Below are 230,686 nucleotides of genomic sequence, written 5' to 3'. Positions count from 1 at the left end.
CACCTTTGGTTTCAACATCTTGGGAATCAATATATTTAATGTTAACGCTTAAACGGTTCGTTAAACCTGCATGTTTCAATGCTTCATTTACAGATTTATAGGCATCGGGTAACTCAGTATATTTACCCACCATCCCAATGGTCACTTCACCCACTGGATTGGCTTGTTTGTAAAGCACTTGCTCCCATTCAGACAGATCCGCTTCAGGGCAAGTTAAACGGAAACGTTCACAGACAAAATCATCTAAACCTTGAGATTTTAATAATGCGGGAATTTGATAAATCGAATTTACATCTTTTAATGAAATGACTGCGCGTTCTGGAACGTTACAGAATAAAGCAATTTTCGCACGCTCATTTGGCGGAATCATACGATCTGAACGACAAATCAACACATCAGGTTGAATACCAATAGAAAGCAATTCTTTTACAGAATGTTGAGTTGGTTTAGTTTTTACTTCACCCGCAGTTGGAATATAAGGCACTAAAGTTAAGTGCATAAATAACGTGTGTTCACGACCAACTTGAACGGCTAATTGACGTAATGCTTCTAAGAATGGAAGTGATTCAATATCCCCAACAGTGCCGCCCACTTCAACAATCACAACATCGTGACCTTGAGCGCCAGCAATAACGCGATCTTTAATTTCATTGGTAATATGTGGAATCACCTGAATTGTTGCACCAAGATAATCGCCACGACGCTCTTTACGTAATACTTCAGAATAAATTTTGCCTGTGGTGAAGTTATTACGTTTAGTCATTTTCGTGCGAATAAAACGCTCATAGTGACCTAAATCTAAATCTGTTTCTGCACCATCTTGAGTGACGAAAACTTCCCCATGTTGGGTTGGGCTCATCGTACCTGGATCCACATTAATATATGGATCTAATTTCATAATGGTTACATTTAAACCACGAGCTTCTAAAATTGCCGCCAATGATGCTGCCGCAATGCCTTTACCTAACGATGAAACCACACCGCCAGTGACGAAAATATAATTTGTAGCCATAGGGAACCTAATCTGTATTGGGATATAAATGATTATAGCTAATCATCTTACAGACAAAATCAACCAAAAGTGCGGTCAAAAATCGAAGATAACTAGCTATCAAAGACGGGACGGTAGTTTACCTGATTTAGAAAATTATCTCAATGAAAACCCAGAGAAAAAAGAAAACCATCAAAAGATGGTTTTCAAATTATTTTAATTAAAATGGGATATCGTCATCAAATCCATCCATTGGTGGCTCAGCCTGTGGTACAGCTTGTTGTGGTGCTGGACGAGATGATTGGTAACTACCACCATTGTTAGTTTGACGAGCTTGGTAAGATGGTTGTGGTGCAGATCCCATATCACTAGGGTAGCCACCTGCGTTTTGATTACGCGCACCAAGCATTTGCATTACATCACCTTGAATTTCTGTGGTGTAACGATCTTGGCCATTTTGATCTTGCCATTTACGCGTTTTTAGACGACCTTCCACATAAACTTGGGAGCCTTTACGCAAATATTCACCACAAATCTCCGCTTGACGACGATAGAATACAATGCGGTGCCATTCCGTTACTTCACGGCGCTCGCCAGTATTGCGGTCATTCCAGCTTTCACTAGTCGCTACGCTAATATTTGCTACAGCATCGCCATTTGGCATGGTACGAATTTCAGGATCATTGCCTAGATGACCCACAATAATGACTTTATTAACTCCAGCCATAAAAAACCTCATTTTTTATCTTAAAAAGTGCGGTTATTTTGCCTGAAATTTTTCAAAAGATCTATATATTTTAACTGGATATTTGCACAGATGTTAAAATATGCGATAATGATCGCAGAATTTAAACTTATTTCATCCTTTTGAGTTATTTTATGGAAAATATCGATATTCGCGGGGCTAGAACCCATAACCTGAAAAATATTAATTTAACTATTCCACGCAATAAACTTGTGGTTATCACAGGGCTTTCAGGTTCGGGAAAATCTTCTTTAGCGTTTGATACACTTTATGCAGAAGGGCAGCGCCGCTATGTTGAATCTCTTTCGGCGTATGCACGTCAGTTTTTATCTTTAATGGAAAAGCCTGATGTGGATTCTATTGAGGGACTTTCGCCTGCAATTTCGATTGAACAAAAATCTACCTCACACAATCCACGTTCTACGGTGGGAACAATTACGGAAATTTATGATTATTTACGTTTATTGTTTGCTCGAGTAGGTGAACCGCGTTGTCCAGATCATGATGTTCCATTAACGGCACAAACGATTAGTCAAATGGTGGACAAGGTATTAAGTTTGCCAGAAGACAGCAAGATGATGTTACTTGCGCCAGTTGTCAAAAATCGAAAAGGCGAACACGTTAAGATTTTAGAAAATATTGCTGCACAAGGTTACATTCGTGCGCGTATTGATGGCGAAATTTGCGATTTATCTGATCCACCAAAATTAGAGTTACAGAAAAAACATACTATTGAAGTAGTGGTGGATCGCTTTAAAGTGCGGTCAGATTTAGCAACACGTTTAGCTGAGTCTTTTGAAACCGCATTAGAGCTTTCAGGTGGCACCGCGATTGTGGCAGATATGGATAATCCGAAAGCGGAAGAATTAGTTTTTTCGGCAAATTTTGCTTGTCCGCATTGCGGTTATTCTGTGCCAGAATTAGAACCTCGTTTATTTTCCTTTAATAATCCAGCCGGAGCGTGCCCTACTTGTGATGGTTTGGGTATGCAACAATATTTTGATGAAGAGCGAGTGGTACAAAATCCAACTATTTCCCTTGCTGGTGGTGCGGTGAAAGGTTGGGATCGTCGTAATTTTTATTATTATCAAATGCTCACCTCATTGGCGAAACATTATAATTTTGATGTTGAAGCGCCCTATGAATCTTTGCCAAAGAAAATTCAACACATCATTATGCATGGTTCAGGTAAAGAGGAAATTGAATTCCAATATATGAATGATCGTGGCGATGTGGTTATTCGCAAGCATCCTTTTGAAGGTATTTTGAATAATATGGCTCGCCGATATAAAGAAACAGAATCAATGTCGGTGCGAGAAGAATTAGCGAAAAATATTAGCAATCGCCCTTGTGCAGACTGTGGCGGATCTCGTTTACGACCAGAAGCGCGTAATGTGTATATCGAAAAAACGAATTTACCGATGATCGCGGAAAAAAGTATTGGTGAAACGCTCGAATTTTTCACTGCACTTTCTCTCACTGGTCAAAAAGCGCAAATTGCGGAAAAAATTCTTAAAGAAATTCGCGAGCGTTTGCAGTTTTTAGTCAATGTTGGCTTGAATTATCTTTCTCTTTCTCGTTCTGCTGAAACTCTTTCAGGCGGTGAAGCACAACGTATTCGCCTTGCTAGCCAAATTGGTGCGGGGCTTGTTGGTGTGATGTATGTATTAGATGAACCTTCTATTGGCTTGCACCAACGTGATAATGAACGCTTACTTAACACATTAATTCATCTGCGTAATCTTGGTAATACGGTAATTGTCGTGGAACACGATGAAGACGCGATTCGTGCAGCTGACCATATTATTGATATCGGTCCTGGAGCAGGCGTGCATGGCGGGCAAGTTATTGCGCAAGGAAATGCTGATGAAATTATGCTGAATCCAAATTCCATCACAGGAAAATTCTTATCGGGCGCAGATAAAATCGAAATTCCTAAAAAACGCACTGCACTTGATAAGAAAAAATGGCTAAAACTTAAAGGGGCATCAGGCAATAATTTAAAAAATGTAAATTTAGATATTCCCGTTGGCTTGTTTACTTGCGTAACTGGTGTATCAGGCTCAGGAAAATCAACACTCATTAATGACACTTTATTTCCACTTGCGCAAAATGCATTAAATAGAGCTGAAAAAACCGATTATGCACCTTATCAATCTATCGATGGATTAGAACATTTCGATAAAGTTATTGATATTAACCAAAGCCCGATTGGACGTACGCCACGTTCAAATCCAGCCACTTATACAGGTTTATTTACTCCGATTCGTGAACTTTTTGCAGGAGTGCCAGAAGCGCGTGCGCGTGGTTATAATCCAGGGCGTTTTAGCTTTAATGTACGTGGTGGACGCTGTGAAGCTTGTCAGGGCGATGGTGTACTCAAAGTTGAAATGCACTTTTTACCCGATGTTTATGTCCCTTGCGACCAATGTAAAGGTAAACGCTATAACCGCGAAACCTTAGAAATTCGTTATAAAGGTAAAACGATTCATCAAGTTTTAGATATGACGGTGGAAGAGGCTCGCGAGTTTTTTGATGCGATTCCAATGATTGCAAGAAAATTACAAACATTGATGGATGTGGGATTATCCTATATTCGATTAGGTCAGTCTTCCACAACACTTTCAGGCGGTGAAGCGCAGCGCGTTAAGCTAGCGACAGAGCTTTCTAAACGTGATACAGGTAAAACCTTGTATATTCTAGATGAGCCGACGACGGGTTTGCATTTTGCTGACATTAAGCAATTACTTGAAGTACTGCATCGATTACGCGCTCAAGGAAATACTATTGTCGTCATTGAACACAATCTTGATGTGATTAAAACGGCAGACTGGATTGTCGATCTTGGCCCTGAAGGGGGAAGCGGTGGCGGACAAATTATTGCTACAGGCACGCCTGAAGAAGTTGCTAAAGTCGAAGGATCTCATACTGCCAGATTCCTTAAACCAATTTTGGAAAAACGTTAAGAAAATAACCGCACTTTGATCTGACGTGCGGTTATTTTTTGATATATTTCTAGCAGAAATTTATCTTTTTGATTCTTATTGTGATTTGTTTGATGTAATGAGGTTATTTAGTATGTGCACGTCTTACAAATAAGAAAGATAAGCTGAATGCCACAACAAACGAAATAACCATTCCTATACTATACATTGCCAAACTGTCCGGTTTGATAGATGGGATACCTAAGAAACCAGCGGCACCCAATGCAATCGCTTTTACGTTAAAGAATGCAATAAATGCACTAGCTAACCCAGAGCCAATCATCGCAGCAATAAATGCTTGGCGGTAACGTAAATTTACGCCAAACATAGCGGGTTCTGTGATACCTAATAATGCAGAAATACCTGAAGGTACAGCTAATCCACGAATTTTGGCATCTTTTAATGCTAAGGCTACACCTAAACAAGCTGCGCCCTGTGCAATATTTGACATTGCTGCAATTGGGAAGATGAATGTTCCTCCAGTTTGTGTGATTTCGGCAAGCAATTGAGTTTCTACTGCGATAAAGGTTTGATGCATACCTGTAATGACAATTGGTGCATATAAAGTACCGAAAATCGCTCCACCAAAGAAACCTAATGTATCATATAACCAAGTTAATCCAGCTGAAATAAGAGAGCCTGCCTCTCGACCAAATGGACCAATTACCGTAAATGCAAGGAAACCCGCAATAAAAAGTGAAAACATTGGGGTAATTAAGTTATCTAAATAAGATGGTATAAATTTACGGAAATTCTTTTCTAATGTTGCTAATACCCAAGCCGAAATAATTGTTGGAATAACTGTTCCTTGATAGCCAACTTTTTCAATTTCAAGACCAAATACATTCCAGTATTTAATATTTCCTTCCATCAATATTTTTGCATAATTCCAGCCATCAGATAATGAAGGATGGACTAAAAGCATACCTAATGCTGCGCCTAAGAAGGGATTTCCACCAAATTTACGTGTTGCTGAAAAACCAAGTAATACAGGTAAGAATACAAACGGTGCATTTGCAATTGTATTGATGAAATCAACTAAATCAGATATTTCAGGATACTTTGTGACAACAGAATGATTATCCCAAAAGAAACCGATAGAGGTTAGCATTGAATAAAGTCCCATTAATAGACCTCCAGCAACGATAGCTGGAATAATTGGGACAAAAATATCGGCTAAACCTTTTACTATACGTTGTAGTAAATTCTGTTGGCCTAAGGCTGCTTCTGCAACTTCAGCTTTACTTACATCACCAATACCAAGTTGTTTAGTAAGTTGTTCATGAACTTTATTGACCGTACCTGAGCCAAAAATAATTTGGTACTGACCCGCCACAGAGAATTGGCCTTTTACCCCTTCAATTGCTTCGATACCTTCTTTATTCACTTTGCTTTCATCGTTTAATACGATACGTAAACGTGTTGCACAGTGAGCTGCTGTAGCAATGTTATTTTTACCACCAAGTTTTTCAATCACTTGTTCAGCTATTTTCGGGAAGTTCATAGATTTTCTCCTCATTAAAATAGAAATGGCGAGATTTTAGCCGAAAGGATTAAAACAGGCTAGTGTGAAATGATCCTATAAGGGGAATTTTATTGTTATAAAGGAACAAAGCTGATAGTAAGCAATCATATAATGTAATTAATAATTACCTCGCTTTTTTATTAATCCATTTAATCCTAACAAGCCTAAGCTTAGCCAAATAGGAACGTAGGTGAAGTAGTCACTTATCGTCATTGGAATATTTAAAATAAATACTGCAACTAGAAATAATAAGACTGGTTCGATATAGCTTAATACGGCAAAAATGCTAACAGGAATTTGCTGGCTAGATTTTAAATTTGCAGAAAGTGAAACTGCACTGACAATTCCTAGTGCTGGTAATAAGTACCAGTAGTGAAAATTATTAAGAATCAAAGACAAACTATCGCTTTGGTAAGATAAATAAATGACAGAAGGAATGGATATTAAGATTACATCAAGGGTAATGCCTTGCAAGGCAGGAATTTTCATGGCTTTTCTACTTAAATAATAGAAGGGATATACTGCACAAACCCAAAGGCTTGTCCATGAAAAACTTTGTGTATGCCAGAGTTCATGGAATACACCACAAGCGGCAAGTAATAAAGCAATTTTTTGAGTGGATGATAATTGTTCCTTAAGCCAAATTCTTCCAAATAGAGCCATCACAAGCGGAAAAAGGAAGTATCCCATAGCAATATTTACACCTTCGTTATTAAGCGGAGCCCACATAAAGAGCCAAAATTGGCTTCCTGCATCAAATGTACCGAGTAAGAAAAGTATCCAACGTTTCCAGTTATAGCCAAGTATGTTGGTTATTAAATGTAAAATTGATTTACAACCAATTGTTGGAAATAAAATCAATAATAGACCAAATATCATTGTTACCATTCGCCACGCGAAAACGTCAGTTCCACTTAATGGTTGTAACCATAAGCTGAATAAATAAAGGACACCAAATAAAAGTTGAGAAAAGATGCAAAGCAATATGCCTTGAGTCATTAATTTCATTGAAAACTCCATCATTGAAGATGAAATTATTATAGGTTGTTATAGAAATAAAAATTCTCAATTTATGAGGTTTTGTGATAAATTTTATCTATTTAGCCAGATTTGTGAGAAAAATTTTTATGAATTCCCTTGATAAATTAGATCGAGATATTCTAAATGCATTACAACAAGATGCAACAATACCTTTAAAAGAATTGGCTGTAAATGTTAATAGTTCTATTGCAACTTGCCAACGACGAATTCAATTTTTAATAGAAAAAGGCGTGATAACTAAACAAGTGGCTATTGTTTCTCCTAAAGCTGTAGGGCGGACAATTAGTGTATTTGTGATGGTGGAAATGAACAATCAACATTCTTATTATCAAGAGCAGTTTGAGCGTAAAATGAGACAAGAATCAGATGTTGTCAGTTGTTATGAAATTTCTGGAGATTATGATTTTATGTTGCTATTACATGTTAAAGATATGGAAAGTTATCATGCGTTTACTCGTCGTGTTTTAACAGGGGAGTATCATGTGCGTACTTTCAAAAGTTTATTTGTAATGAATTTTACAAAGGCGGATAGTGGTATTGTGTTATAAAGTGCGGTAAAAAATCACCGCACTTTGCAATTATAATGCTAAGGCTTTGTCGTTTGTTTTAAACAAAAATAGCCGATGATGGCAGAAATAGTTGATCCTAATAAAATACCTAATCTTGATAGAGTATTTATAGTTTCACCTGCGTCAGCCTCAAATGCAAGGCTTGCGAGAAACATTGACATTGTAAAGCCAATTCCACACAAAAGCGCAACGGCAAAAATTTGTTTAAAATTAACACCGTTAGGTAATTTGGCTAAACCTAATTTTACGGAGATATAGCTAAAGCTAAAAACACCTACTGGCTTGCCTATAATTAAGCCAAGTGCAATAGCTAATAATAACGGGGAAGAGAGCATTGTGAAATCGAGTCCTTCAAAGCTTACCCCAGCATTAGCAAAAGCAAATAGAGGCAGAATAATAAATGACGACCAAGGTGCGAGGATATGTTCAAAATCATGTAGTGGTTTTTCACCATTTTTCCCATTCAATGGGATACAAAAGCCAATAATTACGCCAGCTAATGTTGCATGAACGCCTGATTTTAAAACGGAAGCCCATAAAATTGCCCCAACAACCATGTAGGCACATAGTGCAGAAACTTTGAATCGGTTTAATAAAACTAATGCGATAATAGCGATAGCTGAAAAGAAGAGTGCTTGCACGCTTAATCCATGTGAAAAGAATAGGGCTATGACAACGATAGCACCTAAGTCGTCTATAATAGCGAGCGCTAGCAAGAAAATTTTGAGTGGAAGTGGAACTTGTTTACTGAGCAACGCCATAATGCCAAGAGCAAAGGCTATGTCTGTTGCCATAGGAATCGCCCAGCCATTCACTAAACTAGGATCTTGTTTAGCAATAAACCAATATACGATAGCAGGAATAATCATTCCTCCTATTGCGGCTATAGCAGGGAAAATAGCTTGTTGATAGCTAGAAAGTGAGCCTTCAAATAATTCTTTTTTGACTTCCATACCGACCAATATAAAAAATACAGCCATAAAGCCATCATTGATCCAATGAATTAATGTTTTATCGATTGCAAAATGGCCAATTTGTATGCTTACGGGTAAATTTAAGAAGTTATTATATTGTTCACTTAATGGTGAATTGGCCAATAACATTGCAGCTACAGCAGATAAAAGTAATAAAATTCCACCGGCAGATTCTAATTTTAAAAATCGCTGGATAAGTTGTAACACGTAATCCCCCTTCAAAAATCAATAACAAAAAATTAACAAAGATCGCATACTAGCATATTTTTATATGAAATGGGGAGCGAGAGAAAGATTTTGCCAGCATTTTGTATGAATTGCTGATAACATGAATTATATTGTGATGAATATCTCATTTTTCGTATTATTAAATAGTGATTTTATGTGCATTGTAACAAATTATTGTAGAATGCACTCCTTTCGATTTTAGGGTTAGAAATTATGTTTTCACGTAAAGATATTATTGTTTTGGGGATGATGATCTTCGCTTTATTTTTAGGAGCAGGGAATATTATTTTTCCACCAATGGAAGGTTTTACTGCCGGGTACAATTGGGCTAGCGCCTCTTTTGGATTTGTATTAACTGGTGTTTTTATGCCTTTTATTACATTGGTTATTGTTTCTATTTTAGGGCGAGGAGAAGAATTAACGAAAGATTTACCTAAATGGGCAGGGACTGCTTTTCTTGTTATTTTATATTTAACAATTGGTTCTACCTTTGCCATGCCGCGAATTACAAATGTTGCTTATGAAATGGCATGGTTACCTTTAGGATTGATGGAGGATAATTCAACAGTTAGATTTGTTTTTTCTCTTGTTTTTAACTTAATCGCTATGGGATTTATGATTCGTCCAAATACGATTATTTCAAGTGTAGGTAAATTTATGACGCCTGCATTATTGGTGTTATTAGTTGTGGTAGCGGTGACAGTTTTTATTTCTCCATTATCCGAGATTCAGGCTCCCACAAAAGCTTATGAGTCAGGTCAGGCTTTATTCATCGGTTTAACAAGTGGTTATCAAACTATGGATGTGCTTGCTGCCATTGCATTTGGAGGAATTGTCTCACGTGCACTTGCCGCAAAAAATGTGGTTCATACAAAAGATATTGTGAAATATACCATTTCAGCAGGTTTTGTTTCAGTCATTTTGCTTGCTGGATTATACTTTTCACTCTTTTACCTTGGTGCAACAAGTGCCTCGGTTGCTGAAGGTGTAACAAATGGGGGACAAGTTTTCTCACGTTATGTGGGGGCATTGTTTGGTTCAGCAGGTACTTGGATTATGGCGGGAATTATCGTACTAGCAAGTTTAACTACTCTTGTTGGTGTAACGAGTGCTGCTGCTGATTATTTTGCGAAATTTTCAGTACGTTTTTCTTATCCGTTTTGGGTAGCAATTTTTACTGCAATGACAATTACTGTTTCTCAATATGGCTTAACTGATTTGCTTCGTATTACGATTCCGGCCCTATTATTGATCTATCCTATAGCGATTGTATTAGTGTTTTTGCAATTTTTACGTGATAAATTACCATCAATCAAATTGACTTACTATAGTTCTTTAATTGTCACGCTATGCTTTAGCTTATGTGACAGTTTGAATAATGTACAAATGTTACCTGAAAGCATTAACATATTATTGAAAGATTTTCCTCTTTCATCAGAGGGAATGGCATGGTTAGTGCCAGCATTCGTGATGCTTGTAGTGAGCATTTTTATAGGAAAGTTATTTACTAACATTAAAAAATAAAATTGCGGCATTTTTTAGCCGCATATCTTTATAATCTAGTTTTTTCTCCGCCAAATTCATCTAATAAATTTTCGGTGAGTTTGGCTAAAATACCTGTCATCAGTACAAAATCTGCATCGAAACGCTGTGCAAAATCTTCTTTCAGAATATCATCATTTTTTTCTCGTACACTATCTGCAAATTTTAAACGTTTGAGGGTGCAATCTTCGTTAAAAACGAAAGTTAAGGTATCTTCCCATTCTAAGGCTAATTTGCTCACTACTTTTTTGCCATCTTGCAGAAGTGCGAGAATTTCTTCATTTTCTAATGGTTGTTTTTTACAACGGATAACGCTGTCTTCCTGACTGCCACGAAGCTCGGCTTCTTCTAATGCAAGTAACCAATGCGGTAAGCTATCTTGAAGGATCCAATTCGTTAAAATCGTGCTGGGTTCATTAGCAAAGGCTAAAGGCACAACAGGGAGCGAACCTAAGGATTTACGCAGTAATGCGAGCGCATCTTCCGCGCGTTTACTCGATGCTGCATCAACATGAACAAGATTATTTTCTGTATCAATCCATAGCGCGGTATGCTGATTTTTACTAAACGCACGAGGTAATAAATTCATCACGACATCATTTTTTAATGTTTGTTTTTCTACCTTTTTAAGTTTGCGATTTTCTTTTTGTTCAAGGCTTTCAATGCGTTCATCAAGTTCACGTTTGACCACATTTGCTGGCAAGATTTTTTCCTCTTTTTTGGCGATTAATAGAATTTGTTTTCCAACAGAAAAATAGAGTAAATCAGCGCCTCGTAATGGAGCTGACCATCCAAATTTACTTTGATCTTGAGCACCGCAAGGATGGAATTGACAATCTTCCAGTTGAGTTTGTAGCTGTGCAAGATCCCAATCTAGCGGTTTAGTCAGTCTATAAGTCATTAAATTTTTGAACCACATCGTAACACTTCCTTCAATATAGGGTAGAATGTGCGGCATTATAGCCCATAAAAGTAGGAAAAACGATGCAACACAAATTGATTGCCTTTATTGGCGGCGGCAATATGGCGCAGGCTATTATTCTTGGCTTGTTGAAACAAGGTTATCCTGCCGAGCAAATTATTGTGAATGATCCGAATGAGGAAAAAAGAGCATTTTTTGCTAATCTTGGCGTGGCAACGTCAGAAAATAATGTGGAAAGTGCAACCAAAGCGGAAGTTGTGTTGCTTGCGGTAAAACCTCAAATGATGGCTGAAGTTTGTTCGTCGCTAAGTGCGGTGGATTTTTCTGATAAATTATTAATTTCCATTGCTGCGGGTATTTCAACTGAACGCTTGAACGCATTAATTCCAAGTATAAAATCAATAGTGCGCGTCATGCCAAATACGCCCGCATTAGTGGGGGAAGGCATGGCGGGGTTATTTGCACCAAAAAATACGAGTGAAAATTACCGCACTTTTGCACAAGATTTATTGGGAACTGTGGGAAGAACGGTTTGGGTGGATGATGAAACTCAAATGCACGCAGTAACCGCTGCTTCAGGAAGTAGCCCCGCTTATTTCTTTTTAATGCTGGAAGTGATGCAGCAAGCCTTAATCAAAATGAATATAGATGAAAAAACTGCGCGTGAATTAGTGCAGCAATCCATGCTTGGTGCAGCAAAAATGGTGATAGAAAATCCGCAAATTGCACTTTCAACTTTGCGTGAAAATGTCACCTCGAAAGGTGGCACCACTGCGGCAGCGTTAGCAGTATTTGACGCACAACATTTTAATCAAACAATAGAGCAAGCTATGCAGGCTTGTTTGTCTCGTTCACAAGAAATGGAAACTTTATTCTGATGCAAGTTCGTCCTTTTTATTGGCTCGCACTGAGCTTTCTAGGTTACTACTGCGCTTATGGTGTGTTTTTGCCGTTTTTCCCCGCATGGTTGAAATCACAACAATATGGTGAAGAAATGATTGGTTTAGTTATCGGGAGTGCTTATATTTTTCGATTTGCGGGCGGATTATTTTTTTCATCGCTGATTAAAAAAGCCAATCATATTATTAGTTCCTTACGTCTATTGGCGTTAGCATCGGCCATTATTATGGCGGCAATGAGCTTAGTTGCGCATAATTTTTGGCTGTTATTTATTGCTATCGGTTTATATGCCTCTGTGAATTCAGCGGGAATGCCGATTGGAGATTCGTTGGCATCCACTTGGCAACGACAAATCGGCTTGGATTATGGCAAAGTACGTTTGATTGGCTCTGCTGCCTTTATTCTTGGTGTAGTAGTGTTTGGTGGCATGATTGGCTGGGTAGGTGAGCAAAATATCGTGTGGATTTTAACCGCACTTTTATCCTTCTATACTATCATTCAGCTTTTAAAACCGACCATTCCCCCAAAAGATGAAATACCTGAAAGTGGCGATCAAAATAATATTGGTTTTATTGCGTTACTGAAAAATCCTATTACATTGCGAGTCATGATTGCAGTGGGGCTGATTCAAGGCTCTCATGCGGCTTATTATGTTTATAGCACAATTTATTGGACAAGTATTGGGATCTCTGTTTCTCAAACGAGCTTACTTTGGGGCATTGGCGTATTAGCGGAAATTGTATTATTTTTCTTTTCTCGTCGCTTATTTCAAAATATTTCTATCAGTGTGCTACTTTATATTTCTGCGCTTGCGTGCATCGGACGCTGGGCTGTAATGGGATATATTGAAGATTTTTGGTTGATATTCTTATTGCAACTTATGCATAGTTTGACTTATGCCGTGTGCCATTATGCGATTGTTCGCTATATCACTACGCAACCGCAAAGTCATATTGCGAAGTTACAAGGTTTGTATAATGGTTTATCGAATGGTGTGCTCATTGCCATTTTCACCGCGATTGCAGGTATGATTTATCCAACGTCGCCAGCGATGACATTTGTATTTATGAGTATCATCGCGGCAGCAGCATTTTTTGTGATTCCACGCAAGTTAAATGCCTTTTTGATTGTTCAGCATAAATAGGACACATCACTTTCTTTGTAGAAAAGTAATATGAAAAATCTTGCGCTCATTGATTTGTTTCTTAATGAATATTGGATTGAAAAAGGTCTCTCAGAAAATACCGTTCAATCTTATCGTTTGGATTTAACCGCACTTTGTGATTGGTTGGATAAAAACGACTTGTCTTTGGAAACTTTAGATGCTGTTGATTTGCAAGGTTTTCTGGGCGAACGTTTGGAGAAAGGTTACAAAGCCACGAGCACCGCGCGAACGTTAAGTGCAATGCGTAAACTTTTCCAATATTTATATCGGGAAAAATACCGAGTAGATGATCCAAGTGCGGTACTAAGTTCGCCTAAATTACCCAGTCGCTTGCCAAAATATTTAACTGAGCAACAAGTGTCAGATTTGCTCAATACGCCAGATGTGGAAGTTCCTTTGGAATTGCGTGATAAAGCTATGTTAGAGTTGCTTTATGCAACGGGGCTTCGTGTAACGGAGTTAGTTTCGCTTACGATTGAAAACATGAGCGTGCAACAAGGCGTGGTGCGAGTGATTGGTAAAGGGAACAAAGAGCGTATTGTGCCAATGGGGGAAGAAGCTGCCTATTGGGTTCGTCAATTTATGCTTTATGGTCGCCCTGTTCTATTAAATGGGCAGAGTTCTGATGTTGTTTTTCCAAGTCAACGTGCACAGCAAATGACTCGTCAAACTTTCTGGCATCGTGTAAAACATTATGCCATTCTCGCAGATATTGATGCTGATGCACTTTCCCCTCACGTTCTTCGCCATGCTTTTGCCACCCATTTAGTGAATCACGGTGCGGATTTACGCGTGGTGCAAATGTTGCTAGGGCATACAGATTTATCCACAACACAGATTTATACTCATGTGGCAAAAGAGCGATTAAAACGATTGCATGAAAGATTTCATCCTAGAGGGTAATTAAAAACGCGTAGTAATGAAATAAACTGTTTTAAATTATTCCTTTATCTGAATATTTCATATTAATCTTCAGGTAAAGCATTTAGAACGGCTTTCACTAAAGTTGCTAGTGGAATGGCAAAAAATACGCCCCAGAACCCCCACAATCCACCGAAAATTAATACTGAAATAATGATCGCTAATGGATGTAAGTTTACTGCCTCAGAGAATAAATAAGGAACAAGTAAATTGCCATCTAAAAGTTGACTTATGGCAAAAGCAATGATGATATACCAAAATGTTGGGCTTACACCAAATTGGAATAATGCGACCAAGGCAACTGGAATGGTGACAAGCACAGCTCCAATATAAGGCACTAACACTGAAAGCCCTACAGCAAATGCCAAGAGAAGTGGATAATTCAAGCCAAAAATAAGAAAAATAATATAAGTAATTAAAGTTACAATCAAAATTTCTAATAATTTACCATGAATATAATTAGAAATTTGTTGTTGCATTTCTATCCAAACCTTGAAAGCTAAATGACGGTTTCTTGGCAGAAAGCGGCTCACCCCTTGTAAAAGTTCTTTTTTATCTTTTAACATGAAAAACATCATTAGTGGTACTAAGAAAGCATAAATACCGAGAGAAACTAAGTTCATAATTGATGTTAACGACAGTTTCACCACTGATTCACCAAAACCAAGAATTTTTTCTCGCACGGAATTAAAAATGGAATCTACCATAGAATAATCAATGAGTTCTGGATAATGCTCTGGTAGATTAAGTAACCATTCATTGAGTTTATTAAACATCGCAGGTAAATCGCTTAATAAGGAAATACTTTGATTCCAAAGCATTGGTACAAGAATTAAAAAGAATATGGTAGCGATACTGATAAAGCTACCAAAGACAAGAATAGTGGCCATGATCCTTGGAAAGCGTAAACGTAAGTTTAAGAAACGAATTGGCATTTCGAGTAAATAAGCTAATACGATAGCAATAAGCAGCGGTGCGATTAGATTTCCAAAAAAATAAATAGCAAGGAAGCCAAACAATAAAATAGCAAGTAATCCCATTGTTTGAGGATCGCTTAATCGGCGTATATACCAATTTCTCAACATTTCTAACATAGTACTTCTCAATGAATATTTTGGGTCATTATAAGTGAAATTATTTGTTGTTTATAGTTGGCACTTGACTAATCTTTTAAATTCTTTAACACTCCCTACCTAGATTTTGTTATTAAAACAAAATTTGTGTCGCATTTTAGTTATGACTGAGTTTTGTATAGCAAGTGCGGTTATTTTTTCTTAATTTCGGAGCAAAATATGTCAGGTATTTTTACTCAAAGCCCTGCAAATCGTCATCGTTATGGCGTAGCTATTTTTGTAGGCATCATCGCAGGAATTATTTCTGCATTTGTAAAATGGGGAGCAGAGCATCCATTTCCACCACGCAGTCCAATTGACTTCTTTGCCGCAGCTTGTAAAGTGGATGTGACAGGTTTAAGTCAAGACCAGATTCTTTCTGTATGCTCACGTGCATTTCTAAATCCACCACATGTTTTTTTTACGTGATTACATTGGTATTGACCCAACTCAAGCTGCATTTACATTTGCGGATCATGCATTTAACTGGATTGGTGTCACGCATATTATTTTCTCTTTAGTATTTGCTATTGGTTATTGTATAGTTGCAGAACGCTTCCCTAAAATTAAATTTTGGCAGGGTATCGGAGCTGGTATTATTGCCAATATTTGTGTTCACTATATTACTTTCCCTGCATTAGGTTTAACACCGCCAGTTGCAGAGTGGCCATTATATGAACATATTTCTGAATTAGTGGGACATATTTTCTGGTTCTGGACTATTGAAGTGATTCGTCGTGATTTACGTAATCGGATTACAAATGAACCGGATGCTGAAATTCCATTAGGTCAGGTACGTTAATTTCTCTGGCTAATACGAAGATAACTGTATATTAGGAAACTAAGTGCAGTTATTTTTTTTCATTTTAAATAGAATATGAATAATATATTTAGTATTTTTTGTGTAATCGCAAGATAAAATTTTAAGCGTTGTAAGTTTTTAATATTGGTGGGTCGTGAAGGATTCGAACCTTCGACCAACGGATTAAAAGTCCGCTGCTCTACCGACTGAGCTAACGACCCAATTAGATGATTTTAAAGTAAATTTTAAAATCTTTGGATTGGTGTTTAAATGGTGCCCGAAGCCAGACTTGAACTGGCACGCCTCGAAAGGCGAGGGATTTTAAATCCCTTGTGTCTACCGATTCCACCACTCGGGCATATAGACAACTAACATTTGCGTATTATGGAGGCGTGTCCCGGAGTCGAACCGAGCTACATGGATTTGCAATCCAGTGCATAACCGCTTTGCTAACACGCCACGAATTGGAGCGGGAAACGAGGCTCGAACTCGCGACCCCGACCTTGGCAAGGTCGTGCTCTACCAACTGAGCTATTCCCGCATTCGCTGTTAGTGGTGCGCATTTTACGGAAATTTAAAAAGCTGTCAATCATAGAGTAAAAAATTTTTTTTAACCGTTTAAAAAAGATTCATTTTGTTTAAATAATTCTCACAAAATGATGAATAAATAGAAATTTATTCAATTACATAATTTCTGCTTTTATCACTTTCCCCTTTGTGCCAAAATGTTCAGCATATTTTATAGCATGAAAGTGCGGTGAATTTTTATTGTTTTTAGAGGATGTTATGATACAACAATATGCAATTGATACCTTATTAGCGCAATCTGGTAATCGAAGTGATAAGCGAACTGGTTCAGTTTCTGCGCCAATTTTTCTTTCTACGGCTTATGGGCATCATGGAATTGGTGAGAGTACAGGGTTTGACTATACGCGGACTAAAAACCCAACTCGTACAGTATTAGAAGAAACGATATCTAAATTAGAAAATGGAGATCGTGGTTTTGCTTTTTCTTCTGGTATGGCTGCAATTCAAGTTTTGATAACGCTTTTCACTGCCCCAGATGAATGGATCGTTTCTAGCGATGTGTATGGTGGTACTTATCGACTATTAGATTTCTCTTATAAAAATAACAATAGTGTAAAGCCTGTTTATGTCAATACAGCATCTGCTTCTGAAATTGAGGCGGCAATTAACCCAAATACGAAAGCAATTTTTATTGAAACTCCATCAAATCCTTTAATGGAAGAATGTGATGTGGTTGAAATTGCAAAACTTGCGAAAAAACATAACTTGATGTTGATCGTGGACAATACGTTTTTAACACCTGTGCTTTCTCGTCCATTGGATTTAGGCGCAGATGTGGTGATTCACAGCGGGACTAAATATATTGCAGGTCATAATGATGCACTTGTTGGGCTGATTGTTGCGAAAGGGCAAGAACTTTGTGATCGCATTGCTTATATTCAAAATGGTGCAGGAGCGGTGCTTTCACCTTTTGATTCTTGGCTGACTATTCGTGGTATGAAAACCCTTTCTTTACGCATGAAACGTCATCAAGAAAATGCCCAAGCTATTGCGGAGTTTTTAAAAGCTCAACCACAAGTGGAATCTGTGCTTTATCCAAATAAAGGTGGGATGTTGTCTTTCCGTTTGCAAGATGAAGCTTGGGTTAATCCGTTCTTAAAATCCATCAAATTGATTACTTTTGCAGAAAGTCTAGGCGGCACAGAAAGTTTTATTACTTATCCTGCCACTCAAACTCATATGGATATTCCAGAATCTGAGCGTGTAGCCCGTGGAATTACGAATACCTTGCTGCGTTTTTCAGTCGGTATTGAAGATGTAGAAGATATTAAGGCTGATTTATTACAGGCATTTTCTAATTTGAAATAATGAGGATGAAGTGAGATTTTACTTGCTATTTAGTTTTTGACAATTAAAACAATAAGTTTACATTTGTTAAAACAGTGTTATTCTTCATTCCACTAGTAAATCAAAAATGTTCTCGTTTTGAACATTATTCATAAAATAAGGAAATAAAAATGAGCGAAGTATTACATATTAATGATGCTGACTTTGAAAGTATCGTTGTGAATTCAGATATCCCTGTATTATTAGATTTTTGGGCACCGTGGTGTGGTCCTTGTAAAATGATTGCGCCTGTTTTAGATGAGCTTGCTCCTGAATTTGCAGGTAAAGTAAAAATTGTAAAAATGAATGTGGATGATAACCAAACAACGCCAGCACAATTTGGTGTTCGTAGTATCCCAACATTATTATTGATCAAAAATGGTCAAGTTGTTGCTACTCAAGTTGGGGCATTACCAAAAACACAATTGGCAAATTTTATTAATCAACACATTTAATTTTATGTTCTATAAAGCCATACAGTTAAAAATTGTATGGCTTTTTTATATCACCACTCATTTTAATTTGAGTGGCTGTTTGTTGTAGTTATTTTATGATGACTGGGTTGGGCGTTCTGTTTTCCAGTTTGAAGATCATTATGAGGAAATAAGAAATAGCATAAACGAAAAAAGTCTAAGACATCAAGATATTTATTTTTTCATGTAAGATTTTAATGTTTGTTCCACTTCATAAATCCAATCCAACTCATGCTGCGTGAAACCCGCTTGAATACGAGCATCGGTATTAATGACACCTTTAAAAATTACAATACGGTATTTGTGTAATAGCTCAGTAAAGCACTTCATCGCATCCAAACCACGTTTTTTAGAAAGTGCGTGATACCAATGATTGCCGATATATACATGGCCAATTTCATCGCGCAAAATAATATCCAAAATGCTCACTGCGGCAAAATCTTTACGTTGTGCGATTTTCTCTTGCAGAACAGGTGTTGCATCGAGGCCCCGTGCTTCTAATACACGAGGAACTAACGCCATTCGTTCCCAAATATCGTGAGCGGTGGCTTGCGCCATTTCCCATAATCCAGCATGAGCTTCAAAATCACCATATTGATAACCCAATGTTTTCAAATGTTCATTGACTAAGGAAAAGTGCGTGCTTTCTTCACGAGCGACACGCAACCAATCTTTCACAAAGGCCAAACCTTCTCCTAGTTCTTCTTGTGCATTACGTCCGAATCGCCAAGCTGCATCTAGGCCTAAATTAATCGCATTAAACTCAATATGTGCGATAGCGTGCAATGTGGCAGCATAGCCTTCTTCTGTGGCAAAAGAACGTTTTGGCACATCTTTCGGTGCAACTAAGAGTGGTTTTTTAGGAAAAGCGGCAATATTATCTTGCGGCACGACTTCGGGAAAATCGTCTAATTTAATCAACTGAATTTGTGGCAGAAGATTATCGTAGAGATCATTGACTAAACGACATTTTTCTTGTGGATTCGCTGTTTTTAGTGCGGTTTCAACTTGTTGCCAAAATTGTGTAATAAGTGCGGTCATTTTTTCTCTCTTATTCGTTAAAACGGATCAAGCCTTCTTGTTGTGTTGTCGCGATTAATTGACCATCTTGCGAGAAAATTTGCCCGCGTGCCAAGCCTCGCCCTCCAAACGCATTATTGCTTTCAATTGCGTGCAAATGCCAGTGATTTAAATCAAACGGACGATGGAACCAAATACTATGATCAATAGTTGCCACTTTCATTCCTTTTTGTAAAAAGCCTTTTTCATGCGGATGAAGTGCGGTCAAAATACAGTGAAAATCGGAAAAATAAGCCAATAAACATTGCTGAATTTTTATATCAAGCGGCGTTTCACCATTGGTTTTAAACCAAGAATATTGCTCGGCTGGCAATTTTGTCCCGTTAAATGGGTTATTCAAATATTTGGTACGTACCTCAAATGGACGCTCTGCTGCAAATTTTTCATTGAGTGGTTCTGGCAAGGTTTGAGCCACTTTTTGTAGCATCATATTTTCATCTGTAAAGTCTTCAGGTGCGCCAATATTTGGCATTGTATTTTGATGCTCAAAACCTTTTTCCGGCACTTGGAAAGAAGCGGTTACATGACAGATAGTATTTTTATGTTGAATGGCTTTTACGCGTAATGCAGAAAAGTTACGCCCTTCACGCAAGGTTTCCACATCGTAAATAATCGGATATTGGCTGTCTCCCGGAGCAAGAAAATAGGCATGACAAGAATGTAAAATGCGATCTTCTGGCGCCACCTGCATTGCCGCAGATAACGCTTGAGCTACAACTTGCCCGCCAAATACTTGGCGAAAACCTAAATCTTGGCTTTCACCGCGAAAGATTAAATCATCAATTTTTTCAAGTTTAAGAAGATGAATAAGGTTATTGAGAATATCTGACATATTGCTTTGCTTGAAGAGACGATAAAAGTGCGGTTATTTTAGCGGAGATTTTGGAGAATGCCAAAGCTAGCAATAATTTTAAGATAGAAGTAAAAACTTAATTTTCATCTCTTTGGAACAGGGCAATGTCTTTCAACTAGGCCAATACATAAATAATTAATGCCCTACGTGTTATTTATAGGGCTATTTTCTTTTTAAACAGTTATAATTTAGGAGTTTTAACAATGATTTTGAACATTTACAAAAATATGGATAAAAATACAATATTTGCTAAATTATTTAGAATGACCCCTTTTTCTTATAATGTCGAATCATTCATTGATTACATGAAAGAGCAAGGTTATTCAATCACAAAATCCCAAGTAAACTGTTGGCAACGTAAAGCTGGTAGTGATAAATCTCGACCTGTACCCGATTTTGTTTTTACTATGATATTCAATTACATCCATGACAACAAAATTGAAGTAGCAGAATTTCTTAAGTCGAAAGACATTGCCCTGTTCGAAAGGGATTGAGGTAGATATAGATTTATTATTGATAAAAATATCGAAAGCTAATAGGAGTAATATAGGAGTAATAAAGGGCGTATTGCACGCCCTATTATTTTTCAAGAAATGTCCTAAGTTATCGACTAAATTTAGCCGCACTTTTATAAATGTTTCACTCTCCGCTTCACTTCTTCCTGTTTTCCCGCATTAAATGGGCGGGCATCAGGGCTGCCTAGATAGCCACATACGCGGCGAGTGACTGACACTTTTGTGCTATCGTGATTGCCACATTTCGGGCAAACAAAACCTTTACTGGTACATTCAAACTCGCCAGTGAAACCACATTCATAACATTCGTCAATCGGTGTGTTTGTGCCGTAGTAAGGCACGCGATCGTAGCTATAATCCCACACATCTTCCAATGCTTTTAAGTTGTGTTGAATATTTGGATATTCACCGTAGCAAATAAAACCGCCGCTAGCGAGTGGGGGATATGCCATTTCGAAATCTAGTTTATCGTAAGGATTCACTTTCTTTTCTACATCTAAGTGGTAACTATTTGTGTAGTAGCCTTTATCCGTTACGCCTTCAATCACGCCAAATTTTTTAGTGTCTAGACGGCAGAAGCGGTCACATAAGTTTTCACTTGGTGTGGAGTAAAGGCTGAAGGCATAGCCTGTTTCTTTTTGCCAGCGTTTAACTGCCTCGCTAAGGTGGCGAACAATTGCAATGCCTTTTTCGCGTAATTGTCCATCATCAAAAATATGCCCTTTGTTATAGAGCGCATTAATGGTTTCGTGAATACCGATATAGCCGAGCGAAATAGAGGCGCGTCCATTTTTGAAAATTTGTGCTACATTTTCATCCGCTTTTAACCGCACTCCGCATGCGCCTTCCATATAAAGAATGGGAGCAACGCGAGCTTTGGTATTTTCAAGGCGAGCAACTCGCGTCATTAATGCTTTTTTCGCAATAGCCAAACGTTCATCTAAAGTGCGGTAGAAATCTTCTTCGTTTTTAGACTCCAACGCGATACGCGGTAAATTTAAACTCACCACGCCAAGATTATTACGCCCATCGTGAATTTCGTGTCCGTTTTCTTCGTATGCACCTAGAAAGCTACGGCATCCCATTGGGGCTTTAAAAGAGCCCGTGACTTTGACAACCTGATCGTAATTGAGAATATCTGGATACATACGTTTTGATGCACATTCCAATGCGAGTTGTTTGATATCGTAATTTGGATCGCCTTTAGTTTGGTTCAAGCCTTTTTTGATGGTGAAAACAAGTTTTGGAAAGACTGGCGTTTTATGATTTTTTCCGAGTCCACGAATACGATTTTTCAAAATAGCTTGCTGAATTAAACGGGATTGCCAACTTGTACCTAAACCAAAACCAAAGGTCACAAATGGTGTTTGCCCATTCGAAGTATGTAGTGTATTAACTTCATATTCTAAAGATTGGAAGGCATCGAAACATTCTTTTTCAATCAATGCTTTGGCATAATCTTCAACATCAGGCACATTCCATTCTTGGGCATGTTTGAGGTGTTTTTCGTAACTGATTTGCACATAAGGGGAAAGCACTTCATCAATACGGTTAATGGTTGTGCCGCCGTAAATATGGCTAGCGACTTGGGCGATAATTTGTGCAGTCACTGCAGTAGCGGTGCCAATGGATTTAGGGGGTTCGATTTCTGCATTACCCATTTTAAAACCACGAGAAAGCATGCCTTCTAGATCCACTAACATACAGTTAAACATCGGGAAGAACGGTGCGTAATCTAAATCGTGATAATGAATTTCACCTTTTTCGTGAGCCTCTACTACATCGCGGGGAAGAATATGGTGCTTTGCATAATGTTTTGCCACAATCCCAGCAAGCAAATCACGTTGTGTTGGAATCACTTTCGCGTCTTTATTAGCGTTTTCATTAAGTAATTCTACGTTGCTTTGTTCAATCAAACCTTCAATTTCTTTTGTTAGCTGGCTACGTTTTTCGCGGGCTAAATCACGATCATGACGATATTCGATATACGCACGAGCAACCTCGGGATAACGACTTGCCATCAATTTATCTTCAACGATTTTTTGAATCTGATTAATATCAATCTCGCCTTGATGATAGGTGAAAATTTCATTTCCTACTTCTTGCCCAATTTGGTGGCAATAAAATTCATCGGAAATATTGACCGCACTTGCGGCTTTTTTAATGGCATTGATGATACGTTGAATCTCAAACTCTGCACGAGAACCATCGCGCTTGATGACTCCAAAGTTACTCATGATATAGCTCCAATATATAGTGTTTTTGAAATGCGGAGTGCACTATATATAGATCTAAAAAGATAATCAACACACAATATGTAGTGTTTTTAGGCCTTTTATCATACGAGGATTTTGTTAGAGATTGATTTTATTAGAAAAATATCAAATTAAGTTGTTGAGAACTTTTCTCAAATATTTTTTGATTTTGTGAGCGAGATCAAAGTTTTCATTTTTAAAACGGAAGGGGAGGGGGAACAATAAAATTAATCATATAATTTTTATTTATGGATATAAAAAACGGCCGAAAAATCGACCGCTCTTTTTTATCTTATGGCTTAAGCGGCCACCATTACCATTGCTGGGCGAATGACTCGACCATTTAAGGTGTAGCCTTTTTGCAATACGACGCTAATTTGATTGGTTTCAAAGCCTTCAGCAGGCTGCATTGAAATGGCTTGATGTAAATCAGGATTAAATGCTTCACCGACAACCCCCACAGCTTCTACACCAAAACGACCAACGGTTGAAACTAATTCTTTTAAGGTCAGTTCTACGCCGTCAAATAAGGCTTTTACGCTTTCATCTTCTTTATTTGCTGGAGTGGCAAGTGCACGCTCTAGGTTATCGATAGTATTCAAAATGTCTTTTGAGAATTTTTCTAATGCGAATTTATGTGCTTTTTCTACGTCTTGTTCAGTACGACGACGAAGATTTTCAATTTCAGCACGAGAGCGAAGTAAAATATCCTGTTCTTTGTTTGCCGCTTCTTCTATTTGAGTTTTTAGCTGTTCTTCAAGCTCTTGCACTCGCGCAATCGCTTCTTCTAAAGGATCAAGTTCTTGAGAAGGCTCTGTTTGTTGTGTTTCTTCCACAACAGCGTCTTCTTGCTTTTCTACTTCTGGGGTTTCAATTTTTTGTTCTTGTTCTGACATTTTTTTCTCCGTAAATACAAAATTCGCCATAGTCGTTAGCTATAGTCTAACAAAAAACTATATAATGACGAAAATGTTAAATTCAAGTGCGGTTTATTTTATGAATAATTTATATCGTTCCTTTAAAACCATTGGGCTTGTAGGAAAACCTAGAAATGACATTAACCTACAAATGCACAAAAATTTGTTTCACTGGTTAACGGAACGTGGCTATCAAGTAATGATGGAAAAAGATGTTGCTGAAAAACTGGGGCTTCCCGCAGAAAATCTTGCAACACTTGATGAAATTGGTTGCCAAGCGCAGTTGGTTATCGTGATTGGTGGTGATGGCAATATGTTGGGGCGTGCTCGTGTATTAGCAAAATATGATATTCCATTGATTGGTATCAACCGTGGTAATTTGGGATTTTTAACAGATATTGACCCGAAAAATGCTTATGCTCAACTTGAAGCTTGTTTAGAGCGTGGAGAATTCTTCGTGGAAGAACGTTTTTTATTGGAAGCAAAAATTGAGCGTGCAGGTGAAATTGTATCGACTGGGAATGCAGTGAATGAGGCGGTTATCCACCCTGCAAAAATTGCGCATATGATCGATTTTCATGTGTATATCAATGATAAGTTTGCATTTTCACAACGTTCTGATGGATTAATTGTTTCTACTCCAACAGGCTCTACGGCTTATTCTCTTTCCGCTGGTGGTCCGATTTTGACACCGAATCTTAATGCGATTGCGCTAGTGCCTATGTTTCCACATACATTAACTTCTCGTCCTCTTGTTATTGATGGTGATAGCAAAATATCGATTCGTTTTGCTGAGCATAATACATCTCAATTGGAAGTGGGCTGTGATAGTCAAATAGCCTTACCTTTTACGCCTGATGACGTGGTTCATATTCAAAAAAGTGAGCATAAACTCCGATTGCTTCATCTAAAAAATTATAATTATTACAATGTATTAAGTACCAAATTAGGTTGGCTGAAATCATTTTGATTTTTATAAAAAGCCTAGTGGAAATGTATCAGTAAAATACTGTAAAAAAATCCTTTACTGTAAATTGAATCAGTTGTAATATGATTGATATACAGTTAAAGGATTTTGCTATGCTTACTCAACTTACTATCAATAATTTTGCGATTGTTCGCCAGCTTGATATCGAATTGGCGAAAGGAATGTCTGTTATTACTGGGGAAACTGGGGCAGGTAAATCTATTGCCATTGATGCTTTAGGTTTATGTTTCGGACAAAGAGTAGAAACCTCAATGGTACGCGAAGGGCAAGAACGTGCAGAAATTTGTGCAACTTTCCAACTAGAATCGCATAATCCTGCTTATCAATGGTTGAATGAGCAAGAATTGCAAGATCCAGATAATCCCACTGAGTGTATTTTGCGTCGTGTGATTAATGCCGACGGACGTTCTAAAGCTTTTATTAATAGTACTCCTGTATCCGCGTCTCAATTAAAAGAAATTGGTCAATATCTTGTTCATATTAATGGGCAGCATGCTTCTCAATTATTGCTAAAAAATGACTATCAGCTTCAGTTAGTTGATAATTTTGCCGCTCATCCTGAATTACTTGTGAAAATGCGTGAAGATTATCAGGCATGGAAAAATCTTCAAAATCAAGTTAAAACCTTTCAACAAAAAGTGGCAGAAAATGAAGCACGTAAACAACTTTTACAGTATCAAGTGGATGAATTAGATGAATTTAATCTTCGACCAAATGAATATTTGGAATTAGAAGATGAACAACGTCGTTTATCTAGCAGCGAACAGCTAACCCAACTTTCTCAATCAGCCCTACAAATTTTAAGTGAAAATGACACGGTAAATATTGATAGTTTGCTTTATCGTGCGACACAATATATTGATGAATTAGCTGAACTTGATCCGCAATATGCTGAAGTGCAAAGTATGTTGAATGATGCATTGATTCAAGTGCAAGAAGCAACCAGTGAAGTGCGAAATTTATCAAGTAATATCGAGCAAGATCCTCAACTTTTACAGGAAATCGAACAAAGAATTAGTCAGGCTTTACAACTTGCTCGTAAACATCAAGTTAAACCTGAAGATCTTGTGGAACATCACAAAAAATTAAAAGCAGAATTAACCGCACTTTTAGATTTTTCTGAAAGTGAAGAGATGTTGATTGAGCAAGAAAAACTCGCATTTGAACAAATGCAAGCAACGGCTACATCATTAACAGCAAGTCGTCAGCAATCTGCAGCTCGCTTAGCGCAGAATGTCACGCAGTCGATAAAACAACTTGCAATGGAAAATGCTGAATTTTATGTAGAGTTGAATACGGATTTAGATAAAGTAGGATCAAACGGTGCGGATAATGTGATTTTTACTTTGCGTAGTAATTTAGGTCAACAACCTCAACCATTGGCTAAAATTGCCTCTGGTGGTGAGCTTTCTCGTATTTCTTTAGCCATTCAAGTTTTAACTTCTGATCAATCGGCTATTCCAACGTTAATTTTCGATGAAGTGGATGTGGGTATTAGCGGAAAAACAGCAAGTGTTGTCGGAAAACTTTTACGTCAATTAAGTGAACGTTGCCAAGTATTATGCGTAACCCACTTGCCACAGGTTGCTTGTCATGGCCATCATCAGTTCAATGTAGAAAAATTTACTGTTGATAATAAAACTGAAACACAAATGACCGCACTTTCACAAGCTGAACGTGTACCAGCCTTGGCAAGACTCTTGGGCGGAAGTGAAATTACCGAATTAGCCTTAGCCAATGCACAGGAAATGTTAGATTTAGTTCATTAAAATGGGATTTAATTACTATTTTATGAACTAAATAGCTTATCCCAAAATGTTTGAATAAATGACCGCTCTTTGACAAATTCAGTTTCATCCATAACGGAGGATTTACCTATCAAATTTAAATGGTGAATAGCATTGCGTAAATCAACATAACATTGTTTTAATGTGTCGCAGTCTGTTTGGCTAATAATTTGAGCCTCTGCCATATCATCGAAAATACGTACGTTGTCTGACCATTTTGTCAATTGTGAGTTTTGAGGGGCATTGGCAAGCATTAAATATTGAGCGATAAATTCAATATCAGTGATACCGCCGCGATCTGTTTTAAGATTAAATTCACCATCTTTTGAATGGGACAAATGTGTGAACATTTTTTCTCGCATCTCCACAACATCTCGTTTTAATTGTTCAATATCTCGTGATGCAGAAAGTACTTGTTGGCGGATATGCTCAAATTTAGCTTTAAGAGATGATTCACCAAATACAGGGCGAGCACGCACAAGAGCTTGTTTTTCCCATGTCCAAGCTTCATTTAATTGATAATGGGCAAATGCAGAAAGAGAGCAGCCAATTAAGCCAGCATCGCCAGACGGGCGTAGACGCATATCTGCCTCATAAAGTACGCCAGCGGAAGTATTTATGCTGAAAATACTCACAATCTTTTGTGCCAAACGCAGGTAAAATTGATTGCTATCAATCACTTTTTTGCCACCTGTTGTTTGACTTTCTACGGCATCGTACAAAAATACTAGGTCTAAATCGGATTTATAACCGAGTTCAATACCGCCCAGTTTTCCATAACCAATCACTAAAAATCCTTTTTCATCATTTTGTAAATGTTCAGGTATGCCAAATCTAGAGGAAACTTGTTTCCAAGCTAGATTCACAACGACTTCAATAATCGCTTCGGCAAGATAGGTTAAATGATCGCTCACTTTCATCACTGGTAATGCTCCCAAAATATCTGCTGCGGCCACTTTTAATAGGGTTGCTTGTTTAAATTGACGTAAAGCATCAATAAGCTGTTCTTCATCATCAGGTGGTAAACGAAGTAAATATTGGTGTAACTCTGCAGGATATAGGGTAAATGGTAACGGATGGCGTAGCGCCTCTGTATTAAGCAATTCATCTAATAAGATAGGGTGGCGAGCCAGTTGTTCTGAAATAAGTTGAGACTGCGCACAAAGTTCAATAACTTGCTGAAGGGCACGAGGATTTTCCAATAATAATTCTAAATAAGTCGTGCGACTCGAAATTTTTTCAATAATGTTCAGAATTCGGGGGAGCAAAGTGCGGTAATTTTCTTGTTCAAAAATAAGTGCAAGTACTATTGGCATTAAATGACTCAAAACATCACGCCCACGCGAACCAATCACTCTGTGATTTAGGCTGTCTTTGAATTGAGCAAGCTTTTCTAAAACGTCATCAATATTATTTTCTGATACACCACTCTCTAATAATGTTTGTTCAATATCCTCAAAATCTAATTCTAAAAAATCTTGCCATTGGCTATCAGTTTGTGAAGGCTCATCTTGTTCATCACCGATTAATTGAGTAAATACTGCCCGCACTTTTTCTTGTTTTTGTTGCAAAGTGCGGTAAAAATTGTCCCAATTTTCTATTGGATAATGTTTTTCAATAGTTTGATTATTTTCATTTAAACAGGTGAATGTTTTACATGCCTCGATTAAACGAATTTGATCTATTTCATCGGTTGGTAGTGTTTGAGTTTGTTGATCGTTAATAGCTTGTAGAATGTTTTCTACTCGGCGTAAAAAAATATAACTTTCACGTAAATCGTGGAATTGTTGCTCGGTAATTAATCCTAGTTTGGTAATTTCAGGCAAGATCTTTAAGAGTGAATGTTGTTGTAGATTGATTTCTCGCCCGCCTCGAATGAGTTGAAATACTTGCACGATAAATTCGACTTCACGAATCCCCCCTGCACCCAATTTAATATTATCTTTCAAACCACGACGGCGTACTTCTCGCTCAATTTTGCCTTTCATTTCGCGTAAAGATTGAATCACACTAAAGTCAATATAGCGGCGATACACAAAAGGGCGTAACATTTTTTGTAATTTTGAAACGTTGGGATCCTTTGTTTGTGCGCCCAATATTCGCCCTTTGATCATGGCATAGCGTTCCCAATCTCGACCTTGATCTTGATAATATTGCTCCATTGCGGCAAAGCTGAGAACAAGCGCACCGCTGTCACCAAATGGACGCAAGCGCATATCGGTTCGATACACAAAACCATCAGAGGTAAATTCATCTAAGGCAGAAATAAGGCGTTGTCCTAAACGCGTAAAGAATTTTCCATTATCCACAGAACGTCGAGCATTCGCATTCTCAATGGATGTTTCCCCTTGTGATGGATAAGTGAAAATTAAATCAATATCCGAGGAAAAATTGAGTTCAAAGCCGCCTAGTTTCCCCATTCCTAGAATATAAAGTTGTTGCGGATTGCCTTGTTCATCCATTGGTATGCCCATCTCCGCACAGGCTTGATGATAAAGCCAATCGCGAGCAGCGATAATTAAACTTTCTGCAAGTTGTGAAAGCTGAACAAAAATTTCTTCTACAGTGGCAAGATTCAAACTTTGACAAAAACTTAATTTTGCCATTTCAATGTTACGGAATTGGCGTAATGTTTGATAGAGTGCGGTTTCATTATGTGCATTGGCTAACTCTCTATTCAAACGTTCAGTATAGTCAGAGCAATCTGCAAAACAGGGCGATTTTTCCCACCATTGTTTCACTAAGTGCGGGTATTTTTGCAAAACTTTTTCCACAAAGTCAGACATTGCCATAGCATAGCCTAATTGATAAACAGGCATTTCAGGATGATTTGAATTTTGTTGAATGGTTTCGTGAATTTTTTCTGGGGAAAGTTCTGGAAAAGATTGGCACAGGATTGTACCAATAGATTGTAATTTTTGTTCAATGAGGGCAGAAAGTGCGGTCATTTTTTCTAACCTTTTTGATAAGAATCTAAGTGACGTAATACGGTTTCTTTCGCTTGTTGAGGTTGCAAACTATCCAGCCATTGTATTGGTGTTTTCCAACCGCGCAGCCAAGTGAGCTGGCGTTTTGCAAGTTGGCGCGTAGCGCAAATACCACGGAAAATCATTTCCTCGTGATCGTAATCGCCTTGTAAATATTCCCACATCTGACGATAGCCTACACAGCGAATTGAAGGTAGATTAATATTTAAATCACCACGCGCATAAAGTTTCTCCACTTCAGCTTGAAAACCCAGTTCAATCATTTTATGAAAGCGTTGTTCAATTCGGTCATGCAAAATATGACGATCTTGTGGCGCAATTGCAAATTGCACAAAATCATAAGGCAAGGCTTCGCCTTTTTCTTCCGTCAGCTCTGTGAGTGATTTTCCTGTGATGTAAAAAACTTCTAAAGCACGATTGATTCGTTGAGAATCACTTGGATTAATTCGAGCGGCAGAAATAGGATCGATTTTGGCGAGTTCTGTATGTAATGCTGCCCAACCTTGTTGAGCCGCTTTTTGTTCAAGCTTAGCTCGAATATTTTCATCAGCAGAAGGCAAGGGAGAAAGCCCTTCGATTAAGGCTTTGTAATACAACATCGTGCCGCCCACTAATAATGGAATTTTGCCTTGTGCAGTAATATTTGCCATTTCGCGTAGCGCATCGGCGCGAAAATTCATTGCGGAATAGCTTTCTGACGGATCTAAAATATCGATCAATCGATGAGGCGCAAGGCCAAGTTCTTCTTTTGATGGTTTCGCTGTGCCAATATCCATTCCCTTATAAATGAGAGCTGAATCCACACTAATCACTTCGACTGGAAGCGCGCTTCGTAGTTGAATAGCTAAATCTGTTTTGCCTGAGGCTGTTGGGCCCATTAAAAAAATTGCGGTTGGTTTCATGAAGAATCTAAATTTCGTTTAATAAAGGCTGCCAGTTAACAGGTTTTAGCAACTGGGTAAATGCCGAGCGATTTGTTTGCGTGAGTAAACGTTCTGTATCGCTCAATAAATTAAGTGCATCCGCTAAAGCATTAAAGGCTTTGCATTCTAATTCTGAGCAAAGTGCGGTTAAAAATGGTGATGAATTTTCCTCTCTATTCAGCATTGCCATCACGCATTTTTGTAGATTTTGTGTACGCAATAAACTTGGCACTTTATTTAAGGTTAAGCGTAATTGTGCTTGATTTTCAATAAATTCAAAGCCAATTTTTTTGAAGTCATCTGAATATTGTTGCCATGCTTGAAATTGTGATTCAGTTAGGCGAAACACGATGGGAATCAATAAGGGCTGTTGTTCAATGCGTATTTGTTGTAAAGCTAATTGCCATTGCAAGCGTTGTAATTTTTCCAATGAAAGCAAAAAGAAATCTTGGTTCTGTTGTAATAACAGCGCGCGATTCTCAATAAGTGAAAGGGCGCGCAGATGTGATGGGCACTCAATTATTTCAGTTGAGATGATTTTAGGTGTATCTGAAATATTTTGTTGTGCTGTATTCGATATATCCTTTTGCTCTGTAGGCGGTAATGTGCGTAACAATTCACCATATAAACGTTGCTCTGTTTTACTCGGTGCATCAGAACGGTAATCTCGATAACCAGTGCTTACATGATTTGGCAACACTGGTGTATTAAAAAAGTGCGGTGGATTTTGCTGTGATTTCTCATGATATTGTGGCGCAAAGATATTTTGCCCCGCAGCTGCACGATTAGGATGAATGCTATAATTCGGTTGGGGTTCACGCACCGTATTTTCTTCGGGATTTTCTACCGCACTTGCCTCTGTGTGCCAATTAAGCTGTTCTTGATTGTTTAGAGCATGGCTGATGCCTTCGTAAATGAAATCATGAATGAGACGTTGTTGGTGAAATCGCACTTCATGTTTGGTTGGATGAACATTTACATCCACATCATGTGGATTTAAGTCAATAAACAACACAAACGCAGGATAAGCATCGGTTGGTAAATATTGTGCATAGGCTTGTCGAATAGCATGGCTGATCACTTTATCTCTCACCATTCGACCATTAATATAGCAATAACTTAAATCATTTTGAGTTCGGCTAAAATTTGGTGTGGCTACCCAGCCTGATAAATGTAAATCATCGTGTTTCCAATCAATTCGTAAGGCATTTTTGACAAAATCATCCCCACAAATAGCGGCGACACGTTTTAGTTGCTGATTAAGCGTTTCAGCAGGACGATATTGACGGATGATTTTCCCATTATGCGTTAATGTAAATGCCGTATTGAATTTTGTTAAAGCAATGCGGCGAATGACTTCATCAATATGAGCAAATTCTGTTTTGTCTGTGCGCAAAAATTTTCGACGAGCTGGCGTGTTGAAAAAAAGATTGGCGACTTCAACTGTTGTGCCGATAGGATGTGATGCAGGTTTGATCGTTGTTTCCATATCACGGCCTTGCGCGTAAACTTGCCACGCTTCAGTTTGCGCTTCGGTGCGAGAGGTGAGCGTTAAGCGAGATACAGAGCTGATACTTGCCAATGCCTCACCTCTAAAACCCAAACTTAAAATGGCTTCTAAATCGTCAAGATCGGCTATTTTGCTAGTAGCATGTCGAGCTAGAGCCAGGCTTAATTCTTCTTTTTGGATGCCACAGCCATTGTCACGAATGCGGATTAAATTTGCCCCACCATTTTCGATATCGATTTGGATTTTATTTGCACCTGCATCAAGGCTATTTTCCACTAATTCTTTCACCACAGACGCAGGGCGTTCTACCACTTCACCAGCAGCAATTTGGTTAGCAAGTTGTGGGGAAAGAATTTTAATTGGCATTTATTTTTCTCTTAATTTAATTTTTTGTCCGCTCAGGGCTTTACCATCTTTTAATTTTGGATTTAGTTTTAAAATTTGGTTAACTGAAATATTGTATTCTCGCGATACAGCATAGATTGTCTGATCTTTTTGAATGACATGGTAAAGCGGAATTTCTTTTTTCTCATCAGATTTTTTATTGGATGAGGTTTCCTCTTTTTTCGTTTTATTTGAGGATTTATTTTTATCCGTTTTATTTTCTGATTTTTCTACTTTTAAAGTATTGCTTTTCTCAGTCGTTTTCTCTGCTTTTTTCACCGCACTTTCTTTATTTTTTGATGAATTTATTTTTTCATCTTGTGCCTTTTGAGTTTTTCCATTATCTGGAATTTTGATGGTTTCACCAATCCAAAGCGCTTCGCGTTTTAATTTATTTAACGCCACAATGTCCGCCACTTTGACATCATATTTATTCGCAAGGCTTCCTAAACTTTCCCCATTTTTGACGGTGTGGCGAAGTCCACTATCTTTTACGCTGTTCTCATTGGTATTTTTATCGGAAGTGCGGTCATTTTTTTCAGTATTTTTTGTATCACTTTGTTTGCTATTCTGAACAATATCATCACTTATGAAAGATTTAGCTTTTCCGCCGCGGAAAACCACTAATCCCTCATAAATCATATAGGCGATACGACGGCGATAAGCTGGTGAGTTAAGTTTTTGTTCTTCATCAGAATTTGATAGAAAACCTGTCTCCACTAATACGGAAGGAATATCGGGCGAACGTAAAACGCCAAGACTTGCGTGTTGAGGAACACTGCGACTTAAGGTCGTCACTTTTGAAAAATGGCTTAAAATATGCTTGCCAAGTTCATAACCTGTACGTTGGCTATGACCAAATTGTAAATCAAGCACAGTTTGATCTAGGTATTTATCGTTATTGTGTGAAAGCACTTTTCCTGCGCCACCGAGTAATTCGGAGCGTTTTTCATCGTCTTCTAACCATTGACCCATTTCATCATTGGCTCGACGGTTTGACAACACCCAGACTGATGCACCGCGACGTTCAGGTGATTCAGATGAATCCGCATGAATGGAAATGAGATAATTCGCTTTAAATTTACGTGCGATTTCTGAACGTTCAGGCACGGAAATATAGTAATCACCGCTTCGTGTTAATACGCCACGAAAATTTGGATCTTTATCGAGTAAGGCTTTTAACTCTTTTGCAATCGAAAGGGTGACGTTTTTTTCATAAATGCCCAAGTTTCGGCTGATTGCACCTGGATCTTTTCCTCCATGACCTGGGTCAATTGCAATCGTAATTGGGGCTGCAAAAAGAGAGAAGCTAAACGTTGAGAAAAAAAGAAAAAATAAAATTTTAGTTTTCATAAATAAATTAATTAGAGAATGCTTTTATAATATTTTTACCTAAGTTTGTTTGTGCGATTAATTCAATATTTCGTGCATCATCGTAATAATCAATATTTACTAAAATATCCGCTTCCGGCAATATGCCTTGGCCTTTTTCAGACCATTCAATTAAGCAGATGCTATCCGTATTAAAATAATCTCTAATGCCCATAAATTCGAGCTCTTCAGGATCTGCTAAACGATATAAATCAAAATGATAAATCATTTTGCCTGCAATATTGTATTCTTCAACCAGCGTATAAGTTGGGCTTTTTACATTACCCTGATGGCCGATACCTTGCAGCATTCCGCGTGTCAGCGTTGTTTTTCCTGCCCCAAGATCACCGTTAAGATAAACCATAATTGCTTTTTCGGTATGCAATTTTAGAAGAATTTCCGCAAATTTTTTGCCGAAGCGGAGCATAGAAAATTCATCAGGGATATATTGAGTTAAGCTTTCCATAACGGGTCATGAATGAAGAAAAATGTGGGCAGATTCTACCGCACTTTTGAGGTTCATAAAAGTGCGGTGAAATTTCTAGGGATTTAATTTTATCATTTCATGGTCATCAAATTGCTTGACCAAATCTGCTAGTGGTTGAGTGTTAGGTAAGACCAAATCCGATGCGATTTCAAACAACGGCACAATGACAAACTCACGATTATGCATATCATAATGAGGAATTGTTAGGCGTTCGTTTTGAATGATTTCGTTGCCGTAAAGCAAAATATCCAAATCTAACGTACGCTCACCCCAGCGACGTAAACGTACTCGACCTTGCTCATTTTCAATGCGTTGCAATTCATCTAATAGTGCAAGCGGGCTAAGGTCGGTTTTAATTTTTGCAACGGCATTCACATAATCGGGTTGATCTTGTGGGCCGAGTGGTTTGCTTTTATAAAAAGCGCTCGTCGTTACCAAATGTGTGTTTGGTAACTGACTTATCGCTTTAAGCGCAGAATGTAATTGTTCTACTGGTGTATTCAAATTGCTACCAAGGGCAATATATGCAGTAATCATCTCTTCCCTTATTCTGATGAGCGCGTTGTTTTACGACGGCGTGGGCGGTAGTATTTTTTCTTTGGTTTGGGATGTAGGCGTTGTTGCTCGTGTATCAACTGTTCGCGCTGTTCACCATTGCTGAATTGATATTCGTGCCACCATTTGGCTAATTCAATCGTTTCTCCACCTTCAATTTCCGCACGCATAGCCAGTAAATCAAAGCCAGCACGGAATTTTGGGTGTTCCATGGTGCGCATTGGTGCTGAACCAGTACGTTTTAATAATTGTAGCTGTAAGAACCAAATATCCCGAATGACAGCAGTATGACGACGAGGTGCAGCCAAAGTACGGCAGAATAAATCTAAAACTTCATTCCCCGCCAAAGCATAAGCATCATGATTATTTAAACCGCCTTCATTTTTCAATATTTCCACTTTTTCGCGTAATGGATACCAGAAAAATGCTGCAAATAAGAATGCAGGATTAATACGAAGTTTATCCGCAACACGTTCATCCGTAGAAGTAAGTGCGGTGACGATCATGCGTTCTGCAAAGCTATCTTCTTTCTCTGTAAAATATGGGCTTAATGCAGGGAAAAGTTGTTCAAATAAACCATATTGGCGTAATAAGCGATAGGTTTTTACCCCTTCTCCTGCTTGTAATAATTTTAAACTTTCATCAAATAAGCGAGCTGGCGGAATATTTTTTAATAAAGGCGCAAGTTCACGAATTGGTTGTTCGCTCGGTTTTTCAAGGAACATATCAAGTTTTGCCATGAAACGAATGGAGCGTAGCATGCGTACAGGATCTTCTTGATAACGCGTAACTGGATCACCAATTAAGCGTAGTTTTCCCGCTTTGAGATCATGAATACCATCAAAATAATCACGTAAGGTATTGTCTTGCGGATTGTAATACAGCGCATTGACCGTAAAGTCTCGGCGTTCTGCATCTTGTTCGATCGTACCGTAAACATTATCGCGCAGTAACATGCCTTCATTGCTCTGTTTCGCTTGATTTTCATTGCGAGCATCACTGTGATTGGCACGGAAAGTGGCAACTTCAATAATATCTCGACCAAACATAATATGTGCTAATCGGAAACGGCGACCCACTAAACGGCATTGGCGTTGGAAAATATTTTGGATTTGCTCAGGACGGGCGTTTGTTGCAACATCAAAATCTTTTGGTTTTTTACCGAGCAATAAATCGCGGATACATCCACCGACGATATAAGCTTCGAAACCTTGACGTTGCAGTTTTTCCACTACGGTGAGTGCATTACGGCTAAAATCACGCGGTGAAATATCAAATTGAGCCGCTTTAATTACATTTTTATCGTAGCGGTGTGTTTGTTCTGATTTTTTTGCCCGCGCTTTTGGCATTTGAGTATTGGAACGCTCAACTCGTTTAGAATGAGCACTTGTTTTGGCAACCTCTTTTGATTTTTTTGTCTTCTTGCCAAACAAATTTTTGATATAAGTAAGAATAATTTACTCCGTTTTTTTAGTTGGAAATAAATGGTTTAGCTCTTTTTCTGTAAAGAAAAGGCAAGGGGATTTTTCCGCATTTTTAAATGCAAAAAAGTGCGGCTAATTTTAACCGCACTTTTGTATTTTTCAATAGAATCAATTAACCAGCGACTTGTTTTTCGCGGATTTCAGCTAAAGTTTTGCAATCAATGCAAAGATCTGCTGTTGGGCGTGCTTCTAAACGGCGAATGCCAATTTCTTCACCACAACAATCGCAGTAACCAAAATCATCGGTATCAAGTTTTTTCAGGGTTGCTTCAATTTTTTTCATTAGTTTACGTTCGCGATCGCGATTACGTAATTCTAGACTGAATTCCTCTTCCTGAGTTGCTCGGTCTGCGGGATCGGGGAAATTGGTCACTTCATCCTGCATATGTGCAACGGTGCGAGAAGCTTCTTCCACGATTTGCTCGTGCCAAGCATTAAGAATTTTTCTGAAATGAAGAATTTGATCTTCACTCATATATTCTTCATCTTTTTTCATTTGATAAGGCTTTACGCCTGCTAAATCTAGCAAGCTCAACGATGCTTTTGACATCTCTCACTCCTAATACATACAGAATTTAAGCGTGAACTTCACGACTTCCTGTCTTGTTATTTTAGTTTGTTCCTGACAGCACTTTTAGGAACCCAATTTTTGAGGGCGCTATAAATATCAGAAGTTGTTTTTTTTAGCAAGTAAATTTTCCTGAAACATTTATTTTTGCGATATAGATCGCAGAAACGTCAGCAACCTTTTGCACATTGAGATGAATCTATTTTAGGCTTAGAACGATAAGCCTAAAATAGCTATAAAAATGAAATTAAACTTAATAACTTTGGTTATCTTGTTGATTGTTGCGGATTTAACGTTGTTATTTCTACCACAGTCATTGCTATTGCCTTGGCAAGTTGCTCTCGTTATTGCGCTTGTTTTGATTTTTCTTTTTATTTTTTTCCGTAGAAACGTTTTAGTTTATCTTGCCTTTTTTGTTGTTTCTCTAGGTTATACACACCATTCGGCACTTAGCTTGTTACAACAGGCTCAAAGTATTACCGCTCAAAAACAAGTGGTGACTTTTGAGATTCAAGAAATTTTGCACCAACAGGATTATCAAACGCTTATCGCCACAGCAACATTGGCGGATAACTTACAAGAGCAACGAATTTTTTTAAATTGGAAAGCAAAAGAGGTGCCTAAATTATCAGAAATTTGGCAAGCGGAAATTTCTTTACGTCCCCTTTCTGCGAGATTAAATTTTGGTGGATTTGATCGGCAACAATGGTATTTTTCAAAGGAGATTACGGCTGTCGGAACTGTAAAAAGTGCGGTAAAAATTGCTGATTTTTCATCATTGCGAGCAGAAAAATTGCAACAAGTAAAGAAGCAAACGGAAGGGTTATCACTGCAAGGTTTATTAATTGCATTAGCTTTTGGTGAGCGGGCTTGGTTAGATAAAACTACTTGGTCAATTTACCAACAAACCAATACCGCACATCTTATTGCTATTTCTGGCTTACATATTGGGTTGGCTATGGGAATTGGATTTTACTTGGCGCGTGTTTTGCAAGTATTTTTCCCCACCCGTTTTATTCATCCTTATTTTCCTTTAGTTTTTGGTGTTTTATTTGCTTTAATTTATGCGTATTTGGCTGGTTTTAGCGTGCCAACTTTTCGTGCCATTTCAGCACTTGTTTTCGTTTTCTTCATTCAAATAATGAGGCGACATTATTCACCCCTTCAGCTTTTTATGCTGGTTGTCGGATTCTTGCTTTTCTGCGATCCATTAATGCCTCTTTCTGTCAGTTTTTGGCTTTCTTGTGGTGCAGTTGGTTGTTTGATTGTCTGGTATCGTTATGTGCCTTTTTCAGTTTTTCAATGGAAAAATCGTCCCTTTTCATCAAAGGTGCGGTGGATTTTGAGTTTATTTCATTTGCAATTTGGGTTATTGCTCTTTTTTACGCCTTTGCAACTTTTTTTATTTAATGGCTTATCGTTGAGCGGGTTTTTAGCCAATCTTATTGCCGTACCACTTTATAGTTTTTTGCTTGTTCCTTTGATTTTATTTGCTGTTTTTACCAACGGTGCGGTTTTTTCTTGGCAACTTGCGAATAAGTTAGCCGAAGGAATTACTTGGTTAATTTCTCTTTTTCAAGGAAATTGGTTCAGTGTTTCATTTAATTTAGCGCTGGTTCTAACCGCACTTTGTTGTGGCATGTTTATGTTAATTATTTGGAGTATTTACCGAGAACCCAAGGTTTTATCATCAACCAAACAAATAAAACGAGCAAGATTTTTTACATTAAATCTCAGTAAACCTTTGCTAAAAAATGATCGAATCAACGTTTTGCGATGTTCTTTCGGCATTATGTCGCTGTGTTTTATGATTTTGTTGTTCAAGCAACTAAGCAAGCCAATTTGGCAGGTAGATACTTTAGATGTGGGGCAGGGCTTAGCTACTTTGATTGTAAAAAATGGTAAAGGGATTCTCTATGATACAGGCCCTGCATGGCAAGGGGGAAATATGGCTGAATTAGAAATTTTGCCTTATTTGCAACGAGAAGGGATTACTTTGGAAAAATTGATTTTGAGCCACGACGATAACGATCATGCAGGTGGTGCTTCGATAATTTTAAAGGCGTATCGGAATGTGGAATTTATTACTCCTTCACGAAAAAACTATGGGGAAAATCACCGCACTTTTTGTACTGCTGGACGTGATTGGGATTGGCAAGGGCTACATTTTCAAATACTTTCACCACACTCTATTGTGGAGCGAGCAGATAATCCCCATTCTTGTGTGATTTTAGTTGATGATGGAAAGCATAGCGTTTTGTTGACTGGCGATGCTGAAGTAAAAAATGAGCAAATTTTTGCCCGAACTTTAGGCAAAATTGATGTGTTACAAGTAGGGCATCACGGGAGTAAAACATCGACAAGTGAATACTTGCTTTCTCAGGTTAGACCAGATGTAGCCATTATTTCTAGTGGACGTTGGAATTCGTGGAAATTCCCCCATTATTCGGTTATAGAAAGGCTTCAACGCTATAAAAGTGCGGTAGAAAATACCGCAATTTCAGGGCAAGTAAGGGTAAATTTCTTTAAAGACCGATTAGAAATCCAACAAGCGCGCACAGAATTTTCCCCTTGGTATGCGCGTGTAATTGGATTCTCGAACGAATAAAAGGTACAATGCGCGCAATTTTTACCATTAGATAGCGATTATGCAAGAGCAAAAATTACAAGAAAATGATTTTTCAACCTTACAAACTTTTAAGCGTTTATGGCCAACAATTAAACCTTTTAAAGCGGGGCTTGTTGTTTCGGGCATAGCATTAGTTTTGAACGCGTTGGCTGATTCAGGTTTGATTTACTTGTTAAAACCTTTGTTGGACGATGGTTTTGGCAAGGCAAATAATTCATTTTTGAAAATTATGGCTTTTGTCGTCGTTGGAATGATTATTTTACGCGGCATTACCAACTTTATTTCTAATTATTGTTTGGCGTGGGTATCAGGCAAAGTTGTCATGACAATGCGTCGCCGCTTGTTTAAACATTTGATGTTTATGCCAGTGAGTTTCTTTGACAGAAATTCAACAGGCAAATTACTTTCTCGTATTACTTATGATTCTGAGATGATTGCAAGTTCTTCTTCAGGATCCTTAATTACTATTGTGCGAGAAGGGGCATATATTATTTCGCTATTGGTCGTAATGTTTTATACAAGCTGGGAATTAACGCTTGTTTTATTTGTTATCGGGCCAATTATTGCGGTATTGATCACTATCGTGTCAAAAATTTTCCGTAAATTGAGTAAGAATTTACAAGATTCAATGGGCGAATTAACTGCAACGACCGAGCAAATGTTGAAAGGACATAAAGTCGTGCTTTCGTTTGGTGGTCAGCTTGTAGAGGAAGAGCGTTTTAATAAAGTGAGTAACAATATGCGTCGTAAAGGTATGAAAATGGTCACCGCAGACTCCATTTCCGATCCTGTTGTGCAGATTATTGCTTCTCTTGCTTTGGCGGCAGTATTGTTTTTAGCGACGACTCCGTTGATTGCGGAAGATAACCTAAGTGCGGGTTCTTTTACGGTGGTTTTCTCATCTATGTTGGCGATGATGCGTCCATTAAAATCTTTAACGAATGTAAACTCTCAATTCCAACGTGGAATGGCAGCGTGTCAAACGCTATTTGCCATTTTAGATTTAGAACCAGAAAAAGATAATGGGACTTACCAAGCTGAACCAGCGAAAGGTGCGCTAGAATTTAAAAATGTGAGTTTTGCATATCAAGGAAAAGAGGAACTTGCATTAAATAATATTTCTTTCAGCGTGCCAGCAGGAAAAACCGTAGCCCTAGTGGGGCGTTCTGGATCGGGTAAATCAACCATCGCTAATTTAGTGACGCGTTTTTACGATATTGATCAAGGTGAAATTTTACTGGATGGCGTAAATATCCAAGATTATCGTTTATCTAATTTACGTGAAAACTGCGCTGTGGTTTCTCAACAAGTACATTTATTTAATGATACCATTGCGAATAATATTGCTTATGCAGCACAAGATAAGTATTCTCGCGAAGAAATTATCGCTGCAGCAAAAGCGGCTTATGCTTTAGAGTTTATCGAAAAATTACCACAAGGTTTTGATACGGTCATTGGTGAAAACGGTGCGAGCCTGTCCGGTGGCCAACGTCAACGTTTAGCGATTGCTCGTGCTTTATTGCGTAATTCTCCAGTATTAATTTTAGATGAAGCCACATCTGCACTAGATACAGAGTCAGAACGAGCAATTCAATCTGCATTAGATGAATTGAAGAAGGACCGTACTGTTATCGTAATCGCTCATCGTTTATCAACAATTGAAAATGCGGATGAAATTCTTGTGATTGATCACGGAGAAATTCGTGAGCGCGGTAACCATAAGGCATTGCTTGAACAAAATGGCGCCTATAAACAATTACACAGTATGCAGTTTAGTGGTTAATTTATTAATTATCGAAAACGCGAGTTGAAAAACTCGCGTTATTTTATCCGCACTTATTAGAAAGGATTTTCTATGCCCTTCTGGTATTCCAACTCCAAACTTATTTGGCTCTTATCGCCTTTTTCTTTATTGTTTTGGTTGATTAGCCAAATTCGTCGCGCCTTATTCTCTTTGGGGCTCAAGTCTTCTTATCGCGCACCAAAACCAGTGATAGTTGTGGGAAATTTGTCTGTTGGTGGAAATGGCAAAACGCCCGTGGTTGTTTGGCTTGTGGAAGAATTAAAAAAACAAGGTCTGCGCGTAGGTGTGATTTCTCGTGGTTACGGCAGTAAATCTAAAACGTATCCGTTATTCGTTACTGAAAATACGAATCCGATTGAAGGTGGCGATGAGCCTGTATTGATCGCTAAACGCACCAATGCGCCAGTTGTGATTTCCCCGAATCGCCAGGAAGCGATTGTATTACTCTTAAGCCAAGCAGAGTGCGATATTATTATTTCTGACGATGGTTTACAGCATTATAAATTACAGCGTGATTTAGAAATTGTCGTAATGGATGCTGAGCGCGCATTGGGAAATGGTTTTGTATTGCCAGCAGGCCCATTGCGTGAATTACCAAGTCGATTAAAATCCGTAGATTTTGTAATCACTAATGGTGGAAAAAATCAGTATTCAGATGCAGTTATGTGTCTTGTGCCTCATTTCGCGATTAATTTAAAAACCAATGAAAAACGCCAATTAAATGAATTTCAATCGGGTGTTGTCATCGCAGGGATTGGCAATCCACAGCGTTTTTTTACTATGTTAGAAAACTTAGGGATTCAATTAGAGCGAACTCAAGCATTTCAAGATCATCAACATTTTGAGGCATCTCAATTAGAAAAACTTGCAGAAAATCAACCGCTCTTTATGACGGAAAAAGATGCCGTAAAATGCCAATCTTTTGCGAAAGATAATTGGTGGTATGTTCCTGTGGATGCGGAGATTCTTGAGGCTGAAAAACAACGTGAAAGTTTACTGCTCTTTTGGACCAAAATAGACAAACTTGTGGAGCAATACAGAAATGTCAGAAAAGATTAATCCTCTGTTGCTTGAAGTGATTGCTTGCCCGCGTTGTTTAGCTCGATTGCAATATGATCAAGAAAATCAACGATTAATTTGTTGTTATGAACAGATTGCTTATCCTATTAAAAATGGTGTGCCAGTGTTGCTTGCCGATAAAGCTGAAATATTAAAGAATAAGGAATAAATTATGTCATTTACCGTGATTATCCCCGCTCGTTTTGCATCAAGTCGTTTGCCAGGAAAACCTCTTGCTGATATTGCAGGTAAGCCAATGATTCAACATGTATTTGAGAAAGCATTGCAGTCTGGAGCGAGCCGAGTGATTATTGCCACTGATAATGAAAATGTTGCTGATGTTGCCAAACGTTTTGGTGCTGAAGTGTGTATGACTTCGGTTAATCATAATTCTGGTACAGAACGTTTAGCGGAAGTTGTAGAAAAATTAGCGATTCCTGACAATGAAATCATTGTCAATATTCAAGGCGATGAGCCTTTGATTCCACCCGTTATTGTGCGACAAGTAGCAGATAATTTAGCTAAATTTAACGTCAATATGGCAAGCCTTGCAGTAAAAATTCATGATGCTGAGGAATTATTCAATCCAAATGCAGTGAAAGTGTTAACAGATAAAGATGGCTATGTACTGTATTTTTCCCGTTCGGTTATTCCTTACGATCGTGATCAGTTTATGAATTTACAGGATGTTCAGAAAGTACAGCTTGCGGACGCTTACTTACGTCATATTGGCATTTACGCATATCGTGCGGGTTTCATAAAGCAATATGTGCAATGGGCACCGACTCAACTTGAAAATCTAGAAAAACTAGAGCAGCTTCGTGTGTTATATAATGGCGAACGCATTCATGTTGAACTTGCGAAAGAAGTGCCTGCTGTGGGGGTCGATACCGCTGAAGATTTGGAAAAAGTGCGGGCAATTTTAGCGGCGAATTAAAATGTTTGATGCTAAAAAGTTCTTAGCGGATGTCTCTCACGAACCTGGTGTTTATCGTATGTATGACGATAAAGATCAGGTTATTTATGTTGGGAAAGCAAAGGATTTAAAGAAACGTCTTTCAAGCTATTTTCGTAAAAATCTGAGCAGTAAAAAAACAGAAGCGTTGGTGGCGTCAATTCATCATATTGACACCACGCTAACTTCATCTGAAACGGAAGCTTTACTGCTAGAGCATAATTTCATCAAGCTTTATCAGCCTCGCTATAATGTATTATTGCGTGATGATAAATCCTACCCATTTATTTTATTAACCAAAGAACGCCACCCAAGAATTACTTCTTATCGTGGTTCTAAAAAATTTGAAGGCGAATATTTCGGGCCTTATCCTCACGCGGGGGCTGTGCGTGAAACTTTATCGCTTTTGCAAAAACTTTTCCCTGTTCGCCAATGTGAAAATTCCGTTTATTCCAACCGCTCTCGTCCTTGTTTGCAGTATCAAATTGGGCGTTGTTCTGCGCCTTGTGTACAGGGATATGTTTCTGATGAAGAATATAATCAGCAAGTTGAATTAGCGCGCTTGTTTTTACAAGGCAAAGATCAACAGGTGTTAGATTATTTAATCGGTAAAATGGAGCAGGCAAGCAGAAATTTAGATTTTGAACAGGCTGCTCGTTATCGCGATCAAATTCAAGCGGTGCGTTCAGTTATAGAAAAACAATTTGTATCCAATGAGCGTTTAGATGACATGGATATTATGTCTATCGCTTACCAACATGGTTTAGCCTGCGTACAAGTGATGTTTATTCGTCAAGGAAAAGTGCTAGGCAATCGCAGTTATTTCCCGAAGGTTCCCGCCAATACAGATTTATCAGAACTTACCGAAACTTTTGTAGGGCAATTTTATTTACAAGGTCATCAAGGACGAAGTATCCCGAATAGCATTATTGTCGATCGTCAATTATCTGAAAAACCAGAGCTTGAGCAACTTCTTACGGATCAAGCAGGCAGAAAAGTGACAATTCAAGAAAGCGTAAAAGGCGATAAGAGTAAATACTTACAGCTCGCACAAGTTAATGCTAAAGCGGCTTTAAATGTACAACTTAAACAATCTTCACGAATGTCGGAGCGTTATCAAGCGTTGTGTGATCTGTTAAATCTTCCTGAAATTAAGCGTATGGAATGTTTCGATATAAGCCACACGATGGGAAATCAAACGGTAGCATCTTGTGTTGTCTTTAATCAAGAAGGTCCACTAAAATCTGATTATCGTCGTTTTAATATTGAAGGCATTACTGGCGGGGATGATTATGCTGCGATGGAACAAGCGTTACAGAAACGTTATGAGCGTGATTTAGAAGAAGATAAAATTCCCGATATTATTTTTATTGATGGTGGAAAAGGACAGTTAAATCGTGCGATGAAAGTATTCCAACATCTTCAAGTAAAATGGGATAAAAATAGACCGCACTTAATTGGCGTAGCAAAAGGTATGGATCGTCGAGCAGGGCAGGAAGTGCTGATCATCAGCAAACAAGACCGCGAAATTCATTTGCCTGATGATAGTTTGGCATTGCATTTGATTCAACACATCCGTGATGAAAGCCATAATCACGCAATAAGCGGACACCGTAAAAAACGTCAAAAAGCCTTTACACAAAGTGGTTTAGAAACCATTGAAGGTGTGGGCGCTAAACGTCGTCAGGCTTTACTGAAATATCTTGGTGGTTTACAAGGTGTGAAAAAGGCAACCTTAGATGAAATAGCCTCTGTGCCTGGAATTTCCCTTAAACTTGCCGAAACGATTTTTGAAACGCTCAAAAACGATTAATCAATTATCTCTTAAATGTAAATAACGATTGCTTTTCATCATAAAGCCATTATGATCCGCACTTTCGGATTTATTTAACTCTATTATAGGAAAAATTATGTTTGAATGGATTACCGATCCTGAGGCGTGGGTATCACTTGCGACACTTGCCGCGTTGGAGATCGTTTTAGGGATCGACAATATCATTTTTATTAGCATCCTAGTTGGACGTTTACCTGAACGACAACGCCAGTCTGGTCGTATTGTTGGACTTGGTTTGGCAATGATAACAAGAATTTTACTTTTAATGTCACTTGCTTGGATGATGAAGCTTACTGCACCGTTATTTACTGTGTTTAATCAAGAAATTTCTGGGCGTGATTTGATTTTATTAATCGGTGGTTTATTCCTGATTATAAAAAGTTCTGGCGAAATTAAAGAGGCGATAAATCATCAAGAACACCATGAATCGGAAAGCAAAAACAAAGTGAGTTATCTTGGTGTATTAATTCAAATTGCTGTGCTAGATATTGTATTTTCTTTAGATTCTGTCATTACCGCGGTAGGTATGGCAAGCCATCTTCCTGTTATGATTTTTGCGATTATTATTGCCGTGGGGGTGATGATGTTTGCGGCAAAACCAATCGGCGATTTTGTGGATACACACCCAACGTTGAAAATTCTGGCTTTAGCCTTCTTAATTTTAGTCGGAATTAGTTTAATTGCGGAAAGTTTAGATATTCACATCCCGAAAGGTTACATTTATTTTGCAATGGGATTCTCTGTTGTGGTCGAAATGATAAATATTCGAATGAGAAAACGGATGAAATAGAAGATTAAAAATAATTTAAGGGCTGAGTTCTGTTATTTGAGGAACTTGGCCCTTTTAGTTTATTTAGTTAATTTTTATATAACTAAACCATCTATTCAGTTCCATTTCAACATAAAGCAGACTCTTTTAGTGTGATATTATTTCAACAAAAGTTTTATTTGAAAGAGGACATAATGAAATTACAACAATGGGTTAAACAATATCAACTAGGTTTACTTTTTCAGCAAGGTCAATTTGGTTTAGAAAAGGAAAGTCAACGTATTGACGATAAGGGAAATATTGTAACGACGCCTCATCCACGTGTATTTGGTAATCGTTCTTATCATCCCTATATTCAAACAGATTTTGCCGAAAGCCAGCTTGAGTTGATTACGCCACCAAATACTAAACTGGAAGATAGCCTACGTTGGCTTTCTGCAATTCATGAGGTGGTGTTGCGTTCTTTACCTGAAAATGAATACATTTTCCCATTTAGTATGCCAGCGGGATTACCACCAGAAAATGAGATTCAAGAGGCGCAGCTTGATAAACAGGAAGATGTTGAATATCGCGAGCATCTGTCTAAACAATATGGTAAATACAAGCAAATGGTAAGTGGAATTCACTACAATTTCCAACTGTCATCTGAATTTGTGAAAGCTATATTCTTGTTGCAAGATGAATATACTCATCTTAAAGATTTTCAAAATGCCTTATATATGAAATTGGCTAATAATTTTCTACGCTATCAGTGGATTTTAGTCTATTTACTTGCAGCAAGTCCGACAGTGGAAGCAAATTATTTTTCTCGAAATGGTGTACTGAATTTTCCTTTGAAAGAGGGGCAGTTAGTACGTAGTTTACGTTCTAGTCCCTATGGTTACGTTAATTCATCTAATGTTGTGGTGAATCATGATAACCTTGAAAATTATGTAGAAACATTAGAGTTTCAAGTTAAATCTGGTCATTTGATTGCAGAAAAAGAATTTTATTCTAATGTTCGTTTACGAGGTTCGAAAAAAGCTCGTGAATTGCTAGAAAAAGGCGTTCAATATGCAGAATTTCGTTTGTTTGATTTGAATCCACTTGAGCCATATGGTATCAGTCTAGATGATGCAAAATTTATTCATATTTTCTTATTAGGAATGTTATGGCTTGATGAGACAAGTGGTCAAAAAGAAGTAGAGCTTGGTAAACAAAGATTATATCAAGTATCTCTTGAAGATCCTCGCGAGCAAACAGCATTTAGAGAAGAAGGTGAAGCAATATTAAGCCAAATTATTGATATGTTGAAAATTATCAATGCAGATGAAAGAGCGGTTAAAATTTCGGAAGAAAAATTGGTGCAATTGGCAGAACCAAGTCTAACAGTAAATGGAAAATTGCTCAAAGCGATTGAGCAGGAGGGAAGTTATAAAGCCTTGGGGGTAAAACTTGCGAAGCAATATAAAGCTCTAGCTTTTAAACGTTTTTATGCTTTATCTTCATTTGATAATATGGAACTCTCCACTCAGGCTTTATTATTTGATTTAATTCAAAAAGGTGTTACGACTGAAATTTTAGATGAGAATGATCAATTTCTTGCGCTTAAATTTGGTGAACACCTTGAATATGTTAAAAATGGTAATATGACTAGCCATGATCAATATATCTCTCCATTGATTATGGAAAATAAGGTAGTGACAAAGAAAGTATTATCAAAGGCTGGTTTTAATGTACCAAAAAGCTTGGAATTTACATCGATTGAACAGGCCGTTGCACATTATGCTTTATTTGAAGGACGCTCTGTTGTTATTAAACCAAAATCCACAAATTATGGTTTAGGTATCACAATTTTCAAACAGGGTGTGACACATCGAGATGATTTTGTCAAAGCGATTGAAATTGCTTTTCGAGAAGATAAAGAAGTGATGGTTGAAGATTATTTAGTTGGTACAGAATATCGCTTCTTTGTTTTGGGGGATGAAACGCTTGCAGTGTTGTTGCGTGTGCCTGCAAATGTTATAGGTGATGGAAAGAACACGGTGCGTGAATTGGTCGAGATAAAAAATGCGGATCCTTTACGGGGAGATGGTTCTCGCTCACCTCTCAAAAAGATCGCTTTAGGTGACATAGAATTATTACAGTTAAAAGAACAAGGATTAACACCAGATAGTGTACCTCAGGCCGGCCAAATTGTGCAGTTACGTGCTAATTCTAATATCAGTACGGGAGGGGATTCTATTGATATGACTGATAAAATGCACGAGAGTTATAAACAGATTGCTGTAGGAGTTGCTCATGCAATGGGGGCTAAAGTTTGCGGGGTCGATTTAATTATTCCTGATTTAACAAAACAAGCTGAACCATCCTTAAACTCCTGGGGAGTAATTGAAGCTAATTTTAATCCAATGATGATGATGCATATTTTCCCTTATCAAGGTAAATCAAGAAGATTGACTAAGAACGTTATTAAAATGTTATTTCCAGATATAGAAATGTAGTATCAAATTAAGCGACAAGAAATAACCGCACTTTAACTAATTAAAGTGCGGTTAATAAGAGACATTTACGTTATATGTGTTGAATTAATATACACCCTGTGCCAACATGGCATCCGCAACTTTAACAAAACCTGCAATATTCGCTCCTACCACATAGTTAATATTTTGTTGACCTGCGATAGAACCATATTTTTTGCAGTTAGAATGAATATCTAACATAATACGATGCAATTTGGCATCAACTTCTTCTGCTGTCCAATATAAGCGTTGGGAACTTTGTGCCATTTCTAAGCCAGAGGTCGCTACGCCACCAGCATTGGCTGCTTTACCTGGACCAAATAATACACCAGCCTCTAAGAATGCGTCTGTTGCTTCGATAGTAGTTGGCATGTTTGCACCTTCAGCGACTAATTTCACACCATTTTTAATCAAGGCTTTCGCATCTAAAATCTCTAATTCGTTTTGGGTTGCGCAAGGAAGAGCAATATCGGCTTTCACTTCCCAAGGGCGTTTGCCTGCAAAATATTGAAGACCAAATTGTTTTGCAAATTCTTCTACTCGACCACGTTTTACATTTTTGAGCTCTAATAAAGCCTCTAATTTTTCACGATCAAATCCTTCAGGCAAATACACATAACCTGCTGAGTCTGAACAGGTTACGACTTTCGCACCAAGCTCCATCGCTTTTTCAATCGCATATTGTGCCACGTTACCTGAACCGGAAACTAAAACCGTTTTACCTTGGAAGCTATCCCCTTTCTCAGCAAGCATTGCTTGGGCAAAATAAACCAATCCATAACCGGTTGCTTCTGGACGAATTAAGCTCCCACCGAATGAAAGACCACGACCGGTAAAGACACAAGCCGCTTGGTTTGATAATTTTTTCATATAGCCTGCAAGATAACCGACTTCACGACCACCTACACCAATATCACCGGCGGGCACATCTGTATCTGGGCCAATATGACGATACAATTCGGCCATTAAAGCTTGACAGAAACGCATCACTTCAGCATCTGATTTTCCTTTAGGATCAAAATCTGATCCCCCTTTCGCACCACCCATTGGCAATGTGGTTAAGGCATTTTTAAAGATCTGTTCAAAACCTAAGAATTTTAAAATCGATAAGTTAACGGATGGATGAAAACGCATTCCCCCTTTAAAAGGACCAATTGCACTGTTGAATTGTACACGGAAAGCCCGGTTTACTTGAACTTGGCCTTTATCATCAGTCCATGCCACACGGAATTGGAATGCTCGCTCTGGCTCAACTAAACGCTCTAATAAAGCTTCTGAACGGTATTTAGGGTTTGCTTCCAAGAAAGGCCAGATTGAAGTGAAGACTTCACGAACAGCCTGTAAAAATTCAGGTTGGTGAGCATCTCTTTGAGCGATTTTCCCAAGAAATTCGTCTAATGATGTAATTATTGTCATAATGTGTTTCCTCTATTGATGTTGTATTTTTCTGTATGTATTTGAATCACCCTCTAGATGGGGCTTAATGACAATATGTAACGAGAGACTTAATATTGCAATATTTATTGTGATAAAAAGATAAAAAGAGAATAAAAAAAGCAAGAAAATTAAATTTTCTTGCTTTTTTTTAAATAAAATCTAAATTATTAATCATAATATTATGGTTTTACTTATTTTTCCCTTCTAAATAAAGCCATTCTGCGACTTGTTTTGCAAAATAAGTCAAAATTCCGTCGGCACCAGCTCGTTTGAAGCAAAGTAGTGATTCCATAATACATTCTTTTTCTTTTAGCCAGCCATTTTGAATGGCTGCCATATGCATTGCGTATTCACCTGAAACTTGATAAGCGAAAGTGGGTACGCCAAAATGTGTTTTTACGCGATACACCATATCTAAGTATGGCATACCAGGTTTTACCATGACCATGTCAGCGCCTTCTTGTAGATCTAATGCGACTTCTTGTAAACCCTCATCTCCATTTGCAGGATCAAGTTGATAAGTTTTTTTATCACCGCCTTTTAAATTACCTGATGAGCCGACAGCATCACGAAATGGTCCATAATAATTAGAAGCATATTTGGCAGAATATGCCATAATTTGTGTGTTAATAAATCCTTTTTCTTCTAATGCTTGTCGAATACGGCCAATACGACCATCCATCATATCACTTGGCGCAACAATATCAGCGCCTGCTTCAGCATGAGAAATAGCTTGTTTGATAAGAATATCAGAGGTGATGTCGTTAAGAACATAGCCGTCTTCATCAATAATTCCATCTTGTCCATGGCTTGTATAAGGGTCAAGTGCAACATCTGTTAATACCCCTAATTCTGGATAAGCATTTTTTAATGCTCGAACTGCGCGTTGTACTAGACCGTTTGAATTATAGGCTTCTTCTGCCATTAGAGATTTTTTATCTTGTTCAATTACAGGAAATAATGAAATGACAGGAACACCATATTTAACTAGTAAACCTGCTTCAATAAGAAGTTGATCGATAGTTAGACGTTCAACACCTGGCATAGAGGGAACAGCCTCACGATAGTTTTCACCTTCAAGAATAAATACCGGATAAATAAGATCGTCTACGGTGAGTTTATTTTCAGCCATTAAACGACGACTAAAATCATGTTTACGTAAACGACGTAGGCGGCGGGTAGGAAATCCTGTAAAAATTTGTTGAGTCATATTATAGTCCTTTTTCTTATATAATGAGAAAGGGGGCGATGCCCCCCAATTTATTATTCCATTTTATTTGGTTCTTCAGTATTTTCAACTGCACTTTCATCTTCTTTTGGCTGATAAAAACGAGCAACTAATAAACCTAATTCAAATAGAAGAATCATTGGTACAGCAAGTAGCGTTTGTGAAAATACATCGGGTGGGGTTAGAATCATTCCAATAAAAAATGCACCGACAATGATATAAGGGCGTTTTTCAGAAAGGGCTTTTACCGTTGTTACACCTGTCCAACAAAGTAAAATAATAGCAATTGGGACTTCAAAACAGACGCCAAAAGCTAAAAATAATGCCAATGCGAAATCTAAATAACTACTAATATCTGTGGCAATTGCGACACCTTCAGGTGCAGTTTGGGTAAAAAAGCTAAATACAAAAGGAAACACTACATAATAAGCAAAAGCCACCCCACAATAAAAAAGAATAGTGCTTGAAAATAACAATGGGTAAATCATTCTTTTTTCATGTTGGTATAGAGCTGGTGCAACAAATGCCCAAACCTGGTAGAGCAAATAAGGAACGGAAATAAATACTGCGACGATTGCCGTTAATTTAATAGGTGTAAAGAAGGGGGTTTGAATATTTGTTGCGATCATTGTTGCGCCTTTTGGCATAACGTTAGTTAAGGGAGCTGCAACAAAATGATAAATATCATTTGAAAAATAAACGAGCGCAACAAATACCAATGCAACGCAAATCACACTGCGTAAAAGACGGTTTCTTAATTCAACAAGGTGTGTAATTAGGGGTTGAGATTCATCCACATTACTCATACAAATTCCCTATAATTCAGATTTTTTCGATTGAGATTTCGATACAGGTATGACTTCGATATCATCAGGGGGATAGTAATCAGATAGGCGTTCCGTGAGTTCTGCCTGCTCGTGAGCATCAAGCGTGGTTAAATCAGTGAGTTGATTTTCTTCTTTCGGCAAAATTTCTGATGAATCCACTGCTACTACAGCATCTTTGGATTTGTCCCCATTTTCTGCCACATTTTTAATTTCTTTGATTTGTTCTTCTACTGTCGTGCCTGCTTCAGCAGCTTTGGCTTCCAGCTCGGATTTCATTTTATCTGCTTGTGCTTTTAATTCTTCTACCGTTTTACTTAATTCTGGAGAAAGTGTTTGTAAATTTAAAGATTCAGCTTTTTTAATGCTATCTTGTAATTCTTGTAATTTTAGTTCTTGTTTTAATTCGTTTTGCACATTGGCAGCTAAGCCGCGAATGGTTTTTACCCAACCCATAACTGTACGAATAGCCACGGGCAAACGCTTAGGGCCTAGCACCACTAAGCCCACCAGCATCAATAAAACAAGTTCGGAAAAACCAATATCAAACACGGTTATGCCTGTTCTTTATTTTTTACAGTTTCAGTTTTTTCAGAGGTTGTCGTAGCGTCTTTAATTTGGGTAAACTCAGCATCTTTTTTAGGCTCGTCATCAGACATTGCTTTTTTAAAACCTTTTACTGCTGCACCAAGATCAGAGCCCGCATTGCGTAACTTTTTAGTACCAAATACTAATAAAATCACGACTAATAAAATAATCATTTGTGCTGGGGATAAACCAAACATAGAAAAACTCCGTTAGAATTAAATTGAAAATTTGGGCTTGAATATACTCTTTTTATGCATTGGCCTCAAGAGGTAATTTTAAAAGTGCGGTCAAAAAGAAGGTTATTTTCAACCGCACTTTAGTCTTATTATTCAGCCAGTTCTGTTTGCTCGTGCGCCATCAATTCTTGCCCCACATCATCTAACAAACTTAAGTAGCGTTCATAATGTTTCAACATATCAGCAATCAATTCGTCTTGATCCATATATTGCACATCATAACCCACTCGACCATCAAAGAAATAGGTGTATGGCTCATAGGTCATGCTATGTTGGATATGTGGCAAGTTATCATCATTGATTAATTGCTCTGATACCTCGCGACCAATAGATTTTACCCCGTACATAAAGTCTCGCATCAACTCTTTCTGAATGACTAACTCGACTGCAGGTTCATCTTGATCAAATAACGTGTTAATTTGCACGCTCAAGTCATATTTGCCAATCAACTCTTGACGTAATTCTCGCATAGCCGGTAATACCGTATGTTTAAGGAAATGTAAAATATCTTTTTCTTGTGTTTGGTTCATCATTTGTTCCAAGCGTTCTTTCCACTTATCTCCCGTCCAGAAAATACTGGTTGGATTAACTTTGGTATCAAAATATTTTTTGTCCGCATTCAAGCCTTTCCATAAACTAAAACACATCAATAACATCAACGTTGCGAAAGGTAACGCCACTAACAAGGTCATTGCCTGTAGATTAGCTAAGCCACCTGATTGCATTAAAACAATTGCGACGACTGACATTAATACACCCCACATCATGGCCTGCCAACGAGGTGCTGCAAGGCTTTTATCGCGTGATGCAATGTTATTTAATACATAAATACCGGAGTCTGCCGAGGTGATAAAGAATAAAGAAATCACCACCAAACTCACTAAACCGGTCACACTAGAAAGCGGTAAATAATCTAAGAATTTAAAAAGCAACGTTTCAGGTGAGGAAATCATTTGTCCTAACGTACCTGCAGCTTCACCATCATTCAACCAAATGGCCGTATTACCAAATACGGTAAACCACAAGATACCGAACATGCTAGGAATTACCAGCACGCCAAAAATAAATTCGCGAATGGTACGTCCTTTCGAGATACGCGCAATAAATAAACCTACAAATGGCGCCCAAGAACACCACCATGCCCAATATAGAATTGTCCAACCGCTAAACCAGTCAGTATGTTCTTGTTCATACACATAGGTTTTGAAGCTTAATTGTACTAAATTGCTGAGATAAGTTCCGATGTTGTCGCTAAAAGCAGATAATAAATAAAGTGTCGGTCCCGCCACTAACACGAAAATCAACAAACAGAAAGCTAGTGTTAAATTCAGCTCACTTAAGATTTTTACCCCTTTTCCTACGCCAGAAATCGCGGAAAATGTCGCCAAAGTCATCACCACAGCAATCACAATAATTTGCAAGCTGAAGTTATTTTCACTAATCCAGCCTAATTGATGTAAGCCTGCACCCAATTGTGATGCTCCAAAACCTAATGTCGTGATAACACCAAATAAGGTGGCAAGTAACGCCATAATGTCGATAAGATCGCCTAACTTGCCATTAATACGCTCTTTCAATAACGGATAGAAACAAGAACGTAATGCCAAAGGTAATTTGTAACGGAATCCAAAGTAAGCCAATGCCAACGCAATCGTGCCATACACCGCCCACGCATGAATTCCCCAGTGGAATAAGGTGTGTAACAAGGCCTCTTGTTGTTTTTGTTCTGCTGTACCCGCGGTAATATCAGATAAATAATGCGTTAAGGGTTCGGCTACACCAAAGAACATCAACCCTACACCCATGCCGGCAGCAAATAACATTGCCAACCAAGAGAGAAAACCGAATTCAGGCTCTTCTTCATCATTGCCTAATTTGATATTACCTAGGCTACTGACCGATAAAATGACTAAAAAGCCCAAAAATACTGAGAATGCTAATACGTAAAACCAGCTAAAGCTGGCAAAAATGCCCGATTTGGCGGCATTTAATAAAGTTTGCGTTTGTTCCGGAGCGATTAAAATCATCGCAACGAGTAACACCACAAAAAATAACGTTGCACCAATCACTAAAGGATTGAACGACGTTTGCTTTTCCATAAATTTAGATAAAGACAACGCTTCCCCCTTAAAATTAAGTGAATAAAAATAAAATCAGATTAAATAAAATAAGGCCTTAAGCCCTAAATGGTGAGATGGAACCATCGCAAATGGTAGCACGGAGAAGTGCGATTTTGAAGGAAACGCTCAGTAGAATATGAAGGATTGTTTCCAAAATTTCGTTTATTATATCAAAAAGTAATAATTATTTCAATTTATAAAAATATCGATGGTGTTTAAGTTGTATTTTTGATTAATATAATGAATCACAACACTTGCTCAAACAAGACGGTAAAAGAAAACGTTTTATTTAATGTGTTATAGATAAAACAATTTCTTAATGCAGTTTGAGTGAGGTGAGCAAATGTTTGATCATTTAAATCAGATGAAATAAAAATCTTGATTTTACAATCAGTTATTTGGGGGGGTTCATTATAACCTCGGACGCCAAGTAAGGTTAAAGGATTGGCGAGGTTGAGCCAAATTTTTCCTTCCATTTCTACAATATCGGCACGTTGTTGAACAAAATGCGCTTTTACACTGCTCAAAATGCCCCCTAAAATAGAAACAGCGAAATAATCCACCGCACTTTTTTGTAATGATTGGTTATCGAAATTGACTTGTGAATAGAGCGAAATACTGTCATTCGGTGTGAATAATTTAATTTCTTCTCCGCGTAATACGGCTCGATATTTAGCAGTAAAACATTCACTTTCAGGTACGTTATACATAACGTTCCCTCAATATTGATTTTGCATCATTTAATACCTTAAGTTTGGCTTCAATAATGTCCAATCCATTTAAAGGGCGGTTAGAAAAAGTAGCAAATCCACAATCTGGATTTAGCCAAATTTGCTCTGGTGGAAGGAAATTTAGGGCTTTTTCTGCTCGTTGAACAATCTGATCTACGGTTTCCACTTCATCAGAACGAGGATTGATGACGCCTAAGCCTAAAATACATTTTTGTCTTAGGATTTTACTTTCTAATAACGAACTTAATTCTCCCGCTCTTGGCGTAGAAAATTCGAGCATTAAAATATCGGGTAATGCCGATTCAAATAAATCCACTAATGATGTATAAGGCCCGCGCAGTAATACGCTTTCATCTTTGCTCCAGTTACCACGGCATACATGTAATGCGGTTTTGATATTTTTATTTCTTGCATACTCAAAGATTTGAGTAATTAAACTTTTTGCAAACTGTAGTTCCGAAGCAAAATCTTGTTTTTCGCTTAACGCCGCACACATAAATGAACGTGTTTGATGATGGCTAAAAATAACTTCTGTCAAAACAGGCTCATCAAATTGAACTACACTTACGCCTAGCTCACATAAATGATCAATTTCTTGCTTTAAGATAGCAACAACATCTTTTGCCATTTCTTCTTTTGATGAATAATGTTGCCCAGACACAGGCGAAAGCCACATGGAGCGAGCCATTAAGTAAGGCCCTGGCAAGGTTGCTTTAATTGGTTGCTTGGTTAGATTTTTCAGTAGTAGCATTTCATCTGCTACTAAAGATTGTTTGTAGCTAATTTTTCCTACGCAAATCGCATTTTTTATGGAGAGTGCGGGAACATCCAAGGTTTCTAGCATTGACTCAAAAATTTGCTTTTCTTTAATGTGATCGAGCATTTCACTCATGCTCATTAAGGTCGCGCCTTGAATTTTTTGTGCAATAAAAGAAAGGTAATTGTCGCGAAGTAATTCACCACTCGTGATAATATCAATGCCAGTTCGTTGTTGAAGTTCGACAATTTGTTTTGTTTCTTGAATAACCAGTTGATTAAGTTCTGCTGTGGTTATTTTTCCGAGTGCATGTTTTTTACGTGCCATTAAAAGTGCTTGGCTGCGAGGCATTGAGCCTAAAAGGGAAGTAGTGAAAGGTTTCATAGAAAATCCACAATGATGGGCGTTTATTACACGCCCATCATGACATATTGATATTAAAAGAATTTTAAATATTCATTGGCAGCTTGTAATTGAGCAAAACCTTTTGTTCTACCCGCAACCCAACGTTTTAATCCTTCCAAATCCATCATTTCTTTATGTTCTGGATTGTTGTAATCCATTTTGAACAAGGTTTCGGTGAATGCATTGAATTTGGTTTCATCTAATCCCACGCGCCCACTGAAAATACAATGGTCAAATAATGGTGTTTTTGCAAGTACTTGAACTGTTGCTGGATCGAGTGTGCCATCTTTTGTCCAACGTTCAAAGTTGAAATCTAACATCCATGTTGCCGCAACTTGGCGATCTTTTAATGCATTGGCGGCATCTAATTCACCGCCTACATGATCGCCGTGCAAACCAACATCCACATCAAAGCGTTTTTCTACATAATCTTGACCAAACTCCAAGCCATGTTGATGTAAAAACTCGATAGGAATTAACCGCGCTTGTGGGGAATCAATTGCACCAAAAGCTATAGTTTTATTTTTTAAATCTTCAATAGATTGAATGTTTGGATCATTAACAACTAAATAGCTTTGACGATCTTGGTCTGTATCACGCATGGCACCATTTAAGGTTTTACCACCACTACGTAAGTAACCATCTAACCAAGCTAGGGGAGAGTTCCACGCTATATCAATTTCATTATTGAGTAACGCATCAACTTGTCCTTTGTAGTCTTTGAAATACACGGGTTCAATAGGGAAGCCTTCTTTTTCGAAAAAGTCTGCAATAATGCCCCAAATAACCGTCACTTGTGGGGCGTAGATTACCGCCCCAATTTTTAATTTCTCACTCATTTTTCACCGCACTTTATGGAATTTGTTGACCTGTAATGGCTTTACCTAACCAAATATTTAGCACATCGACACTTGGCGCCATCACTTGGCTTGCTAATGCATCGCGTAAATAGCGTTCCATTGGTCCCATTTTGTTATAAGCCTTGCCACCGCCAATACGCATACCAATTTGAGCAAGAGTAATCGCGTTTTCGCTCGCGAGAATTCGGGCTGCTAATAATTTAGCTAATGCATCAGCATCACCTTCTGTGGCTGCACGAGCCGCATCTTGCGTAGCACATACAGCAGCGTTTGTGTTTGCATAGATTTTAGCTAAGTGAATTTGCACGGTTTCGATTTCAGCTAATGCAGTGCCCGATGTGTATTTACGGTGTGTTGAATGTTTAATTGCTTCAGTAAGCACGGCTTTACAGACGCCACTATAGACAGCAGCCAAGCCACAAATAAAGGCTGGCGCAATGCCACCAAATACTTGTTCTGCGCCGGCGCCAATTTCGCCAATACGCCAGCTTCGATCTAATGGCATATCGGTCATTCGCATAAAGCAAGAGACATTGCTACGCATACCTAAGCCATTCCAGCTATCGGCTTCAAAAGTTAAGCCTTGAGTGCCAAGTGGAAGCACCCAGTTATCAATAGTTTCACCATTTTCAGAAGGCAAAAGCGCTAAATAATAAGAGGCATAATTGCCCGATGTCACCATGGATTTTAAGCCATTGAATACTGCATGTTCAGCATTAAATTGTGCGGTTGCATCGGTAATATAGAAGTGAGTACCCGTACCTAATTCACTATAGGCGAGTGCGGCAAAGGTTTGATTTTTAACAATGTCAGAAAAGATTTTTTGTTTGAGTTGATCGCTGCCGAATAGATTTAAACAATTCACTGCAACGTTACTCATCATGTAACAGAGACCAGCAGAGGCTGAACTTTCAGCTAATGCCATACAGACTTCAGCGTGTTCTTTTAGGGTTAATCCCATTCCGCCGTATTCTTTTGGAATTAAAAGTGAAAACCAACCAGCTTTACCTAATTCCTTAAATGCCTGAACAGGAAATTCTTTTTTTTGATCGAGGTCGTCGGCGTAAGGCTCAATAAACTGTTCCGCTAACTTTCTCACCTGAGTATAGATTTGCGACATAATATATCCTTATTGTGTGTTGAGAAAAACTTTCTACAAGGCGGATATTATTATGCTCGGTTTCTTTTTTCTAGTATTTAATTCAAAATAATTTCAGTAATGTGACGTGGATCAAGAAAAAATCTGGCAAGCATTTTCCCATGTAACTTTTTTAATCAATTCAGTAGGTTCATTTCTTAAGGTACAAAGAGCTTTGAAACTTTCTACAATACGCTCCGGTCGATTAGGTTGGCCCTGAAAACCAAATACAGGCATATCTGGACTGTCTGTTTCCAATACTAAGGCATCAAGTGGTAGTTTTGCAATCGCTTGACGAGTTTTATTGGCGCGTTCATAAGTGATAGTGCCGCCAACCCCGATTTTATAACCTAAATCAACAAAGCGTTTTGCTTGATCGTAGCTTCCTGAAAAACCGTGTACCACGCCAAGTTTAGATAATGGAATACGTTTTAAAAAAGTAAAAATTTGATCATGGGTTTTTCGACTGTGAATATTGACGGGTAAATTAAATTGTTTTGCCAAATAAAGTTGGCTTTCAAAAAAATGACATTGTTTTGCCCAAAGTTCATCGGTGAGCAAATCGGGAATCGCACGTTCCAAACCAATTTCTGCCACCGCCGTGCAATTTGCATCACGATTTTTTAAGGCTTGTTCTAACAGAATCAAATCATTTTCGGCGTGTTCTTGAATATAAAGAGGATGGAGCCCAAGCCCATAGTACAAATTATCAGGAAAAAGTGCGGTCATATTTTGGATTGTTTTAAAATCAGCTTCTTTCACCGCCACAATCAGTATTTTTTGCACATCGGCTTGTTTAGCATTATCAACAATCTGCGACAAATTCTCCCCAGTAAATTGTTGGAGATAATCAAGATGCGTGTGAGTGTCGAAGAAAGGCATGAGCATTTTCCTTTAGGTCGATAAAAATGGCGGAATTCATCCGCCATTCACTATTATTCTACTGAAACCGATGTAATCACTACATCTTCAGTTGGAACATCTTGATGAAAGCCTTTGTTGCCTGTTTTCACTTTTTTGATTTTATCAACAACATCCATCCCTTCAACCACTTCACCAAATACCGCATAGCCCCATTCTTGAACGACTTCGCGGCCAAACATTTCTTTTGAACGATAATTTAAGAAATCATTGTCTGCCACATTAATGAAAAATTGTGCTGTCGCTGAATGAGGATCTGAAGTGCGAGCCATTGCAATGGTTCCACGTTTGTTACTTAAACGATTATTCGCTTCATTTTGAATTGGTGCTTTGGTTGCTTTTTCACGCATACCGCTTTCCATACCGCCGCCTTGAATCATAAAGCCATCAATAACACGGTGAAAAATTGTGTTATTATAAAAACCGTCTTTGCAGTAATTTAAGAAGTTTTCTGCTGTAACTGGAGCTTTATCAAAATCCAATTTAATTTTAATGTCGCCAAAGTTTGTGTGTAACGTAACCATTTTGTTTTCCTTCTGAAAAATTAAGGGTCGTATTATTCCACAATCGAGGTAAAAGTGCTATAAAAGTGCGGTTTGTTTTTATTTCATTTTACGAGCTTAAAAATGCTAAAAATTTTCAATACCTTAACGAGAGAAAAAGAAATCTTTAAACCTATCCACGAAAATAAAGTGGGAATGTATGTTTGTGGCGTTACTGTTTATGATTTGTGCCATATCGGTCATGGACGCACTTTTGTGTGTTTTGATGTGATTGCCCGTTATTTGCGTTCTTTGGGTTACGATTTAACTTATGTGCGCAATATTACGGATGTAGATGACAAAATTATTAAACGTGCGTTAGAAAACAAAGAAACCTGCGATCAGTTAGTAGATCGCATGGTGCAGGAAATGTATAAAGATTTTGATGCACTTAATGTCTTACGCCCTGATTTTGAGCCTCGCGCAACCCATCATATTCCTGAAATCATTGAAATTGTGGAAAAATTGATTAAACGTGGACATGCTTATGTCGCGGATAATGGTGATGTGATGTTTGATGTAGAAAGTTTCAAAGAATATGGCAAATTATCTCGTCAAGATCTTGAGCAATTACAAGCTGGTGCTCGTATTGAAATCAATGAAATCAAGAAAAATCCAATGGATTTCGTGCTTTGGAAAATGTCGAAAGAAAACGAACCCAGTTGGTCTTCCCCTTGGGGGGCAGGTCGTCCGGGTTGGCATATTGAATGTTCGGCTATGAACTGCAAACAGCTTGGCGAACATTTTGATATTCACGGTGGTGGCTCTGATTTAATGTTCCCACACCACGAAAATGAAATTGCACAATCTTGCTGTGCGCATGGCGGCCAATATGTGAATTATTGGATCCATTCTGGCATGATTATGGTGGATAAAGAAAAAATGTCTAAATCCCTCGGCAATTTCTTCACTATTCGTGATGTATTAAACCACTACAATGCAGAAGCAGTGCGTTATTTCTTATTAACGGCACATTATCGTAGCCAGCTCAATTATAGCGAAGAAAACTTGAATTTAGCGCAGGGTGCGTTGGAACGTTTATATACGGCTTTACGCGGAACGGATCAAAGTGCGGTTGCTTTTGGCGGAGAAAATTTTGTAGAAACTTTCGGTGAAGCAATGGATGATGATTTTAATACGCCAAATGCACTTTCTGTTTTATTCGAAATGGCGCGAGAAATTAACAAGTTAAAAACAGAAGATGTTGAGAAAGCCAATGGACTTGCCGCGCGTTTGCGTGAATTGGGGGCGATTTTAGGATTACTTCAACAAGAACCAGAGAAATTCTTACAAGCGGGTTCTAACGATGATGAAGTGGCAAAAATTGAAGCACTGATTAAACAACGCAATGAAGCCCGCGCTGCTAAAGATTGGGCAGCTGCAGATGCTGCGCGTAATGACCTTACCGCTATGGGTATCGTATTAGAAGATGGTCCGAATGGAACAACTTGGCGTAAGCAATAATAAGTTTATTGCCTATCGACTCACATTTAGATTCAAAAACTGACCAATTAAGTAGGTTAGAGAAGCGATTGGGTATTTTTATTGAAATTGATAAATGGAAAAAATAAAGGCGACTTTTAGTCGCCTTGTTGAGATTATTTATTTGAGTTTTCATCACACTTATTGATGTCACTACACTTACCGTAAAGGTATAAACTGTGAGCTTTTAATTTAATACCATATTGTTCGCTAATTTCGCGTTGGCGTTGTTCAATAATATTATCTGTGAATTCAAATACTTTTCCACAATCCTCGCAGATAATGTGATCGTGGTGCTCGACCGGAGCTAATTCAAATACTGATTTATTTCCTTCAAAATTATGACGGATTAAAATGTGTGCTTCGTCAAATTGATTAAGTACACGATAAACCGTTGCAAGCCCAATTTCACTACCTTGTTCAAGTAAAATCTTATATACATCTTCTGCAGAAAAATGCTCATTTTTGTGATTTTGCATTAAAGCAAGAATGGTTAAACGAGGTTCAGTAATTTTTAATCCAGCTTTTTTTAGTAATTTAATGTTTTCTTCAGACATAAAGTTCCCTTCCTTTTATGTGAAAAATTTTAAGCGAGCTCGGCTAAACACATTTCATCGTAAATTTGTTTACACCATTTTTCTACACGTTCTGCTGTGAGTTCAGGTTGGCGATCTTCATCAATACACAACCCAATGAAAGTCCCATCTTCTAATAATGCTTTTGATGCTTCAAAAGTATAACCTTCAGTTGGCCAGTTACCCACAATGATTGCGCCGTGCGGTTCTACGATGTCACGCACGGTGCCGATAGCATCACAGAAATAATCAGCATAGTCTTCTTGATCGCCACAGCCGAAAATACCTACGAGTTTATCTGTAAAATCGATTTCTTCTAACGTTGGGAAAAAATCATCCCAGTCAGCTTGTGCTTCACCGTAATACCAAGTCGGAATACCGAAAAGTAAGAAATCGTATGCTTCAATATCTTCTTTGCTACTTTTGGCAATATCACGAATATCGATTAAGTCATTACCTAATTGTTTTTGGATCATTTTCGCGATGTTTTCGGTATTGCCTGTGTCACTGCCATAAAATAGACCAACAACTGCCATTTTTCTTTCCTTTTAAAATTTAATGAATTGATTATAAATAGGGGATATACCCTAAATTATATGGGAGTATACTACAAAAGTATTCTCATTTAAATTAATTAATTCTTATTTACAAACCGCTCTATCGCACGTATAACAAATTCAGGCTTTTCAGCATGCACCCAATGCCCACAACCACTGATAGTAAAAGACGTCGCATGAGGAAATTGTTCTAAAATTTTGTCGCTATTCTCTATTTTTATATAAGAAGAATTTCCGCCTTTAATAAACAGCGTCGGCGTGAGTACATGTACCTTTTCCCAATCCATAATGTTAGCGTAATTGTTGAAAAGTGCGGTGAGATTAAAGCGAAAATAATTAGGTGAACTGGGCTCAAAAGATTTCAGCATAAATTGCACGACATCCTGATCGTCAATTTCCTTTTCTAAGAGTGGTTTTGCCTCTTGACGAGTTTGAGGGGCTGCATTTTTTACAGCGAATAAGCCATTAAACACATCTTTATGTCCAAATCCTTCGTAAGGCAGGGGAGACATATCAATTACAATTAATTTTTCGACTAATTCAGGGCAAAGTGCGGTGATTCTCATGGCGGTTTTTCCCCCCATAGAATGGCCAATTAATATCACTTTGGGTAAATTTAAGTGGCGAATGACTGCAATAACATCTTCAGCCATAAGTTGATAAGTCATTTTTTCCGAATGAAAACTATGTCCGTGATTGCGCAGATCTACGCGTAAAATATTGTAATTTTCGCTAAAAGCTCTGGCGATGATGCCAAGGTTATTCATATCCCCGAACAAACCATGAATAAAAACTAAAGTTGGAGAATTAATCGTTTGTTTTACTTGATTAAATTGATAATTGAGCAATGAATTTGCCATAATTTTTGCGTGAGAATTTGTAAAGAAGTCGCTATAATTAAAAAAATTCTAGCAAACAGAGAGAAAAAAATGAAGATCATTGAAGTTGATGAAGAATTATACCAATACATTGCGAGCCAAACCCGCTCTATTGGGGAAAGTGCTTCGGATATTTTACGCCGTTTGCTTAATTTACCGGCACATGCGAGTGTTTTCGCCGATGACTTAACATTTGTTCCGGCTGAAAATAACGAAAAAACAGAATCAAAAGTGGAAGTACTGACTGAACCTGCTAAGTCAGAAAGTGTAAAACCGACCAAAAAACAGCCGATAACTGCGATTAATCAGATCGTAGAAAAAGTTCAAACGTTGTTGAACTCGACAGAATTTCAAGAAGAAGGCAAAGCTGTTACGCGTTTCTTAGCTATTCTACGCGTGCTTTATCGCACTAATCCTGAGAGTTTTGCACAAGCCACAGAATCTTTACAAGGCCGTACTCGAGTTTATTTTGCGCGTGATGAAGCGACATTGTTAATGACCGGCAATCATACAAAACCCAAACAAATTCCAGATACGCCTTATTGGGTTATTACTAATACAAACAGTGGTCGTAAAATGCTGATGTTGGAAGGCGCAATGCAATCAATGGATTTGCCTGAAAGTTTAATTGACGAAGTGCGGGCATATTTCACGGTAAATTAATGATGTATCCTTGGCAAGCATTTGCTATCCAACCTAAGTTTTCTCATAAAATCGCCTTGCGCACTGCACAGGGCGATATTTTTAATTGGGCGCAAGTAGCCGAGAAAGTGAACCAAACTGTTTCCTTTTTACAAAATAAAGGTGTAAATCCTGAAAGTGCGGTTGCTTTTATTGGAAAAAATACAGAAAACATTTTATTTTTATATCTTGCCACAATCCAATTTGGTGCAAAAATTCTAGGTATTAATCCGGCTTTCCCTCAAGAAAAAATTGCTGAGTTGTGTGAAGTTCATCACATCGATTTTTGTTTTTATGATGAAGATTTGAGGGATTTGCCAAAAGCCGATGTTGTAATCCAAAAAGCTGATTTCTTTCGCCCTGCGACAATGACGCTCACGTCTGGCTCTACAGGTTTGCCAAAAGCGGTAGTACATAATGTTCAAGCGCATTTAGATAATGCGAAGGGCGTATGCGAATTGATGAAGTTTGATAGCGAACATTCTTGGCTACTTTCCTTGCCGTTATATCATGTTTCAGGACAAGGTATTGTTTGGCGTTGGTTGAGTTGTGGTGCTGAATTGCATTTTCCGAAAACGGATTTTTACGCTTCATTATTGGAGGCGACTCACGTTTCTCTTGTACCAACACAATTACAGCGTTTATTAGATTATTTACAGAAAAATCCGAGCATTTCATTTGCTACACGCCATATTTTACTGGGCGGTGCGCATATTCCGACAGAACTTACACAAAAAATGGTGAAATATGGTATCGAAACGTATTCTGGCTATGGAATGACAGAAATGGCTTCTACGGTTTTTGCCAAAAAATCTGATAAAAAACAAGGCGTAGGGCAACCGCTATTAGCTCGAGAATATCGTTTGGTGAACGATGAAGTTTGGCTAAAAGGCGCTGGTTTGGCGATGGGGTATTGGAAAGAACAACAAATTTTTCCATTAACGAATAGCGACGGCTGGCTTCAGACAAAAGATAAAGGCATTTTGCAAGAGGGCGAACTGGTTATTATCGGACGACTTGATAATATGTTTATTTCAGGCGGTGAAAATATTCAGCCAGAAGAAATAGAGCAAGTGATTCTGAAAAATGCTATGGTGAAACAAGTTTTTGTTTTTCCCAAAGCCGATCATGAATTTGGCTATCGCCCAGTTGCGATTGTTGCTTTGAATGAACCCTTTAATCAAAGTGCGGTCGAAAAACTCACTGAATTTTTACAAGATAAATTGGCTCGTTTTAAACAGCCAATAGCTTATTATGAATTGCCAGTAGATCTATCTGCTGGCGCAATAAAAATATCACGTAAAGTGCTTGCCGATTGGTTAGCAAAACAAATAAACGAACAATAAAAAATACAGGTAAATTATGAAAACATCACGTTTTTTCACCGCACTTTTAGCTACAGCTTTAATTGGTTGGGCGATGGTGCATCCAGCATTGGCTGCAAATAAAAGCAATATATTATTACCTACGGAGCAAGAGCTCACCGCAGATTTGGCTGATGTGCAAAAAATGGCTGATGGTGGTGCAAAAACAGCACTTATTAATGAATTGCAAACCTCTTTAGATTTATTGCAACTCATTCAAACTCAACAAAAAAATAATGAAGATTTACATGATGTTTTAGCCCATGCTGACAGTGAAATTAAAAAAAATAATGCGGATTTATTAGCGTTTAAGAAGCAGTTAGAACAATCTAAATCAGTCGATTATCAAGCACAAAATTTAGCAGATTTACAGGCTGCATTAAGCAAACTTAGTGCTCAACAGCAGGAAACGCAAACAGCACTAAGTAAAGCGAATACTCAATTAGCGGGGCAAAGTTCTGTATCTGAGCGTGCACAAACCAGTCTTACTGAGAATTTGAAACGTACACAAGAAATTAATCAACAATTAGCCGATAGCAATCTTACAAAAACTTTACGTCAAAAAAATCAAATAGAATTACAGCTGATTGATTTAAAAAACGCTTACAACCAAGATTTATTGAAAAATAGTGATCAGCTGACATTGCTTTATCAAAGTCGCTATGATTTGTTAAATGCTCGTTTACAGGTGCTACAGCAACAAATTGTGGCGATCCAAGAAGTGATTAATCAGAAAAACTTAGCGCAAACTCAAAACCAAGTGGAACAAGTTCAGCAACAGCAACTAAATAGTGCAAAAAATGCCTATATTCAGAAAGAATTGGCGCGTAATGCGGACTTGAGTCAATATTTGCTACAACAAACTGAGAAAACTAATATCTTGACGCAAGATGACTTGAGAATGCGTAATGTGTTGGAGAGTCTTACTCAAACTCAACATACGATTGATGAACAAATTAGCGCTTTACAAGGTACATTGGTACTTTCTCGTATTATTCAGCAACAAAAACAAAAATTACCAACTAATTTAAATATTCAAGGTTTATCAAAACAAATTGCGGATTTGAGGGTTCAGATTTTTGATATTACTCAAAAACGTAATGAGCTTTACGATTTAGATGCTTATATTCTTAAAGTAGAATCAGATGAAGGCGAAAAATTTAGTAATACAGAGAAGATTCAATTAACGAATTTATTAACTGAGCGTCGGAAAGTTTTATCTGACTTAATTAAATCATTGAATAGCCAGCTTAATTTAGCTATTTCATTAGAGCTTACTCAGCAGCAAATTACTCAAATAAGTGATCAAGTCCAAGCTAAATTAGATCAACAAAGTTTTTGGGTTAAAAGTAATAATCCTATTAATTTAGATTGGTTTAGTGAATTACCACATATATTTGTTGCTCAAGTAGATGGTATTGTGAAGAAAATTGGTTTTCCAACCAACTATAGTAATTTACCTTATTTGCTGATGTATTTCTTTGCTCTGTTTGTTGTAGGCGGTGCGATTTTTCGCTTTAAAGAACGTATTAAACAGCGTTTAGCCAAAATTAATAGTGAAATTAATCGTTTGAAATATGACAATCAATGGAATACTCCATTAGCTATATTATTGACTGCATTTTTAACTCTTTCAGGGACATTATGGTTTTTAGCCATTTGTCAAATGATTGGTTTCTTTTTTGTGAAAAATCCAACTGAGTTTTGGGATTGGTCGTTTAGTATGGCGGGCTATTGGTGGTTCTTCACGTTTTGGCTTTCTTTATTCCGCCCAAATGGGATTTTTGTCCATCACTTTGAATTTTCTCAACAAAGTGCGGTGCGTTTTCAAAGTGTAATTAAACGTATTGTTGTAGCGGTTGTGTTGTTACTGAATACATCAGTATTTAGTAACGTGACCGATTATGGGTTAGCAAATGATGTGATTGGACAGGTGAATACAATAGTTTCATTGCTGTTCTGCATTATTATCATCGCCCCACGTTTCAAAAATGTGCTACGTTCTTACGAAGATGAGAAAAAAAGCCATAACCACATTATTGTCAAAATCGTTCAATTCGGTTTACAGATTATTCCTGTTGGCTTAGTGATATTAGTTGCCTTGGGATACTATTACACTGCGTTGAATTTAATACAGCATCTGATTAATTCTTATATCGCATGGTGTGTGTGGTGGTTAATTCGTCAAGTGATTTATCGTGGTATTACTGTATCCTCTCGTCGCTTGGCTCATCGCCGTTTAGAAGAAAAACGTAATCAGAAACGGGCAAGCATCAATGAAGGATCAACATCCGATGAGCTTGTTCTTAATGAAAAAGAAGAAGGCTTAGCGCTGAATGAAGTGCGTAGCCAATTATTGCGTTTTGCGGATCTTTTCATTTGGACTGCTTTGTTTGGCATTTTCTACTATGTTTGGTCAGATCTTGTAACGGTGGCAAGTTATTTGCGTGAAGTTACCTTATGGCAGCAAACAACAACTACTGAAGCTGGCACAGTGATGGAAAGTATCACTTTATTTAATCTTCTCGTTGCCTTGGTTATTGTAGGGATTACTTATGTGTTAGTACGCAATATCTCAGGTATTTTAGAAGTACTAATTTTCTCACGGGTTAAACTTTCACAAGGCACGCCTTATACTATTACTACATTATTAACTTATGTTTTAGTTGCGGTTGGCGGGGCGTGGGCATTTGCTACATTAGGCATGTCGTGGTCTAAATTGCAATGGTTGTTTGCAGCCCTTTCAGTTGGTTTGGGCTTTGGTATGCAAGAAATCTTTGCAAACTTTGTATCTGGGATTATTTTATTGTTTGAACGCCCAATTCGAGTGGGCGATACCGTTACCATAAATGGTGTCACCGGTACGGTAGCGAAAATCCGTATTCGTGCAATTACAATGATTGATCCTGATAGAAAAGAAGTGATTGTGCCGAATAAATCGTTTGTAACAGGGCAAGTGACGAACTGGGCATTATCAAATACCATTACTCGTTTAGTTATATCTGTGGGGGTTGCTTATAACTCCGATTTAGAATTAGTAAAACGTTTGTTGTTACAAGCTGCTAATGAATTGCCGAGCGTTTTAAAAGAGCCTGAGCCAAGAGCGTTGTTTTTAAATTTTGGTGCAAGCACTTTAGACCATGAGTTACGAGTTTATGTCGGACAGGTTTCAGATCGTAATGATACGCTAGATTTATTAAATCGCCGTGTAAATCAATTATTTAAAGAAAATAATATAGACATTGCTTTCAATCAATTGGATATCTTTATTAAAAATAACGACACGGGTGAAGAGATTCCATTTATTAATATGGAAAAATTAACTAAAACTAATTAAAGAGAAATAATATGGCAGGTAACACAATCGGACAACTTTTTCGTGTGACAACCTTTGGGGAGTCACATGGTATTGCATTAGGCTGTATCGTTGATGGGATACCGCCAAATCTCGAATTATCTGAGAAAGATATTCAACCAGATTTAGATCGTCGTAAACCAGGGACATCTCGATATACTACGCCGCGTCGTGAGGATGATGAAGTTCAAATTTTATCTGGTGTGTTTGAGGGAAAAACGACAGGCACAAGTATTGGGATGATCATTAAAAATGGTGATCAGCGTTCGCAAGATTATGGTGATATTAAAGATCGTTTCCGCCCAGGTCATGCAGATTTTACCTATCAGCAAAAGTATGGAATCCGTGATTACCGTGGCGGTGGGCGTTCGTCAGCACGTGAAACAGCGATGAGGGTTGCAGCGGGAGCGATTGCGAAAAAATATTTACGCGAACATTTTGGTATTGAAGTGCGGGGTTTTTTAAGTCAAATTGGTCATGTGAAAATTGCTCCGCAGACCATCGGAGACATTGATTGGGAAAAGGTAAACAGCAATCCATTCTTTTGTCCTGATGAAAGTGCGGTAGAAAAATTCGATGAATTGATCCGTGAACTTAAAAAAGAAGGGGATTCTATTGGCGCTAAACTTACCGTTATCGCTGAAAATGTTCCAGTCGGATTAGGTGAGCCAGTATTTGACCGTTTAGATGCGGATCTTGCCCATGCATTAATGGGAATTAATGCAGTAAAAGGCGTCGAAATTGGTGATGGTTTTGAGGTGGTTGAGCAACGTGGAAGTGAACACCGTGATGAAATGACACCCGATGGATTTGAAAGCAATCATGCTGGTGGTATTTTAGGGGGAATTAGTTCTGGCCAACCGATTATCGCCACTATTGCGCTAAAACCGACTTCAAGTATTACGATTCCTGGTCGTTCTATCAATCTTAATGGTGAAACCGTAGAGGTTGTAACAAAAGGTCGACATGATCCTTGTGTGGGTATTCGTGCTGTACCCATCGCAGAAGCCATGATGGCGATTGTCTTATTAGATCATCTATTACGTTTTAAGGCACAGTGTAAGTGATCTTAATGTAAATTTAAGGCTAGGTCGCTATCTCCTAGATAAGCGTTGATGTTACCCCTTTGAGCAATGAATGTTCCTCAAAGGGGAGTTATTTTTTATCGTGGGTATATTTATCGACGATGAAACTATTGATGATAATATTAGAATGAATAAAATTTTATTAAAAACATCCATAATTTTTACCGCACTTTTCTCTATTAACGTTGTTGCCTCTCCTCTAGATTGGCAAAAAGTGAAACGTCCCATTCCAAGTGACGATGGGAAAGCAAAACCTATTGGTAGTTATACCAATGGGTGTATTATTGGGGCGCAAGCATTACCGCCGAAAGGGGAAGGTTACCAAGTGATTCGTATGAATCGCAATCGCTATTATGGCCACCCAAATATGATTCAGTATCTTAAACGTTTGGGACAACGCGCTAAAGCTGCTGGGTTGCCAACGATGTTAGTAGGCGATATTGCCATGCCTGGTGGCGGACGATTTTTAACTGGCCATGCTAGCCATCAGATGGGATTAGATGCAGATATTTGGTTAAGAATGGGTGAAATGTCAGACGCCGATGCGCTGAACTCTGATGGCAAAGGTTTATTAGTTGTGGATAGAAATACACAACGAGTAGATGAGCGAGTGTGGAATAGCAATCATGCGATGTTAATCAAGTTAGCCGCGCAAGATCCAAGCGTAACACGTATTTTTGTTAATCCTGCGATTAAGGTAAAATTATGCCAAACCGCTGGCAATGATCGCGGTTGGCTACACAAAGTTAGACCTTGGTATGGTCACGACTCTCATTTTCATGTTCGTTTAACTTGCCCAGCAGATGCGCCTTATTGTGAAAATCAAGCGCCTGTGCCTGCTGGTGATGGTTGTGGAGACGAATTATATTCTTGGTTTGAACCGCCAAAACCAGGCACTTCAGTGAGTAAACCTAAAGTTACACCACCAGAGCCATTTTTGTGCCAACAAATTTTGAACTCACCGAATCGGAGTGAATGGTTAGAATAGCATTAAGGTAAATCAATATGGATATCGGAATTGATCTTTTAGCAATATTGTTTTGTGTTGGTTTTGTCGCATCCTTTATTGATGCAATTGCTGGCGGTGGTGGATTAATCACCATTCCAGCGTTGCTCATGACAGGTATGCCACCTGCAATGGCGTTAGGTACCAATAAATTGCAAGCTATGGGGGGGGCATTATCCGCAAGCCTTTATTTCTTGCGAAAAAGAGCGGTCAATTTACGCAATATTTGGTTTATTTTGATTTGGGTTTTCTTAGGTTCTGCCCTAGGTACATTATTAATTCAATCAATTGATGTGGCTATTTTCAAAAAAATTCTGCCTTTTTTGATTTTAGCTATTGGTCTGTATTTTTTATTTACCCCTAAATTAGGCGATGAAGATCGAAAACAGCGTTTAAGCTATCTGTTATTTGGTCTTTTAGTTAGCCCATTTTTAGGTTTTTATGATGGCTTCTTTGGCCCAGGAACTGGCTCAATCATGAGTTTAGCCTGTGTTACTTTGCTAGGATTTAATCTCCCGAAAGCGACAGCACATGCAAAAGTGATGAACTTTACGTCTAATCTTGCTTCTTTTGCGCTTTTCTTATTGGGCGGACAAATTCTTTGGAAAGTGGGTTTCGTGATGATGGCAGGGAGCATTTTAGGTGCAAATTTAGGCGCCAAAATGGTGATGACGAAAGGTAAAACTTTGATTCGACCAATGGTTGTTATCATGTCTTTTATGATGACGGCTAAAATGGTTTACGATCAGGGCTGGTTTCATTTTTAATTCGGAAAGCGCGTAAAAGTGCGGTTAAAATTAATTACATTTTATTATGTCGGATAATCAACAAAATTTACGTTTGACGGCGAGAGTGGGTTATGAAGCGCACTTTTCATGGTCGTATTTAAAGCCTCAATATTGGGGAATTTGGCTAGGTATTTTCTTTTTATTGTTGTTAGCATTTGTGCCTTTTCGTCTGCGCGATAAATTGGCGGGAAAATTAGGTGTATGGATTGGACATAAAGCAAAGAAACAGCGTACGCGTGCACAAACTAACTTGCAATATTGTTTCCCTCATTGGACTGAGCAACAACGTAATCAAGTCATTGATAAAATGTTCGAGGTTGTCGCTCAGGTTATGTTTGGTATTGGTGAGATTGCTATCCGTTCAAAGAAACATTTACAAAAACGCAGCGAATTTATCGGTCTTGAACATATTGAACAGGCAAAAGCTGAAGGCAAGAATATTATTCTTATGGTGCCACATGGCTGGGCGATTGATGCGTCTGGTATTATTTTGCACACTCAAGGTATGCCAATGACTTCTATGTATAATCCACACCGTAATCCATTGGTGGATTGGCTTTGGACAATTACACGCCAACGTTTCGGCGGAAAAATGCATGCTCGCCAAAATGGTATTAAACCTTTTTTAAATCATGTCCGTAAAGGTGAAATGGGTTATTACTTACCTGATGAAGATTTTGGTGCGGAGCAAAGCGTATTTGTTGATTTCTTTGGAACTTATAAAGCGACATTGCCGGGATTAAATAAAATGGCAAAACTTTCTAAAGCCGTTGTTATTCCAATGTTTCCTCGTTATAACGCTGAAACTGGCAAATATGAAATGGAAATTCATCCAGCAATGAATTTAAGTGATGAGCCTGAACAATCAGCTCGAGCAATGAACGAAGAAATAGAATCTTTTGTTACGCCAGCGCCAGAACAATATGTTTGGATTTTGCAATTATTGCGTACAAGGAAAGATGGCGAAGATCTTTATGATTAAGAATAGGGGTTTGAAAGTCATATTCTCGAAAATGGATATTCAACAAGGTAAATAAAAATGGAAGAAAAAATTCGGCTGACGCAATACAGCCATGGTGCAGGTTGAGGCTGTAAAATTTCGCCTAAGGTGTTAGGGACAATTTTACATTCAGAACTGGAAAAATTTTATGATCCAAGTTTGCTCGTCGGCAATGAAACCGCAGACGATGCGGCGGTGTATGATCTTGGTAATGGAACTGCAATTATCAGTACCACCGACTTTTTCATGCCGATTGTAGATGATCCTTTTGATTTTGGACGAATTGCCGCAACCAATGCCATTAGTGATATTTTTGCTATGGGCGGTAAGCCGATTATGGGAATCGCTATTTTAGGTTTTCCAACCAATGTATTACCGGCAGAAGTCGCACAGAAAATTGTTGATGGCGGTCGCTTTGCTTGCCATCAAGCGGGGATTGCTTTGGCGGGGGGACATTCCATTGATTCGCCTGAACCTATTTTTGGTTTAGCCGTGACAGGCGTGATTGACACTGAAAAAGTAAAACGTAATGCGTCTGCAAAATTAGGTTGTAAGCTTTATATGACGAAACCGCTTGGTATTGGTATTTTGACGACGGCGGAGAAAAAAGGAAAACTTAAGCCTGAACATCAAGGTTTAGCTACTGCCGCCATGTGCCAAATGAATTCCATTGGCAGTCAATTTTCCCAAGTGGATGGCGTCACCGCAATGACGGATGTCACGGGATTTGGTTTACTTGGTCATTTAATTGAAATCTGTGAAGGTTCAAATTTAAGTGCGGTAGTTTTTGCGGACAAAATTAAAACCTTGGACGGTGTTAAAGATTATATTGCTCAAGGTTGCGTACCCGGTGGAACAGGGCGTAATTTTGAAAGTTATGGGCATAAAGTTGGCGCATTAACGGAAGAACAAAAAGCGATATTGTGTGATCCTCAAACATCAGGCGGTTTGTTAGTGGCAGTTGAGCCTAATAGCATTCAAACGGTCATTGAAATAGCCAAAGATGCGGGTATTGATTTATATGAAGCGGGGGAATTAAAACCTAAATCAGAACTCGATGTCGTCGTAGAAATAGTTTAATAAAAAAGCGTGGAAATTTTAAAATCCACGCTTTTTTATTTTATAGAAGGATTATTTTCCGATAACTTCTAATCCACCCATATATGGACGTAGCACTTCTGGCACGGTGATTGAACCATCCGCATTTTGATAGTTTTCAAGCACAGCAACTAAAGTACGACCAACAGCCAAGCCAGAACCATTTAAGGTGTGCACTAAGCGGGTTTTCTTATCGCCTTTTGCTTTACAACGTGCTTGCATACGGCGAGCTTGGAAATCCCACATATTTGAGCAAGAAGAAATTTCACGATAAGTATTTTGTGCAGGCACCCAAACTTCTAAATCGTAAGTTTTGCAGGAACCAAAGCCCATATCGCCTGTGCAAAGTAGAACTTTACGATACGGAAGATTTAATAATTGCAATACTTTTTCCGCATGACCGGTTAATTCTTCGAGTGCTTCCATTGATTTATCTGGATCAACGATTTGTACCATTTCTACTTTATCAAATTGGTGCATACGAATTAAACCGCGAGTATCACGACCGTAAGAACCCGCTTCTGAACGGAAACATGGCGTATGTGCGGTCATTTTTATTGGTAATTCTGCTTCATCAATAATTACATCACGCACTAAATTAGTGACAGGCACTTCTGCTGTTGGGATTAATGCGTAAGGTTGTTCGCCTTCTAAGGCTAAAGTATGGAATAAATCTTCACCAAATTTTGGTAATTGCCCTGTGCCATAAAGTGTGGCGTGATTTACTAAATAAGGCACATAGGTTTCTAAATAGCCGTGTTGTTCAGTATGAAGATCTAGCATGAATTGCGCTAATGCACGATGCATTTTTGCTATTTGACCTTTCATCACGGCAAAACGCGCACCCGCTAATTTAGCCCCAGCGGCAAAATCTAAGCCATTGGCATCTTCACCTAAAGTGACATGATCTTTCACTTCAAAATCAAATGAGCGTGGAGTACCCCAACGTAAGATTTCTTTATTTTCGGTGTCATCTTTGCCTAATGGTACTTCGTCTGCAGGTAGATTTGGAATGGTTAATGCAATTTTGTTGATTTCCGCAAGTACAGCATCTAATTGTGCTTTTGCTTCAGTCAATTGGTTGCCCATATTGTCCACTTCAGCCAATAATGGTGCGATATCTTCACCACGCGCTTTGGCGGCGCCAATGGCTTTAGAGCGAGTATTACGTTCAGCTTGTAAGTTTTCTGTGGTGACTTGTAAGTTCTTGCGTTGTTCTTCTAATGAGGTGAGTTTTTCTGTATCAAGAATAAAGTTACGTTTTATTTTTAATTTTTCTGCGACTTCCGCTAAATTATTACGGAGTAAATTTGGATCGATCATGGTATTTCCTTACTTTTTTCGTTGAAATGAAAATGGTTTTATTCTATCGCACGTTGTTGAAATAAACCAGTTAAAAGCCTAGTGAAAAGCGAGATTCTGAAAATAAAGAAAAATACACCGCACTTTGTGTTAAAATTTGCGCCGATTTAATCAAATTTTTAGGTGGGTTATGAGAAAATTTATTCTTTCTTTTCTATTTATGATTATTGGTGGTGGGCTTGGTTTTGCTGAGGCTCATTTTCATCCGACAAAATGGCAGGTTAGTGCACAATTTGAAACGCCAAAAATGAGTGAACTAGGTAATTATTTTTCTCTTTTTTCTACATATAGTTTAGTTAGCGGTGATGCGGATGCAGTGGATGCCACAAAGATTGAACGTAAGGCGACAAATTCTGCCTATCATGAATTTACAAAAATTCTGAGTTCTCCCGCTCAATTAATAGCTTTTTTAAATCAATCTGATTTTGTGAAAGCGAGAGCTACAGTTGAAAATCAAACGATTCAGCAGATTGCTTCGCACTTTAAATTTTCCCAAGAAAATAATCTTGATCAATTAACCCTGTCTTCTTTTGATCGTGAAGAAGTGGATCAACTTTTTGTGGAATACATTCGTTATGTGAATAATCAAGCGCGCCAAACATTAAATAATGAATTGATTACAAAATGGAAATCGTTATTTGAACAAGTGAAAAATGCAGCGGACGCTAAAATTGACGTTTCTTGGGAAAACAAATTGAAAATGATGCAATCTGTTCAACCGTTAGATAATAATTTGGTGGCATTTCATTTTGTTCAACAGCCTAATCTTGTGATGTCAGAGAAACCTTATGTTATCTCAACGGGTATTGGTGCTGGTTTTGGAATTATCCTTAGTTTGTTAGCGATGCTGATTTTAGGTGCTGGAAGAAATAAAAAAGCAAAAGAGTAAAGGATTATTTGAGAGAAATAAATTTTGTGATCGTTGTCAAATTTTTAAGATTGTTTTCTGTTTATTTGGGGCGAATGTAGTAAACTGAAACCAGTTAAAACCACTATAGGAGCAATGCTATGTTTCCCGAATACCGAGAATTAATCACCAAACTTAAAAGTAATGATGCTTATTTCGATCGTCTTTTTGAAAAGCATAACGAATTAGATCATGAAATTAAGAATATGCAGGAAAACATTCAGCTCGCCACTCATATGGAAATTGAGGCTTTGAAAAAAGAAAAATTACGGATTAAAGATGAGCTTTATGAATACCTTAAGAAAAAATCACAAGAATAGTACAAAAACCGGCTTAGGCCGGTTTTTTGTTGAACTATTTTAGTGTCACACCACAGGTTTTTGTCGATAAAACAATAATCCAGGCAAAGCTAATCCAAATACTATTGCTCCTAGGATAAAACTGGTATTAATAAAGGAGCTAATCATTTGTTCAAATAAAGCATCAGAAAAGCCGAAATGATGAATTTGTACCATTGAAATCATTGCTTTATAGGCATGAACACCGGGGATCATCGGGATAATTGCGGCAACTGTGAAGGCTTTGGGGTGGGCTAAATAACGATGGGAAAGATGCACGCCTAAAAAACCAATTACGCAAGTGGCAAAGAAAGTGGCAAATACAATAGGCATATTAATATGCAGTAATAATGTGCGTGTCACATGCCCAAGTGCGGCTAAAATTGCACAATATTTTAAGGCCTTGGGCGGTACATTAAATACTAAAGCAAAGCCCACAGCTGGAATTGCGGCAAATAACATATCATCGAGTAATTTCAATATAAATATTGTTATATCTAATAACATTTTAATGCCCCCAAGTTGTAATATGTAATACGCTTAAAGCGAATACAATGCCAAGACATGCGCCAAAAGTGAGAACTGTCGCAATCGTCCAACGGCCTAATCCCATATTGACGTAACCTTTTAATATATCTGCCAAAGAATTAATCAGCGGAAACCCCGGCACCAGTAATAACACACTAGACGCTAAAGCAATTTGAGGATCGTTGCCTAAGTTATATTTTAAGCTCACGCCGGAAATCAGCGAGGCGACACAAGAGGTGATGGAAAAGACAATTAGAGGATTATAGTGCCGTTTAGAAAATTCTTGTCGCACAAACATTGCAATGGCTGCAGCCACAAAGGTGATGCCACAAATCACCCAGTCTCCGCCAGATAAATGGGCGAATGCTGCACAAGATAAGCCTATCATGAATACCACTAACCATCGGTTATATTTTAGCGGTTTTAATTGATCCAGTTTTCTTTGTGCGCTTTCTAAGTCATACAAATGATGTTCAACGGCAATCACAATGCGCTGAACATCAGTAACCATTTGCATATTAATGCCTTTATCCGTATTTTTTCGTGCGGTGGTGATGCAATGATTATCAGATAAGGTCGTCAGCACCACTGCATTTGCCGTAAGCGCACATTCTACGCTTTCTACGCCAAGTGCTATGCCTAAACGCTGCGCCATTTGCACCACCACGGTACTTTCTGCCCCATGTTGTAACAAGAGCAGTGCCGTTTGTACGCACACGCGAGTCACCGCCCGTTGATATTCGTGTTCCATATCTTTCTTTTTCTATTAAGATATACCTATAAATAATTATAAAAATGTTTTCTAAAAAATGCGCAAAAAAAGAACCGCACTTATGATCTAAGTCAAAAGTGCGGTTCAATTTGTTTGAGTTTTTATTATTAAAGTTTGACGACTTTCGCTTGTTTAATCATATTATCGCCCACTTCAAGAATGGTAATTTGCAAGCCATCAATTTCGCAAACTGTTCCTTCATCGGGAATTTCTTCTAAGTGTTCTAGGATTAAACCATTAAACGTGCGGGCATCTTCAGTATCCAATTCCCAGTTAAACATTTTGTTGAGATCGCGTAGGTTGGCAGAGCCATCAATAATCATGGAACCGTCGGATTGTTGCGTTACTTCCTCGTCAATGCTTGGGGCGGTGGAAGTGGTAAAATCACCAACGATTTCTTCCAAAATATCTTCCAAAGTTACAAGCCCTTTAATATCGCCGTATTCATCCACCACTAAGCCAATGCGCTCTTTATTTGCACGGAAATTCGCAAGTTGAGTTTTTAATGGCGTGCTTTCAGGAATGAAATACACTTCATCAGCGGCACGAATTAAGGTTTCTTTGGTAAATTCATTTTTTTCAAGCAGTAAGCGGAATGCTTCACGCACGCGCAAAATACCAAGCACTTGTTCATCAAGGCTGCCTTTGTAGAGCACAACGCGGTTATGTGCTGCGTGATTGAGTTGGCGCATAATGGCTTTCCAGTCATCATCAATATCAATGCCGCCAATTTCGTTGCGCGGAACCATAATGTCATCAACGGTGACAGTTTCCATATCTAAAATAGAAAGCAACATTTGTGGATGTTGTTCATCAGGTGTCGCTTCACCCGCTTCTGATACGATACTACGAAGTTCCTCACGGCTAATTACTTGTTTTTGCATATCGGGTTTTAATCCCACCAAATGCATTAATGATTTGGTAAAAATATTCATCAGCCAAACTAACGGATAGAAGATTTTAAGTAATACCGTCAAAATGTGGCTGGAAACAAAACCGACTTTTTCCGCGTGCATTGCAGCCACCGTTTTGGGGAAAATTTCAGAAAATACAAGCATCACGAAAGTGAGCAAACCTGTTGCAATCGCCACGCCCGCATCACCGTATAAACGCATACCAATCATGGTCGCAATCGCTGATGCGCTGATATTCACAAGGTTATTAAAAATAAGAATAAAGCTTAACAAGGTATCTGGCTTTTCTAACAGTTTTTCTGCCTTTTGTGCGCCTTTATTGCCTTGTTCGGATAGAAAACGAAGACGATATTTATTGAGAGAGAGTAGTCCGGTTTCTGAGCCAGAAAAATATGCAGATAACACTAAACAGATAATGAGAATAATAAATAAAGTACTAAGGGGAATACTGTCCAAGGGAAAATCCTTTTGTTCGTTAATCACATCATAGGGCGTAATTTATTGAAGCATAAATTAGTCTAGCTAATTAAGTTTATGTAATAAGTTATGCCCTATGGAATAATAAAGGCGAATTTGAATTCGCCCTTATTTTTAAATCAGCCGACTGCCAAAATAAGCAATCGTGAGTAAGATAATACCTGAAATTGCATAAATTATCATCCTTTTTCCATGCCATCCTTTTTTCCAATGACCAAAAAGTGCGATGCCAAAGACTATCCAAGCAAAAAATGAAAATAGTGCTTTGTGAATATTTTCCGCAGTTAATGCATTGATAGAATGATAAATACCTGAAATTAATGTCAGTGTTAATAATAATTCACCAAAAGCAAATACCCTTGCAAAATGACGTTCTACGGTCATTAAAGAAGGTATAATCGGAGAAAAGTTGGTTTTTTTGGCTTTTAATGAACGATCAATCCAATTGAGTTGGATTGCATAAAGCATGGCAATAAAGCATACGGCATAAGTAAATATTGATAAGCCTATATGAAATAACATCGCAGAATCTTGATTGAGTAATTGAATAAAATGACTTGGTATAAATGTTGCCAAAATTAAGTTAAAAATTGAAAAGGCAAAGACGATAGGTAAAACGAACCAGATAGAATTCACTGATAAAATAGCAAATACTGCAAGGGCAGAGATGCTAACACTCATTAATGAACTAATTTGAATTAATGTGAATGTATGCTCTTCAGCTAATTCCTTCAAGGAAGGGAAAAGCGTAATACCGTGTAATGCTATCGCAAAAAGTGAGGTAAAAAACAACGGTGTTTTTTTCGGAGAATGTTGTGTGTTTTCTACGGACGTAAGTAAAGGAGCGATCATCAACACACTAATTAGATAAAATAAAATCGAAAAAATAGCAAACCACATAATTTCTTTTCTCTGTTTGGGAATGGTTCGTATTTTATCGTTCTCACACACAATTCGCTATAAATTTATTTGAAATGATGAAAAACGCCTAAATTTCGGTATAATCAAGGCAATTTTTTTAGAAAAAAACAGGATTACGAGTTATGTTTGATAATTTATCGGATCGCCTTTCTAAAACTTTACGCAATATCACGGGAAAAGGCCGTTTAACGGAAGATAATATTAAAGAAACCTTACGCGAAGTGCGTATGGCATTACTTGAAGCAGATGTTGCTTTACCTGTGGTGCGTGAATTTATCGCAAAAGTAAAAGAACGCGCGCTTGGGGAAGAAGTCAATAAAAGCTTAACGCCGGGGCAAGAGTTCTTAAAAATCGTTCAGCGTGAGCTTGAAAAAGCCATGGGTGAAGCGAATGAGAGTTTAAACCTAGCAACTCAACCACCAGCGGTTATCTTAATGGCGGGTTTACAAGGTGCGGGTAAAACCACCAGCGTGGGTAAATTAGCAAAATTCTTGCGTGAACGCCATAAAAAGAAAGTGTTAGTAGTTTCTGCCGACGTATATCGCCCAGCTGCGATTAAGCAGCTTGAAACTTTGGCTCAGTCCGTTGGCGTGGATTTTTTCCCATCGGATGTTAAACAAAACCCAGTTGATATTGCTAAATCGGCACTTGCTGATGCAAAACTGAAATTCTACGATGTATTGATTGTGGATACGGCAGGGCGTTTGCACGTTGATACAGAAATGATGGATGAAATCAAGCAAGTCCATGCAGCGTTAAATCCAATCGAAACCCTTTTCACCGTAGATGCGATGACTGGTCAAGATGCAGCCAATACGGCAAAAGCCTTTAATGAAGCATTGCTGCTTACAGGTGTTATTTTGACAAAAGTGGACGGTGATGCACGCGGTGGTGCGGCGTTATCAATTCGTCAAATCACTGGTAAACCAATCAAATTCTTGGGTGTGGGTGAGAAAACAGAAGCGCTTGAGCCGTTCCATCCAGACCGTATCGCTTCCCGTATTTTGGGTATGGGCGATGTGCTTTCACTGATTGAAGATCTTGAACGTTCTGTTGACCGTGAAAAAGCAGAAAAAATGGCGCAGAAATTCAAGAAAGGCGATGATTTCACTTTAGATGATTTCAGAGAACAGCTTATCGAGATGAAAAAAATGGGTGGCATGATGTCTATGCTTGAGAAATTACCCGGTGCAAAAAATTTGCCTGATCACGTTAAAAATCAAGTGGATGACAAAATGTTTGTCAAAATGGAAGCGATCATTAACTCTATGACCTTAAAAGAACGTGCCAACCCAGATATTATCAAAGGATCTCGCCGTCGTCGTATTGCATTAGGTTCTGGCACTCAAGTGCAAGATGTCAATAAATTACTTAAACAATTCGATGAAATGCAACGTATGATGAAGAAAATGCGTAAAGGTGGCATGGCTAAAATGATGCGTGGAATGCAAGGCTTAATGGGCGGAGGCTTGGGCGGTCTTGGTGGTTTAGGCGGAATGTTTAAACGATAATTTCATAAGATCAAAGTGCGGTTAAAAAAGAAATATTTTTAATCGCACTTTGTTTTGGGCAAAATATTAGCCTAAGTGTCATTTATAAGTGAATTTTAGTTGAAATAATACCCGGTACTTAGTATGGGAATTTTCTTTACTTCATTCTATACTCATTACACATTTCAACTTTTTCTATAAAAATTCAACATGAATAATAATCCATTCCAAGTTAACTGGTCATCTAAGGGACATACATTATGTTTGGGACATTGGGAAATTAAATATCTTGGTTTACCCGTCGTGTTACCTCGAGAGCGCCAAGATAAAGATATGGGAACAGAAAATATTTATAATTTTATGGATCCTGAAGATGAGCTTTATCGCGAGGGATTGGGTGAGGATGATTGGATTGTTGAAAATATTGAATGGCTTTCTGATGTATTTATTGAGCATAATATTCCTTTAGAGGAAAATATAATGAGAGCATTTTATCAAGCAGTAAATCAGGCCGATTGGCGCTGCGGGAGCTGTGGAGGGTGTATTTAACTTTGAGAGTATCAATCTGTTTTATTCTTTTAATGTAAATAGTGTTATTAATAAATGTGATAAAAGTCACAAATTTTAAAAAAACTCTTAAATTCAATTTTTGATTTCTATCAATTTGACATAGAATACGGCCGCTAATTTAGAGTATATCTAAATATTATTACCCATCTTTTGAGGAGTATTTCTATGTTGTGGTTTTTCTTTTGTGTAGCCATTCTTATTCTTGGTTACTTTATTTATGGAAAAATTATCGAAAAAATCTTTGTCATTAATCCAAAACGTCAAACACCAGCCTATCAAATAAATGATGGTGTGGATTATATGCCAATGTCAAAAACTAAGATTTGGTTAATTCAATTGTTGAATATTGCTGGTACTGGCCCAATTTTTGGCCCTATTCTTGGTGCATTATACGGACCTGTCGCGATGTTATGGATTGTACTAGGCTGTATTTTTGCTGGGGCAGTACATGATTATTTCTGCGGTATGTTGAGTATCCGTCATGGTGGTGCAACAATGCCATATTTAGCCGGTAAATTCTTAGGTCGCCCTGTAAAAGTATTTATTAACACATTAGCGCTTGTACTTTTATTATTAGTAGGTGTTGTGTTTGTATCAAGCCCAGCTCAATTAATGGGTACGATTACCATGGACTTATTGGGCGCATCTCAAGGAGCGTTACAATTAGGTGATGCTGAAGCTGTTCATCATGCAGTTGAAGCCGGTGGTATCAAAGTATGGGGAATGGATAAAGCAACTGTTGTTGCAGTTTGGACGATTATTATCTTTGCTTACTATATTCTTGCGACTTTATTACCGATCGATAAAATTATCGGTCGAATCTATCCGCTTTTTGGCGCATTATTGCTATTTATGTCTGTGGGTATGGTGTATGGCTTAGTTTCTGCACACTTTAGTGCTGTTGATCCTATTGAGTTCTTCCGTACTATCAATGCAGATGGTCAAGGTTTAACTTTAGAGAAATTCACACAAAACTTCCAAGTGAAGGGTGATGTTCCAATTTGGCCATTGTTGTTCTTAACTATTTCTTGTGGTGCATTATCTGGTTTCCACGCAACTCAAACTCCTTTAATGGCGCGTTGTGCTGAAAATGAAAAAGAAGGTCGTTTTATCTTTTACGGTGCAATGATTGCTGAAGGTGTAATTGCGCTAATCTGGTGTATGGTTGGTCTCGCATTCTATGAAAATCCACAAGCATTACAAGATGCAATTTCTGCAGGATCACCATCTAAAGTTGTATATGACAGTTCATTACATTTCTTAGGTTTTGTTGGTGGTATTTTTGCTGTGTTAGGTGTGGTTGTTTTACCTATCACTTCTGGTGATACCGCATTCCGTGCTGCTCGTTTACAATTAGCGGAAATTTTCCATATTGACCAACGTTCATTATCTAAACGCTTATTAATTGCTGTACCACTATTCGTATTAGGCTATTTTGTTTCAACCATTGACTTTAGCGTATTATGGCGTTATTTCACTTGGGCAAACCAAATGACAGCAATGGTAATGTTATGGACAGCAGCTGCATATTTATATCGTTATCATAAATTCCATTGGGTTGCTTCTATTCCTGCTTGGTTTATTACCACAGTGTGTGCAACTTATTTATATTACAATCCAATTGGTTTCCACTTAGATTATCAATTGTCAGTATATTTAGGTTTGGCAACAACAGTAGTATGTATCATATTATTCTTTACGTTACTTAAACCATTCGGTGATCGTGACGAAGAAGCTTATGTGAATAATTAATTAAGAACATCTGGTTGAAAAAAGCCGTTTGGGATATTTTCTCAAACGGCTTTTTATTTTGATAAAAAATAGGGTTATATCAGGGATAATCGCTTGCAACTTAAGCAAACAAATTATAAACTTACGTAGATGTGGAGAAAAGTGGTGTTTTGTGGAGATTTTTAGAAAAATTTCTCAAAATAAGTTTAATTTTGAAGGCGTAATATGTTTCGTGGTGCAACAGCGGTTAATTTAGATTCTAAGGGACGCGTAGCGATCCCAACCCGCTATCGCTCTGAAATTCTTGAAAAGAACCAAGGGCAAATGGTTTGTACCGTCGATATTCGCCAACCTTGTCTTTTACTTTATCCCCTTGATGAATGGGAAAAAATCGAACAAAAACTTCTCGAACTTTCTAATTTTGATCCTACCCAACGCCGTTTGCAACGAGTAATGCTTGGTCATGCCACTGAATGTGAGATGGATGCTCAGGGCCGTATTTTGCTTAGTGGACCATTACGCCAACATGCAAAATTAGAAAAAGGTTTAATGTTAGTAGGACAACTTAATAAATTTGAAATTTGGAGTGCTGTAGAATGGCATGCTCAAATTGAAGAAGATATGGAAATTGGTTCAAGTGCAGACTTTGCGTCTGAGGCTCTGAAAGATTTCTCATTATAGAAAATGATTCACCGTTTTTTACTTTTATATTGTATTTATGGATACCGAAAATTCCTTTTCTTCACCTGAACATATCACAGTTTTACTTCACGAAGCCGTGAATGGCTTGGCATTGAAGGAAAATGGAATTTATATTGACGGTACTTTTGGCCGTGGTGGACATTCTCGCTTAATCCTTTCTAAATTATCCCCAAATGGTCGTCTTATTGGCGTTGACCGCGATCCTAGAGCCATTGCTGAAGCTCAAAAAATTCAAGACCCACGTTTTCAGATTGAACATAACAGCTTTTCTCATATTCCTGAAATTTGTGAAAAATTAAATTTGGTTGGCAAAATTGATGGTATTTTGCTTGATCTTGGCGTGTCATCTCCCCAGCTTGATGAAGCAGAACGTGGTTTTAGTTTTATGAAAGATGGCCCACTTGATATGCGTATGGACACGACTCAAGGTTTATCAGCAGCAGAATGGTTAAAACAAGTATCGGTTGAGGATTTAACTTGGGTTTTGAAAACTTTTGGCGAGGAGCGTTTTGCTAAACGTATTGCCACTGCTATTGTTGATTACAACAAAAGTGCGGCCAAAAATGGCACAGAATTTTTATCACGTACTAGTCAATTAGCTGAGCTTATTTCACAAGCGGTACCTTTTAAAGATAAACATAAACATCCTGCGACTCGTAGTTTCCAGGCCATTCGTATTTTCATCAATTCAGAACTAGACGAATTGGAAAGTGTACTCAATTCTGCTTTAGACATGTTAGCGCCAGAAGGGCGTTTATCAATTATTAGTTTCCATTCTTTGGAAGATAGAATGGTGAAACATTTTATGAAAAAACAAAGTAAAGGTGAGGATATCCCTAAAGGTTTACCATTGCGAGAAGACCAAATTCAACGTAATCAGAAATTAAAACTAATTGGTAAAGCAATTCAACCAAGTGAGGCGGAAATTCAAGCAAATCCTCGTTCAAGAAGTGCAGTATTGCGTGTAGCGGAGAGAATTTAGTGATGTCTGAAAATAATAAACCTCGTTATCCGTTACAGCAGATTTTAGTTGAAGATTTATTTTCTTCAAATAAGTTAATTGTTTTCTTATTAATAGCAATTTTGGTATCCGCAATGGGCGCTATTTGGGTGACGCATAAAACACGTCAGTTAATTTCTGAAAATGGTGCACTTATTTTACAACGGCAAGCGCTTGAAAATGAATATCGAAATTTACAGGTGCAGGAAGCGACTGAAGGGGATAGCACAAGAGTAGAATCTATTGCTGTAGGTACTTTAAAAATGAAACCTTTAACGACAGAACAAGAAGTTGAGATTAGAGAATAATAGGTAAAAAGATGGTTAAATTCAATTCTTCTCGTAAATCAAATAAGTCTAAAAAAACAATTAGAAAATTAACCGCACCTGAAGCCGTGAAACATAACAAACCGAAAATGGTGTTTGATAAATGTTTTATGCGTGGACGTTATATTATTTCGGTATTTTTTGTTTTTCTTGGTTTGTGTGCATTGGTAGCTCGTGCTGGTTATGTCCAATCTATTAATGCTGATACCTTATCTGGCGAGGCAGATAAACGCTCGTTACGTAAAGATGAAATTCTTTCAGTGCGTGGTTCAATTTTAGATCGTAATGGGCAATTATTATCAGTAAGTGTCCCGATGAGTGCAATAGTAGCTGATCCCAAAACGATGTTAAAAGAAGATGCTTTAGCGGATAAAGAGCGTATTAATGCATTAGCACAAGAGATAGGAATGAGTAGCAATGACTTGATTAAAAAAATTGAGAAAAATTCAAAATCAGGTTATTTGTATTTGGCTCGTCAAGTAGAGTCAAATAAAGCAGATTATATTAAAAAATTAAACGTTAAAGGCGTTTTCTTAGAAACTGAACATCGTCGTTTTTATCCACGTGTAGAAGAAGCTGCACATTTAGTTGGTTATACTGATATTGATGGGAATGGTATAGAAGGGATAGAGAAAAGTTTTAATACCATGCTTGTGGGGAAAGATGGTTCACGCACAGTACGTAAAGATAAGCGAGGTAACATTGTTGAACACATTTCTGATGAAAAAAAATATGATGCGCAAGATGTTACGTTAAGTATTGATGAAAAATTACAATCTATGGTGTATCGTGAAATTAAAAAAGCGGTATCAGAAAATAATGCTGAATCAGGTACAGCTGTATTAGTTGATGTTCGTACAGGAGAAGTATTAGCCATGGCTACTGCGCCATCCTATAACCCGAATAATCGTGTTGGCGTTAAATCAGAATTAATGCGTAATCGTGCTATTACGGATACCTTTGAGCCGGGTTCTACTGTAAAGCCTTTAGTTGTGTTAACTGCACTTCAACGTGGTGTAGTTCGTCGTGATGAAGTTATTAATACGGGGTCTTTTACAGTAAGTGGAAAAGAAATTGTAGACGTAGCACCACGTGCGCAACAAACATTAGATGAAATATTAATTAATTCAAGTAACCGTGGTGTAAGTCGCCTTGCGTTACGTATGCCCCCAAGTGCCTTGATGGAAACCTATCAAAATGCAGGTTTAGGTAAGTCGACAGATTTGGGATTGATTGGTGAACAGGCTGGGATTTTAAATGCCAATCGTAAACGTTGGGCGGATATTGAACGTGCAACGGTTTCTTATGGTTATGGTATTACTGCAACACCACTCCAAATAGCTAGAGCTTATGCAACGCTTGGTAGCTTCGGTATTTATCGTCCACTCTCTATTACAAAAGTTGATCCACCTGTAATAGGGAAACGAGTTTTTTCTGAAAAAATCACGAAGGATATTGTCGGTATTTTAGAAAAAGTAGCGATTAAAAATAAGCGAGCGATGGTTGAAGGATATCGTGTTGGTGTAAAAACGGGTACAGCACGTAAATTAGAGAATGGTCATTATGTGAATAAATACGTTGCATTCACAGCGGGGATTGCACCAATTAGTGATCCACGTTATGCCTTAGTCATTTTGATTAACGATCCAAAAGCTGGGGAATATTATGGTGGTGCGGTTTCAGCTCCTGTGTTCTCTAGTATTATGGGTTATGCATTACGTGCTAACGGAATTCCACAAGATGCGGAACCAACAGAAAAAACAATGAAAAGTGCGAAACGCATTGTATATGTTGGTGAGCGTAAGAATGAAAAAATGAATTAAGGAAAAATAATGAAAAAACTCACCGCACTTTTTGATTTACCTGAATTAAAGGATGAGATAGAACTCCATAATATGGTATTGGATAGCCGTAAAGTTAAAACAGGGGATCTTTTTGTAGCAATAAAAGGACATCAAGTCGATGGAAATCAATTTATTGATTCGGCTATTCACTTTGGTGCAAGTGCGGTGCTTTCTGAGACGGAATTATCTAGCGAGCATTTAACAGTAATATTTATTGGGAATGTGCCAGTAGTTAAGTTTTATCAACTTGCACGCCATCTTTCGTTGTTGGCAGATATTTTTTATGATTCGCCTTCTAAGAAATTAACGCTTGTTGGCGTAACTGGGACAAATGGCAAGACTACTATTTCTCAATTATCAGCACAATGGGCGGAGCTATTAGGCCATCGTGCGGCAGTAATGGGAACAATTGGTAATGGACTTTTAGGTGCCGTAGTTGAGGCTAAGAATACGACAGGGTCTGCGGTAGAACTTCAGTCTTCCCTTGCCAAATTTAGACAAGATGGAGCCGATTTCGCTGCAATTGAGGTTTCATCACATGGTTTAGCCCAATATCGAGTAGAAGCATTACATTTTAAGGCCGCTATTTTTACAAATCTAACTCGTGATCATCTTGATTATCATCAAACAATGGAAAATTATGCTTCCGCTAAAAAACGCTTATTCACCGAATTAGATACGCAAATTAAAGTGATTAATGTGGATGATGAGATTGGCTGCCAATGGTTAAGTGAATTGCCTGATGCGATTGCAGTTAGTACAAGCACCGATTTCCAAGCAAACTCACATCAATGGATGAAGGCAACAAATATCCACTATCATGCTCAAGGCGCAGAGATTACTTTTGAATCTAGCTGGGGTAATGGCGTATTGCATAGTCCATTAATCGGTGCTTTCAATGTAAGCAATTTGTTATTAGTGATGACCACGTTATTATCATTTGGTTACCCATTGGAAAATTTACTCGCTACGGCGAAATCTTTGAAAGGAGTATGTGGAAGAATGGAAATGATTCAGTATCCAAACAAGCCAACGGTCATCGTTGATTATGCTCACACCCCTGATGCATTAGAGAAGGCATTACTTGCAGCACGGGAGCACTGTCAAGGTGAATTATGGTGCATTTTTGGCTGTGGCGGTGATCGCGATCGAGGTAAACGTCCATTAATGGCAAAAGTGGCAGAACAATTTGCTGATAAAGTTATCGTGACAAAAGATAACCCGCGATCAGAGCCTTATAAACAAATTGAGGATGATATTGTTTCTGGTTTTATTAATATGGATAAAGTGGGTATTATTCCTGATAGAGAACAAGCTATCCAATTTGCAATTGAAAGTACTATTGAAAATGATGTAATTTTAATTGCGGGTAAAGGTCATGAGCATTATCAAATTATTGGTAATGAAGTGATTTCATTTTCTGATCAAGATGTAGCACATGATTTTTTAAAGTAAAATAATAACAATTAAATTATGATTAAACTCTCTACTGAACAATTAGCACAGATTCTTCAAGCTAAATTAATTGGCGATAAAAATGTGCAAGTTGAAGAAATTAATACAGATACCCGAAAAAGTGTATCAAATAGTTTATTTTTTGCGTTGAAAGGCGAAAAGTTTGATGCTCACCAATATCTTGAACAAGCGGTAGTACAAGGTGCGGTAGCCGTTGTTGTTCAGCAAGAAAATTCTTCCATTTCTGTTCCACAACTGGTGGTTAAGGATACTCGAATTGCTTTGGGCGAACTTGCAAAATGGTTACGTGAGAAAATTAATCCGCGTACTGTCGCGATGACAGGGTCTTCTGGTAAAACTACGGTAAAAGAAATGACGGCGAGTATTTTGCAACATACTGCTGGTGATTCGGAAGCAATACTTTTTACCAATGGTAATTTTAATAATGATATTGGTGTGCCTTTAACCCTTCTTCGCTTAACAGAAAAACATCGTTTCGCTGTGATCGAACTTGGTGCAAATCATCAAGGTGAAATTGATTACACCACAAAATTAGCTCAACCTGATGCCGCATTGATTAATAATATTGCGCCTGCGCATTTAGAGGGCTTTGGTTCTTTAGAGGGCGTTGCACAAGCTAAAGGTGAGATTTATCGTGGTTTAACATCGAATGGCGTGGCGATTATTAATGCAGAACATAACCATTTAGATTTTTGGCAAAAAGAAATCGGTGAACATGAAATTCAATATTTCAACGGTAAAGATTATTCTGCAAAAAATATTCATCATACTGCTCAAGGCTCCACTTTTACACTTATTTCCCCACAAGGTGAAATGGAGATTAACTTACCTTACCTTGGTGAACATAATGTAAAAAATGCCTTGGCTGCTACCGCACTTGCGATGAATGTCGGTGCAACCCTTACGGATGTAAAAGCTGGATTAGAACAACGTTCACAAGTGAAAGGACGTTTATTCCCAATTCAAGTAACGCCTAATTTATTGTTATTAGATGATACTTATAACGCAAATAAAGATTCTCTGTGTGCTGCCATTGATGTCCTAAAAAGTTATGAAGCTTTCCGTATTTTGTGTGTCGGTGATATGAAAGAGTTGGGGGAAAACTCTCTCGCTATTCACCGTGAAGTAGGACAACATGCCAACTCGGCAAATTTAAATTTAGTTTGTTCTTATGGCAACGAAAGTGCGGTTATTTCTGAGGCTGTTTCGGGTAAGCATTTTACTGATAAGGTGGAAATGGTTGATTTTCTTGTGCCATTGATTGAAACACAATTACAACAAAATAACAAAGTCGTGGTGCTAGGAAAAGGCTCGCGCTCAATGAAAATGGAAGATGTGATTTATTCATTAAAGGATAAAATTAAATGTTAGTCTGGCTTGCTGAATATCTTATTCGTTATGAAACCGCATTTAATGCGATTTCTTATATTACCGTCCGTGCAATTCTTGCATTATTAACCGCACTTTTTATCTCACTTTGGATTGGTCCAAAAGTGATCAAACGTTTACAGATCTTAAAGTTTGGCCAAGAAGTGCGAAATGATGGTCCTGAAAGTCACTTTGCAAAAAAAGGCACCCCCACTATGGGCGGAGTGATGATTTTATTCTCTATTGGCGTAAGTACGTTATTATGGGCAAATCTTGCTAATCCTTATATTTGGGTTTGCTTATTTGTATTATTTGGATATGGTGCAATTGGTTTTGTGGATGATTTCCGTAAAATTACCCGTAAAAACACGGATGGTTTGATTGCGCGTTGGAAATATTTTTGGATGTCTGTTGTGGCATTAGTGGCAATCCTTTGGCTTTATTGGCTTGGCCACGACACTGATGCCACCCGTTTAGTGATTCCATTCTTTAAAGACATTATGCCTCAATTAGGTTTGTTCTATATTGTGTTGTCTTACTTTGTGATTGTTGGAACCGGTAATGCGGTGAATTTAACAGATGGTTTGGATGGATTGGCGATAATGCCAACCGCGCTTGTCGCAGGTGCGTTTGCGTTAATTGCATGGGCGACGGGTAACGTGAATTTCGCAGAATACTTGCACATCCCATACATTAAATATAGTTCTGAGGTGGTTGTATTTTGTACAGCCATTGTTGGTGCAGGGCTAGGATTCTTATGGTTCAATACTTATCCAGCACAAGTCTTTATGGGCGATGTAGGTTCCCTTGCATTAGGCGGCGCGCTTGGTGTCGTGGCAATCCTAGTTCGTCAGGAATTTTTGCTTGTGATAATGGGCGGGGTGTTTGTTGTTGAAGCGCTCTCTGTTATTTTGCAAGTGGGATCTTATAAGTTACGCAAACAACGCATTTTTAGAATGGCACCGATTCACCATCATTTTGAATTGAAGGGATGGCCAGAGCCAAGAGTCATTATTCGGTTTTGGATTATTTCCTTAATGTTGGTGTTGATGGGATTGGTAACCTTGAAGTTACGTTAATAAATATAGCTAGGTTCGCTCTTTCAGTTTTTGAAAGGGCGACCTTTTTACGTTAGTAAAGGAAATTTATATTTCCATCCATAATATAATTTTAGAATTTATAGCAATTAAGAAGAAAGAAAATGAACGCCTATCAAAACAAAAATATTACTATCATCGGGCTTGGCAAAACAGGTCTTTCTTGCGTGGATTATCTCTTATCCCAACAGGCTAATATTCGAGTGATTGATACCCGAAAAAATCCTACTGGTGTTGATAAACTTCCTCAAAATATCCCTCTTCATACTGGTAGTTTAAATCAGGAATGGTTACTGGAAAGCGATATGATCGTTATCAGCCCAGGGCTTGCGGTAAAAACACCTGAAATTCAAACCGCACTTAAAGCTGGCGTAGAAGTAATTGGTGATATTGAATTATTCTGCCGTGCGGCGACGAAGCCAATTGTCGGGATTACCGGTTCAAATGGAAAAAGTACTGTGACTACCTTGGTTTATGAAATGGCGAAAGCTGCTGGTGTGAAAGTTGGTATGGGGGGAAATATTGGGATTCCCGCTTTGTCATTGTTGAATGAAGATTGTGAACTTTATGTATTAGAGCTGTCTAGTTTTCAGCTTGAAACAACTTACAGCTTAAAATCTGCGGCTGCAACTGTCTTAAACGTGACTGAAGATCATATGGATCGTTATGTGGATTTAGAAGATTATCGCCAAGCAAAATTACGCATTTATCATAATGCTGAGGTCGGCGTTTTGAATAATGAGGATAAGCTGACTTTTGGTGAAGATGAAAATCAAGCGAAACAAACCATTTCTTTTGCGGAAAAGTCAGCAGATTATTGGCTAAAAACGGAAAACGGCAAGCAATACTTAATGGCAAAAGATGAAGTAATTTTGCCTTGTGAAGAAGCAACATTAGTCGGTCGCCATAATTATATGAATATTTTGGCGGCAACGGCATTGGCACAAGCTGTTGGTATTAATTTAGATTCAATTCGTACCGCACTTCGTCATTTCAAAGGGCTAGACCATCGTTTTCAATTAGCGTATCAGGCTAATGGCATTCGTTGGATTAATGATTCTAAAGCAACAAATGTGGGGAGTACAGTTGCCGCATTAGCTGGCCTTTATGTGGAAGGCAAATTGCATTTGTTGTTAGGCGGTGATGGAAAAGGAGCTGATTTTTCAGAATTAGCTGAATTAATTAATCAACCACACATTATTTGTTATTGTTTTGGTCGAGATGGTTCACAATTAGCGAAACTTTCTCCACAAAGTCACTTATTTGAAACAATGGGGCAGGCAATTGAATTTTTACGCCCTATATTGTGTGTAGGTGATATGGTATTATTGTCTCCTGCTTGTGCAAGTTTAGATCAGTTTACCTCTTTTGAAAAACGTGGTGAAGAATTTACACGTTTGGCTCAACTTAATAACGTATAGAATATATGGAATTATTACAAAAGCTCAAAAAAAATTACGATGAGTGGACTCGTATTACCCCACAAGGACTATTATATGATCGTGCTCTATTCTGGCTATTTGTAATTTTGCTTTTGATTGGTCTTATTGCAGTGACATCCGCTTCCATTCCTTATAGCTCAAGACTATTCAATGATCCGTTTTACTTTGCCAAACGTGATGCACTCTATGTCTGCTTATCTTTAGCAACTTGCTACAGCATGTTGTATTTACCTTCTGAAAGGTTAGAAAGATGGCATGCAAAAATTTTCTGGGTTGCGGTAGTATTGCTCGTAGCTGTGTTATTTATTGGCACTTCGGTAAACGGTGCTAAACGTTGGATTTCTTTAGGTATTTTGAATTTTCAGCCTGCAGAATTTGCAAAATTAGCCCTAACTTGTTTTTTAGCAAGCTATTTTACTCGTCGTTATGATGAAGTACGTGGTCGTAAATTTAGTGCGGTGAAGCCATTTATTGTTATGGGTGTAATGGGGATGTTCCTGTTGGTTCAGCCAGATATGGGAAGTACCGTGGTGCTCTTTGTAATAACTTTCTGTATGCTATTTATTGTTGGCGCACACTTTTTTCAATTTGTTTTATTAGTGGCTACAGGGGGGGTACTAGGTGCATGGTTGATTATTTCAGCATCTTATCGTTTGAAACGATTTACAGGTTTTTTAGATCCTTTTAAAGATCCATACGGTACAGGTTTCCAATTAACTAATTCTCTTATGGCATTTGGTCGAGGTGAGATTACTGGTGAGGGACTGGGTAATTCAATTCAAAAACTAGATTATTTACCCGAAGCGCATACAGACTTTATCATGGCGATTATTGGCGAAGAGTTTGGCTTGATTGGTATTATTATTGTTGTCACTTTATTGGGATTACTTATATTTCGCGCTTTGAAAATTGGTAAAGAGTCTTTGATATTAGAGCAACGTTTTCGAGGTTTTTTTGCATTAGGAATTGGCTTTTGGATTTTTTTCCAAGGATTTGTCAATTTAGGTATGGCTCTTGGTATGTTACCAACTAAAGGTTTAACTTTCCCTCTTGTCAGCTATGGTGGCTCTAGTATTATTATTATGTCAGCAACGATTGGTATTTTATTACGTATAGATCATGAAAATCGCCTACTCCGAGCTGGCCAGGCACGTTTGCGTGATGATTAGAGACATAAAGATGAAAAATAAAAAATTATTAGTAATGGCCGGTGGGACTGGCGGACATGTTTTTCCAGCAATAGCTGTCGCACAAACTTTACAGAAACAAGGATGGGATATTTGTTGGTTAGGTACAAAAGATAGGATGGAAGCCCAGCTTGTACCTAAGTACGGTATTCCAATTTATTTTATTCAAATTTCAGGATTGCGTGGTAAAGGCTTAAAAGCCTTACTTACTGCACCTTTTGCTATTTTACGCGCAATCCTACAAGCAAAAAAAATTATTCAACATGAGAAACCTGATGCCGTGCTTGGCATGGGAGGGTATGTGTCAGGTCCTGGCGGTATTGCTGCAAAACTTTGTGGTGTACCGATAATTTTGCATGAACAAAATGCGATAGCGGGTTTAACGAATAAATGGTTAGCTAAAATTGCGAAGCGGGTATTGCAGGCTTTTCCAACGGCTTTTCCAAATGCAGAGGTTGTTGGGAATCCTGTTAGACAAGATTTATTTCAGATGTCTAATCCTGAAATTCGTTTTTCTGAACGTGGAGATAAATTACGCGTTTTAGTTGTAGGGGGAAGCCAAGGGGCGAGAGTATTGAATCATACGTTACCAAAAGTTTTCTCTAAACTCGAGAATAAATTAGATATTCGCCATCAAGTAGGGAAAGGTGCAGTAGATGAAGTGAAAGCGCTTTATGCAGAAAATGCTCATCGAGTTAAAATAACAGAGTTTATTGATGATATGGCAGAAGCTTATTCTTGGGCAGATGTGGTGATTTGTCGTTCAGGTGCATTAACGGTTTGCGAAATTGCTGCAGTTGGTGCAGCAGCTATTTTTGTACCTTTCCAACATAAAGATCGCCAGCAATATTTGAATGCTAAATATTTGGCTGATGTTGGTGCCGCAAAAATTGTGGAGCAAGTTGATTTAACGCCTGATATTTTGGTGAACTATTTAAAAAATTTCTCACGTGAAAATTTATTGCAAATGGCAATCAAAGCAAAAGAAATGGCAACACCATTATCAGCGCAACGAGTTGCAGATGTAATCATTGAAAATTCAAAGTAATAACAAAAACATTGTGAGTTTTTAACCGCACTTTAGTATTTTGCCAATAGGTCAAAAAGGAAATATAAATGAAACATTCCCACGAAGAAATTAGAAAAATTATTCCTGAAATGCGCCGTGTACAACAAATCCATTTTATTGGTATTGGTGGTGCGGGAATGAGTGGTATCGCTGAGATTTTATTAAATGAGGGCTATCAAATCTCTGGTTCAGATATTGCCGATGGCGTTGTTACTCAACGTTTAGTGCAAGCTGGGGCGCAAATTTATATTGGTCATGCGGCAGAGAATATAGAAGGCGCAAGTGTTGTTGTTGTGTCAAGTGCGATTCATGAAGATAATCCTGAGCTTATTGCTGCTAAGGAGAAACGTATCCCAGTTATTCAACGCGCACAAATGCTAGCTGAAATTATGCGTTTTCGTCATGGTATTGCTGTTGCAGGAACACACGGGAAGACGACTACTACTGCTATGATTTCCATGATTTATACCCAGGCAAAACTTGATCCAACCTTTGTAAATGGAGGATTGGTAAAATCTGCGGGTAAAAATGCGCATCTTGGTGCGAGTCGCTATTTAATTGCGGAGGCGGATGAAAGTGATGCTTCATTTTTACATTTGCAACCTATGGTTTCAGTGGTGACTAATATGGAACCCGATCATATGGATACGTATGAAGGCGATTTTGAGAAAATGAAAGCCACCTATGTGAAGTTTCTACATAATTTACCATTCTATGGTTTAGCCGTGATGTGTGCTGATGATCCTGTATTAATGGAACTTGTGCCAAAAGTTGGTCGTCAAGTAATTACCTATGGATTCAGTGAGCATGCGGATTATCGCATTGAAGATTATGAACAGACTGGTTTCCAAGGGCATTATGTAGTGATTTGTCCAAATGGTGAACGTATCAATGTATTATTAAATGTGCCAGGTAAACATAATGCCTTAAATGCAACGGCAGCATTGGCGGTAGCAAAAGAAGAAGGCATTGATAATGAAGCCATCTTAGTAGCATTAGCTGATTTCCAAGGGGCTGGTCGTCGATTCGATCAATTAGGTGAATTTATTCGTCCTAATGGAAAAGTACGTTTAGTAGATGATTATGGACATCACCCAACAGAAGTTGGTGTAACCATTAAAGCTGCACGAGAAGGATGGGGCGATAAACGAATTGTGATGATTTTCCAACCTCATCGTTATTCTCGTACTCGAGATTTATTTGATGATTTCGTTCAGGTACTTTCTCAAGTTGATGCGTTAATTATGCTTGATGTTTATGCAGCAGGAGAAGCCGCAATTGTCGGTGCGGATAGTAAATCACTTTGCCGTTCTATTCGTAATTTGGGAAAAGTTGATCCAATTTTAGTTTCTGATACATCACAATTAGGCGATGTGCTTGATCAAATTATTCAAGACGGTGATTTAATTCTAGCGCAAGGTGCGGGAAGTGTGAGTAAAATTTCTCGTGGTTTGGCTGAATCTTGGAAAAATTAATATAGGCTCTTGGTTATTTATAATCATCCTCTGTTGAGGAACAGCTATATTTCTCATGAAATAGAATAGAAAGAAATCTAGGATATATTTTCCCTAGGTAATGACGAACAGGATAAAAAATGAACTTAAAAAAAGAAAAAATTGCTGTATTACTAGGCGGTACATCTGCTGAGCGTGAAGTGTCTCTTCAATCGGGGAAAGCAGTATTAGAAGCTTTGTTGAATCAGGGGTATAACGCTCATCCAGTAGATCCTAAAGAATACCCAGTTGCAAATCTTAAAAATGATGGTTTTGATCGAGTATTTAATATTTTACACGGTCGTGGTGGTGAAGATGGCACAATGCAAGGTTTATTAGAGCAAATTGGTTTGCCTTATACTGGTTGTGGCGTGATGGCTTCTGCGTTGACGATGGATAAAATGCGTACAAAAATGCTATGGAGGGCGTTTGGATTACCTGTCGCTGAAATGGAAGTGGTTACGCGTGAAACTTTTAATAATCTTAATTCTGAAGAGGTTGTGGCAAGACTGGGCTTACCATTAATGGTAAAACCGTCTTTAGAAGGATCTAGTGTGGGATTAACAAAAGTGAAAACCGTAGAAGCCCTAAAAAGTGCGGTAGAATTTGCCCTTAAATTTGATAATACAATTTTAATTGAAGAGTGGCTTGCTGGAGATGAGTTAACTGTACCGGTATTAGATGGAAAGGTTTTACCTGCTATTCGTATTGTACCTGAAGGAGAGTTTTATGATTATCAGGCAAAATACATTTCAGATAATACACAATATTTTTGTCCTGCAGGCTTAACGCCTGAACGTGAACAAGAATTAGCGCTATTAGTGAAACGTGCTTATGATGCAGTAGGTTGTCGTGGTTGGACCCGTATTGATGTCATGTGTGATTCAAAAGGCAATTTCCGTTTAGTGGAAGTGAATACAAACCCAGGTATGACTAGTCATAGTTTATTTCCTAAATCAGCTGCGACAGTCGGGATTTCTTTTGAGCAACTTGTCGTGAAAATTTTGGAGTTAAGTGCATAATATGAACATTCTGAAAGGGAATACACCACAGAATATTCGTTTTGGCGAAAAAAAGTCCAAGTATTATTTTCACATCCGGGCTTTCTTTGCTTTGTTAGGCGCTTTGCTTGTGTTTAGCGTATATATTAATTGGCAAACACTTTTAGAAAAAATGGATGACAAACCCATGGGGGCATTTGCACTTATGGGGCAGAAAACATTTACGACAGATGCAGATATAAAAGAAAGCCTATTAAAAATGGGATCGTTAAAAGGCTTCTGGGGACAGGATGTTGAGCCTATTCAGGCTCAAATAGAAGCTTTGCCTTGGGTTAAGAATGCAGTTGTTCGGAAAATATGGCCAAATCGTTTAAGCATTTGGGTAACTGAATATCAGCCTGTAGCATTTTGGAATCATAACCAGTTAGTCACACAAGATGGTGTTGTATTTCAGCTTCCTTTTGAAAGGTTGAATAAGCAAACGTTACCTTATTTAGGAGGGCCAGATTATCAAAGCTTAAAAGTTTTGGAGGCATGGAATCAAATTTATGCTGATTTTAAAGCCAAGAATTTAATGGCAAAAGGCATGACAATTGATGAGCGTGGTGCATGGCAGGTTACGCTTGATAATGATATTGTGTTAAGATTAGGCAGAGGTGAGTGGAAATCGAAACTGGAGCGCTTTGTAACGATTTATCCACAAATTGATGTACCTGAAAATAAAAAAATAGATTATGTAGATTTACGATATACGGCAGGTGCTGCTGTAGGTATGGCAGATAAATAAAAATAACTAGGTGCAAAAATGGTTAAAGGTGTGGAAGCAAAAACGATTGTAGGATTAGAAGTTGGCACGTCAAAAGTTGTCGCAGTTGTTGGGGAAGTTTTCCCTGATGGCGTGGTAAATGTTCTTGGGATGGGAAGTTGCCCATCAAAAGGTATTGATCGTGGCAGTATTACTGATCTTGATGCTGTCGTCAATTCGATTCAACGTGCGATTGAAGGCGCTGAATCCATGGCAGACTGCCAAATTATGAGTGTGACTTTAGCAATTACAGGTGAGCATATTCAAAGCTTAAATGAAAGCGGCTTTGTACCTATTTCTGATCGCGAAGTAACACAAGATGAAATTGATGCGGCACTTCACACTGCAAGTTCGATTAAATTGCCAGAAGGATTATCTTTATTACATATTATTCCACAAGAATATGCAGTAGATCGTCAATTTAATATCAAGAATCCTCTTGGTTTACAAGGTGTTCGATTAAAAGCTCAAGTGCACTTAATTGCTTGCCATCAAGATTGGCAAAATAACTTAAAAAAAGCTGTTGAACGTTGTGGTTTACAGGTTGATAAAGTTGTATTTTCTGGTTTTGCTGCTACCCATTCAGTATTAACTGAAGATGAAAAAGATTTAGGGGTATGCTTAATTGACTTTGGCGCAGGTACAATGAATGTCATGGTTTACACTAATGGTGCTTTGCGTTTTAGTAAGGTAATTCCTTATGCTGGGAATATTGTGACAAATGATATTGCACACGCTTGTACCATTTCACGTGCAGAAGCTGAGCGTGTTAAAGTTAATTATGCAAGTGCATTTTATCCAGCACGTTTACATGGCGATAAAAAAATTGAAGTGGCAAGTATTGGTGGTCGAGCACCTCGTTCTTTAACTAAAAGTGATTTATCCTTAATTACATCTGCTCGTTATACTGAACTTTTAGGTGTAGTAAAAGATGAATTAGATAAATTAAAGAAAGAATTAGAAGCAAAACATATTAAATTTGAATTAATTGCAGGTGTTGTGATTACCGGTGGTGGCGCACAAATTGAAGATTTAAAAGAATGTGCTTCAGATGTATTTAATTGCCAAGTACGTATTGGTAGCCCGTTAAATATTACTGGTTTAACGGATTATGTGAGTCGTCCACAATATTCTACAGTAGTAGGATTATTACAATATAATCAAAGCAATAGTGATGATGATTTAATTTCGGGTAGTGATGATTCAGAGAGTGGTGTTTGGCAGCCAATTTGGCAAGGAATTAAAAAAATTGTCAATAAAGTGCGGTCAGAATTTTGATTATTTTGATTTTTCATCTACAATAAAGAGAATTTAGGTTTTATATATTGGGTCAGTTTGTCTGATCATAACGGAGAACATCAATGCTATACCCTGAGTACCCTGAGTACGACAATTTTAACGAGTCCGGCGCACTGATTAAAGTCGTAGGTGTGGGAGGCGGTGGCGGTAATGCCGTTAACCATATGGTTATGAATATGGTGAAACAAGAAATGGGTGGTACCTACTTAGGGGAAAGCACATTAACATCGGAAGAGCATGGCCGCATTATTTTCTATGCAGTAAATACTGATGCACAAGCTCTACGTAAAAGCCATGTTCAACAAACTGTACAAATTGGTGGAGAGACGACTAAAGGTTTAGGTGCAGGGGCAAATCCAAATATTGGCCGTAAAGCAGCGGAAGATGATCAAGAAGAAATCCGTAAAATGCTTGAAGGTGCAGATATGGTCTTTATTGCAGCTGGTATGGGGGGCGGTACAGGTACGGGGGCTGCGCCTGTTGTAGCGAGAATTGCAAAAGAATTAGGTATTTTAACTGTAGCGGTTGTTACTAAGCCGTTTGCTTTTGAAGGCAAAAAACGTATGCAATTTGCTGAATTGGGTATTAAAGATTTAGCACAATATGTTGATTCAATGATTATTATCCCAAATCAACAAATTCAAAAAGTTCTCCCTAAAAACGCTAAATTAATTGATGCATTTGCTGCAGCAAACGATGTATTACGTAATTCTGTAATGGGTATTTCAGATATGATTACCTCACCAGGTTTAATCAACGTAGACTTTGCTGATGTAAGAACTGTTATGTCAGAAATGGGACAAGCAATGATTGGCTTTGGTTCTGCTGTTGGTTCTGCGGGTGAAGGGCGTGCTGAAGAAGCCGCTCGTATTGCCGTACGTAATGATTTATTAGAGAAAATCGATCTTTCAAATGCAAAAGGTATTTTGGTGAATATCACTGCTGGTATGGATCTTTCTTTCGAAGAATTTAATATTGTCGGTGAAACGGTGGGTAGTTTTGCTTCTGAAGATGCTACTGTCGTGATTGGTACCAGCTTAGTGCCTGAAATGACGGACGAAATCCGAGTGACTATTGTTGCAACAGGATTAGGAGATATCTCAGTTAATGAGCCAATTCAAGTTGTTCGCCCAGTGCGCCAGCCACAAGATGTAAATATTGTGCCAGATATTCGTCGTCCGGAACCGGTTGAAGAAACTAAAACAGTAGAAGAGGAATATCATCGTCCGCTTGATAAACCTATTACAGATCGTTTAGATATGTTTAAAAACAATGCTTTCTTTAACCCTGCAGCACAACGTGATGAAAATTCATCAAATTGATGTAGTATTGCCTGAAATTAAGGGTAAATAATATGATTAAACAAAGAACATTAAAACAAAGCATTAAGGTCACTGGTGTAGGCTTGCATAGTGGCAAAAAGGTAACATTAACTTTACGCCCTGCAATGCCAAATACAGGGGTTGTATATTACCGTACAGATTTAAATCCAGCTGTGGCATTTCCAGCTGATCCTAATTCTGTGCGTGATACTATGCTTTGTACTGCCTTAATAAATGAGCAAGGTGTGCGTATTTCAACAGTTGAGCATTTAAATGCTGCGTTAGCAGGCCTTGGTATTGATAATATTATTATTGAAGTCGATGCTCCAGAAATTCCTATTATGGATGGGAGTGCGAGCCCATTTATTTATTTGTTATTGGATGCGGGTATTGAAGAACAAAACGCAGCGAAGAAGTTTATTCGTATTAAAGAATATGTACGTGTAGAAGACGGTGATAAGTGGGCTGAATTTAAGCCTTATAATGGTTTTCGTTTAAATTTCACTATTGATTTTGATCATCCTGCGATTGGTAAAAACGTACGTAATTATGATATGGAATTTTCGGCTCAAGCATTTGTTCATCAAATAAGCCGAGCAAGAACCTTTGGTTTTATGAAGGATATTGAATATCTTCAATCTCAAGGTTTGGCATTAGGTGGTAGCCTTGATAATGCCATCGTATTAGATGATTATCGTATTCTTAACGAGGATGGATTACGTTTCAAAGATGAATTAGTACGCCATAAAATGTTAGATGCGATCGGCGATCTTTACATGGCAGGCTATAACATCATTGGTGATTTCAAAGCTTATAAATCAGGACATGGTTTGAATAATAAATTGCTTCGCGCCGTTTTAGCTAATCAAGAAGCGTGGGAATTTGTCACCTTTGAAGATAAAGCTCAAGTACCGCAAGGGTATGTAGCGCCTGTTCAAGTATTGATTTAGTTCTTTTTTTGTTGAAAAAGCTATATTTCTGATAAGAAGTATAGCTTTTTTATTTAGTACGCATTTTAATTGTAAAGCGAAAAAGTGCGGTTAATTTCGGGATGATTTTATAGGAAAACATTATGGCATTAGAATTATCAGAAATTCGGCAACAAATTACACAAATTGATCGTAGTTTGTTGAAGTTGCTGTCAGAACGTCATCGCTTAGCTTTTGATGTTGTAAGAAGCAAAGAAGTCACTCAAAAGGCTTTACGAGATGTTGAGCGTGAACAAGCACTTTTGCAAGAATTGATTCAATTTGCTGAAAATGAGAACTATCAACTTGAGGCTCAATATATCACATCAATTTTTCAAAAAATCATTGAAGATTCAGTATTAACGCAGCAAGTTTACCTACAAAATAAATTAAATGAACAGCGTAGCCAAAATTTACATATTGCATTTTTAGGGAAACGTGGGTCTTATTCTAATCTTGCGGCAAGGAATTATGCGGCACGTTACCAAAAACAATTTATTGAATTAGGCTGTCAATCTTTTGAGCAAGTATTTGAAAAAGTACAAAATGGTGAGGCTGATTTTGGTATCCTTCCTTTAGAAAATACTACTTCGGGTGCGATTAATGAAGTTTATGATTTACTTCAACATACGGAGCTTTCATTAGTGGGAGAGTTGGCTTATCCAATTAAACATTGCGTATTAGTCAATGATATGACAGATTTAAGCCAAATTGATACCTTATATAGCCATCCTCAAGTTATTCAACAATGTAGCCAATTTATTCACAGTCTTGAGCGTGTTCATATTGAATATTGCGAAAGTAGTTCCCATGCGATGCAATTAGTTTCAAGTTTGAATAAACCTAATATTGCGGCATTGGGTAATGAAGACGGTGGAAAATTATATGGTTTGAATGTTCTGAAAACGAATATTGCTAATCAAGAAAATAATATTACACGTTTTATTGTGGTTGCTAAGACACCTCGAGAGGTTTCTTCTCAGATCCCAACAAAAACCCTATTGTTGATGACGACTTCACAACAGGTGGGCTCATTAGTTGATGCTTTATTGGTATTTAAAAAACACCACATTAATATGACAAAATTAGAATCTCGCCCAATCTATGGTAAACCATGGGAAGAAATGTTCTATTTAGAAATTGAGGCGAATATTCATCATCCTGATACGCAACAAGCCTTGGAAGAGCTGAAAAATTATAGTAATTATTTAAAGATTTTAGGGTGCTATCCGAGCGAAATTGTTAAGCCTGTGAAAATATAGGAAAAAGTGCGGTAATAAAATACTATTTTATTACCGCACTTTCGTTATAAATAGATTTTTTATTACATAAAAAAGGCGAATCATTTGATTCGCCTTTTATACAGTAGTTTTTAATCAACTAATTAGAAGTATACACGGATACCTACGCCAATAGCTTTATCTTTAACTTTGCTATCGTCTACGTATTTACCATCTTCGTCATAAGATTTAGTAACTTGATATTTACCTTCTAAGTAGGTTACTACTTGTTTATGAAGTTTATAGTCAATACCTAGTAAGAAACCGTGTTGTTTATCTTTAGAACTATCTGTGTTTTTAACTTGTTCATATTTATAGTTACCATATACTTTACTTAAGTCAGTAATTTGATATTGGAAACCTGGTGATACAAAGAAACGAGTTTCTTTTTTATCGGTATCTTTAAATTTGGTTTTTGCGTAACCACTATCCACAGAAAGAGTTACACCATTGAACTCGTAACCTAAGCTAGCAACAACGCCATCTCTATGTTCTTTAGTTTCTGTATTGCCAGTTTTGTAATTTGTTCTACCAAACACAGTTTTAGCAATTATGCCATCTTTTTCATATAAAGCACCAAATTGGTTTGAGTTTTGAACAGAACCTTCAAGTACTTCATTATTATCTTTGCGTTGTTCTGCAAATTGGTAACCAACCCCTAATTGTAAACCTTCAATACCATAGTAGTCGTAACGAACAACAGATTTTCCTGCTTTTGATACGTAATCATCTGGTTCAATTAGACCGTATGTTTTGTCTTCTGCTGTTACTACGTCATCAACAATAGTTACTTGACGACCAAAAGTTACTTGACCAAATTCTTTGTGGCCTAAACCAACATAAGCACGTTTCGTAGTTAAATTACCAAAACCATCGTTGTCTTTCTTTTTAAGACCTTTTTCATCACCATCAAAACGTACTTCAGTACGTGCTAATGCGTAATAGCCATCACCTAAATCATGACGTACTTTAATTTCAAAACGAGAACCATCATTTTTCAATCCTGAATGAGTATGACGTTTTAAGTTCCCTGATTTATTAATACCATCTTGGTTAGATTTTTCTAAGTTGATACGTAAAGAACCGTTTAATTCAACTTTAGTACCTTCATTATTATAGATTACTGCCGCGTTCGCCGCTGAAGCTGCAAATGCACCAATGATTAATGCTGCAAGTGTTTTTTTCATAATTTGTATTCCTTATGGTTGTTTTACTATCTATGATTGAACTTTTTCCCTATATGGCAGTCCAACCGCCTAAATAGACGTGCAAATCATTCCAAATTCCTTTTTTTGTGTCAATCACTCCTATAGGCTTAATTTCCAAAAATCTGATCAAGATCACATTTTTTATCTATTTTTGTTTATTTTGTATTCAAATGAATGCTTTAGTGATCGTTTGCTTAAGTGAAGTGGTATAAAAATACATCGAAGCTGTGTATTTATTGTGTATTTATATTGAGGTCTCAAAATATCCTTCATCTTCCAATATTGGGTTCTCAGCCCCTTTTTTGGCTAATTCATCACAGATTTCATTTTCACGATGTCCTGCATGGCCTTTTACCCATTGCCAATTGATTTGATGATGTTGAATGGCTTCGTTCAGCGCTTGCCATAAATCTTGATTTTTTACAGGCTTGCCTTGACTTGATTTCCAATTATTTTTTTTCCAATTGAAAATCCATTTTGTGATCCCGTTTTTCATATATTGGCTATCACTGTAAAGTGTGATTTGGCAGGGCTCTTTTAAAATATTCAATGCTTCAATGACAGCACGAAGTTCCATACGATTATTTGTAGTTTTGAAGTAGCCTTTGGAAATGGTTTTTTCATGTTGCTTATAGCGTAAGACAATGCCAATTCCTCCCGGGCCAGGATTGCCCAAGCAGGAGCCGTCAGTAAAAATTTCAATCTGTTTTTGCATAACAAAAGGGTTGTTGTGTAAAATGGCCCTCATTTTAAAGGAAAGAAATAGGTTGAACAAATGGTTAATCCAAATCGCCAAATTGTACTGGATACCGAGACAACGGGGATGAATCAATTAGGGGCGCATTATGAAGGACATTGTATTATTGAAATTGGTGCGGTAGAAATGATTAATCGTCGTTATACTGGCAATAATTTTCACTTTTATATTAAGCCTGATCGTCCTGTTGATCCTGAAGCAATTAAAATTCATGGCATTACAGATGAAATGTTGGCAGATAAACCCTCATTTAATGAGATTGCACAGCCATTTTTGGATTATATTAAAGGCGCAGAATTATTGATTCATAATGCGCCCTTCGATGTGGGGTTTATGGATTATGAGTTTCGTAAGTTGAATCTTAATGTGAAAACTGATGAAATTTGCTTAGTTACAGATACGCTACAGATGGCGCGTCAAATGTATCCAGGCAAGCGTAATAGCTTAGATGCACTTTGTGACCGTTTGAATATTGATAATAGTAAACGTACGCTACACGGGGCGTTGCTAGATGCTGAAATTTTAGCTGATGTTTATTTGGCAATGACAGGCGGCCAAACTAGTTTGTTTGATGAAAATGATGTGAATGAATCACATTTTATTCGAACCATGTCAGGTAATAAAAATGCAGCTTTACGAAGTGCGGTGAATATTTCGCATAATTTGAAAGTATTACAACCGAGTGAAGATGAATTATTGGCGCATTTAGAATTTATTAAAATGATTAATAAAAAAAGCGGTGATAATTGTTTATGGGATAAACGTTTAGACAAAGAGGTTATTCACTAATCGTTTAGGATTTAATCATACAATAAAAAAATCATAAAAAAAGATTGACGAGATTTATGTTCGTCATTATGATACGCACCACTTAGCGGAGTGGTAGTTCAGCTGGTTAGAATACCTGCCTGTCACGCAGGGGGTCGCGGGTTCGAGTCCCGTCCATTCCGCCAATTTAAAATTAATATCTTATCTCGGAGTGGTAGTTCAGCTGGTTAGAATACCTGCCTGTCACGCAGGGGGTCGCGGGTTCGAGTCCCGTCCATTCCGCCAATTAAGATAAATAAAGATAGCACCTAACGGTGCTTTTTTTGTATCTGAAATTTGCTTCATCCTTGACAAAAATAAAGTAATCTTTTAAGATTTGAAGAACTAGGGAGCTGCTACTCCCTAGTATGTCGTGTTATTAGTAAGTCGGTAAACTCACTAATAATAGTAGTACGACAAGGATAATGACTTTAATCATTTTCTTATCCTCTTCAAACGTTGCGAAAAAGCGCAACACTCGCTTTCAAGGTGATGACTTGAAAGCGACATTATTATAACGTTAGGTTATAGATAAATAAACAGTGTTTAGAAAGCCATAGGATTGTATCCTGTGGCTTTTTATTTTCTTTATGAAATCATTTTTTACCAATCCTTTAACTTCCGATATAATGGCCGCCATTTTTGACAAAATAAGAGATTTTTTATGGCAACTCCAGTTGTGGCCCTTGTTGGTCGCCCGAATGTGGGAAAATCCACATTATTTAATCGCCTTACTCGTACACGAGATGCGTTAGTCGCTGATTTTCCTGGTTTAACTCGTGATAGAAAATACGGCCATGCTCATATTGCTGGTTATGAGTTTATTGTTATTGATACTGGCGGTATTGATGGAACCGAAGAGGGCGTAGAAGAAAAAATGGCGGAGCAATCTTTGCTTGCTATTGATGAAGCCGATATTGTTCTTTTCCTTGTGGATGCTAGAGCGGGTTTAACTGCAGCGGATATTGGTATCGCTAATTACTTACGTCAACGTCAAAACAAAACGACGATTGTGGTGGCAAATAAAACCGATGGTATCGATGCGGATTCTCATTGTGCTGAATTTTATCAGTTAGGTTTAGGAGAAATTGAGCAAATCGCAGCCTCACAAGGCCGTGGTGTCACTCAGTTAATGGAACAAGTACTTGCGCCTTTTGCGGAGCAAATGGAAAACTCCGATGAAAATGACCGCACTTCTGAGGAAGAACAAGACGAATGGGAACAAGAATTCGATTTTGATTCAGAAGAAGATACGGCATTGCTTGATGAGGCGTTAGAAGAATCAGAAGAAGAGCAAGATAAAAATATTAAGATTGCCATTGTTGGTCGTCCAAACGTGGGTAAATCCACTTTAACCAATCGTATTTTAGGTGAAGATCGTGTGGTGGTTTACGATATGCCAGGCACGACACGCGATAGTATTTATATTCCAATGGAGCGTGATGGGCAGCAATATACGTTGATTGATACGGCGGGTGTGCGTAAGCGCGGTAAGGTGCATTTGGCTGTTGAAAAATTCTCCGTGATAAAAACCTTGCAAGCGATTCAGGATGCTAATGTTGTATTACTGACTATTGATGCGAGAGAAAACATTTCTGATCAGGATTTATCTTTGCTCGGCTTTATTTTAAATGCAGGTCGTTCTTTAGTGATCGTTGTGAATAAATGGGATGGTTTAGATCAAGATGTGAAAGACCGCGTTAAATCTGAGCTTGATCGTCGTTTAGATTTTATTGATTTTGCTCGCGTGCATTTTATTTCCGCATTGCACGGAAGTGGTGTGGGTAATCTTTTTGATTCGATTAAAGAAGCGTATGCTTGTGCGACTCAAAAAATGACGACCTCGCTTTTAACTCGTATTTTGCAAATGGCAACGGATGAACACCAACCACCGATGATTGGCGGTCGTCGAATTAAATTAAAATATGCTCACCCAGGCGGTTATAATCCGCCGATTATAGTGGTTCACGGTAACCAAATGGATAAATTACCGGATTCTTATAAACGTTATTTATCTAATTATTATCGTAAGAGTTTGAAAATTATTGGCTCGCCAATTCGTCTTCTTTTCCAAGAAGGTTCGAATCCATTTGCGGGGCGTAAAAATAAACTTACCCCGAACCAATTGCGTAAGCGTAAACGTTTGATGAAGTTTATTAAGAAAGCGAAACGTTAAAAAATAAGTGCGGTTAAAATTCATTATAAATTTTGACCGCACTTGCTTGATGAGCATTATTCTTCTAAAACCACTTTGCCAATATAGCCTAAATTACGGTGACGTTGTGCATAATCGATACCATATCCCACCACAAATTCATCCGGAATTTCAAAACCTATCCATTCTACCAGCACTTCAACCTCGCGACGAGAGGGTTTATCAAGCAAGGTACAGATAGCAAGACTTGCAGGATCACGTAAATTCAAAATATCACGTACTTTTTCAAGTGTGTAACCCGTGTCAATAATATCTTCTACGATTAATACGTGTTTACCTTTAATATCGCCATCAAGATCTTTTGTGATACGCACATCATGATTTGTTGTCATCCCTGTTCCATAACTGGAAGTAGTCATAAACTCAATTTCTATAGGTAAATGAATGTGGCGTACAATATCAGCCATAAACATAAATGAGCCACGTAAAAGTCCGATAACAACAAGGTTATTGACTTGTTTTTCTTGATAATGTTTTGTTATTTCGGCCCCAAGCTCTGCAATACGAGAGTGAACATCGCTTTCTGCAATTAAAACATCAACATGGTGTTTTTTCATAAAATGTCCTTGTGAATTTAAAAGGAATGTAATCGTTTGCTATTCTACAAAAAAATTGATCGTTATGCCATGTGTATCAGAATTTCTCGCTGAGTGTTATTCCATATTTCAATATAAATAACTTGGATTCTTTTAAGATAGATTTAGAGATGGAAGATGAAATATAAAAAAGGCTGAAGATTAATCTTCAGCCTTTTGAACCCTAACGAATTTACTTTCTACTCTACCTGTTGGAGCAACCTGCAATCGCTTAACAGATGGTGGGTATCTTATCAGAATTTTAACCTCTGTCAATAAGAATAATTATCAATATTAAATATTTTTTAGTTTCCAGAAATTTTCAGCTTTTCTAATAAAATTGAGCCAGTTTGTATGTTTGAACGATGTTCTATATCATCTGATACGGCAACAATGTTTTTCAACATATCCTGTAATTGACCTGCAATTGTAATTTCAGCGACAGGGTATTGAATTTCACCGTTTTCAATCCAGAATCCTGATGCACCTCGAGAATAATCACCTGTCACAAGGTTTACTCCTTGTCCCATAACATCCGTTACTAATAGACCTCTGTCCATTTTATGTAAGAGTGCGGTTAATCCTCCGGTTAAATTTGGTTGGATAAGCCAATTGTGAATCCCACCAGCATGACCTGTGCTTGGCATTCCGAGTTTTTTTCCACTGTAACTGGTCAATAAATAGGTTTTTAATATACCATTCTCAATAATTTCACGATTTTGTGTGCGGACTCCTTCACTATCAAAAGGCGTTGAAGCCAGTGCACGTAATAAATGGGGGCGTTCGCTAATATTAAACCATTCAGGTAAGATGGATGTTCCTAGTCGATCAAGTAAAAAACTTGATTTTCGGTATAAACTACCGCCACTTATTGATGCCGCTAAATGCGAAATAATACTAGTTGCAACATCATTTAAAAAAATGACGGGTACTTCACATGTATTAAGCTTTTGTGGATTTAGGCGTGAAACTACTTTTCTCGCACAAGTTTCACCGACCCTAGTCGGTGATTGAAGTCGATCAAACTCACGGGAAATTGTATATTCGTAGTCATTTTCTAATGCACCTTCTACACCCCCAATGACTGAGCAAGATAATGAATAGCGACTGGATAAATAGCTTTGTAACATACCGTAGGTATTACCATATACTTTTACACCCGTGTGAGAATTAAAGCTTGCACCATTGCTATTTACGATTCGTTTATCTGCTTCAAGAGCAGATTTTTCTGTACGGAGAGCAAGTTCTGTTGCTTTTTCTACATCAATATTAGCAGGATGGTAAAGTGCTAAGTCAGGCGCATCAAAGGCCATTAATTGCTCATCAGCAAGTCCTGTACAATCATCGGGTGATGTATATTTTGCGATAGAAAGTGCCGCTTCTACAGTATTTTTAATGGCATTTTCACTTAAATCAGAGGTAGAAGCATTACCTTTTTGTTGTCCCAAATAAACGGAAATACCTAGTGCGCCATCATTGGTAAATTCCACATTTTCAATATCCTGCAATCGTGTTGAAACAGATAAGCCGCTTACTTTGGTTACAGCCACCTCTGCACTGGCTCCAGCTTTTTGGGCTAATTCAACTGCAAAACTAACAGCGTGACGTAATTCTTGCTCCTGCGCTTTTAAAAGTGCGGTTTGATTTTCGGGTGCTTTCATTGTTTTTTCCTGTTAAAAATTTGCAACATTTTATCTTATTTTCAAAGTTTATGGTAAAATGCGCCCCAATTTTTATAAAGGACAAAAAATGGCGAAACGTAAGAAAAAAGAAGCTTTTGATTGGGAAGATGAGGCGCAAGAAGAAATTATTTGGGTAAGTAAAAGTGAAATTAAGCGAGATGCGGAAGATTTAAAGCAACTTGGCGAAAAAATTGTGAATTTAACCAAAGCAAATTTAGCTAAAATTCCCCTTGATGAATCTTTGCTTGATGCCATTGAGCTTGCCCAGCGTTTACAAAAAGAGGCTCGCCGTCGTCAATTGCAATATATTGGAAAATTATTTCGTGGTATTGATGTTGCCCCAATTCGTGAAGCGTTAGATAAAATCGAAAATAAGCATAATCAGCAGCAAGCGATGTTACATAAAATTGAAAAAATTCGTGATGAGTTGATCGAAAATGGTGATATAGCATTGACGAATTTATTAAATAATTATCCAGAAGCTGATCGCCAGAAATTACGTAATTTGATTCGTTCTGCACAGAAAGAGCGGGAACAAAATAAACCTTCAAAAGCATATCGAGATATTTATCAAATGCTGAAATCATTGATGCTGGAAGATTAGCTTTGTGAGCACTTAATCAAGTGCTATCAATATTTTTAACCGCACTTATCCAGATAATAAAGTAGAAAAAATGAATATTCGTTGGAATGTAATTTTAAGTATTATTGCTTTTGGTTTACTAGGTTGGTTTTATTCACTGAATCGGGATGCACCTGATTTATCAAATTTGGTGAAAAAGCCAGATAGCCCCGATTATATTGGCAATAAAATGGAAACAACAGTGTTTTCACCAGAAGGGAAAAAACAATATGTTTCTCTTGCGGATAATGTGAAACATTATACTGTAGATGGACATACTGATTTTGAGATGCCATTAGTCTATTTATTCGATGTTAATTCATCTAATACTAGTCAAGCAAAGGATGTTGCTCATGCTTTGGCATCACAGAGTTGGAAATTGAGTGCTAAAAAAGCCAAGCTCACAAAAGATGAAATGCTGTATTTAGAGGGAGATGTTGTGGCGGAAAGTTTGGAACCAACTTCTCATTTGCAGCGTGTAGAAACTCAGATGGCAATTGTCAATTTGAAAACACAGGATATGACATCAGACTCAATGGTCAAGATTAATGGACAAAATTTTAGTTCAACAGGATTAAAAATGGTTGGCAATTTACGTCAACAAGTTGCTACTTTAAAAGAACAGGTGAAAACATATTATGAAGTTCGTAAATAATAAAATATTTTTACTCACAACGTTAATGATGACATCCATATCGGCTTTTGCGCTTAAAGATGATACCAATCAACCGATTAATATCGTTTCGGATAATCAAGCGTTGGATATGGAAAAGAGTGTAGTGACTTTTACGGATAATGTTGTGATAACTCAAGGGTCGATTTTAATTAAAGCAAGTAAGGTTGTGATTACACGTCCACCAGAAAACTCAGGTAAAAAAGAAACTGTTGATGCTTTTGGTAGCCCTGTTACATTTCATCAATTACTTGACGATGGGAAACCTGTTGATGGGAAGGCTAATAAGGTGCACTATGATCTTGGTACGGAGTTTTTAACATTGACAGGTAATGCTGAGTTGAAACAATTAGATAGTAAAATTAATGGTGAACTTATCACTTATGATGTGAAGAAACAGCAACTTAGAGCCAATGGTGGTGCGAAATCACGAGTGACTACTGTGTTAATTCCGTCTCAATTACAAAAAGCGAAAGGGAAGTAATCATGTCAGTTTTGATTGCTGAGAATTTAGCGAAAAGCTATAAAAGCCGTAAAGTGGTATCTGATGTTAGTCTTCAAGTTAATTCAAATGAAATTGTGGGATTACTTGGGCCGAATGGTGCGGGAAAAACGACGACTTTTTACATGGTGGTGGGACTCGTTCGCCAAGATCAAGGTAAGATTGTGATTGATGGTGAGGATATTAGTTTACTTCCAATGCATAATCGCGCCCAGCGAGGTATTGGGTATTTACCCCAAGAGGCGTCTATTTTTCGTCGTTTAACCGTCTATGAAAATTTGATGGCTATTTTAGAAATTCGTAAAGATTTAACCGCTGAGCAACGCCGTGAAAGAGCGGATGAATTAATCGAAGAATTTAATATTAGTCATATTAGAGATAGTCTCGGCCAATCTTTATCTGGTGGGGAACGTCGTCGTGTAGAAATTGCTCGAGCATTAGCCGCTAATCCTAAATTTATTTTATTAGATGAACCTTTTGCTGGTGTTGACCCTATTTCAGTATCTGATATTAAGAAAATTATTACTGATTTACGTAATCGCGGATTAGGTGTGCTAATTACTGATCATAATGTACGTGAAACTTTAGATGTGTGTGAACGCGCTTATATTGTTGGAGAAGGTAAAATTATTGCGACAGGTACGCCTGAGGCTGTTATGAATGATGAGCATGTTAAACGTGTTTATCTTGGTGATCAGTTTAAGTTATAAAGATGAACGTTACCGAGTTATTAAGCCCTGAGAATATTCGTCAGGGGGTAAGTTTTTCCAGTAAAAAACGATTATTTGAATCTATTGCGCATTTTGTCATTGAGCAAGTTAATGATGAGAAAGGTGAACAAGTTTGTTTGGAATGTCTTTTTGAACGGGAAAAATTAGGTAATTCAGGTTTAGGAAATGGTATCGCCATGCCTAAAGCTAAAATTCCTGTAACATTATCAGACAAAGCAATAGCTGTATTTATGCAATTAGATACACCGATTGATTACGATTCATCAGATGGTAAATTTGTTGATCTTGTATTTGCGGTATTGGTACCTGAAAATCAGTGCGCAACCTATATGCCAATTTTATCTTTCTTAACTGAAAGACTAACGGATAAAAATCTTTTGAAGCAGTTACGTTCAGCAAAAAGTGCAGAGGAAATTTGGCAGGTTTTTGAAATTTCAGATAGCTCAGAAAATATCTCTTTTGAGAATAATGAATAAGAAATAAAGAGTGGGAGGGCATATGGATATTATCATTATTAGCGGACGTTCTGGTGCGGGAAAGTCTGTGGCACTACGCGCTTTGGAGGATATGGGCTATTATTGTGTGGATAATATCCCTTTTGATTTACTACCTCAATTAACTCAGATTCTTTCTCAGTCACAATCTTCAGTAGCGATTAGTCTAGATATTCGTAATATTCCAAATTCTGCGACGACGTTAGAGCAAACACTTTCAACATTACAAAATCATCATCAGGTTAGGATTATTTTCTTAGAGGCGGATCGCAGTACGTTGATTCGTCGATATAGTGATTCTCGGCGTTTACACCCACTTTCTGTTCAAGATCTGTCCCTTGAAGTTGCGATTGATGCAGAATATCAATATTTAGAGCCACTAATCCAACATGCTAATTTCATTCTTGATACGACACATCTTTCGACACATACGCTTGCAGAAAAATTACGAGAGTTTATTTGTGGGTATGGCGAAAAAGAACTTAAAATTATTATAGAATCTTTTGGGTTTAAATATGGTATTCCGCTTGATGCAGATTATGTTTTTGATGTGCGATTCTTACCCAATCCACATTGGGATCCGGCACTTCGCCCAATGACAGGATTAGATGCGCCTGTGGCGGCATTTTTAAATAGTCATACAGAAGTGAATGAATTTATTTATCTTACACGAAATTATATAGAAACATGGTTGCCGCTTTTAGAAAAAAATAATAGAAGTTACTTAACTATTGCTATTGGATGCACTGGTGGGAAACATCGCTCTGTTTATATAGCACAACAACTTGGAGAATATTTTCAGGCAAAAGGAAAAATAGTGCAGATTCAGCATAAATCTTTAGAGCGAAATAAAAAGACGCAATAATGGCGTATCGGTAATATTATAGTTTAAATCGATGAATAACCTGATTTGCTGAACCCCGCCAAACTAAACTTGGGTCAGCCTGTTCTTGAATAAATTTCCCATCAATTAACACATCAATATAAGGCAACATAGCACGTTGTTGTTCGTCTAGTTCATCCAGCTTATAACCCGTCCAAACCCAAATGTCTTTATCGGGACATTCTCGTTTTACGCGTTGCACAAATGGCAATAATGTTTCTACGTTGAGGGGATGAAGTGGATCGCCACCTGAAAGCGTCAACCCTTGGCGTTTAATGCGAGTGTCTTTTAAATCATTAATAATTTGTTGTTCCATCGCTTCATCAAATAATACACCTGCTGAAAATGACCAGCTTTTTTGGTTGTAGCAACCTTTACAACCATGGGTACAGCCACTGACAAATAAAGTACAACGTGTACCTTCGCCATTAATGACATCAGTGGGATAGTATTGAAGATAGTTCATATTATTAAACTCCTGGAATATGGTGTAAATTCTCAGCAAATTAACCGCACTTTTGTAATTAAAGAGAATTAATCTTTGCAATAATATGGTAATTCTTGCATAATAGTCCGCAGTCGCTCTGCGATATCAATGGAAACCTTCTCGGTCTCTCGCAACGGTGTCTGGTTTACTCGGTCAGGTCCGGAAGGAAGCAGCCAAAGTCGGAATTACTGTGTGCCGAGAAGAAGCTGGGAAGGTTTCCGCCCAACTTCCTTTTCTTATACCCTCTCAATCAATCTTTTAAAGAAACCATTTTCTTTTTTGATTAAGCTATTGTAATCTCCTTCTTCGATTAATCTTCCGTTATCAATTACACAAATTTTATCGAATTGTTCAATTGAACTTAGACGGTGAGTGACCATAATTAGGGTTTTATTTTCGGCATGTTGCAGAATTAAACGTAAAATTTGACGTTCAGTTTCGCGATCTAAGCCTTCTGTCGGTTCATCCAATAATAAAATTGGCGCATTATTGAGTAAAATACGTGCTAAACCTAAACGGCGTTGTTCCCCACCAGAAAGAGGACGACCACCATCACCAAGCCAAAGATTTAAACCTTTTCCTTCTTGCTCAAGTAATTTGCTTAAACCAACTTGATGTAGCACTTCAATCATTTTTTCATCAGAAATTTTATCCGCACTTGCAAATTGTAAATTTTGACGAAGTGTATCGCTGAATACGTGAACACGTTGAGTTAAAAAACAAATTTGGCGGCGTAATGTCTCTTCTGAATAGGCTGAAATTGGTTTTTCTGCTAATAAAAGCTTACCTTGATTCGCATCATAATTGCGCACTAAAAGTTGAAGGAGTGAAGATTTCCCACTTCCAGTTTTGCCTAAAATAGCAATTTTTTGGCTTTGTTCTAAATCTAATGTAAGATTTTTTAATACAAGCGTTTCTTGCCCTGGATAGGAAAAACTTAAATCCTTCGTAGAAATCAACCGCACTTTTGTTTCAAATTCCTCATTACCATTAAACTTAACAAGCGGTTTTTGCTCAATGATTTCGGTTACACGCTCTGCTGCAGCAATCACTTGACCTATATGTAAAAATGCAGCACCCAATGGCATGATGATCTCAAAGGCGGCAAGCGCAGCAAAAGTGAACAGTGCAATATAAGCCGTGCGGTATTCATCTGTGCCAAAATCGGCGTTACTTGCAAACCATAGCATGCCAGAAATCAACAAACCATTTAGAAACAGAACAAGCGCGGTAGAAAATCCACTTAATTTTGCTTCTTTGGCTTGATCTTCCTGCCATGTTTTTTCTGTGGCTGTCATTTTCTCTTTTAATTTATCTTCTGCATTAAATAATAAAAGCTCGGCTTGTGCTTGGATAAATTCTAAAAACTGGGTTCGATAGGTCGCGCGTGCTTGGATTAAGCGTTCGCCAAATTCCTGACCTAGTCGATAGAAAACAGTTGGGATAATTATTAATAAAATTAACAAAAATAAGCCTAAACCAAGTGCGAGTGGAATATTGACAAAGCTAAGTCCAATCGTCATGGCAATGATTACAAATGCAGCAGTGAAAAATGGCGCAAGTAAACGTAAATATAGGCTATCAAGTGTATCCACATCGGATACTAAACGATTTAACAAATCGCTGTTACGATAACGATTTAATACCCCTGGGCTTAAAGGAATGATTTTTTCAAATACTTGTACGCGTAATTTTGACAAAATGCGGAATGTTGCATCATGCGTCACTATTTTTTCAAAATAGCGCATGACGGTTCGTCCGATAGCTAAACCTCGCACACTGGCTGAAGGGTAGAAAAAGTTAAATAGAGTGCCTAGTCCTGCAATGGCTGTAGCGGCTAAAAACCAGCCTGAAACGGTAAGTAAGCTCATGCTGGATCCCAATCCTAAAATCATCAGCACCAAGCCTAAAATAAGAGGAAATTTGGCGAATTTAAATAAACGTATAAACGGAAGTAATGTGCGCATTATTGGATATCCTGTTTTCGTTGTGCAAGAAGTTCTCCAAAGAAACCTTCATTTTGTAATTCAGCAAAAATCCCCTGTTGGACAATTTCGCCCTGCTGCATGACAAAAATTTGATCACATTGTTTTAAATCTTCAATGCGGTGTGTAATCATTAATGTTGTTTGGTAGCAACTCATTTCATTTAATGCTTGAAGGACGAGACTTTCAGATTGGGCATCGAGACTGGCTGTTGGCTCATCAAGTAATAGTAGGCTCCCCTTGCGTAATAATGCACGTGCAATAGCAAGACGTTGCGCTTGTCCCACAGAAACGCCTAATCCTCCATCTTTAATTTCATAATCTAAACCGAGTTTATCTATAAATTCGGTGGCTTGGGCTTGGCTTAAAGCATGGTGAATTTTCTCATCGCTTGTTTGAATATCACCAAGCAGAAGATTTTCTTTAATTGTGCCTTGTAATAACAATGGATTTTGTCCTACCCAGGCAATATGTTTGCGCCAGTCAGCTAGATTGCTTTCGCGAAGTTCTTGTCCATTAATTTTGAGAGAACCCTCATAAGGTAAAAAGCCTAAAATTACATTCATTAATGAGGTTTTCCCTGCGCCACTTTGTCCTACAAGCGCAACATTGTAATTTGCTGGAATTTGGAAATTTAACGGCTTGGTTAATGCTGAACCCTGTGTCGAAAGTACCACTAAATTTTCGGCAGAAATTTCAACCGCACTTTCCAAAGAAATTGTTTTTTCATTTTGATGAACGGTTAAATAATCGGATTCTAAGAAATTAACAATGGCATCTGCTGCACCAATACCCGCTGCGCGGTCGTGGTAATAAGCGCCTAGATCACGTAAGGGTTGATAAAATTCAGGTGCAAGAATTAAACAAAAGAAACCTGTGAAAAGTGTAAGTGGTGCATTATAGGTACCAAATTCAATTTGACCTAAGTAGCTAAAACCAAAATAGACCGCCATGAGGGCAATGGAAATAGAGGTAAAAAATTCCAATACGGCAGAAGAGAGAAAAGCGAGTTTTAGCACATCCATCGTGGTTTCACGGAAATCTTCAGTGGCATTTTCAATATGCTCAGTTTGTTCAGAAGTGCGGTTAAAAAGACGTAAGGTTTCAAGACCACGTAATCGATCTAGAAATTGTGCGCTTAAACGAGCCAGTGTTTCCATATTTTTTTGGCTACTGTCTGCTGCAGCGATACCAACAAGGATCATAAAAACGGGAACAAGTGGCGCGGTGATCATTAAAATTAAACCTGCAGCCCAGTTCAACGGAAATACAGCAATTAAAATAACGACAGGAACAATGGCTGAAAGACTTTGTTGAGGCAGAAAACGGGCATAGAAATTATGTAAGTTTTCAACTTGTTCCAACATAATGCTTGCCCAACTTCCAGCTGGTTTTTGATTGATTGTCGCAGGGCCAACAAGATGGATTTTATCCAGAATTTTTTGACGAATATGATTGCGTAATAATTGTCCGCTTTGGAAACCTATTTTTTCGCGTGCCCATAAAATAATTGCACGCAATCCGAACCCGATAATCAACCCAAGAAAATAAGGAATAAGTTCATCACGAGGCACTTTTTGTATAATCAGTTTATCAAGCAACGTCGCAAGAAAATAAGTTTGCGCGACTAAAATGAGTGCAGAAAGCGTAGCTAAGACAATGTTTGCGCGCATTAATTTTTTGATAGGTTCTTGTTGTGCGCGAAGCCATTTTTGTAAATATTTTTGGCGAAGTTTGTTCATAGTTTTATCGTGATATAGAAAAAGTTCCCCTCTTTTAAAAAAAGAGGGGAATGAGTTAGAGAATTTATGCTTCTTGAGCATCTAAATAGCGTTCTGCATCCAATGCCGCCATACAACCAGTTCCTGCAGAGGTAATGGCTTGTCGATAATTGTGATCCATTACATCGCCTGCTGCGAATACGCCTTCCACAGAGGTGGCTGTTGCATTTCCTTCAAGACCAGATTTTACAACGATATAGCCATTATTCAATTCTAGTTGCCCTTGGAAAATGTCCGTATTTGGCGAGTGACCAATGGCTACGAATAAACCATCTAATTTGAGTTCTTCTTTCTCTCCAGTTTTAGTGTCGGCTAAACGTAATCCGGTTACGCCCATGTTGTCACCTAACACTTCATCTAAAGTGCGATCAGTATGCAGAACGATTTTTCCTTCTTCCACTTTTTTGTACAAACGGTCGATAAGAATTTTTTCCGCACGGAAGCTATCGCGACGGTGGATTAAATGCACTGTACTTGCGATATTGGCTAAGTAAAGCGCTTCTTCCACCGCAGTATTTCCACCACCAATTACACCGACTGGTTTATTACGATAAAAGAAACCATCACAGGTTGCACAAGCAGAAACTCCACGACCTTTGTAGTTTTCTTCTGACGGTAAGCCAATATAGCGTGCAGAAGCGCCTGTTGCGATAATTAACGCATCACAAGTAAAATTTTGCACATCGCCAAAAAGTTTGAATGGACGAGAGGATAAATCGACTCGATTGATATGATCGAAGACGATTTCTGTTTCAAATTTTTCTGCATGTTGCAACATACGTTGCATTAAACCTGAACCAGTAGTCATCTCAAAATCACCTGGCCAGTTTTCGATTTCATCTGTGGTGGTAAGCTGGCCGCCTTGTTGCAAACCCGTCACCAATACTGGTTTTAAGTTTGCACGTGCTGCATAAATGGCAGCTGTATAACCAGCAGGGCCTGAGCCTAAAATTAAAAGTTTTGCGTGTTTGATATCTGACATAAAGAATCCTTGTTTTTTGTAAAGAGAGAATTAATTGAATTTAAGTTTATTCTGATGATTGCTATGTATGAAATTGTTCCATACACCTTATCAATTATAAACCTTTCGATTAATAGAGCAGTGAATAAAGCAATCGGCGAAACTTATTTGTTAACGGATCAGCATTGCCCATTGCACTTAAAATGGATAAAAATTGTTGTTTAACTTCACCATTCTGCGCACCTAAGTCGGTTTTTAAAATATCGAAAAGTAGTGTCAACGCTTCTTCATTTCGTCCAGCTTGATGAAGTTGTATAGCAAGTTTTATTGCAATTTCAGCTGTTGGGTTTTTAGCATAATCGGCCTGTAATTGTTGGATTTCAGGTGTGTCGGCAGCTTGAATTTGTAGCTCAATTTGTGCCTGTAATCCGTGCCAACGACTATCACGATCTTGCAACGGAATTTGTTTTAGAATTTCTTGTGCTGGCTCCGTTTTTTTCATTGCAATATAGGTTTCAGCGTAGAGCAGGGCGACATCACTATTTTTCTTATCTGAAAGTTCCCATGCGTCTTTCAATAATGGCAATGCAGCCTCATAATTTTCTACTTGCAAGAAATCTAATGCTTGTTGGAATTTTAAATCTTCTTCTTTCGGTAAAATAATGCTTAATCGTTGGATTAATGACGCTTTATCAAGCGCACCTGGAAATGCATCTAATGCCTGTGCTTCTTTAAACAAATAGGTGGTTGACAATGCTTGGATGCGGAATTGTGCGGCAATCATTTGCTCTTTTTCACAATTTACTTTTCCAAGAACAAATTGTCCTTGATATTGTTCTGCAACTTGCTCAAGTAAAGTCAAGAAATCTGATGATTCTTTATGCGTTGGAGCATAAAAATTGATGACAAGTGGTTTTTCTAAGGATTGTTGCAGTATTTCAGTAAGATTTTGTTCGTTGATGTCAACGATAAAAGGAAAATCAGCCATGTTTTATCCTTGTGAAAAAATAATGGCTGATTTTAACAAAGTGCGGTCGATTTTAGAAATGTTTTACTCTTTCAATGAGGGAAAGATTTTTGCCAGGAGCAGTTTTCCCATCATTTCAATATGTTGTGGTTCTGCATTGAGTGCCGGAATATATTGGTAAAATTGTCCGCCATTAGTGAGAAAATTCTCGCGGTTTTCCTCATCAATTTCTTCAATAGTTTCTAAACAATCAACCGAAAAACCTGGGCAAATGACGGCTATTTTATGAATACCTTGTGATGCTGCATTTTGGAGAAATTTATCCGTGTAAGGTTGTAACCATTCTTCTCGCCCAAAACGTGATTGGAAGGTTATTCCCCATTGGTTTTCGGTCAATCCCAACTTATCTACAATAGCAAGCGTTGTCTGTTTGCAGTGTTCACGGTAGTAATCACCCATATTTTCATAACGTAATGGGATACCATGATAAGAAAATAGCAAAAACTCATCGGGTTTTAACCGCGCTTTTATGGAATTGGCTAAGGCGTTAATGTAATTTTCATCAACATGATAAGAATGAATAAAATCGAACGGTACCATTCCCCGCTCTTCTTTAAGGGCATGGGCAAAGGCATCAAATAGCGCGCCTGTTGTTGTACTAGAATATTGTGGGTAAAGGGGGAGTACAATAATTCGTTCAACTTTATTTTTAAGTAAATTTTTCACCGCACTTTGCATTGATGGGTTGCCGTATGTCATCGCAATTTCTACTTGAGCATCAATATTTTGCTTATTTAAATAGGCTTGTAATGCATCTTTTTGTTGTCGTGAAATGGCAAGTAAAGGCGAACCTTGCTCTGTCCAAATTGCTTGGTAATTTTTAGCGATACGTTTTGAACGTAATGGCAAAATAACAGCCTTGAGTAATGGATACCATTTGTAAGGAGATAAATCGACTACTCTTGGGTCGGTTAAAAATTTCCATAAATAACGGGATATAGCAGATGAGGTGGGCGCATCGGGTGTCCCTAAATTGGCTAAAATAATCCCTATTTTTTGATTTGCTATCATAAGTTTAGAATAGAAAGTGTAAGTCGAGAAACGCAGCAAAGTTTATCTTGTTCATCACGAATGTCAATTTGCCATACGTGGATATTTCTATTTAAACTAATAGGCGTAGCCTTTGCTGTAACAATGCCTTGCTTTACTGAACGTAGGTGATGGGCATTAATATCAAGTCCCACTGCAATTTTATTTTCTTCTATTGCAAGGTATCCAGCCAATGAACCTATCGTTTCTGCTAATGCAACAGATATTCCGCCATGTAATAGACCAAAAGGTTGGGTTGTACGATGATCCACAGGCATTGTCGCTTCAATCCAATCTTCGCCAAAAGCAGAAATTTCAATGCCAAGATGGCTAACGGCACTGTTGGAGCAAAGTTGATTTAAGTTTTCGAGCGTGAAGTTTTTTTGCCAAATCATGATATTCCTTTCATTACGCTAAAATTTCTAATAATGCCTGCACAGGGTGTTTTAGCACCACATGTTCATAACGTTTTACCTGACTGCGGCAAGAATAACCGGTTGCTAAACAAAAGTGCGGATCTTTTCCGTGCAGTTTTTTATGCCACGATACATCGTAGATTTCTCGGCTCATTTTTTGATTTTGCACTTCATGTCCAAATACACCTGCCATACCGCAACATCCTACTTTTTCTACATTCAGTTGTTGCCCAAATCTTCCAAAAATTTCTTGCCATTCTTTTGGGCTGTTCGGCATAAAGGTAGATTCCGTACAATGCGGGAATAAATACCAATCGGAAGTGCGGTCAGTTTTTGCGATGTTTTTCAGTTTATCTTGTAATGTCGTATTTTGTAAGCGTTGTTTTAACCATTCGTGAGCAGTGAGAACGTGGAAATCGCCACGTTTTTCTTGTAGTGCTTCCTTGTATTCATCTCGATAAGACAGCACGATGGCTGGATCAACGCCTACAAGTGGAATGCCTAATTTTGCCATTCGATTTAAAAACTCGGCTTGGTTTTGTGCTGTTTTGCTAAAGCGTTTTAAGAAACCTTTAATGTGCATTGCTTTGCCGTTTGGTTTAAATGGCAACAGAATTGGTGTGAAGCCTAATTTCTGCGTAAGCATAACAAAATCGCGTACCACTTTCGCATCATAGTAAGATGTGTAAGGATCTTGCACAATAAATAAAATATCGTTTTTTTCTACCGCACTTAGACCTTCCAATTCTTCCAAGGATTTGCCTTGATAATGAATTTCCACCAGCTGTTGTTGCAAATTGGGTTCAGAAAGCAAGGGCAAATCAGTCATGCCTAGTGTTTTTTCCACTAATGTTTGCGTGACTTTTAGCTTGGTAAAATAATTAAAGAATTTTGCCTGCTTTGCCATATAAGGCGCAGCGATTTCTAAATTTGCCACAACGTGATCTTTTACTGGGCGTAAGTAGCGGCTGTGATAAAAATGAAAGAATTTCGCACGGAAACTTGGTACATCAATTTTAATCGGGCATTGACTAGCACAGGCTTTACAAGCAAGACAAGTATCCATTGCAGCTTTCACTTCGTGAGAAAAATCATAATCCCCTCGCCATTTTTGAACCGTATTGCTTAGTCTTTTCACAAGTGCGGTTAATTTTATTTCTGTTTTACAGAAGTCTAATTGTTCGGGCGAAACATTTTCATTTGCCATCAATCGAAGCCATTCTCGAACCATAGCTGCGCGACCTTTCGGCGAAAATACACGATTTTTACTGACTTTCATCGATGGGCACATGATGCTGTGTTCATCAAAATTGAAACATAAACCGTTTCCATTGCAGTTCATCGCCCCCTTAAATTCATCTCGTATTTGGATAGGAATTTGGCGATCCTTATCAGCCCGCATTGGCGAAAGAATAGAATAAAGTTCCTCTTCGGAATCCAAAGGCGTACAGATTTTGCCGGGATTTAAACGATTGTTTGGATCGAATAAGGTTTTGATATAACGAAGTTCGTGCCAGAGTTCTGGGGTAAAGAATTTTTCGCCGTAATGGGAACGCACGCCTTTTCCGTGCTCTCCCCAGAGTAATCCACCATATTTAATCGTAAGTTCGGCGACTTCATCTGAAATTTGTTTGAATAATTTCACTTGTTCTTTATCGCATAAATCAAGCGCTGGGCGAACGTGTAATACGCCCGCATCCACGTGACCAAACATGCCATATTGTAAATGGTGCTTGTCTAATAAAGTGCGAAATTCACTAATGTAATCCGCAAGATTTTCTGGGGGGACACAAGTATCTTCTACAAACGGAATCGGTTTGGCTGCGCCTTTTGCGTTACCAAGTAAGCCTACTGCTTTTTTGCGCATTGCATAAATACGTTCAATAGAAGGTAAATCTGAGTAAACTTGATAGCCAATAATGTGATCTTGGTTGTGTTCGATTTTTTCATCAAGTGAGCGACAAAGTGCGGTGACTTGGCGGTCTATTTTTTCTTTATTATTACCAGCAAATTCCACAATATTTAAACCAAGAATTGGATCTTCTTCATCTTCTGTAAGAAGTTCATTCACCGAGTGCCAAATAATATCTTGTTTAGCGAGATTTAAGACTTTGGAATCAACGGTTTCCACAGAAAGCGCATTGGCTTTCACCATAAAAGGTGCATTGCGTAATGCTGCATCAAAAGAACGATATTTAATATTGATGAGCGTGCGATACTGCGGAATAGGCAGAAGATTGAGTTTGGCTTCACAAATAAATGCGAGAGAACCTTCAGAACCAGTGAGAATTCTGGTGAGATTAAATTCACTTTCATCTTCATTAAATACATTTTTCAGATCGTATCCCGTTAAAAAACGGTTAAGTTGTGGCAGATCTTTAATGATTGCCGCTCTTTTTTCTTTACAGTGTTGTGCAATGGTTTGATGGAGTCTTTTGCTACTATCACTTAATTCAAGCGTATCGATGTTTTCTAAAACATCAACAGAATTGACAGCACTGGTATCTAAAATCTCACCGTTCATTAATACTGCGCGTAATGCCAAAACATGATTAGAGGTTTTACCATATTGCAATGAACCTTGCCCAGAGGCATCCGTATTAATCATTCCACCTAACGTTGCTCGATTGCTGGTGGATAGCTCTGGGGCAAAGAATAAACCATGTGGTTTTAAAAATTGATTAAGTTGATCTTTTACTACGCCTGCTTGTACACGAACCCAACGTTCTTTGACATTGAGTTCTAAAATAGCAGTCATATGGCGAGAAAGATCCACTATTATATTGTTATTGATGGATTGTCCATTTGTGCCAGTGCCTCCACCACGAGGAGTAAAGGTGAGGAATTGATATTCAGGTAAATTTGCCAATTTGGTTATACGTACTATATCAGCAACAGTTTTCGGAAAAAGAATCGCTTGAGGAAGCTGTTGGTAAACGCTGTTATCCGTAGCAAGACTTAATCTATCTGCATAATTTGTAGCGATATCCCCTTCAAAATGTTGTTTTTTTAGTGCTTGGAGATAGTTAAGGACATCTTGTTCAATTTGTGGAGTGCGATTTAGACTTGGCAACATAGCATTTAACTCATTTAAAGCTATAAATACAGGGTGTTCTCGATAATATCTTAAGGAGCGCACAATGTCGAATTAGATTTTGAGCGTTTTGAAGAAGCGTTTTGTGGAGTAAATTAGTCAAGAATAGTGTATTTTTGGATAAAAAATAAACAAAAAGTTCAAAAAAAATTTGATCTTTTGAATTTTTATAGGATAATAATCGCACTTTTGAACGTTCCTTTGGCGTAAACAAAGGAATTGAATTTGTCAAAAGGTAACAATAGGGCAAATTCAAAACCCTAGTTAAGCAAATGCTTTGAGTGTAACTTTCCCTAAAAGTTCCATTATAAGCAAGGAAACTTTTCTTATTAATAAACGATGACTAAATAGAGGACATCAAAATGAAAAAAACTGCAATCGCATTAGTAGTTGCTGGTTTAGCAGCGGCTTCAGTAGCTCAAGCTGCACCACAAGAAAACACTTTCTATGCAGGTGTTAAAGCAGGTCAAGCATCTTTCCACGATGGTATTAACAAAAACAGTGTTATTGCTAACAAATTAAGTGTTAATGATTATGGTTATAACCGTAATTCTTTCACTTATGGTGTATTTGGTGGTTACCAAATCTTAAATCGTGATAACTTAGGTTTAGCAGTGGAATTAGGTTACGATGATTTTGGTCGTGCAAAAGCGCGTGAAGCTGGTAAAACTGTTGCTAAACACACTAACCACGGTACTCACTTAAGCTTTAAAGGTAGCTACGAAGTGTTAAATGGTTTAGATGTTTACGGTAAAGCAGGTGTGGCTTTAGTACGTTCTGACTATAAATTCTACGATAAGACAAATGGTGCTCGTGATCACGAAGAAGGTCGTCACAGCTTACGTACCTCTGGTTTATTCGCAGTCGGTGCAGAATATGCAGTATTACCAGAGTTAGCAGTTCGTTTAGAATACCAATGGTTAACTCGCGTAGGTAAATTCCGTACTCAAAATGCTCACAATAGCTCTGTAGATTACAACCCATGGATTGGTTCTATCAACGCTGGCGTTTCTTACCGTTTCGGTCAAGGCGCAGTAGCTGCACCAGCTATGGCTCCTGAAGTTGTAAGCAAAACTTTCAACTTAAACTCTGATGTAACTTTCGCTTTCGGTAAAGCAAACTTAAAACCACAAGCTAAAGCAACTTTAGATGGTATCTACGGTGAAATCGCACAAATCAACAGTGCTAAAGTAGCTGTTGCTGGTTACACTGACCGTATCGGTTCTGATGCTGGTAACTTAAAACTTTCTCAACGTCGTGCAGACACAGTAGCTAACTACTTAGTACAAAAAGGCGTAGCAACTAACGCAATCTCTGCAACTGGTTACGGTAAAGCAAATCCAGTGACTGGCGCAACTTGTGACCAAGTTAAAGGTCGTAAAGCGCTTATCGCTTGTTTAGCACCAGACCGTCGTGTTGAAATCGCAGTTAACGGTACTAAATAATTTTAGTATTCGTTTAACGAAAGATTAAATACAGAAAAAAAGGCTTAAACTTCGGTTTAGGCCTTTTGTTTTATTAAGATAATAATCCTAGAATTTCACTCAAGTTTTAACTTGTGGTAGAATTCAATCCTCTTTTATTCGTGGGGAACATTATGGAAACCTTAGACAAAATTAAAAAACAAATTAGTGAAAATCCAATTCTTATCTATATGAAAGGCTCACCTAAATTACCATCTTGTGGTTTTTCGGCGCGAGCAGTAGAAGCACTGATGAATTGTAAAGTACCTTTTGGTTATGTTGATATCTTACAACATGCTGATATTCGTGCTGAATTGCCTGTTTATGCGAATTGGCCTACTTTCCCACAACTATGGGTCGAGGGAGAGTTAATTGGTGGGTGTGATATTATTTTGGAAATGTATCAATCTGGGGAGTTGCAAACTTTATTAAATGAAGTTTCTGCAAAACATGCACAAAATTGATTAATCAATAAAAAATCCCGCATTCTTTTAAAAGTGCGGGATTTTTTTAGCTTGTTTAGACTATTGTGTTGCTTGAATTGCAGTTAATGCAATAGTGTAAACAATGTCATCGACTAATGCGCCACGAGATAAGTCATTAACAGGTTTTCGCATACCTTGAAGCATTGGACCTACCGCAACTAAATCAGCAGAGCGTTGAACTGCTTTATAGCCGATATTACCCGCGTTGATATCAGGGAATACAAATACATTTGCTTGACCCGCTACTTTAGAATTTGGTGCTTTAGAAGCTGCCACATCTTTCATCACAGCTGCATCGTATTGCAATGGACCATCAATTAATAAATCAGGGCGTTTTTCTTGTGCAATACGGGTTGCCTCTTTTACTTTCTCGACTGATTGACCCGCACCAGAAGTACCAGTTGAATAAGAAAGCATTGCCACTTTTGGTTCTAAACCAAATGCTTTTGCAGATTCGGCTGATTGGATTGCGATTTCAGCTAATTGTTCCGCTGTAGGTTCTGGATTTACCGCACAGTCGCCATAGACTAATACTTGGTCTGGTAATAACATAAAGAATACAGATGAGATAATTGAACTGCCAGGTGCTGTTTTGATGATCTGCATCGGTGGGCGAATAGTGTTTGCCGTTGTATGAACGGCACCAGAAACTAGACCATCCACTTTGCCAGCTTCTAACATCATGGTGCCTAATACAACGGTGTCTTCTAATTGCGCGCGAGCTTGTTCTTCAGTTAAGCCTTTAGATTTACGTAATTCAACTAAACGAGCAACGTAGTTTTCGCGTACGTCAGCTGGATTGATGATTGTTACGTCAGCACTTAAAGTCACGCCTTGTTCTGCTGCGACTTTTTTCACTGATTCAGGATCCGCTAATAATACTGATTTTGCGATACCACGTTCAGCACAGATTGCAGCCGCTTTAACAGTGCGAGGTTCGTCACCTTCTGGTAATACGATAGTTTTGCCTGCTTTGCGTGCTAAATCAGTTAATTTGAAACGGAATGCAGCTGGAGAAATACGTGCTTTACGAGCAAGTGGTGCAGAGATTGCCGCAACTAATGCTTGTTCATCGAAGGTTTTAATTTTTCCTGCTTGTGCACCAAATACACCTAATATATCAGCGTTGTTCACACCACCAAATTCTGAAGCAACGGCTTCTATTAATGTGCTTTCTTCATTGTTTGCTACTAAGATGATTTGTGCATCTAAGGTTTGCGCAATCGCAAAGTTTAAGCTATTTGCAAAAGGCGCTTGAGCTGAAGGTTGAACACCTTTAACAACCACTAGATTTGCATTTAATGCTTGGAAATCAGCAACGATTTTTTCTAACAACACGTCTTTTTGATTATTTGCGATGAATGCTTGAGCGGCTTTTACATCTTCTACTGCATTGAATATAACCGCATTTGTTGTTTTAGCGATTTGTAATGCTGATGCTAAATTGGCTTCTGTGCTAGTTGGAATAAGAATAACTGCTTTAGTCATTTTGATATACCTTTTAATAAATGAAAAAAACCTGCTGATTTTTCAGCAGGTTTGATGGAAGTTGATTAGCCCGCTAAACGTGCGGTATCTTGAGCGATGACTAACTCTTCATTAGTTGGAAGTACAATCGCTTTAAATGCAGAATCATCAGTAGTGATTACGCCATCTTTACCGAAGCGTGCCGCAAGATTGCGTTCGTTATCCACTTTAATACCAAATAATTTTAAGTGATTTAATGCTAATTCACGAACATGAGCGGAGTTTTCACCGATACCACCCGTAAATGCAATGGCATCTAAGTGATCATCGCCTAATACCGCCATATAAGCACCGATGTATTTTGCTAAACGGTAACTATAGACGTCTAATGCACGTTTTGCTTCAGGCTTAGACAGATCGTCGTAGTTATCTTCTGCATAACGACAGTCACTGGTTACCTCAGTTAAACCTAAAAGACCGGATTTTTTCACTAAAGTCTCTTCAATTTGTTCCATTGACATACCTAAGTTTTTGTATAGGTAGAATACGATTGCAGGGTCGATATCACCACAACGCGTACCCATGACTAAACCTTCTAACGGAGTTAAGCCCATTGATGTATCGATACATTTACCGTTACGAACAACAGAAACAGAACCCCCATTACCTAAGTGACAAATAATCGTATTGACTTGGTCTGCAGGCTTACCGACATATTCAGCGACTTCACGAGAAACGAAGTAGTGGCTTGTACCGTGAGCACCATAGCGACGAACAGCGTGCTCTTTATAAAGTGAATATGGAAGCGCATATAAGAATGCTTCTTCAGGCATAGTTTGGTGGAAAGCAGTATCAAATACGGCAACGTTCTTATCTTTTAAATGTGGGAAGGTTTTAAAGGCTTCACGAATACCGATTAGGTGAGCAGGGTTGTGAAGTGGGGCAAATTGTGCTGCATCTTCAATACCTTTAACCACTTCATCTGTGATTACAACGGATTGAGTGTATTTTTCACCACCGTGAACGATACGGTGACCAATCGATGTGATTGAGTTTTTAAGCTCATCAGTCATAATGTTTGATGCAATGAAGTCAAGTGCTTCAGTATGTGCTGCACCTGCACCTAAATCTGCGCTCCCTTTCTCACCGTTAAGTTTCCATTTAATGCGAGCTTCTGGAAGGAAAAATGCTTCAGCTAAACCAGATAATTTTTCTTCACCTGTTGCTGGATCAAGGATTGCAAATTTTAATGAAGAACTACCACAGTTAAGGATTAGAACAAGTTTTGACATAGGAACCCTATATTTGATTAAAGTTAATGAAAATCCACTCAGTTGAATGGACTGAAAAAATTGAACATAGGATACACTTTTTGGTAAATAAAATAAATTCGTCTATGCATAAAAATTCATCAGGTTATTAAATTTTTTGAAAATTTAAACTTTTTGGGTAAGGTGACAAAAGAATATAAAGTGGGGTATGATAAGTGCGGTTATTTTAACGAGCATTTTTATGGCATTTTTTTCCATTTTAAAACAGGGACAAATTTATCTTAATACTTGGCCGCTAGAGGCTAAGTTAGGCATGATTTTCCCTGAAAACCGTATTATGAAAGCCACGAGTTTTGCACAAAAACTCATGCCCTTTGTTGCTGTATTTGCAGTGGTGTGGCAACAGGTTTATGCAAAAAATGATTTGATGGCGTTTTCTATTGCAATTTTGACCGCACTTTTTGCCTTGCTTATTCCTTTTCAAGGTCTTTATTGGCTTGGTAAGCGTGCGAATTCGCCATTAGAAAATCAAAGTGCGGTATGGTTTTATGATATTTGCGAACGCTTAAAACAACTACATGAACCCTTGCCTCTTGTGCAAGATCAACCGACATACCAACATTTAGCAGAAGTCTTAAAGAAAGCTCAAAGCAAATTTGAACGTGCTTTTTGGCAGGAAATTTAGTTTACGCAAACGTTTTCTTTTTGGCTTTATTTTTGTAGAATACCTCGGTCGTTTTAAACGGCCGTTTTTTATTGAGAGATTATTTAATGATCGATTACATTATTATTGGCATTATCGCTTTTTCCATTCTTGTCAGTTTATTACGCGGTTTTGTTCGCGAAGTGCTTTCACTCGGTAGCTGGGTTGTAGCATTTATTGTAGCAAGCCAGTTCTATCCTTATCTTGCTGCTTATCTTACGCAAATTGAATCAATGTATATTCGTAATGGAACCGCAATCGGGATTTTATTTGTACTGACTTTAATCGTGGGCGCCATAGTAAATTATGTGATTAGCCAATTAGTAGATAAAACTGGTTTAAGCGGCACAGATCGTGTTTTAGGTGCGATTTTTGGTTTAGTGCGCGGTGCACTGATTGTCGCTGCGTTATTATTTTTCATGGATACCTTCACCAATTTTGAACAAACTGATTGGTGGAAAGAATCTCAATTAATACCGCACTTTGGTTTTATTATTGAATGGTTCTTTCAACAACTTCAGGCTAGTTCAAGTTTTTTAAATCCAACGCTTAATCAATAAGGAACACAAAATGTGTGGTATTGTCGGTATTGTTAGCCAAAGTCCGGTTAATGAATCTATTTATGCAGCATTAACTCTTTTGCAACATCGTGGGCAAGATGCTGCGGGAATCGTGACGGTTGACGATGAAAATCGTTTCCGCTTACGTAAAGCTAATGGTTTAGTGAGCGATGTGTTCCATCAAGAGCATATGCTACGATTGCAAGGAAATGCTGGATTGGGGCATGTTCGTTATCCTACAGCGGGGAGTTCTAGCGTCTCAGAGGCGCAGCCTTTTTATGTGAATTCTCCCTATGGTGTCACTTTGGTGCATAACGGCAATTTAACCAACTCAGTCGAGTTAAAAGAAAAAGTCTTTAAAACTGCCCGCCGCCATGTAAACACCAATTCAGATTCCGAACTTCTTCTAAATATTCTTGCAAATCACCTTGATCACATTCCTCAAGAGAAACTTGATCCAAAAGATATTTTTAATGCTGTTCGTCAAACTCACAACGATGTTCGTGGTGCTTATGCTTGTTTAGCGATGATTATTGGACATGGCATGATTGCGTTTCGTGATCCTTTTGGTATTCGTCCTTTGGTGTTGGGTAAACGAGAAGAAAATGGCAAAACTGAGTATATGTTTGCCTCTGAAACAGTTGCTTTAGATATTGTGGGTTTTGACTTTGTTCGTGATATTGCCCCGGGTGAAGCCGTTTATGTGACGTTTGATGGTGAGCTTTATTCGCAGCAATGCGCCGAAAGTGCGGTGTTAAATCCTTGTATTTTTGAGTATGTTTATTTTGCACGCCCAGATTCAACAATTGATGGCGTTTCTGTTTATGCGGCGCGTGTTCACATAGGCGAAAAACTCGGACAAAAAATTGCAAAAGAATGGGCTGATGAAATTGATAATATTGATGTGGTGATTCCTGTTCCTGAAACCTCCACAGATATTGCGTTACAAATTGCCCGCGTACTAGGGAAACCTTATCGCCAAGGATTTGTGAAAAATCGCTATGTTGGTCGTACGTTTATTATGCCAGGACAAGCACAGCGTATTAGTTCTGTTCGTCGCAAATTGAATACCATTAAAGCTGAATTTAAAGATAAAAACGTCTTATTGGTGGACGATTCTATCGTTCGCGGTACAACCTCTGAGCAAATTGTTGAAATGGCTCGTTCGGCTGGAGCGAAGAAAATTTACTTTGCTTCTGCTGCACCAGAAATTCGTTATCCGAATGTATATGGTATAGATATGCCGAGTCGCGATGAACTGATCGCTTACGGTCGAAATGTTGATGAAATTGCGCATTTGATTGGCGTAGATAAACTAATTTTCCAAGATTTGACCGCACTTACTGAATCTGTTCAATTAGAAAATCCGTCTATTCGAGGATTTGATTGTTCAGTGTTCACAGGCGAATATATTACAGGTGACATCACGCCAGAATATTTGGAGAAAATCGCAAGTCAGCGGAACGATAGTGCAAAGAAAAAACGAGAAAAACAAGCATCTAATCTTGAAATTTATAATGAACAATAAATTGCGATAAGGCTAGATATTTAGTCTGATAAAAAATCACCGCATTAAAAAAGTGCGGTGATTTTTTTATTTGTTTTTTAGGATGTCTTCTAGATAGTTTTCGCAATCAGAATATTGAAATTGGAATCCCGCGTTAAGTAATTTTTCAGGCACAACATTTTGGCTTTCGAGTAATAGATTCGCCCGTTCACCAAGAATGAAATGTAATATCCATTTGGGAATGGTTGCAAAGGCAGGACGTTTTAATACTCGAGCCAAAGTGCGGTTAAATTTATGCTGTTTTATGGGATTCGGGGCGGTGAAGTTAAATGATCCTTGGCATTCTGAATGATCGAGTAAAAATAAAATGCCATTGACCATATCTTCCAAAGCAATCCAGGGGAAATATTGTTCTCCATTGCCCAGTTTGCCGCCAAGTCCCCATTTGTATAAAGGCAATATTTGAGCTAGTGCGCCCCCTTTTTTAGAAAAGACCATACCTGTTCGAATTAAGCAAACTCTAGCATGTGCTTGTTGCGCAATATTTTCCCAATCTTGGCATAATTGTGCGGTGAAGGTTTTTGCTGTTTTGCTTGTTTCGGTAATTGTTTGTTCGCCTTGATCGCCGTAAATTCCAGTTGCTGAACCTGAAATAAAAATAGGGTGTTGCTGATATTGATTAATGAATTCAACCAGTTGAGTAGTGAGGCTTAAACGACTTTCTCGTAAAATAGATTTCTGGTTTTTCGACCAAACTTTATGAAAAATTGGTTCGCCAGCAAGATTGATGATGGCATCAAACTGTTCTTGTAAATCGAGTTCTGAAAGTGCGGTAATAAATTTGATGTTTTTTTGCTTTGAGATAGTGTGCGACGCACTTGAGCGCGTTAAGATCGTCACTTGTTCATTGCGTAAGCAGAGTTGTTCAACAAGTGCTTTGCCGATAAGTCCCGTACCTCCAGTTAATAAAATATTCATTACAACGCGTTTTCAAATAAACGTTGAACATTTTTGAGTAAATCGACAATTTTTGTGCCACGCGTTGGTGTGATAAAAATTGTGTCATCGCCTGCGATAGTGCCTAGGATGCCTTCTGATTTTCCAATTGAATCGAGTAAGCGAGCGATGAGTTGTGCCGCACCCGGAGAAGTTTTAATGACAATTAACATGTCATTGTAATCAACATCTAATACAAGATTTTTTAATGGGCTACTGGTATTAGGAACACTCAATTCACCTGGTAAGCAATAGACCATTTCCATTTTGGTATTACGGGTACGAACAGCACCAAATTTGGTGAGCATTCTGGATATTTTTGATTGATTAATGCCTGTAAAGCCTTGTTTTTTTAAGGCATCGACAATCTCACTTTGAGAGCCAAAGCGTTCTTGATTGAGTAATTCTTTAAAAGCGCGAGTTAAATTGTCAGTCATTTTTATTTTTCAATAGTCAAAAATTTGCATAAGAATTGCATAAAAATTCATTTTCAGCAACTTGAATGTGAATAAAAGCAAAGAGAAGGAAAAAATTACCTCAGAAATGTGAACTAGATCATAGAATGATATTTCTCTGTTTGTAATTGTGAGATGAAAATTTTAAAATCAGGTCATCTTAAATTAACTAACACATAAGGAGTATTTATGAAAGTTGCAGTATTAGGCGCCGCAGGCGGTATTGGTCAAGCATTAGCGTTATTACTAAAACTTCAGTTGCCTGCTGGTTCAGATTTAGCATTATATGATATTGCCCCTGTTACCCCAGGCGTTGCAGTGGATGTGAGTCATATTCCAACCGCAGTGAATGTGAAAGGTTTTTCTGGTGAAGACCCAACGCCTGCACTTGAAGGTGCAGATGTTGTATTAATTTCTGCTGGTGTTGCGCGTAAACCTGGTATGGATCGTTCAGATTTATTCAATATTAATGCGGGCATTGTTCGTGGTTTAATTGAAAAAGTCGCGGTTACTTGCCCGAAAGCTTGTGTTGGTATCATCACTAATCCAGTAAATACTACCGTTGCGATTGCGGCTGAAGTATTGAAAAAAGCAGGTGTTTACGACAAACGTAAATTATTTGGTGTGACTACTTTAGACGTGTTACGTTCTGAAACCTTTGTGGCTGAATTAAAAGGTTTAAATGTTTCTCGTACGAGCGTTCCTGTTATTGGTGGTCACTCGGGTGTGACTATTCTTCCATTACTTTCTCAAGTTCAATATGCTAAATGGAATGAAGATGAAATCGAACCATTAACAAAACGTATCCAAAATGCAGGTACAGAAGTGGTCAATGCAAAAGCGGGTGGCGGTTCTGCAACGCTTTCAATGGCACAAGCTGCAGCGCGTTTCGCTCGTTCTTTAGTGAAAGGATTGAGTGGCGAGACAGTTGTTGAATGTACTTATGTTGAAGGCGATGGAAAATATGCTCGTTTCTTCTCTCAACCAGTTCGTTTAGGCAAAGAAGGTGTAGAAGAAATTTTACCAATTGGCCCATTAAGCAATTTTGAACAACAAGCCTTAGAAAATATGTTGCCAACTTTACGTGCAGATATTGAATTAGGTGAAAAATTTATTAATGGTTAATCATTAAAAAATAAGGGGAGCATTAGCTCCCTTTTTCATGTTTCGATAAAAAAGCCACCAAATGGTGGCTTTGTTTGTATCTTTATTATTTCTGACGCATTGCAGGGAATAAGATAACATCACGAATTGATGGTGCATTTGCATAAAGCATCGCTAAACGGTCGATACCTAAACCTTCACCAGCTGTTGGTGGTAAGCCGTGTTCTAGCGCAACAACAAAGTCTTCATCTTTAAACATCGCTTCATCATCACCCGCTTCTTTCGCAGCAACTTGTGCATCAAAACGTTCATTTTGATCTTCCGAGTCATTTAATTCTGAGAAACCATTACCGATTTCACGACCACCGATAAAGAGCTCAAAACGATCTGTTACATCAGGATTTTCATCGTTACGACGTGCAAGTGGCGAAATTTCTGCAGGGTGAGCCATTAAGAATGTTGGTTGAATTAAGTGATGTTCAGCTACTTCTTCAAAAATTGCATTTACAATGCTACCTAAACCCCAAGATTTTTGTACTTCAATACCTAAGCGTTCAGCCGTAGCTTTTGCACGATCAAAGTCATATAAATCTTCTTTTACGATACCTTTGTCTGCACCGTATTTAATGGTTGCATCGTGTAACGTAATACGTTCGAATGGTTTACCAAAATCAAATTCGTATTCGCCGTATTTCACAATAGTGCTACCAAGAATATCAATCGCTAATTTACGAAGAAGTTCTTCGGTGTTATCCATTAAATCATGGTAGTCCGCATATGCTTGGTAGTATTCAAGCATAGTAAATTCTGGATTATGACGAACAGAAACCCCTTCATTACGGAAGTTACGGTTTAATTCAAATACTCGTTCAAATCCACCCACTACTAAGCGTTTTAAATAAAGTTCAGGTGCGATACGTAAATACATATCCACATCTAATGCATTGTGATGGGTTACGAAAGGACGCGCAGATGCACCGCCTGGAATCACTTGTAACATTGGCGTTTCCACTTCCATAAAGCCTTTAGAAATGAAATATTCACGAATACCCGCGACAACTTTAGAACGAATAATAAAAGTGCGGCGAGATTCTTCGTTAGAAATTAAATCTAAATAACGTTGGCGATAGCGAACTTCTTGGTCGGTTAAACCATGGAATTTGTCTGGTAATGGGCGAAGTGCTTTGGTTAATAGTTGAACTTCAGTGGTTTTCACGGTGAGTTCATCGGTTTTTGTTTTAAATAAAGTGCCTTTAACGCCAACGATGTCACCTAAATCCCAAGTACCAACGTCATCTTTATAAACGCCTTCAGGCAAATTATCGCGTGCAACATAAAGCTGGATTTTACCGCTCATATCTTGAATAGTGATAAACGTCGCTTTACCCATTGCACGGCGAGTCATAATACGGCCAGCAACTTGTACTTCAACGTTTTTCTCTTTTAAGATTTCACCGTCTTCTGCATCATATTGATTGTGCAAATCTTGTGCGAGAGCATCACGACGAAACTTGTTTGGAAATGCATTACCTTTTGCACGTAATGCGGCTAATTTTTCACGACGAACGAGCATTTCGCCATTGAGATCTAATTCTTTAACTTCTTGTTCTGACATGTTGTTTACCTTTAATTTTAACTTTAAAAATACCTTCAAAAATAACCGCACTTTGGGGTTATTTCTTATGATGGGATAAGTAACGTGTCTTTACTTATCCTGCAAATCATGCTTAAAGCCCAGCTTTTAAACTCGCCTCAATAAATTGATCTAAATCACCGTCTAATACGGCTTGTGTATTACGGTTTTCCACACCAGTACGCAAATCTTTAATGCGTGAATCGTCTAATACATAAGAGCGAATTTGGCTTCCCCAACCAATGTCGGATTTATTATCTTCCATTGCTTGCTTATCCGCATTTTTCTTCTGTAATTCAAGCTCATACAATTTCGCTTTTAATTGTTTCATCGCTTGATCTTTGTTCTTGTGCTGTGAACGATCGTTTTGACATTGCACAACAATACCACTTGGCATATGGGTAATACGCACCGCACTTTCAGTTTTGTTTACGTGCTGACCACCTGCCCCCGATGCTCGATAAACATCAATACGTAAATCAGCAGGATTGATTTCAATATCAATATCATCATCAATTTCAGGGTAGACAAATGCTGCGCTGAATGATGTGTGACGACGGTTATTGGAATCAAATGGACTTTTACGCACTAAACGATGAATCCCCGTTTCTGTTCGTAACCAACCAAAGGCATATTCACCGCTCACTTTAATCGTTGCCGATTTCAATCCAGCTACATCACCGTCAGAGACTTCCATCAGTTCTGTTTTAAAACCCTTGCTTTCAGCCCAACGGAGATACATACGGAGTAACATTTCTGTCCAATCTTGAGCTTCCGTACCGCCAGAACCTGCTTGTAAGTCCACATAGCAATCGCAAGCATCATGTTCGCCACTAAACATTCGACGGAACTCTAATTTTTCGAGTTGTTGTTCAAGTTCATCTAATTCAGCTACTGCTTCATGGAAGGTGTCTTCATCTTCTGCTTCGATGGCAAGTTCTAACAACCCATCAACATCTTCTAAGCCTTGTTCTAAATTTTTGATGGTATTTACAACTTGTTCTAAAGAAACACGTTCTTTACCAAGCGCTTGGGCTTTATCTGGATCATTCCAAACATCTGGCTGTTCTAATTCAGCATTGACTTCTTCTAAACGCTCAACTTTGGCATCGAAGTCAAAGATACCCCCGAAGCACCGAAGTGCGGTCGGATAAGTCGGTGATTTTATTTTTTACAGGATTGATTTCAAACATAATAAATTCACTGTGTGATAAAGTGTGGAATTATATGCTATTTTCTGATTTTTGGATAGTTTGACCTTGCAGAAATTAGCAATCTCTCTATAATTTCAGACTTTCTTACTCAAGCTAATTTAGGAACAAAAAATGAAGAAAATTTTTACCGCACTTTTGTGCGTGGCTGCGGCCAATGCAATGGCAAACGATGCCACAATTAAAAGCAAATTACAGTCTCTTGGTGCATCAAATATTGATGTGAAATCCTCGCCAATTTCAGGTATCAAAACAGCAGTAACAGATCAAGGCGTACTTTATGTGACAGACGATGGAAAATATGCTTTCCAAGGTAAACTTTACGAGCTCACGAATAATGGTCCTGTTGATGTAGCGGGTAAAATTTTAGTGGATAAACTTAATTCTTATAAAAATGAGATGATTGTTTATCCCGCTAAAAATGAAAAGCATGTTGTGACAGTATTTATGGATATTACTTGCCATTATTGCCATTTATTACATCAGCAATTAAAAGAATATAACGATCTTGGCATTACTGTACGTTATTTAGCTTTCCCTCGTGCAGGCATGAATAACCAAACAGCAAAACAAATGGAAGCAATTTGGACGGCAAAAGATCCTGTTTTTGCTTTAAATGAAGCGGAAAAAGGCAATTTACCGAAAGAAGTTAAAACCCCAAATGTTGTGAAAAAGCATTATGAATTAGGCGCGCAATTTGGCGTAAATGGCACACCAAGTATTGTTACCTCAACTGGTGAGCTTATTGGCGGTTATTTAAAACCAGCTGATTTATTGAGCGCACTTGAAGAAACAGCGAAATAATTTTATAATGAAAACCAGGGGGCAGATGTCTACCCCCTTGTATTTAGTCGGTTATGCTTAATATGCTGGGGAGCTTAAAAGCATTAACAATACTAAGACTATGATATAGATACATAATTTAGGCATTATTAAAATCCTTAGCTGACACAATAGTTAGACTAATGGTCAGTAGGGCTTTTAACCCCTGTCAGCATTCAGGGTTAAAAGCCCTGACCGACAGGAAAAAGTATAGATAAAAGAGCTGTTGATTTCAACAGCTTTTTGCTTTTAGATATGAATTAATATCCAGTGAAAAAACTTATCAAACGCCGTGAAATTCCAGTTGGAAATTCTGTCTCAAACCATCCGTTATTAGATCGCCTTTATCGCGCACGCCATATTCAAAACACTGAAGAATTAGACCGCACTTTAAAATCAATGCTGAATCCAAATCAGCTATATGGTATTGAACAAGCCGTAAATTTATTAGTGGAAGCTTACCAACAACAGCAAAAAATAGTGATTGTTGGGGATTTTGATGCTGATGGTGCAACTAGTACAGCATTGAGTGTGCTGGCTTTAAGACAACTTGGTTTTGCTGACGTGGATTATCTCGTACCAAATCGATTTGAACAAGGTTATGGTTTGAGTATTCCTGTGGCTGAAATGGCGATTGAAAAGGGCGTTCAGCTATTAATGACAGTGGATAACGGCGTTTCATCTTTTGAAGGCGTTGCATTTTTGAAAGAAAAAGGTGTTCGTGTTTTAGTGACGGATCACCATTTACCACCCGAAACTTTGCCACCAGCTGATGCCATTGTTAATCCTAATTTAAGTCAGTGTGGTTTCCCTTCCAAATCCTTAGCGGGCGTTGGTGTTGCGTTTTATTTGATATTAGCCGTACGAGCAAAATTTCGTGAACTCGGTATTTTTACTGCAGAAACACAACCTAATTTTACTGACTTGCTCGATCTAGTAGCATTGGGTACTGTCGCGGATGTGGTGCCTTTAGATCAAAATAATCGTATCCTTGCTTATCAAGGCTTAATGCGGATTCGTGCACGGCGTTGTCGTCCCGGTATTGTTGCATTAGCAGAAGTGGCTAACCGTAATATTGAACAGTTTACTTCAAGTGATCTCGGTTTTTGTATCGGACCTCGTTTAAATGCAGCGGGGCGCTTAGACAATATGTCCATTGGGGTTGAGCTTTTACTGGCGGACGATATGCTAAAAGCCAGAGAATTAGCTTTAGATCTTGATCAACTCAACCAAACGCGTAAAGAAATTGAAGCAGGCATGAAGCTTGAGGCGCTAGAAATTTGCCAAAATCTCACCGCACTTTTTAAAGAGTTACCTTCGGGGATTACACTTTATCAACCAGATTGGCATCAAGGTGTGTTGGGCATTGTGTCATCTAGGATTAAAGAGCAATATCATCGCCCTGTAGTTGCCTTCGCGAAAGATGGTGAGGGAGTTTTGAAGGGTTCCGCGCGCTCTATTGAAGGCTTACATATGCGTGATGTTTTGGAGCGTATTCATTCGCAACATCCTAATATGATTTTAAAATTTGGTGGCCATGCGATGGCTGCAGGATTAAGCCTCCGAGAAGAACATTTTGACAATTTCCAACATATTTTTAATCAAACCGTTGCCGATTGGCTTGATGAAGAACATTTACAAGGTGTAATTTGGACCGATGGCGAATTAAATTCAAATGAATTTAATCTTGAAACGGCGGAACTGATAAAATCAGCAGGCCCTTGGGGACAAGCTTTCCCTGAGCCTTGTTTTGATGGCGAATTTAAAATTTTAGATCAGCGTGCAATTGGACAAAATCAGAACCATCTCAAAATGTTAGTGGAGCCAAAACAAGGTGGCCCTTTATTAGATGCGGTTGCGTTTAATATTGACACAAGATTGTATCCTGATCTTTCAATTAAACAGGCAAGATTTGCATATAAATTGGATGTTAATGAGTTTCGTGGTAACCGAAATGTACAGCTTTTAGTAGAATATATTGAAGCGATTGATGAGTAATGTTTTGAAATTTTATGGATTATTCGTATTAGGTTTATTTGGGTTTACATCATCGGTTTTAGCTGAAGTAAATCAAAAAGAATTTTCTACTCAAAATCCACCGCACTTACCATCTTCTGATGTCATGCATTTTGAAGATGGACGGGATTATTTTTCTTATCAAGAGCCTATTGAACAAGCGCCTAGAGCAGACAAAAAAATACGTATTCAATTCTTTTTTGATTACGATTGCCGCGTATGCTCGTCAGCGCAAGATATTTTAGAGCTTTATAGTCAAATGCGTACAAATAAAGTTGCGTTGGAGCAATATCCTATTGCAACTGCGGATAGTCAGTTTAGCGCACGCATTTTTTATACTTTGCAAGCACTAAGTGCGGGTGAATTATCTAATGTTTTATTATTTGAAACTTCAGAAAAATCTCGTTATGCAGAGTTGTCTGCGACAAATAAAATTCAACAATGGGCGGAAGAACAAGCTCTAGATAAACAGTTATTTATTCAGGCTGAAAATTCAGAAAGAGTAAAAGAGCAAATTCAAGATGCGATTGAATTGACGGAAGAATATGGTGTGTTTACCTATCCTTACGTTGTCATTGGGGGAAAATATGTACTCACGGCGAGCACGCTTTATAACGATGATTATAGCGTGGCTGTGTTAGATTTTTTGGTAAATAAAATAGAACAGGAACAAAAGTAATGAAAATCGGAATTGTTGGCGCGATGGCGCAAGAAGTCGAAATTTTAAAAAATGTAATGGCAGAGAGAACTGAAACTCGAGTAGCAAGCGCGGTCATTTTTGAAGGCAAAATTAATGGTAAAGATGTTGCATTGTTGCAATCAGGTATTGGAAAAGTAGCCGCTGCAATTGGCACGACGGCATTGTTACAAGTAGCCAAGCCAGATTTTGTGATCAATACTGGTTCTGCGGGTGGGGTAGCAAAAGGCTTGAAAGTGGGAGATATTGTAATTTCAGATGAAACACGCTACCACGATGCGGATGTGACAGCTTTTGGCTATGAAAAAGGGCAGTTGCCCGCTAATCCTGCGGCATTTTTATCCGACAAAAAATTGGCTGATCTAGCTCAAGAAATTGCAGAAAAGCAAGGACAATCAGTAAAACGTGGTTTAATTTGCTCTGGCGATAGTTTTATTAATAGTGAAGACAAAATTGCACAAATAAAAGCTGACTTCCCGAATGTGACGGGGGTTGAAATGGAAGCCACAGCGATTGCACAAGTTTGCTATGCTTTTAATGTGCCTTTTGTAGTGGTTCGAGCTATTTCGGATGCAGGAGATGGAGAAGCAAGTATGTCTTTTGAAGAGTTTTTACCATTGGCGGCGAAGCAGTCTTCAGCATTAGTGTTAGAGATGATAGATAGACTGTAGTAATAATCTTTTAATCAGATAATAAATTTTACAATTAAATCATAAATATTATTTAAAAGGCATAGCTTATTAGCTATGCCTTTTTATATGAGCCAATTAGAATTTATAGTTCAAACTTAGAATATAAGTTCTTCCACGTGCAAAGTTATAAAGTACAGATTTATCTTTTCCTCCATCTTCACAAGTATTATTTTTACTACAAATTGAATCATTTAAGCTTGAATAATAGCGCTGTGAAGCAGCATCATTGCCTGAGTCTAAAGGATCAACATAACGTTTATCTAGTAGGTTTTGTACTTCAGCTTTGATAATTAAATCTTTAACAGGTTCATAACTTACATGCAAATCTAAAATAATCGGTTGTTTATTAATTTCCTCTGTTTTCTTGATTGCATAATAAGTTCGTTCATGGCTCGTATTTAATTCAAATTGAGAACCGTTAATATAATCTTCTTGAATGGTTGCTCGTTTACTTTTCCCATAGTAACGTGCTGCGATACCAAGAGTTAATTTTTGATCAAACCAGCGAGATCCAAGTTCTAATCTTCCATAATCTTTAGGTAGCATTGAGATACGGGATAGACCATAACCTTGTTTCAGAATATCCTCTTTTGACGCATTGTTAGGACGTGGACTCGCATCTGCATAATTGGTTGGTTGATTTGTTCGTTGGTATGCATAAGACAGATTTGCAAAGAAACGTCCCATGTCATAATTTACTTCTAATTCAACCCCGCTCTTTTTCACAATTGGCTTATAATTTTGATGAGCAATGGTAAATCTAAATCCATTCTCAGAAGCCCAGTCAGGAACAATGCCATCTCTCCACCATACACCATATACATTATGAATATAATTTTTGATAAAACTACGATAGCCCACTAATTTTAAACCTAATACATCTTCTTTAGTGAAAACGCCTTTTTTATAGGTATTAAAACCAAGTTGATAAGTTTCAGCTCGCTCAGGTTTTAATCCCGTATTCACTCCAGCATCAGATACTTGAGAGAAAAACATCTCTTGAATATTCGGCATTCTGTGTGTTCGTGAATAAGTAAAAAATGGCATAAAATAATCACTCAGTTCTGCACTTAATGTAGCAGAATGATTGAATGCTTTTTTATGACCTGATTTATGCAAAATCGGTTCATTAATTTGTGTTGGTGTATTTTCGTAACCTACATACTCACCGTTAAATGCATAATGCGTAAAATTGACACTATAGTCTAAATGGTAAATTCCTTTAGAAAGTGCGGTATCAAAATATACTGTTTTAAATTTCTGCTTACCTGAAGGTTGTAAGATCACTGAACGTTGTGGCAGTAAATTACGACTACCTTTAAATCGTCCTAAATTACTGTAGTTACCTTGATCATGTGAAGCATCATTATAAAATAAACTTAATTCTTCTGGAAAACGGTTTTTACTGTATTCGTTAGTAAAATAGTTAAACCCTAATGTGGTTTTTAAATCGATTTCTTTTGGCAATAAGAAGGTATAGCTGTTATTAATATCAATGATATTTGCCACATTTTTTGTGATAAGTTTATCTGCAACTTGCCAACCAGCAAAAAAGCCACCCTTAGGATAAATGGTTTTGCCAATGTTATGTGCTGCCATTAAATTAAGATCAAGATAGTTGTTATTATTGAAGTTATAATTGACTTGGTAATTACGGTTTTCAATTTTGCGAGAACCAATTTTATTATCCAATGTGCGTAGTTGCGCCCCTAGCGTATGGTGATCATCTCCATATTCAAATTTTAACAAATGGCTACGTGAGCGAGATTGTAAGCTGCCTGGTTCAATAGGAGCGACACTATATTGATCTTTATTACGTTCAAATGATTTGTCAGTTTTTTCAATTCCATCATCACCTTTTTGGAGCTCTTCAATATCCTCAGGTTTTTTTCCTGCTCCTAATTGTTGTAGAATATTTTTTCTAGCCTGATTTTTATAAATATTTTTTACACTGGTCTCGGTTTCTTCAGGATCGTATATATTGGATTTTTCAATATGAGTAATACAATTTGAATCGGTCCATATTGTTTCTGTTTCTCCTGTTAAATCATTAGAGTTTGTCGTTTTTTCTGTACTTCCATGAAATGTTGGATTAGGTGCATTGCAAGACCAATGGTTTTTGTTTAAATCAGGTGTCCACTGTCCAGCTGAATTTAAAACATAACCTGCATTGTGGAAATAGGCTTCTTTTTCTTTAGCAAGAATATCTTGTCCTAGCGAAGACAATCGTTCTCCTCCACCGATACGATAATCTTGAGACACCTCACGTTGACTGTAACCATATACCACACCAACATAACCACCATTATCAAGCCATTTTCTGCCTGCAGCCATTGTCATAAAATTCGATTTAGTTGCATTGCTCCCCGTCATTCCTTTTACGATGAGCCCAAAAGGTTTGTCATCAGTAATAACATCATTAACGCCTAATGTTCTAAAATTAGCACTCCCAGACAAGGTATTTACGCCATTAGAACCTGAAAAGTTACTTTTATTGACATCGACACCAGCAATGAAGTTAGGATCAAGCGATGCACCGAATTGAGAATTACCACCTGATTGACCTGAATCCATTGAGGTGGAATAGAAGGTTTGTGTAACCCCATCGACCATTGTATTGACACGACCTAACCCATTTTCGCCACGAATATTCACAGAAACTACGCCAGAGCCTTTATCTTGTTGAGTAAAAGCACCAGGGATACTTCGAATAACTTGATCGATAGTTTGGGTTTCTTTAAAAATATGTTCTCGGGTGCTTTTTGCTTTCGCTTCCGTAAAAGGTTTTTTATCGTTGGCGACATTTTTTTCTACTACATCAATTTGATCTAATGTTTCTTCAGCTTTTGCATTAACGATAGAAACACTTAGGGTATTGATTAAGCAGAGTGTGATTAAATTTAATTTAATAACTTTCTTCATTATCATATCCTTTTTATTGAGAAAGATTATCATTATTTCATTTTGACTAAAAAACTCAAGAGGTAATTTAATAAAATTAATGAAATAACAAAAAATAATGAAAAAAACTAATTTCAGATGAAGGTGGAAAAATTTCTTGATTGGGGAAAGTAAAAGGGGCATTTGCCCCTTTCTGCATTATAGATCATCAATTATTAAATAGATTTTTGCTACGGGTCCATGGACACCAATCACTTTAATCAATTCAATATCCGCCGTTGAGCTCGGACCTGAGATAATATTGATACAAGATGGCATACGCTCGCCTTGTTGTGCTTTCTCGTGTAATATTTTCGCCACTTGTGCAACACGAGGAACAATCTGGCTTTTACGTAAAACAACAATTGATTTCTCAGGTAATAAACTCACTGAACGTCCACGATCTGCGCTAGAGAATAAGACGATTCCGCCAGTTTCTGCCAAACCATATTCTGCATAAACTACGCCAAGATTAGCTTTTTCAGAAAAACGAATGTTATCTTGTGCCGTTTCTGATGACCACGTATGGCAAGTATATTTCGCTTCAAGCACCGCAGGAATACCAAGTGCGGTCAATCTTTCATCGGAATTAAGCACAACATCACCGCCACCATATTTTTCACAAAGAGCAAGTAAAGTTTGCACTGCATCAGATTCTTTACACACATTTACGTCCACCATCATGGTTTTTGCAGAATTGATAAATTCATTCGCTAAATCAACCGCACTTAAATGAGTTAAACGCTCAGTTGGGTATGTATTGACTGGTGCATCCATCGGTTCAGGTACGATAGTACGGGCTTTACCCATTTTCGCCACTAATTTATTAAGAAAATTTTCGCGATTTTGTAAATCCATACTTATTATCCTCTCTCTCTATTATTAAACCATTGACGGAAACTTTCGCCATCTGCTTGTGGTAAATCTCGTGCTTTTGTCCATTCACCCAATGCACCAAATGTAATTGGTGCTTTACCATTTTTGATCAGCTTACCCGCTAATTTCGCACCAATATTCACACCTGTTTTCCATAGTGTTGGGTTGGCATTAGCTGTGGTGAAACCAAAAATAGATAAACGTTCCATCGCGGGAGTTTTACCTAACTCTACCATTTTCTCACGGTGTTTTAAGATTAACTGTGCTAATGGAATACGCACTGGACAGACTGAGTTACACGCGTTACATAATGAACAAGCATACGGCAATTCTTTAAACTCATCGTAGCCGCCTAGTAATGGAGAAATCACTGCACCAATTGGACCTGGGTAAATAGAACCATAACCATGACCACCGATTTGACGATATGCCGGACAGGTATTCAAACAAGCACCGCAACGGATACAACGTAAAACTTCTTGGAATTCAGACGCTAAAATATCTGAACGGCCATTATCCACAATAACCAAATGGAATTCTTCAGGACCGTCGGTTTCACCAGCAAGACGAGGACCGGTTAACCACGTGTTATAACCGGTTAATTTCGCCCCTACCGCACTACGAGCAAGCATCGTAATTAACACATCCACCTCTTGGAAAGTAGGCGCTAAACGCTCCATTCCCATCACGGCAATATGCGTTTTCGGCAATGTCGTCGCTAAACGTAAGTTACCTTCGTTTGTCACCAAACAAACTGAGCCGGTTTCCGCTACGGCAAAGTTACAACCACTGATACCGATATCAGCCTCTAAAAAATCTTGGCGAATTTTTTCACGTACGAAACGCGTCATATCTTCAGGCGTTTCCTCGCCTTCATAGCCGAGTTTTTCAGACAAATCTTTGCGGATTTGGTGACGATCTTTGTGGATTGCAGGCACAACGATATGGGATGGTTTATCACCTGAAATTTGTAATAGATATTCACCCAAATCGGTTTCGATCACTTGCATTCCCTCTTTTTCAAGTACTTCGTTTAAACCGATTTCTTCAGTCACCATGGATTTGGATTTTACGATTTTCTTCGCATTTTTCTCTAATGCAACTTTGCGAATATAAGCACTCGCTTCTTCGGCAGTTTCAGCAAAATACACTTTACCGCCATTTTCTATCACTTTTTCGCTCAATTGATACAAATAAGCATCTAAATTAGCTAAAACATGGTTACGAATCTGTTTAGATAAATCACGCCATTCTTCCCAATGACCTAATTCGTCCACCATTTTTTGTCGATTAGCCCCAATAGTTTCTTGGGCTTTCACTACCGCCTTACGCATGATAGTGTTATGTACTTCATGATCGACACGCGCTTTAAAAGGAAGATTACTGGTTTTCAATGACATCTTATTTCTCCCCTTGCATTAATACTTCCGCAATGTGCATCACTTTGATCTTACTGCCTTCGCGTTGTAAACGACCACCAATATTTAATAAACAACTTACATCTGCACCGATTAAATATTGTGGCTCAACCTCTTCAATATGCTCAACTTTTTCTTTCACCATTTCGCCAGAAATCTCAGCCATTTTCACAGAGAAAGTTCCACCGAAGCCACAGCAGGTTTGTTGATTATGAATAGGAAGTAGTTCTAATCCTTTCACATTTTTTAACAGTGCGATAGGTTCATTTACGATACCCAGTTTACGTGTAAGGCTACAAGAAGGGTGATAAACTGCTTTACCTGGCAAATAGGCACCAATATCAGTTATTCCAAGTTTATTCACGATAAAATCGGTTAAATCACAGAAACGTGAAGCGACTTTTTGGGCACGTTTAGCCCAGTCTAATTCCCCTGCGTTAGTGAAGTAGTTGGGGTAATTTTTGATCGCATAAACACAAGAACCGGCAGGTGCTACGATTGGGTAATCATTTACTTCAAAGGTTTCGACTAAGTTTTTCATGCCAGGGATAGCTTGTTTTGTATAGCCACTATTTAATGCAGGCTGCCCACAACAACCTTGTTTTTCAAGGAAAGTAACATTGCAACCGAGTTTCTCAAGCAGTAAAACGGTGTTTTTGGCCACACCACTTTTTACTACGTCTGCAATGCAGGTTACGTAGAAATTTACGTTCATTTTTAATCACTCCAATAAGAGAAAAGTAACAAATGACCGCAAAAGTGCGGTCATTTTTCCAAGTAAATTTATAGATTATAAAGTAAAGGTACTAAGTACAGTGCACAGAGTGCCGCAATAATACCGTAAATCATCATAGGGATAATGGTTTTCTTAATAATGGTACCTTCTTGGTTAGAAATATTTAATACTGAACTGACAGCAACGATATTATTAATACATACCATATTCCCCATTGCGCCTCCAACAGATTGTAAAGCTAGGACTAGCGCTACTGAAATTCCTGTTGTTTCCGCTGTGGAAAGTTGAACACTACCAAACGTTAGATTAGATACGGTGTTTGATCCCGAGAAGAATGCCCCTATAGCCCCTAAGAAAGAGGAGAAAATTGTCCAGTTACTGCCGGATATTTCCGCAAAGGTGCGACCAATAATTTTCACCATGGAGTGTTCGCCGCCGACTAACATTAAGTTCACCATAACCAAGGCTCCCACTAAGGCGATAAATGGATTTTTTGATTGTTGTAAACTTGAAGCAAAAACGTTTTTAACATTTCTAATTGAGACGTTAAATATAGGAATTGCAATTAAAACTGTGATTACAAATGGAATTAACGCTGGTACGTAAAGCAATTTGTAGCTTGATGATACATCAGAACCAAAAATATCTTTTAACGTAAAGATTAAGCCTTTACTAATTTCAAATGTACCTAATGATCCCAGGGTTGTTGAGAACCACATTGTAGCGTCATTCATCATTGCTTTGAAAGGTAATTGATGGATACGTGTAATGATTAGGAATGCAATCAATAAACCTGTTGGGAATAATGCTTTCATTACTTGCTTAGTTGTTACCGCATTATTATCCAGACTATTTTCTACTTTTGTTAAGCCAATATTGCGATTTGCAGCCCATACAGAAATAAATAAACCAATTGCTCCACCTACTAATGATGGAAATTCATCATTAACTTGAGCAAGTAAGAAGTAAGGAATGACACAAGCAAAGACACTGATATAGATAAATAGAATATTTTTACGAATATCGTTCCAACTTACTAAGACTCGTAATGCTAATAATGGAATAATAAATGCGGCAATGGAATGGATAAATGCTGTAATCGAACCAATTTCCAAAATTATATCTTCTGATAGTTTTAGTGGACCGAAACCAAACCATGTAGGCGTTCCCACAGCCCCAAAAGAGACTGGGACGGAGTTCATTATTAGTGCCAACATGGCGACTTTTAATGGATGAAAACCTAGTCCGACTAAAATAGGTGCCGCAATGGCTGCAGGTGTACCAAAACCGCTTGCTCCTTCAATCATAAAAGCAAATGCCCAACCGATAATCATTAATTGAGCTACAGGATTGGGATTAATATTCCCTAGCCATTTACGCATGGTATCTGTCGCACCTGAAATTTCTGAAAAGCGATTAAATAAGATCGCGCCAAAAATAACTGTAATTGGGGTTTGTACAGCAATAATAGCGGAAACAACATTGGCACTAATTGTGACAATATCAGTATTAAAGTGAAGAAGATGGACACCCATTACTAATGTTGCAATCCAAGGTAATGCGACATAAGAAGGCAAGGCATTTCGTTTTACCATTAGATAAATCAGCAAAACAATAGGAAAAATACTCAGAACAAAAGACATTAGAAAATATCCTTAAATTTATAATAAAAAAGACTCGTGCATTGTATGGATTTAGGCATAAAAGAATATACCTCTTTGGGGAAAATGTGATCAATATCTCATAAAAATTAACATTTTATTTTCATTTTTTACATTTTTATTACCAATCTTCTCTGATTAAAATCTTAATAGACTAAAATGGAATATGATGTGGGGATTAATTATTAGATGGGGAGATAAAAGATTTATAGAATCATCGTCATTCCAAATTAGTTATTTTATAAAAGGGAAGCAAAATGGCAGCACATGTAATTGATTTTCTTACATTGGGGAATAATTTTGGTACTCCTGAGATGAGAGCTATATGGTCAGAGGAAAATCGTTTTCGTAAGCAAATTGAAGTCGAAATTGCTTTAGCAAAAGCTGAGGGGGAATTAGGGGTTATTCCATCAGAAGCGGCAAATAAAATTGCTCAATTGGTGAAGGTTGAGGCGCTTAATTTTAATGAACTTGCAGAGGAAGCTGTTCGCTTAAGACATACTTTTATGGCGACCATTAATGCTTTACAGCGTCAATCCGGTGATGCCGGGGAATATATTCATTATGGCGCGACAACACAAGATATTGTTGATACGGCAACAGTGCTTCAGTTAAAAGAAGCTTTTGAGATTGTACTACGTGATACACGTCTTGTTGCGCAAGAATTAAAGACATTAGCTAAAAAATATCAATATTTACCTATGGTGGGGCGGACTCATGGAATGCAAGCTTTACCAACAACATTTGGTTTTAAATTAGCGGTGTGGTTAGATGAATTTGTTCGCCATTTGCAACGTTTAAATGAGATTCGTGATCGTGTGTTAGTCGGCAATATTAGTGGTGCGATCTGTACTTATGCATCATTTGGTAAAAAAGGTCCTGAAGTGGAAGCGAGAGCATTAGCATTATTAGGATTAAATACACCGAATATCGGATGGCAAGCCGCACGGGATCGCTTTTCTGAATATGCTTCGGTTGTAGCCTTAATCAGTGGAACGTTGGGTAAAATTGCTAATGAGTTTTACAACTTAATGCGTACAGAGATTAATGAAATTGAGGAGCCTTTTTCTAGTGGAAAAATTGGTTCATCAACAATGCCTCATAAACGGAATCCTGCTGCATTAGAGGGAATGGCTAGCCTTACCTCACCTATTTTTAAAAGTGTTGCATTAATTCATGAATCAATGAGAGTTGAGCACGAACGCGATGCCATGAGTTGGCGAGCAGAGTGGATTGCTTTGCCTGAGATGAATATTTATCTTTCAGCTCAATTACAAATTGGTTTATCTATTTTACGCGGAATGAAAGTGAATGCTGAGCAAATGTTAAAAAATTTGGAGTTGCAGAATGGACTACTTCTTTCTGAAAAGGTGATGTTTGAATTAGGCAAACGTTTAGGAAAACAAAGTAGTCATAGCTTAGTATATGAATGTTCAATGAAAGCTTTTGAAGAAGCTCGATCATTTAAAGATATATTGTTAGAAAACCCTATTATTAAGAAAGAATTTAATGAGTCTGAAATAACAGAATGGCTTGTTCCACAAAATTATTTAGGAAGTGCTCCAGATAAAGTAGATATCGTTATTCGTTATGCAGAGCTATCGGGGTTATTAGATTAATGGATATTAGAACACTAACGCTTGTTGATATTGAATCATATCAAAGTTTATTACATCGTGCTTATCAACCTATATTAGCTTTAGGAATTCATTTTTCTGCATCAACGGTTTCTAAGTCTGAAATTGAACAGCATTTATGCGCTAATTTAGTCTTTGGTGGATTTATTGATGGTAATCTTGTTTGTTCTATTAGTTTACGTTTGCCTTGGGGGAATAATCCGGGACCTTATGGTGTACCTCATATTGGCTGGTTGGCAACTCATCCAGATTATAAAAAGCAAGGTCTAGCGGTAGAGCTTATAAAGTGGACAGAGGAGAATATTTTACTAAAGCAACTTAAAGTACCTTTTGTGACACTAGGTACGGCAGAAAATCATCCTTGGTTAAATTCCTTTTATATAAAACAAGGTTTTGAAGAAATTGGTAAAGCAAATTTAACCGATGATCATACGACAATTTATTATCGAAAAATTTTAAACACAACATTATTTCAAGAGTATCAAAAACATCATCATTAATTAAATAAGGAGTTAAAAATGATTTTAAAACATACCGCACTTTTCACTATTTTAGCAACAACAGTTGTTTTAGCTGGTTGTAATGATAAGGACAATGATAGCTCAAAGATGGTTTCACCTAAGATATTAAAAATCGGATCTACTGGACAAAGTTATCCAAATGGTTTTAAACAGAATGGTAAATTAGTTGGGTTTGATGTAGAGACAACTGAGGCAATAGCAAAAGAATTAGGCTATACCATTGAATGGACGACAGCTGAATTTTCAGGGCTTATGGGCCAACTTGATTCAGGCCGTTTAGATACTGTTGCTAATGCAGTCGCAGTAACTGAGGCGCGTAAAACTAAATATGATTTTACACAACCTTACAGTTATTATGGTAGTCAACTTGTAGCTCATAAAGATAATAGCACAATTAATATTTTGGATGATTTTAAAGGAAAAACGATTTCAGGGGTATTGGGTTCTAATCATTTGAAAAATTTGCAGAAACGCTTTCCTAATAATGAAGTAAATGTGAAAACTTATGAAACTCGCGATGGTGCAATGTATGATTTGGTATATAAACGTGTTGATGGTTATATAAATTCTAAACCAATCTTATTGGCTGAGATTAAACGCGGTAATTTACCATTTAAATTAGTAGGAGAACCATTAGTAATTGAAGAAGTAGCATTTCCATTTGCTAAAAGTGAAAAAGGAGAAGAACTACGTAAAGAATTTAACCAAGCTATAAAAAAATTAAAAGAAAGTGGGAAATTAAAAGAGCTTTCTATTAAATATTATGGCGAGGATATTACTGCATCAGATAAATAAGAATTGGGAGGTTCAACCTCCCGGTTTTTGATAGGATATTTCTTGATTTTACCTAATGGATTATATATGAGTTTTGATTTTGTATATTTTATTTCGGTTTTTCCTAATATTATTTCATATTTGCCAACTACATTATTTATTGCGGTAGTGTCAATTTTTATAGCAATTTTTATTGGTTTATTTATTGCTCTAATTCGTGTGAATAAAAGTTTTATGATAGATGGGGTACTTGCTTTATATATTTCATTGTTTCGTGGGATGCCAACGGTAGTGTTGTTATTTATCATTTATTATGGTTCACCACAGTTATTTCCTAGTTTAAAAGAAATGTCAGCAATGAACGCGGCATTACTTTGTTTTAGTTTGAAATATTCAGCTTATTTGGCCGAAATTTTTCGAGCGGGTTTAGAGTCTGTAGACAATGGTCAGAAAGAGGCAGGTATGGCGATGGGATTATCTCTTATAAATGTTTATCGTCATATTATTTTACCTCAGGCTTTTGTTAATGCCTTACCAAGTACAGGGAATATGTTTATTTCTTTATTAAAGGATTCATCAGTAGCATTCTTTGTTGGGGTGCCAGAATTATTAGCTGCAGGTAAGTTATTAACGGTAGAATCATATAAATTCTTTGAAACTTATCTAGCTGTAGGTATTGTTTATTGGCTTGTGGTTGTTCTTTATTCTTGGGCCCAAAAACGATTAGAAGTGGCTTTATCTTCCCCTTATAAACGTTAAGGATGTATTATGACTACAATGATTTCTGTTGAAAAACTTTCAAAATCCTTTGGAAAAAATACAGTATTAAAATCAATTGATTTATCTATTCAAAAAGGGGAGGTTGTCGCAATTATTGGACCTTCAGGATCCGGGAAATCTACTTTATTACGGTGTTTAAATTTATTGGAAAAACCTGATGAAGGGAAAATTAAAATAGCATCTAAAGAGTTTGATGTTAAAGAGCATTCTCGTCAGGATGAAGTCTCATTACGTCATCAATCAGCAATGGTGTTTCAAAGTTATAATTTATTTAAAAATAAAACTGCACTTGAGAACATTATACTAACACCGTTGGTTAATCAGAAAATGAGTAAAATTGAAGCGCAAAAATTAGGTTTGGATTTACTAAAACGGGTCGGACTTTCCGAGCAGGCCCACCAGTATCCTATTACGCTTTCGGGAGGGCAGCAACAACGTATTGCGATAGCTCGTGCTTTGGCTGTAAAACCTAAAGTTTTGCTTTTTGATGAGCCTACATCTGCGTTGGATCCAGAGCGTGTAAATGAAGTTTTACAAGTGATACAACAGTTAGCTAAACAAAAAATTACAATGGTTATTGTTACTCATGAAATGGAATTCGCAAAACATGTGGCTGATCGTATTATTTTTATGGCAGATGGAAATATCATAGAACAAGGACCAGCTAAGCAGATTATTGATTTTCCTAAGCAAGAACAGACAAAACGTTTTGTAAAGCAATTTTCAGATCCCATTGAATTTTATATTTAGGGGGGGGAATGAATGCACAAGAATTGGCAAATAAAATTCTAAATACCCCCTTAATTAATGAACAAGATACATTAAAACAGGCTACAAGAGGGGTTGTAGATTATTTTGCCTCTTCACTCCAAGCTAAAAATCAAGTTGAATTACAACAATTTAAAGATTGGATTATGCTAGAGGGAGGAAATAAGAAGGCATGGTTAATTGGACAAAAACAGTTAGTGACCGCAAGACAGGCGGCCTTATTTAACGGTTTTCAAGCACATTACTTAGATTATGATGATGTGCATGCGACTGTACGTGGACACCCTTCATCTGTGATTTTAAGTGCGCTTTTTGCCAGCATTGATAAAAGTATACAGAGAATTGACAGTAGGCGTTTTTTAACTGCTTATGCTATTGGTGTAGAGGTTATGGCTCGTTTGGGTCAGATACTAAATCCTAAACTCTATATCAGGGGATGGCATAGTACAATCACTTTAGGAGGAATTGCCGCAACTTGTGCTATAGGCTATTTACACCAATATCTTTTTCTATCTGATGCTATTTCTTTGGCTGCAACACAATCATCAGGAATGCGTTTTGTGTTTGGTTCTCCTATTAAGGCTTTACATGCAGGAATTGCTGCACAAAATGCGATTCAATCTATTGATTGGATTAAAACAGGCTTGTCTTTACCACAAAATCCATTTGATGAAAAAATTGGTTTTTTTATGTTATTTGGAGACCAATGTTCGGTTGAAGACTGGGGATATGATTGGGAGAAAAATTGGCAAATTCATCAGCTTTGGTTTAAAAATTATCCTTATTGTTCTGCTGCAGCAGGAATTGCTGATATTTCTTATAAGTTAAGAAATAAGATTTCAAATATAAGTGATATTCTTCAAATTGAGATTTGTTTTTATGTTAACTCAGATGCTGCATTAATTTATCAAAAAGTAGATATTGCTAGCCAGGGAAAATTTTCTGCAGAATATATTTTAGCTTCAATTTTGCTAAATAAAAAATTGGATTTTCAACATTTTGAGCAGTCTCAAGTTGAACCATGTATTTTCCAGATGATGTCTAAAATTCATCGAACTTATCAAAATAATGAAGTAAATCCTAAAAAAGTGAAAATTAGAGTACAGTTAAAAAATGGGGCTATTTTAGAGGCCATTTCTAATTTTCCAAAAGGAAGTCCTATGAACCCTTATTCCAATACTCAATTAAAAGAGAAACTTGAGTTAGCTATAGGTAATAATTCCTTATCTCAGCAACTTTATCAAGATATTAGCAATTTAAAAAATGGAATTAATATTCAGGATTTTATTCAAGCTTATCAATCAATATTGTGAGATGTAATATGGAAAAATTAAATCAATTGACACAACAATATCAAATCTTGGCAGATTTTTTACGTCAATTTCGTCAAGAACGCCATCAATATCCAGAGCTTTCCAATGAAGAATTTGAAACAACGGCAAAAATTAGGGAAGTTTTAGAAAAACATCATATTGATATTTTACCATTTCCACTTCAAACAGGATTAGTGGCAGAGATTAAAGGCCTTAAAGCTGGAAAAACCGTAATGCTGCGTGCAGATATAGATGCATTACCAATAGAGGAAGAATCAGGTGTTGAATTTAGCTCAAAAAAAGTTGGTATTATGCATGCCTGTGGACATGATTTTCATATGTCAGCTGCACTTGGTGCTGCAATTTTATTAAAACAGCATCAAAATGAATTAGAGGGGACTGTTAGAGTATTGTTTCAGGCTGCAGAAGAAACAGGTTTAGGTGCATTGAACGTATTAGAGTCTGGTGCTTTACAAAATGTAGATGCTATTTTTGGTTTACATAATGATCCCACGTTGCCTGTAGGTACAGTAGGTACCAAGTCACATGCATTAACAGCAGGAGTGGATCGTTTTGAAATTCGTATTTTAGCAAAGGGAGCTCATGCGGCTCGTCCACAGGATGGTAAAGATCCCATAGTAGTACTTGCTGAGATTATTAGTGTTGTTCAAACTATTATCAGTCGAAATATTGCGGCTAATGAAAATGCGGTTATTTCCATAACTCATGTTGAAAGTGGTAATACTTGGAACGTCATCCCTGACAATGCTTATTTAGAAGGAACTGTTCGAAGTTTTAATGCGAATGTAAGAACTCAGATTGAACAGCGTTTACGTATGTTATTGCAAGGTATTGCGATTACGTTTGATGTTGAAATAGAACTAGATTGGCATGCTGGCCCGCCTTCTATAAATAATGATGAGCAGTTGGTGCCTTTTGTTTTAAATGTAGCAGGTGCTATTGGATTTGAGACTAAAATTGTGGAAGCGAGTCCCATTGGTGAAGACTTTGCTTTTTATCAAGTAGAAGTGCCAGGTGTATTTGTTATGATAGGTTCAGGTGGGCCTTATGCATTACATCACCCTAAATTCCGTGTAGATGATAGGGTGTTGTTTCCAACCGCTTATTACTTATATGAGTTAGCAAAAGAATTTTTAGCGAAATGACTCGTTTATCTCTATAATACGATAAATTGTCATAATTAAGTAAGAGATAAGTAGCATGGGAACGATTATTACCGTTGATGGGCCTAGCGGTGCTGGGAAGGGGACGCTTTGTTACGCTTTGGCTGAAAAGCTAGGTTATGCGTTGTTGGATAGTGGAGCGATTTATCGCGTTACAGCATTAGCGGCATTACAACGTAAAACTGATTTAACAAATGAGTCGGCGCTAGCTGAATTAGCTCGTCACTTAGATATTCAATTTATTCCTCAAAATGGCGAGGTGAATATTTTGCTTGCTGGTATGAATGTAAGCCATTTGATTCGTACTCAAGAAGTCGCAGATACCGCATCTAAAGTAGCCGTGTTTCCAGAAGTGCGGTCAGCTTTGCTACAACTTCAGCAAGATTTTGCGAAAAATGATGAATTAATTGCTGATGGTAGAGATATGGGCACCGTGGTATTTCCAAATGCTCAAGTGAAGTTATTTTTAGATGCGAGTGCTGAAGAACGTGCAAAAAGACGTTATAAACAGTTGCAAAATAAAGGAATAAATGGTAACTTTGAGCAGATTTTAGCCGAGATAAAAGAGCGTGATTTTCGTGATAGAAATCGAGAGGTTGCGCCTCTAAAACCGGCTGATGATGCTTTATTATTGGATAGCACAACGTTGAGTATTGGTGAAGTTATAGATCAGGCGTTAGCTTATATTCAAGAAAAGGTATCAGTTTCGATTTAACTGTTTGTTCAAGGAAGAATAAACATTTATCCTCAACCCCGCATTTTATGGATTTTAATGTGGATGTTATTAACTTAAATTAAGAAGATTATTTATATGTCAGAATCTTTTGCTCAACTTTTTGAAGAATCATTAAAAGGCCTTGAAACTCGTCAAGGTTCAATCGTTAGCGGTACTGTAGTAGCTATCCAAAAAGGCTTTGTGCTTGTTGATGCAGGTTTAAAATCTGAGTCTGCAATCCCAGTTGCTGAATTCTTAAATGCACAAGGCGAACTTGAAATCCAAGTTGGCGATACTGTAAATGTTGCATTAGATGCAGTTGAAGATGGTTTCGGTGAAACTAAACTTTCTCGTGAGAAAGCTGTTCGTCACGAATCTTGGATTGAATTAGAAAAAGCTTACGAAGAAAAAGCGACCGTTATCGGTTTAATCAACGGCAAAGTGAAAGGTGGATTCACAGTTGAGTTAAACGGTGTTCGTGCATTCTTACCAGGTTCTTTAGTTGATACTCGTCCAGCGCGTGAAGCAGATCACTTACTTGGTAAAGAATTAGAATTCAAAGTAATCAAATTAGATCAAAAACGTAACAACGTTGTTGTTTCTCGTCGTGCAGTGATTGAATCTGAAAACAGCCAAGAACGTGAACAAGTATTAGAAAATCTTGTTGAAGGTTCAGAAGTTAAAGGTATCGTTAAAAACTTAACTGAGTACGGTGCATTCGTTGATCTTGGTGGTGTTGACGGTTTATTACATATCACAGATATGGCTTGGAAACGTGTTAAACACCCAAGCGAAATCGTGAATGTTGGCGATGAAGTTACTGTTAAAGTATTAAAATTTGATAAAGATCGTACTCGTGTGTCTTTAGGCTTAAAACAATTAGGCCAAGATCCATGGGCTGCAATTGCTGAAAATCACCCAGTAAACAGCAAATTAACTGGTAAAGTAACTAACTTAACAGACTATGGTTGTTTCGTTGAGATCTTAGATGGCGTTGAAGGTTTAGTTCACGTTTCTGAAATGGATTGGACTAACAAAAATATCCACCCATCTAAAGTTGTTAGCTTAGGCGATACTGTTGAAGTAATGGTATTAGAAATTGATGAAGAACGTCGTCGTATTTCTTTAGGCTTAAAACAATGTAAAGCTAACCCATGGACTCAATTTGCTGAAACTCACAATAAAGGCGATAAAGTAACTGGTAAAATCAAGTCTATCACTGATTTCGGTATCTTCATCGGTCTTGAAGGTGGTATCGATGGTTTAGTTCACTTATCTGATATTTCTTGGAATGTATCAGGTGAAGAAGCAGTTCGTAACTACAAAAAAGGTGACGAAGTTTCTGCAGTAGTATTAGCAGTTGATGCAGTGAAAGAGCGTATTTCTTTAGGTATCAAACAACTTGAAGAAGATCCATTCAATAACTTCGTAGCAATCAACAAAAAAGGTGCTGTAGTATCTGTAACTGTAGTTGAAGCAGATGCAAAAGGTGCTAAAGTTGAATTAGCGGGCGGCGTTGAAGGTTATATCCGCGCAGCTGATTTAACAAATGAAGTTGCTGCAGGTGACGTAGTTGAAGCGAAATACACTGGTGTAGATCGTAAATCTCGTATCGTTCACTTATCAGTGAAAGCAAAAGATCAAGCTGAAGAAGCTGCAGCAGTTGCAAATGTGAATAACAAACAAGAAGAAGTTGCTATTCCAAACGCAATGGCTGAAGCATTTAAAGCAGCTAAAGGTGAATAATTAATTCACATAGTAAGGCTGGGCTCATGTCCAGCCTTATTTGTTAGGGCTTATTGCTAATGTATTGAAATAATGTATTAGCAATAGATCTTAATTTGAATAATATGAGGGGAGAAAAGACGATGACTAAATCAGAACTTATCGAAAAATTATCAGAAAAGCATCCAATGTTACCTCTGAAAATGGTTGAAAATATTGTAAAAGATATTCTTGAGTTTATGTCTCAGTCTCTCGAAAATGGTGATCGTATTGAAGTTCGTGGGTTTGGTAGTTTTTCGTTACATTATCGTCAGCCTCGTTTAGGGCGTAATCCTAAAACAGGTGATTCAGTAAAATTAGATGAGAAATCAGTTCCACATTTCAAGGCGGGTAAAGAATTAAAAGAACGAGTAAATTGTTTATAGTTCATTAGTACGAACGGCGCGTAAGTGTCGTTTTTTATTAGAAAGTTTGGCATAATAGTGGCGTAATTTGAGAGGGGAATTATGATTAAGTATATTTTAGGTTTTGTGATTGTTATTGCTATTGTACTTGTTGCGATTACTGTTGGAGCCAATAACGATCAAATAATAACCTTTAACTATATTGTTGCAGAAAGCCAGCTCCAACTTTCTACACTTGTCGCTATTTTATTTGGTTTTGGGTTAATTCTCGGTTGGTTAATTAGTGGATTTTTCTATTTAAAATTAAAATTCAAGAATATGGTTTTAGCGCGCCAAGTTAAACGTCAAACATTACAACTTCATGAATTAACGACTACCCGTGATAAGGCTGTCTAATGCTGGAATTACTCTTTCTACTATTGCCCATCGCTGCAGCCTATGGTTGGTACATGGGGCAGCGTAGTGTAAAGAAAGATCAAGATGACATTAGTAATAAACTCTCCCGAGATTATGTTACGGGGGTAAACTTTTTACTTTCCAATCAAACTGATAAGGCTGTAGATCTATTTTTGAATATGCTACAAAAGCAAGAAGCCGAAAATGAAATCGAAAGCCACTCCCAATTTGAAGCTGAACTGACTCTTGGCAATCTATTCCGTTCTAGAGGCGAAGTTGATCGTGCTCTTCGCATTCATCAGGCTTTAGATCGTAGCCCAAATTATACTTTTGAACAAAAACTGCTCGCTAAGCAGCAGCTTGCTCGAGATTTTATGACGGTTGGTTTTTTTGACCGAGCTGAAAGTCTTTATATTTTACTAGTGGATGAACCTGAATTTGCAGAAAATGCTTTGCAGCAACTTTTAGTGATTTATCAAAAAACTAAAGAATGGAAAAAAGCGGTTAATATTGCTGAAAAACTCGCAAAAATCAAACCACAAGAGAATAATATTGAACTTGCGCAATGTTATTGTGAATGTTCACAAAGTTTAGAGCCTGAAAATGCGGTTGAAAAACGCAGTATTTTACAAAAAGCTTTGTTGGTTTCTCCTACTTGTGTTCGCGCTTCTTTATTACTCGCAAATTTAGAAATGCTTGAAGGTCAATATCAACAAGCAGCAAAAATACTAGAAAATGTTTTGGAGCAAAATCCAGATTATACGGGGGAAATTTTATCACCTTTAAAACATTGTTATGAAGAATTAAATCAGTTAGATAACTTTGAGTTATTCTTAATTCGTGCTGGTCAAATTACTAATAATGATGAGGTAGAGTTAGCCCTAGTTAAATTAATTGAAGAAAAAGATGGAAAACCCGCTGCTCAAGCTAAGCTTTATCAGCAACTCACGAAAAAGCCAAGTACTTTAATTTTCCATCGTTTTATGCAGTATCAAATTGATGAGGCAGAAGACGGACGTGGAAAAGAAAGTCTAATTTTATTACATAAAATGGTGGGGGAACGAATTAAGCAAACTTCAGCTTATCGTTGTACAAATTGTGGTTATCAAATCCACAAGTTGTTGTGGAATTGCCCATCTTGCCGTCAATGGGAATGTATTAAGCCAGTTTCAAGTCAAGAACATAATTAATTGATACTCTGTGAGGTAACATTATGACAAGTAAAATTATTGTGGCATTGGATTATGAGAAAGAATCAGATGCTCTTGCTTTAGTTGATCAAATTGATCCGAATTTGTGTCGATTAAAAGTGGGTAAAGAAATGTTTACTACACTTGGTATGAATTTTGTAAAACAATTACATCAACGTCATTTTGATGTTTTCTTAGATCTTAAATATCATGACATTCCAAATACGGTAGCAAGGGCGGTCCGATCCGCCGCTGATTTAGGGGTATGGATGGTCGATTTGCACGCAAGCGGCGGGCTACGAATGATGGAAGAAGCTAAGAGAATTCTTGAACCTTATGGGAAAGATGCGCCATTGCTTATTGCTGTGACGGTATTAACCAGTATGGAAGATTTGGATTTATTACAAATTGGGATTAATGCATCGCCAATGGAACAAGTTTTACGATTAGCTCATTTAACCCAACGCGCAGGTTTAGATGGAGTGGTTTGTTCTCCGCAAGAGGTTGAAATTTTACGTAACGCTTGTGGAGAAGAGTTTAAATTGGTGACCCCAGGTATTCGTCCAACTGGGGCTGATTTTGGTGATCAGAGACGAGTGATGACTCCTACTGCTGCAATTCGTGCTGGTTCAGATTATTTAGTAATAGGGCGTCCTATTACTAAAGCTGATAATCCAGTAGAGGTTCTTCGTTCTATTAACGCGTCTATTAGGTAAGAATGATGTCAGATTCTATTTTAGTGTATTCAACTGATGTGGGGAGAATTAAAGAGGAAAAGGTTTCCTTAGTTCGCCCAAAAGGAGACGGTGTTGTACGTATCCAAAAACAAACGAGTGGTAGAAAAGGTGCAGGCGTATCGGTTATAACTGGTTTAGATTTATCTGATGAGGAATTGAAAAAATTAGCTGCTGAATTAAAAAAACGTTGTGGATGTGGTGGTTCAGTTAAAAATGGAATGATTGAGATTCAAGGTGAAAAGCGTGATTTGCTCAAGCAATTGTTAGAGCAAAAAGGGTTTACCGTTAAATTATCAGGTGGATGATTAAAAAGGCGCATTAGCGTCTTTTTTGTTAAAGATTTAAAATTTCTTTGACGAAAGGAATCGTAAGATTTCTTTGTGCTTGCAACGAGGCTTTATCTAGTAGATCAAGGGCTTCAAATAATGTGTGCATGTCCCGTGCTAGTCGAGTAAGTAAAAAATTAGCCGTCTCATCGGGTAATTGAATCCCTCTTTGATAAGCGTTATGTTGCAGCACACTAATTTTTTGCTCATCAGTTAAGGAATTTAATTGATAAATCTCACCCCAAATCAAGCGAGAGTTCAAATCAGGCAATTTTACAGAAAGTGCAGAAGGCGATTTATCTGAACTAATAAGCAAAAGCGTTTTTCTGCTTGCTTTAATTCGATTGAATAGATCAAAAATAGCTAATTCCCATTCGTCATTTCCGATCACAGTTTGTACATCATCTAGACACACTAATTCTTGCTGTTCTAGATTTTCAAGAACTGCAGTAGAAAAATATTGGGATTTGCTGAGCGGTACATAAATAGCAGTACGTTGATTGATTAAATATTCGTTACTGAATGCTCTAAGCAGATGGGTTTTTCCAGAACCTTTATTTCCCCAAATATAGAAAAACTGTTGTTTTAACTCAGATGAATTTTTGCGTAAAGAATCGAGCAATAAAAGATTATTATCGCTGCAAAAGTTTTCTAATGTGGCATCATCAATTTGATGAATAGGTAAGGGAAGCTGCTTATTCAAATATTTATATATTACAGATTATAAGTAAGAAAAGGGCTAAATTGGGATTTAACCCTTTTAAAATAACTCTTATTCTACTTCATTTTTTGCTTTCGGTAAAACAAGGTTTAAGATGATAGCAACAACTGCGCATAAGCTGATACCTTTTAGTGATACATTGCCCACATCTACAAACATATTGCCGATACCAAATGTCATTACGACAGAAATAATACACAGATTACGTGCTTCGGTAACATCAACTTTTCCACGAATTAAGGTGCTCATGCCCACCACTGCAATTGAACCGAAAACAAGCATCATAATTCCTCCCATTACAATAGTTGGAATTGTTGATAGGAAGGCGCCTACTTTTCCACAGAATGAAATTGCAATAGCCCAAACGGCAGCCCATGTCATAATATTAGGATTGAAATTTCGGGTTAACATTACGGCACCAGTTACCTCAGAATAAGTTGTATTTGGTGGGCCACCCACTAAAGATGCAGCTGCAGTTGCTAAGCTATCGCCTAATAAAGTGCGGTGTAATCCTGGTTTTTTTAAAAAGTCTTTACCGGTAACTGAGCTGATCGCCATAATACCGCCAACGTGTTCTACCGCCGGTGCAATAGCAATTGGCAACATATAAAGAATAGCTTCTAGGTTAAATTCAGGCGCAGTTAATTTTGGTAAGCTAAACCAAGGCGCATCAATCACTGGTTGGAAATTGATTAAACCAAGGAATAAGCATAAAATATAGCCCGCAGTAATACCAAACATAATTGGGATGAGTTTCATCAATCCTTTGGCAAACACTGCTACAGATAAAGTAGTGAGAAGTGTTACCATTGAAACTAATATAGCGTCGTTATACGCATAAACACTATTTTTGCCTAATGACATATCAACTGCCACAGGTGCAAGCCCCATCCCAATAATAATAATCACTGGGCCCACAACAATCGGTGGGAAAATACGTTGTAATGCTTCGGTTCCACGTAATTTTACCAATATACTTAGTGCTAAATATACAAGACCCGCCGATGCTAATCCCCCCATAGTGGTCGCAATCCCCCAAGTCTGAATACCATATTGAATCGGTGCGATAAAGGCAAAAGATGAGGCTAAGAAAATAGGAACTTGTTTGCCAGTGCAAAGTTGGAAGAGTAGGGTGCCAACGCCGGCGGTTAATAATGCTGTATTGGAATCAAGGCCTGTAATTAATGGTACAAGAACGAGCGCACCAAATGCGACGAAGAGCATTTGTAGGCCAACAAAAGATTGTTTAAGTTTACTCTGGTTTTCTACCACGGAAGAATTTTGATGTGTCATTTAGTTTCAACTCTCTGTTTGAATTAACTGAAAGTGCGGTCAATATATTTTTAATATTTTATGCACCGAAAAAAGACGGCATGAATACCGTCTTTTGTTTTGGGATTATTTAGTCCCAAAAATTTTATCACCCGCGTCACCGAGACCCGGAATAATGTAACCATGTTCATTTAGGTGGCTATCAATAGAAGCACAGTAAAGTTCAATGTCGGGATGTGCCGCTTCAAGAGCCTTAATACCTTCTGGCGCAGCGACTAAAACTAATACTTTAATATGCTTACAACCTTTTGCTTTTAAAAGATCAAGGGTAGCAATCATAGAACCGCCCGTTGCAAGCATCGGATCAACAACAATTGCAAGGCGTTCTTCTAAATCGCTAGCTAATTTTTGGAAGTAAGGGACTGGTTCAAGGGTTTCTTCATTACGGTAGATCCCCACTACACTGATGCGGGCGCTTGGTACATGTTCAAGTACACCATCCATCATACCTAAACCTGCACGTAAAATTGGGACAACCGTTACTTTTTTACCTTTAATTCGGTCGATTTCTACTGGGCCATTCCAACCGTTGATCGTTACTTTTTCAGTTTCTAAATCTGACGTTGCTTCGTAGGTTAATAGGCTACCGATTTCTGTTGCCAGTTCACGGAATTTTTTTGTATCAATCTCAGCTTCACGCATCACACCTAATTTGTGTTTAACAAGTGGGTGTTTTACTTCAACCAGTTTCATGTTTACTCTCCTTTTGGCCGTTTAAAAAACAAATTGACGAATTCTAGATTAAAAAAAAGAAAAAAGGTAGCAATTTATGAAAATATTTTAAAGAATACCAAGAATGGAATAGGGACAGCGATAATAATTTGGATAGGCTATAAGCAAAAAGTCCGCGAAAGGCGGACTTTTTTATTATCTTTATTTGTCAGATTTACCCAAGTTATCAAAGAATTTTTTCACACCGTCTAAAAATCCTGAAGATTTTGGTGCGTGTTTACTTAAATCTTTACCTTGTAAACTTTCCTCAAGTTTTTGAAGTAATTCTTTTTGCTCGCTAGTTAAATTAACTGGCGTTTCTACCACAATACGGCAAATCAAATCGCCCGCATAGCCACTACGTGTAGACGCAACACCTTTGCCTCGCATGCGGAATAATTTTCCAGTTTGCGTTTCAGCGGGGATTTTAAGCTTCACTCGGCCATCTAAAGTCGGCACTTCAATTTCACCGCCAAGCGCTGCCGTAGCAAAACTAATCGGTACTTCGCAATATAAGTTGTTACCATCACGTTCAAAAATGTTATGTTCTCTCACGTGAATCACAACATATAAATCCCCTGCTGGCGCGCCATTTTCACCTGCTGCGCCTTTTCCTGCTAAACGAAGTTGGTTGCCCGTATCTACGCCTGCTGGAATTTTTACTGAAAGATTTTCTTTCTTATGAACACGCCCTTCGCCATGACAACTGCGACAAGGTTTTTCAATTTTCTTACCGCTACCATGACAAGTTGGACAGATACTTTCAGATACAAAGAAACCTTGCTGACGACGAATTCGACCAGAACCGTGGCAATGCGGACAAGTTTCCACTTTAGAGCCTTTTTCAGCCCCTGAACCACCACAGCTATCACAATGGGCAAGAGTATTGATTTGAATATCTTTGGTTGTACCTTTTACAGCTTCTTCTAAGGTAATTTCTAAGTCATAGCGTAAGTCTTCGCCACGAACAACGCGTTGACGACCACGGCCACCGCCACCAAAAATATCGCCAAAGATATCACCGAACATATCACCAAAATCAGCACCGCCAAAGCCGCCACCGAAACCACCAGCGCCACCACCTTGTTCAAAGGCTGCATGGCCATATTGATCATAGGCTGCGCGTTTTTGATCGTCGCCTAATACTTCATAAGCTTCATTAATTTCTTTGAATTTTTCTTCTGCTTCTTTACTGCCTTGGTTTTTATCAGGGTGATGTTTAGACGCTAAACGTTTATACGCACGTTTGATGTCGTTCTCACTCGCCCCTTTTTGTAACCCAAGGACTTCGTAGTAATCTTTTTTTGCCATAGTGTTTCCGTATTTTTATTTGCAAATATTTTGTCATTTCTGACCGCTTACATTCGCTATTTTTAGCAATGTGGGCAAATTGAAATGTAAATATCCACTTTTCCATTTGGATAATATTTCTCAAAATCCACTTTATAAGCACGTTTTAATAAGCCTTGCTTTTCTTTATTCCAAATGCGTTGCCACGTTTGAACTACTGATTCATAAGTCGTAGGGAAGATTTCATACCAAGTCAGATCTTCAATTTCAATGGTTGAAAAACTGCCTTCAGTTTTACTTTCTTGAGCAACAGCAACATCATAATAGCCCGTAAAATCCGATTCGTAATTCAGATAAACACCATAATAAGGGGTATTTTGAGGCAATTTTACAAAATTATTCTGCCAAAGCTGTCCAATCTTTTCTGCAGGATTTTCCTTTGTGTTATGCGTACGAATTGTAGCAAGTGGATAAAGTGTAAGTGGCATAACTATTCCTTAAATTTACAAAATTCTGGGTAAATTTGACCGCTTATAACATACTCCCCTCTTTAGCAAAGAGGGACAGGGGAAGATTTGGCAGAAGTAAATTTAGCTCATAAGAAAATTTGATATCGCTATCAAATCTCCCCTAACCCCTCTTTTCTAAAGAGGGGGACTTGTTAGGTACACCAAAAGGGCGTGTTACCACGCCCTTATTTACTTAATCATGAATGAGTTTTTCATATGCTGTTGTAAAACAATCATCGCACGCTGGGTTATCCTGTACCCAAGTTGTAGCTGGAGCATCGCAATATTCACAAGTTTCATCCTCTGGCGGAGGTGCTAATTCATCTTCAAATTCATCATCAGATTCATCAAATTCATTCTCCAAATCCTCTTTCTCATACGAGAAATTATCTTTACTCATCCAATACCCCTTAATAACTATTTATTATCTTTCACTTCTTCAAATTCAGCATCTACCACGCCATCATCTTTTGCTGATGATTGTTGTGGTTGTTCACCACCAGCTTGTTGAGCTTTTGCTTGCGCTGCTTGCATTAACGGTTCAGAGGCTTTAATTACCGCTTCAATTTTCGCTTCAATTTCTGCTTTATCTTCACCTTTTGCCGCTGTTTCAAGCTCAGCGACTGCTGCTTCAATTTTCTCTTTGTCTGCGGCACTCAATGCGTCGCCAGCTTCTGCAATTTGTTTACGTGTTGCGTGAGCAATACCATCTGCTTGGTTACGAGCTTGAACAACTTCCTCAAATTTACGGTCTGCATCAGCATTTGCTTCTGCATCACGCACCATTTGTTGAATTTCTTCATCAGATAAACCAGAAGATGCTTGAATACGAATTTGTTGCTCTTTACCCGTATTTTTATCTTTTGCAGATACGTTGATTACGCCGTTTGCATCGATATCAAATGTTACTTCGATTTGTGGCATACCACGCGGTGCAGGATTAATACCTTCTAGGTTGAATTGACCTAAAGATTTATTATCTGAGGCACGTTTACGTTCACCTTGAAGAACGTGAATTGTTACCGCACTTTGGTTATCTTCCGCTGTTGAGAACACTTGCGATTTTTTGGTTGGAATCGTTGTATTTTTCTCAATTAAAGTGGTCATCACGCCGCCCATGGTTTCGATACCAAGTGATAACGGAGTAACGTCTAATAAAAGAACGTCTTTCACATCACCTTTTAATACACCACCTTGAACTGCCGCACCGATTGCCACCGCTTCATCAGGGTTAACATCTTTACGAGCTTCTTTACCAAAGAACTCAGCAACTTTTTGTTGAACAAGTGGCATACGAGTTTGACCACCCACGAGAATGATATCGTGGATTTCGTTTACACTCTTACCTGCATCTTTTAATACAGCTTTCAAAGACTCAATTGAGCTTGCTACTAAATCTTCTACTAATGCCTCTAATTTTGCACGAGTGATATTTAATGCTAAATGTTTAGGGCCAGTCGCATCAGCAGTGATATATGGAAGGTTCACTTCAGTAGATTGCGCTGATGAAAGTTCAATTTTTGCTTTCTCTGCTGCTTCTTTTACGCGTTGTAATGCCATTGGGTCATTACGTAAATCGATGTTTTGTTCTTTTTTGAACTCATCAATAATGTAATCAATTACACGGTTATCGAAGTCTTCACCACCTAAGTGAGTGTTACCACCTGTTGCCAATACTTCGAAAGTTTGTTCACCATCAAAGTTATCAATTTCGATGATTGAAATATCGAATGTACCACCACCTAAGTCGTAAACTGCGATCACTTGGTTTTCTTTGCTTGAACCTAAACCGAACGCTAACGCAGCCGCTGTCGGTTCATTGATGATACGTTTAACATCTAAACCTGCAATTTTACCTGCATCAATAGTTGCTTGACGTTGTGCATCGTTAAAGTATGCAGGAACAGTAATTACCGCTTCTGTTACAGATTCACCCAAGAAATCTTCTGCCGTTTTTTTCATTTTTTTCAATACTTCAGCAGAGATTTGCGGTGGTGCTAATTTATCGCCTTTTACATTTACCCACGCATCGCCGTTATCTGCACGCACGATTTCGAAAGGCATAATTTTAATATCGCGTTGTACTTCTTCGCTCTCAAAACGACGACCAATTAAACGTTTAATTGCGAATAATGTATTTTTCGGGTTAGTGATTGCTTGACGTTTTGCTGGCTGACCCACTAAGGTTTCATTATCTGTATAAGCAATAATTGAAGGGGTTGTACGTGCACCTTCTGCATTTTCAATTACGCGAGCCTTGTCGCCTTCCATAACTGCTACACAAGAGTTTGTTGTACCTAAGTCAATACCAATAATTTTTCCCATTTTGTACTCCTAGTAAAAATTTTAAAATTCGGGGTTGAACTTATAAACGTCTCAAAATAGCCTCTATCACAAATATTTTTGAAACATCTACAAGCCCTATTTGTTACGAATTGTAAGATGTGGATATTCTTTCGCATTTCAAGAGAAAATTTTAAAAATTTTTTATTTCTTAAAGTGCGGTGATTTCCGTTCTTGTTTTCAAGATAAGTCTCAAATGATGAATTTCAAGGGGAAAATAAAAATTTTCAGGCAAGAAAAAGGGATTTATGATAAATTTGGAGAAAATTTTTACTTTAAAATAGGAAAGAAATAAATGAAAAAATCAAAAATTGCTGCAGGCGTAGTCGTTGCTCTTGCTGCCGTTTGGTGTACTGGTGCATGGTTTACAGGGAAAAAAGCGGAAGAAGAATATTTACATCAACTCAAACAGTTAAATCAACTATTTGCCAAAACCGATGTATTAGAAGAAAGTAAAATTTTTTATAAAAATATAAAATTTGATAGAGGATTATTTGCGTCTCATATTCAAGATCAAATAGAAATTCACAAGGCAAATGAAACGATCATTATTCCTTTATCATCAACGCTTTATCACGGGCCTTTGCCGCTTGATCGTGTGGCGAAACTGAATTTCGTTCCAACCATTTTTTCAAGCCAAACCTTGTTAGGAAAAAATGCAACAACTCAGGTACTCTTTGATATCACAAAATCAGAGAAACCGTTACAACTAAATGTCGCAATGAATTATTCATTAAGCGGTAATGCGGAATTAAAACTTGCATCGGGACAATATCACAATGAGCAATCCAAGGCTGATTTTGATTGGTCAAATGTCGTATTAAATGTTGATTTAGACAAAAATGAACCAAGCAATTATACGCTATCTGTAGATGCATTTAATTCAAATGACCCTAATCGTGCAGTTTCAACGGCTTCATCAATTAAAATAAAAGATCTTGTCGTACAAGGCTCACTACAAAGCACAAAATGGCCATTTATTTATAGTGGAAATATCAATAGTAAAATAGGCTATTTTGAGCAAAATACCGAATCTGCAGAGACTGGGGAAAAATTCTCTCTTATTCAGAAAAACAGCCAAGCAAATTTAACTACACAAGTTCAGGGTGATACAGTAAATATCATCAATAAAACAAATCTGGATGAATTACATATTAACGGTAACAACTTAGGTAAAGTGACCAATAATGTAGAATTCAACCATATTGATGGCAACGCATTACAAGAACTTTTAAATATTTTAGTTGCAATAGGCAAAGCCGACTCAGATACGCCGTTATCTAAAGCATTGGTGCAAAAATTACAACAAGCAGGCATGACCATTGCAAATAATCAGCCTCAAATTAAATTTGCCCCTCTTTCTATTTCTGACGAAAAAGGTAAAGTGGCATTGGATGTAAATATTGCTTTAGTGCCAAACCCTAAATTTGATTTAATGCGCAGCGGCTTATACAAACAATTCAAAGATTTTTCGATCAATTTTGATGTGAATAAAGAAACTGCAATTTCATTATTATCTAAATTTACACCAGAAAACCAAAAGCAAGATTTAGTTCACCGATTTGATGAATTAGTTGTTGATGGTGAAGTGAATGGCATTATCGTAAACACGGACAAAACCGTCACATTAACGCTTGCTTTAGAAAATAACGAATTGAAACTAAACGGTAAGCCAATTCCAGAAGAACAGTTGAAAATGGTACTCTTTATGCTTGCAATGGGGGGATTTGGGAGATAACAAAAACAGGGCGATAAGTTGTCGCCCTGTTTAACTATGAAGTGCGGTAAATATTCCTTATTTTTTTAAGCTAAACGCTCTTTTAAATACCCTTCATAATCAGGCACTTCAATTTCCACATCTTGTTCAAATAAAACTGAAGTTAACATAAAATCTGCGGAGCTTTGATTAATGGCAACTGGGATATTCCACACTGTTGCAATACGCATGAGGGCTTTCACATCAGGATCATGTGGTGCGGCATTCATTGGATCCCAAAAGAAGATCATCATGTCGATTTTCTTTTCTGCGATTAAGCCACCAAGTTGTTGGTCGCCGCCCATCGGGCCACTTAATAAAGATTGAATGCTTAAACCTGTTTCTCGTTCTAAAATATGGCCTGTTGTACCTGTTGCATAAAGTATATGAGGCTTAAGTGCTTCTTTGTGTTTTTGCGTCCAATTCAGTAAATTTTTTTTGCAGCTATCATGAGCCACAAGCGCAATACGTTTGTGTTGAGTGAGCGTTCGAGTCGTTATATGCATGATTGATTCCTTTTTGAAAAAAGTTTGAAAACTTTAAAGCAAAGCCCTATAGAATGCAATGTTTTACTTATGATTTTAATAGGCTTTACGAAAGTCGAGAAAAAATTACCGCACTTTCAAAAGATTACCGATTAACACAGTACTCAACAGGGATATTTGATGAAAATTTACTATCTTTATCTCAAAAAATCTTCTAAAATTTACAAGATTTGTTAAATGTTTGTAAAAAGGCAAGCATTTCTGATATTCGTGTTTAGTGTTTACTAAACTAATGTTCACTTAATTAACAGATAAGGAAAACCTATGTCTGAGATTTTAAAAAATGACGTTGATCCAATCGAAACTCAAGATTGGTTACAATCATTAGATTCTTTGATTCGTGAAGAAGGCGTAGAGCGTGCACAATATATTATTGAGCAAGTTATCGGCCAAGCACGCACCAATGGTGTTTCATTACCTACAGGTGTAACGACCGATTATGTCAATACTATTCCAGCTTCTGAACAACCTGCTTATCCAGGTGATCATGCTATTGAGCGTCGTATTCGTTCTGCTGTGCGTTGGAATGCTATTGCTATGGTATTGCGTAGTCAGAAGAAAGATCTTGACTTAGGTGGCCATATCTCAACTTATCAAGCTGCAGCAACCATGTATGAAGTGTGCTATAACCACTTCTTCAAAGCCGCAACCGAGAAAAACGGTGGCGACTTAATTTTCTTCCAAGGCCATGCTGCTCCGGGTATGTATGCGCGTGCCTTCTTAGAAGGTCGTTTAACTGAAGAACAAATGGATAACTTCCGTCAAGAAGCCTTTACCGATGGTTTATCTTCATATCCACACCCTAAATTAATGCCTGAATTCTGGCAATTCTCTACGGTTTCTATGGGTTTAGGCCCAGTGAACGCCATCTACCAAGCGCGTTTCTTAAAATACTTAGATAACCGTGGATTAAAAGATACCAAAGATCAAAAAGTCTATGCATTCTTAGGCGATGGTGAAATGGATGAAATTGAGTCTAAAGGTGCATTAACTTTTGCGGCTCGTGAGAAATTAGATAACTTAATCTTCACTATCAGCTGTAACTTACAACGTTTAGATGGCCCGGTTAATGGTAACGGTAAAATCGTTCAAGAATTAGAAGGATTATTTACTGGTGCTGGCTGGGAAGTAATTAAAGTTTTATGGGGCAGCGATTGGGATAAATTATTCGCGAAAGATACTTCAGGTAAATTAACTCAGTTAATGATGGAAGTGGTTGATGGCGACTATTTAACTTTCAAATCTAAAGATGGTGCGTATATTCGTGAACACTTCTTCGGTCGTTATCCAGAAACCGCTGCATTAGTTGCAGATATGACGGATGATGAAATTTGGGCATTACGCCGTGGTGCACACGATAGCGAAAAATTATACGCTGCCTATGCAAAAGCACAAAATGCAACGAAACCAGTTGTGATTTTAGCGCATCAAGTTAAAGGTTATAAAATTCCTGAAGCAGAAAGTAAAAATACCGCTCACCAATCTAAAAAAATGTCTTACGAAAGCCTTAAAGGTTTCCGTGACTACTTCGATTTACCATTGACTGATGAGCAAGTAGAAAAATTAGAATACATTAAATTTGCTGAAGGCACACCTGAATACGAATATTTACATGGTCACCGTAAAGCATTAAACGGCTATGTTCCTGCTCGTCGTGCTAAATTTGATGTAGAATATAAAGTTCCTGCATTAGAGGAATTTAAAGCATTATTAGAAGAACAACCTCGTGGTATTTCAACCACAATGGCGTTTACTCGCGCATTAAACATCTTATTAAAAGATAAAAACATTGGTAAAACTATCGTTCCAATGATTGCTGATGAAGCACGTACGTTTGGTATGGAAGGTTTATTCCGTCAAATCGGTATTTATAACCCACATGGTCAAAACTATGTTCCTTCAGATCGTGACTTAGTTGCTTACTACCGTGAAGCAAAAGATGGTCAAGTGCTACAAGAAGGTATCAATGAATTAGGTGCAACTGCATCTTGGTTAGCTGCAGCGAACTCTTACTCTGTCAATAACCAACCAATGATTCCATTCTTCATTTACTACTCAATGTTTGGTTTCCAACGTGTGGGCGATATGATGTGGGCGGCTGGTGACCAATTAGCTCGTGGTTTCATGGTGGGTGGTACTTCAGGTCGTACGACATTAAACGGCGAAGGCTTACAACACGAAGATGGCCATAGTCATATTCAAGCAGGTATCATTCCTAACTGTGTCACTTACGATCCATCATTCGCATTCGAAGTTGCAGTAATTATGCAAGACGGTATTAACCGTATGTACGGCGAAAAACAAGAAGATGTATTCTATTACATGACAACATTAAATGAAGTCATGGATCAACCGGCTATGCCTGCTGGTGCGGAAGAAGGTATTCGCAAAGGTTTATATAAATTTGAAACCGTGGAAGGTAAAAAAGGCAAAGGCCACGTTCAATTGTTAGGTTCTGGTGCTATCATGCGTCATGTTCGTGAAGCGGCACAAATTCTTGCAAAAGATTATGGTGTCACCTCAGATGTATTCTCTGCGCCTTCATTCAATGAATTAGCCCGTGAAGGTCACGATGCAGCACGTTGGAACTTATTACACCCAACAGAGACACAACGCGTACCATACGTTGCTCAAGTATTAGCTGATTTACCAACCGTTGCTTCAACTGACTATGTTAAAGCATACGCAGATCAAATCCGTGCATTCGTACCAAGTCGTCATTATCATGTGTTAGGTACAGATGGTTTCGGTCGTTCAGACAGCCGTGCAAACTTACGTGAACACTTCGAAGTTGATGCACGTTATGTTGTGGTTGCTGCACTTTCTCAATTAGCGAAAGAAGGTACAGTATCTAACCAAGTTGTTGCAGATGCGATTGCAAAATTCGGTTTGAATGTAGATCGTATCAATCCGCTTTACGCGTAATTGATGAAAACTGCGGTCAAAAAACATCGTGTTTTATGACCGCACTTTAAAAGGAACAAAAAAATGTCAAAACAAATTCAAATTCCTGATATTGGTAGTGATGAAGTTACAGTAACAGAAGTCATGGTAAACGTAGGCGATACCATCTCTGTTGATCAATCTATCATTAACGTTGAAGGTGATAAGGCTTCAATGGAAGTGCCTGCACCAGAAGCGGGTGTTGTAAAAGAAGTTTTAGTCAAAGTCGGTGATAAAGTCACAACAGGCACCCCAATGCTCGTATTAGAAGCCGCAGGCGCTGCACCAGCGGCTGAAGCACCTACTGCACCAGTAGCCGCTGCCGCGCCAACTGCATCGGCTGTTGTTGAAGTAAACGTACCAGACATCGGTTCTGATGAAGTAAACGTGACTGAAATTATGGTTAAAGTAGGTGATAGTGTTGAAGTTGATCAATCAATCATCAATGTTGAAGGCGATAAAGCTTCAATGGAAGTTCCAGCACCAATCGCAGGTGTGGTGAAAGAAATTTTAATTAATGTTGGCGATAAAGTTTCAACCGGTAAACTCATCATGAAATTTGAAACTGCATCAGCTGCTCCAGTTGCTGCATCAGCACCAGCTCAAACAGCTGCGCCTGTAGCTGCCACAACATCTGCAATTAAAGATGTGAATGTGCCTGATATTGGTGGTGATGAAGTCAATGTAACTGAAATTATGGTTGCCATTGGTGATACTGTTTCAGAAGATCAATCATTAATTACCGTTGAAGGTGATAAAGCATCAATGGAAGTTCCTGCTCCATTCGGTGGTGTAGTAAAAGAAATTCTCGTGAAATCTGGTGATAAAGTATCGACTGGTTCATTAATTATGCGCTTTGAAGTAGCGGGCGCAGCGCCAGCTGCGGCAACATCTGCGCCAGCACCACAAGTTGCATCGCCTGCGCCAGCGGCACAACCTGCTCAATCTGACAATGTATCAGGCTTAAGCCAAGAACAAGTGGTGGCAAGCGCTGGCTATGCGCATGCTACTCCAGTTATTCGTCGTTTAGCACGTGAATTTGGCGTAAACTTAGATAAAGTAAAAGGTACAGGTCGTAAAGGTCGTATCGTTAAAGAAGATATCGAAGCTTATGTGAAAACAGCAGTTAAAGCTTATGAAAGTGGTGCAACAGCACAAGCTGCTGGCAATGGCGTAGCGAATGGCGCTGGCTTAGGCTTATTACCATGGCCAAAAGTTGATTTCAGTAAATTCGGTGAAGTAGAAGAAGTCGAATTAAGCCGTATCAATAAAATTTCAGGCGCTAACTTACATCGTAACTGGGTAATGATTCCACATGTTACTCACTTCGATAAAGCAGATATCACGGATTTAGAAGCATTCCGTAAAGAACAAAATGCGTTAGCAGAAAAACAAAAACTTGGAGTGAAAATTACTCCAGTTGTGTTCATTATGAAAGCAGTGGCAAAAGCATTAGAAGCGTATCCACGTTTCAATAGCTCAATTACCGAAGATGCTCAACGCTTAATCCTGAAAAAATATATTAACATTGGTGTCGCAGTAGATACGCCAAATGGCTTAGTCGTGCCTGTATTCAAGAACGTGAACAAAAAAGGCATTATCGAACTTTCACGTGAATTAATGGAAGTATCGAAAAAAGCCCGTGAAGGCAAATTGACTGCATCTGATATGCAAGGTGGCTGTTTCACTATTTCAAGTCTAGGCGGTATTGGTACAACTCACTTTGCACCAATCGTAAATGCACCAGAAGTGGCAATCCTTGGTGTGTCTAAATCATCGATGGAACCAGTATGGAATGGTAAAGAATTTGCACCACGCTTAATTCTTCCAATGTCATTATCATTCGATCACCGTGTCATTGATGGTGCAGATGGTGCACGATTCATCAGCTATATCGGTGCTGTATTAGCAGATTTACGCCGTTTGATTATGTAATAACGCCCCTTTCTTCTAATTAGAAGAAAGGGCGTTTTAGCAAATTCCTTATGATCGCAAAACAGTGCGGTCAATATTTTGAACGTTTTTACGAGGTAAAAATGAGTAAAGAAATTAAAACCCAAGTCGTCGTACTTGGTGCTGGCCCAGCAGGTTATTCTGCGGCGTTCCGTTGTGCGGATTTAGGTTTAGAAACTGTATTAGTTGAACGTTATTCAACTCTTGGTGGGGTATGTTTAAATGTAGGTTGTATCCCATCCAAAGCATTATTGCACGTAGCAAAAGTGATTGAAGAAGCAAAACACGCAAGTAAAAATGGTATTTACTTTGGTGAGCCAAGAATTGATTTAGATGAAGTTCGTGCGGGTAAAGAAGCGGTTGTCGCTAAATTAACCGGTGGTTTAGCGGGTATGGCAAAAGCACGCAAAGTCACTGTTGTTGAAGGCTTAGCAGCATTTACTGATCCTAATACTTTAGTGGCGCGTGATCGTGATGGTCACCCAACAACAATCAAATTTGATAATGCTATTATTGCAGCAGGTTCTCGCCCAATTCAATTACCTTTCATTCCACATGAAGATCCGCGTATTTGGGATTCAACAGATGCACTTAAATTAAAAGAAGTACCTAAAAAACTTCTTATTATGGGTGGTGGTATTATCGGTTTAGAAATGGGGACGGTTTACCATGCATTAGGTTCAGAAATTGAAGTGGTAGAAATGTTCGACCAAGTTATCCCTGCCGCGGATAAAGATGTTGTAGCAATTTACACCAAACAAATCGAGAAAAAATTCAAGTTAATGCTTGAAACCAAAGTGACTGCTGTTGAAGCAAAAGATGATGGTATCTACGTTTCAATGGAAGGCAAAGCATGCAATGATACCAAACGTTATGATGCAGTACTTGTTGCGATTGGCCGTACACCAAATGGTAAATTGATCGATGCTGGTAAAGCAGGTGTTGAAGTAGATGATCGTGGTTTCATTCATGTTGATAAACAAATGCGCACCAATGTGCCACATATCTTTGCCATCGGCGATATTGTTGGTCAACCAATGTTAGCGCACAAAGGTGTTCACGAAGGCCACGTTGCTGCAGAAGTCATTGCGGGACAAAAACACTACTTCGATCCTAAAGTAATTCCATCCATTGCTTATACCGAACCAGAAGTGGCTTGGGTAGGTAAAACAGAAAAAGAATGTAAACAAGAAGGTTTAAACTACGAAGTCGCTAAATTCCCTTGGGCAGCATCAGGCCGCGCTATTGCTTCTGAATGTTCAGAAGGTATGACGAAATTAATCTTTGATAAAGATACTCATCGTGTACTTGGCGGTGCAATCGTCGGTTCTAACGGTGGTGAATTATTAGGTGAAATCGGTCTTGCCATCGAGATGGGTTGCGATGCAGAAGATATTGCATTAACTATCCACGCTCACCCAACTTTACACGAGTCTGTTGGTTTAGCTGCGGAAGTATTTGAAGGCTCAATCACTGACCTTCCAAATGCAAAAGCGAAGAAAAAGTAATTTTTTAAGTACAAGAAAAAGCGAGTGTTAAACTCGCTTTTTTATATCAGTAAAGCCAATGTTATTTTTTAACATGGGGCGTTAAGATTTTAACGGTGAAATTGATTGATAACCTATGAATACATTTGAGATTAAGTAAAACTATGCGAAAATTGACCGCACTTTAAGACTTTTGTCGTGTCGAAAAGGAACCGACCGATAGACAGTTGCCTATCTTTCTTCAATTTAATACGGCTTGGATGCCGTTTTGTTAATGGTTTTTACAATGAAAAAAGCGCATTCCCCTTTATTCCCCATCTTCACTTTCGTGTTGATTAATCTCATCATCCTTTCCTTATCCCGTTTGGGACTTGCTATATGGCAATCAGAGCGTGTGTCTGCCGTAGATGGCTGGTTGCAATTATTTCTGCAAGGCGTACGAATGGATGTTGTGGCACTCTGTTATTTATTTGGTGTACCTGCATTGCTCACAACGTTATTTCATAGCAGCAAAGTTTGGGTAAAAATTTTACGCATTTGGTTAACGCTTGGCAGTGTGTTTATTATCTTTATGGAAATTGCCACACCTGCCTTTATTGAAACCTACGATTACCGTCCAAATCGCTTATTTATCGAATATCTGATTTATCCGAAAGAAGTTTTTTCAATGCTTGCTGAAGGGCATTTAAGTGCGGTCATTTTTAGCCTTGTTTTCACTATTTTAGCTGCCGTGATTTATTGGAAAATTTCTGGTTGGGCAGTCAAAAATTTACGCTCAGTGAGTTGGAAACTTCGTCCTGTGATTGCTTTGCTTGTTATTGTAGTGAGTTTCCTTGGGGCGCGTTCAAGTTTTCAACACCGCGGTATTAATCCCGCTATGGTGGCATTTTCTTCTGATGCGTTAGTGAATTCTTTGGTGCTTAATTCGGGCTATTCCGTCATTTATGCGGCACAGCAATTTAAAGATGAAGAAAAATCTTCAGAAATGTACGGAAAAATGGATGCAGATGAAATGTTTCGTATTGTTAAAGCAAGCCGTGGCCGCCCAGACAGCGATTACATTTCAGATAAATATCCAACTTTAACGAAAAATATCGCGACTTATCAGGGGAAACCTAAAAATATCGTGATTTTGCTACAAGAAAGTCTCGGTGCTCAGTTTATTGGTACACTCGGTGGCAAACCACTTTCTCCAAATGTAGATCAGCTCGCAAAAGAAGGGTGGTTATTTGAAAATCTTTATGCAACAGGTACGCGTTCAGTGCGCGGTATTGAAGCAACAACCGCAGGTTTTACTCCAACGCCAGCTCGCGCAGTGGTGAAACTTAATAATGCCCAAAGTGGTTTCTTTACTATTGCGGATTTATTACATAAACAAGGTTATAACACTTCCTTTATTTATGGCGGTGAAAAGCACTTCGACAATATGGCGAGCTTTTTCTACGGCAATGGTTTTAAAGATATTTGGGATCAACAAGATTACCAAAATCCAACATTTACTGGCACTTGGGGCGTGAGTGATGAGGATTTATTTGATAAAGCCAATGAAACCTTCACGAAATTACAAAATGAAGGTAAACCGTTTTTTAGTTTAGTGTTTAGCTCCAGCAATCACGATCCATTTGAATATCCAGATGGCAAAATTGAGCTTTATGAGCAACCAAAAGCCACTCGTAATAATGCAGCAAAATATGCGGATTATGCGTTAGGTCATTTCTTTAAAATGGCAAAACAGTCTAATTATTGGAAAGATACGATTTTCTTAATTGTTGCGGATCACGATTCTCGTGTAGGCGGAGCAAGTCTTGTGCCAATTAAGCATTTCCATATTCCAGCCTTGATTCTTGGTGATGGAGTTGCGCCACGTCGTGACAGTCGTCTTGTGAGCCAAATTGATATGCCAACCACGTTACTTTCTTTAGCCGGCGTAAGTGGCAATTATCCAATGATTGGTTTTGATTTAACGCAAGATGTAAACCCAGATCGTGCCTTTATGCAATATGATCAAACTCAAGCAATGATGAAAGGCAATAATGATGTGGTAATTCAAATGCCAAATAAAGCAGCGCAAGGTTATCATTATGATAAAGCTTCAGAAACTTTAACGCCAAAAGACGTACCTGATGCGATGAAAAAAGAGGCATTGGCTCACGCTTTATTAGGTAGTTATTTATATAAGAATCGCTTGTATTCTTCAGGTGAAAATAAATAAACAGAACGCCAGCTTAAGCTGGCGTTTCTTTTAGTTATCAAAAACAAACTGTTCACGTAATTGATGTAATTGATCGCGAATTGTCGCGGCTTTTTCAAATTCCAAATCTTGCGCAAATTTATACATTTGTTGTTCCAGTTTTTTGATTTGTTGTTGATATTCTTTGGCATTTTTCGGTGCATTATAAAGTGCGGTTGGTTCTGCCGCCATTTTTCCACGTTGTTTATTGGCTTTCGCTTTTTGGTTTGCACCTTGCCCAATATCTAACAATTCACCGACTTTCTTATTTAATGCTTGTGGCACAATGCCATGTTCTTCATTGTATTTGGTTTGTTTTTCACGACGACGATTGGTTTCGGTAATGGCTTTTTCCATCGATTTGGTGATGCTATCCGCATATAAAATCGCTTTACCATTTAAGTTTCGTGCAGCTCGGCCGATGGTTTGGATTAAAGAACGTTCAGAACGTAAAAAACCTTCCTTATCGGCATCTAAAATCGCCACAAGAGACACTTCCGGAATATCTAAACCTTCACGTAATAAGTTAATTCCAACCAATACATCAAATTCGCCTAAACGCAAATCACGGATAATTTCGACGCGTTCCACGGTATCAATATCAGAATGTAGATAACGCACACGAATCCCGTGTTCATCTAAATAATCTGTTAAATCTTCCGCCATTTTCTTGGTGAGTGTTGTCACTAAAACACGCTCATTTTTATCCGCTCTTTGGCGAGCTTCGGAAAGTAAATCATCTACTTGAATTGAGACTGGACGAATTTCAATGAGCGGATCAAGCAAACCAGTTGGACGAACCACTTGATCGATGATTTCACTGCCTGATTTTTCTAATTCATAAGGCCCTGGTGTTGCGGAAACATAGATGGTTTGTGGAGCTAAGCGTTCAAATTCCTCAAAGCGTAACGGACGATTATCCAATGCTGACGGTAATCGGAAACCATATTCGACTAAGGTTTCTTTTCGCGAACGGTCGCCACGATACATTCCGCCAATTTGAGGCACAGTCACATGAGATTCATCAATAATTAAAATCGCATCAGAGGGCATATAATCGAATAATGTTGGTGGTGGCTCGCCCTCATTTCTGCCTGACAAATAGCGAGAATAGTTTTCAATGCCCGAGCAATAGCCCAATTCATTCATCATTTCAATATCAAATTGGGTACGTTGGCTGATGCGTTGTTCTTCTAACAGTTTGTGCTCTTTAATGAAGTATTCACGGCGTGATACCAGTTCTTTTTTGATATTTTCTATCGCATCTAAAATACGTTCTCTTGGTGTCACATAGTGAGTTTTAGGATAGATCGTAAAACGTGGTACTGCACCAAAACTACTGCCAGTGAGCGGATCAAATAAACTTAAACGCTCGATTTCATCATCAAATAATTCAATACGCACCGCACGATCATCAGATTCCGCAGGGAAAATATCAATAATTTCTCCACGAACACGGAAAGTTCCACGCTGAAATGCTTGATCATTGCGGGTATATTGCAATTCCGCTAACTTGGCTAAAATTTGGCGTTGGTCGATAATGGCACCTTGTTGTAAATGCAACATCATTTGTAAATAGCTATCAGGATCACCCAAACCATAAATTGCAGAAACTGAAGCTACCACGATAGTATCTCGACGTTCTAGAAAAGATTTCGTCGCAGAAAGACGCATTTGTTCGATTTGATCATTAATAGACGCATCTTTTTCAATGAAGGTATCACTGCTCGGCACATAGGCTTCTGGCTGATAATAATCATAGTAAGACACAAAATATTCCACCGCATTTTCTGGAAAAAAGGCTTTCATTTCTGCATAAAGCTGGGCTGCAAGGGTTTTATTCGGTGCAAGTAACATTGCGGGGCGATTTAATTGGGCAATTACGTTGGCAATAGTAAACGTTTTTCCCGAGCCAGTTACACCGAGCAAAGTTTGATGCGCCAAACCATCAGTTAAATTTTCAGCTAATTTTTCGATAGCTTGCGGCTGATCGCCAGAGGGACGAAAGTCGGAATGCAGAATGAATGGTTTTGTGTTGATTTTTTCAGACATAAAGTGCGGCCGGTTTTTTCATAGTTTTGAATAATGTCTATTTTAGCATATTTAATGTGTAAAATTGATCAGGCAAAAATCTAAGTTTTACACAGACTTAGTGATGTCAAGAGGAAGATGTCACAAATTCATAAAAAAAACTTTAATTTTTTACTAGACAAAATTTAACTTATTGATTTTAAATTAAAATTTAATTTTAGGCTAATCTGTAATCAAGATCGAACAATCCTTGTAAGAACAAGGGATCCGCAAAATTTTAAAAAGTTAATCCACAAAGTTATCCACAGGCTCTGTGGATAGAAAAATAAATATTAGGTGGTATAGAAAAGATGAGAAATTTTTTTGTTTTTTATGAAATTTTTTTTAATTTTTCATTGACAAGCTAACTATCGACCATTAAAATTCGCGCCCTATTCCTTGTGATACAAAGTTTATTCCTCCTTAGTTCAGTCGGTAGAACGGTGGACTGTTAATCCATATGTCGCTGGTTCAAGTCCAGCAGGAGGAGCCAATTTTTCTTTTGGTTTAGAGTTTGTTTGTCTCCTTTTACAAATTCTAAATTAGCAACCAAAAGATTTTGAGCCCATCATGTTGATGGGCTTTATTTTTAACTTCAAAATAGGATTTTGCTTCCGCCAGTTGAGATGGTTGTGCCATATAACAAGCTCAAGGCAAAAAACAGCATTATTCCACCTGCGATTAATTTCACGATACTTTCGCTTTTTCCCTTTATATGTTTTGAGCTATACCAACGCCCTAAGTGAATTGCGGTATTTCGCGCATAACGAACAATCCCCGCGAAGGCTGACAGCATAAGTCCTGTGCCGAAAGACATGGCCAATACAGCTAAAATTCCCCAGCCGTAAAGATCAAGCATATAAGCTAAAAATAAAACGAAAATTGCACCGCTACATGGTCGCATGCCAATTGTTAAAATCACGAGAAATTGTGATTTTAGATTGGTTGCTTGTGCAGTTTGCGTGGGGCTTGGCAAATGTTGGTGTCCACAGCTACAAGTGTTTGGCTGAAAAGTGCGGCTATTTTTCACCGCACTTTTTTCGTATAGGGGGAGGGGATTTAGGGATTTAATGGTTAATTTAGCTTTTTTACGATAGGCACGTAAGCCTTGCAAAATCCAATAACAGCTGAGAAATACTAATAATAGCAAGGCAGTTCTTTCTAACCAAAGCTGACTTAATTTGAAATAACGTGATGATAGATTTAGCACTACAACGAGCAATGTTGTTGCTGTAATCGCGACAATGCCTTGCATTAAGGAAGAAAGTAAACTCAAGATAGTACTTTGTTTTAATTGGCTTTCATGAGTGGAAAGATAGCTAGCAATAATAAATTTGCCGTGTCCTGGCCCGAGGGCATGAAGTACGCCGTAAACAAAGCTGGCGAAAATAAGTGTGATGCCTGCTTTGATACTATTATTTTGAATTTGGTGTAAATTTTCCGAAATAAGCTGATTAAAATCTTTTTGCCATGCAGCAATATGTAAGAAAAACCAAGGGGAAAAATAGCCAAGTAAGGCGAGTGCAACCACTAATAACACGAGCCCTTTTTTATATTTTTTCATTTCTACTCACATTGAATTATTATTTTTTGTGCGAACATCACACCTAAGGAATCATCTTCGTTCTTTTGGGATTTATCAAGTGAAGATGCGTAGGCTTGGATTTTTTCATTCACATTAGGTTCAATTAATTTTCCTTGGCAATTTTTCGGAAGTGTGGAAAAATCTACCGCACTTTTTGAAGTGTAAGTCATCGCCACATAATAAGTAGGATCGTAGGTTTGTAAGCTAAATGTGTTTTTTTCTAAATTTTGAGAATGGGCGAGTGGCACATCAAAATAATATTGTAGCTGCAATCCTTGAATTTTTACCCCGTAATTTTTGGGGTGAGGAGAATATTTTATTTTGTTATGCTGATTGTCATATAAATAGCTGAAATAATGTTCACTCACAACATTTCCCATAACATCATCAATAAGTTTCTGTTGCTCATTTTTTGTTTTAGCCTGTTTCATATCATAAATAACTGCGGATGAACTTGCTTCATCGAGTGTCCATTTCATTGATAAGCCAGCGAGTTGATTATTTTCTATGATAGGCGTGGTTTGCATATCAATAAATGCATGGGGGTGAGCTAAAACACCATAACTAAAGAATAGACCGAGTAATAATGAATACGTTTTCACAAAAAATCCTATTATTTTGAACGTTAGCATTAGAATTTGTTTATTCTACACGCAAAAACGAATTTTTCTGTCAAAAATGTTGATGTAAATCAAAAAAACTCTCAATAGCATTTCCTTTACCTTTCAATATTCAGTAACATAGCCTCGTCAAGTGATTGCTTGATATTCATAAAGTTCCTAAATAAAATAATCATAAATATAGCTAAACTACTTTCCTGCCACCCATTTCGGGTGGTTTTTTTTATCTATTATTTGCCTATTGTTAGGCAAATAAAGAAACTTCAAGTAAAATGACCGCACTTTTTTATTAGATAAAGGATAAATATGTCAACTCAATTTGTATATACGATGCATCGTGTCGGTAAAGTGGTGCCGCCGAAGCGTCATATTTTGAAAGATATTTCTTTAAGCTTTTTCCCTGGCGCGAAGATCGGGGTTTTGGGTTTAAATGGTGCGGGTAAATCAACCCTTTTGCGCATCATGGCGGGCGTAGATAAAGAATTTGAAGGGGAAGCTCGTCCACAGCCAGGAATTAAAATCGGTTATCTTCCACAAGAACCAAAATTAGAACCGCAACAAACCGTGCGTGAAGCTGTAGAAGAAGCAGTTTCAGAAGTGAAAAATGCACTGACTCGTTTAGATGAAGTGTATGCGCTTTATGCGGATCCAGATGCGGATTTTGATAAATTAGCCGCAGAACAAGCGAACCTTGAAGCCATTATTCAAGCGCATGATGGGCATAATTTAGATAACCAATTAGAGCGTGCGGCAGATGCGTTACGTTTACCTGATTGGGATGCCAAAATCGAACATTTATCTGGTGGTGAGCGTCGCCGTGTGGCACTTTGTCGATTATTACTCGAAAAACCAGATATGCTCTTATTAGACGAACCAACTAACCACTTAGATGCAGAATCGGTGGCATGGTTAGAGCGTTTCTTACATGACTACGAGGGCACTGTTGTCGCAATTACTCACGACCGTTATTTCTTAGATAATGTAGCTGGTTGGATCTTAGAGCTTGACCGTGGTGAGGGTATTCCTTGGGAAGGCAACTATTCTTCTTGGTTAGAGCAAAAAGAGAAACGCTTAGAGCAAGAACAAGCAGCTGAAAATGCGCGTCAAAAATCCATTGCGAAAGAGTTGGAATGGGTGCGTCAAAATCCAAAAGGCCGTCAAGCGAAAAGCAAAGCACGTATGGCGCGCTTTGATGAGTTGAACTCTGGCGAATATCAAAAACGAAATGAGACTAACGAACTCTTTATTCCACCTGGTCCACGCTTAGGTGATAAAGTGATTGAAGTGCAAAACTTAACCAAATCTTATGGCGACCGCACTTTAATTGATGATTTATCTTTTAGTATTCCAAAAGGTGCAATCGTAGGGATTATCGGGGCAAATGGTGCAGGTAAATCAACCTTATTCCGTATGCTTTCTGGACAGGAACAGCCAGATAACGGCACAATTACGATGGGTGAAACCGTGGTGTTAGCCTCTGTTGATCAGTTCCGTGACTCAATGGATGATAAGAAAACCGTGTGGGAAGAGGTCTCTAACGGCCAAGATATTCTGACTATCGGCAACTTTGAAATTCCAAGCCGCGCTTATGTAGGGCGTTTCAACTTTAAAGGTGTAGATCAACAAAAACGAGTGGGCGAATTATCGGGTGGTGAACGTGGTCGTTTACACTTAGCTAAACTTCTACAACGTGGTGGAAACGTGCTGTTATTGGACGAACCAACCAATGATTTAGACGTTGAAACCTTGCGTGCCTTAGAAAATGCAATTTTAGAATTCCCAGGCTGTGCAATGGTGATTTCCCATGACCGTTGGTTCTTAGACCGTATCGCAACGCATATTTTAGATTACGGTGATGAAGGCAAAGTGACATTCTACGAAGGTAACTTCTCAGACTACGAAGAGTGGAAAAAGAAAACCTTAGGCGATGCAGCGACTCAGCCGCATCGTATTAAATATAAACGTATTGCGAAGTAATTTATATTGAGAAAGTGCGGTTGATGTTGACCGCACTTTTCTTACTTTTTTGGGAGTGATTATGCTAGTTTATTTACATATTTTTTTCGCCTTTTTAAGTTTTGCCTTGTTGGTGATTCGTGGAGCAATGCAGCTTACTGGCAAAAACTGGCGTTCGATAAAATTATTAAAAATTTTACCGCACTTATCAGATACCTTGTTGATTGTTTCTGGTGTCGTCATTTTATATCTCTTTGCTTTTGGTATTGAATGGTGGTTGATAGCTAAATTCGCATTACTGATTTTGTATATCGTGTTTGCTGCAAAATTTTTCAGTAAAAAAGTTTCTCAACCCAAAAGTATTTTCTTTTGGCTTGCTTGCGTAAGTTTTATTGGTGCGATCTTAATTGCCTATTTAAAATAAAAGATGCCATTTCGCCAGCTTCAAATTTTAATCAGAAAAACTTTGCCGCTTGTGCCTGATAACGTATTCATTATTGGTGAAAGCGGCGTTGCTTTTTCTAAAGCAACGAATTTGCTCGGACAAGAATTTGAACATATTTTATTTGATGGACGAAATGGCATTCATCTTGAAGCGCTAGCTATTGCCGCTGGAACACTGAAAATAGGCGGTACACTTTGTTTAGTGTTATCTGATTGGGAAAATTTATCTTTGCAACTTGATCAAGATAGTTTACGTTGGAATGGAAATCAGTCAACAATCGCCACGCCTAATTTTATTGATCATTTCAAACAGTGCATTGAACGCTATCATTTCCCCATTTTGAGAGAGGAAAGTGCGGTTGAATTTCCTACGGTTTTTTATTCTAACGAACTTCATAAAAATGCTACGTTAGCGCAACAACAAATTATCGAGAATATTTTACAGGCCGATCAGGATATTTATTTTCTAACCGCCAAGCGGGGAAGAGGAAAATCCGCATTATTGGGGATGCTCGCTAATCAAATTCAAGCGCCAGTTTATCTCACCGCACCGAATAAAAGTGCGGTGTATTCGGTTATTGAATTTTCAGAACGAGAGATAGAATTTATCGCCCCAGATGAACTGACTATTCGGTTACAAAATGAACCAGATTTTAGTCAATCCGCTTGGTTGCTCGTAGATGAAGCAGCGATGATCCCATTGCCGTTATTGCAAGAATATTCTCAATATTTTCAACATATTGTCTTCAGCACAACAATTCATAGCTACGAAGGAACGGGACGTGGTTTCGAATTAAAATTTAAACGAAAAATTCACCGTACTTTTCAGCATTTTGAGCTTAAACAGCCTCTACGTTGGCAAGAAAATGATCCGTTAGAACATTTTATTGATGATCTTTTGTTACTAAATGCTGAAGATGAGTTTCAGCAATTTCCTTTTCGACCTCATCTCCCTTATCAAATTCGAGAAGTGCAAAAACCTCATCATATTGCAGATTTTTATGGCTTAATGACATTGGCGCATTATCGAACGTCGCCACTTGATCTTCGCCGTTTACTTGATGGGGAAAATCAACGTTTTTATTTTGCCGAATATCAACAGAATTTGCTCGGTGCCATTTGGGCATTAGAAGAAGGAAATATGACAGATGATGAGTTGATTATTCAAATTCAACAAGGCAAACGCCGCCCGAAGGGGAATCTTGTTCCACAGGCATTATGTTTCCATGAAAATTTATCCTACGCCTGTAAATTACGATCTTTACGTATTTCTCGTATCGCGGTTCAGCCAAATTGGCAAAAACAGGGTATTGGTCAAAATCTAATGAAATTTATGGAAAATTCAGAAGTTGATTTTCTTTCGGTGAGTTTTGGCTACACCGACGAACTGGCAAAATTTTGGCAAAAGTGCGGTTTTGTTTTGGTACATTTAGGTGAGCACCAAGAAGCGAGTAGTGGTTGTTATTCAGCGATTGCCCTTAAAGGTATTTCTAAAGATGGATTGGCTTTAGTTGAGACTGCGTACAAACAATTTCAGCGTAATATCCCTTTATCTTTTCATCCGCTATCCATAAATTTTCAGCAAAATCAGCTTGATTGGCAGCTTGATGAGTTAGATTGGGTGAGCTTAAAAAACTTCGCTAATTTCCACCGCACTTTATTTTCGAGCATTCCTGTGATAAGGCGTTTATTAAAATTAGCGGGCAAAGAAAATTTTCCATTAATTTCTGCTTATTTAACAAAAAAACAACTTCCTATTAACAAGAGAAAAGGCGTAGAATGCCTACGTTTAGAAATTAAACAATATTTAGAACGAGGAACTTTATGACAGAACAAATTGAGAAACCAAAAGGCTGGTTTAAACGTGCACTTGAAAAATATGATAATTTCATTAAAGAATGGGGATTAGATCAACCTAATTGTAGCTGCGTGCCTATGTCAGCGAAAGAAAATGAAAATGGTAATTTGAAGAAAACAGAAGATAAATTTAATCAGTAAATACCTTTTTATATACGGCGAACCACCTGAAATGATTAGTTATTTTTTATATGTGCTACTTTCTTTATATATTAAAATTGATATATAATAAATTATATATCGATAATCATAGGAGATGATTCATGAAAAAATTAACTAAAATTTCAACCGCACTTTTAATCGCTGGATTAGGCTTTTCTTTTGCAGCATCTGCTAAAGTGACTGTATTTGCAGCGGCTTCAATGACAGATGCTTTACAACAAGTCGCAAAAGATTACGCAAAACAAAACCCGAAAAATGAAGTAGTGTTTTCTTTCGCTTCTTCTTCAACTTTAGCAAAACAAGTTGAAGAAGGCGCGCCAGCAGATATTTTTGTCTCTGCAAGCAATAAATGGATGAAATATCTTTCTGAAAAAGATTTAACCGTGAAAGAAACTGAAAAAGTGTTAGTGGGCAATGATTTAGTCTTAATCGCACCAGCAAAAAGTGCGGTAAATTCTGTGGATATTGCAAAAGGCGAATGGATTAATACATTAAAAGATAGTTATTTATCTGTTGGCGATCCTGCGCACGTACCAGCGGGTCAATACGCAGAAGAAGCATTAACTAAATTAAATTTATGGGATAAAGTGCAAGATCGTTTAGCGCGTGCAAAAGATGTGCGTGGTGCATTAGCTTTAGTGGAACGTGCAGAAGCACCTTACGGTATTGTATACAGCACTGATGCAAAAATTAGCCAACAAGTTAAAACGGTTGCAGTGTTCCCTGCGGATAGCCATAAACCAGTTGTTTACCCCGTTTCTATTTTGAAAGATCATGATAATACGGATGCTCGTGACTTCTTAAAATATTTAGAATCAGATGCTGCGAAGAAAGTGCTTGTAGGGTATGGTTTCTCTGCAAAATAAGATAGAATCTTAATAGTCATGAAGGGCGGATATTTCTGCCCTTTTGTTATTATAGAGCATCTTACCTCTCATTAATGTGGGATATTCTCATAAACAAGGAATTTAAAGAGAGGCTACTCAGATAAGGATTCATTTTGCTTACCCAATTTTTTTCATTTTTCAATCTGACTCCAATGGAAATATCAGCGATTAATTTAAGCCTGAGTGTCGCCGTCAGTTCTATGCTTTGGAGTTTGCCTTTAGCCATTTTTGTGGCGTGGCTTTTAGCGCGCAAAAACTTCTATGGAAAATCTCTGATTACTGGCGTGATTCATTTGCCTTTAGTGTTGCCACCTGTGGTTATCGGTTATCTACTACTTGTGGCAATGGGACGCAATGGTTTGATTGGCAAGTATTTATATCAGTGGTTTGGCTTATCTTTTGGTTTTAGTTGGAAGGGGGCGGTGCTTTCCTCTGCAGTGGTTGCCTTTCCATTGGTTGTTCGTGCGATTCGACTTTCTTTAGAAAATATTGATATTAAATTGGAGCAAGCAGCGCAAACACTTGGCGCTTCCGCTTGGCGTGTATTTTTTACAATAACCTTGCCACTTTCTTTACCTGGGGTTTTAGCTGGGCTGGTGCTTGGTTTTGCACGATCATTGGGGGAATTTGGCGCGACTATAACCTTTGTGTCGAACATTGCAGGCGAAACTCAAACGATTCCCCTTGCGATGTATTCTTTTATTCAAACACCGGGAGCAGAAGAACAAACTGCTCGGTTATGTTTATTTGCTATCATTCTTTCATTGATTTCTTTGCTATTGTCAGAGTGGTTGAGCAAGCGAATGCAGAAAAAATTAGGACAAGGAAATGTTGCAGATTAATGTGAAAAAACAGCTCGGGCAACTTGCCTTGCAAGCGAATATACAAGTGCCAGATCAAGGTGTAACCGCCATTTTCGGTTTGTCTGGTTCAGGCAAAACATCGCTGATTAATCTCGTCAGTGGCTTGATACAACCAGACGAAGGATTCATCCGTTTAAATGACCGCACTTTAGTAGATAGGGAAACCCAAGAATCATTGCCGACTCATTTGCGTAAAATTGGCTATGTGTTCCAAGATGCGCGCTTATTTCCTCACTATACTGTGAAAGGCAATTTGCGCTATGGTATGAAAAATGTCTCGCAAGATGATTTTAATTATATTGTCGATCTTCTCGGGATTACTCACTTATTAAAGCGTTATCCGCTTACGCTTTCTGGCGGAGAGAAACAACGTGTGGCAATCGGGCGGGCACTGCTGACTGATCCTGATATTTTACTGATGGATGAACCACTTTCTGCCCTTGATGTTCCCCGTAAACGCGAGCTAATGCAATATTTGGAACGTCTTTCTAAAGAAATTAATATCCCGATTTTATATGTTACACATAGCTTGGACGAACTGTTGCGTTTAGCTGATCGCGTTGTACTGATGGAAAACGGCATTGTGAAAGCCTATGACAGCGTAGAAAAAATTTGGAATAGTCCTATTTTTGCCCCTTGGAAAGGGGAAAGCGAACAGAGTAGTGTACTTGCCTTGCCCGTTCATTTGCATAATCCACCTTATAAAATGACCGCACTTTCGTTAGACGAACAAGCGCTCTGGATTCATCAAGTGCCTGCAAATGTAGGCGAGCGAGTGCGAGTTTGTATTTATAGTTCAGATGTTTCTATCACACTGAAAAAGCCAGAACAAACAAGCATTCGTAATATTTTACCTGGCCAAGTTGCACAAATTGAGATACAAGATTCTCGAGTGGATCTTGCCGTATTAGTGGAAGGGCATAAGATTTGGGCAAGTATCAGTAAATGGGCGCAAAATGAACTGCGTTTTGCTGTTGGGCAGGATGTCTATGTTCAAATTAAAGCGGTGTCGGTGATGTGAATATCACGTCTTATTGACTGTTAAATGTTATTGATAACGGTGAATAATCGATATATTCACCGTTTTTCAAATTAATACGCTCCTCGGTATTCTTGGATAACCGCACTTTTTAAAAGTGCGGTTATTTTCATACATATTTTATTTAACCTGATTAATCAAAAATTGTGTTAATAGCGAAACAGGACGGCCAGTTGCGCCTTTATTTGCGCCTTGTAGCCAAGCCGTACCTGCGATGTCTAAATGTGCCCAGCGATATTTTTTCGTGAAGTTAGACAAAAATGCACCGGCAGTAATTGCGCCACCCCAGCGCCCGCCAATGTTGGCAAGATCAGCAAAAGGCGATTTAAGTTGTTCTTGATATTCTTCGCTTAATGGTAAACGCCATGCTTTGTCTGTGGTTTCTGTTGCGGCTTGGAGTAGTGCATTGGCGAGATCGTTATCTGTAGAAACTAAGCCGCTATTGTGTTGACCAAGGGCAACTACACAAGCACCCGTCAAGGTTGCGACATCAATAACAAGCTCAGGTTCAAAACGTTCAACATAAGTAAGAGCATCACAAAGGACTAAGCGACCTTCTGCATCGGTGTTGAGCACTTCTACGGTTAAACCGTTCATGGTAGTGAGAATATCGCCTGGGCGATAAGCATTGCCATCAGGCAGATTTTCACAACCTGCTAAAACACCAATAACGTTTAATGGCAAATTCAACTCTGCAATGGCTTTCATTGTGCCGAAGACAGAGGCTGCACCACACATGTCATATTTCATTTCATCCATGTCAGCAGCAGGTTTAAGTGAAATACCGCCTGCATCAAAGGTTAATCCTTTGCCTACAAGTACAATGGGTTTGGCGTTTTTATTTGGTGCATTATTGAATGTCAAAATAGACATGTAAGCACGGTTTTCAGAGCCTTTTGAGACGGCAAGATAAGCATTCATTCCAAGTTTTGACATTTCTTCTTCATCCACGACGTTCAAAGAAAGTGCGGTAGAATTTTCTGCCAAATTTTTTGCTTGCTCAGCAAGATAAGCTGGGTTGCAGATATTGGGTGGCATATTTGCGATGTCGCGTGCGGCTTTTATACCTGAGCTAATCGCATTGGCATGAGCAATAGCCTGTTGTGCTTTCTCACAATCCGTATTAAAGATGAACGATTCTAAAACAGAGGCTTCTGCTTTTTGAGATTTGAAATGATCAAATTGATAATTGGTGTGTTCAATCGTTTCAATGGCAAAGCGGATATTCCAATAAAGATCGCGATCTTTTAATTCAATTTCAGTTAAATAAGAAACGACTTCATGTGCGTTGGTTTCTTTTAGTGTTTTTAATACAGCTTGGATGATTTGTTTATATTGGCGCTCGGAGAGTTCTCCTTTTTTGCCACAGCCAACGATTAATAGGCGTTTGGCAGCCAAACCTTGAAGATCACGAAGTAAAACAGTTTGGGCTAATTTGCCACTTAGCTCACCTGATTTCACTAAATCGTTTAAATAGCCTTGGGTTAATTGATCGATTTCATGAAAACTTTTTGAAAATTCATTGTTCTCATATATGCCTAAAACAATGCAATCACTGGCTTGAGAAAGTGCGGTGTTTTTTGCTTGATATTTCATTTGATGTCCTTAAATTTCTGTTTAATTCAGCGAAAATAAGGTATCATACGCGACCGATTTTATCCAGTTTTCCCCCGTTTTAGATTTAGAAAAACAAACGAAATAAGATGATTTTAATTCGATATTTAACGAAAGAAGTATTTAAGAGCCAAGTCGCCATTTTGTTCATTTTATTGCTGATTTTTTTCTCTCAGCAGTTAGTGCGCGTACTGGGATCTGCGGCTAATGGTAAAGTACCAGCGGATTTGGTATTTTCCTTGCTTGGGCTAGGCATGCCGGCTATGGCACAATTAATGTTGCCATTATGTTTGTTTATTGCGATTTTACTCACTTTTGGTCGTCTTTACGCTGAAAGTGAAATAACGGTGATGCGTGCTTGTGGTGTCGGGCAACGTGTTTTAGTGCGTGTGGCGTTAATGCTTTCATTGGTTACTGCGGGACTTGCTGCTTATAACGTCTTATGGCTTTCGCCTTGGTCAATTCAAAAACAAGCTGAAATTGTGGAAGATGCAAAAGCGAATCCAACAATGGGGGCGCTTGCTTCTGGTCAGTTTATAGCAACGAATAACAACAATTTTGTTTTATTTATTGATAGTATCAAGGGAAATCAAATTAATGACGTGTATTTGTTCCAAACTGCGCCAAAAGGGCAAACGAAACCATCTGTCGTAACTGCTGAAAAAGGCGAATTAAAAGCGCTGCCAAATGGCGATCAAATTCTGAATTTACAAAATACCCAACGAGTTGAAGGCACGTCTGTTTTACCAGATTTTCGCATTACGCATTTTGATGAATATCAAGCCTATTTAGGTCATCAGGAAACAGAAAATACGAATGATGAAGTCGCAGAATTAACATTGTCTCAACTTATCGGTTTAGATTCTCCTTCGGCGAAGTCTGAATTGCATTGGCGTATTACATTAATCCTAGCTGTTCCACTCATGGCGTTAATTGCTGTGCCATTAAGTCGTGTAAATCCTCGACAAGGTAGATTTGCCAAAATTTTACCCGCACTTTTACTTTATTTAATTTATTTCTTATTACAAAGTTCCTTTAAATCTGCGGGGGCAGCAGGAAAATTAGATGCTGCTATTTTTATGCCTCTTGTTAATATTGGCTTTTTGTTGCTTGGTATAGTGTTAAACGGTTGGGATAGCGCTGCCATGTATAAATTCCGCCATTTATTCAGTAGAAAAGGATAAGCAAAATGATGAATACCCTCGATCGTTATATTGGAAAAAGTATTCTTGGATCAATTTTTGCTACTTTGCTTACATTGGTTGGGCTCTCTGCCATTATCAAATTTGTGGAACAATTTCGTAGCGTAGGTAAAGGCACCTATGATATTTGGCAAGCGGTGGCTTTTACTGGCTTAACTATTCCAAAAGATATTGAAACTTTCTTTCCTATGGCAGCATTGCTTGGTGCGCTAATGGCTTTAGGTAATCTTGCGAGTCGAAGTGAACTCGTTGTGATGCAAGCCGCAGGGTTTTCTCGTTTTAAAATTGGTATGGCTGTGATGAAAACCGCATTACCGTTAGTTTTATTAACGATGGTGATTGGTGAGTGGGGGATTCCGCAAACCGAACAGTTCGCACGTGATATGCGTGCTCGAGCGCTTTCTGATGGTTCAATGCTTTCGATGAAAAATGGGGTTTGGGCAAAAGATGGTAATAATTTTGTGTTTGTTCGACGTGTTACTGATGACGCAAAATTAAACGATATTTATATTTATACTTTTGATCAGCATCGTAATTTGACGGAGTTGAAACATGCTAACCAAGCAAGTTATTCGGAAGATGAAAGTAAATGGACCTTACGTCAAGTGAACCATTCTATGATTAGCAAAGATGAAATCACGACAAGTAATCGCTTATCGGAAAAATGGGAAACAAATTTAACGCCAGATAAATTAGGTGCTGTTTCTTTACGTCCTACATCACTGTCTATTTCAGGTTTGTATAATTACATTTCATTTTTACGTGAAACAGGTCAGGATGTGAGTCGCTTTGAACTCACATTCTGGCGGAAAATTTTCCAACCTGTATCTGTTGGCGTAATGATGTTATTGGCATTATCTTTTATTTTTGGATCGCTACGTAGTGTGACTGCAGGAGCAAGAATTGTAACGGGCATCTTTTTTGGATTTTTGTTTTATGTAGTAAATGAAATTTTCGGACAAATGAGCGTTGTTTATAACATGCCTGCTGTTTTCGGTGCGCTAATGCCAAGTTTGCTATTTATTGTGATGATTTGGTGGTTGCTGAGTCGGAAGCGGGATTAATCCAGATTATTCAAATAATTGCGTGTTCAGTAATGGCACGCAATATTTTTATGTGTTGTTTTCAAATGGAAGAAGTTAAAAAATCAATGAAAATTGGCTTAGTATTAGAAGGTGGGGCGATGCGAGGCATGTACACCGCGGGTGTACTAGATACCTTCTTAGATAAAGATTTTGGGGTTGATGGTATCATTTCTGTTTCTGCAGGTGCATTGTTTGGGGTTAATTATCCTTCTCGGCAAAAAGGGCGGGCAATTCGTTACAACAAGAAATTTATATCAGATAAGCGTTATATCAGTTTTAAAAGTTTGGTGAGCACAGGCAATATCGTGAATAAAGATTTTGCTTTTTATGAAGTACCTTTCAAATATGATGTGTTTGATAATAAAACGTTTAAAGAATCAGATATCGATTTTTATGTAGCTGTAACTAACTTACAAACTGCGCAAGCAGAATATGTCAAATTAATAGATCCTTTGGCCCAAATGGAGGTGTTGCGTGCTACCTCCGCCATGCCTTATGTTTCTCGTCCTGTTGAGATAGACGGGATTCCTTATTTGGATGGCGCTATTGCGGATTCTATTCCTGTCGAACAAATGCAGAAGTTAGGATACGATAAAATCATTGTCATTCTTACCCGCACTTTAGATTATAGAAAATCTAAGCCAATGACTTGGATTGCCAAATGGTTTTATCGACGTTATCCACATTTTGCAGATGCCGTAAATCAGCGTTATGCCATGTATAATCAACAAGTTGAAAATGTGATTAAGTTAGCAGAAGAAGGCGATATTTTTGTTATTCGACCTTCTGTTGATTTGAAGATTAAGCGCATTGAAAAAGATCCCAATAAATTGCAGGCAATGTATGAGTTGGGTATAAAAGATATGCAATTACAGTGGAAAAACTTATTGGACTATTTAAATCGATAATAAAAAATGGATTAAACCTTTTACCGTTTAATCCATTTTTTATTTACTGTGGTAATGCGCCACTTCCCCAAGTTTGTACTTCTTCTGGGCGTTTTATTTGGAGCAAGAAACGTTTGTTTGGCTGCGCCTGTGGTTGAATTTCTTTTTCTGCTGGTGTGGAGAAAGAAATACCACCTTTTAGCAACTGTTGAACACTTCCTGTGTTAAATGCCGCACCTTTCCAGCCTAAGGTGAAGTCATAACCTGATGCAATCCAAAACTCTGTATTTTGTCGAACAAGATGACTATATTTCGGTATGATTGCAATATGCACTAAGACGCGATCACCAAGGCTGTTAAGCTCAAATTTTTTCACGGTACCCACTTCTACGCCTCGATAAAGAATTGGTGAACCTTCACTTAAATTCATTGCATCACGTGTTTCTAAAATAAATGGCGTACCATTACTAAATTTATTACGTTGTGGAGCTGTTTGAGCTAAATTGAATTGTGTTTTTGGTTTACCATTCCCAATTTCAATATCGATATAAGGTTGTAATAAGCTATCAAGGTTATCAATTCCACCTGCTGAAATTTGTGGTGAGATAATCGTAAAGTTAGAACCTTCTTTTGCAATCATATTCATATAATTTGGGTTTATTAACGCTTTTGCAGTGATGCGTTTAGATTTTGCATCAAGCTGAATACTGTCAATTTGCCCCACATCTAAACCCAAATAGCGCAGACTCATCCCTTTACTCAGATTGGTTGCATCATCTGCTGTTAAGGTGATGGCAAGCCCGATGGATTTTGCATAACTTTCATTCGCGTAAAGTGTTCGATTATTGCCCGAACCACTATTATCAAAGCTAATCGCACCTTTTAATGAACGAGCAAGTGGTGTCGCTTGAATGCTAATTCCTTTAGGTGTGATATCAATTTTTGCCGCACTTTCTACCCAAAATCGGCTTTTATCTGTCAACAAATGTTGATAGGCGGGATAAATATAAACCTCTACATCAAAGCTATTAGTTTTAGGTTTAATATTTAAAATTTTCCCCACTTCAAATTGACGATATAGTACGAGAGATCCTTTATCAATGCTTGGTAATGTTTGGGTGTGTAAGGTTATCGTTGGCGTAAGAATATTTCCTATAATCCCATGTTCAGCATTACTAATATTTTGATAAAGCGGATAGCTATTTTTAGCTTTTCCCAGACCTTGTTTTGTTAGTACTCGTACGCCACCTTGTAACCATTTTTCTGGTGTAGCGGACTCAAAACGCAATCCGTCTAATCCAAGGCTGATATCAAAGTTAGTTGCTGCGACAAATTGTGTGTTTTCGTGAATTAAATTACGATATTCGGATGCAATTGCTGCCTTAAATTGCACACCATTTACATCCACTTTTTGTGAAACAATTTGTCCGATTGGCATGTTGTTATAAAACACATTTTGCCCTTCACTTACACCATAATTTTCTGGTGCAGTGAGTGTTAAAACTAATGTATTAGGTGTATTGAGTAATAACTCATTTTCTTTAATGACATCAAATTGATGCTTAGTTTCACCATCTCCAGCAATGACATCAAAATATTCGCCACGAAAGAATTTTTTTGGATCTGCTAAATTACCAAGATCCGTTTTTTTATTACGAAGTACGATTTTGCTATTCGCTTTAAATAAGGAGGCTTGGTTTGGATCTATCAATAAACTGCCTTCTAAAATTTCATCGTTATTTTCAACCGCACTTATTTTAGAAAGAATCCCGATAGGATTGTCTTGAGAATAAACTTCGGTCTGTCCTGCAACGAGACCCGCAGATGCAGGGATATTTACGTTGACTTCAATCCCACGTTTTGCTGCTTTTAAATTGGTATAGAGCGTGAAATGGCTATTTTCATCTGCTTTTGGGCTGTCAGCTGGAGAGTCAAAAGAAACGGCACCTTGTACAACCGAATTTAAACTTTCTACATTTAGATTTAAGCCTGACGGGCTAATGTTAGCGTTAATGCCACTGATGTTCCAAAAACGTGAATCTTTTTTCACAAACTGTGCATAGGCTTTATCAATCACCACATCTATTTGCACTTTATTGTCTTTATTAATGCGGTAATCGTAAATTTTTCCTACAGGTAATTTTTTAAAATAGACAGATGCACCGATAGAAATTGAGCCTAAATCATCAGAAATTAAGTGAATCAATAAATCTCCAGGCGAAACTTGGGCAATTGGGCCCTGTTCTTCCGCAATAAATTCGTTTTCGTGATCGCCATCACCTGGTTGAAGAGTGATGTAATTGCCTGATACGAGAGAATCTAAACCTGAAATTCCTGCAAGTGAAACATTTGGTTGAACAAGCCAGAATTTTGTATTTTTACGCAAAATACTTGACGCTTCAGGATTGATATTGGCAACAACTTCCACTTTTTGCATGTTATCTGTGAAATTTACTTTTTTCACCACACCAATTTGCAAACCTTGGTAGCGAACTTGTGTTTTATCCGCAACGATACCAGAACCATTGGTGAAGGTAATCGTGATGCTTGTGCCACGCTCCTTAACAATTTGGAAGAATAAAATTGCCCCAATACATAATGCAATAAAGGGAAGTAACCAAAATGGAGAAATACGACGAGTTTTTCGTACTGCCGCTGTCATTTCTGTATGTTGATCTTTCATTGAAGAACTATTTTTCTCTGTCATAAATTTTCCAAATTAATCGACTATCAAATTGTGAGGTTGAAATCATGCTGCAAAATACGGCAGCGCCGAAGTAAAATGCGCCAGGACCAACGGTAAAATTAATAATTTCACCGCGTGTTACTAGAGACATCATTAAGGCTAATACAAATAAATCGAGCATAGACCAGCGCCCAACGAAATGCACAATATGCAATAAACGTATTTGCCATTTAATAGAGTGTCGCCATTTAAAATGAACACAACTTAGTAAATAAAGTAAAATTGCAGCTTTACTGATTGGGACAAAAATACTCGCAAAGAATACCACGAAAGCAACAAAATAACTGCCCATGTTCACAAAAGAAATTACACCAGATATTAATGTATCTTCAGAGAGAGAGCCTGTTAAATAAATGCCTGATATGGGTAATAAATTTGCAGGGAAAAGCATAATAATCCCAGCAATTAAACTTGCCCAAGTGCGTTGTAACTTAATATTATCTGAAATATGAACAGGCGATAAACAGCGCGGACATCGTGGGTTGTTCTTTTTATCGTAATGAATCCCATTTTTTGAAAATGTATAGTTACAAGCATCACATAATTCAATGTTGTTGGCATCATAAGCTGGTTCATTTTCTGGATAAAACTCTTTCCACAATGCTTTAAGGTTTAATTTGATAAAAAGTAAGGTTGTCAAAAGTGCGGTGAAAATAAAGGGAATTAAATAAACATTAATTTCCAGTGTTGCATATTCACGTACTTTGAACATCGTTACGCCTAGTGCGACTAAATATACATCAAACATAACCCAAGGTTTTATATAACCTAAAAAAAGCAAAACACTACGTGGTTTAATATGCAAAATTTTTGCAATCCAGAGCATGATGACTAAAATTGCAAAGGTAATAGGCATGACAACGGCACAGATAAACACCATAAAGGCAGTGTATTCATAGCCTGCCACTGACATTTTCCAAATACCTTCCCAAATAGATGCGTCAATTTTGACACCTAATAGATGAAGACTTAATAAGGGATAACTCAAGGCAAATGGTATCAAAATAAGGATCGATAAAGCAACCATAGCGCAACGATGAACAGACCAACGCCCACCTGTCGCTAAATGATGATGGCAACGTGGACATTCAGCTTGTTCATCTTTATTTAATATTAAAGGTGTTTCTACGCTAGCATCACATTCTTCGCATTTTATAATTTGAAATGATTTTTGTGTGAGGTTTGATTCTTGCACGAAAGATTATCTTTTATTCGGTTGTTAAAAACGGCCCATTTTAGCCTTGTTTAAGTATATATGGGAAGTGATCTTGGCTATTTTTGTGCGAAATTTATTCACAATGTTTTGATTCATTGTAAATTTTGTAAAAAGTGCGATAAACTAAGTCGGTTTATATTTACCCTAGGATAACTAACATGACTGATTCTCAATCTGGCGTTCAGACCACTGATGCGCAAGTAAATTCACAAAAATTAACCAATACAAAAGATATTATTGCGTATTTGGCTGAAAAATTCCCTCTTTGCTTTATTTTAGAAGGCGAAGCAAAACCATTAAAAATTGGTCTGTTCCAAGATTTAGCGGAAGCATTACAAGATGATGAGCGTGTAAGCAAAACTCAGTTGCGTCAGGCTCTTCGTCAATACACATCAAATTGGCGTTATTTACATGGCTGTCGCGAAGGTGCTGTGCGCGTAGATTTACAAGGTAATCCAGCCGGAGTATTAGAAGCGGAACATGTAATCCATGCAGCTCAACAGCTTGCAGATGCTAAAGCGCGTGTTGCTGAAAAACGTAAAGCAGAGGCTGCAGCGAAAAAAGCACAACAAAAACAACGCCCGCGTAAACCTGCAAATAAAAATGCTAAACATTTCAATAAGCCGTCACTAAGTGCGGTTGATTTTTCACAAATTTCTGTTGGTTCGGTGGTGAAAGTGAAAGCTGGCGATCATGCGAAAAAAGCAACAGTAGTGGAAGTGCTAAAAGATTCAGCACGTGTTGAGCTTGAAAACGGTTTGGTTATGAGCGTAGCTGCAGATCGTTTATTTGCGTAATGATTTAATTCTACTCGGGAAAGGTTATGAGATCTAATATTTCAAAAAATGTGATTACTAGCGCATTGTTATCGGCATTGTTAATCGGCTCTGTGCCTGCTTTTGCTGTGCAGCCTAAATTAAAACTGAGCGATATTACTATTCCAACAGCAAGCGAAGAGAATCAGTTGGCGACTAAGCGTGCAACGACTCGATTGACCCAATCGCATTATCGAAAGATCTCATTGGATGATGCTTTTTCTGAGAAGATTTTTGATCGTTATATCAAAAATATTGATTTTAGCCATAACACCTTTTTGCAATCTGATGTAGATGAACTTCGTCAAAAATATGGCTCTAAGTTGGATGATCAGTTAAATCAAGGTGATCTTTCTGCTGCTTTTGATATTTATAATGTAATGATGAAGCGTCGTTATGAACGTTATGCTTATGCGTTGTCTTTATTAGATAAAGAGCCTAATTTGAATGGTCAGGATCAAATTGAAATTGATCGTGAAAAAGCAGCATTTCCGAAAACCGAAGAGGAAGCTAACAAACTTTGGGAAGAAAGAGTAAAAAATGACATTATCAATCTTAAATTAAAAGATAAAAAATGGTCAGAAATTAAGTCAAAACTCACTAAACGTTATAATTTGGCAATTCGCCGCTTAACTCAAACGAAGGCAGATGACATTCTTCAAACTTATTTAAATGCATTTGCTCGCGAAATTGATCCGCATACAAGCTATCTTGCACCAAGAACAGCGAAAAGTTTTAACGAAAGCATGAATCTTTCTCTTGAGGGGATTGGGGCAACTTTACAATCAGAAGATGATGAAACAAGCATCAAGTCGCTTGTTCCTGGCGCACCAGCTGAAAAAAGCAAAAAATTACATCCTGGAGATAAAATTATTGGTGTGGGGCAAGCAACAGGCGAGATTGAAGATATCGTTGGCTGGCGTTTAGAAGATATTGTTGAGAAAATTAAGGGTAAAAAAGGCACAAAAGTGCGGTTGGAAATTGAACCGTCTAAAGGTGGAAAATCCCGTATTATTACTTTAGTACGTGATAAAGTTCGTATTGAAGATCAAGCTGCAAAATTAACCATGAATAAAATTGATGGTAAAAATATTGCAGTGATTAAAATTCCAGGTTTTTATATCGGTTTAACAAGTGATGTAAAAAAATTACTCACTAATATAGAAAATCAGAAGGCGGATGCTTTAATTGTTGATTTGCGTGAGAACGGTGGTGGCGCATTAACAGAGGCTGTTGCATTAAGTGGTCTGTTTATTACAGATGGGCCTGTAGTTCAAGTAAGAGATGCTTATCAGCGTATTCGGGTACATGAAGATGATGATTCTGCACAGCAATATAAAGGCCCTTTATTGGTGATGATTAATCGTTATAGTGCATCAGCATCTGAGATTTTTGCTGCCGCAATGCAAGATTACAATCGTGGTATTATTATTGGTCAAAATACTTTTGGTAAAGGTACAGTTCAGCAAAGTCGCTCATTAAATTTTACCTATGATTTAGATCAAACACCATTAGGTTTATTACAGTATACGATTCAAAAGTTCTATCGTATTAATGGTGGTTCAACTCAGTTAAAAGGCGTTGCTGCAGATATTAATTTCCCTGAAATTATCGATGCGAAAGAGTACGGCGAAGATAAAGAAGATAATGCATTGCCATGGGATAAAATTCCATCTGCAATTTATACTGAGGTTGGTAATGCCCGCAAAGATGTTGATATATTAAATAAAAAACATCTTGAGCGTATTGCTAAAGATCCTGAGTTTATCGCATTGAATGAAGATTTAAAAATCCGTAATGAGCGCCGTGATCGCAAATTCTTATCGTTGAATTATCAAACGCGTAAAGCTGAAAATGACAAAGACGATGCAAGACGTTTAAAAGATATTAATGAGCGTTTTAAACGCGAAGGCAAAAAAGCATTAAATGATATTGATGATTTACCGAAAGATTATGAAGCGCCAGATTTCTTCTTAAAAGAGGCGGAAAAAATGGCTGCAGATTTTGTTATGTTGAATTCAACTGGGCAAGATGTTGGCAAAGAAACTCAGAAACCAACAGAAACAGTAGAAGAGAAAAAATAAAATTATTTTAACCGCACTTTATCTTAGAACTTAAATAAAGTGCGGTTGTTTTAGGGAATGTTTAAGGAATGGCTATGTTTAAAAGCACTGCAAAGCTCTCAGTATTTGCTTTGTCATTGTCAATGATGACTTCAGGATGCGCTTTAGCAGATTTTGTAAAAAATGGACAATCGGCGCAACTTCATGGCGTTGATGTTTCGCATTTATCTCCAGAAGAAAAACAAAAGCTTGAAGAGGAAATTAAATTAGATCAAGCCCGCTTAGCACAGGAAAAGCAAGCTATTTTAGAAATGTCGCTAACCCATGAAATAGGTGAGCATGCTTTACAGTTTAAGCCTTTGTTAGCTCGTTTATATGCAGAACGTAAATATGCACCATTATGGAAAGATAATGCTGCGGCTCGCCAATTATTACAGGATTATGCAGCGATGGTGGCTAGCGGTATTTCTAAACGTTCAGCAAAATCCTTAGAGTCCTTTGAGTTGATCGAACAACAAGGCGGATTAGCTTATGATGTGTTATTGAGCGATATATTGCTAGATTATCTGTATTATACTCAAAATGTAGGTGTGCAAGCTCAACGTTGGCTCTATTCATCTAACGCTTATCAAGTTCAACAACCTGCAGATGAGCATATTCAACGTTGGTTAAGAGCGGTAGAAAATGGTCAACTTTTAGGTTTCGTACAAGGTTTATCAGGCGATAATCACTTATACCATCAAACTGTTAAAGCATTATCATCAATGGTATCTGCATCAGGACTATCAGAAGTTGGCAAAAAACTTGCTATTAATGCGCAACGTTTACGGGTAATTCCTGATTTTCATAATGGTATTTTCGTGAATATTCCAAGTTATAAATTGCAGTATTATCGCGATGGTAATTTAACTTTGGAATCTCGTGTTATTGTTGGTAAGGATGAACGCCGTACACCTGTGATGTATAGTAAATTAAGTAGTGTTGTTGTTAATCCACCTTGGAATGCGCCTACTCGCTTAATTAATGAAGATTTATTGCCAAAAATGAAAGCGGATCCAAGTTATATTGCCGCTCATAATTATTCTATTTTGGATAGTGCTGGCAATGTGATTGATCCTTATTCGATAAATTGGGCATCTATTGGTAATAAATTCCCTTATCGAGTTCGACAAGCCGCTGGTGATAGTGCACTGGGTAATTATAAATTTAATATGCCAAGCTCGGATGCCATTTATTTACATGACACGCCAAATCATGGGCTATTTAGCCGTAAAGATCGTGCATTAAGTTCTGGTTGTGTGCGTGTTGAAAAATCTGATCAACTTGCTAGTATTTTATTGAAAGAAGCGGGGTGGTCTGATGAACGTAAAAAGAATGTTTTAGAGAGTAAAAAAACAGTTTCTGCCCCAATTCGTTCGGAAAATCCAGTATTTATATACTATGTGACATCTTGGGTTGAGAATGGAAAAATTCAGGCATTGCCAGATATTTATAAATATGATGGATTGATGAATTTCAGTGGAATTAATTGGAATGTCGTTAAAAAATATCTCTAATAATCCATCAAAAAATAAAAAGGAGAGATGATGAACAAGGTTGATAAACAGAAACGTAAATGGCTGTCGCTCGGTGGCATTGTTTTAGGCGCATCAGTTTTGCCGAATTCTGTATTAGCAATGGTTTCAACACCTAAGCCTCGTATTTTGACGTTCCGTAACATTAATACGGGAGAGCAATTAAGTGGAGAATTTTCTGCTCAAAAAGGTTTCGCAAGTACTACATTAAAAAAATTAGACCATTTTATGCGCGATAAACGAACAAACCAAGTTTGTAAAATGGATCCAAATCTGTTCCACAAGTTTTATAACATTCAAAGTAATTTAGGGTTACGTAATGCTGAAATTGAAGTAATTTGTGGGTATCGTTCTGCTGCAACTAATGCAATGCGTCATCGTCAAAGTAGCGGAGTAGCAAGTAATAGTTATCATATTAAAGGTAAGGCCATTGATTTTCGTATTGCAGGTGTGCCTTTGGCTAAAGTAAAAGCTACTGCAGAAAATCTGAGTAATGGTGGGGTAGGATATTATCCGACAAGTAATTTTATTCATGTGGATACAGGCCCTGTTAGAACCTGGAAAGGGGTATAAAATAAATTTAAAATTGACCGCACTTTTGTGCGGTTTTTCATTGGAAAATACTATGCTATTTGACAGTCATCTTCATTTGGATCAACTCTCTGATGAGAATATTCAGAAAACACTTGGTGATCCAAAGATTACAGGTATGCTTGCGGTAAGTACGAATTTAAAAAGTGCTAAAAAACTATTGAATTTAAAACAGGCTTATCCCGAGAAACTTTATATTGCAGCTGGTTTTCATCCTGAGCAGCTATTGCTGAATTTAGAAGAGCAAGAAGAATTATTTCAATGGATTGATGAACATCATTCATCGATTTCTGCGATTGGCGAGGTGGGGTTGCCACATTATTCTAAACGTGAAAATCCAAATTTGGATTACGCACCTTACATTGAATTACTGGAACGATTTATTCTGATAGCGAAAAAATGGGATTTACCGCTAAATTTGCATATTGTGCATAATGATGTGGATATTGCCCTTGAATTATTACAGAAACATAATATCCAACGAGCTCATTTTCATTGGTTTAAGACAGATGAAAAATCTTTTCAGAAATTTTTATCTACACCATATTTTGCGAGCCTCACACCTGATATTTTATGGAATCCTAAAACGCAATATGTTGCTCAACATTTGTTGTTAAACCGTTTAATGATTGAAACGGATAGTCCCTGGCCACACGAAGGATTTGAAAGTGCGGTCATTTCTGAGCAATTATCTGCAGTAGTAAAGAAAGTGGCTGAATTAAAATCTTTGCCGTTAGATTATGTTCAAGAGCAAATGCTTTTGAACACTCAACAATTTTATCGATTATAAGGGGCAAACATGAATATCGAAATTATCCCAGTCACTGCATTTCAACAAAACTGTTCTTTGATTTGGGATGACGAGAAAAATGCAGCAATTATTGACCCAGGTGGCGAAGCCGAACGCCTAATTCAACGTATTGAAGAACTGGATTTAAATCTCAAAGTGATTTTGCTTACCCATGGTCATTTAGATCATGTTGGCGCAGCGATGCAATTAAAACAACATTTCGGTGTTGAAATTTGGGGTTCTCATGAAGAAGATAAATTTTTATTTGAGAGTTTGCCAGAACAAGCCCAACGCTTTGATTTACCAAATATTGAAGCCTTTTTACCTGATCGTTGGTTTAATCAAGAAGGGGAAATCTTAAAATTAGATGGCTTTAATTTCGAGATTTTACATTTACCAGGGCATACTCCAGGGCATATTGGTTTTATTGAACATGAGAAAAAAGTGGCATTTACAGGCGATGTATTATTTCAAGGTGGAATTGGTCGTACTGATTTCCCTCGTGGTGATTATGAAACATTGATTTCTTCAATTCGAACAAAACTATTACCGTTGAATGACGATCTTATTATTATTGCTGGGCATGGGCCTTATACAACCATTGGCCGAGAAAAACAGACAAGCCCATTTTTAAATCGTTAAAAGTGCGGTGAATTTTTTATGGTATTTTGAACTAATTGCCAGAGGGGGAGTCTTAAGCATGCCTCTGGCAAATTTTATAATAGGAGTTTATATGAAATCTTTAAAATCTCTTTTAAGTGTTACCGCACTTACCCTTGCTATTTCAGGTTCTGCATTAGCAAATGAAAATCCATTGGCTACATTAAAAGATGTGGCGAAAGATAATGTTAAAACAACCGTTTCAGAAAATGTGAAATCAGTAAAAGATTCTGCGTCAGCTGCGAAAGGAAATGTTTTAGAAAAAGTTTCTTCAACAAAAGAAAAAGCGACTGAAGGCGTTTCTTCTGTGAAAGAAAAAATGGCTGCAGCTAAAGAAAAAGTTGATTCAGTAAAAGATAAAGCAAAATCATTAAAAGATTCTTCATCAGAAGATAGTCACAAAGCTTTAAAACACAAAGCTGCGGAGAAAGTGAAAGAAACGAAAGAAAAAGCCGCAGAAAAAATGAATAGTTCAAAAGATCAAGTTAAGTCTATTGCTGATTCAGCTAAGATCGATATTAACAAAGCGGATGCTAAAACATTACAACAACTTTCTGGTATCGGTGAGAAAAAAGCACAAGCAATCATCGACTATCGTAATAAGGTTGGCAAAATTAAAGATATGGCAGAATTGTCAAAAATTGATGGTTTAGGTTCAACCACCATTGAAAAAATAGCACCATTCTTAAGTTTTTAAGCAGATATTAATAGACTAAATTATAAAAGGCGGATTTTCCGCCTTTTTCGTTATATGAGCATTTTATAGAAATCTACTAGACTAAATATTTGAATTGGCTAATAAATCTATAACAATTTCGATTTTGGGGATTATTTCTAATGAAATCCTATGTATAATGAAAAAAAAGAAGTGAGACATCACTGATAATTAAGAGGTAATTATGCAACAAAACAAGGCATTTGATGATTGGTTAGCTAGCACAGCATTAGGCGGTGCAAATCAATCTTATATAGAAGAACTTTATGAAAGCTATTTGAGTGATCCGCAGTCGGTGGAGGAAAGCTGGCGAGCCACTTTTGATTCTTTACCAAAAATAACCGCACTTGAACAGCCCCATACACCAGTACGAGATTATTTTCGTCGCTTAGCACGAGAAAATCATAATGAAGCGGTGACAGTGATAGATCCTGCTGCTGGCGCAAAATTGGTGAAAGTTCTACAATTTATCAATGCCTATCGTTTTCGTGGCCATTTAGAGGCTAATCTCGATCCCCTCAATTATTATCGTTGGAAAGTCTCTTCCGTCCCTGAATTAGATTATCGTCATCACGGTTTTACTGAACAAGATCTCAACGAAACCTTCAATATTAATCATTACGTTTACAAACGCGATACCATTAAGTTTGGTGAGTTAGCTCAAATGTTGAAAGAGACATATTGTGGCTCAATTGGCTTAGAGTTTATGCATGTGCAAGATATGGCACAGAAAACTTGGCTTCAGAGCAAAATGGAAAGTGTGTTAGATAAACCGCTTTTTACATCTGAAGAACGTGTTAATTTTCTTCGTGAACTTACCGCCGCAGATGGTTTAGAGCGCTATCTAGGGGCAAAATTCCCAGGGGCGAAACGCTTTTCTTTAGAAGGAAGTGATGCGTTTATTCCATTGATGAAAGAAATTATCCGTCATGCTAGTCGCCAAGGCGTAAATGATGTGGTAATGGGAATGGCACACCGTGGGCGTCTGAATATGCTCGTGAATGTATTAGGTAAAAAGCCTGAGGATTTATTTGATGAATTTGCGGGTAAACATTCGAGTGAACGTACAGGGGATGTGAAATATCATCAAGGTTTTTCCTCTGATTTCGCAGTGGATGATAAGCGAGTTCACTTAACTTTGGCATTTAATCCATCTCATTTGGAAATTGTAAGCCCAGTAGTGGTGGGCTCTGTGCGTTCAAGACAGACTCGTATTAATGATACAACGCGTAGCCAAGTTTTAGCGATTACAGTACATGGCGATTCCGCCGTGGCAGGGCAGGGCGTTGTTCAAGAAACATTGAATATGTCAAATGCCCGTGGTTACAGTGTGGGCGGTACCATTCGTATCGTGATTAATAACCAAATTGGTTTTACGACATCTAACCCGAATGACACGCGTTCTACAGAGTATTGCACCGATATTGCGAAAATGATTCAAGCGCCGATTATTCACGTTAATGGTGATGATCCTGAAGCGGTTGCTTTTGCTGCGCGTATGGCGGTGGAATATCGTAATTTATTCAAACGAGATATTTTTATTGATTTGATTTCTTATCGTCGTCATGGTCATAACGAAGCTGATGAGCCATTAGCTACTCAGCCAATGATGTATAGCATCATCAAAAAACATCCTACACCTCGTAAAGTTTATGCAGATCGCTTAGTTTCAGAAGGCGTGATGACTGAAGAACAAGTCACCGAGATGGCGAATGATTATCGCGATGCGCTAGATAATGGTGATCGAGTCGTATCAGAATGGCGAGAAATGGATACGGCAAAAATGGATTGGTTGCAATATCTCAACTATGATTGGACTGCGCCGTATGAAAGCAAATTTTCACAGGAACGTTTTTTAACGCTTGCTAAACGTGTATGTGAATATCCAGAAAGTTTACGAGCCCATCCTCGTGTAGAAAAAATTTATAATGATCGTAAAGCAATGTATCAAGGCGAGAAATTGCTCGACTGGGGTATGGCTGAAACCATGGCTTATGCAACCTTACTTGACGAAGGTGTTAATGTCCGTTTATCAGGTGAAGATGCAGGGCGCGGAACCTTTTTCCATCGTCATGCCGTGGTGCATAATCAAAATGATGGTACGGGGTATGTGCCATTGACACATCTGCATGCTAACCAAGGTCGTTTTGAAGTATGGGATTCTGTACTTTCAGAAGAGTCCGTACTTGCTTTTGAATATGGCTATGCAACAACTGATCCAAAAACTTTAACCATTTGGGAAGCGCAATTTGGCGATTTTGCTAATGGTGCACAAATTGTTATCGACCAATTTATTAGCTCTGGCGAACAAAAATGGGGCAGAATGTGTGGTTTAGTTATGTTATTGCCTCATGGCTATGAGGGACAAGGTCCAGAACATTCTTCCGCCCGCCTTGAACGTTATTTGCAACTTTGTGCTGAACAAAATATGCAGGTCTGTGTGCCATCAACGCCAGCACAGGTGTATCACATGTTGCGTCGTCAATCGTTGCGTAAGATGCGTCGTCCATTGATTGCGATTTCTCCAAAATCTTTGTTACGCCATCCATTGGCTGTATCCAGTTTAGATGAGTTGATTAATGGGGCTTTCCAAACGGTAATTGGAGAAATTGACGAGCTTGCTCCTAAAGATGTAAAACGTGTGGTAATGTGTTCAGGTAAAGTTTATTACGATTTACTTGAACAACGTCGTGCTAATAATCAAAAAGATGTGGCGATTATTCGCATCGAGCAACTTTATCCATTCCCGCATGAGGATGTGAAGAAAGCGCTTGAGCCTTATGCGCACGTGACTGATTATGTATGGTGTCAAGAAGAACCACTTAACCAAGGGGCTTGGTATTGCAGCAAACATAATTTTGAATCAGCAATTCCAGAATCCGTTAAACTCAAATATGCAGGGCGTCCAGCTTCGGCTTCACCTGCTGTGGGTTATATGTCGCTTCACACTAAACAGCAAAAACAATTAGTGGAAGATGCGCTAACCCTATAAAGTGCGGTTGAAAATTAAGATATTTTTATAAATTTACAGGTGTACTTGTTACATCCTGGATAAAAAGTAAAAGAGTAATTTAGTGCAATAAGTTGCACTTTAAGAGATAAGGAAAAATAAAATGACCATTGAAATTCTTGTTCCAGACCTACCTGAATCAGTTGCGGATGCAACCGTTGCTACTTGGCATAAAAAAGTAGGTGATACCGTTAAACGAGATGAAGTTATTGTAGAAATTGAAACGGATAAAGTCGTGCTAGAAGTACCCGCACTTTCTGATGGCGTACTGGCAGAAGTTGTTCAAGCTGAGGGCGAAACTGTGGTGAGTAAACAGCTGCTAGGAAAAATTTCTACGGCTCAAGAAGGGGATGTCAGTTCCACGACGTTAAAAGCAACGAATGAACCTACACCATCTGATCGTCAACATGCAGCGATTGAAAATAGTCATAATCATAATGCGGATCAAGGCCCTGCGATTCGCCGTTTATTGGCAGAACATGATTTACAAGCCGATCAAATTCAAGGTTCGGGTGTTGGCGGTCGTTTAACACGTGAAGATATTGAACGTGAAATCGCAAAACGACAAGCACTGCAAGCGAAACAAGAAGTTGCCACTGAGCAAAATACAATTAGTACGGTAGCTTATAGTGCACGTTCTGAAAAACGTGTGCCAATGACCCGTTTGCGTAAACGTATTGCTGAACGTTTACTGGAAGCCAAAAATAGTACAGCAATGCTTACTACTTTCAATGAAGTGGATATGCAGCCGATAATGACTTTGCGTAAAACCTACGGAGAAAAATTTGAAAAACAACATGGTGTGCGTTTAGGATTTATGTCTTTCTATATTAAAGCGGTTGTGGAAGCATTAAAACGTTATCCTGAAGTTAATGCTTCCATTGATGGTGATGATGTTGTTTACCATAACTATTTTGATATCAGTATTGCGGTTTCCACTCCACGTGGATTAGTTACACCAGTGCTTCGTGATTGCGATAAGCTCAGTATGGCTGATATTGAAAAACAAATTAAAGCATTAGCTGAAAAAGGTCGTGATGGAAAATTGACAGTAGAAGATCTTACTGGGGGTAATTTTACTATCACAAATGGCGGTGTATTTGGTTCTCTTATGTCCACTCCAATTATCAATCCACCACAAAGTGCGATTTTAGGAATGCATGCAATTAAAGAACGCCCGATTGCGCTTAATGGTCAAGTTGTGATTCGTCCGATGATGTACCTTGCTTTATCTTACGATCATCGCTTAATTGATGGCCGTGAATCTGTTGGTTTCTTGGTAACGATTAAAGAATTATTGGAAGACCCAACAAGATTATTATTGGAAATTTAGTTTTTATAAAAACGTTAAATACAGATATGCGTTATACTTTATTTAAATTCAACTTTGGTTGTATGAAATTTTGGTGTGACGCATATTTTTTGCGTTTTTATGATAGAATGCCTATCCAAAAATATTTATTTTCTTAACCGCACTTTGTGAGCAACATTTATGACTACACAACTTGATTTAATAAAATCTTCTATCAAATCAATTCCTAACTATCCAAAAGAAGGCATTATCTTTCGTGACATTACCAGCCTTTTAGAAGTTCCAGCAGCTTTTAAAGCAACAATAGATCTTATTGTGGAACAATATCGCGATAAAGGAATTACCAAAGTGCTTGGAACTGAATCTCGAGGTTTTATTTTTGGCGCACCTGTTGCCCTAGCACTTGGTTTACCTTTTGAATTAGTACGTAAACCTAAAAAATTACCACGTGAAACTATTTCTCAATCTTATCAATTAGAATATGGTCAAGATACTTTGGAAATGCACATTGATGCAATTTCAGAAGGTGACAATGTTTTAATCATTGATGATTTATTAGCAACAGGTGGCACCGTTGAAGCGACAGTAAAATTAGTGCAACGTTTAGGTGGAGCGGTAAAACACGCTGCGTTTGTGATTAATTTACCTGAATTAGGTGGCGAAAAACGCTTAAATAATTTGGGCGTTGATTGCTATACACTCGTCAATTTTGAAGGTCATTAATTAAGGATTCGATGAGCTATCAAGTCTTAGCCAGAAAGTGGCGACCAAAAACATTTGCTGATGTTGTTGGGCAAGAACACATTATCACGGCATTAGCAAATGGATTAAAAGATAATCGACTACATCACGCTTACCTCTTTTCAGGCACCCGTGGTGTAGGGAAAACCTCTATTGCTCGATTGTTTGCAAAAGGATTAAATTGTGTACATGGCGTAACCGCAACACCCTGCGGTGAATGTGAAAATTGTAAAGCGATTGAGCAAGGTAATTTTATTGATTTAATTGAAATTGATGCAGCATCACGCACAAAAGTTGAAGACACGCGCGAATTATTAGATAACGTGCAATATAAACCAGTTGTGGGCAGATTTAAGGTTTACTTAATCGATGAAGTCCATATGCTATCTCGCCATTCATTTAATGCGTTGCTCAAGACTTTAGAAGAACCACCCGAATATGTAAAATTCTTACTCGCGACAACAGATCCACAAAAATTACCTGTAACTATTCTTTCTCGCTGTTTACAATTTCATCTCAAAGCATTAGATGAAACCCAAATCTCCCAGCATCTTGCCCATATTCTGACGCAAGAAAATATTCCTTTTGAAGAGCCTGCATTAATTAAACTTGCAAAAGCGGCGCAAGGAAGTATTCGTGATAGCTTAAGTTTAACCGATCAAGCTATTGCAATGGGCAACCGACAAGTTACTAATAGTGTTGTAAGCAATATGTTGGGGTTGCTTGATGATAACTATTCTATTGACATTTTGTACGCTTTACACCAAGGTAATGGTGAACTCTTAATGCGAACACTGCAAAAAGTTGCAGATGCGGCAGGTGATTGGGATAAATTGCTTGGTGAATGTGCAGAAAAATTACATCAAATTGCACTCATGCAACTTCTTCCACAAAAATCTTCAGATGACAATGAACATTTTTCATTTTTAGCCAAACATATCTCTTCAGAAGATGTTCAGTTTTTTTATCAAGTGATTGTTTCTGGTAGAAAAGACTTATCAAATGCGCCAAACCGTCGAATTGGCACAGAAATGACATTATTGAGGGCATTGGCATTCCACCCAAAGTTCCTTACGGCAGTACCAAAGGCTAACACTACAATTATTCCACCGCCATCAACTCCAAGTGCGGTTGAAAATACAGGTAATTATGTCGATGTGCCAGTACTGTCGCAAAGTATCAAATCAGCTTATTCTCAAGCAAAATCAAATAAAACAGGCATTCCAAATTTGGCAAGTTTTTCGGCTTTAGATGCGCTTGAACATTTAACACAACTCGAAAACCAAGAACGTCAAGAACACAAAGCTGAATCATTAGCTGCAGTAAGTGAGACTTTACATCACATCCAAGAACTAGACGAAGAAAAATCGAATAAAAAAATGACCGCACTTCCTGTGCGCGAAATGTTTGCACCAAAATTAAAAAATGAAAAACTTTCCTCTTTTTCTCCTCAAATAGCTAGTATGGCTAAAGAAGTTGCTATTGTTGAAAATTCTATGGAGGATAATGCCGAAATAATGCAGGAAGAACGGGAGATTTTAGATGCAGAGACTTATCGTTGGGAATGGAGTAATCCAGAACTTGCTAAAGCCGATACAGGCGTTCGTCCTTCCGATATAAAACAGGCGATTTTAAAAGATATTACGCCTGAATTACGTTTAAAAATCATTACCCAAACTCAACAACAAGATGAGTGGGCTGATATGGTGGAACGTTCGGGGGTAACAGGATTTAGCAAAGAATTAGCATTAAATTGTTTCTTGCAAAGTAAAACTGATGATGAAATCAATCTTGGATTACATTCAGAAAAATCCCATCTACGCCAAGAGAGAAGTATCAAGCATTTAACTGAAGCATTAAGTAAACTTCAAGGCAAGGCTATTCATATAAAAATTAACATTGATGACAGTTCTGTCACCACACCGATGGAATATCGCCGTAATATTTATCAAACCTTACGGGAGCAAGCGAGAACAGCACTTCAACAAGACAATAAAATTCTACTTTTACAGAAAGAATTTGATGCTAAACTAGACGTAGAGAGTATTCGCCCAGTTTAGCTATAGTTTGATCTTTATTTATTCAGAACGCATTATCTACGTACAGTATAGTCTCCCTCACAAACCCATTTATAACTTGTTAATGCTTCTAATCCCATTGGTCCACGAGCATGAAGTTTTTGGGTACTCACAGCAACTTCTGCGCCTAATCCAAATTGTCCGCCATCAGTAAAGCGTGTGCTTGCATTCACATAAACGGCAGCGGCATCGACTTGATTGATAAATTGACGTGCGAGGTTTTGTGAGGCGGTTAAAATACTTTCAGAATGTTGCGTACCATATTGGCGGATATGCTCAATAGCCGCATGAATATCTTCCACAATAACGACATTCAAATCCAATGATCCCCATTCTTCGCGTAATTCTTTTTCTGTCACTTCGCAGACATTCGCACCCACTTGTTTCAATATATTAAGTGCGGTGGATTTTGCATGATATTTTACATTTTTGGACGCTAGGTGAGAGACGAGTTTAGGTAAAAATTCTTCAGCAATAGAATGTTGAACTAATAAAGTCTCTAATGTGTTACAGGTGCTGGGACGTTGTGTTTTGGCGTTATCAATAACAAAAATTGCTTTATTTTGATCCGCACTTTCTTCAACGAAAGTATGGCAAACACCCACGCCACCCACAATAACTGGAATAGTCGAATGTTGTTTACACAATTCATGTAAACCAGCGCCACCACGAGGAATAATCATATCCACATAGCGATCTAGTTTTAATAATTGCATAACGAGTTCACGGTTTGGATCGGTAATGGCTTGCACAGCAAATTTGGGTAAGCCGGCTTGCTCTAAAGCATTTTGCACAACTTCGATTAAGATCTTGTTAGAAAACTGCGTTTCTTTACCACCGCGTAAAATTACTGCATTACCCGTTTTAAGGCAAAGACTTGCCACATCAATGGTTACATTTGGGCGAGCCTCATAAATTGTGCCAATGACGCCGAGCGGAGTGCGTACGCGTTCGATTTTAAGTCCGTTATCTAATGTACCGCCGTCTATGATTTTCCCCACAGGATCTGAAAGTGAAATAACGTGGCGTACATCACTAGTAATGCCTTGTAAACGTTCTTGCGTGAGTAGTAGGCGATCAATCAAGGCATCAGACAATCCATTTTGTTTGGCAAGGTCAATATCTTTTGCGTTTTCGGCTAAGATAAGCGGTGCTTGTTGTTCGAGTTGTTCTGCAATAATGGATAATGCACGATTTTTTTCAGCAGTGGTGAGTTGAGCCAAGATAAATGCTGCATCTTTGGCTTGTTTCCCCATTTGTTCTAACATAGTTATTTCCTTTATTGTATTTATTTCTTTTTATTTGGCAGCTTATCTTGTTCTTCCGATGTGAGTTCTTGGTAATTAAACACCGGCAAACCCCATTCAAAATGAATGGCTAAAAGGCGTAAAGTAAAGCTGCTAATAAGTGTGAGTAACACGGCAAGCGTATGTTCTACTTGAAGTGTGCTTAATGCGTAATACGTCAGCGTGGCAAATAGCGCAATGCTGGCGTAGAGTTCTTTTTGGAATACCAGAGGAATTCGATTGCATAGCATATCGCGTAGAACTCCGCCAAAGGCACCTGTAATACAGCCAGCAATACAAACAATGGTAAGGCTATGCCCCATATCCATCGCAATTTGTGCGCCAATAATGGAATACACCACTAAACCCATTGCATCAAGCACCAAGAAAATAGTGCGAAAGTAGCGCATAAAATGATTGATGAATGGCGCAACATATACGGTAATTACCGCCGCACTTGCCACCATTAAAAAATATTCTGGGTGCTTAACCCAGCCGAGAGGATAATGCCCAAGCAGTACATCACGCACAGAGCCGCCGCCAATGGCGGTGACGGATGCGATAATTATCACGCCAAAAATATCCATTTTTTCTCGACCAGCCGCAAGTGCGCCTGTCATTCCTTCAGCAGTGATACCGATGATATATAAAATACTAAGTAACATTCATGTACCTAAGTGCGGTTATAATTGGTTTCATTCTACTTTAAAATTTAATGAATTTTTAGCATAATGGCGCATTATTTTTTCAGACGTCAAAATTATGTCAGAACAATCTTCTAAATATATCGCGGCATTGCTTGCGGTATTATCTATCTCAATGGTGCTTGGCATCGATCTATTTATTTTTTCTTTGCAACCTGAAAAGCAAACAATACCTCATTTAGGTGTAGGCGTATTGGTTGCCCAGTTAATTTCTTTGTTGGTGTTTTATCGCGGCGAAATTTGCCCAGGACAACGTGGTCGTTTAATCAAAGTTAATCTGACTTTTGCTATTTATTGGGCTGTATGGTTGGTGATAAGTTTATTGCAGAATAATCACACGCTTACTAACGTGATGAGCGTATGTGGTCTTTCTGTCGTGTATTTTATTTGGAAACAACCAAAAACTGAAAAAATCCGTAACAGCTTTTTATTGATGGCTGCATTAATTGCGGGTTTAGGGTGCTTGAGTTATTTAATGATTTTTACCGTGCTTCCTGCGAGCGATTTTGCTGAATATAACCCATTTGCACCGATTTTATCTGGCGTGATTTTGGCAAATCTTGCGCTGGTTATTGCACGAAATCGTTTACAAGGTTTTATTGCATTGTTGCCGTTAGCCATGATTATATTGCTGGCCCTAAATGCTTTGGCAATGTTCTTATTTTTACTTTTAAATGGCATGGAAAGTGCGGTTAATTCTGACAGTATTTTCGCCTATATCATTTATTTTGTTTGCCATTTTGTTATTGCGGCTATTTTGATTCTGCATAGTTTCCAAAAGTGGAAATTATCTGCCAATAGTTTATTTATCCTATTATTTATTGCTGTTTGCTTACCTTTATGGATGGTCTTCGTTTAATGAAAAAACAAAGTAATATCGCTTCATTTTTGTTGGTGTTTGGTTGTATTTTATTCGGACTAGGTAGCTTAATTGTTAAGTTTGTGCCTGTAGGTGCTTATGCAATTGCTTTTTGGCGATTATTAATTGCATCAGGAATTTTCTATTTTTTAATGAAACTAAAACGCCAACATTTTCCGAAAAGTAAAAAGGCTTTATTTTTCGCCGCACTTTCTGGGGTGTTTTTAGCGTTTGATCTTGCCTTTTGGCATGAAAGTATTTACGCCGTAGGTCCAGGCATTTCTACCTTATTAAATAGCTTACAAATTTTTTGTTTGGCTGCCATTGGTTTTGTCTTTTTTGCAGAACGTCAAAGCAAACTACAAATATTAAGTTTGTTTTTGGCAATAGTTGGCGTAGCGTTAATTTCTGTCGAAGAATTACAGCATAATATTGACGGAATTTATGGCATTGTGATTGGTTTAATTTCAGCGGTAATGTTGGCTGGTTCTATGGTGATGGTGAAAAAAGTTCATCAAGAAGAGCAAACGGCATTATTTCCATTGATGTTAATTATCAGTTTGACAGGTGCTTTAGTGCTACTTGTTCCATCTTTAATTTTCAATTCAAACAATCTTTATCCAACAACATGGCAGGATTGGGGATTAGTTGTCATTTACGGTGCAGTAATGCAGTGCATTGCTTGGGGCATGATTGCTTATTCAATCCCTTTACTTTCGCTAAGTGTTACTGGATTATTGTTACTCACGGAGCCAGTAGCGGCATTGTTGATTGATTATTTCTATTTGGATAAAGCGATTAATCTTTGGCAATGGCTTGGTGCATTGCTCACTTTATTTGCGATTTATTTAGGATCGAAACGTTAGAAATTATTGTTCCCTCACTAACATTGAGGGAACAATAATGAATTATGAGCTTATTTTCTCTCAGATTTTTTAAGATTTCGGCTGGTTAGAAAGTAATATGCTAACACGGAAATCGCGACACATGCCCCCATAGTAAAGAGCATTGGTGCGGCTGTATCCATTTTCATTGACGCAACTAAACTTCCCATAATTGCGCCCACAGCAAAACGTACGCTGCCAATCAAAGAATTTGCTGTTCCCGCCATTTGAGGACATCTTTCTAAAGCTGATGCCATTGCATTTGATGAAATCACAGGGTTTGGACCGACGAAAAAGGCAACGCCAATTGCCATTGGCCAAAAACCGAGATCTAAAAGTGCGGTCAAAATTAGCCACATTCCAGAAAGGAATTGAATTGTGAGGGCTACCCGTAACATTGTTTCTGCGCCCACTTTAGTGACAAATCGGCTATTCAAAAAGGAGGCAAAGATCATCGTAACAATATTTATCATGAAGAAATAACCAAACTGATCGACAGCAACGCCATAAATGCCGATATAGACAATTGATCCTGCAGTAACAAAAGCAAACAACCCGCCAAATCCAAAAGAGGCGGCAAACATATAGCCAAGTACTTCTTTTTGCTTCCAAAGCAGAAGGAAATTTCGAGCGATAATATTTAAGCGCAGCGGAATGCGATTTTCTTTTTTATGGGTTTCTGGAATGATGAAAAAGACCAATGCTGCGGCTAATAATCCCACAAGCGAAATAACGTAAAAAATCGCGTGCCAGTGGAAAAATTTAACGATGTAACCACCAATAATTGGCGCGACTAAAGGTGCAAGCATAAATACTAACGTGATGGTGGACATCACTTTGGATAGCTGATCTTTACTAAATAAATCACGCAATAATGCGCCAGAAAGCACAACAGGTGCGGCACCAAAGAAACCTTGCACAAAACGAAGTGCGGTGAAATTTCCGACTGAATTTATTTCGGTGAGCACTAAAGCTGTGAGCGCACCTACGATGACTCCGAGTAAAATGATCGGTTTTCGTCCAAAACTATCACCAAAAGGCCCCCAGAAAAGCTGACCAAACGCCATGCCATAAGCAAAAGAGGTGAGTGTGTGTTGCACTTGCTCTGGACTCACACCGAGATCTTTCGCAATTTCTAAAAAAGACGGTAAATACATATCCACGCCAAAAGGTGGTAGCATGGAGAGAATGCCGAGCGTAAGAATAAAGATAAAAGTAGATTTTTGCTGGCTCATCTTATTTCACCAAACTTTCGATTTCACTTTGAGTCAATGGGCGGAATTCGCCTTCTTCTAAGGATTCATCTAGTACAACATCCCCAATTTTCCAGCGATGTAATCCAACGACTTTATTCCCAAGTGCGGCAAACATACGTTTTACTTGATGATAGCGACCTTCAGAAATCGTCAGATTCACATTGTAATCATCTAAAATTTCTAATTTCGCTGGTTTAGTGGGTTCTTTTTCTCCGCGTAATAAAATGCCTTCCGCACAAGCCGCCGCATAATTTTCTTCTACGGGATCAGCTAATGTCACCAAATAGGTTTTTTCACAATGATGTTTTGGGGAAGTGATGCGATGTGACCATTGTCCATCATCGGTAAGCAATACGAGACCTGTCGTATCCACATCTAAGCGACCCGCGCTATGTAATTTGCCCGCTAAAGGGTAATCGAAAAATTGATAAATAGTTGGATAGTCGCCGTCATCATTAGAACAAATACAGCCTTGTGGCTTATGCAACATAAAATACTGGCCTTCTTCCACCCAAGTTAATAATTCATCTTCAAAATAAATTTCGTCTTCTTGTGAAATTTGAACCGAACCACTTTTGACAATTTCACCATTAATTTTTACCGCACTTTGGCGGATCGCTTTTGTTGCTTGAGAACGCGTTAATCCCGTATTTTCAGCAATAAATTTATCTAATCTCATTATGTTTTCTCTTGTTAAAATTCGCTAGGCATTGTACAGGTTTTTGCTTTTAGAACGAAACAAAAAAGGCTGCAATGCAGCCTTTATCGATTAAGCTTGATTAAACCACTTCACGTAATCGAATTGATCGTAATATTTTTTCCCATTCCAGCCAGAAAACTCAAAAATATCGCCCACCTGATTTTGCTTCTCGAAGCCTTTTATATAATAAGCCGATTTAAAAGCAGGGTAGGGCGTGTGAGTAAAAATCACTTTATTTTTGAAAGGGAGTTGATCAAAAAGTTGAATGTCTTTTTCGGTTACGCCATCTCGATCTGTCATCATAATAAAAAGATTGTCTAACTTCATTCGTGATGTGCGAAGTTGCCATTTTTTATTGGCTTCTTGCTCACTGTGATAGTGCATAAAATGAATTTCAAGATCGGCAAGTTTTCCCACTGGATAACTTTTTTCTGTTTGTACGAATGTGAGAGGTTGAGTGAGGTAGAAATCCATATTTTGTAAATAACGCAAAAAATCCTGTGGCGAGAGATAGAGATTCACAAAAGGGGAATTAAACGGCTGGTGCAAATCATGTAAGATAAAAGCTCCCACGCAATTGGCAGAAATGACAGTCATGCCTTGGTTAGTCAATTTACGTTGTAATGAACGATTGATAAAAAATCTTTGACATTTATTTACCGCACTTTTAAGTTTTTGAAATGGATTCATTTTATTATCCTCTATGATTCTCTTGTGAAAATCCTACCTTTTTTGCTGAAAAATGAAAAGTCTAGCTAATGTCTCGCATCAAAAAATTTTGTAATGATTTTGTGAAAATTTGCAGTCTGTCACAATTTTTTGAATAAAAAACCGCTATAATCGACGTAATATTTCAATCCTGTTTCAATAAAATGGAGCATTTATTATGAGTGAACAATTACGTCAAGCAGCCTTGGATTTCCACGAATTTCCAATTCCTGGAAAAATCGAAGTTACCCCAACAAAATCATTAGCAACACAACGCGATCTGGCTTTAGCTTATTCACCAGGTGTGGCTGAGCCTTGTTTAGAAATTGAAAAAGATCCTGCAGCCTCTTACAAATATACGGCGCGTGGCAATTTGGTCGCTGTTATTTCTAATGGTACAGCGGTACTTGGTCTTGGCAATATTGGCGCGCTTGCGGGCAAACCTGTAATGGAAGGGAAGGGCGTATTGTTCAAAAAATTCGCTGGTATCAACGTATTTGATATTGAAGTGAATGAACATGATCCCGATAAACTTGTTGATATTATTGCTTCGTTAGAGCCGACTTTCGGTGGGGTCAATTTAGAAGATATTAAAGCACCAGAATGTTTCTATATTGAACAAAAATTGCGTGAGAGAATGAATATTCCTGTCTTCCATGATGACCAACATGGTACGGCGATCATCAGTGCTGCTGCGATTATCAATTCTCTTCGTATTGTAGGTAAAAAAATTGAAGATGTTCGACTTGTTGCCTCTGGTGCGGGCGCTGCATCTATTGCGTGCTTGAACTTATTGCTTTCTTTAGGTATGAAACGTGAAAACATCACAGTTTGTGACTCGAAAGGCGTAGTATATAAAGGCCGTGATGACAAAATGGATCAAACCAAAAAAGATTATGCAATTGAAGATAATGGCTGGCGTAAACTTGGTGATGCGATTCCAAATGCAGATATTTTCTTAGGTTGTTCTGCGGCTGGTGCGCTTACACAAGATATGGTGAAAACCATGGCTGCGCATCCAATTATTCTTGCTTTAGCTAATCCAAATCCTGAAATTACCCCGCCAGAAGCGAAAGCCGTTCGTCCTGATGCGATTGTATGTACAGGTCGCTCTGATTATCCAAACCAAGTAAATAACGTGCTTTGTTTCCCATTCATTTTCCGTGGCGCATTAGATGTGGGCGCGACTACTATTAACGAAGAAATGAAACGTGCGGCAGTTTATGCCATTGCTGACCTTGCGTTAGAAGAGCAAAACGAAGTTGTAACTTCTGCTTACGGTGGTGAAGGGGCGACATTTGGTGCAGATTATGTGATTCCTCGTCCATTCGATCCTCGCTTAATTGTGCGTATAGCGCCAGCGGTAGCAAAAGCCGCAATGGAATCTGGTGTGGCAACTCGTCCAATTCAAAATTGGGATGCTTATGTTGAAAAACTAACTCAGTTTGTTTACAAAACGAGCTTGTTTATGCGTCCTATTTTCAGCCAAGCAAAAGCGGCAAAACAACGCATTATTTTGGCGGAAGGAGAAGAAAATAAAGCATTGCATGCCACCCAAGAAGTGATTTCAATGGGCTTGGCAAATCCAATCTTAATTGGTCGCCGTAGTGTGATTGAAGAAAAAATTAAAAAACTTGGTTTGCGTTTAACTGCGGGTGTTGATTTTGAAATTGTGGATAACGAAGATAATCCTCGTTATGAAGAATGTTGGAAACATTACTACGAACTTACTAAACGTAAAGGCATTACACCTGCAATCGCAAAACGTGTCGTGCGTTCTAATACAACTGTGCTTGCATCTACTTTAGTGAGTCTGGGCTATGCTGATGGCTTGGTATGTGGTTTATTTGGTTCTTATGGTAAACATTTAGCATCTATTAAGGATATTATTGGGTTAAAAGATGGCGTTAAAGTTGCGGCTGCATTAAATAGTCTTGTATTACCAACAGGAAATGTATTTTTAACCGATACTCATGTAAATACTAACCCAACAGCGGAAGAGCTTACAGAGATTACGTTAATGGCAGCGGAAGAAATTCATCGTTTTGGTATTGAACCTGCTATTGCATTACTTTCTCATTCTAACTTTGGCTCATCGAATTCATTGGGGGCACCCAAAATGCGAGAAGTATTGTATATGGTCAATGAGCGCAATCCACACTTAATGATTGATGGTGAAATGCGTGGCGATTTAGCAATGAATGAAGCACACAGAAGAGAAGTCATGCCTGATAGTCCATTAAAAGGAAGTGCAAATTTATTGGTGTTCCCTGATTTGAGCTCATCACGTATTAGTTATAGCTTATTACGCGGCACCACTACGGCAATTACCGTTGGCCCAATCTTAATGGGTATGAATAAATCTGCGCATATTCTTAATCCGAGTGCATCCGTTCGTAGAATCATTAATATGGTAGCCTATGCGGCAGTAAAGGCTCAGCAAGAGTAATGGATAAATGAAATATAAATTAGGCCCCGTTATTATTGCGGGGCCTTTTATATGAAGTGATTCTAGATTCTAAATATTTTATAAATCAAAATCGCCAAAATCCTTGGTATCTACTTTGGAATCAATTTGACCAACAAGGTAAGAACTTACTTCCACTTCTTGTGGCGCCACTTGCACATTGTCAGAAACCAACCATGCGTTAATCCATGGAATTGGGTTAGAACGCGCACCAAATGGTAATGGAAGACCAACAGCTTGCATACGGATATTGGTGATATATTCCACGTATTGCACCAAAATATCTTTGTTCAAACCAATCATTGATCCGTCTTTGAACAAATAATCTGCCCAGTCTTTTTCTTGTTCCGCAGCAGCTAAGAATAAATCATAGGCTTCTTGTTTACATTCTTCCGCAATTTCTGCCATTTCCGGATCGTCTTGACCTGCTGCCATGATATTTAAAATGTGCTGTGTACCAGTTAAATGTAAGGCTTCATCACGTGCGATAAATTTAATGATTTTCGCATTACCTTCCATTAATTGACGTTCTGCAAAGGCAAAGGAGCACGCGAAAGACACATAGAAACGAATGGCTTCAAGTGCGTTCACGCTCATCAAGCAAAGGTAAAGTTGTTTTTTCAAATTACGCAATGTGACGACACATTCTTTGCCATCTACGGTGTAAGTGCCTTCGCCGTACAGGCTATAAAGTTGGCTATCACGGATTAAATCGTCGTAGTAAGAAGAAATATCACGTGCACGTTTAATGATTTCTTCGTTAGTCACGATATCATCAAACACAATAGACGGATCGTTCACAATATTACGAATAATGTGAGTGTAAGAGCGAGAGTGGATGGTTTCAGAGAATGTCCAAGTTTCAATCCAGGTTTCTAATTCCGGAATTGATACCAACGGTAACAACGCCACGTTCGGGCTACGGCCCTGAATGGAATCCAACAAGGTTTGATATTTTAAGTTACTGATGAAAATGTGTTTTTCATGCTCAGGCAATGCAGCGTAGTCGATACGGTCTTGCGACACATCCACTTCTTCCGGACGCCAGAAGAAGGAAAGTTGTTTTTCAATGAGCTTTTCAAAGGTCTCATATTTTTGTTGATCGTAACGGGCAACGTTAACGTTTTGACCAAAGAACATTGGTTCTTTTAATTGGTCATTTTTGTTTTGTGAGAAAGTAGTATATGCCATTTTATTTTCCTATTTAACTATTTATGACTAACAGGAGGTGTTGTTGGTTTTATAGGGGTTGATTGTTCTTTGACTTTTACATTAAAATCATCAAATTTTAATTTATAATTTTCCGTAGATAATCTTCCATTTGTAGTTCTTAATGTTATGTGACTCATTACAATAGGTTCTTGGTTTTGTTTATGTTTCATATTATTTATTCTCCTTCCGAAGGATGTTGTGTGGTTGAAATTATAAGATTCTTATATGGTTCACATATTGAGAGCCTAAATGCTGTATAAAGTTTAATAGCTTTTCCTTCTGATATTTTATAAACATCAGCATTTTCAAGATATATTTCAAATAACTCTTTATCTTCATGAAAAGAATTGACAACTCCTCTAATAAACAAATCCTTATCCCAAATAGTTATGTCTACATATTGGTCTTTATTATTTTTTAATAGTTGCGGAAATACTCCATAATCTCCATACTTTCTAGATACATTAAACTTAAGAAGAAATCTAGCCAGGTACTCTTTATGATCTATGTAAATAAAGAATAACCCGAGGAAAAATGAAACTATGCTAGCAGCAATGACTTCATTATAAGGTAAGTTTATACTTGTACTAACATCCCATACTTGAAGATACTTTGCATTATTTAATGAGAAGTTTTCATATCCAACTTTAGCACATTGATTTAATAACGAAAGAATTTGTAATATTAAATAAGATAATATGCCATACGAAATTACGAATAATGAATATTTATAGTTGTTCCACTCTTTATGTTCAGTGAATTTATCTATAAGCATAGTAACTATGATGCCTGGTAGCAAAAGCATTACAATTTTTATTGTCAATTCATTCATATTAACTAACCAAAATGATGTTAATCCCTCCTCTTAAGAAGGGATTGCTACCCATTAAATCTTACAAGCCCCACCAACACAGCTGTCATCAAGATCTTCTTGAGCATCTTCGGCACCGTCACGGGTGTTTTGGTAGTAAAGGGTTTTTAAGCCGTATTTGTAAGCGGTTAAAAGATCTTTTAACAACACTTTCATTGGTACTTTACCATCTTCAAAACGTTTTGGATCGTAGTTGGTGTTGGCGGAGATCGCTTGGTCTACGAATTTTTGCATAATACCGACTAGGTGTAAGTAGCCGTCATTGCTTGGGATATCCCAAAGTAATTCGTAGTTGTCGCTTAAGTTTTCGTACTCAGGTACAACTTGTTTTAGGATGCCATCTTTTGACGCTTTAATACTTACATGACCACGCGGTGGCTCAATACCATTGGTCGCATTTGAAATTTGCGATGAGGTTTCCGATGGCATTAAGGCGGTTAATGTTGAGTTACGTAAACCAAATTCTTGAATATCTTTACGCAAACTTTCCCAATCATAATGTAGAGGCTCTTGTGTTAAGGCATCTAAATCTTTCTTATAGGTATCAATAGGTAAAATGCCTTTTGCATAAGTGGTTTCATTGAAGTATTCGCAAGCACCTTGCTCTTTGGCTAAGTTCATAGAGGCTTTTAATAAATAGTATTGAATGGCTTCAAAAGTGCGGTGAGTTAAATCATTAGCTGAACCATCAGAATAACGAACACCATTTTTCGCAAGATAATAGGCATAGTTAATTACACCGATACCTAATGAACGACGAGCAAGCGAACTACGTTTTGCCGCCACCACAGGGTAATCTTGATAATCTAATAATGCATCAAGTGAACGCACTGCAAGATCGGCAAGTTCTTCTAATTCATCTAAGTTTTCAATCTTACCTAAGTTAAATGCGGAAAGGGTACAAAGTGCGATTTCTCCATTTTCATCATTAATGTGCTGAAGTGGCTTCGTTGGTAACGCGATTTCTAAACATAAGTTAGATTGGCGAACTGGTGCCACTTGTGGATCAAACGGCGAGTGAGTATTACAGTGGTCTACGTTTTGAATGTAGATACGGCCTGTTGATGCACGTTCTTGCATTAATAAAGAGAAAATCTCAACGGCTTTGACAGTACGTTTGCGGATAGTTGGATCTTGTTCGTATTTTACGTAAAGTTCTTCAAATTTGTCTTGATCCGCAAAGAATGCTTCATAAAGTCCAGGTACATCTGATGGACTGAATAAAGTAATCTCGCCGCCTTTAATTAAGCGTTGATACATTAATTTGTTTAATTGGACGCCATAATCCATATGACGAACACGGTTGTCTTCTACACCACGGTTATTTTTTAACACAAGTAAGCTTTCTGCTTCTAAGTGCCAAATTGGGTAATAAAGTGTCGCAGCACCGCCACGAACGCCACCCTGTGAGCAAGATTTCACTGCAGTTTGGAAATATTTATAGAATGGAATACAACCCGTATGGAATGCTTCACCGCCACGAATCTCACTGCCTAGTGCACGAATTGCACCTGCATTAATACCAATCCCCGCACGTTGTGAAACATATTTCACAATAGCTGATGCCGTTGCATTGATTGAATCTAAGCTGTCATCACATTCAATTAATACGCAAGAGCTGAATTGACGAGTTGGTGTACGCACTCCCGCCATAATTGGCGTTGGTAATGAGATTTTGAAGGTGGATGTTGCATCGTAGAAACGTTTTACATAATCCAAACGCGTTTCTTTTGGATATTTAGAGAATAAACTGGCGGCAACGAGTAAATAGAGGAATTGTGCTGATTCGTAGATTTCACCCGTCACACGGTTTTGAACTAAATACTTACCTTCTAATTGTTTTACGGCAGCATAAGAGAACGTCATATCACGCCAATGGTCGATGAAATTGTCCATTTCATCCCATTCTTCGCGGGTATAATCATCCAATAAGGCATGATCGTATTTTCCCATGCGCACTAATTTTTTGACGTGATCGTATAAACGCGGCGGATCGAAATGACCGTAAGCCTTTTTACGCAAATGGAACACCGCAAGGCGCGCAGCAAGGTATTGATAATCCGGAGAATCTTTGCTGATTAAGTCCGCAGCTGCTTTAATAATGGTTTCGTGAATGTCTGAAGTACGAATGCCTTCATAAAACTGAATGTGAGAACGCAATTCCACTTGTGAGACGGACACATTCTCCAGTCCTTCTGCAGCCCACGTAATCACACGGTGGATTTTATCAAGATTGATTTGTTCCTGCGTGCCATCACGCTTGGTTACCATTAAGCTTTTATTCATTGTACGACCCTTGTTATTATGGCAATGTTAAACACAAGATATAGTGTTTTTAATAAAATTACGCACAAGGTAATGTGTTTTTTGCTAGAGATCAAGCAATAAATTTTTTGCTTGAATTATTGACAATAGGTAACCTATTTAAAAATAAACGGTTTTTTCGAAGAGCAAAAAATCAAATTTTTTACTTGTAAAAATGAGAAAAGTGCGGTTGAAATTCGTTGAATTTTTACCGCACTTTAAAGATTAGTTGAGATATTTGAAAACTTTAATTACTTTTTGCACGCCACTGATTTTACTTGCAATATCTGCAGCGGCATCAGCTTGAGCGTGAGTCACTGTACCGAGTAGGAAAACTTCTCCATTTTCGCTAATAACTTTAACATCGGTTGCTTTAACTCGACCATCGACTAACATTTTTGATTTAACTTGAGTGGTAATCCAACTGTCTTTGCTGATTTGTGCAAAAGAGATTTTCGGGCCAACAGTCAGCTCGTTATAAACGTCATTGACACCTTCAACGCCTTTTGCAAGATCTGCGGCAGTGTCTTTTACACCACTATTAGGAACTTGACCGATTAAAAGTACTCGACCATTGTAAGATACGGCATTTATACGACCTTCAGTTTTGATTTGAGCATCTTTTTCAACAGCATTTTCGACTTTGAATTCGAGTGTTTCGTCATCAACTTGTGTGCCAGCTGTTCGAGGATCGGTACCGACTTTAGCTGCTGCTGCGCCACCACCTAGAGCGGCAACGATACAGCCTTGTAAAAAGAATGTTGTGCTAAGCACGATAGCCAGTTTTTTTAACGGGGATAATGTCATAATTAACTCCTTTTGAGATTAAATTACTGCTAGTTTGAAATTGATTTATTGTGCTGTCAAGCACTTGGGAATAACGTATGGTCGACTAATTCACAAAGGGCATTGATAACAAAAAGATGGTTTTCTAGGACTCGACTTTCTTTTGTCGCCGGAATCGATATTTCTAAATCACTATCAGCTAAAATTCCTTGAATTGCATCGTTATTAGAGCCAGTGAGTGCAATGACATTAATTTCTTTATTTACTGCATGAGAAATAGTGTTTAGTACAATTTTCTCTGTTCCCAAAGGTGCAAAAGCAATAAGTAAGTCACCTGGTTTGGCAATGGCATTAAATTGATGACAATATAATTCCTCAGGCGAGTGTTCAAAAACAAGAGAAGAACCCACCGCACTTTCTAAACTTAAGAGCACAGAGGGAAAACTTGGTCTTGCTAAATCGTATCGATTAAGTAAGTTAGATACGAGAAATTGCGCATTGGCATAAGAGCGCGACACACCACAAGCGATCACTTTATTTCCACCTAGCAAACATTGCATCACCATTTGGGTAGCGTTAGCAATATTTTCTGAAAGCATACTAGACGCAGCAATTTGAATTTGAATACTTTCGCTATAAATATCTTTTACTTTTTGTAACATTATAAAAAGCCATTAATCGAGAAAATTAGGAATCCATTGAATATCTTGGGGCGTTTTGCCAAAGGCGATTAAATCAAAACGACAATCGGCGTCTTCTAAACTCAT

General features: G+C 37.9%; 198 protein-coding genes, 7 tRNA genes, 1 other RNA gene and 3 pseudogenes (2 of these 209 only partly in view). 115 read left to right on the top strand and 94 right to left on the bottom strand.

What is annotated here, in order from left to right:
• Together pyrG and KKW16_RS02440 are read right to left on the bottom strand one after the other, a co-directional pair.
• A protein-coding gene (pyrG, locus tag KKW16_RS02445) for a glutamine hydrolyzing CTP synthase (RefSeq protein WP_005636432.1) crosses the window boundary here: on the bottom strand, positions 1–1,012 show its 5' portion. Its footprint begins 626 nt before the window's first position; only the first 1,012 of its 1,638 coding nucleotides appear in the window; its start codon is at positions 1,010–1,012; its stop codon lies off the left edge, out of view.
• Positions 1,013–1,211: 199 nt separating this feature from the next.
• Entirely contained in the window at positions 1,212–1,718 is a 507-nt protein-coding gene (locus KKW16_RS02440; RefSeq protein ID WP_048954191.1) for a single-stranded DNA-binding protein, read from the bottom strand.
• A 152-nt stretch (positions 1,719–1,870) separates the two neighbouring features.
• Here KKW16_RS02440 and uvrA point away from each other — a divergent pair, with 152 nt between their 5' ends.
• Positions 1,871–4,702 carry an excinuclease ABC subunit UvrA gene (gene uvrA, locus KKW16_RS02435; RefSeq protein WP_048954190.1) on the top strand — a complete coding sequence of 944 codons (2,832 nt, stop codon included), beginning with the start codon at positions 1,871–1,873 and terminating at the stop codon, positions 4,700–4,702.
• A 103-nt stretch (positions 4,703–4,805) separates the two neighbouring features.
• Here the strand turns inward: uvrA and KKW16_RS02430 are convergent, their stop codons facing one another.
• Both KKW16_RS02430 and rarD read right to left on the bottom strand, forming a co-directional pair.
• Entirely contained in the window at positions 4,806–6,224 is a 1,419-nt protein-coding gene (locus KKW16_RS02430; RefSeq protein ID WP_048954189.1) for a sucrose-specific PTS transporter subunit IIBC, read from the bottom strand.
• 138 nt (positions 6,225–6,362) lie between these two features.
• Positions 6,363–7,253 (bottom strand): EamA family transporter RarD, encoded by an 891-nt coding sequence (rarD, locus tag KKW16_RS02425; protein WP_048954188.1) that lies wholly within the window; start codon positions 7,251–7,253, stop codon positions 6,363–6,365.
• Positions 7,254–7,372: 119 nt separating this feature from the next.
• On the opposite strand from rarD, the gene KKW16_RS02420 reads away from it, so the two are divergent.
• Positions 7,373–7,834 carry an Lrp/AsnC family transcriptional regulator gene (locus KKW16_RS02420; protein WP_048954187.1) on the top strand — a complete coding sequence of 154 codons (462 nt, stop codon included), beginning with the start codon at positions 7,373–7,375 and terminating at the stop codon, positions 7,832–7,834.
• A gap of 38 nt (positions 7,835–7,872) precedes the next feature.
• On the opposite strand, the gene nhaA is transcribed toward KKW16_RS02420, so the two are convergent.
• A complete protein-coding gene (nhaA, locus tag KKW16_RS02415) occupies positions 7,873–9,036 on the bottom strand; it encodes a Na+/H+ antiporter NhaA (RefSeq protein WP_065264513.1) in 1,164 nt (387 codons plus the stop codon).
• A 234-nt stretch (positions 9,037–9,270) separates the two neighbouring features.
• On the opposite strand from nhaA, the gene brnQ reads away from it, so the two are divergent.
• Entirely contained in the window at positions 9,271–10,581 is a 1,311-nt protein-coding gene (gene brnQ, locus KKW16_RS02410) for a branched-chain amino acid transport system II carrier protein (RefSeq protein ID WP_048954185.1), read from the top strand.
• A 28-nt stretch (positions 10,582–10,609) separates the two neighbouring features.
• Here brnQ and rdgC read toward each other — a convergent pair whose 3' ends face one another.
• Positions 10,610–11,518, bottom strand: a complete 909-nt coding sequence (gene rdgC, locus KKW16_RS02405) for a recombination-associated protein RdgC (RefSeq protein ID WP_048954184.1) — start codon at positions 11,516–11,518, stop codon at positions 10,610–10,612.
• 65 nt (positions 11,519–11,583) lie between these two features.
• Here rdgC and proC point away from each other — a divergent pair, with 65 nt between their 5' ends.
• The 3 genes from proC to xerD are packed head-to-tail and all read left to right on the top strand — an operon-like array spanning position 11,584 to position 14,489.
• Positions 11,584–12,399: a pyrroline-5-carboxylate reductase gene (gene proC, locus KKW16_RS02400; protein WP_048954183.1), complete on the top strand. Its 816-nt coding sequence runs from the start codon at positions 11,584–11,586 to the stop codon at positions 12,397–12,399.
• Positions 12,399–13,565, top strand: a complete 1,167-nt coding sequence (locus KKW16_RS02395; protein ID WP_048954182.1) for a 3-phenylpropionate MFS transporter — start codon at positions 12,399–12,401, stop codon at positions 13,563–13,565. The genes proC and KKW16_RS02395 overlap by 1 nt, the downstream gene beginning before the upstream one ends.
• Positions 13,566–13,595: 30 nt before the next feature.
• Positions 13,596–14,489 carry a site-specific tyrosine recombinase XerD gene (xerD, locus tag KKW16_RS02390; RefSeq protein WP_048954181.1) on the top strand — a complete coding sequence of 298 codons (894 nt, stop codon included), beginning with the start codon at positions 13,596–13,598 and terminating at the stop codon, positions 14,487–14,489.
• Positions 14,490–14,551: 62 nt separating this feature from the next.
• On the opposite strand, the gene KKW16_RS02385 is transcribed toward xerD, so the two are convergent.
• A complete protein-coding gene (locus KKW16_RS02385; RefSeq protein ID WP_048954180.1) occupies positions 14,552–15,601 on the bottom strand; it encodes an AI-2E family transporter in 1,050 nt (349 codons plus the stop codon).
• Between the two features lie 198 nt (positions 15,602–15,799).
• Between KKW16_RS02385 and KKW16_RS02380 the strand changes: the two are divergent.
• A pseudogene (locus tag KKW16_RS02380) lies at positions 15,800–16,421 on the top strand (YagU family protein).
• 145 nt (positions 16,422–16,566) lie between these two features.
• Here the strand turns inward: KKW16_RS02380 and KKW16_RS02375 are convergent.
• The 4 genes from KKW16_RS02375 to KKW16_RS02360 form a co-directional block, all read right to left on the bottom strand.
• Positions 16,567–16,642: transfer RNA gene (locus KKW16_RS02375), tRNA-Lys, on the bottom strand.
• Positions 16,643–16,692: 50 nt separating this feature from the next.
• Positions 16,693–16,779 (bottom strand) — tRNA-Leu (locus KKW16_RS02370).
• A 27-nt stretch (positions 16,780–16,806) separates the two neighbouring features.
• Positions 16,807–16,880 (bottom strand) — tRNA-Cys (locus KKW16_RS02365).
• A 6-nt stretch (positions 16,881–16,886) separates the two neighbouring features.
• Positions 16,887–16,962: transfer RNA gene (locus KKW16_RS02360), tRNA-Gly, on the bottom strand.
• 245 nt (positions 16,963–17,207) lie between these two features.
• Between KKW16_RS02360 and KKW16_RS02355 the strand changes: the two genes are divergently transcribed.
• Entirely contained in the window at positions 17,208–18,317 is a 1,110-nt protein-coding gene (locus tag KKW16_RS02355) for a methionine biosynthesis PLP-dependent protein (protein WP_048954179.1), read from the top strand.
• Between the two features lie 149 nt (positions 18,318–18,466).
• Positions 18,467–18,790 (top strand): thioredoxin, encoded by a 324-nt coding sequence (trxA, locus tag KKW16_RS02350; protein WP_048954178.1) that lies wholly within the window; start codon positions 18,467–18,469, stop codon positions 18,788–18,790.
• A 192-nt stretch (positions 18,791–18,982) separates the two neighbouring features.
• Here trxA and KKW16_RS02345 read toward each other — a convergent pair whose 3' ends face one another.
• The 4 genes from KKW16_RS02345 to grpE all read right to left on the bottom strand — a co-directional run bounded on the left by KKW16_RS02345 (position 18,983) and on the right by grpE (position 24,407).
• A complete protein-coding gene (locus KKW16_RS02345) occupies positions 18,983–19,849 on the bottom strand; it encodes a ferritin-like domain-containing protein (RefSeq protein WP_048954177.1) in 867 nt (288 codons plus the stop codon).
• A 10-nt stretch (positions 19,850–19,859) separates the two neighbouring features.
• Entirely contained in the window at positions 19,860–20,720 is an 861-nt protein-coding gene (gene tesB, locus KKW16_RS02340) for an acyl-CoA thioesterase II (RefSeq protein WP_048954176.1), read from the bottom strand.
• A gap of 649 nt (positions 20,721–21,369) precedes the next feature.
• Positions 21,370–23,493, bottom strand: coding sequence for an anaerobic ribonucleoside-triphosphate reductase (gene nrdD, locus KKW16_RS02335; RefSeq protein ID WP_048954174.1), 2,124 nt, complete (start codon positions 23,491–23,493; stop codon positions 21,370–21,372).
• Positions 23,494–23,810: 317 nt separating this feature from the next.
• A complete protein-coding gene (grpE, locus tag KKW16_RS02330) occupies positions 23,811–24,407 on the bottom strand; it encodes a nucleotide exchange factor GrpE (protein WP_048954173.1) in 597 nt (198 codons plus the stop codon).
• Positions 24,408–24,507: 100 nt separating this feature from the next.
• Between grpE and KKW16_RS02325 the strand changes: the two genes are divergently transcribed.
• Complete coding sequence (locus KKW16_RS02325; RefSeq protein ID WP_032825633.1) at positions 24,508–25,398, top strand: NAD(+) kinase; 891 nt, start codon at positions 24,508–24,510, stop codon at positions 25,396–25,398.
• Between the two features lie 110 nt (positions 25,399–25,508).
• Positions 25,509–27,185, top strand: coding sequence for a DNA repair protein RecN (gene recN / locus KKW16_RS02320; protein WP_215767882.1), 1,677 nt, complete (start codon positions 25,509–25,511; stop codon positions 27,183–27,185).
• A gap of 20 nt (positions 27,186–27,205) precedes the next feature.
• Here the strand turns inward: recN and glnE are convergent, their stop codons facing one another.
• From glnE to dksA, 8 genes are all read right to left on the bottom strand, one after another.
• A complete protein-coding gene (glnE, locus tag KKW16_RS02315) occupies positions 27,206–30,151 on the bottom strand; it encodes a bifunctional [glutamate--ammonia ligase]-adenylyl-L-tyrosine phosphorylase/[glutamate--ammonia-ligase] adenylyltransferase (RefSeq protein ID WP_048954171.1) in 2,946 nt (981 codons plus the stop codon).
• Positions 30,152–30,156: 5 nt separating this feature from the next.
• Positions 30,157–31,092: a tRNA (adenosine(37)-N6)-dimethylallyltransferase MiaA gene (gene miaA / locus KKW16_RS02310; RefSeq protein WP_048954170.1), complete on the bottom strand. Its 936-nt coding sequence runs from the start codon at positions 31,090–31,092 to the stop codon at positions 30,157–30,159.
• A 7-nt stretch (positions 31,093–31,099) separates the two neighbouring features.
• Positions 31,100–32,989, bottom strand: a complete 1,890-nt coding sequence (gene mutL, locus KKW16_RS02305) for a DNA mismatch repair endonuclease MutL (protein ID WP_048954169.1) — start codon at positions 32,987–32,989, stop codon at positions 31,100–31,102.
• Entirely contained in the window at positions 32,990–34,360 is a 1,371-nt protein-coding gene (locus KKW16_RS02300; RefSeq protein ID WP_009766768.1) for an N-acetylmuramoyl-L-alanine amidase, read from the bottom strand.
• Between the two features lie 7 nt (positions 34,361–34,367).
• Complete coding sequence (gene tsaE, locus KKW16_RS02295; RefSeq protein WP_005635434.1) at positions 34,368–34,844, bottom strand: tRNA (adenosine(37)-N6)-threonylcarbamoyltransferase complex ATPase subunit type 1 TsaE; 477 nt, start codon at positions 34,842–34,844, stop codon at positions 34,368–34,370.
• 75 nt (positions 34,845–34,919) lie between these two features.
• Positions 34,920–35,402: a 2-amino-4-hydroxy-6-hydroxymethyldihydropteridine diphosphokinase gene (gene folK, locus KKW16_RS02290; RefSeq protein ID WP_048954167.1), complete on the bottom strand. Its 483-nt coding sequence runs from the start codon at positions 35,400–35,402 to the stop codon at positions 34,920–34,922.
• Positions 35,403–35,410: 8 nt separating this feature from the next.
• Positions 35,411–36,769, bottom strand: coding sequence for a polynucleotide adenylyltransferase PcnB (gene pcnB, locus KKW16_RS02285; RefSeq protein ID WP_048954314.1), 1,359 nt, complete (start codon positions 36,767–36,769; stop codon positions 35,411–35,413).
• A 247-nt stretch (positions 36,770–37,016) separates the two neighbouring features.
• Positions 37,017–37,454 carry an RNA polymerase-binding protein DksA gene (dksA, locus tag KKW16_RS02280; RefSeq protein ID WP_005627987.1) on the bottom strand — a complete coding sequence of 146 codons (438 nt, stop codon included), beginning with the start codon at positions 37,452–37,454 and terminating at the stop codon, positions 37,017–37,019.
• 259 nt (positions 37,455–37,713) lie between these two features.
• On the opposite strand from dksA, the gene KKW16_RS02275 reads away from it, so the two are divergent.
• From KKW16_RS02275 to gshAB, 8 genes are all read left to right on the top strand, one after another.
• Positions 37,714–40,080 carry a DNA internalization-related competence protein ComEC/Rec2 gene (locus KKW16_RS02275; RefSeq protein WP_215767881.1) on the top strand — a complete coding sequence of 789 codons (2,367 nt, stop codon included), beginning with the start codon at positions 37,714–37,716 and terminating at the stop codon, positions 40,078–40,080.
• A 40-nt stretch (positions 40,081–40,120) separates the two neighbouring features.
• Positions 40,121–41,884: a lipid A ABC transporter ATP-binding protein/permease MsbA gene (msbA, locus tag KKW16_RS02270; RefSeq protein WP_048954165.1), complete on the top strand. Its 1,764-nt coding sequence runs from the start codon at positions 40,121–40,123 to the stop codon at positions 41,882–41,884.
• 72 nt (positions 41,885–41,956) lie between these two features.
• Positions 41,957–42,964, top strand: a complete 1,008-nt coding sequence (lpxK, locus tag KKW16_RS02265; protein ID WP_048954164.1) for a tetraacyldisaccharide 4'-kinase — start codon at positions 41,957–41,959, stop codon at positions 42,962–42,964.
• On the top strand, positions 42,960–43,133 hold the full coding sequence (locus tag KKW16_RS02260; RefSeq protein ID WP_181153955.1) for a Trm112 family protein: 174 nt from the start codon (positions 42,960–42,962) through the stop codon (positions 43,131–43,133). The genes lpxK and KKW16_RS02260 overlap by 5 nt, the downstream gene beginning before the upstream one ends.
• Positions 43,134–43,136: 3 nt before the next feature.
• Positions 43,137–43,901, top strand: coding sequence for a 3-deoxy-manno-octulosonate cytidylyltransferase (kdsB, locus tag KKW16_RS02255; RefSeq protein WP_048954163.1), 765 nt, complete (start codon positions 43,137–43,139; stop codon positions 43,899–43,901).
• 1 nt (position 43,902) lies between these two features.
• A complete protein-coding gene (gene uvrC, locus KKW16_RS02250; RefSeq protein ID WP_140523054.1) occupies positions 43,903–45,732 on the top strand; it encodes an excinuclease ABC subunit UvrC in 1,830 nt (609 codons plus the stop codon).
• Between the two features lie 97 nt (positions 45,733–45,829).
• On the top strand, positions 45,830–46,543 hold the full coding sequence (locus tag KKW16_RS02245; protein ID WP_048954161.1) for a TerC family protein: 714 nt from the start codon (positions 45,830–45,832) through the stop codon (positions 46,541–46,543).
• Between the two features lie 173 nt (positions 46,544–46,716).
• Entirely contained in the window at positions 46,717–49,005 is a 2,289-nt protein-coding gene (gene gshAB, locus KKW16_RS02240) for a bifunctional glutamate--cysteine ligase GshA/glutathione synthetase GshB (protein WP_048954160.1), read from the top strand.
• An 84-nt stretch (positions 49,006–49,089) separates the two neighbouring features.
• Here gshAB and gdhA read toward each other — a convergent pair whose 3' ends face one another.
• The 12 genes from gdhA to KKW16_RS02180 form a co-directional block, all read right to left on the bottom strand.
• Entirely contained in the window at positions 49,090–50,439 is a 1,350-nt protein-coding gene (gdhA, locus tag KKW16_RS02235) for an NADP-specific glutamate dehydrogenase (protein ID WP_048954159.1), read from the bottom strand.
• 208 nt (positions 50,440–50,647) lie between these two features.
• A complete protein-coding gene (hemB, locus tag KKW16_RS02230) occupies positions 50,648–51,670 on the bottom strand; it encodes a porphobilinogen synthase (RefSeq protein WP_048954158.1) in 1,023 nt (340 codons plus the stop codon).
• A gap of 53 nt (positions 51,671–51,723) precedes the next feature.
• Positions 51,724–52,494 carry a twin-arginine translocase subunit TatC gene (tatC, locus tag KKW16_RS02225; protein WP_048954157.1) on the bottom strand — a complete coding sequence of 257 codons (771 nt, stop codon included), beginning with the start codon at positions 52,492–52,494 and terminating at the stop codon, positions 51,724–51,726.
• A 9-nt stretch (positions 52,495–52,503) separates the two neighbouring features.
• A complete protein-coding gene (gene tatB / locus KKW16_RS02220; protein WP_048954156.1) occupies positions 52,504–53,064 on the bottom strand; it encodes a Sec-independent protein translocase protein TatB in 561 nt (186 codons plus the stop codon).
• Between the two features lie 2 nt (positions 53,065–53,066).
• A complete protein-coding gene (gene tatA, locus KKW16_RS02215) occupies positions 53,067–53,297 on the bottom strand; it encodes a twin-arginine translocase TatA/TatE family subunit (protein WP_048954155.1) in 231 nt (76 codons plus the stop codon).
• Between the two features lie 128 nt (positions 53,298–53,425).
• A complete protein-coding gene (locus KKW16_RS02210; protein WP_215767880.1) occupies positions 53,426–55,453 on the bottom strand; it encodes a BCCT family transporter in 2,028 nt (675 codons plus the stop codon).
• A gap of 248 nt (positions 55,454–55,701) precedes the next feature.
• Positions 55,702–56,166, bottom strand: a complete 465-nt coding sequence (locus KKW16_RS02205; RefSeq protein WP_215767879.1) for an OsmC family protein — start codon at positions 56,164–56,166, stop codon at positions 55,702–55,704.
• Positions 56,159–57,328, bottom strand: coding sequence for a cobalamin-independent methionine synthase II family protein (locus KKW16_RS02200; RefSeq protein ID WP_215767878.1), 1,170 nt, complete (start codon positions 57,326–57,328; stop codon positions 56,159–56,161). The genes KKW16_RS02205 and KKW16_RS02200 overlap by 8 nt, the downstream gene beginning before the upstream one ends.
• A gap of 53 nt (positions 57,329–57,381) precedes the next feature.
• Positions 57,382–58,188: a phosphate/phosphite/phosphonate ABC transporter substrate-binding protein gene (locus KKW16_RS02195; RefSeq protein ID WP_215767877.1), complete on the bottom strand. Its 807-nt coding sequence runs from the start codon at positions 58,186–58,188 to the stop codon at positions 57,382–57,384.
• Between the two features lie 13 nt (positions 58,189–58,201).
• A complete protein-coding gene (locus tag KKW16_RS02190; protein WP_140519218.1) occupies positions 58,202–59,329 on the bottom strand; it encodes an acyl-CoA dehydrogenase family protein in 1,128 nt (375 codons plus the stop codon).
• Positions 59,330–59,440: 111 nt separating this feature from the next.
• Positions 59,441–60,229, bottom strand: a complete 789-nt coding sequence (locus tag KKW16_RS02185; protein WP_215767876.1) for a TatD family hydrolase — start codon at positions 60,227–60,229, stop codon at positions 59,441–59,443.
• Between the two features lie 53 nt (positions 60,230–60,282).
• Positions 60,283–60,792: a peptidylprolyl isomerase gene (locus tag KKW16_RS02180; protein WP_005634038.1), complete on the bottom strand. Its 510-nt coding sequence runs from the start codon at positions 60,790–60,792 to the stop codon at positions 60,283–60,285.
• A gap of 102 nt (positions 60,793–60,894) precedes the next feature.
• Here KKW16_RS02180 and cysS point away from each other — a divergent pair, with 102 nt between their 5' ends.
• A complete protein-coding gene (gene cysS, locus KKW16_RS02175; RefSeq protein ID WP_215767875.1) occupies positions 60,895–62,274 on the top strand; it encodes a cysteine--tRNA ligase in 1,380 nt (459 codons plus the stop codon).
• A 134-nt stretch (positions 62,275–62,408) separates the two neighbouring features.
• On the opposite strand, the gene fur is transcribed toward cysS, so the two are convergent.
• The 3 genes from fur to KKW16_RS02160 form a co-directional block, all read right to left on the bottom strand.
• The gene (gene fur / locus KKW16_RS02170; protein ID WP_048954146.1) at positions 62,409–62,849 is read right to left on the bottom strand and encodes a ferric iron uptake transcriptional regulator; all 441 of its coding nucleotides are present in this window, start codon (positions 62,847–62,849) and stop codon (positions 62,409–62,411) included.
• A gap of 29 nt (positions 62,850–62,878) precedes the next feature.
• Positions 62,879–63,403: a flavodoxin FldA gene (fldA, locus tag KKW16_RS02165; RefSeq protein ID WP_005646497.1), complete on the bottom strand. Its 525-nt coding sequence runs from the start codon at positions 63,401–63,403 to the stop codon at positions 62,879–62,881.
• Positions 63,404–63,501: 98 nt separating this feature from the next.
• Positions 63,502–64,284 (bottom strand): alpha/beta fold hydrolase, encoded by a 783-nt coding sequence (locus KKW16_RS02160; RefSeq protein ID WP_140449502.1) that lies wholly within the window; start codon positions 64,282–64,284, stop codon positions 63,502–63,504.
• 69 nt (positions 64,285–64,353) lie between these two features.
• On the opposite strand from KKW16_RS02160, the gene seqA reads away from it, so the two are divergent.
• The 8 genes from seqA (at position 64,354) to selD (ending at position 74,661) form a co-directional block, all read left to right on the top strand.
• Entirely contained in the window at positions 64,354–64,965 is a 612-nt protein-coding gene (gene seqA, locus KKW16_RS02155; RefSeq protein ID WP_048954144.1) for a replication initiation negative regulator SeqA, read from the top strand.
• Between the two features lie 2 nt (positions 64,966–64,967).
• The gene (gene menE / locus KKW16_RS02150) at positions 64,968–66,329 is read left to right on the top strand and encodes an o-succinylbenzoate--CoA ligase (RefSeq protein ID WP_215767908.1); all 1,362 of its coding nucleotides are present in this window, start codon (positions 64,968–64,970) and stop codon (positions 66,327–66,329) included.
• A gap of 16 nt (positions 66,330–66,345) precedes the next feature.
• Positions 66,346–69,684 (top strand): mechanosensitive channel MscK, encoded by a 3,339-nt coding sequence (mscK, locus tag KKW16_RS02145; RefSeq protein WP_048954143.1) that lies wholly within the window; start codon positions 66,346–66,348, stop codon positions 69,682–69,684.
• Positions 69,685–69,695: 11 nt separating this feature from the next.
• The gene (gene aroC, locus KKW16_RS02140) at positions 69,696–70,769 is read left to right on the top strand and encodes a chorismate synthase (RefSeq protein WP_215767874.1); all 1,074 of its coding nucleotides are present in this window, start codon (positions 69,696–69,698) and stop codon (positions 70,767–70,769) included.
• A 145-nt stretch (positions 70,770–70,914) separates the two neighbouring features.
• Positions 70,915–71,775 (top strand): penicillin-insensitive murein endopeptidase, encoded by an 861-nt coding sequence (gene mepA / locus KKW16_RS02135; protein WP_215767873.1) that lies wholly within the window; start codon positions 70,915–70,917, stop codon positions 71,773–71,775.
• Positions 71,776–71,792: 17 nt separating this feature from the next.
• Positions 71,793–72,560 (top strand): TSUP family transporter, encoded by a 768-nt coding sequence (locus tag KKW16_RS02130; protein WP_215767872.1) that lies wholly within the window; start codon positions 71,793–71,795, stop codon positions 72,558–72,560.
• Between the two features lie 46 nt (positions 72,561–72,606).
• Positions 72,607–73,563, top strand: coding sequence for a lauroyl-Kdo(2)-lipid IV(A) myristoyltransferase (gene lpxM / locus KKW16_RS02125; RefSeq protein WP_215767871.1), 957 nt, complete (start codon positions 72,607–72,609; stop codon positions 73,561–73,563).
• Positions 73,564–73,620: 57 nt separating this feature from the next.
• Positions 73,621–74,661: a selenide, water dikinase SelD gene (selD, locus tag KKW16_RS02120; protein ID WP_140527233.1), complete on the top strand. Its 1,041-nt coding sequence runs from the start codon at positions 73,621–73,623 to the stop codon at positions 74,659–74,661.
• 51 nt (positions 74,662–74,712) lie between these two features.
• Here the strand turns inward: selD and serS are convergent, their stop codons facing one another.
• On the bottom strand, positions 74,713–76,002 hold the full coding sequence (gene serS / locus KKW16_RS02115) for a serine--tRNA ligase (RefSeq protein ID WP_215767870.1): 1,290 nt from the start codon (positions 76,000–76,002) through the stop codon (positions 74,713–74,715).
• Positions 76,003–76,171: 169 nt separating this feature from the next.
• Between serS and KKW16_RS02110 the strand changes: the two genes are divergently transcribed.
• Together KKW16_RS02110 and KKW16_RS02105 are read left to right on the top strand one after the other, a co-directional pair.
• On the top strand, positions 76,172–76,930 hold the full coding sequence (locus KKW16_RS02110; protein WP_215767869.1) for a hypothetical protein: 759 nt from the start codon (positions 76,172–76,174) through the stop codon (positions 76,928–76,930).
• A gap of 119 nt (positions 76,931–77,049) precedes the next feature.
• Positions 77,050–77,268: an HP1242/YdcH family protein gene (locus KKW16_RS02105; RefSeq protein WP_005628252.1), complete on the top strand. Its 219-nt coding sequence runs from the start codon at positions 77,050–77,052 to the stop codon at positions 77,266–77,268.
• 45 nt (positions 77,269–77,313) lie between these two features.
• On the opposite strand, the gene KKW16_RS02100 is transcribed toward KKW16_RS02105, so the two are convergent.
• From KKW16_RS02100 to KKW16_RS02085, 4 genes are all read right to left on the bottom strand, one after another.
• Complete coding sequence (locus tag KKW16_RS02100; RefSeq protein ID WP_005628250.1) at positions 77,314–77,793, bottom strand: threonine/serine exporter family protein; 480 nt, start codon at positions 77,791–77,793, stop codon at positions 77,314–77,316.
• Position 77,794: 1 nt separating this feature from the next.
• Positions 77,795–78,565 (bottom strand): threonine/serine exporter family protein, encoded by a 771-nt coding sequence (locus KKW16_RS02095; protein WP_048954137.1) that lies wholly within the window; start codon positions 78,563–78,565, stop codon positions 77,795–77,797.
• 128 nt (positions 78,566–78,693) lie between these two features.
• Positions 78,694–79,956, bottom strand: coding sequence for an HlyC/CorC family transporter (locus KKW16_RS02090; protein WP_005626318.1), 1,263 nt, complete (start codon positions 79,954–79,956; stop codon positions 78,694–78,696).
• A gap of 135 nt (positions 79,957–80,091) precedes the next feature.
• Complete coding sequence (locus tag KKW16_RS02085) at positions 80,092–80,877, bottom strand: cytochrome C assembly family protein (protein WP_048954135.1); 786 nt, start codon at positions 80,875–80,877, stop codon at positions 80,092–80,094.
• 143 nt (positions 80,878–81,020) lie between these two features.
• Here KKW16_RS02085 and ffh point away from each other — a divergent pair, with 143 nt between their 5' ends.
• From ffh to KKW16_RS01985, 20 genes are all read left to right on the top strand, one after another.
• Entirely contained in the window at positions 81,021–82,409 is a 1,389-nt protein-coding gene (gene ffh / locus KKW16_RS02080) for a signal recognition particle protein (RefSeq protein WP_048954134.1), read from the top strand.
• Positions 82,410–82,598: 189 nt separating this feature from the next.
• Positions 82,599–82,937: a PM0253 family protein gene (locus KKW16_RS02075; protein ID WP_048954133.1), complete on the top strand. Its 339-nt coding sequence runs from the start codon at positions 82,599–82,601 to the stop codon at positions 82,935–82,937.
• Between the two features lie 186 nt (positions 82,938–83,123).
• On the top strand, positions 83,124–84,710 hold the full coding sequence (locus KKW16_RS02070) for a carbon starvation CstA family protein (protein WP_048954132.1): 1,587 nt from the start codon (positions 83,124–83,126) through the stop codon (positions 84,708–84,710).
• Between the two features lie 204 nt (positions 84,711–84,914).
• Complete coding sequence (mraZ, locus tag KKW16_RS02065) at positions 84,915–85,370, top strand: division/cell wall cluster transcriptional repressor MraZ (protein WP_048954131.1); 456 nt, start codon at positions 84,915–84,917, stop codon at positions 85,368–85,370.
• 37 nt (positions 85,371–85,407) lie between these two features.
• The gene (gene rsmH / locus KKW16_RS02060) at positions 85,408–86,373 is read left to right on the top strand and encodes a 16S rRNA (cytosine(1402)-N(4))-methyltransferase RsmH (protein ID WP_048954130.1); all 966 of its coding nucleotides are present in this window, start codon (positions 85,408–85,410) and stop codon (positions 86,371–86,373) included.
• A 2-nt stretch (positions 86,374–86,375) separates the two neighbouring features.
• Positions 86,376–86,699, top strand: a complete 324-nt coding sequence (ftsL, locus tag KKW16_RS02055) for a cell division protein FtsL (protein ID WP_048954129.1) — start codon at positions 86,376–86,378, stop codon at positions 86,697–86,699.
• An 11-nt stretch (positions 86,700–86,710) separates the two neighbouring features.
• On the top strand, positions 86,711–88,540 hold the full coding sequence (locus KKW16_RS02050) for a penicillin-binding transpeptidase domain-containing protein (protein ID WP_048954128.1): 1,830 nt from the start codon (positions 86,711–86,713) through the stop codon (positions 88,538–88,540).
• A gap of 9 nt (positions 88,541–88,549) precedes the next feature.
• Positions 88,550–90,016, top strand: coding sequence for a UDP-N-acetylmuramoyl-L-alanyl-D-glutamate--2,6-diaminopimelate ligase (gene murE / locus KKW16_RS02045; RefSeq protein ID WP_215767868.1), 1,467 nt, complete (start codon positions 88,550–88,552; stop codon positions 90,014–90,016).
• 18 nt (positions 90,017–90,034) lie between these two features.
• The gene (murF, locus tag KKW16_RS02040; RefSeq protein WP_048954126.1) at positions 90,035–91,408 is read left to right on the top strand and encodes a UDP-N-acetylmuramoyl-tripeptide--D-alanyl-D-alanine ligase; all 1,374 of its coding nucleotides are present in this window, start codon (positions 90,035–90,037) and stop codon (positions 91,406–91,408) included.
• The gene (mraY, locus tag KKW16_RS02035; RefSeq protein ID WP_048954125.1) at positions 91,402–92,484 is read left to right on the top strand and encodes a phospho-N-acetylmuramoyl-pentapeptide-transferase; all 1,083 of its coding nucleotides are present in this window, start codon (positions 91,402–91,404) and stop codon (positions 92,482–92,484) included. The genes murF and mraY overlap by 7 nt, the downstream gene beginning before the upstream one ends.
• A 122-nt stretch (positions 92,485–92,606) precedes the next feature.
• Positions 92,607–93,923, top strand: coding sequence for a UDP-N-acetylmuramoyl-L-alanine--D-glutamate ligase (murD, locus tag KKW16_RS02030; RefSeq protein WP_106013402.1), 1,317 nt, complete (start codon positions 92,607–92,609; stop codon positions 93,921–93,923).
• Between the two features lie 5 nt (positions 93,924–93,928).
• On the top strand, positions 93,929–95,113 hold the full coding sequence (gene ftsW, locus KKW16_RS02025; RefSeq protein ID WP_048954123.1) for a putative lipid II flippase FtsW: 1,185 nt from the start codon (positions 93,929–93,931) through the stop codon (positions 95,111–95,113).
• Positions 95,114–95,123: 10 nt separating this feature from the next.
• Positions 95,124–96,179: an undecaprenyldiphospho-muramoylpentapeptide beta-N-acetylglucosaminyltransferase gene (gene murG / locus KKW16_RS02020; protein ID WP_048954122.1), complete on the top strand. Its 1,056-nt coding sequence runs from the start codon at positions 95,124–95,126 to the stop codon at positions 96,177–96,179.
• A 68-nt stretch (positions 96,180–96,247) separates the two neighbouring features.
• Complete coding sequence (murC, locus tag KKW16_RS02015) at positions 96,248–97,675, top strand: UDP-N-acetylmuramate--L-alanine ligase (protein ID WP_048954121.1); 1,428 nt, start codon at positions 96,248–96,250, stop codon at positions 97,673–97,675.
• A 119-nt stretch (positions 97,676–97,794) separates the two neighbouring features.
• The gene (locus KKW16_RS02010; RefSeq protein ID WP_048954120.1) at positions 97,795–98,715 is read left to right on the top strand and encodes a D-alanine--D-alanine ligase; all 921 of its coding nucleotides are present in this window, start codon (positions 97,795–97,797) and stop codon (positions 98,713–98,715) included.
• A gap of 1 nt (position 98,716) precedes the next feature.
• Positions 98,717–99,481, top strand: a complete 765-nt coding sequence (locus KKW16_RS02005) for a cell division protein FtsQ/DivIB (RefSeq protein ID WP_048954119.1) — start codon at positions 98,717–98,719, stop codon at positions 99,479–99,481.
• A gap of 18 nt (positions 99,482–99,499) precedes the next feature.
• Positions 99,500–100,777, top strand: a complete 1,278-nt coding sequence (ftsA, locus tag KKW16_RS02000) for a cell division protein FtsA (protein WP_048954118.1) — start codon at positions 99,500–99,502, stop codon at positions 100,775–100,777.
• 83 nt (positions 100,778–100,860) lie between these two features.
• Positions 100,861–102,120, top strand: a complete 1,260-nt coding sequence (gene ftsZ, locus KKW16_RS01995) for a cell division protein FtsZ (RefSeq protein WP_048954117.1) — start codon at positions 100,861–100,863, stop codon at positions 102,118–102,120.
• Between the two features lie 32 nt (positions 102,121–102,152).
• A complete protein-coding gene (lpxC, locus tag KKW16_RS01990; RefSeq protein WP_048954116.1) occupies positions 102,153–103,070 on the top strand; it encodes a UDP-3-O-acyl-N-acetylglucosamine deacetylase in 918 nt (305 codons plus the stop codon).
• A 122-nt stretch (positions 103,071–103,192) separates the two neighbouring features.
• Positions 103,193–104,350 (top strand): chorismate mutase, encoded by a 1,158-nt coding sequence (locus tag KKW16_RS01985; RefSeq protein ID WP_048954115.1) that lies wholly within the window; start codon positions 103,193–103,195, stop codon positions 104,348–104,350.
• Positions 104,351–104,472: 122 nt separating this feature from the next.
• Here KKW16_RS01985 and KKW16_RS01980 read toward each other — a convergent pair whose 3' ends face one another.
• Positions 104,473–105,555 (bottom strand): porin, encoded by a 1,083-nt coding sequence (locus KKW16_RS01980; RefSeq protein ID WP_140523115.1) that lies wholly within the window; start codon positions 105,553–105,555, stop codon positions 104,473–104,475.
• Positions 105,556–105,820: 265 nt separating this feature from the next.
• Positions 105,821–106,291, bottom strand: a complete 471-nt coding sequence (gene rnhA, locus KKW16_RS01975) for a ribonuclease HI (RefSeq protein ID WP_048954113.1) — start codon at positions 106,289–106,291, stop codon at positions 105,821–105,823.
• Between the two features lie 60 nt (positions 106,292–106,351).
• Between rnhA and dnaQ the strand changes: the two genes are divergently transcribed.
• The 3 genes from dnaQ to KKW16_RS01960 all read left to right on the top strand — a co-directional run bounded on the left by dnaQ (position 106,352) and on the right by KKW16_RS01960 (position 107,386).
• Complete coding sequence (dnaQ, locus tag KKW16_RS01970; protein WP_048954112.1) at positions 106,352–107,122, top strand: DNA polymerase III subunit epsilon; 771 nt, start codon at positions 106,352–106,354, stop codon at positions 107,120–107,122.
• Positions 107,123–107,209: 87 nt separating this feature from the next.
• A tRNA-Asp gene (locus tag KKW16_RS01965) sits at positions 107,210–107,286 on the top strand.
• A 23-nt stretch (positions 107,287–107,309) separates the two neighbouring features.
• Positions 107,310–107,386 (top strand) — tRNA-Asp (locus KKW16_RS01960).
• Positions 107,387–107,519: 133 nt separating this feature from the next.
• Here KKW16_RS01960 and KKW16_RS09085 read toward each other — a convergent pair.
• Entirely contained in the window at positions 107,520–107,579 is a 60-nt protein-coding gene (locus KKW16_RS09085; RefSeq protein ID WP_371316032.1) for a hypothetical protein, read from the bottom strand.
• A gap of 225 nt (positions 107,580–107,804) precedes the next feature.
• On the opposite strand from KKW16_RS09085, the gene der reads away from it, so the two are divergent.
• Positions 107,805–109,316, top strand: coding sequence for a ribosome biogenesis GTPase Der (gene der, locus KKW16_RS01955; protein WP_005630139.1), 1,512 nt, complete (start codon positions 107,805–107,807; stop codon positions 109,314–109,316).
• Positions 109,317–109,372: 56 nt separating this feature from the next.
• Here der and hpt read toward each other — a convergent pair whose 3' ends face one another.
• Together hpt and pmbA are read right to left on the bottom strand one after the other, a co-directional pair.
• Positions 109,373–109,912 carry a hypoxanthine phosphoribosyltransferase gene (gene hpt / locus KKW16_RS01950; protein WP_048954111.1) on the bottom strand — a complete coding sequence of 180 codons (540 nt, stop codon included), beginning with the start codon at positions 109,910–109,912 and terminating at the stop codon, positions 109,373–109,375.
• 323 nt (positions 109,913–110,235) lie between these two features.
• Positions 110,236–111,591: a metalloprotease PmbA gene (pmbA, locus tag KKW16_RS01945; protein ID WP_048954110.1), complete on the bottom strand. Its 1,356-nt coding sequence runs from the start codon at positions 111,589–111,591 to the stop codon at positions 110,236–110,238.
• 88 nt (positions 111,592–111,679) lie between these two features.
• Between pmbA and yjgA the strand changes: the two genes are divergently transcribed.
• The 6 genes from yjgA to rapZ all read left to right on the top strand — a co-directional run bounded on the left by yjgA (position 111,680) and on the right by rapZ (position 115,499).
• Entirely contained in the window at positions 111,680–112,216 is a 537-nt protein-coding gene (yjgA, locus tag KKW16_RS01940; protein ID WP_048954109.1) for a ribosome biogenesis factor YjgA, read from the top strand.
• 70 nt (positions 112,217–112,286) lie between these two features.
• Complete coding sequence (gene lptC / locus KKW16_RS01935) at positions 112,287–112,889, top strand: LPS export ABC transporter periplasmic protein LptC (RefSeq protein ID WP_048954108.1); 603 nt, start codon at positions 112,287–112,289, stop codon at positions 112,887–112,889.
• Positions 112,873–113,391, top strand: a complete 519-nt coding sequence (lptA, locus tag KKW16_RS01930) for a lipopolysaccharide transport periplasmic protein LptA (RefSeq protein ID WP_048954107.1) — start codon at positions 112,873–112,875, stop codon at positions 113,389–113,391. The genes lptC and lptA overlap by 17 nt, the downstream gene beginning before the upstream one ends.
• A 2-nt stretch (positions 113,392–113,393) precedes the next feature.
• Complete coding sequence (lptB, locus tag KKW16_RS01925) at positions 113,394–114,119, top strand: LPS export ABC transporter ATP-binding protein (protein WP_048954106.1); 726 nt, start codon at positions 113,394–113,396, stop codon at positions 114,117–114,119.
• A gap of 2 nt (positions 114,120–114,121) precedes the next feature.
• Entirely contained in the window at positions 114,122–114,616 is a 495-nt protein-coding gene (gene ptsN, locus KKW16_RS01920) for a PTS IIA-like nitrogen regulatory protein PtsN (RefSeq protein WP_048954105.1), read from the top strand.
• A 22-nt stretch (positions 114,617–114,638) separates the two neighbouring features.
• Complete coding sequence (gene rapZ, locus KKW16_RS01915; protein WP_048954104.1) at positions 114,639–115,499, top strand: RNase adapter RapZ; 861 nt, start codon at positions 114,639–114,641, stop codon at positions 115,497–115,499.
• A gap of 16 nt (positions 115,500–115,515) precedes the next feature.
• Here the strand turns inward: rapZ and nrdG are convergent, their stop codons facing one another.
• Positions 115,516–115,983: an anaerobic ribonucleoside-triphosphate reductase-activating protein gene (gene nrdG, locus KKW16_RS01910; protein WP_048954103.1), complete on the bottom strand. Its 468-nt coding sequence runs from the start codon at positions 115,981–115,983 to the stop codon at positions 115,516–115,518.
• A gap of 138 nt (positions 115,984–116,121) precedes the next feature.
• Here nrdG and ffs point away from each other — a divergent pair.
• Positions 116,122–116,220: signal recognition particle sRNA small type (ffs, locus tag KKW16_RS01905), an RNA gene on the top strand.
• A gap of 20 nt (positions 116,221–116,240) precedes the next feature.
• On the opposite strand, the gene cydC is transcribed toward ffs, so the two are convergent.
• From cydC to ydiJ, 7 genes are all read right to left on the bottom strand, one after another.
• Positions 116,241–117,971, bottom strand: a complete 1,731-nt coding sequence (gene cydC, locus KKW16_RS01900) for a heme ABC transporter ATP-binding protein/permease CydC (RefSeq protein WP_140523119.1) — start codon at positions 117,969–117,971, stop codon at positions 116,241–116,243.
• Positions 117,971–119,731, bottom strand: coding sequence for a heme ABC transporter permease/ATP-binding protein CydD (cydD, locus tag KKW16_RS01895; protein WP_139990274.1), 1,761 nt, complete (start codon positions 119,729–119,731; stop codon positions 117,971–117,973). The genes cydC and cydD overlap by 1 nt, the downstream gene beginning before the upstream one ends.
• Positions 119,732–119,795: 64 nt before the next feature.
• Complete coding sequence (gene trxB / locus KKW16_RS01890) at positions 119,796–120,752, bottom strand: thioredoxin-disulfide reductase (RefSeq protein WP_065264588.1); 957 nt, start codon at positions 120,750–120,752, stop codon at positions 119,796–119,798.
• A gap of 109 nt (positions 120,753–120,861) precedes the next feature.
• Positions 120,862–121,719 (bottom strand): co-chaperone YbbN, encoded by an 858-nt coding sequence (locus KKW16_RS01885; RefSeq protein ID WP_139990275.1) that lies wholly within the window; start codon positions 121,717–121,719, stop codon positions 120,862–120,864.
• A 63-nt stretch (positions 121,720–121,782) separates the two neighbouring features.
• Positions 121,783–122,769, bottom strand: a complete 987-nt coding sequence (gene hemH, locus KKW16_RS01880) for a ferrochelatase (RefSeq protein WP_139990276.1) — start codon at positions 122,767–122,769, stop codon at positions 121,783–121,785.
• Positions 122,766–123,182, bottom strand: a complete 417-nt coding sequence (locus KKW16_RS01875) for a hotdog fold thioesterase (RefSeq protein ID WP_048954097.1) — start codon at positions 123,180–123,182, stop codon at positions 122,766–122,768. The genes hemH and KKW16_RS01875 overlap by 4 nt, the downstream gene beginning before the upstream one ends.
• Before the next feature lie 13 nt (positions 123,183–123,195).
• On the bottom strand, positions 123,196–126,279 hold the full coding sequence (ydiJ, locus tag KKW16_RS01870; RefSeq protein WP_140523123.1) for a D-2-hydroxyglutarate dehydrogenase YdiJ: 3,084 nt from the start codon (positions 126,277–126,279) through the stop codon (positions 123,196–123,198).
• Between the two features lie 380 nt (positions 126,280–126,659).
• Between ydiJ and ompA the strand changes: the two genes are divergently transcribed.
• Entirely contained in the window at positions 126,660–127,742 is a 1,083-nt protein-coding gene (gene ompA / locus KKW16_RS01865; protein ID WP_048954095.1) for a porin OmpA, read from the top strand.
• A 152-nt stretch (positions 127,743–127,894) separates the two neighbouring features.
• Positions 127,895–128,224: a Grx4 family monothiol glutaredoxin gene (gene grxD / locus KKW16_RS01860; RefSeq protein WP_048954094.1), complete on the top strand. Its 330-nt coding sequence runs from the start codon at positions 127,895–127,897 to the stop codon at positions 128,222–128,224.
• Positions 128,225–128,284: 60 nt separating this feature from the next.
• Here grxD and pta read toward each other — a convergent pair.
• From pta to KKW16_RS01850, 3 genes and pseudogenes are all read right to left on the bottom strand, one after another.
• Positions 128,285–129,334, bottom strand: a pseudogene (gene pta / locus KKW16_RS01855) (phosphate acetyltransferase); the annotation flags it as partial.
• A 72-nt stretch (positions 129,335–129,406) separates the two neighbouring features.
• Positions 129,407–129,733, bottom strand: a pseudogene (locus KKW16_RS09080) (AAA family ATPase); the annotation flags it as partial.
• Between the two features lie 65 nt (positions 129,734–129,798).
• Complete coding sequence (locus KKW16_RS01850) at positions 129,799–131,004, bottom strand: acetate kinase (protein ID WP_048954092.1); 1,206 nt, start codon at positions 131,002–131,004, stop codon at positions 129,799–129,801.
• Between the two features lie 220 nt (positions 131,005–131,224).
• Here KKW16_RS01850 and yfbV point away from each other — a divergent pair, with 220 nt between their 5' ends.
• From yfbV to purF, 3 genes are all read left to right on the top strand, one after another.
• Complete coding sequence (gene yfbV, locus KKW16_RS01845; RefSeq protein ID WP_215767867.1) at positions 131,225–131,668, top strand: terminus macrodomain insulation protein YfbV; 444 nt, start codon at positions 131,225–131,227, stop codon at positions 131,666–131,668.
• Positions 131,669–131,754: 86 nt separating this feature from the next.
• Entirely contained in the window at positions 131,755–132,246 is a 492-nt protein-coding gene (locus KKW16_RS01840; RefSeq protein WP_005626270.1) for a CvpA family protein, read from the top strand.
• A 10-nt stretch (positions 132,247–132,256) separates the two neighbouring features.
• Positions 132,257–133,774, top strand: coding sequence for an amidophosphoribosyltransferase (gene purF / locus KKW16_RS01835; protein ID WP_215767866.1), 1,518 nt, complete (start codon positions 132,257–132,259; stop codon positions 133,772–133,774).
• A 66-nt stretch (positions 133,775–133,840) separates the two neighbouring features.
• On the opposite strand, the gene KKW16_RS01830 is transcribed toward purF, so the two are convergent.
• Together KKW16_RS01830 and argR are read right to left on the bottom strand one after the other, a co-directional pair.
• Positions 133,841–134,731: a TIGR01777 family oxidoreductase gene (locus KKW16_RS01830; protein WP_215767865.1), complete on the bottom strand. Its 891-nt coding sequence runs from the start codon at positions 134,729–134,731 to the stop codon at positions 133,841–133,843.
• A complete protein-coding gene (argR, locus tag KKW16_RS01825; protein ID WP_005638679.1) occupies positions 134,731–135,186 on the bottom strand; it encodes a transcriptional regulator ArgR in 456 nt (151 codons plus the stop codon). Before argR ends, KKW16_RS01830 begins: the two co-directional genes overlap by 1 nt.
• Positions 135,187–135,393: 207 nt before the next feature.
• On the opposite strand from argR, the gene mdh reads away from it, so the two are divergent.
• Positions 135,394–136,329 carry a malate dehydrogenase gene (mdh, locus tag KKW16_RS01820; RefSeq protein WP_005691178.1) on the top strand — a complete coding sequence of 312 codons (936 nt, stop codon included), beginning with the start codon at positions 135,394–135,396 and terminating at the stop codon, positions 136,327–136,329.
• Between the two features lie 85 nt (positions 136,330–136,414).
• Here mdh and lysS read toward each other — a convergent pair whose 3' ends face one another.
• Together lysS and prfB are read right to left on the bottom strand one after the other, a co-directional pair.
• Positions 136,415–137,923 carry a lysine--tRNA ligase gene (gene lysS / locus KKW16_RS01815; protein WP_215767864.1) on the bottom strand — a complete coding sequence of 503 codons (1,509 nt, stop codon included), beginning with the start codon at positions 137,921–137,923 and terminating at the stop codon, positions 136,415–136,417.
• A gap of 112 nt (positions 137,924–138,035) precedes the next feature.
• Positions 138,036–139,134, bottom strand: a protein-coding gene (prfB, locus tag KKW16_RS01810) for a peptide chain release factor 2 (RefSeq protein WP_252347860.1) whose coding sequence is annotated in 2 segments (ribosomal slippage) — positions 138,036–139,058 and positions 139,060–139,134 — 1,098 coding nt in all. Because the reading frame shifts where the segments join, the coding sequence is not laid out codon by codon here.
• Positions 139,135–139,266: 132 nt separating this feature from the next.
• Between prfB and dsbC the strand changes: the two genes are divergently transcribed.
• The 4 genes from dsbC to mtnN all read left to right on the top strand — a co-directional run bounded on the left by dsbC (position 139,267) and on the right by mtnN (position 143,358).
• Positions 139,267–139,956: a bifunctional protein-disulfide isomerase/oxidoreductase DsbC gene (dsbC, locus tag KKW16_RS01805; protein WP_118784850.1), complete on the top strand. Its 690-nt coding sequence runs from the start codon at positions 139,267–139,269 to the stop codon at positions 139,954–139,956.
• A gap of 288 nt (positions 139,957–140,244) precedes the next feature.
• A complete protein-coding gene (gene recJ, locus KKW16_RS01800) occupies positions 140,245–141,972 on the top strand; it encodes a single-stranded-DNA-specific exonuclease RecJ (RefSeq protein WP_215767863.1) in 1,728 nt (575 codons plus the stop codon).
• The gene (locus KKW16_RS01795; protein ID WP_215767862.1) at positions 141,965–142,669 is read left to right on the top strand and encodes a thiol:disulfide interchange protein DsbA/DsbL; all 705 of its coding nucleotides are present in this window, start codon (positions 141,965–141,967) and stop codon (positions 142,667–142,669) included. Before recJ ends, KKW16_RS01795 begins: the two co-directional genes overlap by 8 nt.
• A complete protein-coding gene (mtnN, locus tag KKW16_RS01790; protein ID WP_215767861.1) occupies positions 142,669–143,358 on the top strand; it encodes a 5'-methylthioadenosine/S-adenosylhomocysteine nucleosidase in 690 nt (229 codons plus the stop codon). The genes KKW16_RS01795 and mtnN overlap by 1 nt, the downstream gene beginning before the upstream one ends.
• Positions 143,359–143,454: 96 nt before the next feature.
• On the opposite strand, the gene KKW16_RS01785 is transcribed toward mtnN, so the two are convergent.
• The 5 genes from KKW16_RS01785 to KKW16_RS01765 all read right to left on the bottom strand — a co-directional run bounded on the left by KKW16_RS01785 (position 143,455) and on the right by KKW16_RS01765 (position 150,992).
• Entirely contained in the window at positions 143,455–146,301 is a 2,847-nt protein-coding gene (locus KKW16_RS01785) for a TonB-dependent receptor domain-containing protein (protein WP_215767860.1), read from the bottom strand.
• A 177-nt stretch (positions 146,302–146,478) separates the two neighbouring features.
• Entirely contained in the window at positions 146,479–147,177 is a 699-nt protein-coding gene (locus tag KKW16_RS01780; protein ID WP_215767859.1) for a LutC/YkgG family protein, read from the bottom strand.
• 5 nt (positions 147,178–147,182) lie between these two features.
• On the bottom strand, positions 147,183–148,595 hold the full coding sequence (locus KKW16_RS01775) for a LutB/LldF family L-lactate oxidation iron-sulfur protein (RefSeq protein ID WP_049363404.1): 1,413 nt from the start codon (positions 148,593–148,595) through the stop codon (positions 147,183–147,185).
• 1 nt (position 148,596) lies between these two features.
• Complete coding sequence (locus tag KKW16_RS01770) at positions 148,597–149,328, bottom strand: (Fe-S)-binding protein (protein WP_106013375.1); 732 nt, start codon at positions 149,326–149,328, stop codon at positions 148,597–148,599.
• 68 nt (positions 149,329–149,396) lie between these two features.
• Positions 149,397–150,992, bottom strand: coding sequence for a lactate permease LctP family transporter (locus KKW16_RS01765; RefSeq protein ID WP_215767858.1), 1,596 nt, complete (start codon positions 150,990–150,992; stop codon positions 149,397–149,399).
• Between the two features lie 275 nt (positions 150,993–151,267).
• Here KKW16_RS01765 and purB point away from each other — a divergent pair, with 275 nt between their 5' ends.
• The 14 genes from purB (at position 151,268) to yciH (ending at position 163,459) form a co-directional block, all read left to right on the top strand.
• Complete coding sequence (gene purB, locus KKW16_RS01760; RefSeq protein WP_215767857.1) at positions 151,268–152,629, top strand: adenylosuccinate lyase; 1,362 nt, start codon at positions 151,268–151,270, stop codon at positions 152,627–152,629.
• Positions 152,629–153,147, top strand: a complete 519-nt coding sequence (locus tag KKW16_RS01755) for a GNAT family N-acetyltransferase (protein ID WP_048954075.1) — start codon at positions 152,629–152,631, stop codon at positions 153,145–153,147. Before purB ends, KKW16_RS01755 begins: the two co-directional genes overlap by 1 nt.
• Positions 153,148–153,165: 18 nt before the next feature.
• Complete coding sequence (locus KKW16_RS01750) at positions 153,166–153,963, top strand: amino acid ABC transporter substrate-binding protein (RefSeq protein WP_215767856.1); 798 nt, start codon at positions 153,166–153,168, stop codon at positions 153,961–153,963.
• 66 nt (positions 153,964–154,029) lie between these two features.
• Entirely contained in the window at positions 154,030–154,701 is a 672-nt protein-coding gene (locus tag KKW16_RS01745) for an amino acid ABC transporter permease (RefSeq protein WP_048954073.1), read from the top strand.
• Between the two features lie 18 nt (positions 154,702–154,719).
• The gene (locus KKW16_RS01740) at positions 154,720–155,472 is read left to right on the top strand and encodes an amino acid ABC transporter ATP-binding protein (RefSeq protein ID WP_215767907.1); all 753 of its coding nucleotides are present in this window, start codon (positions 154,720–154,722) and stop codon (positions 155,470–155,472) included.
• An 8-nt stretch (positions 155,473–155,480) separates the two neighbouring features.
• On the top strand, positions 155,481–156,803 hold the full coding sequence (locus KKW16_RS01735; protein ID WP_215767855.1) for an MmgE/PrpD family protein: 1,323 nt from the start codon (positions 155,481–155,483) through the stop codon (positions 156,801–156,803).
• Between the two features lie 8 nt (positions 156,804–156,811).
• Positions 156,812–157,969, top strand: a complete 1,158-nt coding sequence (locus tag KKW16_RS01730) for an amidohydrolase (protein WP_215767854.1) — start codon at positions 156,812–156,814, stop codon at positions 157,967–157,969.
• Between the two features lie 55 nt (positions 157,970–158,024).
• Positions 158,025–158,702: a (d)CMP kinase gene (gene cmk / locus KKW16_RS01725; RefSeq protein ID WP_215767853.1), complete on the top strand. Its 678-nt coding sequence runs from the start codon at positions 158,025–158,027 to the stop codon at positions 158,700–158,702.
• Positions 158,703–158,798: 96 nt separating this feature from the next.
• A complete protein-coding gene (gene rpsA, locus KKW16_RS01720) occupies positions 158,799–160,448 on the top strand; it encodes a 30S ribosomal protein S1 (protein WP_139990293.1) in 1,650 nt (549 codons plus the stop codon).
• Between the two features lie 122 nt (positions 160,449–160,570).
• Positions 160,571–160,852 carry an integration host factor subunit beta gene (locus KKW16_RS01715; RefSeq protein ID WP_065264606.1) on the top strand — a complete coding sequence of 94 codons (282 nt, stop codon included), beginning with the start codon at positions 160,571–160,573 and terminating at the stop codon, positions 160,850–160,852.
• A gap of 81 nt (positions 160,853–160,933) precedes the next feature.
• Positions 160,934–161,227: a LapA family protein gene (locus KKW16_RS01710; protein WP_065264607.1), complete on the top strand. Its 294-nt coding sequence runs from the start codon at positions 160,934–160,936 to the stop codon at positions 161,225–161,227.
• Complete coding sequence (lapB, locus tag KKW16_RS01705) at positions 161,227–162,417, top strand: lipopolysaccharide assembly protein LapB (protein ID WP_215767852.1); 1,191 nt, start codon at positions 161,227–161,229, stop codon at positions 162,415–162,417. Before KKW16_RS01710 ends, lapB begins: the two co-directional genes overlap by 1 nt.
• 23 nt (positions 162,418–162,440) lie before the next feature.
• A complete protein-coding gene (pyrF, locus tag KKW16_RS01700) occupies positions 162,441–163,133 on the top strand; it encodes an orotidine-5'-phosphate decarboxylase (RefSeq protein WP_065264609.1) in 693 nt (230 codons plus the stop codon).
• A 5-nt stretch (positions 163,134–163,138) separates the two neighbouring features.
• The gene (gene yciH, locus KKW16_RS01695) at positions 163,139–163,459 is read left to right on the top strand and encodes a stress response translation initiation inhibitor YciH (RefSeq protein ID WP_048954308.1); all 321 of its coding nucleotides are present in this window, start codon (positions 163,139–163,141) and stop codon (positions 163,457–163,459) included.
• Positions 163,460–163,487: 28 nt separating this feature from the next.
• Here yciH and hda read toward each other — a convergent pair whose 3' ends face one another.
• The 7 genes from hda to dnaK form a co-directional block, all read right to left on the bottom strand.
• Positions 163,488–164,183 (bottom strand): DnaA regulatory inactivator Hda, encoded by a 696-nt coding sequence (hda, locus tag KKW16_RS01690; protein ID WP_215767851.1) that lies wholly within the window; start codon positions 164,181–164,183, stop codon positions 163,488–163,490.
• Positions 164,184–164,252: 69 nt separating this feature from the next.
• Positions 164,253–165,494, bottom strand: coding sequence for a nucleobase:cation symporter-2 family protein (locus tag KKW16_RS01685; protein WP_140449797.1), 1,242 nt, complete (start codon positions 165,492–165,494; stop codon positions 164,253–164,255).
• Between the two features lie 105 nt (positions 165,495–165,599).
• Positions 165,600–166,226, bottom strand: coding sequence for a uracil phosphoribosyltransferase (gene upp / locus KKW16_RS01680; RefSeq protein ID WP_005634809.1), 627 nt, complete (start codon positions 166,224–166,226; stop codon positions 165,600–165,602).
• A gap of 180 nt (positions 166,227–166,406) precedes the next feature.
• Positions 166,407–167,555, bottom strand: a complete 1,149-nt coding sequence (gene dnaJ / locus KKW16_RS01675; RefSeq protein WP_065246038.1) for a molecular chaperone DnaJ — start codon at positions 167,553–167,555, stop codon at positions 166,407–166,409.
• Positions 167,556–167,617: 62 nt separating this feature from the next.
• On the bottom strand, positions 167,618–168,022 hold the full coding sequence (locus KKW16_RS01670) for a GyrI-like domain-containing protein (RefSeq protein ID WP_215767850.1): 405 nt from the start codon (positions 168,020–168,022) through the stop codon (positions 167,618–167,620).
• Positions 168,023–168,236: 214 nt separating this feature from the next.
• Positions 168,237–168,443, bottom strand: a complete 207-nt coding sequence (locus tag KKW16_RS01665; RefSeq protein ID WP_215767849.1) for a hypothetical protein — start codon at positions 168,441–168,443, stop codon at positions 168,237–168,239.
• Between the two features lie 17 nt (positions 168,444–168,460).
• On the bottom strand, positions 168,461–170,368 hold the full coding sequence (dnaK, locus tag KKW16_RS01660; protein WP_215767848.1) for a molecular chaperone DnaK: 1,908 nt from the start codon (positions 170,366–170,368) through the stop codon (positions 168,461–168,463).
• A gap of 313 nt (positions 170,369–170,681) precedes the next feature.
• On the opposite strand from dnaK, the gene KKW16_RS01655 reads away from it, so the two are divergent.
• Positions 170,682–172,124 carry a YdgA family protein gene (locus KKW16_RS01655; RefSeq protein ID WP_215767847.1) on the top strand — a complete coding sequence of 481 codons (1,443 nt, stop codon included), beginning with the start codon at positions 170,682–170,684 and terminating at the stop codon, positions 172,122–172,124.
• 65 nt (positions 172,125–172,189) lie between these two features.
• Here KKW16_RS01655 and mgsA read toward each other — a convergent pair whose 3' ends face one another.
• A complete protein-coding gene (gene mgsA / locus KKW16_RS01650) occupies positions 172,190–172,648 on the bottom strand; it encodes a methylglyoxal synthase (RefSeq protein ID WP_048954058.1) in 459 nt (152 codons plus the stop codon).
• A gap of 303 nt (positions 172,649–172,951) precedes the next feature.
• Between mgsA and aceE the strand changes: the two genes are divergently transcribed.
• The 4 genes from aceE (at position 172,952) to KKW16_RS01630 (ending at position 181,282) form a co-directional block, all read left to right on the top strand.
• Entirely contained in the window at positions 172,952–175,612 is a 2,661-nt protein-coding gene (aceE, locus tag KKW16_RS01645; RefSeq protein WP_111407253.1) for a pyruvate dehydrogenase (acetyl-transferring), homodimeric type, read from the top strand.
• 63 nt (positions 175,613–175,675) lie between these two features.
• Positions 175,676–177,565 (top strand): pyruvate dehydrogenase complex dihydrolipoyllysine-residue acetyltransferase, encoded by a 1,890-nt coding sequence (gene aceF / locus KKW16_RS01640; protein ID WP_106013361.1) that lies wholly within the window; start codon positions 175,676–175,678, stop codon positions 177,563–177,565.
• Between the two features lie 101 nt (positions 177,566–177,666).
• On the top strand, positions 177,667–179,091 hold the full coding sequence (gene lpdA / locus KKW16_RS01635) for a dihydrolipoyl dehydrogenase (RefSeq protein WP_111407254.1): 1,425 nt from the start codon (positions 177,667–177,669) through the stop codon (positions 179,089–179,091).
• 265 nt (positions 179,092–179,356) lie between these two features.
• Complete coding sequence (locus tag KKW16_RS01630; protein ID WP_164994205.1) at positions 179,357–181,282, top strand: LTA synthase family protein; 1,926 nt, start codon at positions 179,357–179,359, stop codon at positions 181,280–181,282.
• A 30-nt stretch (positions 181,283–181,312) separates the two neighbouring features.
• Here the strand turns inward: KKW16_RS01630 and uvrB are convergent, their stop codons facing one another.
• Entirely contained in the window at positions 181,313–183,352 is a 2,040-nt protein-coding gene (uvrB, locus tag KKW16_RS01625; RefSeq protein ID WP_106013359.1) for an excinuclease ABC subunit UvrB, read from the bottom strand.
• A 435-nt stretch (positions 183,353–183,787) separates the two neighbouring features.
• Here uvrB and KKW16_RS01620 point away from each other — a divergent pair.
• Positions 183,788–183,863: transfer RNA gene (locus KKW16_RS01620), tRNA-Asn, on the top strand.
• Between the two features lie 102 nt (positions 183,864–183,965).
• Here the strand turns inward: KKW16_RS01620 and zevB are convergent.
• Positions 183,966–184,934 (bottom strand): zinc transporter permease subunit ZevB, encoded by a 969-nt coding sequence (gene zevB / locus KKW16_RS01615; RefSeq protein WP_106013358.1) that lies wholly within the window; start codon positions 184,932–184,934, stop codon positions 183,966–183,968.
• 2 nt (positions 184,935–184,936) lie between these two features.
• Positions 184,937–185,557, bottom strand: coding sequence for a zinc transporter binding subunit ZevA (gene zevA, locus KKW16_RS01610; protein ID WP_106013357.1), 621 nt, complete (start codon positions 185,555–185,557; stop codon positions 184,937–184,939).
• Positions 185,558–185,881: 324 nt separating this feature from the next.
• Between zevA and ettA the strand changes: the two genes are divergently transcribed.
• From ettA to modC, 7 genes are all read left to right on the top strand, one after another.
• On the top strand, positions 185,882–187,552 hold the full coding sequence (gene ettA, locus KKW16_RS01605) for an energy-dependent translational throttle protein EttA (RefSeq protein WP_106013356.1): 1,671 nt from the start codon (positions 185,882–185,884) through the stop codon (positions 187,550–187,552).
• A gap of 61 nt (positions 187,553–187,613) precedes the next feature.
• Positions 187,614–187,955 (top strand): SirB2 family protein, encoded by a 342-nt coding sequence (locus KKW16_RS01600; protein WP_065264634.1) that lies wholly within the window; start codon positions 187,614–187,616, stop codon positions 187,953–187,955.
• A 3-nt stretch (positions 187,956–187,958) separates the two neighbouring features.
• Complete coding sequence (locus KKW16_RS01595; RefSeq protein ID WP_065264635.1) at positions 187,959–189,803, top strand: tRNA(Met) cytidine acetyltransferase TmcA; 1,845 nt, start codon at positions 187,959–187,961, stop codon at positions 189,801–189,803.
• Positions 189,800–189,973: a DUF5363 family protein gene (locus KKW16_RS01590; RefSeq protein ID WP_164994204.1), complete on the top strand. Its 174-nt coding sequence runs from the start codon at positions 189,800–189,802 to the stop codon at positions 189,971–189,973. The genes KKW16_RS01595 and KKW16_RS01590 overlap by 4 nt, the downstream gene beginning before the upstream one ends.
• Before the next feature lie 122 nt (positions 189,974–190,095).
• Positions 190,096–190,860 (top strand): molybdate ABC transporter substrate-binding protein, encoded by a 765-nt coding sequence (modA, locus tag KKW16_RS01585; RefSeq protein WP_065264636.1) that lies wholly within the window; start codon positions 190,096–190,098, stop codon positions 190,858–190,860.
• Between the two features lie 134 nt (positions 190,861–190,994).
• Positions 190,995–191,723 (top strand): molybdate ABC transporter permease subunit, encoded by a 729-nt coding sequence (gene modB / locus KKW16_RS01580; RefSeq protein ID WP_164994203.1) that lies wholly within the window; start codon positions 190,995–190,997, stop codon positions 191,721–191,723.
• Positions 191,710–192,765 carry a molybdenum ABC transporter ATP-binding protein ModC gene (gene modC / locus KKW16_RS01575; protein ID WP_106013355.1) on the top strand — a complete coding sequence of 352 codons (1,056 nt, stop codon included), beginning with the start codon at positions 191,710–191,712 and terminating at the stop codon, positions 192,763–192,765. The genes modB and modC overlap by 14 nt, the downstream gene beginning before the upstream one ends.
• A 138-nt stretch (positions 192,766–192,903) precedes the next feature.
• On the opposite strand, the gene KKW16_RS01570 is transcribed toward modC, so the two are convergent.
• Positions 192,904–194,379 carry a leucyl aminopeptidase gene (locus KKW16_RS01570; RefSeq protein WP_106013354.1) on the bottom strand — a complete coding sequence of 492 codons (1,476 nt, stop codon included), beginning with the start codon at positions 194,377–194,379 and terminating at the stop codon, positions 192,904–192,906.
• 107 nt (positions 194,380–194,486) lie between these two features.
• Here KKW16_RS01570 and lptF point away from each other — a divergent pair, with 107 nt between their 5' ends.
• The 3 genes from lptF (at position 194,487) to KKW16_RS01555 (ending at position 197,592) form a co-directional block, all read left to right on the top strand.
• Positions 194,487–195,581 (top strand): LPS export ABC transporter permease LptF, encoded by a 1,095-nt coding sequence (gene lptF, locus KKW16_RS01565; RefSeq protein WP_106013353.1) that lies wholly within the window; start codon positions 194,487–194,489, stop codon positions 195,579–195,581.
• A gap of 5 nt (positions 195,582–195,586) precedes the next feature.
• On the top strand, positions 195,587–196,663 hold the full coding sequence (gene lptG / locus KKW16_RS01560; protein WP_106013352.1) for an LPS export ABC transporter permease LptG: 1,077 nt from the start codon (positions 195,587–195,589) through the stop codon (positions 196,661–196,663).
• An 86-nt stretch (positions 196,664–196,749) separates the two neighbouring features.
• Complete coding sequence (locus tag KKW16_RS01555) at positions 196,750–197,592, top strand: patatin-like phospholipase family protein (protein ID WP_111407453.1); 843 nt, start codon at positions 196,750–196,752, stop codon at positions 197,590–197,592.
• 43 nt (positions 197,593–197,635) lie between these two features.
• Here KKW16_RS01555 and KKW16_RS01550 read toward each other — a convergent pair whose 3' ends face one another.
• A complete protein-coding gene (locus KKW16_RS01550) occupies positions 197,636–200,278 on the bottom strand; it encodes a PqiB family protein (RefSeq protein WP_065264642.1) in 2,643 nt (880 codons plus the stop codon).
• Entirely contained in the window at positions 200,262–201,512 is a 1,251-nt protein-coding gene (locus KKW16_RS01545; RefSeq protein ID WP_215767846.1) for a PqiA/YebS family transporter subunit, read from the bottom strand. Before KKW16_RS01545 ends, KKW16_RS01550 begins: the two co-directional genes overlap by 17 nt.
• Positions 201,513–201,691: 179 nt before the next feature.
• Between KKW16_RS01545 and proQ the strand changes: the two genes are divergently transcribed.
• The 11 genes from proQ (at position 201,692) to dnaX (ending at position 215,864) form a co-directional block, all read left to right on the top strand.
• Positions 201,692–202,330, top strand: a complete 639-nt coding sequence (gene proQ, locus KKW16_RS01540; protein WP_215767845.1) for an RNA chaperone ProQ — start codon at positions 201,692–201,694, stop codon at positions 202,328–202,330.
• 26 nt (positions 202,331–202,356) lie between these two features.
• On the top strand, positions 202,357–204,432 hold the full coding sequence (gene prc / locus KKW16_RS01535; RefSeq protein WP_215767844.1) for a carboxy terminal-processing peptidase: 2,076 nt from the start codon (positions 202,357–202,359) through the stop codon (positions 204,430–204,432).
• 74 nt (positions 204,433–204,506) lie between these two features.
• Positions 204,507–205,967, top strand: a complete 1,461-nt coding sequence (locus tag KKW16_RS01530; RefSeq protein ID WP_502793450.1) for a L,D-transpeptidase family protein — start codon at positions 204,507–204,509, stop codon at positions 205,965–205,967.
• 30 nt (positions 205,968–205,997) lie between these two features.
• Positions 205,998–206,558, top strand: a complete 561-nt coding sequence (mepK, locus tag KKW16_RS01525; RefSeq protein WP_215767906.1) for a peptidoglycan L,D-endopeptidase MepK — start codon at positions 205,998–206,000, stop codon at positions 206,556–206,558.
• Positions 206,559–206,610: 52 nt separating this feature from the next.
• The gene (locus KKW16_RS01520; protein ID WP_215767842.1) at positions 206,611–207,366 is read left to right on the top strand and encodes a TatD family hydrolase; all 756 of its coding nucleotides are present in this window, start codon (positions 206,611–206,613) and stop codon (positions 207,364–207,366) included.
• 9 nt (positions 207,367–207,375) lie between these two features.
• Entirely contained in the window at positions 207,376–208,008 is a 633-nt protein-coding gene (locus tag KKW16_RS01515) for an MBL fold metallo-hydrolase (RefSeq protein ID WP_215767841.1), read from the top strand.
• Positions 208,009–208,099: 91 nt separating this feature from the next.
• Entirely contained in the window at positions 208,100–208,723 is a 624-nt protein-coding gene (locus KKW16_RS01510) for a ComEA family DNA-binding protein (protein WP_215767840.1), read from the top strand.
• 202 nt (positions 208,724–208,925) lie between these two features.
• Complete coding sequence (sucA, locus tag KKW16_RS01505) at positions 208,926–211,733, top strand: 2-oxoglutarate dehydrogenase E1 component (RefSeq protein ID WP_215767839.1); 2,808 nt, start codon at positions 208,926–208,928, stop codon at positions 211,731–211,733.
• Between the two features lie 121 nt (positions 211,734–211,854).
• Positions 211,855–213,084 carry a 2-oxoglutarate dehydrogenase complex dihydrolipoyllysine-residue succinyltransferase gene (gene odhB / locus KKW16_RS01500; protein ID WP_215767838.1) on the top strand — a complete coding sequence of 410 codons (1,230 nt, stop codon included), beginning with the start codon at positions 211,855–211,857 and terminating at the stop codon, positions 213,082–213,084.
• Positions 213,085–213,243: 159 nt separating this feature from the next.
• Positions 213,244–213,786: an adenine phosphoribosyltransferase gene (gene apt, locus KKW16_RS01495; protein ID WP_215767837.1), complete on the top strand. Its 543-nt coding sequence runs from the start codon at positions 213,244–213,246 to the stop codon at positions 213,784–213,786.
• A gap of 11 nt (positions 213,787–213,797) precedes the next feature.
• Positions 213,798–215,864, top strand: a complete 2,067-nt coding sequence (dnaX, locus tag KKW16_RS01490; protein WP_215767836.1) for a DNA polymerase III subunit gamma/tau — start codon at positions 213,798–213,800, stop codon at positions 215,862–215,864.
• Positions 215,865–215,896: 32 nt separating this feature from the next.
• Here the strand turns inward: dnaX and proA are convergent, their stop codons facing one another.
• Together proA and KKW16_RS01480 are read right to left on the bottom strand one after the other, a co-directional pair.
• Positions 215,897–217,150: a glutamate-5-semialdehyde dehydrogenase gene (gene proA, locus KKW16_RS01485; protein WP_215767835.1), complete on the bottom strand. Its 1,254-nt coding sequence runs from the start codon at positions 217,148–217,150 to the stop codon at positions 215,897–215,899.
• Between the two features lie 20 nt (positions 217,151–217,170).
• Entirely contained in the window at positions 217,171–217,833 is a 663-nt protein-coding gene (locus tag KKW16_RS01480; RefSeq protein WP_005652973.1) for a trimeric intracellular cation channel family protein, read from the bottom strand.
• A 97-nt stretch (positions 217,834–217,930) separates the two neighbouring features.
• Here KKW16_RS01480 and KKW16_RS01475 point away from each other — a divergent pair, with 97 nt between their 5' ends.
• Both KKW16_RS01475 and KKW16_RS01470 read left to right on the top strand, forming a co-directional pair.
• Positions 217,931–218,731, top strand: a complete 801-nt coding sequence (locus KKW16_RS01475; RefSeq protein WP_215767834.1) for an HI_1241 family integral membrane domain — start codon at positions 217,931–217,933, stop codon at positions 218,729–218,731.
• Entirely contained in the window at positions 218,731–219,597 is an 867-nt protein-coding gene (locus tag KKW16_RS01470) for a DMT family transporter (protein ID WP_252347858.1), read from the top strand. Before KKW16_RS01475 ends, KKW16_RS01470 begins: the two co-directional genes overlap by 1 nt.
• Positions 219,598–219,647: 50 nt before the next feature.
• Here the strand turns inward: KKW16_RS01470 and KKW16_RS01465 are convergent, their stop codons facing one another.
• The 3 genes from KKW16_RS01465 to KKW16_RS01455 form a co-directional block, all read right to left on the bottom strand.
• Entirely contained in the window at positions 219,648–220,850 is a 1,203-nt protein-coding gene (locus KKW16_RS01465; protein WP_215767832.1) for a Bcr/CflA family multidrug efflux MFS transporter, read from the bottom strand.
• A 1-nt stretch (position 220,851) separates the two neighbouring features.
• Positions 220,852–221,550, bottom strand: a complete 699-nt coding sequence (rsuA, locus tag KKW16_RS01460) for a 16S rRNA pseudouridine(516) synthase RsuA (RefSeq protein WP_215767831.1) — start codon at positions 221,548–221,550, stop codon at positions 220,852–220,854.
• A 90-nt stretch (positions 221,551–221,640) separates the two neighbouring features.
• Complete coding sequence (locus KKW16_RS01455; RefSeq protein ID WP_215767830.1) at positions 221,641–222,261, bottom strand: DUF1919 domain-containing protein; 621 nt, start codon at positions 222,259–222,261, stop codon at positions 221,641–221,643.
• A 196-nt stretch (positions 222,262–222,457) separates the two neighbouring features.
• Here KKW16_RS01455 and KKW16_RS01450 point away from each other — a divergent pair, with 196 nt between their 5' ends.
• Positions 222,458–224,728 (top strand): NADP-dependent malic enzyme, encoded by a 2,271-nt coding sequence (locus KKW16_RS01450; RefSeq protein WP_215767829.1) that lies wholly within the window; start codon positions 222,458–222,460, stop codon positions 224,726–224,728.
• A gap of 78 nt (positions 224,729–224,806) precedes the next feature.
• Here the strand turns inward: KKW16_RS01450 and nrdB are convergent, their stop codons facing one another.
• The 7 genes from nrdB to KKW16_RS01415 all read right to left on the bottom strand — a co-directional run.
• On the bottom strand, positions 224,807–225,937 hold the full coding sequence (gene nrdB / locus KKW16_RS01445; protein ID WP_065264663.1) for a class Ia ribonucleoside-diphosphate reductase subunit beta: 1,131 nt from the start codon (positions 225,935–225,937) through the stop codon (positions 224,807–224,809).
• Between the two features lie 17 nt (positions 225,938–225,954).
• Positions 225,955–226,128, bottom strand: coding sequence for a hypothetical protein (locus KKW16_RS01440; protein WP_215767828.1), 174 nt, complete (start codon positions 226,126–226,128; stop codon positions 225,955–225,957).
• 5 nt (positions 226,129–226,133) lie between these two features.
• Positions 226,134–226,790 (bottom strand): hypothetical protein, encoded by a 657-nt coding sequence (locus KKW16_RS01435; protein ID WP_215767827.1) that lies wholly within the window; start codon positions 226,788–226,790, stop codon positions 226,134–226,136.
• Between the two features lie 54 nt (positions 226,791–226,844).
• Complete coding sequence (gene nrdA, locus KKW16_RS01430; protein WP_215767826.1) at positions 226,845–229,115, bottom strand: class 1a ribonucleoside-diphosphate reductase subunit alpha; 2,271 nt, start codon at positions 229,113–229,115, stop codon at positions 226,845–226,847.
• Between the two features lie 243 nt (positions 229,116–229,358).
• Complete coding sequence (gene dolP, locus KKW16_RS01425) at positions 229,359–229,940, bottom strand: division/outer membrane stress-associated lipid-binding lipoprotein (protein ID WP_215767825.1); 582 nt, start codon at positions 229,938–229,940, stop codon at positions 229,359–229,361.
• 56 nt (positions 229,941–229,996) lie between these two features.
• Positions 229,997–230,581 (bottom strand): D-sedoheptulose-7-phosphate isomerase, encoded by a 585-nt coding sequence (locus tag KKW16_RS01420; protein ID WP_111407279.1) that lies wholly within the window; start codon positions 230,579–230,581, stop codon positions 229,997–229,999.
• Positions 230,582–230,593: 12 nt separating this feature from the next.
• Positions 230,594–230,686: the 3' end of a YraN family protein gene (locus KKW16_RS01415; RefSeq protein WP_048954017.1), read on the bottom strand. Its footprint extends 267 nt past the window's final position; the window shows 93 of its 360 coding nt (coding positions 268–360); its start codon lies beyond the right edge, outside the window; the stop codon is at positions 230,594–230,596.

It is taken from the genome of Haemophilus sp. SZY H8 (genome assembly GCF_018829755.1).
Lineage (GTDB): Bacteria > Pseudomonadota > Gammaproteobacteria > Enterobacterales > Pasteurellaceae > Haemophilus > Haemophilus haemolyticus_K.
Note: the sequence above shows the minus strand (reverse complement) of the source record. Positions and strands in the feature narration are given on the sequence as shown.

What these genes read in the sequence shown, in the direction of transcription:
- KKW16_RS02440 (WP_048954191.1), bottom strand. Translation starts at nt 1,718, where the DNA reads ATGGCTGGAGTTAATAAAGTCATTATTGTGGGTCATCTAGGCAATGAT.
- uvrA (WP_048954190.1), top strand. Translation starts at nt 1,871, where the DNA reads ATGGAAAATATCGATATTCGCGGGGCTAGAACCCATAACCTGAAAAAT.
- KKW16_RS02430 (WP_048954189.1), bottom strand. Translation starts at nt 6,224, where the DNA reads ATGAACTTCCCGAAAATAGCTGAACAAGTGATTGAAAAACTTGGTGGT.
- rarD (WP_048954188.1), bottom strand. Translation starts at nt 7,253, where the DNA reads ATGAAATTAATGACTCAAGGCATATTGCTTTGCATCTTTTCTCAACTT.
- KKW16_RS02420 (WP_048954187.1), top strand. Translation starts at nt 7,373, where the DNA reads ATGAATTCCCTTGATAAATTAGATCGAGATATTCTAAATGCATTACAA.
- brnQ (WP_048954185.1), top strand. Translation starts at nt 9,271, where the DNA reads ATGTTTTCACGTAAAGATATTATTGTTTTGGGGATGATGATCTTCGCT.
- rdgC (WP_048954184.1), bottom strand. Translation starts at nt 11,518, where the DNA reads ATGTGGTTCAAAAATTTAATGACTTATAGACTGACTAAACCGCTAGAT.
- proC (WP_048954183.1), top strand. Translation starts at nt 11,584, where the DNA reads ATGCAACACAAATTGATTGCCTTTATTGGCGGCGGCAATATGGCGCAG.
- KKW16_RS02395 (WP_048954182.1), top strand. Translation starts at nt 12,399, where the DNA reads ATGCAAGTTCGTCCTTTTTATTGGCTCGCACTGAGCTTTCTAGGTTAC.
- xerD (WP_048954181.1), top strand. Translation starts at nt 13,596, where the DNA reads ATGAAAAATCTTGCGCTCATTGATTTGTTTCTTAATGAATATTGGATT.
- KKW16_RS02385 (WP_048954180.1), bottom strand. Translation starts at nt 15,601, where the DNA reads ATGTTAGAAATGTTGAGAAATTGGTATATACGCCGATTAAGCGATCCT.
- KKW16_RS02355 (WP_048954179.1), top strand. Translation starts at nt 17,208, where the DNA reads ATGATACAACAATATGCAATTGATACCTTATTAGCGCAATCTGGTAAT.
- trxA (WP_048954178.1), top strand. Translation starts at nt 18,467, where the DNA reads ATGAGCGAAGTATTACATATTAATGATGCTGACTTTGAAAGTATCGTT.
- KKW16_RS02345 (WP_048954177.1), bottom strand. Translation starts at nt 19,849, where the DNA reads ATGACCGCACTTATTACACAATTTTGGCAACAAGTTGAAACCGCACTA.
- tesB (WP_048954176.1), bottom strand. Translation starts at nt 20,720, where the DNA reads ATGTCAGATATTCTCAATAACCTTATTCATCTTCTTAAACTTGAAAAA.
- nrdD (WP_048954174.1), bottom strand. Translation starts at nt 23,493, where the DNA reads ATGAGTAACTTTGGAGTCATCAAGCGCGATGGTTCTCGTGCAGAGTTT.
- grpE (WP_048954173.1), bottom strand. Translation starts at nt 24,407, where the DNA reads ATGTCAGAACAAGAACAAAAAATTGAAACCCCAGAAGTAGAAAAGCAA.
- KKW16_RS02325 (WP_032825633.1), top strand. Translation starts at nt 24,508, where the DNA reads ATGAATAATTTATATCGTTCCTTTAAAACCATTGGGCTTGTAGGAAAA.
- recN (WP_215767882.1), top strand. Translation starts at nt 25,509, where the DNA reads ATGCTTACTCAACTTACTATCAATAATTTTGCGATTGTTCGCCAGCTT.
- glnE (WP_048954171.1), bottom strand. Translation starts at nt 30,151, where the DNA reads ATGACCGCACTTTCTGCCCTCATTGAACAAAAATTACAATCTATTGGT.
- miaA (WP_048954170.1), bottom strand. Translation starts at nt 31,092, where the DNA reads ATGAAACCAACCGCAATTTTTTTAATGGGCCCAACAGCCTCAGGCAAA.
- mutL (WP_048954169.1), bottom strand. Translation starts at nt 32,989, where the DNA reads ATGCCAATTAAAATTCTTTCCCCACAACTTGCTAACCAAATTGCTGCT.
- KKW16_RS02300 (WP_009766768.1), bottom strand. Translation starts at nt 34,360, where the DNA reads ATGAAAACTAAAATTTTATTTTTTCTTTTTTTCTCAACGTTTAGCTTC.
- tsaE (WP_005635434.1), bottom strand. Translation starts at nt 34,844, where the DNA reads ATGGAAAGCTTAACTCAATATATCCCTGATGAATTTTCTATGCTCCGC.
- folK (WP_048954167.1), bottom strand. Translation starts at nt 35,402, where the DNA reads ATGATTACTGCATATATTGCCCTTGGTAGCAATTTGAATACACCAGTA.
- pcnB (WP_048954314.1), bottom strand. Translation starts at nt 36,769, where the DNA reads ATGCCAAAAGCGCGGGCAAAAAAATCAGAACAAACACACCGCTACGAT.
- dksA (WP_005627987.1), bottom strand. Translation starts at nt 37,454, where the DNA reads ATGTCAAAAGCATCGTTGAGCTTGCTAGATTTAGCAGGCGTAAAGCCT.
- KKW16_RS02275 (WP_215767881.1), top strand. Translation starts at nt 37,714, where the DNA reads ATGAAATTAAACTTAATAACTTTGGTTATCTTGTTGATTGTTGCGGAT.
- msbA (WP_048954165.1), top strand. Translation starts at nt 40,121, where the DNA reads ATGCAAGAGCAAAAATTACAAGAAAATGATTTTTCAACCTTACAAACT.
- lpxK (WP_048954164.1), top strand. Translation starts at nt 41,957, where the DNA reads ATGCCCTTCTGGTATTCCAACTCCAAACTTATTTGGCTCTTATCGCCT.
- kdsB (WP_048954163.1), top strand. Translation starts at nt 43,137, where the DNA reads ATGTCATTTACCGTGATTATCCCCGCTCGTTTTGCATCAAGTCGTTTG.
- uvrC (WP_140523054.1), top strand. Translation starts at nt 43,903, where the DNA reads ATGTTTGATGCTAAAAAGTTCTTAGCGGATGTCTCTCACGAACCTGGT.
- KKW16_RS02245 (WP_048954161.1), top strand. Translation starts at nt 45,830, where the DNA reads ATGTTTGAATGGATTACCGATCCTGAGGCGTGGGTATCACTTGCGACA.
- gshAB (WP_048954160.1), top strand. Translation starts at nt 46,717, where the DNA reads ATGAAATTACAACAATGGGTTAAACAATATCAACTAGGTTTACTTTTT.
- gdhA (WP_048954159.1), bottom strand. Translation starts at nt 50,439, where the DNA reads ATGACAATAATTACATCATTAGACGAATTTCTTGGGAAAATCGCTCAA.
- hemB (WP_048954158.1), bottom strand. Translation starts at nt 51,670, where the DNA reads ATGACTCAACAAATTTTTACAGGATTTCCTACCCGCCGCCTACGTCGT.
- tatC (WP_048954157.1), bottom strand. Translation starts at nt 52,494, where the DNA reads ATGAGTAATGTGGATGAATCTCAACCCCTAATTACACACCTTGTTGAA.
- tatA (WP_048954155.1), bottom strand. Translation starts at nt 53,297, where the DNA reads ATGTTTGGTTTATCCCCAGCACAAATGATTATTTTATTAGTCGTGATT.
- KKW16_RS02205 (WP_215767879.1), bottom strand. Translation starts at nt 56,166, where the DNA reads ATGTATAACGTACCTGAAAGTGAATGTTTTACTGCTAAATATCGAGCC.
- KKW16_RS02200 (WP_215767878.1), bottom strand. Translation starts at nt 57,328, where the DNA reads ATGAAACCTTTCACTACTTCCCTTTTAGGCTCAATGCCTCGCAGCCAA.
- KKW16_RS02195 (WP_215767877.1), bottom strand. Translation starts at nt 58,188, where the DNA reads ATGAGTGAGAAATTAAAAATTGGGGCGGTAATCTACGCCCCACAAGTG.
- KKW16_RS02190 (WP_140519218.1), bottom strand. Translation starts at nt 59,329, where the DNA reads ATGTCGCAAATCTATACTCAGGTGAGAAAGTTAGCGGAACAGTTTATT.
- KKW16_RS02185 (WP_215767876.1), bottom strand. Translation starts at nt 60,229, where the DNA reads ATGCCTTTCTTCGACACTCACACGCATCTTGATTATCTCCAACAATTT.
- KKW16_RS02180 (WP_005634038.1), bottom strand. Translation starts at nt 60,792, where the DNA reads ATGGTTACGTTACACACAAACTTTGGCGACATTAAAATTAAATTGGAT.
- cysS (WP_215767875.1), top strand. Translation starts at nt 60,895, where the DNA reads ATGCTAAAAATTTTCAATACCTTAACGAGAGAAAAAGAAATCTTTAAA.
- fur (WP_048954146.1), bottom strand. Translation starts at nt 62,849, where the DNA reads ATGTCTGAAGAAAACATTAAATTACTAAAAAAAGCTGGATTAAAAATT.
- fldA (WP_005646497.1), bottom strand. Translation starts at nt 63,403, where the DNA reads ATGGCAGTTGTTGGTCTATTTTATGGCAGTGACACAGGCAATACCGAA.
- KKW16_RS02160 (WP_140449502.1), bottom strand. Translation starts at nt 64,284, where the DNA reads ATGGCAAATTCATTGCTCAATTATCAATTTAATCAAGTAAAACAAACG.
- seqA (WP_048954144.1), top strand. Translation starts at nt 64,354, where the DNA reads ATGAAGATCATTGAAGTTGATGAAGAATTATACCAATACATTGCGAGC.
- menE (WP_215767908.1), top strand. Translation starts at nt 64,968, where the DNA reads ATGTATCCTTGGCAAGCATTTGCTATCCAACCTAAGTTTTCTCATAAA.
- mscK (WP_048954143.1), top strand. Translation starts at nt 66,346, where the DNA reads ATGAAAACATCACGTTTTTTCACCGCACTTTTAGCTACAGCTTTAATT.
- aroC (WP_215767874.1), top strand. Translation starts at nt 69,696, where the DNA reads ATGGCAGGTAACACAATCGGACAACTTTTTCGTGTGACAACCTTTGGG.
- mepA (WP_215767873.1), top strand. Translation starts at nt 70,915, where the DNA reads ATGAATAAAATTTTATTAAAAACATCCATAATTTTTACCGCACTTTTC.
- KKW16_RS02130 (WP_215767872.1), top strand. Translation starts at nt 71,793, where the DNA reads ATGGATATCGGAATTGATCTTTTAGCAATATTGTTTTGTGTTGGTTTT.
- lpxM (WP_215767871.1), top strand. Translation starts at nt 72,607, where the DNA reads ATGTCGGATAATCAACAAAATTTACGTTTGACGGCGAGAGTGGGTTAT.
- serS (WP_215767870.1), bottom strand. Translation starts at nt 76,002, where the DNA reads ATGATCGATCCAAATTTACTCCGTAATAATTTAGCGGAAGTCGCAGAA.
- KKW16_RS02110 (WP_215767869.1), top strand. Translation starts at nt 76,172, where the DNA reads ATGAGAAAATTTATTCTTTCTTTTCTATTTATGATTATTGGTGGTGGG.
- KKW16_RS02105 (WP_005628252.1), top strand. Translation starts at nt 77,050, where the DNA reads ATGTTTCCCGAATACCGAGAATTAATCACCAAACTTAAAAGTAATGAT.
- KKW16_RS02100 (WP_005628250.1), bottom strand. Translation starts at nt 77,793, where the DNA reads ATGTTATTAGATATAACAATATTTATATTGAAATTACTCGATGATATG.
- KKW16_RS02095 (WP_048954137.1), bottom strand. Translation starts at nt 78,565, where the DNA reads ATGGAACACGAATATCAACGGGCGGTGACTCGCGTGTGCGTACAAACG.
- KKW16_RS02085 (WP_048954135.1), bottom strand. Translation starts at nt 80,877, where the DNA reads ATGTGGTTTGCTATTTTTTCGATTTTATTTTATCTAATTAGTGTGTTG.
- ffh (WP_048954134.1), top strand. Translation starts at nt 81,021, where the DNA reads ATGTTTGATAATTTATCGGATCGCCTTTCTAAAACTTTACGCAATATC.
- KKW16_RS02075 (WP_048954133.1), top strand. Translation starts at nt 82,599, where the DNA reads ATGAATAATAATCCATTCCAAGTTAACTGGTCATCTAAGGGACATACA.
- KKW16_RS02070 (WP_048954132.1), top strand. Translation starts at nt 83,124, where the DNA reads ATGTTGTGGTTTTTCTTTTGTGTAGCCATTCTTATTCTTGGTTACTTT.
- mraZ (WP_048954131.1), top strand. Translation starts at nt 84,915, where the DNA reads ATGTTTCGTGGTGCAACAGCGGTTAATTTAGATTCTAAGGGACGCGTA.
- rsmH (WP_048954130.1), top strand. Translation starts at nt 85,408, where the DNA reads ATGGATACCGAAAATTCCTTTTCTTCACCTGAACATATCACAGTTTTA.
- ftsL (WP_048954129.1), top strand. Translation starts at nt 86,376, where the DNA reads ATGTCTGAAAATAATAAACCTCGTTATCCGTTACAGCAGATTTTAGTT.
- KKW16_RS02050 (WP_048954128.1), top strand. Translation starts at nt 86,711, where the DNA reads ATGGTTAAATTCAATTCTTCTCGTAAATCAAATAAGTCTAAAAAAACA.
- murE (WP_215767868.1), top strand. Translation starts at nt 88,550, where the DNA reads ATGAAAAAACTCACCGCACTTTTTGATTTACCTGAATTAAAGGATGAG.
- murF (WP_048954126.1), top strand. Translation starts at nt 90,035, where the DNA reads ATGATTAAACTCTCTACTGAACAATTAGCACAGATTCTTCAAGCTAAA.
- mraY (WP_048954125.1), top strand. Translation starts at nt 91,402, where the DNA reads ATGTTAGTCTGGCTTGCTGAATATCTTATTCGTTATGAAACCGCATTT.
- murD (WP_106013402.1), top strand. Translation starts at nt 92,607, where the DNA reads ATGAACGCCTATCAAAACAAAAATATTACTATCATCGGGCTTGGCAAA.
- ftsW (WP_048954123.1), top strand. Translation starts at nt 93,929, where the DNA reads ATGGAATTATTACAAAAGCTCAAAAAAAATTACGATGAGTGGACTCGT.
- murG (WP_048954122.1), top strand. Translation starts at nt 95,124, where the DNA reads ATGAAAAATAAAAAATTATTAGTAATGGCCGGTGGGACTGGCGGACAT.
- murC (WP_048954121.1), top strand. Translation starts at nt 96,248, where the DNA reads ATGAAACATTCCCACGAAGAAATTAGAAAAATTATTCCTGAAATGCGC.
- KKW16_RS02010 (WP_048954120.1), top strand. Translation starts at nt 97,795, where the DNA reads ATGAACTTAAAAAAAGAAAAAATTGCTGTATTACTAGGCGGTACATCT.
- KKW16_RS02005 (WP_048954119.1), top strand. Translation starts at nt 98,717, where the DNA reads ATGAACATTCTGAAAGGGAATACACCACAGAATATTCGTTTTGGCGAA.
- ftsA (WP_048954118.1), top strand. Translation starts at nt 99,500, where the DNA reads ATGGTTAAAGGTGTGGAAGCAAAAACGATTGTAGGATTAGAAGTTGGC.
- ftsZ (WP_048954117.1), top strand. Translation starts at nt 100,861, where the DNA reads ATGCTATACCCTGAGTACCCTGAGTACGACAATTTTAACGAGTCCGGC.
- lpxC (WP_048954116.1), top strand. Translation starts at nt 102,153, where the DNA reads ATGATTAAACAAAGAACATTAAAACAAAGCATTAAGGTCACTGGTGTA.
- KKW16_RS01985 (WP_048954115.1), top strand. Translation starts at nt 103,193, where the DNA reads ATGGCATTAGAATTATCAGAAATTCGGCAACAAATTACACAAATTGAT.
- KKW16_RS01980 (WP_140523115.1), bottom strand. Translation starts at nt 105,555, where the DNA reads ATGAAAAAAACACTTGCAGCATTAATCATTGGTGCATTTGCAGCTTCA.
- rnhA (WP_048954113.1), bottom strand. Translation starts at nt 106,291, where the DNA reads ATGCAAAAACAGATTGAAATTTTTACTGACGGCTCCTGCTTGGGCAAT.
- dnaQ (WP_048954112.1), top strand. Translation starts at nt 106,352, where the DNA reads ATGGTTAATCCAAATCGCCAAATTGTACTGGATACCGAGACAACGGGG.
- der (WP_005630139.1), top strand. Translation starts at nt 107,805, where the DNA reads ATGGCAACTCCAGTTGTGGCCCTTGTTGGTCGCCCGAATGTGGGAAAA.
- hpt (WP_048954111.1), bottom strand. Translation starts at nt 109,912, where the DNA reads ATGAAAAAACACCATGTTGATGTTTTAATTGCAGAAAGCGATGTTCAC.
- pmbA (WP_048954110.1), bottom strand. Translation starts at nt 111,591, where the DNA reads ATGAAAGCACCCGAAAATCAAACCGCACTTTTAAAAGCGCAGGAGCAA.
- yjgA (WP_048954109.1), top strand. Translation starts at nt 111,680, where the DNA reads ATGGCGAAACGTAAGAAAAAAGAAGCTTTTGATTGGGAAGATGAGGCG.
- lptC (WP_048954108.1), top strand. Translation starts at nt 112,287, where the DNA reads ATGAATATTCGTTGGAATGTAATTTTAAGTATTATTGCTTTTGGTTTA.
- lptA (WP_048954107.1), top strand. Translation starts at nt 112,873, where the DNA reads ATGAAGTTCGTAAATAATAAAATATTTTTACTCACAACGTTAATGATG.
- lptB (WP_048954106.1), top strand. Translation starts at nt 113,394, where the DNA reads ATGTCAGTTTTGATTGCTGAGAATTTAGCGAAAAGCTATAAAAGCCGT.
- ptsN (WP_048954105.1), top strand. Translation starts at nt 114,122, where the DNA reads ATGAACGTTACCGAGTTATTAAGCCCTGAGAATATTCGTCAGGGGGTA.
- rapZ (WP_048954104.1), top strand. Translation starts at nt 114,639, where the DNA reads ATGGATATTATCATTATTAGCGGACGTTCTGGTGCGGGAAAGTCTGTG.
- nrdG (WP_048954103.1), bottom strand. Translation starts at nt 115,983, where the DNA reads ATGAACTATCTTCAATACTATCCCACTGATGTCATTAATGGCGAAGGT.
- cydC (WP_140523119.1), bottom strand. Translation starts at nt 117,971, where the DNA reads ATGCGCACATTACTTCCGTTTATACGTTTATTTAAATTCGCCAAATTT.
- cydD (WP_139990274.1), bottom strand. Translation starts at nt 119,731, where the DNA reads ATGAACAAACTTCGCCAAAAATATTTACAAAAATGGCTTCGCGCACAA.
- trxB (WP_065264588.1), bottom strand. Translation starts at nt 120,752, where the DNA reads ATGTCAGATATCAAACACGCAAAACTTTTAATTTTAGGCTCAGGCCCT.
- KKW16_RS01885 (WP_139990275.1), bottom strand. Translation starts at nt 121,719, where the DNA reads ATGGCTGATTTTCCTTTTATCGTTGACATCAACGAACAAAATCTTACT.
- hemH (WP_139990276.1), bottom strand. Translation starts at nt 122,769, where the DNA reads ATGATAGCAAATCAAAAAATAGGGATTATTTTAGCCAATTTAGGGACA.
- KKW16_RS01875 (WP_048954097.1), bottom strand. Translation starts at nt 123,182, where the DNA reads ATGATTTGGCAAAAAAACTTCACGCTCGAAAACTTAAATCAACTTTGC.
- ydiJ (WP_140523123.1), bottom strand. Translation starts at nt 126,279, where the DNA reads ATGTTGCCAAGTCTAAATCGCACTCCACAAATTGAACAAGATGTCCTT.
- ompA (WP_048954095.1), top strand. Translation starts at nt 126,660, where the DNA reads ATGAAAAAAACTGCAATCGCATTAGTAGTTGCTGGTTTAGCAGCGGCT.
- grxD (WP_048954094.1), top strand. Translation starts at nt 127,895, where the DNA reads ATGGAAACCTTAGACAAAATTAAAAAACAAATTAGTGAAAATCCAATT.
- KKW16_RS01850 (WP_048954092.1), bottom strand. Translation starts at nt 131,004, where the DNA reads ATGTCAAAACTTGTTCTAATCCTTAACTGTGGTAGTTCTTCATTAAAA.
- yfbV (WP_215767867.1), top strand. Translation starts at nt 131,225, where the DNA reads ATGGCATTTTTTTCCATTTTAAAACAGGGACAAATTTATCTTAATACT.
- KKW16_RS01840 (WP_005626270.1), top strand. Translation starts at nt 131,755, where the DNA reads ATGATCGATTACATTATTATTGGCATTATCGCTTTTTCCATTCTTGTC.
- purF (WP_215767866.1), top strand. Translation starts at nt 132,257, where the DNA reads ATGTGTGGTATTGTCGGTATTGTTAGCCAAAGTCCGGTTAATGAATCT.
- KKW16_RS01830 (WP_215767865.1), bottom strand. Translation starts at nt 134,731, where the DNA reads ATGAATATTTTATTAACTGGAGGTACGGGACTTATCGGCAAAGCACTT.
- argR (WP_005638679.1), bottom strand. Translation starts at nt 135,186, where the DNA reads ATGACTGACAATTTAACTCGCGCTTTTAAAGAATTACTCAATCAAGAA.
- mdh (WP_005691178.1), top strand. Translation starts at nt 135,394, where the DNA reads ATGAAAGTTGCAGTATTAGGCGCCGCAGGCGGTATTGGTCAAGCATTA.
- lysS (WP_215767864.1), bottom strand. Translation starts at nt 137,923, where the DNA reads ATGTCAGAACAAGAAGTTAAAGAATTAGATCTCAATGGCGAAATGCTC.
- dsbC (WP_118784850.1), top strand. Translation starts at nt 139,267, where the DNA reads ATGAAGAAAATTTTTACCGCACTTTTGTGCGTGGCTGCGGCCAATGCA.
- KKW16_RS01795 (WP_215767862.1), top strand. Translation starts at nt 141,965, where the DNA reads ATGAGTAATGTTTTGAAATTTTATGGATTATTCGTATTAGGTTTATTT.
- mtnN (WP_215767861.1), top strand. Translation starts at nt 142,669, where the DNA reads ATGAAAATCGGAATTGTTGGCGCGATGGCGCAAGAAGTCGAAATTTTA.
- KKW16_RS01785 (WP_215767860.1), bottom strand. Translation starts at nt 146,301, where the DNA reads ATGAAGAAAGTTATTAAATTAAATTTAATCACACTCTGCTTAATCAAT.
- KKW16_RS01780 (WP_215767859.1), bottom strand. Translation starts at nt 147,177, where the DNA reads ATGGATTTACAAAATCGCGAAAATTTTCTTAATAAATTAGTGGCGAAA.
- KKW16_RS01775 (WP_049363404.1), bottom strand. Translation starts at nt 148,595, where the DNA reads ATGTCATTGAAAACCAGTAATCTTCCTTTTAAAGCGCGTGTCGATCAT.
- KKW16_RS01770 (WP_106013375.1), bottom strand. Translation starts at nt 149,328, where the DNA reads ATGAACGTAAATTTCTACGTAACCTGCATTGCAGACGTAGTAAAAAGT.
- KKW16_RS01765 (WP_215767858.1), bottom strand. Translation starts at nt 150,992, where the DNA reads ATGTCTTTTGTTCTGAGTATTTTTCCTATTGTTTTGCTGATTTATCTA.
- purB (WP_215767857.1), top strand. Translation starts at nt 151,268, where the DNA reads ATGGCAGCACATGTAATTGATTTTCTTACATTGGGGAATAATTTTGGT.
- KKW16_RS01755 (WP_048954075.1), top strand. Translation starts at nt 152,629, where the DNA reads ATGGATATTAGAACACTAACGCTTGTTGATATTGAATCATATCAAAGT.
- KKW16_RS01750 (WP_215767856.1), top strand. Translation starts at nt 153,166, where the DNA reads ATGATTTTAAAACATACCGCACTTTTCACTATTTTAGCAACAACAGTT.
- KKW16_RS01745 (WP_048954073.1), top strand. Translation starts at nt 154,030, where the DNA reads ATGAGTTTTGATTTTGTATATTTTATTTCGGTTTTTCCTAATATTATT.
- KKW16_RS01740 (WP_215767907.1), top strand. Translation starts at nt 154,720, where the DNA reads ATGATTTCTGTTGAAAAACTTTCAAAATCCTTTGGAAAAAATACAGTA.
- KKW16_RS01735 (WP_215767855.1), top strand. Translation starts at nt 155,481, where the DNA reads ATGAATGCACAAGAATTGGCAAATAAAATTCTAAATACCCCCTTAATT.
- KKW16_RS01730 (WP_215767854.1), top strand. Translation starts at nt 156,812, where the DNA reads ATGGAAAAATTAAATCAATTGACACAACAATATCAAATCTTGGCAGAT.
- cmk (WP_215767853.1), top strand. Translation starts at nt 158,025, where the DNA reads ATGGGAACGATTATTACCGTTGATGGGCCTAGCGGTGCTGGGAAGGGG.
- rpsA (WP_139990293.1), top strand. Translation starts at nt 158,799, where the DNA reads ATGTCAGAATCTTTTGCTCAACTTTTTGAAGAATCATTAAAAGGCCTT.
- KKW16_RS01715 (WP_065264606.1), top strand. Translation starts at nt 160,571, where the DNA reads ATGACTAAATCAGAACTTATCGAAAAATTATCAGAAAAGCATCCAATG.
- KKW16_RS01710 (WP_065264607.1), top strand. Translation starts at nt 160,934, where the DNA reads ATGATTAAGTATATTTTAGGTTTTGTGATTGTTATTGCTATTGTACTT.
- lapB (WP_215767852.1), top strand. Translation starts at nt 161,227, where the DNA reads ATGCTGGAATTACTCTTTCTACTATTGCCCATCGCTGCAGCCTATGGT.
- pyrF (WP_065264609.1), top strand. Translation starts at nt 162,441, where the DNA reads ATGACAAGTAAAATTATTGTGGCATTGGATTATGAGAAAGAATCAGAT.
- yciH (WP_048954308.1), top strand. Translation starts at nt 163,139, where the DNA reads ATGTCAGATTCTATTTTAGTGTATTCAACTGATGTGGGGAGAATTAAA.
- KKW16_RS01685 (WP_140449797.1), bottom strand. Translation starts at nt 165,494, where the DNA reads ATGACACATCAAAATTCTTCCGTGGTAGAAAACCAGAGTAAACTTAAA.
- upp (WP_005634809.1), bottom strand. Translation starts at nt 166,226, where the DNA reads ATGAAACTGGTTGAAGTAAAACACCCACTTGTTAAACACAAATTAGGT.
- dnaJ (WP_065246038.1), bottom strand. Translation starts at nt 167,555, where the DNA reads ATGGCAAAAAAAGATTACTACGAAGTCCTTGGGTTACAAAAAGGGGCG.
- KKW16_RS01670 (WP_215767850.1), bottom strand. Translation starts at nt 168,022, where the DNA reads ATGCCACTTACACTTTATCCACTTGCTACAATTCGTACGCATAACACA.
- KKW16_RS01665 (WP_215767849.1), bottom strand. Translation starts at nt 168,443, where the DNA reads ATGAGTAAAGATAATTTCTCGTATGAGAAAGAGGATTTGGAGAATGAA.
- dnaK (WP_215767848.1), bottom strand. Translation starts at nt 170,368, where the DNA reads ATGGGAAAAATTATTGGTATTGACTTAGGTACAACAAACTCTTGTGTA.
- KKW16_RS01655 (WP_215767847.1), top strand. Translation starts at nt 170,682, where the DNA reads ATGAAAAAATCAAAAATTGCTGCAGGCGTAGTCGTTGCTCTTGCTGCC.
- mgsA (WP_048954058.1), bottom strand. Translation starts at nt 172,648, where the DNA reads ATGCATATAACGACTCGAACGCTCACTCAACACAAACGTATTGCGCTT.
- aceE (WP_111407253.1), top strand. Translation starts at nt 172,952, where the DNA reads ATGTCTGAGATTTTAAAAAATGACGTTGATCCAATCGAAACTCAAGAT.
- aceF (WP_106013361.1), top strand. Translation starts at nt 175,676, where the DNA reads ATGTCAAAACAAATTCAAATTCCTGATATTGGTAGTGATGAAGTTACA.
- lpdA (WP_111407254.1), top strand. Translation starts at nt 177,667, where the DNA reads ATGAGTAAAGAAATTAAAACCCAAGTCGTCGTACTTGGTGCTGGCCCA.
- KKW16_RS01630 (WP_164994205.1), top strand. Translation starts at nt 179,357, where the DNA reads ATGAAAAAAGCGCATTCCCCTTTATTCCCCATCTTCACTTTCGTGTTG.
- uvrB (WP_106013359.1), bottom strand. Translation starts at nt 183,352, where the DNA reads ATGTCTGAAAAAATCAACACAAAACCATTCATTCTGCATTCCGACTTT.
- zevB (WP_106013358.1), bottom strand. Translation starts at nt 184,934, where the DNA reads ATGAAAAAATATAAAAAAGGGCTCGTGTTATTAGTGGTTGCACTCGCC.
- ettA (WP_106013356.1), top strand. Translation starts at nt 185,882, where the DNA reads ATGTCAACTCAATTTGTATATACGATGCATCGTGTCGGTAAAGTGGTG.
- KKW16_RS01600 (WP_065264634.1), top strand. Translation starts at nt 187,614, where the DNA reads ATGCTAGTTTATTTACATATTTTTTTCGCCTTTTTAAGTTTTGCCTTG.
- KKW16_RS01595 (WP_065264635.1), top strand. Translation starts at nt 187,959, where the DNA reads ATGCCATTTCGCCAGCTTCAAATTTTAATCAGAAAAACTTTGCCGCTT.
- KKW16_RS01590 (WP_164994204.1), top strand. Translation starts at nt 189,800, where the DNA reads ATGACAGAACAAATTGAGAAACCAAAAGGCTGGTTTAAACGTGCACTT.
- modA (WP_065264636.1), top strand. Translation starts at nt 190,096, where the DNA reads ATGAAAAAATTAACTAAAATTTCAACCGCACTTTTAATCGCTGGATTA.
- modC (WP_106013355.1), top strand. Translation starts at nt 191,710, where the DNA reads ATGTTGCAGATTAATGTGAAAAAACAGCTCGGGCAACTTGCCTTGCAA.
- KKW16_RS01570 (WP_106013354.1), bottom strand. Translation starts at nt 194,379, where the DNA reads ATGAAATATCAAGCAAAAAACACCGCACTTTCTCAAGCCAGTGATTGC.
- lptF (WP_106013353.1), top strand. Translation starts at nt 194,487, where the DNA reads ATGATTTTAATTCGATATTTAACGAAAGAAGTATTTAAGAGCCAAGTC.
- lptG (WP_106013352.1), top strand. Translation starts at nt 195,587, where the DNA reads ATGATGAATACCCTCGATCGTTATATTGGAAAAAGTATTCTTGGATCA.
- KKW16_RS01555 (WP_111407453.1), top strand. Translation starts at nt 196,750, where the DNA reads ATGAAAATTGGCTTAGTATTAGAAGGTGGGGCGATGCGAGGCATGTAC.
- KKW16_RS01550 (WP_065264642.1), bottom strand. Translation starts at nt 200,278, where the DNA reads ATGACAGAGAAAAATAGTTCTTCAATGAAAGATCAACATACAGAAATG.
- proQ (WP_215767845.1), top strand. Translation starts at nt 201,692, where the DNA reads ATGACTGATTCTCAATCTGGCGTTCAGACCACTGATGCGCAAGTAAAT.
- prc (WP_215767844.1), top strand. Translation starts at nt 202,357, where the DNA reads ATGAGATCTAATATTTCAAAAAATGTGATTACTAGCGCATTGTTATCG.
- KKW16_RS01530 (WP_502793450.1), top strand. Translation starts at nt 204,507, where the DNA reads ATGTTTAAAAGCACTGCAAAGCTCTCAGTATTTGCTTTGTCATTGTCA.
- mepK (WP_215767906.1), top strand. Translation starts at nt 205,998, where the DNA reads ATGAACAAGGTTGATAAACAGAAACGTAAATGGCTGTCGCTCGGTGGC.
- KKW16_RS01520 (WP_215767842.1), top strand. Translation starts at nt 206,611, where the DNA reads ATGCTATTTGACAGTCATCTTCATTTGGATCAACTCTCTGATGAGAAT.
- KKW16_RS01515 (WP_215767841.1), top strand. Translation starts at nt 207,376, where the DNA reads ATGAATATCGAAATTATCCCAGTCACTGCATTTCAACAAAACTGTTCT.
- KKW16_RS01510 (WP_215767840.1), top strand. Translation starts at nt 208,100, where the DNA reads ATGAAATCTTTAAAATCTCTTTTAAGTGTTACCGCACTTACCCTTGCT.
- sucA (WP_215767839.1), top strand. Translation starts at nt 208,926, where the DNA reads ATGCAACAAAACAAGGCATTTGATGATTGGTTAGCTAGCACAGCATTA.
- odhB (WP_215767838.1), top strand. Translation starts at nt 211,855, where the DNA reads ATGACCATTGAAATTCTTGTTCCAGACCTACCTGAATCAGTTGCGGAT.
- apt (WP_215767837.1), top strand. Translation starts at nt 213,244, where the DNA reads ATGACTACACAACTTGATTTAATAAAATCTTCTATCAAATCAATTCCT.
- dnaX (WP_215767836.1), top strand. Translation starts at nt 213,798, where the DNA reads ATGAGCTATCAAGTCTTAGCCAGAAAGTGGCGACCAAAAACATTTGCT.
- proA (WP_215767835.1), bottom strand. Translation starts at nt 217,150, where the DNA reads ATGTTAGAACAAATGGGGAAACAAGCCAAAGATGCAGCATTTATCTTG.
- KKW16_RS01480 (WP_005652973.1), bottom strand. Translation starts at nt 217,833, where the DNA reads ATGTTACTTAGTATTTTATATATCATCGGTATCACTGCTGAAGGAATG.
- KKW16_RS01475 (WP_215767834.1), top strand. Translation starts at nt 217,931, where the DNA reads ATGTCAGAACAATCTTCTAAATATATCGCGGCATTGCTTGCGGTATTA.
- KKW16_RS01470 (WP_252347858.1), top strand. Translation starts at nt 218,731, where the DNA reads ATGAAAAAACAAAGTAATATCGCTTCATTTTTGTTGGTGTTTGGTTGT.
- KKW16_RS01465 (WP_215767832.1), bottom strand. Translation starts at nt 220,850, where the DNA reads ATGAGCCAGCAAAAATCTACTTTTATCTTTATTCTTACGCTCGGCATT.
- rsuA (WP_215767831.1), bottom strand. Translation starts at nt 221,550, where the DNA reads ATGAGATTAGATAAATTTATTGCTGAAAATACGGGATTAACGCGTTCT.
- KKW16_RS01455 (WP_215767830.1), bottom strand. Translation starts at nt 222,261, where the DNA reads ATGAATCCATTTCAAAAACTTAAAAGTGCGGTAAATAAATGTCAAAGA.
- KKW16_RS01450 (WP_215767829.1), top strand. Translation starts at nt 222,458, where the DNA reads ATGAGTGAACAATTACGTCAAGCAGCCTTGGATTTCCACGAATTTCCA.
- nrdB (WP_065264663.1), bottom strand. Translation starts at nt 225,937, where the DNA reads ATGGCATATACTACTTTCTCACAAAACAAAAATGACCAATTAAAAGAA.
- KKW16_RS01440 (WP_215767828.1), bottom strand. Translation starts at nt 226,128, where the DNA reads ATGAAACATAAACAAAACCAAGAACCTATTGTAATGAGTCACATAACA.
- KKW16_RS01435 (WP_215767827.1), bottom strand. Translation starts at nt 226,790, where the DNA reads ATGAATGAATTGACAATAAAAATTGTAATGCTTTTGCTACCAGGCATC.
- nrdA (WP_215767826.1), bottom strand. Translation starts at nt 229,115, where the DNA reads ATGAATAAAAGCTTAATGGTAACCAAGCGTGATGGCACGCAGGAACAA.
- dolP (WP_215767825.1), bottom strand. Translation starts at nt 229,940, where the DNA reads ATGACATTATCCCCGTTAAAAAAACTGGCTATCGTGCTTAGCACAACA.
- KKW16_RS01420 (WP_111407279.1), bottom strand. Translation starts at nt 230,581, where the DNA reads ATGTTACAAAAAGTAAAAGATATTTATAGCGAAAGTATTCAAATTCAA.